The following is a 219,473-nucleotide window of genomic DNA, read 5'->3' as shown; positions in this document are numbered from 1 at the left end:
ATGTCGTCGCGCAGGTAAACGGTTCGCTCGAATAGGTCAATTACTTCCCTCCTGCTCAGGGCGAAGTCCTTGTAATCGAGCCAGTATTCGGAGTAGTCCCTTCCTGCTATGCTCTCTGCGTGCATCATCCTCATGTTGCCTAGGGGATACGCGTCCATGACGCCTCTGACAAGCACGTAGCTCCCGGGCCTGACTTCCCCGCTCACCCGAGTGTTCTCTGTGGCTCGAACGATTAGGTACGTCCTGAACTCGTCCTTCTCCAGACCTGCCAGCTCCGATGGAGAGAGCGGGGAGAGGAGGTAATAGGCGGCATCCCTTGGGGCGTTGGGAGGTTTTCTCGCGAGCAGGAAACCTGCTACCTCTGTCTCTTCGCCGTTTTTTATTCTTTGAAGTCTCATCTGGAACTCCCTAACCCTTCTGCTAGGGCTCAGCGGCTCCCTCATCCGCTCCAGTCTCAGTAGTTCGAGTATCTCCTTCTCCATCATTCGTCTTCATCGACCGTAAGATTTATAAATGCACCGCGGGAGGTATATATCGGTACGGCGGTCATAGCGGTGGGGTTACACCCGGTCTCGTTTCGACCCCGGAAGTTAAGCCCGCCAGCGATCCCGGGTGTACTGCCCTCCGAGAGGGGGCGGGAAACCGGGGACGCCGCCGGCCACTATATTATCCCTTTTGGAGTAATTACCTACACAAAAGCTATTTAAATTCCTCCGGGGATTTTTTTACGGTCGATGCTCATGCTCAAGAGGTCAAAGAAGCAGGGAATTGGCTGGGATTACATTAAGGAGCGACATCCCGAAGTCGTTGATGAACTCAAGACCCTCCGTGATTGGGACAGCGTTAAGTCAGCTATTCCCGAGTCAGAGGCCATCCGGGACTATTCTGTCCTAGCTCTAGAAGCAGTGGCAGCCACAATCCGCGAGCTCAGAATCGACAGAGAGATGCTTGCAGAGCGAATTGAGATCCTTAACAGAAAGTTCGAAGAGTTAAGCTCTTCCCATAAGGAAAGCACTCATTCGCTGGAAAAACGTATTAAGGAGCTTGAAGACCAGCTAGCTGAGCTTGAACAGCGGACTCTCTTCCTTGACAGCGTTGAGATGCTGGTTCCAAGACTCAACGAGATTGACGAACGTATGGAGAGGCTCTCCGCAGAGATACTCAGACGGGTTGAGGAGCATTACAGTAAGAGAATGGACGATTTCATTAGAACGTATATTGAGGAGCGCCTTAAGAGCTTCGAGGGAGAGCTTAAGAGGAGTATATTTGGTGTGAGTGTGAACCTATCGGAAACCCTTCTCAGGATACAGCAACACTATGAGGAACTTGTTGCTGAGAATGTACGCCTTCGTTCCGTCGTCAAGGAGAGGGAGGAGCTAAAGAGAGCACTGGCTGAGAAAGAACGCGAGATTGAGGAGCTTAAGCGCAAATTGGCAGTCCTTAGAGAGATGTCGAAGCGCGTCAATACTCTGAGCAAGAGACTCTCCGACTACGAGGCAAAGCTAGCCGAGATGAGCCGTATCCAGAAGGAACTCGCTGTCCTCACGGGGACGAGAGATGTCGACGAGGCCCTTAACATACTCAAAACCCAGTTTATTCCAAAGTCAAAGTTTGAGAGCACTCTACGCGAGGTCAAGGGCATTCTCAGCGAGATTGAGGAGATACGCCAAGAAAACGCTAGGCTAAGGATCGAAAACGAGAAGTTGAAGGGGGTCCTGAAGACTCTTTTCCAGGAGAGGCTTGAAGAGTCAGTAGGGAGCGAGTCTGAGGAAACTTCATCTTCCTCTTTCGATGATAATAAGCCTGGTTAGTCCTTCTTTAACCTTCTTTGTAACTAGGTCACTTCTGTCGTCCATTTCCTCAAGTTTTGAGCGAATTATTTTCCTGAGCTTTGGATTGAGCTCGACTATGTGAATGAGCGTTTCAACGGTGCTTGCTCGAACTATCTCATCTTTGTCGTAGAGTAGTGTAAAGAGCTTCGGCAGGAAGGGGCTGATGTATCTGAGACCGTTCTCTCCAAGTGCCGAGATAAAATTAAGCGCAGTAAGTTTGTCCGTCGTGTCTTTTGAGGTGAGCATGTAACCTATGTCTCTAAATACATTGCCGAGAAGGCTGGGATTCACACGCATTATCTCCTCAAGGACGTACGCCATGTTGACCTTTATCTTTGGGTCACCTACCCTGTAGTTGGCGAATATCGCTGGAACAACTTTTGCAACCTTTTCTGGGTTAATCTCCACGAGTACACCGAAGGCCCTCGCTATCTCCTGAGTCAGAGGTATTGCCTCGCTCTTTCTGAGCATCACCAGGAGTTTAGTTATGAGGGACTCATGGAGATCAGGCATCTCTCGTATTGCCTCAACAACTACCCTAAGGGCATTCTTCTGCACGATCCATAGGTCGTCGTCGAGGTAGTGAAGTACTTCCTTCAGGAATTCTTTGTTAAGAGTGGCTTGTATGATAATCTCATTGATGTGTTTCCCTGTGGCCAGTGCCTCCCTGATGTCCAGCTCTTTTTCCATCCAACCACCGTTTTGAGATACTGCAAAGGTTTATATAAGCTTTTCACTTAACCGTTAGGGGGATAGGCCATGAAACAGGGAGTTCCAGTGATTCTGGTGTTAATATTAGCTCTTTCAGTGCTGGGGACCGTGACCGCGGATGACAATCCGATACTTTGGAAGGGCACGGTCTGTGATGATGTCCAGTATCAGAAGAGCATAGAGGCTGTTGCGATCAATGACGGTAGGGTGTACGCCGGTTGCTCATACAGACAGCTGGTTAACTCGAGCGGAATGATAGGTATATATTATCTCGGTCAACTGGTTGCTTACTCGTTCAACGGAACTTTTCTTTGGCAGAACGACTCAGGCTATGTTGTAGAGCTGTATCCTCTTTCCAGTGGAAAAGTTATCGTTGGAACCATCGGCGGCTTCGTAACATTTGACGAGAACGGCAAGTTCCTCTCAAGGAATCTAACCATTAACAAGCTTTACGATTTCCAAATCCTGGACAACACTGTTTACGCTGTTGATGGAGACTTCTTCCTTGAGAACGATAGCGTTACATATGTGGGGCACCTATATAGGGGAGAGATAATCAACGATAGCGTCGTCCTAAACAGCTGGATCGTTAACTTCACGAGCCTCGTGAGCAGGGTTCGCGTAGGGGAGGGAATAATCTACATTGGAGCGGGTTTTCCGTCGGGTTACGTGGGGCCAAGGCAGTTTGGCTTCGTTTACGGTGTTCTTCCCAATGGAACGCTCTCCTGGACCGTCGAGACTGGACAGTGGGTTAGGGATATGGAGCTTTTTGGGAACGACGTCATCGCGGGAACAGGCAAAGGGACCTCTGAGGGTTACCTCTATCGTATTGATCCGTCTGGAAACGTGGTCTGGAAGAGGAGGCTTTTTTATACGGAGGACATCGAAATAGCTGATGGAAGAATTTACGTTGGTGGAATGGGTAACGGCAATGGTGTTCTCGCAGCGATCGATCCGGAAACAGGGAACATGTTGTGGAACCAGACCTTTCCGTTCAGAGTCAAGGTTGTCAAATACGTAAATGGCACCCTCTTGGTCGGTGTTGGCAAGTTCGAGAGCAGGCAGGAGAATGGAACCACTATAATCTACACCTACGGCTCCCTCTACGCGCTTGATGCAAAGACCGGGAAAATATTAGGTGCCGTCACTGACATCGGCTACGTCAGGAGCATCGCGGTTGAAGGAAACGTGGCCATAGTGGGAACAGCAAGTTCATACTTCTACGTGGTGGACATCGGAAAACTCGCCGGGAAGAAAAATCGGGGCATCTGCGGTCCAGCTGTCCTCGTGGGGCTGGTCATAATACCCCTATTACGCAGAAAGCACTAACCCTTTTTACATCGCCACAAGGCCATATTCTATCAGTTTGTTTACTATCTTTCTGCCCTCCCGTGTGAGATCCACAACTTTCCTTATCATGACTATTTTTAGGAGCCCCTTGTCTATCATCCTGTCGTATATCTCCTCTATTTCTCTCTCATCGAGGCCGAGGAACTGATGAACCTCCAGCGGGTTAAGACCTGAATAGAGTGCCATGAGAATTTGTTTCTCCATCTCATCAAGGCTCTCCAGTTCCTTTAGTTCCTTCTCTATGACCTCTTTAAACTCTGCCTGAAGCACGGGAAATTCCTTCGACAGTTTCCTCACGAACTCAAAGTAGCCAGGTATGTATCTGATCAAATAGCGGAGCACATATAATCTGGTTTTCTTCTCTGGTATGTATAGGTAGGAGGTGATGGTCTCATTCACGTAGAAGTGTTTTATTTTCCATGCCTCCACCTTTTTACCATCCATGTCGATCTCTTCAACATCCATATCCTCAACATCAGAAAATATGGGTATCGGCTTCTTGGTTGAGTCAAGAACCACGATATTCCTCTCGGTTGTTCCCTTCTTGGCTGACTTTATGGAGACTATCCTGAGCGATCCGTCCTCCCACTTGGACTCCATGTTTATTGCCCCTCCTTTAATCCTGGCCAGCAGTAGCTTCACCGCCTTGCCGTTAATGAGCACTTCGAATATTGTATGAATGAACTCTCTAAACTTCTTTTCATCATATATCAGCAGGTTGTCCCCAATGGTGAGTATCAACATCAATTCCCCTCTTCCAGGAATGTAAAATTTCATACCGAAGTGCTCTTTCTCGGGGTTGAGCTTGTAGTTATCGGGAACGTTTACACTTAAGTCGGAGAGCGATGAGAATGAGAAAGTGTCCTCTCCTATGACCTCTCCCATGCGGAGGTATTTAAGGGTTATTCCATCGTTCTGGATAACCCCAATTGCGTCTTTCCATTTCACCTCTCTCGAGCCTCTCCAAGATGAAACTATAGCCACCTTTACCCTGGTCTCCGTTACTGCCATGATCCTCCCCTCTATGCCTCTAAGTTAAAGTGCTATACTCCTCAAGCTGTCTCTCCAATTTTTCAATCTTTGAACGGAGTTTTTCACACTCCTGAAAGAGTTTTATCTCCAGTGGGGTAACGGCAGGATTTTCTCCCCTGCTACTTATGAGCTCGTCAAGTATATTCAGTGCACTGTTTATATTGTTTGTGATTTTTATCAACGCTTCCTCTGGAGGGAGGGCTATGGTTTCTTTACCATCCTTACTCTTAAGGACTATAGGCAACTTAGTCTTGGCTATGTAATTCATCATGAGATTGAGTTTTTCTCTATCCTTTTGACTTGGAAAGCGAGCCAGCCAGAGACGCTTGAATTCCTCAAGCTCAGAGAGTATTTTCATAAGAAAGGCATTGTATTCATCTTCCGTGATATATCCAAGGGTGTAACCCCTTGCCACATCCAGGAGCATGAGAAGTTTTTCCTTTTTATGCTTGGCCTCATCAAGAACCTTTTCCACTTTCTCGTCAATAACCTGCCTGAGCTTTTTAATGAGTTCCTCCTCATTGATACCGGAAACCTTTACCGTTTCTTGCTCCACAACACTGGTGTCCTCTTTTTTGGTCTTTGACGGAGGTGTGGCTGGTTTTCCACCTCCTTTCAGCTCTCTTTCCATGAGCATCACGTAAAGCTCGCTCATCTGGTTGCTGATGGTGTTTGATATGATGTATGCAGATATGATTGCCCCCACCAACACTACAAGGGATACAATCCCTATCATCATCCAGTCCATGGGTCTCACCTCCCGGATAAAATGAAATAATGAAAGGTTTTAGAGCTTGAATCTGCTTATCATTTCTCTGAGGTTTTGAACGATGTCCCTTAGGTCGTTGGCGGCACGCTGTAACTCTTCAATTGAAGCGGTCTGCTCCTGGACGGCGGAGCTAACCTCTTCCGCAGAAGCCGTGGTTTCTTCAGCACTGGCTGCCAGATTCTCCAACGCCCTCAGGGCCTTATCGACCTCGTCTTGAGTGCGGAGGATTTGCTCTTTTACACTGCTCATCCTATCCTTGGTATCCTGGAGGAGGTCAGCAATGTTTGTCAAATAGTTGGTAGTCTCCCTGAGAGTTTCAGCACTCTCCCCAACCACGGTGACACCCCGTCTCGTGCTCTCCACGGCGTCTCTGATCTCGGCCGTAATTTGATCAATGATGTTCTTGATGTTGTCCGCTGCCTGTTTGCTTTCCTCGGCCAGCTTACGGATCTCCTGAGCAACGACTGCAAAACCTCTACCAGCTTCGCCAGCCCTTGCGGCTTCAATGGCGGCGTTTAGAGCGAGTAAATTCGTCTGCTCTGCAATGTTGGTAATCACGTTGGTTATTTCTTCAATGTTCCTACTCATCTCCGCCACCTTGGTTACAGCGTTTTCGATGTCCCTCATTGTCTCCTGGATACTCTCGATCTGCTGGGCTGAGGCTTCACCTTTCTCCCTGCCTTCACTGGCGATGTTAACGACCTCGTTGACAGCCTCTTCAAACTCTTCCATTACTCTAACGCTCTCGGAGCTGACCTCTGCTACAAAGCGCATTCCTTCTGTTATCTCGTTGATGTTCTCCTGCTGACGCTGGGCCTCAATACTAACCTGCTGAACTGCCTCGTTAACCTGATTAATGGCCTCGGTAACGCTACTGGAAATCTCGGCAAGCACGTTGGCACGCTTTTCAAGTTCATCTGTAATGTGAACGATTTCACCTATAAGACCCTTGAGTTTTTGGGTGGTGTTTCTTAGATCCTCAAGGATCCTTCTAAGTTCGCCCTTGGCTTCGACTGTTAGACCGTTGCTCAGATCACCTTCGGCCAAACGCTCAAGTTTACTCGCTATAGTGTCCAAAGTTCCGACGAGCTCTTTCCCGATGGCCTCAAAAGCTCTAAGGAGAGCCCCAATTTCATCGTTCTCAATGTAGTGAATCTGCTTGAGCTTTCTGCTTACCTCACTCAACCTTCCTTCAGCGAGGGACAGTGCGACGTCCCTAAGGGCCTCGAGTGGTTTAATAGAGGAGGATATTAATCTATAGGCCACAAGGGCTATCACAATTGAGAGTATGGCTAGTATGATAATGAGCTTAACGGCGTCCTTTGCTGTGCTCTCCTTTAAGTCATTTACAACTGTCGTGATTGATCCAGTTACCTCACTCACTGGAACTTTAGCAAAAACGTACCAGCCTGTGCTTGGTATTTTAGCACCGGCGACAACGATTTCAGTCCCTTCTCCTGTGTACATTACAACCCCCTCATCTTTACCGCTGCGTATTATGTCGGCTACTGGCTTGAGGGATTCCTGTTGGAAGACGTTGAGGTTCATCATGTACTCGTGCTTGGGATGCAGATATATCATTCCGTCGGGGCCAACAACGTATACATATCCCGTCTGGCCCACTTTGATCCTGTCAATCTTTTCAATAAGGGTGTCAATGTAAACATCCACGCCAACAACCCCGATGAGTTTGCCTTCATAGTAAACCGGCACTGCATAGGTTACCACCCACTTACCGGTGGATGCATCTTTATAGGGCTCACTCCAAGTAGGACCGTTTACCTCAAGGGCCTTCTTATACCACGGTCTGACGCGTGGATCATAGTCTTTGGGAAGTTCCTGTTCCGGATAGATGAACATGTTGCCGTTGACATCGCCAAAATAGACTGCGCTTATTTTTGGTTCTGACTTGCTGATAGCGGCAAAATGCTCCAAGATGATGGGCCTGAGTTCATCGGCATAGCCAGGATCGCCGAAGTTGTAGCCCTTTTCCTTCACTGCATTGAGAGACACTATTGTTACCTCTTTCGCCATCGTTCCATGGGTTTCTATTTCCCTGAAGAATGCTTCAAACTCGTTTGCGGTTGCTTCAGCTTGTGCTTTAACGACATCTTTTGCTTGATTCTCGATTATCGGAGACATCTTTGCCTCAATGGTTTTTTCCATGCTTTTACCTGCGTATATCATCATTCCACTGGCCACTGCTGTAACAAGCACCAACCCGAGTATTACGATTGCCAGGATTTTCTTCTTAAACTCCATAACACATCACCCCCATGGGAACTTAAATTTACGGGTTAGTAAATCTTCTCGATAACCTTTCCATTGGATACCTTCCTCATCCTGACTTTACCAGTTGAGAGGTCAAAGTAGATGGTTCTTCCTCCCTTCCCCCCGGTATCCTCGGCCACGAGCCTGATTCCAAACCTTTTAAGTTCCCGTTTGGCTGTCTCTACGTTCCTCTTCCCTATCATGAGCTGCTCGCTGGTTATGTTGGTGAACATGTGCGCCCCCCCGAAAAGTTTTGCCTCAGCCCTTCTCGGATTACCCCCAAGTTTTTGGAAGTCCCTTATGAGGAGCTGTAAGCCTGTATCAACGTATTTGGCAGGATTGCCCCTGTTTCCATAGTATGCCGCTTCCGGCAGGAGGGCATGGAGCAGGCCACCTACCTTTGTGAGTCTATCGTAGAGGGTTATACCGACACAGCTGCCTAACCCATAGGTGCTTATTATCCCGGCCTTCTTTCCGACAGCATAGTCGCCGATTCCGACCTTTATCTCCTGCAAGTCTCAACCCTCGCTGATTTCCATTCACAAAGGGTTGCTAACCCTGATTTGAGCCTTCATTAGATTGTATCGTTGGCTCAACGTCCTTGACTTGAGCCTCAAGTTTTCCAACCAGTTTGTCAAATGAATCTTTGGTTGGAATGAGATAGAACAGGCTCTCGATACCTGTGTTGGACTGATAAAAGCGCGTTCTGAAAATTATAACCTCCTGAACATCCCTTAGGTCCGGTCTGGTAAGTTCCTTCTCTATATCGTATGGACTTGTGACATGCTTTGGTGGACTAAGCGAGACGGGTTCATCAATGAGCTTGGCCAGTATATCGGTGTAGACCGAGATGAGTATGTTACCCACTTCCATTATGGCTGATCTCCCAATATCGTCTATTTCATCATCACTGGTCTCTGTGCCAAGAAGCAGTGCCACGAGCGCTTGGGCACTCTTCTTTGGAAACTGCAGAATGGCGAGCCCTGTAAGTCCTTCGGTTATATCAAACATCACGACAAAACTGTTGCTTATTCCTTTTCTGATGATGGTGGCCAGAAACTTTGCCCGCGGTATGACCTCAACTTCCGGAGGCTCCATTTCAATCTCGCCTATCATGTTTGAGAGTGCGGTCAATGCGTGGCTCATTGCTATGTTGGAAGCTTCACGAAATATGTCCTGATACCACTCAGAAAACCAGCTCTTGTGCCCGCTCATACCAATCCCCCCAGCAGGGTATCTATAATCTTCTTCATAGAGGAAGGATGAGGGAGTATTATGAAGTGCTCTTTGAACTCAATACCTTCAATTTTCATCTGAGTTTTCAGGAGTAGGGTATAGTCGCAATACTGACCTATATCGGCGAGTGCAAGATCAAGTATGGCGGGGAGAAAATCAATGACCAGATTGGGTGGAGTTTGCTCTATCTCCGTCCCGAGGAACTCACTGAGTGCGTTTGCGAAGGAGGATATCAGTATATTACCCGCCTCCATCACCGCGGACTTTGCCATTTCATCAAGCTCCGTTGTGCTTCCAGGGGGCATTCCCATCATAAGGTCAGACATCGTGAGGGCATTATTTAGATCCATAATGAAGAACGCATGACCACTGAAGCCCTTGCTCAGCTGTATGTACACAGCCGCCTTTACATCCTCGCCAACCTTTTCTGGCAGATTTTTGATTGACGTGATTTCCATTCCCGGAACCGTTACGTTGACTGTTAGACCGGTCATCCTGCTGAGGGTGTCCGCCGCTCTTGAAGCGCCTATGTTGAAGGTCTCAACCAGCGCGCTCTTTGCGAACTCGTCGAGATTTTTAAGATATTTTTCATATTCCACTCGTACCACCACCAAGCAGTCCATTTATCTCTATGATCAAAACAACACTACCATCACCCAGTATTGTTGCTCCTGCAAAGCCATTGATGTTGGAGAGCATCTTGCCAAGGCTCTTGATGACTATGTCCTTCTTGTGGAGAAGCTGATCAACGCCAATTGCCACTTTTTGAGAACCCAGGTCAACCACTATGGCAGGGAATTCATCCCTTTCAACTATAGGAAGGCCAAACAGCTCATGGAGCATTATCACCGGTATTATCTCTCCTCGGAGCACTATGACATCCTTTCCGCCAATGCTCTTCAGGTTTTCACGTTTTATTTCGATGCTTTCAAGGATGTTGTTTATTGGCACTGCATAAACCTCGCTCTGCACCTCTATGAGAAGAGCCTGGATAATGGCCATACTAACGGGCAGTTTCAAGATAAAGGTAGTACCCTTACCGACCTCGCTTTGAACTGATATTGTGCCGTTCAGACTCTTCACCACATCCCTCACGACGTCCATCCCGACGCCCCTTCCAGAGACATCGGTGACTTCATCCTTGGTGCTGAATCCCGGAACGAAGATCAGATTTATGGCCTCCTCATCACTCATCTCTGCTGCTTGCTCGGGGGTTATGATACCCTTCTCAATGGCTTTGCGTTTTATCTTCTCAGGATCAATTCCTCTACCATCATCACGAACTATTATCTCCACGTGGCTTCTCTCACGTCTTGCTATTAGCTCCAATCTACCCGCACGTGGCTTTCCAAGTTTTTCTCTCTCTTCCGGAGGCTCAATTCCGTGATCTATGGCGTTCCTCAGAAGATGTACAAGGACATCGCCCAGCTTATCAAGTATCGTCCTGTCAACTTCAATGTCCGCGCCCTCAATGATAAATTCAACCTCTTTGCCCATCTTCCTTGCCAGCTCACGAACCATACGAGGGAACTTGTTGAATACTTCAGCCACAGGTGTGAGGCGCATTTCCATTATCTCGTCCTGGAGTTCAGTGAGAAGTCTTGAGAGCGTTGAGAGCGTTTCTAGAAGCTCCCTGTCGCCCAGTCTTTCGGTTATCTGCTCCAGACGCCCTTTGTTAATAACGAGCTCACCGACAAGGTTCATAAGCCTATCAAGGTGTGAAACATCGACCTTTATAATCTTTGACACCTTGATCTTTGGAGTTGGCACGGGTTTGGGTTTTTTGGGTTTGTCCTTGGCCTTCCCCTCAGTTTTCTGTTTGGAACCTGAGGGTTTTCCTTCACCTTCAGCAGTTTCCGGTTCGATATGGTCGCCTTCTTCAACCTTTACATCCTCCACATCCGGATGCTTGCGTACAATGTTAATAATATCCTCGGGTGATGCACTTGATGCAATCAACACCTTGAAGTAGTACCCATCGATTATGTTGCCGTTTTGAATTGCCATAACATCCGGCATGGTTTTCGTGATATTCCCAAGTTTTTGGAGATCCTGGAGGATCAGGTAAGAGCGAACTCCCTTTAGGGGGGCATCCTTCTGCAGGTAAACGGTAACGGTATAAGTTTTGCCCTCCTGTTTAGCAGGTGGACGGTATTCCTCAATCTCAACCCTTTCAACCTCAGGGTGTCTTATTATCACATTCTTTATCTTTTCGGGACTCTCTTCAGTAGCTATCAAAAATTCCAGAACATCAACATCGGCCTTTCCATCCTCTATAATCTCTCTACTTGGCATTGTTTCAATTATCTCTCCAAGTTCCTCCAAATCAGAGAGTATTAGAAATGCCCTTACACCCCTGAGCTGGGCATCTTTGTGGAAATAAACCCTGATTCGATACTTTATTGCCTCAGTTTCCTTGATTTCTGCTTCTCTGGAAACTTCTTCACCCTTCTCTTCCACCTTTCCAGGTTGAGGGCTTGGAGGAGCCGTCTCTACCTGTCCCGCCTCCTCAAAGAACTTCTGGGCCTTTTTAAATAGCTCGTCAATGTCAAAATCCCCTTCGCTTCCGCTCTCCTCTATGTTGTCCACCATTCCCTCTAGTACATCAAGAAATTCCAAAAGAACATCTATAAGCTCTGGAGTTGGCTCGATCTTTCCACTCCTGACGAGGTCAAAGAGGTTCTCCATTTTATGGGCAACTTCACTGAGCCTCATAAATCCCATCGTTGCGGCTGTGCCTTTGAGTGTATGAGCATCTCTAAATATCTGGTCTATTAATGCTTTCTTCTCCTCCTCGCCACCCCCCTCTTTAACTATCTTTTCCAGAGCTAATATGGCGTTGCTGAGGCTGTCTATCCTGTCTCTCGCATCGGCAAGAAACTCATCTAAATACTGAGAGAGATCCTCCACTGGCACCACCCCGGTTAATTTTGTTTACTGCCATTACCACAGTCTCGGCGATTTTATCAAGGGGGGCCACATAATCAACCATGCCGGTTTCAATAGCCGCTTTGGGCATTCCGAAGATTATCGATGTTTCTTTGTCCTGGGCTATTGTTATTCCCCCTTTTTTCTTAATTGCAACTATCCCCTGAGCACCATCGCGACCCATGCCCGTCATTACCACCCCGACGGTTCTTCTGCCAAATACATCCGCCGCGGTTATCATCATGGGATCTGCGGCTGGCCTTACCCCATGAATCTTTGGTTTTTTGTTCAGCTCTATTACAGGCTTCCCTCCCCTCATCTTTACTTCCATGTGATAATCCCCCGGAGCAACGTAGCCTTTTCCCTCCTCGATGGGATCACCGTCTTCAGCCTCCTTTACATCTATCTTACTAACGCTATCAAGCCTCTTAGCGAATGATCTGGTGAATCCCGGGGGCATGTGTTGCACCAGAAGCACCGCGGCCTTTAAATTGTCTGGAAACTTCGGAAACACTTTGAGGAGGGACTGCGGGCCACCGGTTGATGCTGCCATGGCCACAACAGTTCTGGCGGACACACTGGGCTTTTTGACCTTTCTTTTCTGGATCCTGAGAATTCTCATTCTTTTGAGCTCAAGGAATCGCCTTGGGACTTTTGCAGCTTCCTTAATCTTTGCTATAATCTCATCTTTCATCTCCTTCATGTTTATGGAAATGGATGAGCTCGGCTTGGGTATGAAGTCTATGGCACCATATTCGAGGGCTTTTATAGTTGCTTCAGTACCCTCTTGGGTTAGGGCACTTATCATTATAACTGGGGTGGGGGTTTGTTTCATTATTACCCTCAGGGCATCAAGCCCGTTCATTCGAGGCATCTCTATGTCAAGTGTTATAACATCGGGCCTGTGCAGCTTGGCCATCTCAATGGCTTCTACCCCGTCCCTCGCCTCACAACAGACCTCAAGCTCGGGGTCGGAATTTATTATATCCCTGAGTATCTTTCTCATAAATGCTGAATCATCCACAACCAGCACTCTGATTTTCTTGGTGGATGGGCTCAGTGGCATTGGACTTCACCCTTAGCCTGACAGCACACGATTTATCTCTTCCAGCACCTTAGGGGCTTGGAACGGCTTGACGATGTAACCAGAGGCTCCTGCTTTTAACGCTTCCATAACCTTTCCCTCTTGTCCAACGGCGGTAATCATGATTATCTTGGCATTTGGATCGACCTTTTTTATCTCCTTCACAGCGGTAATCCCATCCATTTCGGGCATAACTATGTCCATAGTTACAATGTCGGGCTTGAGTTCTTGGTACTTCTGAACAGCCTCCTTTCCGTTTGCAGCTTCTCCAACGACCTGGTGGCCTCCCTGGGTTAGTATCTTCTTCAGCAGCATGCGCATAAATGCTGCATCATCTACGACCAAAACCCGTGCCATGGCCTTTCACCTCCAGGTTCTTGCGATATATTCTTGCGGGGAGATCATACAATTTAAACAACTTGGCGGCATTACCAAGTATGGTTTCAGTTTTACCAAGGATTAAATAGCCATGATCTTCAAGGGAGTCATACAGCTTTTCAAATATTTCCTCCTGGGCGTCCTTTTTTATGTAGATCAGCACGTTTCGGATGAATATCACATCAAAACCCTTGGGGTACGTTGGACTGAATAAGTTGAACTGCTGGAACTTGACGAGACGCTTTATCTTTGGGGAAATCCTATAGCGCTCTTGGCTTATTCTGGTGAAGTACTTGGGTATCATGTGCCTCGGCACCTGTTTCTCCACAACGTCTGCGGGATACTCCCCTCTTATGGCCGTTGTAAGGGCTTCTCTGTCTATGTCAGTTGCTAGTATCCGAACCCTAAATCCACCGAGATTTTCGCCTAAGGCTTCATAGAGGGTCATGGCTATTGAATAGGGCTCTTGTCCTGTGGAGCATGCGGCGCTCCATATCTTAATGGTGTGTGTATGATGCTTTTCCTTATAACTGACAAGCTCTGGAATAACTTTTTTTTCAAAGGTTCTCCAGACCACTGGGTCCCTGAAGAACTCTGTGACGTTTATTGCGATTGTTAGTAGTAGCTCATCAAGTTCCTGCTTGTTCGTCTTTATTATGCGGTAGTATTCCATATAACTGCTTATGCCAAGCCTTCTCATCCTTGCCCTTATGCGTCTTATGAGGTATGTATCCTTGTAGGCGTCACTATTTACCTTTAGGTGCCTGAAAAGTTCCTTCTTAACCATCTGATAGCCGGAATCATTTACATCCACCATTTCAAGCCACGCACCCATAGGGGATTATCCGATACTTTTGGTTAGCTGTTGCAGACTTTTCAAAGTTTTATTATCTCATAACTACATAAAAAATCTTTGTTTGTATGTAGTTGTGTAGGTACATAGGTAGGCGATTACGTCAGGATTTATTATTATATTAACGAGTATTAAAAGTTATTACCTACATGCGAAAATCTTTTATTCTTTAGGCGATATTAAACAAATAGCGGTGTGGGGGGATTACCCGTGAGCCGAGGAACAACCATAGTTGCGGTAGGCTCAGTGTCACTTCTCACACTTGCCGGAACCCTGGTGTCCCCTGTAGTAGGGCTTGTTATAGGCGTTGCCTCCACTATTGCGGTTTCCGTTTACCTCTCGCGGATAGGTGATGAGACAAGTAAAATTCTGGATGCCATTGAGGCTATGCTAAAAGGAGAGAGGGTTGACCTCTTAAAGTTTAGGGCAGAGATTGCAACCAGATTAAATGTCATCGGTGAGAGGATAAATATCCTGAGCAGAAAAAAAGTTGAAACCCACCGGGATTCAATCCCACTCGAGATCAGTACTGCTCTTCAAAATCTTGAGGAGGTAAAAGAAAAGTTGTCCTCCACCCTGTCAAGTCTTGACGTTGAGAGCAATGTGGAATACGATGAGATTACCAACGTTCTCGATAGGGAACGCTCTGCAATTGCAGAGCTTGGGGACTACATCCAAACTTTAACGGCGGGTATAGAGGAGATGAACACCCAGGCCCAAGCTCTCACCGATTATGCCCTAGAAACCGCCAACATGGCCGAAACAGGGAGGCGCATTTCGGACAACGTTGCCCTTAACGTTGCGAGCATCAATGAGGTCAACCAGAACATGGAGAAAGCGGTTTCCATACTTGTAAGGCACTCCAAGAGGATAGGGGAAATAGTTGAGGTTATCGGAAGCATAGCGGAGCAGACCAATTTGCTCGCCCTAAACGCTGCTATTGAGGCTGCAAGAAGCGGTGAGCATGGTAGGGGCTTTGCCGTTGTTGCAGAGAACATCCGTGAGCTGGCTGATCAGTCAAAAAGGTCCACGGACCAGATAGCTGAGCTTATTAGGAACATGCAGGAGAGCATTGAAACTGTTGTAAACTCAATCAAACAGGGGTTCAAGGTAACAGAGGAGATAAAAGACGCTGTCCAAGAGCTTATAGCAGCTTTTGATGACATAGCTAGGCGAGCTAATGAAACTGCCAACATGATAAAAGAGCTCTCCGACAGCATAGATAGCCAGGCTCAATCCGTCCAGATGCTCATGGACAACATAAACAATGTTCAATCCCTCCAGGATGAAGTGTCTAATAACATAATTCCTATTGTTGAATCCTTCACCGAGATGCAATCTAGGTTAAATGAGATACGAAGTGGCCTTGAAGATATTGAACAGTCCATAACCAAATCAAAGGAACTTCTTGAAAAGGTTAAGGTCACGAGGAGGTGATTATATGACCGAGATTCAGGTAGTGGCCTTTATGGTTGGAAAGGAGGAGTTTTGTTTGGATATCTCAAAGGTTAGGGAAATAAAAGAGATGATGCCAATAACCAGAGTCCCCAATTCTCCGGATTTCGTTGAGGGGGTTATAAATCTTCGTGGGCAGATAACTACTGTTGTCAATCTCAAAAAACTCCTCGGTTACTATGATTCCGATGAAGACCTCTCGAAGAAAAAGATAATACTTGCGGAGGTCAGGGATGAGATAATAGGCATAATCGTGGATTCTGTCTCGGATGTCATAACCCTAACCGAGGATCAGATAGACCAGCCACCAAAGACCTTAAGCAGCAGGGTTGACATCCGCTACATCAAGGGCATAGCCAAAATAAACAACGGAGAAAGGCTCCTCTTAATGCTTGACCTAGACAAACTCCTTGGGGAAGAGTTTTAGATAAGGTCAAGTTCCTTGAGTATCTCCTCTACGCTTTTGTCCCCGGTCTTTTCCATGTTTTCCCCTTTGTCGGTTAGTTTTAGCATGAGCCTTTGCACCTGCTCTTCAAGCTTTCTAAGTTCCTCAAACTGGTGCCGCAGCTTTTCGTAGAACTCCTTTTCAACAGGTGTAACAGGTATGGGCTCCTGAAGTTCTTCGGCTATCTTATCAAGTTCACCTGCAAGCTCGTAAACCATCTTGTGTATCTGAATGAAGCTCTTCTCAGGGTTGAGCTCCTTTTCCTTTCCGTCCTTGTTCACTTTCATCGGCAGATCGAGCCTTTTTACCCTGACGATTATATCGTTGAAAATGGCATAGACTTTCTCATCTGGAAGGGACACTATGGCCAATTTACGCAGATTCTTTAGGAGCTGCAAAAGGTTCTCTTTGAGTTCCCTGAATTCCTTTTGTCCCTGTCCGGTAAGGACGTAAATTTTAGCTATGTCCCTAAGTGACAGCAAGGCCCTTTTAGCCTCGGCCATACCAGCACTCAATTTTTCCGGCTGTAGGGTTATGGCAGCCTTGATGACATCCAAAAACTCTTCAACTTCCGTCCGTTTTCTCCGCTCTATGGTTTCCTCAAGATGTTCTATCTCTTCCTGTAGCTCAGAAAGGAGCTCTCTCTTAAGTTCTTCCCTTAACGTACTCTCAGTCTTTTTCAGCTCCTCTTCAAGGGATTCAATATGCTGGCTTGTCTTTTTTAATTCAAACCTTAAATTACCGAGCTCATAGTCAACCTTTGTTTCGAACTTTTGGAGCTCTTTAAGGGAATCCTCTAATCTCCTGAGCTTCTCTTCTACCGCCCTGAGCATCTGGCTGACCTCTTCCTTGACCCCAGCTTCCCCTGAAGAAACACTCGACCTGACGTCCCTTATCTTTGATTCTAGTTCGTCCCTCACTTTTGAGAGCTTGGACTCAAGCTCGCCGAGCTCCTCTTTGAGCTCAAAGTGTCTGGCCAGGACTTTGTCCGTCACGTCCCTGACGTAGTACGCCAGAACAATGGCAACTCCCACGGTAACGGCGAGCTCGATTATCATCTCCATACCACCTGGCTTCAGCCGTGTAATCTGCGGCGTTATGGTATTTAGATTTTATGCCCTTCTACCGTATTTAGTCGATATATGCCACAGAGAACCAAACAGTGAATTGGAAATTATCCATATCATTGGATGATTGTTCTTGATACCAATTTTGTTCAACTTCTGAATGAAAATTCTACAATCAAAGATTATCATTGATGAGTTATTCCCATGGCTAACCAAAAACGTTATATATTCTACAAACGACAATGTTATGTACTGGAGTGGTGTGTCCATTATCCTTAGTGACCATTCAGCGGCTATAATCAGGGACGCCGAAGCTGACCATGAACTTCGGGGGGAGGAAGGATGAACACAGTGATCGTTGATCCACAGGTGTTGCGTTCCATCCACCGCAGCGAACTGCGGAAGAAGATACTGATGTACTTGAGCGAAATATATCCTTCTGCGACGTACCTCTCGGAGATAGCAAGGGTGGTCGGTTCTGATCCATCGAATGTCAGAGGTGCCCTGGTTGGCCTCGGCAACCGCTACAACGGTGAGAGCTCTCTTGTGTACCTTGGCCTCGTGGAGGAGGTTTCTAATAACGGCTTCAAATACTACCGCCTGACAAACTACGGGAAGAAGGTTGTGGACTACCTCAAGGAATATTATCGCTATTACAGGAGGTTCATGTGAGGTGATAACATGAATCCCCTCGATGCTGTCGATACCAACATCGAGCAGATGATTAAGTTCTCGGTGCTTGAAATAATCAGCCTTGGAACCAAGCATGGTGTGTTTCCACTTCTTGCAAGGGGGCCAACGATTCAGGAGCTGATAGATGAAGTGGATCTTCCCAACAGGCGCCTTCTACTCGGTTTCATAGAGACCCTCGAGAGCCTGAAGATAGTCCAGGAGAAAAACGGCAGGCTGTACCTCAATGGTTTCTCATATACCATCAACGTACCAGATGAGAAGTACGACCTTCTCGTCCCGGACTGGATTCCCATTCAGGAGGAGATCTACCGCATGGTGGATTATGTATTCATAACTCCCATTCACCCCCACGTTCTCATGGACTTCGACAAGGACGCTGACTTCTGGGACATACGTATGAGCACAAGGTTCTCCAGCATCTACCGCGAGGCGATGGCCCAGGTGGCCGGCCTTAGACAGGGGATGCATGTTCTTGACATTGGCTGTGGCTCATATTCCCCGCTCCAGTTCGGGGAGATGATAGGATACAACGGCTTCTACCTCGGCATCGACTACTCCCCGGCGCTCATTGAGATAGCTCGCGCCCGTATCGAAGGTAAGAGCCTGCCGGTGGAGCTCAAGGAGATGGACGCAAAGCTCATAAGGCCTGTGAACGAGTACGACTCTGTTTTCCTCAGTTTCGTCCTTGAGTACATCGATGACTTTCCCATAGTACTCAAGCGCGCCATGGAGGCCCTCAATTCTGGTGGTAGGATGGTAATCCTTGAGCCCTTCAGAGACACCTTCAAGTATGTCCAGGCCCTGGAGTTCTTCGAGGGCCTCAACAAGGACTTCATTGGCTTCCCGTCCACCCGGGATGTGAAAGATGCCATCCTGAATGAGGGCTTTGACGTTGAGATAAGCCAGCCAGCGAGGAGCATGCTGGTCGTTAAGAAGATGTAATTCCATAGTCTCTGCTTTTTTAATACTTTGTACCATCCTTAATTAATGTTTTTGTTCTTGTTGTTTCTGGCATATCCCCCACTGAGTTTTGGATGTCCTTTCAGGTACCTACATATGCACCTACACAACCACCTACACTACTAAGGACAAAAAAGGCCTTTATATTTACATAGCGTAATTAACGACGCAGACAACCCTAGGGGGTGCGTGTAGAATGAAGGCCAGGACAAGGAGAGGTGCCGTGGGTATCGGTACCCTTATAGTTTTTATAGCCATGGTTTTAGTGGCTGCAGTAGCAGCAGCAGTACTCATCAACACCAGCGGCTACCTCCAGCAGAAGGCCTCCAGCACAGGTAGGGAAAGCACTGAACAGGTCGCCAGCGGAATACAGGTTATGAAGGTTTCCGGACACTACGATGGAACCTCAGGAATAGACAAGCTTGCCATTTACGTCACTCCGAACGCTGGAAGCACCGGCATTGACCTCAAGAACACTAAGATAATCCTCAGCAACGGAAACGTCCAGGGCATTCTCGAGTATTCTGGAGGAACCCTCAAAACCTATGTCCAGGGTCCGCTTAGTGACATCTTCACTACTGATCCCACTGTTTACAACTGGAGTGCATTAACCAGCACGACCTTTGGTATCATCGTTGTTCAGGATTATGACTCCTCCGTCCAGCAGGACGCTCCGACACTCAACCAGGGGGACATCGTTATACTGACCATTAGGGCAGATCAGCTGTTTGGATCACCAATACCAGTTAGGACTCACATTACTGGTCAGGTCGTTCCTGAGTTCGGTGCACCGGGCGTCATCGACTTCACCACACCAAGCACCTACACCAGCACCATTGTTGACTTGCAGTGAGGGGGTGAGATGTGATGAGGTTCCTTAAGAAGAGGAAGGGTGCCGTGGGTATCGGTACCCTTATAGTTTTTATAGCCATGGTTTTAGTGGCTGCAGTAGCAGCAGCAGTACTCATCAACACCAGCGGCTACCTCCAGCAGAAGGCCTCCAGCACAGGTAGGGAAAGCACTGAACAGGTCGCCAGCGGAATACAGGTCGCCAGCGTCATTGGATGGGTTAATGAGAGCGGTGTCTCAAAGCTTGCCATTTACGTCACTCCGAACGCTGGAAGCACCGGCATTGACCTCAAGAACACTAAGATAATCCTCAGCAACGGAAACGTCCAGGCCATAATGCAGTACAACTCCAGTTACTACCTCAACACTCTAACCTCCGACATCTTCGCCGACACTGCCAACTTCAACTGGAGCGCCATGGGTCCAACCGACTTTGGTATCATCGTTGTTCAGGATTATGACTCCTCCGTCCAACAGAACGCTCCGACACTCAACAAGGGCGACATGGTCATACTTGGAGTTAACACTTACAAGGTGTTCGGAGGAATTCCGGTTAGGACTCACATTACTGGTCAGGTCATTCCGGAGTTCGGTGCACCGGGCGTCATCGACTTCACCACACCAAGCACCTACACCCAGAGCGTTATAGAGCTTCAGTAACTCCACCGCTTCTCTCTATCTTTCGTTTTTTGAAAATTTTTAGGAGGTGGTGCTATGCGTAGGGGAGCAATAGGCATTGGCACTCTCATCGTGTTCATCGCAATGGTGCTTGTAGCTGCAGTAGCGGCGGGAGTAATCATAGGCACAGCGGGCTACCTCCAGCAGAAAGCTCAAGCCGCTGGAAGAGAGACCACCCAAGAGGTAGCAAGCGGCATCAAAGTCCTCAACATATATGGCTACACCAACGCTACCCCGCCGAGCAAGGGTACCATAAGCAGGATGGCGGTGTTCATCGCCCCCAACTCCGGCAGCGAGGGCATCGATCTGAGCAACGTCAAGATAGTCCTTAGCGACGGAATAAAGCTCGTCGTCTACAACTACAGTGGGATACTTTATAAGGGTGTTGTGGACGATCTCTTCAACGGCACGGAGATAAGCAGCAAGATATGGGACAACTCCAGCTTTTCAGACACCAACTTCGCAATAGTCGTCATCCACGACGCGCCAGTGAGATGGACGCCAACCACCCGAACCTCGAGTGGGGTGACCTGGTAGCGCTCCTCATAAAGACCACTGTGTTCAGCGCCGAGAATGGGGAGAAGGGAATAGGTCCAGCGACCAAGATGGTTGGTAAAGTCATACCCGAAGTCGGCGCTGCGGGAGTTATAGACTTCACCACCCCCGCGACTTATAATTACAATGTGATGGTGCTTCAGTGAGGTGATTGCCATGAGACGCGGAGCCATTGGTATTGGCACTCTCATCGTCTTCATCGCAATGGTGCTTGTAGCTGCAGTTGCCGCTGGTGTGCTCATAAGCACTTCTGGCTATCTCCAGCAGAAGGCGATGGCCACCGGCAGGCAAACGACCCAGGAGGTGGCGAGCGGCATCAAGGTGATGAACGTCTACGGCTACACCCCCGCCGACCCGGCCGGGAGCGGTAATATAACCAGGATGGTGCTCTATGTCTCCCCCAACGCCGGTTCTGGCGGCATAGACCTTGCCCACGTCAGGGTTGTCCTCAGCGACGGCAAGAGAATGGCCGTCTACAGGTATTACGATCCGAACGAGGATCCGGACCTTCAGGCAAACTACTTCATCTACTCCGGTGACGTGAGCAACGTGTTCGCCGATGTTGGTGAAGACCCGACAACAGGGGCTGTTAATGTCAGCACATATACTCCAACCCCGGCCAGCAACATATCAACCCTCTGGAAGAACTTGTACTACTACAATACAAATGCAGACGGTAATGGCCAAAGGATGCTCTTTGGTATCATCGTCGTCAGCGACAGCGACCAGAGCCTCAGCGGAAGCCCCGCGCACCCGACCCTCAGCTGGGGTGACATAGTGGCAATAGCCCTCTGGACGATACCGTTTGATGATGATGGTGACCCGACTACCGGCTACGGTCTTGGTCCAGGCACCAAGGTCACCGGTAAGGTCATACCCGAGAACGGTGCTGGTGGTGTGATAGACTTCACAACACCAAGCACATACACGGACAACCTGATGGAGCTGCAATGAGGGGGTGGCTTCCATGGCGCTGGACTTCCTCTCGTCTTTGTTCAAGAAGAAGCCAAAGGAAGAGGCCACCCCTCCGGAGGAGCCCATCTTTGAAGAGGAACTAGAAGAGCGTGTCGAAGACAGGGAGGAAAACGAGCAGATAAGACAACTCATGGAGCGCATCAATGAGATCGAGAACGACATCCCAAGGATAAAGATAAGCATAGACACGATAAAGAAGCAGATGCAGGAACTCCGCGACGACATCGACAGGCTTGACAAGACCATTAAGGACGTCATGATGCTCTATGAGGTTATTAGCCAGGAGGTAAATCCATTTAAGGACCAGATGGGACAGGAGAACCCGCTCACCAATGAGATACAGGATCTCAGGAAAGAACTGGAAGACCTAAAGCTTGAGATCGCTCAGATAAAAAACGACATCAAGGTGCTTGCGGGATATGGGGTTGACCTCGATTCGATAATCTACGAGGTGCTTGCGGAGGTGTGACGCGTGGAGATTGGCAGGCTCGTTACAGAGGCCGACATCAACGCCAAGCTCGCGGAGCTCAAGGGCAAGGTTCCAACAGTCGTCATCAACGACCTCCGCGAGAAGCTCATAGCACGTAAGGACAACCTCACTTACGACCAGCTTGAGAAGATAATCCAGAAAGTCCTTGACACCTATGGAAGTCAAGCTACAAAGTACGAACAGCTTAGCAAACGCGTTGATGAACTAGGCAAGAGGCTCACCGATCTGAGCCTTCAGTTGGGCAGGCTCGTTGAGACTCTCGAATCTGCGAAGTTCGATGTTCAAGAGAAGAAGGCTGAGAAGGTCTCCCAGAAAGTCGACGAAGTCCACAAGAAGATTGGGAAGCTTGAGGAACTCCTCGAGGGGGAGGAGAAAGAGGAAGTTCCTGAGGAACTCACCGAGAAGCTCGAGGAGCTCCACAGAAAGGTCGATGAGATTGCCGAGAAGGTCGAGGTTCAGACGGCAGCCGAGAAACTTGAAGAAGCCCAGGAGAAGCTGGAGGAGCTTCAGGCCAAGATAGAGGCCGGCGAAGAGATCAGTGAGGAGGAGCTTGCGGTCGCCGAACAGGCGGTTGCCGAGGCCCAAGCTGCAGCAGAGGAAGCCCCGGTGGAAGAAATAATGGGTGTTGAGGAGGTAGAGGCTCCCACTGAAGAGACTGCCCCTGAGGAAGTTGAAGGGACTGAGGAAGTCCCAGGGGTGGAAGAAGTCGAGGTGCTTCCGGAAGAGACTGGAAACGTGGAGGAACTTCCCGAAGAGGCTCCGCAGGAAGGAATTGTTGGGGAAGTTGAGGCCGTCCCCGAGGTAGCCGAGGAAGTTTCGATTGAAGAGGTTCCCGCTCATGAGGTTAAACCTGAGGAAATCAAAAGGGAGGAAGGTGGTGTTGAGATGGCTGAGAAGATCCAGATCCCGGAGGACATCGCAAGCCTGCTCTTTGAGGAGGAGCCAAAGAAGGCACGCCTTGAAAAGCTCCACGAGGACATCGTTTCCACCATGATAGCCCTTAAGTGGCTTGGATTCCTTATCGACAGGGTTGGTATCCAGAACCTTGAGAGAGTGCTTGAGTTTTACTATGAGATAGGCTGGATAAGTGAGGAAGTGCTCAACCAGCTCCTGCGCTATGCCAAGGGTACCAGGCCGCACCACAGGGACCCCGAGTGGAAGCCGGCCGAGAAGCTCACCGTCCAGGATCACCTCATAAGCTTGCTCTTCATCGAGAGGCTCAGAGGACTCAGGATAAACAGGAACGTCCTAGACAAGCTTGAGCGCGAAATCAAGATGCTCGAAAAGACCCTCGACGAGTTTTACGGTATCTGAGGTGCAGGACTTCAGGGAGAGGGGGGCGGCCTATGGGATTCAGCGTATCAGCGAGTACGGCCATAATCTTTATTTCTTTTTTAATAGCCGCCAGCACCCTTTACACCGCGTGGGAAAACAGCTACTCCAACGTCCAGGCCGCCCGCGAGGACTGGTACGAGCTCAGGCTTTCTCAGGTTCATTTCGATGTTGGTGATGTAAGCATTACTGCGTCCGGTTCCTCTGATGTGAGTGTGTCTTTCAAGTATTTGGGTCAGACCATTAGTGGAACCGTTGTTGTACTTCATAACGGAACCTACGTGTCGTCCGTTAATCTTGGCTATTTGATACCAAACAATTATTACACCATTACGGTCACTGGGGGAGCTGATATCAGCGGTGCCATTAACTATGCCACGTTTGGATTTGACAACGGATGTATGCTGCTGGTTGAGTATTATTATGACTCAGCCAAATTGGCCTATATTGTGAACAGCTACTCGACCCAGTGTCCAATGGGGGTGAGCTGATGGCCGCAGGAGGGCCAGCGAGCGAGTTGATTATGTTCATTGTGGCTGTGATCGTTGCCGGTAGCGTTGCCGGCGGATTAGCTTATATCACCAACGACATAGCCCACGGCATGAACGATAGAGGGGCAATGCTGGCAGATCAGCTCAGGACTGACTTCTCCATCATAAATGACCCGAACAACATACCAGTAAGTGGAACTGGGCCCTACACGTATACGTTTTACATCAAGAACATAGGGAAGGAACCCTTTCCATTCACTGCCGATGCAGTTCAGGTGTTTATTGACGGGGATATGGTGCCCCCTGCGAACCTCACTTTCACCGATGTCTATGGGAATACAATAACTACTCTCGGCCCCTACGAGGTCGGCGTGATAAAAGTCACCAAAGGTAGTCTCCTTACATCCGGACAGTACTACACCATCATGGTGGTTCTTGAAAACGGCAAGAGACGCAGCCTGGTCTTCAAGGCCCCATGACGTCGGCGGCCTTTATCATCCTCGGGTAAAATAACGCGAGACGGTGGTGGTCATCTTGGTCGAGGAACTCCTCAAGATTGAGCTTAAGGGCGATGAGCTCCACAGGCGTCTCGGCGGGGGCATTCCCGCGGGCACCATCATGCTCGTCGAGGGTGATAGGGGTAGCGGTAAGTCTATATTTGTTCAGCGCCTTCTCTATGGCTTTCTCATGAACGGCTACACTGCCAGTTACATTTCAAGTCAGTACACTACCGTTGAGTACATAAAGCAGATGGAGTCCCTTGGTTATGATATAATCCCCTTTATAATCAGGAAGAAGCTCATTTTCGTCTCTCTTTACCCGCTACTTACTGGTGTGAGTGAGAAGAGAAAGTTCTTTAGCAGACTCTTCGGGGAGCCCCGCCTCTGGGAGCCGGACATCATGATCATTGATTCATTCTCCTCCCTCTTCTCCCGCGAGCAGGACCCAAGCGCTGTCCGCGACTTCCTCCTCTACGTCAAGAAGATGGCCTCCCTCGGCAAGGTGATAATACTCACCGCCAATATCGAGGAAGTCGACAGGGATTCTCTCTTCGTCCTTGAGGAAGCCTCCACCATGCTGGTAAGGCTCAGCGTTAAGGTCTTCGGTGGTGATCTCAAAAACTCGGCAACTATAGTCAAGTACAACAACGCCAAGGGCATATTTCAGAAGATTATCCCGTTCCGTGTGGAGCCGAAGGTTGGACTGATAGTAGAAATTGCGGCGGTGGTGTAATATGGCGCAGGCGTTCAGCGACACCTTTGAGGAAGCGATGGCGAGGAACCCGCATCTCAGAAAGTATGTTGACCAGTTCAGGCGTAAGTACGGTAAGTTGCCTGAGTTTCACGCCCAGCTCAGCAGGGACATGAAAGAAATCCTCTACCCCAACATACTCTACCCCGTCGGTGATCCGATATTCATCCACATCTACGGCGACCCTGCCACTGCCGAAAAGAAGTACATCGTCATAGAGCCCCGTATCGAAAGCAGGGAAGAGGAGCAAAAGTACAGCATGATCCGTGACAAGATACTGGAGCTGGCCCCATCGAGGGAGATACCGGAGGAGCAGGAGGAGTTCGAGCGCTTTCTTGATGCTCTCTTCGACGAGGCGGTGTTGGCCCTCATCAAGTCGAGCAAGGGCGGCCTCTTCAGCAGAGGACAGCACTTCACGATCACCAAGGACGAGATGGAGAAGTTCCGCTACCTCATCAAGCGCGATATCATCGGAATTGGCCCCCTCGAGCCGATAGCTAGGGACCCCTATATTGAGGACATCCATATCATCGGTGCCAACAATGTCTCTCTTGTCCATAAAATATTCGAGATGATGCAGACCAACATAACCTTCGGCGACAACGTCAAGCTAGCCGACTACTTCAAGAACATATCTGAGCGCATCGGAAGGCCTGTAAGTGATAGAACGCCCATTGTTGACGGTGCTCTCCCAGACGGTTCCCGTATCAACATAATCTACTCACCGGACATATCCATCAGGGGCCCAAGCGCAACCATCCGTAAGTTCTCGGCAACTCCGATAAGCATTGTTCAGCTGATAGCCTGGGGAACGCTAAGCGCCGAGGTTGCCGCATACCTTTGGATAGCCATCGAATACGGTATGAGTGTCTTTGTCTGTGGTGAAACAGCTTCAGGTAAGACTACGCTTTTGAACTCGATTATTCCCTTTATCAAACCTGGCTCAAAGATATATACCGCCGAGGATACGCCGGAGGTTCAGGTTCCGCATCCGGTGTGGCAGCGCCTTATAACCCGTGAGCGCGGTCCTGAGGAAAGCAGGGTTACGCTCTTTGACCTCCTAAAGGCGGCACTCCGTTCAAGGCCGAACTACATAATCGTCGGTGAGATCCGTGGCGCTGAGGGTGCCATCGCGTTCCAGGCCATGCAGACAGGCCATCCTGTCATGAGCACCTTCCACGCGGGTGACATTAAGAAGATGATACAGCGTTTCACTGGGCATCCAATCAACGTCCCGATAACATTCATTGACAACCTTAACATAGCAGTCTTCCAGCAGGCGGTCTATGTCAAGGGTAAGTTCCTTAGGAGGACCATCAACGTCGTCGAGATCGAGGGCTACTACGAGGAGCTCGGCGGTGTGGCCACAAGGAACGTCTTCGAGTGGGATCCAGTATCAGACAGGCACATCTTCCGTGGTTTCAACAACTCTTACATCTTAGAGAGGAAGATAGCCGAAATAGCGGGCTACGAGGACCCAAAGGAGATTTACAATGAGCTATTCCTACGTGCGAAGATCCTTCAGAGGATGGTCGAACTGGGTATAACAAACTACTGGGACGTCTACAGGGAGATCAAGGCATTCTACCAGCGCGGTATTGAGGGACTGAGCTTTAGAATCTGACGAGGTGAGGGTTATGAGTGACGGGAAAATCAGCATCTTCACCAAGGCAGACCTTGACATGAGGACATACCTACGGAAAGTGCTCATACCCTACATGGCCATCTCGGCAACCATTTTTCTCGCCGTTGGAGTTATAACGACCTTCCTCTACATGCCCACTGCCCTTAAGGTTCTCATGTTCCTAATACCAGTTGTCCTCCTCGTTTACGCTGCTGCTTATCCTTACATCGTGGCCGATTCAAAGAGGATATCAATAAACTCAAAAATGCCGTACTTCATCACCTACTTCGCGGTTCTATCTACGAGCGAGATGAGCCGTGCCGACCTCATTGCGGTACTCTCCCACGACCCCAAGCTCGGCGCCATAGCGGACGAGCTGAAGAAGGTTCATACAATAGTTAACAGGCTCCACCTCTCTATGCCTGAAGCCTTCCGTTTCCTCGCGAGGAGAACTCCGAGCACGATGTTCGCTGACTTTCTTGACAGGCTAGCCTATTCCCTTGACAGTGGTGTTGACTTGAAGGATTACCTCTTTCAGGAGCAGCAGACGGTTATGGACGACTATCAAACCTTTTATGAGGGCGCGCTTTACGACCTTGACGTCTTTAAGGAGATATATGAGTCCATAATTATCTCGGTTGTGTTTATAGCCTCTTTTGTCATCATCGGCCCTATAATCACCGGCATGGATATTACCACCATGGGACTCTACGCGGTCGTGATGATCCTTGCGGCTGAGGTCGGTATACTCCTCGTCGTTAAGTTCAGAATGCCTGATGACCCAATATGGGCAGACCGCAGGGGAATAGAAGACCCGCGCCGGAAGAGGATAAAAATGGCGGCGATTTATTCTGTTTTAGGCAGTATCATTGTGGCTCTGCTTTACTTGGCGGTTCTAAGGCCGCGCTACTCAATTCCGGAACCCTTCATCCTCGCCGGAGTGTTAACTCCGTTTTTCTACCTGGGCCACGTCGTCAATAGGGAAGAAGGGTCGATATTCAGGAAGGATGAGAACTTCGCAGCCTTTATTAGGAGCCTGGGTTCATCCCTCGCTGCAAGCGGTGCTTCCCTTGTCCTCGTCCTTAAGTACCTCAGCGCCCACGACTTTGGTTCCCTTACACAGGATATCCGGGCTCTCTACAGACGCCTTGCCGTCCGCGTGGACAGGGACAGAGCATGGGACTTCTTCATAGCAGGGACCGGAAGCTGGCTCATCGGAATTTTCTCCGAGATATTCCGTGAGAGCCTCCGGATGGGTGCCGAGCCCGACTACGTTGGTCTGATCATAAGCAGGAACTTTGAGAGACTCGTTCGTCTAAGAAGAAAGAGGCAGCAGAGCATAGCGAGCTTTGTAGGTATAATCTACGGTCTCACAGGCGCCTTTGCCTTCGCACTGGCGGCCTCCTTCCAGGTGGCGGTCTCGATAAGCCAGATGTTTTCTCAGATGGAGGTGCCAACGGAGTACATAGGCGATATAATCCATGTCATCCCACCTTCAGGAATGAGGTTCCTCGTGTACTTGATGCTCGTTATGATGGTGCTCCACTCTCTCCTCTCGGGCTTGGTCATTAAGCTGGCCGACGGGGGTCACATCCTCGGTACTGTGAGGTACTTTGTAATACTTTCATGGATATTTGCCGTGGGAATGTACCTCGGCCAGACCCTTATGGCGAGGATGATGGGGATAAGCTCTGGTGGGGAAACTGCCCAGATCGCCTTTCACCTCTTGGGGGTGATACCGTGAGGAAGTTTATGGCCATTGCTGCGGTGATAATCCTCCTTTTTCCACTGATAGGGAGAGTAGGTGCTTCCTCCTTCACAGGCTGGATGGGTGTTCCCGGTGTTATAACTCTCGGGGACACCATCATAGAGCTGAGGGACGTCTCCTTTGATGACGGTTCGCTGATGGTGGTTCTGCTGAATGGTAGCACGTCACATACTTTCATTGTTAAACTTGGGGAGAGTCTCACCTTTGGCCAGACTAGGCTCACGTATTTCCGTGTCCTTGCAAACAGTGAGTCGCTTGTGCTCATCAAAGTTAACTTCTCCCATGTTTTCCCGGGCCAGAACGTCACCTTTGGAGACTACACGATCTCAGTACTGTCCGTAGACAGCTCGGGAGCAAAGCTGAGGGTGAGTAAAGGCAACGAGTCGAAGGAGTTCACATCCTCTGACTTCACCTTTGGGAATATCCGCGTTAAGGTGTCTGCGTACCCCAAGATTTTTGAGGGATACCTGAAGCGGGGTCAGAACGTCAGTGCTTATGGCCATATCCTAACGTTCTCAAACGCCACCGTTGAGAACACAACCGGTGGATTCATTGAGACTGTTTTTTTCACTTATAAAAACAATACATATCCCATTGAGGTTGGAAAAGAGGCTAATGTAGGGGTCTTCCACGTTAAAGTTGAGGAACTCGTGGGTGTTGATTATGTGAAGGTCGTGGTTAACTTCATCGGTGCATCTATTGACGTTGAAACGGTTCCTGATTTAACATTCATGCTTTCCCCAGGTCAGACCCAGAAAGTCGGGCCCTACATAATCAGCTACGACTATTACTTCGGTGGCGCCACTGTGTCACTCCGCAACTCATGTGGTGAAGTACTAAGAATTGCCAAGCTTTCGGCAGATCCGATCTCATCTCTCCTCTATTATGGTGGCGCCGCCGTTGGCCTTGAGAGTATAGCCAGCAACGGAACCGCGACTTTCTTTGCCATGGTGGATGAGACCAAGATACCTAGCGTAGACAAGGTTGCGAACCTGTTGATAAGCGTCTCCTCTGATGGCGGCAAGCAGTACGTCCCCATGACTGCAATGGTGACAGTTCAGAACACTGGTACTGTGGATCTCTCAAACGTTTCCCTGAAATTTGTCCCAGAGGGTGACGTCGAGATACTATCGGGGAAAGAATTGTTCCTTCAGAGGATCAGACCCAGTGAGAAAAAGACCTTTGAGGTCAAACTTCTCCCCCATCGCTCCGGCAGCCTCACCCTGGGACACGTTGAGGCTGAAGCAGTTGCCCCTTCCGAATTGGCTTGTGGGGGATACACAGTTCTGAATTTCCGCTCAAATGACCTCCGGGTTAGTATCGAACCGTCCAACATTTCGTATGAGCTTAGTGTTGAGGCCCCCAACCAGGTTCCTATATACCACCCTGCCCTAATTATGGTTACAGTTACCAACACGGGGGACGTTTCGGTTCCTGCAAACCTCACAGTAGCTCTGCCTCAGGGTGTTGCCGTTGGGCTAGATGATGCGTTCTCTTCTAGGGGAGACATTATGATCGCCCCCCTCTCCCTCCTTTCGGGCGAGAACGTTACCCTCAGCTTGAAGGCAATCCCGTACACCGAGGGGACAAAGGAATTCATCCTTCGGATTGAGACCCCATTTGGGATCATGGACTCAACAGTTCTTAATCTCGATGTAACTGTTTCCCCGGGAAACGAGACCACAGCTGATGTAATCGAAACCACTGCAGTTCCTTCCAATGGCACTGTGACTGTAACAGAGACGTACACCACAACGGAAACCCAGACTTTTGAGACTACGGTTACCAACGTTCAGACCGTTCCTTACACTCCGACGTCTGCAAAGGCTATGTGGGGTGTCTTGGGCTTTGTCCTGGGTGCCCTTGTCATCATAGCCCTTGCTTGGTACCAAGCCAAGAAAGTCTGAAGATGAAGGGCAAGGTTGATACGCCATTTCTCATATTTTCTCTCCGGTGATGTTGATGGAGGATGCTGATGTTCTTTGGTATCATACGGTGGAAAAACTTAAGAGGGAAGGCATAATCCGGAGCGAAAAGGTCAGACAGGCTTTTCTGAAGGTCCCGAGGTACTTCTTTGTTCTTCCTGGGCACTCCAAGTGGGCCCACGTTGATGAGCCCCTTCCCATTCCAGCAGGGCAGACCATCAGCGCTCCGCACATGGTTGCCATAATGCTTGAGCTTGCCCAGCTTGAGGAGGGCATGAACGTCCTTGAGATAGGCACCGGAAGCGGCTGGAACACGGCTTTAATAGCTGAGATCATTAAGACCGATGTTTACACCGTTGAGAGGATCCCCGAACTCGCGGAGTTTGCCAGAAAGAACCTTGAGAAGGCCGGCTACGCCGATAAAGTCCACATCATTATTGGCGACGGTACGAAAGGCTTTCCTCCCAAAGCACCCTACGACAGGATAATCGTTACAGCGGGGGCGCCTAAAGTCCCTGAGCCGCTGATAGAACAGCTCAAGCCGGGAGGGAAGCTCATAATTCCAGTTGGGAAATACCACCTATGGCAGGAGCTTTATGAAGTTACAAGGCTCGAGGACGGAAGCGTAAAGACCACAAGGCACGGTGGGGTGGCTTTCGTTCCCCTTATAGGCGAGCACGGCTGGGAGGGGTAGGCTTTTAAGTCGTGATGAGCTTTTCTTCTGGTGGGATTATGGTGAGACTGATTGCCTTTGACCTTGAGGGAACGCTTGTTAAATCCGTCTCCAGCTGGGTGGAGCTTCATAAGAAGTTCGGAACGTGGGAGAAGGGAAAGGAATACGCTGAGCGCTTCTTCGCTGGGGAGTTTGACTACGCAACGTGGGCAGAGCTCGACGCTTTGCTCTGGAGGGGTCATACAAGGGAGGAGATAATGGAATGGGCTAACTCTGTGGAGTACATGGATGGTGCATGGGAGCTCATCGAATTTCTAAAGGAGAACGACTTCAAAATAGTGATACTGAGCAGCGGACTGATGTGCCTCGCGGGAAGGATAGCCAGAGAGCTCGGCGTTGATTACGTCTTCGCCAACGAGCTGATTTTTGATGAGAATGGCTTCGTCACCGGAAAGGTAAAGTCTGTAGTGGATTTCGAGAGCAAGGGGAGGATTTTGGAGGAGCTAAAGAAGGAGTTCAACCCGGAGCTGACTGTTGCGGTCGGCGACGGCTACAACGACCTTAGCATGTTCCGTGTTGCCGATGTCAGCATTGCTATAAATCCGCACGAGGGAGTTGAGGGCGATCACAACGTCGAGAGCCTGCACGAGGTCATGGAGATAATCGAGGGGCTCCTCGAGTGATTCCTTTCTTCTTCGGGGTCGGTGAAGGGCGTGTTCATCACGACGCCGCGCGAAGCGCGGTTTCAGCAAAGCAAAAGCTCGTCATCCCCCTGTCGGCCCGACCGGAACCCCCGCTTCACTTCTCCGCGGAGAGGGCGGGAAGCCGGGCCGTTGAGGGATTGGAAGAGGGGTTAAAAAGCCTTGCTCAGAGGCCGGCTATTTTGAGCTGTATCCACCAGAAGATGTCGCCCCAGAAGTATGCTATTAGGAAGCCGATGAAGAGCGCAGGGGCAAAGGGCATAGCCTTCTTCCTCAAAAAGCGGTTTTCAAGCTTTCCCTCCTCAACAAGGCGCTTGAGTTCCTCGATCTGCTCCTTCTTTAGCCCTTCTGCTGTGGGGGACGCTATGACCCTGCCGTAGTTTGGCCTTAGGACTTCGAGATTGGCCGTTAGGAGGGAGATCTTCAGGCGGACAAAGGAATCTGTTCTGTCTCTCCCTATCTGGCCGTTCTTCTCGAATATCGTCTCGCCGAGAATGTCCCATTCCTCAAGCTCTTCAAGGGGCACCTCTTCCATGAGAACCTCGGTGCGCATGAACTTGACGGTCGAGAAGAAGACCTTGAGGAGGTATATCACCGCGAGCAGCCTGGCGAATATCCAGAGAGCCATTCTGGGGTCGAGGTAAAGCAGGTAACCGAGCACGAGAAGTCCAAATGCATCACCGAACTTCCTGGCCCTTCCAAGTGCCACCACTACAATGAACGTGAATACCCATCCAAGAAGACCACCGAACACGGTTCCAGTCGTGTTGTAGAGGGCTATCTGCAGCCCCAGTGCCGCGGTTATCCAGAGCACAACCTCAACGGTGAGCCTGACACCGCTGGTGAGTATCTCTTTCAGCTCGCTGAACTTTTTCCTGGCTATGAGTACCCCAAACGAGTAGAGGAATATAAAGGGGAATATCGCGATGATGCTGTTGAGGAGTATGGAGATGGGATAGAGCGGATAGTTCAAGGCATATGGCGGGATTAGGGAGGCCGTTGATGGGGGATATGGCAGCAGGGCGGAGAAACCCGCCAGTATTACAACGTCTCCGCTCGCCCAAGCGCCGAGGAAGTATAGAACAAGGCCCAGGACAAGCCCGATGAAGAAACCGATAAGCCCTGAGAGCGCAAGCATGGTGTTGTGCTCAACGAAGAAACCTCTGTAGAGGTGATAAACTATACTCAGACCAGCTATCGGAAATACATGGAGGTCGTCGATAAAGCCAGTCTTCATGTCAGTGTACGAGGTAGCTACGCCCATAACCAGCCCCAGAATGAGTGGAACGTAGTCCATAATCCCACCTCAAAGGTCTTCGAGAATCTGCTTTCTAACCTGAGTGATGTAATTAGATATTGCCTCGTTGAGATTCTTCGTGCCGTTGAGCACCACTCTCGCTGCCATAAGCACAAGCACAAGCACCGCGGCCAGCATAAAGAGGTACTCTATCGCGCCCTGGGCGTTTCTTTTCATTCCTTACACCTAAACTATCTGCGGCGCTAAAGGATTTAAAAGTTTCCATTGGCTAAACTTTTAAGTGGAGTGAAAAAGGGAAACGTGGTGAAGATGAAGGTCTACAGGCTGTACGTGAAAGACGAGTACCTCGAGATGATAAAGTCCGGGGAAAAGAGGATAGAGGTCAGGGTAGCTTACCCCCAGCTGAGGAACATAAAGCCCGGCGACAAGATACTCTTCAACAACGAGGTTCCGGCAGTTGTTACTGGTGTCAAACGCTACGAGACGTTCAGGCAGGTTCTGCGCGAGGAGCCAATTAAGAAGATCTTCCCCGACGAGCCGAGCTTTGAGAGGGCCGTGAAGCGGTTCCACAACATGTACCCCAAGTGGAAGGAGAACAGGTATGGGATCATGGTCATAAAGTTCAAGCTGATCGGCGAGGTGTAAGTCATGAAGCACCTCGAGTTCGACGGTAAATACGCCGATTTAATCCTCAAGGGCAAGAAAAGAGCCACAGTGAGGTTGGGCAGAAGACCAAACCTCCAGTTCGGCGACGAAGTGCTCATCCACTCAGGTGGCTACGCTATAGCAAAGGCCGTAATCGAGAGTGTCGAAAGCAAAACCGTTGGGGAGCTTACCGATGAGGACGCGTTTCTTGATGGGTTCTCAAGCAGAGAGGAGCTGATTGAGGCTCTGAAAGAGCACTACCATCACGTTACAGATGACTCAAAGGCCCACGTGGTCGTTTTCAGGCTCGTTGAAAAGTTCGATAAACCCGTCACATCCTCAGACTATGCCTACGAGGGGAACCTGCCAACTGAGATAGCGGAGATGGCCCTCAATCACCTTGACCTCCCCGAGGAGGATAGAAAGCTACTTGAGCTCTTTCTGAAGTCTGGGAGCCTTAGGAAGGCCGCCTATAAGCTTGGGGGTCTGAACAAGAGATACTTAATACGGGACGCCCTGAAAAGGGCCTACGAGGAGTTGAAAAAGAAAGGGCTCATAGGGCCGAGACTTTGATGCTTTCGAGCACGCTTACCTTTGCCTCGCTTCGATTGATGTTCTTAACGGCAGAAAGCTTGACCGGGATGAGCTTGAAAGTGCCCCCATGAATGAGCCTTCTAAGTTCTCTCACGAACTCCTCGGCTTCCTTCTCGCTTATGAACTCCACCTTCGCAATGAAGTCGTACTCCCCGTAGAGCCAGTATCCCTTCACGGGGAGCTTTTCCAAAACCTCGTCTCGGACGCCCCAGACGAGGAGTATCGCTTCGATTTCCCTCACCCCCATGTTTTTCTCCCCGTGGTTCCAACACTGATAAAAGCTTTTCCAAAGTTTTTCTGTCATATAGGCAAATCTTCGAAATTCCTTCTGTATAAAGTTGTCGTTGTGCCAAAGGAAGCGTTTTAACGTCATCCCCGGAGTTTTTACGGTGATAACGATGCTGAAGGCGGTGTTCTTTGACTTCGTGGGCACGCTCATAACGAAGGAGGGTGAGAACGTCACCCACCAGCATATAGTCGAGGAGGTTCTCAAGAGGGCAGGCAGGGATGACCTCGATGTTATCAGAATCTGGAAGGAGTATGAGGCTGAGAGCTCTGCCCTCTTTAAGGAGCTCGCAGGAAAGCCTTACGTCAGAATAAGGGACGTTGACACAGGGGCAATTGAAACTGTCGCCCAGCGTTACGACTTCACCATTCCGGAGGACTTCTGGGAGATAAGCATAGCCATGCACGAGCGCTATGGAAGGCTCTTCGACGATGCCGTCGAAACAATCAGGGCCCTCAAAGAACTCCGCCTCCACGTTGGAATAATCACGGATTCCGACAACGATTACATCGAGGCCCATCTGAAGGCCCTCGGTATTTACGACCTCTTCGATTCAATAACCACCAGTGAGGATGCGGGTTTTTACAAGCCACATCCGAGACCCTTCGAGCTGGCTCTTCAGAAGGCGGGCGTTAGGCCAGAAGAGGCAGTATACATCGGCGACAATCCGGCTAAAGACTGCGTTGGAGCCAAGAACGTTGGTATCTTCAGCGTCCTCCTCGATCCGAGCGGGGCCAAGCGCGAGCTCTGGGTGAACTGCGACTTTGTGGTCTCACAGCTGAGCGAGGTAGTTGATATCGTGAAGGGCCTGCAGGAGGATTGAAAACCTCTCTCTTTTCTTGAGGGATAAAAAGAGGTCGCGGCGAGGGGTCGGTAACGGCAGGGCTCATCATCCAGCGCGAAGCGCGGTTTCAGCTAGCGAAATTTTCGTCATCCCCTATTGCTTCACCTCAGCCTCTGGTAAGCAGCCCACATCCTCTGGAAGACGGTTATCCAAGCGAGCACGGCAACGATATAAACACCGTAATCAACGTGTCTAACGAGTGCGGTGATTATCAGGATGAGAAGTCGCTCAGCCCTTTCGGATATTCCTACCGCCAGGGTTCCTGAGCCGGCCAGCTCCGCTCGGCAGCGTTCGTAGCTGACGAGGTAGCTCCCCATGAAGGCTATAAACGCCACCTTCCAGTCTACCAGGTTACCGAGGGCTATCCCAAAAAGTACAGCCCCGTCGCTTATTCTATCGAAGGTGGAGTCGAGAAAGGCGCCAAAGCGGCTTGTCTTCCCAGTCAGCCTGGCGAGCGTTCCGTCGAGGGCATCCACGAGAGAGCCGAAGAGGAGTACCAAGGCGGCGGTAAACTGTTCGCCGCGGTAGAAGAGATAGGCACCGGCGAGGCTTATCATAAGTCCGATGACCGTCAGGTGGTTTGGACTCAGGCCGGTCTTTGCTAATGGCCGCACTATTGCCTCAAGGTAGCCTTTGACCGCCGGGCGGTATCTGTTTAGGGCCATTCTCATTCCTCCTCTAGCTCGACGACCTTCTTGCCTTTTTCCTGTGGGATTATCTTGAGCCTGGCTTTCCTGAACTCTTTCTTGAGTCCTTCACCATCGAGCAGCCTGTCGAGAAAGACCGCTAAAGCGGCAACCTCGCTGTGGGGCTGGTTTCCGACGGCCACGTTGTAGTCGGCCATCTCGTAAACTTCTTTTGGCACCTTTTCCGCTCCAACGACCACCATGATGTCCCTTCCCGATTTCAGCTCTTCCTTAATCTTTGGAACCGCATCGTCGATGTGAATGCCGTACATGGTCAGGTGGGCTATTATTCCGCCCACCCCTTTCCACTTGCGCATTATCCTTTTCCAGCTCGGATTGAAGGTTATTTCAAAGGGACCCCCCCATCGCTTAACCATGTCCTCAACGCTCTTCTTTACGTGCTCGTCAGCCTCTGCCGCGATTATTATTTTATCCGCGCCGAAGGCTCTCGCAGTCAAGGCTACGTGTGTCGTTATTCTTTTGTCTCTCTCAGGCCTGTGTCCAAGGCGAAGCACTACAATCATCCAACCTCACCCGCGAATATTTTCCAGTATCTTGTGAAGTCGTCGCTCCATGTCATCGTCCTGTAGAACTCGTACATGGTTTTTACGTCTTGCTCTATTTTGCGTGTGCTGTAGGTGGAGAGCACTCTGTTGAGGTCCTCCTTGTTTGGGGCCGAGAACAGGAAGAGGGCGTAGAGCCTCTGGTTCTCATCGAGGTTGTTCATTACTATCATGAGCTTGGAGCGCAGCTCTGGCTTGAGCCTCTCGGTTACTATTCTAAGGAGCCTGTCCTCGAGATCAGCCAGGAAATCTCCCGTGACGTCCACGTGCCCGTGCCCGTTGAGGCTTGAGGGGGACTGAGCAACGACCCTGTATCCGTCGCGCGTTACGAGCTGATACAGCTTGGGGAAGTAGGGACTGGCCAAGTACTCGTCCAGTGAGCCAACAAAGCCGTGCTTGATGTCAGCTACGTACCAGCTATCTGCGGTGTAGAACTCGGTCATCGGCCAGAGGGTGCAGTTGGTTCCGTTGAAGAGCGTAACTATCCTGGCGGGAACGTTCACTGAGCGCAGCATCGCGGTCATAAGTATCTGGGCTTCGGCATAACTTATCCTGTCCTGCAGGAGGATCTTTGAGGGCTCGAGGGTTGAAGTGGTGTCCCCGAAGGAGTATGTCCTCATCATCCAGTCGTAGATGGCCTGAGCAGCCTGGAACTCTGATTCTGCGTTGCCGATTACCTTGAGCGTTAGGTTCCTCAGATCAGTCCCATTAAATGCCGATGTCGAGTTGTAGCGCTCCATCCAGTAGCCATCCACTATGTACTCGTCGGTTATCCAGTGATACCTGAGCCCATAGGCCGTTTGCAGGGTCTCGTCATCCTCCTCCCAGGGCCTCCACACGACTTTGAGCGGCACGCTTTTTACTATGCTGCTCTCGGCGCCGCTGAGGGAGTATTTGACTATGACCGAGATGTAACCGTCTCTGTAGGCATAGGGGGCCTTGATGGTGTAGCTTAGTTCGATCTTCTTGTGGGCATCCAGGGTATCCGGAAGGGCGTCGGCACTGAGGAGCTTCATCCCATCCATAAGGTTGAAACTTATGTCTCGGAGGTCCACTGGAACCTCCAGCGTGTTTTCGATGGTGACGTTTATCTGCGCAGTTTTTCCGCCTGTTAGTGTGGATGGAGCTTCCACATTAAGCTTCAACTCATCTGGAGGGCCTGCCTCGTCTGATACAGTGATTCTAAACTGCCCGTAGAAACCGGTCCAGGAGCGCTTAAGCTCGTCCGTTAGCTCGAGGGAGAGCTTTAAGTTGTAGACCCCCGGTTTTAGGGGCGCCCTCAGGATCCACACGAGTTGAACGCTGTCGCCAACTTTCAGCAGATCAGGAAACTTGGGCTCCTGCAGGATTTGAAAGTTGTCGTCGCCAAGGATGAGCGTCGCACCCGTGAGACCAACCTTTCCTGTGTTGTTGACGAAGACCATCACGTGAAGAGTGCCGCCTGGCCTGACCAGAGTTTTATCAACCGAGAACCTAACCTCGGCCGGAGGCTTGAAGAGGCAGCCGAAGACCAGTACCACGGAAATGAACACAACCGGAACAAGCGTCTTCCTCATGACCATCTTCCAAAGCCTCTTAAGCACTAACGTTAATAAAGTTTGGGTGGTGTCATGATAACGGTGACGACAGACTTCGGCTTGAGGGGCCCCTACGTTGGCGAGATGAAGGTCGCCATGCTGAGGGTCAACCCCAGCGCGGTGCTGGTAGACGTTACCCACTCGGTAACGAGGCATTCGATTTTAGAAGGCTCCTTCGTCATGGAGCAGGTGGTCACGTATTCCCCCAGGGGAACGGTTCACGTCGGTGTCATCGATCCGGGCGTTGGCACCTCGAGGAGGGCGGTAATAATCGAGGGCGAACAGTTTTTAGTCGTTCCAGATAACGGTCTGGTCACTCTCCCGTTGAAACACATAAAGCCCAGAAAGGCTTACGAGATAGACTTCGACAGGGTCAAACGCTTCACGGGCTGGAGGATAAGCTCCACCTTCCATGGCAGGGACATATTCGGCCCCGTTGGAGCGTTACTCGATGCTGGGCATTCTCCTGAGGAGTTCGGCAGGGAGATTGATCTGGATTCGCTCGTCAGGCTCGAGGTGGAGCCGAAAAGGGAAGGAGATGTTTGGAAGCTGAAGGTCATCTACATCGACGACTTCGGCAACGTTATCCTGAACCTTGAGAACTACGGAAGGCCAAGGGCAGTTGAGTTTCCCGGCTTCGGCCTTACTATTCCATACCTCGATGCCTACGGCCGTGTAAAGCCTGGTGAGATGCTCGCTTTGCCTGGCAGCCATGATTACCTCGAGATAGCGGTCAATCAGGGTTCTGGTGCTGAAAGGCTCGGGCTCAAGGTTGGGGATGAGGTGAGGGTGAGGTTGGTTCAATGAGAGGTGATTAAAATGCCGAAGCGCGGTCTGTTCGTCGGCCGTTTCCAGCCGGTTCACAACGGGCACATAAAGGCCCTTGAGTTTGTTTTCTCGCAGGTGGACGAGGTAATAATAGGCATCGGCAGCGCCCAGGCCAGCCACACGCTCAAGAATCCCTTCATGACGAGCGAAAGGATGGAGATGCTCATAAGGGCTCTGGACGAGGCGGGTCTGGAGAAGCGCTACTACCTGATTCCGCTACCAGACATCAACTTCAACGCCATCTGGTCAACCTACGTCCAGAGCATGGTTCCAAGATTTGATGTTGTCTTCACTGGAAACTCTCTTGTCGCTCAGCTCTTCCGTGAGCGGGGATACGAGGTCATAGTACAACCCATGTTCAGGAAGGACATCCTCTCTGCAACCGAAATAAGGAAGCGTATGGTGGAAGGAGAACCCTGGGAGGAGCTCGTGCCGAAGAGCGTTGCCGAGTTCATAAAGGAAATCAAGGGTGTTGAAAGGATAAAGATGCTCGCCACAAACCTCGAAAGCTCGGAGAAGGAACTTCAGGCGCCGATAAGGATTCCGGAGTTTTGAACTGCAAATTGTAACACTTTACGTCTAAAACTATAGGTTTAAAACAGGGGAGGTTAAGAAAATTATAAACTTAAACACTTTAAGTTATTCTTGAAGATTGGGGATTTACGATGAAGAGGAAGAATGATAACTCCCAATATGTAGTGGGGGTTCTAGAGAAAGCCGTTAAGGTTGGGGCGTGTGCACACCACTATGAAGATTCGAGGATCTTTGTACAGCTCCCGCAGGTTAAGATTGAGAATTGAGAGGTGAGTTTTCCCATGAAACCCTCTTCTCTTATTTCTTTATCGAATGATAGATTTATAACATATCTAGAAGGAATGCTTATACGAAAAGAAAGATATGGGGGATTAATTTTTCTTCCTAGATTGAGAGCACCACTTCTTGTGGCAGATAAAGGACTAGCGCTGCCCAACAGATTTCCGTGGTCTATAAAAAAGCAAGAAATTTGGAGTATCTTACTGTCGTGAATGCTCTGAATAAAGCCGGGATATCCAGAAAAGAATTGGATTCTTTTCTCGATTCAATTAAGGCGGCGCTAGGTGAATATGGAAAATACCAAGTTAACATTAATCTAAAAATGTTGAAAGCGCAAACAAAAGAGTATCCGAAGATTGGAAACCCTAACATTTACCATAAGGGCATGTCCCCCCTTAGTGCCCCAATAAGATTGATATGGGAGATAACTAAAAAATGCAATTTTTCCTGTAATTTTTGTTATGCGCATGGGGATAAACATATTGGGAACGAAATGACGTTTGAGGAGATTAAAGATGTCATAAATCAGGCGAGTGACCTTGGAGTCTTTTATTTTGTATTGCTGGGTGGCGAGCCATTAACTAGAAAAGACCTTTATAATATCATTGGGACTATAAGGGACCATGGCCTCTATGCGACTGTCATAACAAACAGATATTTAGTCCACAGGCAACTGAATGCTTTAAAACTTTTGCCCCCCATGCCTATTGCAGTAAGCCTTCATGGAAATGCAGTGGACTATGCAAAAATATTTAAATGTCCCTCAAGATGTTGCTGTAAACATATTCAGGAGGAGTATACATAACATTAAGTTGCTTAAAAGAGAAAATATTGATGTTCATGTTAAGTCTGTTATAAGTACAGTTAATATTCAGATCCTGTGGGAACATTTGACTTTTCTAGATTCATTGGGGGTGTCTCATGTTACATTGCTTCATTATCTGCCTATTGGAAAAGGGGCCATCAACAAAGGACCTTCCATGTTGAATTCGGATATGCTGGTTCAGTTCTTTAACACGATAAATAGGGCCAACAATGAGCTGGAAATTACCGTAGATTACAGGTCTTTCCTATCTATATACACTCCAGCACTAACACCAGAGTTTAATTATGATAACTGTCCTACTGGTACAATGGATTTGAGGATTAGATATGATGGAAAAATAATCCAGTGCAGTAGTGTTTGGGATATTTTTCTTGGAGATCTCAGGAAAGAATCTCTTGAAACTATCTGGAGAAATGCCCTTAATAGGCGGGATTTGACAAAATGCCCATTTGCATCTGGGAGTTTTCCACCAGTACGTCCCGAATATTCTTATTGTTTGCTCAAAAAATAGGGGGTGATTTAATTTTTAAATCATTTGTCTCGCTTAGTAAAGTATCTCTCAATATGATTCTGGTTAGTGTTGCAATATTCTACGGCAGGAATATTGTAACGCCTGTTTTGACGGTTTATTTTAAAGATGTCATTAAGCTTAGCTATTCGCAAGTTGGATACTTATATTCATTGTACCTTTTCGTCATGTTTGCTACTGATATTTTCACGGGTGGGATTGCTGATAAATACGGAAGGAGAAGAACATTGGTGCTTGGCTTGATTTTCTACGGAGTGAGTATGTTCTTAATCAGTCTTTCCAAGGGTTTTGCCTTTTGTGTGTTCGCTTATGCCTTGGCCGCCGTAGGCTCCTCTCTAATCTCGGGTACCCTTCGGGCCTGGTATTTCACAGAAGTCGAGAAACAAAACATGGCGAGAGAAGAAGCCAAAAACGCTTTTGGACTTCTAAAGTCCATTAACAGTGCGGGCTCTCTTGTTATTGGTCTGGTGAACAGTGTGATAATTGCATATCTTGGTATGAGGAGTGTGTTTTATGCTGCTGCAGTTTTGAACCTTCTTGCAGCTTTATTAGCTTTGTTGCTACTCCCCGAGAACTGGGGAGACAAGAAGAAAAACGTGCTGGCCATAGTCATAGAGGGGTAAAATTGTCATTGAAAGACAAACGGATCCTTTATCTGATTTTTACAGATGTAATTTTCTCGATTGTTCATCTTCATTTTATCTACTCCTGGCAACTGTACTTCACGGGTCCTGCTGGGATGGATACGGACACTTTAGGAATATTGTACTCTCTAAAGTCCATAATGGGAATTGTGGCTGGGATTGTACTCCTTAAGTCCGTCAGAATTGAAAGAGGGACGGATAGGAATTACTTTCGGTTGTCCCTAGTGTCAATAGGCGGAATGTTCCTCTCGTATGCTTTATTTGCTGGAGCCTCAGCAGTGGCTATTGGGGTGATAGCACTGTCTATTTACTCATTAGGAGAGGCAATTTATTTCACGACTTACACCCTGCTTATCAACGAAGTCATACCGAGTGAGTACCGGAGCACTATTCTCTCTACGCGGATGAGCATCTCTGCTTCTGTTGGTGTGGCTCTCTATGCCCTGATTGGAAATATCGTGAACGCTCTTGGAATCGAGGGGAGCTTTGCTATCATGCTTCCTGTGTTTTTATTGCTTGGGGCAATGTATGCCGATTTTTCACCATGTGGAAAACGTCTAAAACAAACGCTTAAGGGGTGCTAAAGTGCAGAGCTAGGACTCTGCCCTCAGAAAGTTCCCTGAACCCTGGAAGGAGAAGGACTTCGTTGAGGCCGCTCTGCTAACTGGAAGCTATGCAGTTGGGCTACAGACCAGATACTCCGATGTAGACGTTTACATCGTGCTCTCCGATGACGTGGAATGGAGGGAGAGGGGAAACGTCGTTATAAATGGGACTTTAATCGAGTACTTCGCAAATCCAGCGAGGCAGATCAGGCACTACTTTGAGAAGGAGTTTGCCCAGAACAGCCGGGCCACAGCGAGGATTATAGTAAGTGGGAAAGTGCTCTTTGACAGGACTGGAATAGCCGAGGTTCTCAAAGCGGAAGCGCTGGAATACATGAAGAGACCCTTTGAACGGCCCGACGAGACCTGGATGGAAGTAGCTAAGTACTCCCTCTGGGACATGCTCGACAGTATGAAGGACGCTGAAGACAGGAACGATCCCAGCTCTGGCTACCTCTACCACCTGGCTCTCGGAAGAGCCCTTGAGGTTTATTCGAAGTTCTGGGGTGTTGAAATTCCTCCAGCGAGCAAAGTTTACAGGCTCTTCAGCGACGAGGGGTTCAGAAAAGCATATATATTTGAAGAGTTTCCCGATGGGGAGTTCGTGAAGCTGTTTCTGAAGGCTCTTGAGAGGCGCGAGGCCAAAAACTTGGAGGAAGTGATAACTCACGTCTTCGATAGAATGGGCAGTTTTGACATTGATGGCTGGCGGCTGAGAACTAAGGCTTTAGATTCTTTATGAAATCCACCAGCTCTTTCAGGTCTTTTACCAGAAGATCCGCCCCGGGTATCTCCCTGCCGACGGCTATCCCCATGTCAGCCCTCTCGAACATCTTGGCGTCCGCGTAACCATCTCCCATAGCGAGGATAAACCCATCCCTGAATCTTTTGAGGAACTCCACTTTATCCCGGAATCTTAGCCTTATTCCCTGGAACTTCCCATCCTCAAAGATTGCCCGATTGGCCATGAACTCATCTCCGAGTTCCTTAAAGGACTCAAGAACCTCCTCAAAGGAACCGCTGATGAGAACCACCTTAAAGCCCTTCTCCTTGAGCGTTTCAACGAGCTCTCTCGCCTCAGGACTCACGTTTACCTTCTCCCTCGTCTGAGGAACGTCCCTCGTCGATACCTCTTATGAGCCCCACCCGTTTGAGGGGGAATCCAGCCACTCCACCTCTCCGGAGAGGCCCTTTTCAAGAAGCTCCTTTATCTCCCGTTTTTCGGTTATTCTGGCCATCTCCCTCCAGAACTCGAAGTCTGTTAAAGTTCCCTCGATGTCTATTACCGCGACCTTCTTCATTTTCCATCTCCTCACTGGGGGCTGCTTCTTACCTTCGCCTTTCTAAAGGCTTCCCCTCTAACGAAAAGTACCCCAGCTAAGAGGAACAGCCCCAAGCTCGCCGCGTAAGGAAGCGTCGCATGTACGCTCGCCAGTGCGCCGGCACTGAATGGCGTGACGAGGCCAATCAGCCTGTTGTAGCTCGATATCGCCGCGTGGAACTCGCTGGCCCGCTCCTTCGGAATCAGCGAGAACTGCCACGAGCGGTAGAACGGGAACCAGAACGTGTTCTCGAAATCCTTATCGAGGCCTACGGGGGCGACAAAGACCTCGACAAGATACCCGCCATCATGGAGAGGGTCGGCGACATGATTGAAGATATCCTCCAGCCGCTCAAGGAGCTCCTCAACGAGCTTTACAGCCCGGAGAGGATTCAGGCGATGGGCAGGAGCGTGGCAGAGTTCTACAAGAACCTCACCGAGGCCGGAATGGATAAAGATGCTGCCCTTGAGCTGACGAGGGAGTACATGGACGCGATAAACCCCGGCAAGAAGCTCATGGAGATACTGGCCAACTTTGGAAAGGGCGGTTTTGGCAACATAACGATTCACGGCGGTCCGCAGAACTCCGAAGAGGGAGGGAAAAAGGGGGAGTGAGGGATGATGCTCCCATTTTTCCGCTTTTTTCTTCGACTGCCCGCCATAGCGTTCAAGGTCGTTGGTTTGATTAGGGTGACTAACCGGGCGAAGCGGCGGTTCAGGGGGGAGCTTCTGCGCGAAGGCCTTCCGGGCGAGGTCGTCGATGAGCTGGTTGAGGACTTTGATCCGTCTGCGCCTTTAAAGGACGCCTTCAGTTCCAGGCGGCGTTGAACTTATTTTCTCCATATGGCCTTTGCGGCACCTTTGACGCTGAGCTTTTCTCCGTAGATAATGATCATGACGTCCATGTCCCCGTACCTTAAGACCTCGATGTACGTGGCCTTCCCGGAGCTCTCGAAGAGGTCGTTTGCCAGGAGGTGCCTCATTCCGTCGTGGGACGGAAGCTCGACGCAGTCCCTCTCGGCCCACCCGTTATCGAGCAGGGTCTTTTTGAGTCTCAGGTAGACCTCGTGGACGAGCCGCTCTGGGTAGAACAGTACCAGTGCCTTTGCGTCGCTTTCGGCCATGTTGCCCTCCAGGCTGTAAACGTACCCCTCAACCTTCAGACCGACCTGATCCGTCCAGTTCTCCGAACGGAGGTCCCCTTTCAGCTCCCCGAAGGATAGCATGGTTTCGGGACTCGCTCCGCCCGTGCCGATCACGTGCCAGACGAGGTCGCTGGTTGAGTATCTGGGCTTCTTGAGGGCGATGGCGATGTAGTACGTGTAGCGGTACTGGGCGTAGACGACGAGGGTATCCTCGCTGCGGGCAAAGCTCCGGTAGTAGGGGTCTCTCCCGTCGTCTGTCCTTTTCCAGCCGTCTGCGAGAAGCTTTTCGGTCAGCTCGTCCCTCGCTTCGAAATATGCGCTAACGTTCGGATAAACCAGAGCATGAACTCAACGTCCCCGGCTCTGCCGGTGCACCAGTCGGCCACGCTAACTTCGGGGATGTTTATGAAGTCGGCCGTGATGTTGAAGTCCTCTCCACAATCTCTACTAGCAGGAAGAGGCCTAGAACCTTGCCCGGCGAGGGGCCAATGACAGCGATGGTCCAGAAGAATTGAGAGAGACGTTCTATCCTTCGTTCACGCTCCCGCCCCGGACTCTCGCGATGAACAGGACGTAATAATAGTCCCTGTAGGTTCCGTAAACCGCATACGTTACGTTTTCCCTTTCCCAGAATGCCTTCCCTCCGGCATCCTGCTGGAAGCCGTTTTCCCTTAGCAGGTCCACGACGTATTCCTGGGCCTTCGCAACCGCTGTCGAGTTGGGATAAACGAGGCGACCGAACTCTATGCCGTTTGCCGTTCCGGTAAAGCTCGCGAGGCTTCCCGGCGGTGAGGGGATATCTACTTCCCTTTCGGTGACGTTGTAGCTAAGGGTTCTAATCTCCGGATGCTTCTTGGCAATTTCCGCATATCTTTCCTCCAGCCTGGCCAAGAAGTCCCGGAACACTTCTTCCCATGGATTTCCCCTATCGTAAGAGCCGTCAGATAGTTAGCGAAAGCCTCGTCGAAAAACCTGCTCATGTGAGCCTCCGGCGTTGCCTGGGGTTCCAGCGATGAGTGAGTTCGTGATAGATGCCCGAGGGATTTTCTGCCCTTAGGGAGCTTCCGGGGATGAGGGCGTAGCTCTCCCCAGCCTGTCCGCCGTAGTTTTCGGGCGTCTCGATGATGGTGTAGGTGTGCTTTTTCTCCCGAAAAGCGAAGAGTAGAAGTCGTTGGTCTTCCCGAGTAGCTCAATGGTTCTCTCGGTTCCTTCCTCGCTCAGGACGAACAGGCGGATAGGCCTCTCCTCGATGACTTTGAAAGGCGCCACCGCTATGTCAAGCCTGTTTATCCCTTCGATTCTCAGCTTATTTCCCTTTATTTCTCCACCAAAGGCTATCGTTAAATCCTCAAGAACGCCCTCAGCCGTTATTTCGGTGTCAAAGTTCGAGCTTACAACGTACTCAACGAGGTCTTCAAAGCTCGGCTCCGCCGGAATCGGGTAGAAGAGCGAATCCGTCCTCAGGAGGCTGTAGTCTCGGTTAATTGAGTTCTTGAGGTAGGGGAATACCTCCCCCTAGCTCTCCAGTTCGCCCGAGTAGGAAATCTCAACCTTCCCAACTGGCTTTTTGCGCCTTACGGCGTTCACCCTGAAAACCTCAAGGCCCCTGAGGCCCGTTACCTCCTGGGAGAAACCGGTTGAAGCCCTTCCTACCACAAACCCCTGTTGAGGAGGAACGTATCGCTTTTTCCGGCGAGGGCTTCAACGGCTTTTCCGTGTAGCGTGCCGTTCTCAATGTCGAGGACCAGCTCAAGGTCGAACCTCTCAATCAACCTCCTTCACCCCTGAAGCGCTCGTAGATGAGCTCATCAACGTATCTCCCGTCGTTCCAAACGTGATCCCTCAACCTGCCAGCCAGCACGAAGCCGTTCTTCTCCAGAACCCGGATTGAGGGAACGTTGTCCGCGTGAACCTTCGCCCATACCTTGTGTAGGTTCCGGTGCCTGAAGGCGTACTCACAGAGCAATCTGACGGTCTCGCTCCCGTAACCTTTACTCCTCTCCTCCGGCGCGAGATAGTAAAAGATTTCTCTCCATCTTGCCTGTCAGTTTATCCAGTTAAAGCCTGCTATTCTTATGAGCCTCCGCTCTCGTTCTCGATAACGGCAAAGGTGGGTGCTTTGTCCTTGTTCTTCTTCAAATCCGCATAAAACTCCTATTCCTCCTCGGGTAGTGTGGAGTAAGCCGAGTGGAACATACCTCTGACCGTGCTCCTGTCGTTGAACCACTTCCAGCTCTTCCTTAAGTCCTCGCGGAGGAGTATCGCCAGGGAACCTTCTCCCCCTTCAGGATTACGGGCCTCATGCGACCACCAACATTACAACCTAGAAGGATTTTAAAATATTTATCTATGAAGCTTAATCCAGTTATGCTCATGGAGAGGTAGTCCAGGGGTTTGGGACTGAGTGTCGGCCCTGCCGAAGAAATGGAGAACGTCCGGAGTGAGGTGGTTCCATGAACCCGCTTGCGGTCTTTGCCATCGCCTTCTTCATCTGGATAACGAGCCCCCTCTACTTTCCGAGACTGAGTGTCAGGTTGAAGGACAAGCTCGGCGAAATCGCCGCTTATTGGCTCGTCGTTTCCGCCTTTGACGTCCTGCTGGCGGGTTTCATAACGCTCCTCTGTCCGGGGGTTTACTTCATTAGGTGGAGCTTCCCGGTGGGAGACTTCTTGGTTCTTCCCGCCCTCGCAGTCCTCAGCTTCCTGCCGGCTGTGGGCGAGTTCCGGCGCTTCCTTAAGCCAGAATCGGAAGAGGACAGGGAAATGGTCGAGCTAATTCGCAGAGCGAGCTTCGGCCAGCTGGCTCTCTTGCAGGTGATAAGCGTGGCCCTGCCCGAGGAGCTGGTCTTCCGCTACATCTTTTTGGGCTTGCTATCGCTCTGGAACCCCTTTGTGGAACTGATTGCCGTTTCCCTGTTCTTTGGGATATCCCACAAGTTCTCTCATCCCGACAGGATCTGGAAGGTACTGCTGTCAAACACCCTAACCGGTCTCGTGCTGGGGCTTGGTTACCTCTACACAAAAAGCCTGCTCGTTGTCATGGCAGTCCACTGGCTTGTAGACCTAATACCTGTATATAAAACACGAGCGCGCGAGGAAGATGATACTGGCCGGAATCCTTCTGCTCCTGCTCTCACCGGTCGTTCTTATGAACAGCACAGAGGGAATTCTGAACTACATTGCCGAAACCTTCTCGGTTTACGGCCTCGTTATTGGCGTAACAATGGGTTTAACAATGCTCGCGGTCGTTTATATCAGAGTCAGAACCCTGAGAAGGAAGTGACGACCATTTCCGTTTTTCTTTCCCGTTCTCTCACACCGAGAGCAACGTTCTCTCCCAAAACCTCAACCCCGCCGTTCTCCCAGAGCTCCCTAACGACTATATCTCCTTTCTTGGATATTTTGACGACCACTGCATTCCCTCCGAGCTCGCCCCCGACGAGGAGCTCTCCATTCATCGGGAGCAGAGATGTGGTCGCTCCATTGCCGAGCTCAATATCTTCCCTCCGAGACGAACCCAGAGGTTTTTGTCCCCACATCCAGCAAGGAGGAGCTTCCCCTCCCAGAGCGTCGCGGTAAAGGCTATTCCTTCCGCAAGGGCTTCCTCTCCGAGAAGCTCCCCTTGGGAGTCAAAGTCAAAGGCTCTAACCTCCCAGCGTCCCTCTTTTACGCTCCCGACGAGCTTTGGCCTCTCTCCAGGAACAAGCGAACCTATTACTGCTTCTCCCAGTTCCCGAAGTCCCTCAGCCAGAGGAGCTCGCCGTCCATCGAGAGCTTCCCTATGAAGAACCCTTTATTCTCGGGCTTTCCGGTCTCACTGGCTATGAAGATTGACCCTTCCGCGGGGAGAATTGAATAAACCGCTTCGTTGCCCCTAATCCTAATCTTCCACTCCCAGAGGACGTTTAAGCTACCGTCGAGCCTTGTCACGTAGGATTTCCAGCCGCTCCCGCCTTCTGGAGGGGTAATTCCTTCAACCGCTCCTCCGAGGAGGTAGCCGTCGTCGAGCTTTGCTACGCAGTGCCCCTCCCAGTTGTTCTTGCCTGAGAGGAATTTCACTGTCTTTATTTCCTCACCGCATAGCTTTGCTAGTATTGTCCTGTAGTTCTTCCCGTCGTGGACACTTCCAACAATTAAATCTCCGGCGAGGGCAACAGGAACAGTCTCAACGCCGAAGGAGCAGGTTTTATGGTTTCATCCCTCTCAATATCGTACTCCTCTCAGGTTTTTCATAGAGGGGACGGCTGTGTAGCAAGTTCTGGAACATCGTACCCACCAAACTTACAACGCAAAAGAGTTTTAAATAGTTACTTCCGCCCATCAGATCTGCTTCGGGGCGTTGCCCCTCTGGCCGAGTAGAGGGAGAAAAGAAAGAAATCTTCAGCCAGTCGGCATTCCCCTCTCCATTGGGGAGTTTACTATGGCCTCGTACTCATCCTGCGGTAGTATCTGGGGCTCGTAGGTTATCCCGTACTGCCTTGAGAGCACGTTGGTAAATGCCCTGAGGTGGTTCCTTGAGCCCATCATGAGGTTCTCGAAGACGTACTTAATGTCCTCGTTGTCGGTCTTGGCCAGCCACTCTTCAAGGTCCTTGATGTCAACCTCCTCTATGAGTGCTCCCACTTCGAGGGCCGCAACTTCACTCTGCATTCCCTGCTCAATGAGCTGGTCATAGAGCTTTTGAAGCTCGGGGTTCTCGAACTCGCCAATGTCCTTGCCTGCGGCTGGGTCGGTCAGGTTGTACTTCTCGATGAGTGCCAGCACCATGTCCATGTGGGCCTGCTCGCTCTGGGCTATGTTGTTGAATATTGGTTCACCCCACTTCTCGTAGAGAGTCAGGTAAACGTCCCTCGCGAGCTTCTCCTCCTCGCGCATGTAGAGGACCGCCTGAATCTCTTCCAAGCTTAAGTCCTCGGTTGGGAGTGAATAAACGTAGTCCACGTTGTACGTGATGTCAGCAAAGCCGCCAGCCGTCACGTTGCTGGATGGTCCGTGCGGGGCTGCCTCGGGACCGTAACCCTGAGTCACAGTGGGAATTGAGGACTCTGTGGTCGTAGCGTCTTCCTCCGTGGTTATGCATCCTGCGCTGAAAACCCCGAAGAATATAACCCCTATGATCAGGAGCCCGTAAAGCTTCTTACCAGGCATTTTTATCACCTTTTCCCATATGTAATTTTAATGTTACATATGATAGCAACTTTATAAATCTTTCGGGTTAGAGAAGTGGGGAGTGGCTGGAGATGAAAGGGACGAGGGACATTACCTCAATCATCGGCGCTGTGCACTGAATATGGCGGGCTGTAGTGGGAGGCCGTTTCGTGCATTTGGCGTGATGGATTTAAAAGGAGACTGGTAGTAAGAACGAAAGTGTGCGGGTGATGACCTTGAGACTTGTTCTAATCCCATGAAGGTTAAAGTCATGACTTTGAGGCCAACTGGCGTGAGTTCGAGCAGCGCTTTGTGGAGGCCCTCCAACACGGCCCGGACATCTTGGTCTTCCCGGAGTACTGCCTCATGGGATTTGAGAAGTGGGACTTCAGTCGGGCAGTCCTCTACGACGAGGTAGTCTCACAGGTGAGCCGCCTGGCGAGGGAGGACTCGATTTACGTTATACTTGGCCTCCTTGAGCCCTACAAGAACTGCACCTACAACTCGGCGCTCCTTATAGACCGCGAGGGCGAGATTGTCTTGAAGCACCGCAAGTTCCAGGAGCCCATGAGGTTCTGCACCGGCAACACCGTGAGGACAGCAAGGATGGAGTTCGGGAAGCTCGCGATAATCATCTGCGGCGACCTCTACAACAGGAGGATAGCGAAGTGGATTCGAAGAAAAAGACCGGACTACCTATTCGTGCCTATGGAGTACTCCCCAGAGGGGTGGAGAAATCGCCGTAGAGGACATCGAAGCGATGTCTGAACGTGTTAGGCTTTTGGGGTTAGGACATTTATCGTTAACGCTCATCCGCCTGGTGGGGCGTGGGTCTTTGAGGCGAATGGAGAACTCTTGGCTCAGAGCCGTGGGGAAGAGATTCTGATCTACGAACTTGGAAAAAGATAGAAAAGAAACAGTTCATCCGTTGTTGCCGTATCCCTGCGGTCCGCCCTGTCCCCCGGTCTCCATCGGGCTGCTGATGATCTCCTCGTACTCCTCCTTGCTGAGAATCTGGGGCTCGTAGGTAACTCCCCTGTTCTTAAGGGTGCTCACGAAGGACCTGAGGTGGTTCCTCGAACCCATCATGAGGTTCTCGTAGACGGTTATTATGTCAACCTTGTTCGTCTGGGCTATTCTCTCCTGGAGGTCTACTATGTCTAGCTCTTCTATCAGAGCTCCAACCTTAAGGGCGTCAACTTCGCTCTGCATTCCCATCTCGATAAGCTGGTTGTAGAGCTCCTGGAGGTGTGGGTTCTGGAATTCACCTACTCCTTCGTTTATCGTTGGGTCTGTGAGGTTGTACTTCTGGAGGAGCATTCTAACGGTGTCGATGTGGGTTGTCTCACTCTGGGCTATGTTGTTGAATATCTGAAGCCCCCACTTGTCGTAGAGCTTAACGTAAACGTCGTGGGCAAGTTTTTCCTCCTCGACCATGTAGAGCAGACCATTCTTTTCCTCTTCCGTTAGAGGTGCGGCTGGAAGGGAGTCAATGTATGACTGCAGGTTTTGCGTGTCGATGTTTCCATTTGAATCAGCAACTAGCGGAATCGTATCGGTGGGCGTCGAAGTTTCCGTGGGAGTTATGGAGGTCTCTGTGTTGCTAATGCATCCAGCCGCGAGAACGCTTAGGAGCAGAATCCCAACCAGGAAAAATTCGTAAATCTTTTTCATAACTATCACCCCGCCAGGGATTGCTCCCCGGAATTTGCACGGTGATATTTATTTGATGGCTCCTAAATAGGTTTTGGTTGTAACCACTGGGTTAGTGCTGAAGTAAGGCTTATCTTCGCGTGGTCATACCCTCTTAGGGGTGGTGATGATAAACCCGAGGTTCATATCCGAGAACGTTGCCTTCTCTTCAATGCCCTATCCTGAGGACATTCCAAGACTTGCTGAGGAGTTCGGGGCCTTCGTTGTACTGGTCGAGGATCATGAGCTCTTCTATGGCCTCGAAAAGCTGAAAGAACTCGGCCCGGAAGTTCTCCACAGCCCGATTCCTGACTTTACTGCTCCAAGCCTTGAAGCGCTCCTTGAAATACTCCGGTGGATCGGGGAGAAAACGAGGGAAGGCAAGCGGGTTCTGATACACTGTCTCGGCGGCTCAGGGAGGAGTGGGACTGTGGCGGTTGCATGGCTGATGTACTCCAAAGGATTGTCGCTGAGAGAGGCGCTCTACCGCGTCCGCTCGCTCAGACCAACTGCCGTCGAGACACCCGACCAGCTGAACGTTTTAAAGATGTTAGAAAAATTTTTGAAAAAATGACGGTTTTTATTGTGAAATTCGTGGCTACCGCTTCAAGAACGCCGTGACAAGGGAGCTCTACGTGAAGCCCGACCCCTGCGTCCTCTGAGAGCTCATTAGGGGAGAATACGGCGTTTACATCGGCCACACCCACAACGATGAGCTCCTAGTGGAAAACTACTGGAGGGAATACGGCGATTTCGATTTCCTGATGGTCGGCAGGGGCGTGACTGACGTCAACGAAGCGGTAAGGAGTATTTTATCACTCTAAAGCCCTGTAGAACCTTTTGTAGGCTTTTTTATCTCCTTCTCACTAAGCCTCTTTCTAGGCTTGCTCGGGTTCGGCTTCCCTTCTCGCAGAAACTGCGGGGACTCCTCTATCTCCCCCTTGAGCGTTTAAGAACCTCCTCGACGAAGTCCTGCGAGTCGTTGAGAACGGCCTTTCCGTAAGTCTCTAAGAAAGCGTGGGAGGTGCCCCCGAACCTTCCCAGCCCTCCCTCCATTGAGAGCGCCAGATAGGAGAGTCCCAGAAAGTAGGGAACGCCTATGACGAAGCCCATGATCCTATCGTAGGTTCTGGCCTCAAGGAACTCCACTTTTCCGCCAAGGGATTTTATTAACTCCCCAACGACCTTAGAATCCTCCTCCCTCCCTGGCACTGGAACCACTATGAACTTTATGCTTCGTAGGAAGCCGTCCCAGACCCAAACGTTAGGTGGATACTGGCGACCTTAACCTCCCTCGGAAAGTGCCTGTAAAGACCAACGATGTCTGCTTTGAACGTTGCTATGTCAAAGATTACCTTTGCCCCTCCGAGTTCCTTTGAAAGTGCGGAGAGCTCCTTAAGCTGGTGTGGAAGTGCGGAGATGAATGAGGCAAGGATTACAGGTTCTGCCCACGAGTAAAGCTCACTCAGCGAGTCGAAGTCCATTCGCTCGTGCTGCGAGTACACCCTCACCTCGTGCTCCTCGCCAAGACATTCCCTAAAGAACCTTCCCATTTTTCCGTAGCCGACGATTTCGATGCCCATTCTACCTCCTCCCTTATTATCTTGAGTCCCTCTTCAAACCCCTTCCAGGTAAAGGATATCCTAATGAAGTCCCTATAGTCACCAAAAGCAACTCCTGGAAAGACAGCTACTCCCCGGTTAAGAAGCCGCTCCGCAAAGGAGAGACCATCCCCTGGGACGTGCAGAAAGACATAAAACGCCCCTTCTGGGGGATAAAACTCCAGACCATTGAGTATCCTGACCGCCCTTTTCACTCTCATCCTGTACTCGTTCCTAACCCTCTTCTTGATCCTGTCCCTGAGCTCGAGGGCCTTTATCCCAGCCCTCTGGACAAAGGGAGGCACGCAAGTGGCGGTCACCTCGATGAACCCTCTCAACTTTTTGGCGTCCTCTTCTTGGGCTATTGCATAGCCGAGGCGGAAGCCCGTCATGGAATAGAGCTTTAAGAAGCTCTTCACAGTTATGGCGTTCTCGTAGAGCTCCCTACCTGGGGTGTGCTCATTGAAGCTCAACTCAGCGTAGACTTCATCCGAAAGAACCTTGATGCCCCTTTCCTCAGCAGCTTCAAGAATTCTTTTAAGCTTTTCTCTCGAGGGAACCCTCCCCGTCAGGTTGTTCGGATAGTTCAGTATGAGCAGGTCGGCGTTTATCTCCTCAACCTGGGGGAGCCATCCATCCTTAAGCTAGGTCTTTATCACCTCGACATCTTTTTTGAACCTCTTGGCTATGAGCGTGTAAGCGTTCCAGTGGGGAAACGACTGCGATCCTCCTTGCTCTCGCTATCACCGCCGAGATGAATATCTTCGCACCCAGACCCACCACGACCTCCTCCGGGGAAATCCCCTCGAGGTTCTCTATGGCTTCCCTGAGCTCTCCTATCCCGGCCGTTGAGGTGTAACCGGTTTCTCCGGCTCGAAGCGCCCTCACAGTTTCAGCTATTATTTCTCCATCAACAGGGATGTCTGGTTGGCCGGCGTCTAGCCTTATTTTAGGGTCGAGCTCGTTTATCCTGTTGAAGAACTCATAGATGTTGAACATTCCTGCTCACCGATATTATTGCTTCAAAAACTCTCCTGAACTTTTTGGCCCTTTCTAAAACCTCCCTCTCCCGCTCATTGTCTATAATGGGTAGGCCCGCCGCGGCCTTTAGCGTCCCTATCTCCCTAGCAACTTCGAGCCTCTTCTCGAGCAGTCTAATTATCTCCTCATCTATCCTGTCGATCTCGCCCTGAGCTCCTTTATTTTAAGAACCCTATCTTGCATTTTCAAATCCCACCCAGGCCATTCTCCTGAGCAGATGATCCGCCAAGACTATGGCCATCGCCCCCCTCAACGACGGGCAGGGCCTTGGGGACGATGCACGAGTCAAAGCGCCCCCTGAGCCTTACCCACTCCTCTTTCATCCCCAGAGGTTCACCGTTCTCTGGGGAAGATATATCGACGGGGTGGGCTTTACGACAACCCTAGCCACTGTTGGCATGCCCGTCGTCATTCCACCGAGAAAACCCCCGTGGTTGTTCGTCTCAGTAACGACCTTACCGTTCCTTATGATGAAGGGGTCGTTGGCCTCGCTTCCCTTGAGCTCCCCAAACCTGAAGCCCAAACCGAACTCCACCCCCTGACCGCCGGTATCCTGAAGGAAGCCGATGCCAGATCCGCCTCTATGTCCTCCTCATAGGGGCCGCCCAGCCCTGCGGAACGTTCCTTGCCACAGCTTCCATGATCCCTCCAACGCTGTCCCTGCTCTTCCTAGCGTCTTCCATAACCTCTCGCATCTCCCGGAAGGCCTCTTCGTCGGGGCAGTACAGGTTCTCCGATGAGAACACCTCCTCGACGCTCAACTCCCTAGCCTCAACGGGGTCTATCCTCTCTATGTAAGCCCTGACCTCGATCCCAAAACCTCTCCAGTATCTTTTTGGCGAAGTATCCAGCCACCACGATCCCGACCGTGAGCCTGCCTGACAGGTGCCCTTCCCCTGTAGTCGTTGTAGCCGAAGTATGTTATTCTGGCCGGGTAGTCCCCGTGTCCTGGTCTTGGAGTGTCCTTTATCTCCTCGTAGTAGGATGACTCAACGTCCAGGTTCTCCACGATGAGGGCTATTGGCGTCCCCGTGGTGTGTCCCCTGAAGACTCCCGAGAGTATACCGGGTCTGTTCCCCCTCCTTCCTCTTCGTTGCGAACCTCCTTATCCCCTTCCTTCTTTCGAGCTCTGCCGTGAGCTCTCCTTCTCGAACCTCGATCCCGGGGGGCACTTCCATGATGACAACCCCAATGGCTTTTCCATGGCTCTCGCCGAAGAGGGTGTAGCCGAGCAACCTCATCTCACCAGCCTCCTAAGGTCGTTTAAGAAGCAAGGGGGGATTTGGAAACTCTCCCCGTTTCAGGGATAACGCTTTCTCCCCTCGCCCCCAGCGCCGCCACGACCATGGCCATGGCTATCCTGTGGTCGTTGAAGGTCTCAAACTGCCCTCCCTTAGGCCTTCCCCCTCTATCTCCAGCCCGTCCGGAAGCTCCCTTACCCGTATCCCCATTCTTGAGAGGTTGACGGCCATCGCCCTTACCCTGTCGCTCTCCTTGAACCTGAGCTGCCTCGCCCTCAGGACGCTCCTTCCCTCGGCGAGGAGGGCTAGGAAGTACGCCCTGTGGGTGTAGCTCTTCGAGGGCGGTGCCTCCATCTCGCCGGTCACTTCACCAACTGGCCTTATTATCGCTCCCACTCCAGATCACCTTAGATTTCTTATTTCAACCTCCCCAAAGGGCTCCCAAGCCTCGGCCAGCCTTTCGGGCTCGTCGGTAATGGCGAAGACCGCCGGTCCCTTCCTACTGAGGCCCGGAACGGCGCCCATACTCATGGCCACTCTGAAGGGCTTCGTATCGTGGCCGAGGAACGTCCCGGATATTAACCCGTTTATCACCGCCGCCTTTCTCCACTCCCCGGGCCAGCGCAAGCCTGAATGCTTCCTCAACGTACGGCCTCAACACGGAAAAGTCTAGCCCCCTCAGGCTCTCCGTCATAAGGCTCTCCCCGGGCATGAGCACAACGGTTTCACCTTCCACTTCCCTCCTCCCGAGTAGCTCGTTTTCTGTGTTGTCCGTTATGCAGAGGCCGCCGAAGTAGGAAGCGCAGGCGTCGTCGAAGGCCCCCGTGAGCGTAACGCCGGCCCGCTTCGCGGCTTCCACACCAAGCCTGACGACCTGTAAGGGCTCAATGTCGAGCTTCAGTGCCTTGACGAGTGCCTCCGTGAGGGCGTTGGCCGCGGCGGAGCTACTCTTCAGGCCCTTTCCTACTGGTATTTCAGAGGTTATCTTAAACCTGATTCCGAAGTCCCCGCCCGTGAGCTCCCTGAGGAGGCCTACCACCGCCCGGACGAACCTACAGTCCTTAACCTCTTTTTCCCTCACAAGTATTTTCCTCTCCACCCCCCAGAGGTTACTTTAACCCTCGCACTTGTCCACATATCAATCCCGATTGCCGCCTCCTTTCCGGTTGCGAAGGTGTTAACCACCGTGGCAGCCACGCTTGCTGAGCCCTTCAAGCGCAACCCTCCTCATGAAATCAACGTCGGGACTCACTCCCGTCCAGAGGCGGAAGCTTTCAGCCCATGATAGACGAGCATCCAGAGGTCGTCTACCGTAAGGCATCCCCTCGCCTCGGCCTCCCTGAGGAGAACCTCAACAGAGGGTGCGTCCGCGGGTATGATAACCCTCACGTTGGGGAGCACTCTCATGAGGGCAACGTCCTCCAGACACTGGTGGAAGGAGCCGTCGAGGTAGTCAGAGAAGCCAGAGTGGGTCGAGACGAGCTTGACGTTCAGGTTGTCCCTCGCGACGGTGTTCCTTATCTGCTCCCACCCCTCATGAGGAACGAGGCGAAGGCCGAGGCCAGGGGTATCTTCCCGGCTATTGCAAAGCCAGCTGCCATCGATACCATGTCCTGCTCGCTTATCCCCACCTGAAAGAACCTGTTTGGGAAGGCCTTCTCAAAGTGTGACGTCCTCGTTGAGTTCTTCACGTCTGCATCGAGAACTACCAGCTTCAGTTCTTCCCTTTCAATCTCCCCGAGGGCCCGTCCAAAGGCTTCACGGAAGCTCTCTATCACTTCTCCCACTCGCTATTATGACCTTGGGCCTGCCATTGATTCTCTCGGCGTAGTCCAGAGTCGTCTCTATCGTGCTCCTCTCGTTAGGAACTTCTATGACCGTCCAGCCGAAGACGCGCCACTTGTCTGCCAGGGGTTCCTTCCTCAGCGTCTCCTCGGTTCCGCCGGTGAGCTGGAAGTAGTTCCTGTCAACGATCGCTATCACGTTGTTGAGGCTGTAATGGGAAGCGGTCATGGATGCCTCCCACACCTGACCCTCATCGAGCTCGCCGTTGCCGAGGATGACGTAAACCTTTCCACCCCTTCCGTCCGCCCTCTTGGCCAGTGCTATGCCGTTTGCCACTGACAGACCCTACCCGGGGGAGCCACTGGAGACCTCAATGAAGGGCAATCCCCTCGCAACATGGCTCGGCAGGCCGTCTATGTCGGCGAACGTCAGTAGCTCTTCCCATGTTGTGAGGCTCATCTCGTGGAGGGTTACGTAAAAAGCGGGTGCGGAGTGGCCCTTGCTGAGCATCACCACGTCTTCCTCGCCCGTCCTTTCGAGTACTGCCGAGGGTATATCCAGACAGGTCTCGGAGGGGCTCAGGTGGAAGCTGTTGACCCTCTCGACCATGTTGCAGAGCCTGAAAACGGCTTCACTCATTTTCATCAACCTCCTGAAGATTAAGAACAAAGAACCCGTGCTCGGTAAGGCAGACCGGGTTGAGGTCGTCCCTGGTTCAGTAGTCTATGAGGCCGAGATCATTTAGTATCTTGGCGTTCAGTTTGAGGGTTGATATAGGCTTCTTCCTTTTCCTGCTGAGCTCCTCAATGAGGGCGTTGAGGGAGCGTTGTCTTCCGTTAACGCTCCTCAGATCAGCCGCTGGTTCTCGTTCAGTGCCCTGAGAACAAGTTTCCTAATCCCCTCATCCCCGAAGGGGGTTACCAATATTGGTGGGGCATCACCTTCGGTTCTGCCATGACGACCACTGGGATTATGGGGAACGTTGCCCCTGTTTAAACCCTTGGACAGGAAGGCTGGCCGTTGTACCAACTGGATAAACTCCAACCATCCATTTCCGCCAGTAGTTCCCCATATACGGGAACATCTTGTCACCATGACCCCCAACTGCCCAAAACGTTATCTGGACAGGAACGAACTTCCGCCAGTGATGGGATGAGGGTTGCCGTTATCGGCGCTGGAACTACGGAAAGTGCAGTTGCCAAAGCCCTGAGCGAGGCTGGCCATGAGGTCATCGCTACCTGGAGAAACATTGAGAAGGTCAAATGGCTTGAGGAGCATGGCGTAAAGCTCACGCGGGACAACGTGAAGGCGGCGGAATGGGCTGATGTTGTTTTCTCGCGGTCAAGCCGAACAAAGTTGGGCAGTGCTGTACGAGATAGGGAAAAGCTCGACGGAAAGCTGCTAATATCGCTGGCCGCTGGCATAGGGCTCGAATACATAGAGAGAAAAGTTCCGAAGGCTAAAGTGGTCAGGGCGATGCCCAACATAGCCGTTCTCGTCAAGGAGTCTTTTACGGCATATGTCACTGACCTAAATGATGACGACCTGAAAACCGTTGAAAATTTCTTTTCAGCCTTTGGAAAGTACATAAAGGTTGAGGAGGAGCACATGGACGCCATAACGGGACTCAGCGGTTCCGGACCTGCCTACGTGACGGTGTTCCTTGAGGCGATGGTCTACGGCCGCTTAAGGGTCGGTCTGCCGAGAGAAATTGCCTGGCTCGCCGCCCTCCAGACCCTCCTCGGGACGACGAAGCGCCTCATGGAGACGGACAGACATCTGGCCGGGGTGGGGGGTGATAGCCCCCTGTGGGACTATGATAGACGGCGTCTTTGGGCTCGAAGAAGGAAGGGTGAGGACGGCGGTGATGAATGCCATAGACGCGGCGACCAAAAAGTCGAAGATACTCTCAAAAAAGGTCTAAAACCCGTTGGGGCTCATGACTTCCTCCAGCCTTTTCCTCTCGTACTTTGGCTTCAGATCAGCAGGATATCCAACGGGGAGGATGATCTGGAGCTTGTAGTCCTTTGGAGCGTTCAAAAGCTCTTCTACCAGCCTCGGATTCGGTGGCGTGTACGTAACCGTGCCGAGCACTTCTTCCTCCAGCGCGAGGAGGAGGTAGCCAACCGCTATCCAGACCGACTGGAGTCAGTAGGGCGCTTTGGTGTTGCCGAAGACGAGTATCCGGGGGGTGCATCGCTCAGGAAGGGCCTCTCTGGTGAGAACCCTTTTTCCTGAAGCCACTCACCGAGATCTCCTTCAACCTTCTCGTAGAACCTCCTCTCGGTATCTTCGCAAAGCTTTCTTATCCTGCTCTTGAGCCACTCGTCATCGATTACGACGAAGTGCCACGGCTGCGCGTTCATCCCTGAGGGGGCTTCTTTGCGGCTTCTATTGCTCTCATAATTGCATCCATCGGAGGCTTAGGGGAGAGGAACTGCCTTACAGTCTTTCTCCGCTTTGCCAGCTTGAGAACCCTCATGCAACCACCGTGGAAGTTAGAAAGCGGAGAATAAAACATTAACTCAGACGTAGAAGACCATCCCATCGTATGCGACCAGAACTTTGTTGCCCCACCTTTTACGTACGTGTTTGGTGAACTCCAGGAAGGGCAGGTTTTTATGGGATATGTGGCTCAGCACTGTTCTCTCTGCAATTTCAAGCCCACTCTCAGCGGCCTCATCAACGTTGTTGTGGTATGGATCGCTGAATCCGGAAGGATAAGTGGCATCGACTATCGCCAGTCTCAGAGGGGCCTTTTCCTGAGAATCTCCCGGGTCTCCTCGGGCAGTTCCTTGGTATCGTAGAGCAGAGCTAGCCCTTCCGTCTTCTTCTATGAGGTAGCCGAGGGTTTCAACCTGGTGGTTAAGCCTGAGGGCGATAATCCTCAGCGTGTCAACCTTCACTGTATCGCCGGGCTTTATTACCTCGGGTCTCTAGAGGCCGTAGAGGTGGTCGTGATGCCAATGTGTAAGAAAAATCGCCTTAAGGGGTACGTTAAGGTGGTCCCTTATGTCCGTCCCAACGTCGAAGATAACAGCTTTTCTATTTTCCGTGATTACCGCCAGCGTTGAAGGCTTTCTCTGAGCAAAGCCGAAGTTTCTCGCTTCGCTGCATGAGGGACAGGTGCATAGGTGGGATGGAATGCCCTCGCTGCCGCCCGTGCCAATGAAGTAGACTATCATGCCATCCCCTGTTTTATAGCTGTGAAATATTTCCTTTATAAGGATTGTTCCCAAGTTTTTCCATGAAATTCATCGCTGACATGATGCTGGGTCGTTTGGCAAGATGGCTCCGCCTTTACGGCTACGATACTCTCTACGGCATCACGGACGACGAGGGGATAATTCAAGTTGCACTCGCCGAGGGGAGAGTAATACTCACGAGGGACTCTGGCTTGGCTGAAAGGGCAAAAAAGCTCGGGGCTGAGGTAATCCACCTCTCCTCGAACTTCCTTGAAGAACAGGTTGAGGAGCTCAAAAAGTACAGCTTGGAGTTCAGGGAGCTCTTTCCGGCCAATGCGAGGTGTCCAAAGTGCAACGGTCCGATAAGGCCTGTTAAGAAAGAAGAGATTAAAGGGAAAGTTCCACAGAGTGTTTATGAACGCTACGACGAGTTCTACGTCTGCGGGAACTGCGAGCAGATATACTGGCCAGGAAGGCAGTGGAGGGAGATGCTCAAAATCGACAAGAGGCTGAGGAGGATTTAAAAACTTCCACCCGAAGTCTGGTTGGTGAGCCGATGGAGTGGAAGGAATGGGAGCCATTCTACCTCAGGATCGTCCGGGAGATGGGTTATTCCATTGAGAAAGACCGCGAAGCTGCCCAAATACTGCGAGCACTTCTGTTGGAAGGTGATGAGTATATCCTGAAGGAGGAGCTTGGGGCGGTTATCGAGAGGAAGATCTACGTTTTTGGTGCGGGTCCAAGTCTGGAAAAGGCCCTGGAAAAGTTTGACTTCTCTGACGGGACTCTCATAGCGGCTGATGGGGCAACGTCAGCCTTACTTGAGTTTGGATTGGTTCCCGATATAGTAGTCACCGACTTGGACGGCAGAATTCCTGATCTGAAAATAGCCAACGATAGAGGGTCTTTCTTGGTAATCCACGCCCACGGCGACAACATCGAGAAAATGAATGTTTATGTACCCATCTTCCAGCGAATTCTCGGGACGTGCCAGACGGAGCCTCTTGACATTGTTTACAACTTTGGAGGTTTCACCGACGGAGATAGGGCCGCTTTTCTTGCAGAGGCCCTCGGGGCGAGGGAGATAGTTCTTGTCGGCTTCGACTTCGGGGAAACCGTCGGAAAGTGGAGCAAACCCAGCCTGAGGGAGCACTCCCCCGTCTGGGAGAGCAAGAGGAAGAAGTTTGTCTTCGCCCAGGAACTGTTAAAATGGCTGGAGGGGAATGGGAGCGCTAAAGTCACGTGGTTTTCGGCTTTAGACTTATAGGGGTAACTTTTTATATCGTTTCTCCGCATACTAACGTTTAGGTGATTCCATGGCGACGCTGAGATTGCGAAACTGCTGATAAAGATTGGAGGAATAATCTCGCTCATAGCCGGTGTTCTTGAGGGCTGGCACTCCTGATAATCATAATCGGGATAATTCTCGCGGTTCTGGCCTTCATACTCGTATGGTGGATTTACAAACGCTCCATTGAAGTGATTGAGCTCGTTGATATGGGTGACTACAAAAAAGCCAAGGACAAACTCATAATTCCGATGGTGCTCTCGCTGATTTTCTTCAGCACAATCAGTGGAATCCTGATGCCAATTGGCTTGATATTACTTCCTTCAAAGCCATCGGAGGCGTTGGAATCCAAAGGACCCACGGACTGTCAGGGGTGTTGAAAATAAAAAGAAACCTCAAAAGAGGTTCTTCAGTTTCTTTACCTTCCCGGCCTTTGTTTCTATGTAGCCAAACTTCTTCAGGAGCCTTAGAGTTTCTTCCAGGGCCTTTCTGGTAAAGTTTATGACGAGCATTCCCTTCTCCGTTGGGATCTCCATCGGTGAGGTCTTCAGGAATGCGTTTATGAGGTCTTCTTCAGGCACCTTCTCCTTTCCGATGGCCTTCAGAACTTCGGTAGCAACTATAGCCCTTCCAATGAGTGCAAAGTAGACCCTCAGAAGGTAGTCCTCCGGGAAGTACCTGCTCGCGAGCTTTCCGAGGGTGTTTATCTTGGCTATGTCAAGCTCTAGTATCTCGAACTCATACTCCGGGACGAGGTCGGTGAGGGCGAACTGCTTGGCTACCTTCTCGACTCCCTCTGGATTGTGGACAAGGTTGAAGGGGAATTTGAACTCGAACTTCAGGCTCATAATGTCAACGTCTTCTTTAAGCTTCACCACTCCGTCGCTGTAGTCTATCGCCCCGTTCTTCATGAGCTGGTCGAGGAGCTCGGCCATCCACGGCCCTTCTTGGATCAGGCTCTCGATGTGCTCGCCCACCTTGATGTGCTCGAGTAGGTGATTTAGGCTCTCCTTGAATGACAGGAAGCCCTCTTTCAGGGCCTCCCTATCGGCGCCGTTGAGAACCTCTATCTTCGCGCCGATTTCCTCCAACGTACCCTCTAGAAGGTAGCCAGCAAAGCTTTCGTAGCTCAACCTCTCGTGAAGCTCGAACTTGATTCCTTCCCTCTTCAAATCCGCGAGGAAGGCTCTCCTGATTGCCTCGTTCTTTGTGACGAACCTCATTCTATCACCGAACGGGAAACGGTTAAAAGCCTTATAGGTTTTTGGTTTTAGAGGTGAGACGATGAGCGAGGGGAAGCAGTACCTCCTCGACAAGACGCTCGAAACTTGGAAGGGAAAGAGGGTAGCGTTAGCCGTTAGCAGCGAACATTCTTTCACTGGAATACTCGAGGGCTTCGACGAGGAGGTTATTCTCCTGAAGGACGTCGTGGACATAGTCGGCAACAAGGCCAAGGCTCTGATAGTTAAAATCGATGACCTTAACTGGATAATGCTCCTCTGAGGTGATAATATGAAGGCCATATCCTTTGTTGGTTATAAAAAGAGCGGGAAAACAGCGACCCTTGAAGCAGTCGCAAGAGTTCTGAAAGAGCGCGGTTACAGAGTTGCGATAGCCAAGAGCATGCATGCAGACTTCGACAGAGAGAACAGCGACACTTGGCGCTTCTCAAAGATTGCCGATGCTGTCATCGTGAAGGCCCACGACACTGATGCGCTCCTCTTCAGGGCCAAGGACATAAATGCCCTCTTTTCGATGGTCAACGCCGATTTTCTTCTGTTGGAGGGCTTTAAATCGGTGCAACACTTGCCCAGGGTCATCTGTGCGAGAGATGCCAAGGACATCCTCGAGCTCAACAAGGGTCTAGCGATAGCGGTGAGTGGGATCATAGCCGAAAGTGGGATTGACGAGGTTGACGGATTGCCGGTTATAAACGCCCTCACCGAGCCCGAGAGGCTCGCAGACCTTATAGAGAAGCGCGCCTTCATGCTGCCCAACATAGACTGCAGGATGTGTGGGTACAAGTGCGCCGAGATGGCGAGGATGATTGTCAAAGGCGAGAAAACGCTCAACGACTGTAGGGTTCTCAGCTCAAAGCCGAAGGTCACCGTCAGGATAGACGGCCAAGTTCTTCCAATGAAGGACTGGGTACAGGAGCTCGTCGAGAAGACGATTAAGGGTATGCTCTCGGCAATGAAGGGTTACAGGGGTGGGAGGAAGATAGAAATAATCATAAGGGATTATTGAGTCTTTCGAAGTCCCTAAATCCAACACTTTCAATCCTTTTCCATCAACATTCTCCCTTTTTTGACCCTCTTTGCCATCGGTCCGTAATGCTACTCACGATTTCAACAGGAACTTCCAGAACTTTCTCTCCCTCAAGCACAAAAGCTCTGTAGTTTCCATTATCATCAACTATCAGCCACACAACTGGCCAGAGCATCATACCAGGCAGATCATTCCCGCTCGGCCTCGGTGGGCACTTTAGGTGGGAGTGGAAGATGCCGACAACTTCAAGTCCCCTTTCCTCTGCCTCATCTATGGTCTGCACCATTTCAAGGGGCTCCATTTCAAACCCTGTGGATGAGTTCAGGCGATTGGTGATGAAGCGAATTTTTTCAACAATAGCCTCCCCTTCTTTCTTCCTTCCAAATAGGAAGCCGCATATTTCGATTTCGGATTTCCTTGCCGTCTCGATAATCTGCTTTAGATTTCCTTGTCGAATCATTAACTTCATGTTTGAGAATATACCCGTTAAGCTTATAAATTTTGGACGAGTGACAGAATTTCGGCGGTGGTAAAATGAAATGGGCCCTCATCCTTCACGGTGGGAGGAACTCGGATGAAAGGGTTGTTTTCCACGCCGAGACCGCCGACGAGGCCAGGATGATGGCCGTCAGGGAAATGAAAAAGAAGGACGCAAGGGTTTTTGAGCTTGAGAAACTTGAGTGATTTCTCTGGCTCTCTTTCTTCTCCATTACACCACAACTTAGCGATGACAATCGTGTTAGCCACCTCTTGGCCATCCCTTCGGGCGGGCGCGCCATAAGGGCGACGTCGCCTTTGTAATGCTCGCCCCTCGCTATGCCATAGCCCATGGCCTTCCTCGCCTCATCCTTATATCTGGAGACCGTCTTTCGGTATGCTCAGCAGCACGCTACCATGCAACTACGTCCTTGGCATTTTCTAAACCGAACAGGATGAGCACCAGTCCAGTTAGCGTCGCGGCAAAGTAGACGTTGATGCTGACGAAGTGCATCGGGATTGAGAGTATCAAAATCAGTCCAGCGGTTCTCAGTATCGTCTGTTCGGTCATCCCGGCAAGCACGTCGAGGGTCTTGTAAATGTAGTAGAGTGAGAGCGCCTGCAGAAACAGGAAGACCACGTGAACGCCGTTGTAAACGAGCGGGCTCGTTTCAATTGGAGTTATTCCGAGCACTTTCGCCCAGCCAGATATGCCGAGGAATATCTTCGCCACGTAGAGTGGCATCGAGAGGAGAAAGGCAACTGTCGAAAGCCTAACCGCGTGGCCGAGCTCTTCTCTGCCGAGCTTTTCGAGCACTCTCCTAAGAAGGAGCAGGCCCACTATAGTGAGGGGGTAGAGGTACATCATGAGAACCAGCGTTAGCCCATAGACCCCCTGGAGCTTCCTTACTACTTCCATAGCATCACCCAGAAAAGATGCGCTCAAAAGGTTAAAAGGTTAGAGACTTGGCCATCAGCCCCTCGTCCCGCGTGAACTATCGTTCACTGGCTCACGCTCCGCGTGACTGCTTGAACTGCTCCTGGATTCTCTTGTAGTACTCCATGGTCTCCTTGCTCACGCTCGGGCCTATCTTCTCCAGTGCCTCCTCGAAGTCCTTCATCGTGACCTTGACTTTCCTGCGTATCTCATCGGCCTTCATTCCAGGCTTGATGATGCCCTCCTGGAGGGCCTTCCTCATGGCTAGCATGGCAGCCTCCCTGACCACTGCCGCTATGTCAGCTCCGGTGTAACCCTCCGTTCTCTTGGCGAGCTCCTCGAGGCTGATGTCCCCAGCGAGCGGCACGTTCCTGGTGTGGACTTTGAGTATCTCCAGTCTGGCCTTCTCGTCCGGCGCTGGCACGAGTATCATTCTGTCAAAGCGTCCAGGCCTCAGCAGGGCTGGATCTATGATGTCTGGCCTGTTGGTAGCTGCTATAACCACTACACCGCTGTTCTCTGCTATGCCGTCCATCTCGGTGAGCAGCTGATTGATGAGCCTGTCGGTGACCCTGTTAACGTCGGTTCCCCTACGCGATGCTATGGCGTCAATCTCATCGATGAATATCACCGTCGGGGCAGCCTGCCTGGCCTTGCGGAATATCTCGCGGATGTTCTTCTCGCTTTCACCGACCCACTTGCTGAGCACCTCTGGCCCCCTTATGGCGATGAAGTTGGCTTCGCTCTCCGTGGCCACTGCCTTGGCTAATAGCGTCTTACCGGTTCCCGGTGGACCGTAGAGGAGTATTCCCTTCGGTGGGGTTATGCCCAGTCCAAGGAAGGCCTCCGGGTACTTGAGCGGCCACTCGACGGCCTCTTTGAGCTCCTGCTTAACATCTTCAAGGCCACCGATGTCGTCCCAGCGGACGTTCGGAACCTCGAGGAGCACCTCCCTGAGCGCTGACGGCTCGACCATCTTGAGGGCCTCGTAGAAGTCCCTCTTGGTGACCTTGAGCTCCTCCAAGACCTCCTTCGGTATGTGCTCAGCCTCGAAGTCTATCTTGCCCTCCTTGATGAGCCTCCTCAGAGCGGCCATTGCTGCCTCTCTTGCCAGCGCTGCCAGATCAGCTCCAACGAAGCCGTGGGTCTTCTCGGCCAGCTCCTCCAGCAGGTCGTCGATGAGCTTGACCTTGACCTCATCGTAGAGCCTCTCATCGAGCTCCATGAGTATCTCCTTGATTTCCTCCTCGGTCTTGGCCCTTTCCACCTTCTCTATGGCCCTGTCGATGACATCCCTGAAGCGCTCGTCGCCACGAAGGTTTTCGAGTATCTTCTTGACCTTGCTGACCATGAACTCTGGCTCGATTGGCATCCCTCTGGTGTGTATCTGGAGTATCTCTTTTCTGCCTTGCTTGTCTGGCACGCCTACCTCGAGCTCGCGGTCGAACCTTCCTGGCCTTCTGAGGGCCGGATCTATCGCATCGGGCCTGTTGGTGGCGGCAATGACTATGACCTTTCCGCGGCTCTTGAGGCCATCCATCAGGGTAAGCAACTGCGAGACGACCCTCTTCTCGACTTCGCCGTGGGTCTCTTCCCTCTTGGGAGCAATTGCGTCAATCTCGTCTATGAAGATTATCGCTGGGGCGTTCTCCTCTGCCTCATTGAATACCTCTCTGAGCCTTTCCTCGCTCTCACCGTAGAATTTGCTCATTATCTCTGGCCCGTTGATGGCTATGAAGTGGGCGTTAGCCTCGTTGGCGACGGCCTTAGCGAGGAGCGTCTTTCCAGTTCCAGGTGGACCGTAGAGGAGCACACCCTTCGGCGGCTCGATGCCGAGCTTCTCGAATATCTCCGGATGCTTGAGCGGGAGCTCTATCATCTCCCTGATCTTCTGGATGACGTCCTTGAGGCCACCTATGTCCTCGTATGTGACGCCGAGTGCTGCCGTCTTGCTGACCTCCTTGACGGGCTTCTCGCTGACGGTGAAGTCGGTAAACTCAGTTATCTGGACTATACCAGCTGGAGTTGTCGTGGTGACGACGAAGGTAAGCTCCTGACCTAGTATGCCTACCTTGATGTAGTCTCCCCTGACGACTGGCCTACCGACGAGCCTGCTGTGGAGCCACTCAATGAAGTCGTGCCCAAAGCGTATCGGCTCGGTCGGGGCAACTATGACCTTTTTGGCTTCCTTGACCTCTGCCTTTCTGACCGTAACCTCGTCGCCAAGTCCAACTCCAGCGTTCTTCCTGATGGTTCCATCCATCCTAATGATGTTAAGTCCCTCATCCTCTGGGTAAGCTGGCCAAACGACCGCGGCGGTGTTCTTGGTTCCGATGATCTCGATGATATCACCCGGCTGGACGTCAATCTCGCGCATGGCTTTTCTGTCTATCCTAACTATCCCTCTTCCAACGTCGCGCTGATATGCAGACGCGACCTTCAGCTTAACTTCTCTCTTTTCGATCATTTCTCACCACCTCCAAACTTTTTCATGACCAATGATCTTGATTTTTGCAGTTTGATTTTATCTGGGGTTGCAGGGGGCGAAGCCCCACCACGGGGTTTGATGGTAGAGGAAGATAAGGGGGTGCCCCCTGTCTTCCCTTAAAACGAAAGCGTCACTCAATCTTAACCTCGAAGCCCTCTCCTTCCTTCTTGGTCGGGTGCTTCTTTGGAATCCTGATTTCAAGGACGCCGTTGTTGTACTTGGCCTTGGTCTTCTCCGGGATGACCTCCTCCGGGAGCCTGATGACTCTCCTGTAGCCGCTGTAGTAGCGCTCGATCTTTATGGCTCCCTCGCGCTCAAGCTCCTTCTTGCGCCTGACCTGAGCCTCGATGTAAACCGTGTCGTCAGTAACCCTGACCTTGATGTCCTCCTTTCTGACTCCTGGAAGCTCGGCAGTGATGACGAACTCGTCGCCACTGTCGAAGATGTCAACGAATGGCTCCCTCCAGACCTCGCTGGTAAGCTCTTCGTAAGCTGGCCCCTCGCGGTTGCTCCAGAGCCTTGGTCCGCGCATGAAGTCCCTGAATATTGCGTCAATCTCCTCCTGGATTTCTCTCATTATGTCGAACGGGTCCCAGTAAGGGCGGTCCCTCCTCCAGACCACCGGCACCACCCCTTCACCTTTTGGTTACCAGTAGTAACTAAAAAAGATGAGTTTATAAAGTTTTGTGTCTTTTAGTGTACATCGGTGAATAAAACCTGCTTCATTCTTTGGTCTTCTTTTCTTCGAACCTCACGATGGGCGCGTTCCAGACGAGTTTGGTGGGAATGGTGACGGTCTCTCTGTCGTTCCCGATTAGAACAATGTTTGTGGCGTTTATTTCCTTGACGACGCCCTTGTAGTCCTTCAGGTTCACAGGTTCACATAGCCACCTATCTCGAAAGGTCTGACCGCCGAGATCCACGCCCCAGCTGCTATGTTGTTCAGCATGTCGTGCAGTCCAAAGCCCATGAGGATGCCGATGAAGGCGGTGACGCTTATCGTCAGCCCCTCTATCCGATAGCCGAGGTAGCTTAGGGCGGAGAAGATTGAGAACATGACTCCCACAACGACGACAAAGTACTCGAGGAAGTCGAGGATGATGTCGCGCAGGTTAAACTTGGTCATCGATTTTCTTATGCCGAGCCCTACAAGCTTTGAAATTAACGATCCGGCCGCGATTATGAGGAGTGCATAAATTAGCCTCCCAAGATCCATAAGACATCTCTCTCCTTTTATTCGTCGCACACCTTTTAAGGTTAAAGTTCTAGGACGGCGTTTGGCTCAACAGCCTCCGCTGGGTAACCCAGTCCCCGCAGAATCCTCGCGAACTCCCCCGCAAACCCATAAACCGTGAAGACCCTCTCGGGCTTTACCCTCTCCACTATCCGAATCAGCTCCCAGAAATCCGCGTGGTTACTAAGCTTTAACCTTCCGAAGCCAGAAACCGTCAGCTCCCAGGGTGAGAGAGAGTTCTCTACTTTGGGAGAGCGGTAGGAGCGCAGAACTACATCGCCGTTGGCGTCAACGTTTCCAAACTCCACTCCAAACTTCGTGTAGACCCTCGCCACCTTTAGCATCTCCCGCGACGGCCTGACCGTGTAGCCGTGGACGTCGAGTATCTTCATGACCTCTTGGGCCTTTCCCATCTGATTGACGTAGAGAGTTGGCCTTTGTCCCCTGTCCAAGGCCTCCTCCACGAAGGCAATCATCTTTTTCTCAGCCTCCCTCGGCGAGGGAAAAGTGAACGCTGGAACGCCAAAGGTTGCCTCGATTATCAAAAAGTCAGCCCTCGGGAAGCGGCTCTTCTCAGCGGTTCTTAGCTTGAACCACTTAGTGTCGCCGGTGTAGAAAACCGTCCCCGTGTCCAGCCACAGCTTTATCCCGGCGGAGCCGAGCATGTGACCGGCCGGATAGAGCTTTGCCCTGTAATCGTCGAGGTAAAAGGTTTTGCCGAACTCGATCTCCTTGTAAAATCCACCCTTTCTCAGGTGGCTGAGGAACTTCGTGGCTCTTGTCGCGTAAATAACCTCACCGCTAACGAAGTGGTCGGTGTGGGCGTGGCTCTGGAAGGCTATCCTGGTGGAACTGTCGAGGCCGAGGTTTCGGAGTATCATCAATTAGTTCTTCATCAAAACTCTTTTAGGAACTTCGTTTCTATATATCTCTTAGTGTTGAGATGAGCGACGAATATGTCATTGCACCAAGTTCTTCGGCAAGCAGAACGTAGTCTACCTTCTCGACCTGAGCGTCCTGGGGGCGTGGTGTACAGCTTTCTCGGACCTAACGGCGCCGGAAAGACTACCACCATAAAGATGCTGACCGATGCGCTCAAGTCGACCTACGGCGAGATAATGATTTTCGGTCTTGAGATGCCACGCTAGAGAGTCGAGATAATGAAGCGGGTCGGCTACATGCCTGAGGTGCCGATAGCCTACGAGGACATGGCGATCTTTGAGTTCCTCATTTACATGGGGCGCCTCTTGAGGATGAAAAAAGAGGACGCCATGGAGCAGGCGAGGGAGCTGATGCAGTACACGGGCTACCTTATCATCGCAGGACTACTGGCCCTCCCGGGGGCGGTTATCTATCTGGAGGGGCGGCTTGAGTGATGGATATTTTATCCATTATCAAGCCTCACCTTTCACTATGTAAAAGCTTTTTATAGTCGCCTGTCAAAATAAGGGCAGGTGGTACGGATGACGTTCGATAAGGAGAAGCTCAAGGCCATAAAGCAGGCCGAGGGGAAGTGGGAGGAAAACGTTGTTAAGCCCCTCATCGCGAAGAGGCCTGAAAGAAAAGAGAAGTTTATGACGGACGATGGCTTTGAAATAAAGCGCGTTTACACCCCCGCTGACCTCAGCGAGGACTGGGACTACCTCGAGAAGCTCGGTTTCCCTGGTGAATACCCCTTCACGAGGGGCGTTTATGCAACCATGTACCGCGGCCGTTTCTGGACCATGAGACAGTACGCAGGTTTTGGAACGGCTGAGGAGAGCAACAAACGCTATAAGTATCTTCTCAGCCAGGGACAGACGGGTTTGAGCGTCGCCTTTGACTTGCCCACGCAGATAGGCTACGACTCCGACCACCCGATGAGTGAGGGTGAGGTCGGAAAGGTCGGCGTTGCCATAGATTCTCTCTGGGACATGAGGATTCTCTTCGACGGAATACCGCTCGATAAGGTCTCGACCTCGATGACCATCAACTCGACCGCTGCCAACCTTCTCGCCATGTATATCCTCGTTGCCGAGGAGCAGGGCGTTAAGCCTGAACAGCTCCGCGGAACCGTTCAGAACGACATCCTCAAGGAGTACATCGCTCGCGGTACCTACATCTTCCCACCGCAGCCGAGCATGAGGCTCACCACTGACATCATCATGTACTGCGCTGAGCATGTTCCAAAGTGGAACCCAATTTCAATAAGCGGCTACCACATAAGGGAGGCTGGAGCGAACGCCGTTCAGGAGGTCGCCTTCACGCTCGCCGATGGAATAGAGTACGTTAAAGCTGTTATAGAGAGAGGAATGGACGTTGATAAGTTCGCCCCAAGATTGAGCTTCTTCTTCAACGCCCACAACAACTTCCTCGAGGAGATAGCTAAATTTAGAGCTGCCAGAAGGCTCTGGGCCTACATAATGAAGGAGTGGTTCAACGCCAAGAACCCGAAGTCGATGCTCCTGCGCTTCCATACCCAGACGGCAGGTTCAACTCTTACAGCTCAGCAGCCCGAGAACAACATTGTTAGGGTCGCAATTCAGGCCCTGGCAGCGGTTCTCGGAGGAACCCAGTCCCTGCACACCAACTCCTACGATGAGGCTCTGAGCCTTCCGACGGAGAAGAGCGTTAGGATTGCATTGAGAACCCAGCAGATTATCGCCTACGAAAGCGGCGTTGTTGATACGATAGACCCGCTTGGAGGTTCATATTACATCGAATGGCTCACCGATCACATCTACGAGGAAGCTTTGAAGTACATCGAAAAGATTCAGAAGATGGGCGGAATGATGAGGGCCATCGAGAGGGGCTACATCCAGAAGGAGATAGCGGAGAGCGCCTACAAGGTCCAGAAGGAGGTCGAGGAGAAGAAGCGCATCATCGTTGGTGTCAACGAGTTCATCGTGGACGAGCCTCTTGAAGTCGAGATACTCAAGGTCGACCCGAGCATCAGGGAGAAGCAGATTGAACGCCTTAAGAAGCTCCGCTCCGAGAGGGACAGCAAGAAGGTTGAAGAGGCTCTTGACAAGCTCAGGAACGCGGCAGAAAAGGAGGACGAGAACCTCATGCCTTACATAATCGAGGCCCACAGGCACCTCGCGACGCTTGGAGAGGTCACTGACGTCCTTCGTGAGGTCTGGGGCGAGTACAGAGCGCCACTGATATTCTGAGCTTTCTATCTTTCTTTCAAGTGTTTGGTTAGATTTTCATTTCTGCCGAGTAAAATTTATAAATTTGTCGTTAGATTTTTCTCGGTGATGTGAGTGAGAAGGGTTGTTGGACTGCTTATTTCAATCTTAGTATTCGGGTTAGTTCTACAGCCCGCACTCGCCACCAAGGATGCGATTCAGCAGACAACCGCGGGAATAAGGGTGTATGAAATCGAGATTTATGGGGTCCCAGTGAAGCTCGTTATAGCCGATAACTCCAGTTTGAACACACCGGAGGAAGTTAAGGCATTTATTGAGAGTCGTATTTCTCCTGAAGAGTTCGTGGACGGTTCTGCCATTAACGTTAAATCTGCCACATCCACGCAGGGTTGGTCAAACGAACATCCATTACTGCTTTCGATGAAATCAATGGGAACCGCGATGTCCACGGGTACTAGTGTGTTCGTCCCATCGGCTATGGCTGTCATGTCCATCCCAATTTTTGTAGTAGGTAAATGGGTTTTAACCGCACTTTATGCACTCCTTGCAATGGCGGTAGTAATGTTTTCCATCGAAGTTGCCGAGGCCATTTACGAATACAGTGATGAAATTCATGAAAAGCTCAATAGCGCTTACCAGTACTTCTACAACTACATAGAAGAGAGAAAGAAAGATGAAAAGACAATTCACATATACGAAAAGGGCTTTTATGGTGGTCTTCCTAAAAGAATCTACGTAAAGGAATTTGTTCATAAAACAGATTTTAGAGTTACCGTTGGGGAACTGGTTGGTGTTATTGCTGAGGTTCCTTCAGGCAAACTTGCTCTTAACGCTACTGTAAAGAATTTAAAGGAAGGCAACTGGGAGCTGGCGGCTTTAAAAGGGATTAGGTTCATTATTGGAGCAACAGGTGAGGCAGTAGCATATCTTGCAATAATAAAACCCGAAGCATATGGCCCTTCTACTGTTGACATAACACCAAGGTCAAACGCAAAGGGGCCTGACTTTGTTTATGTAAAAAGCACAAAAATCCCTTCAGATTTGACGAAATGGGAGGCAAAGGGAACCACAGTTTTCAGAGTTACCTCATTGATAAGGGACGGGTACTATCGCAATCTGGAAGGCCAGCCGGGTATAGTTTCCGTTTACAGGATGTATAAGTCAAACTTTTACGTGGCGTTCATACACGCATAGGGGGGATAAAAATGCACATGGACACTCTACGCATGCAGGCAGTGTTAGCTAATTACATATCATCAAAGCCCTATATTGAAAAGTTCCTCAAAGATGAGGGTGAACACCCCTTGCCGGGCATCATCCAGGACATCCTCTACGCTGTCATAGGATTCTTTGGTTCTGAAGAGTGGGAACTGTGTTCAGAGGCATGCTCCTACCTCAGACTCCTTGAAGAGCATTTAATAAAGAATGGGAAAAACCTCCGGGACTACATAGAGCCACATTTAGAGCCCTATCTGGAACTTGCGAAACTCCTGTGCAAGATACTTCAGGGAATCAGAGGGGACGAAAAAATCTCTGAGAAGGATTTAGAGAGGTTAGGAGCGCTATCTAAGGGTAATTATCTTGTTGCTTTGGACATTGTAAGGGAGGCATTCACAACCCTCCAAAAACACCTAAAGGGCAGAGTGCCAGAGGATGCTTTGAAAGAACTAAATATCCCTTCCGTTTCTAAGCCCAGCGTAGTCCATAGCGTGACCCTTGACGAACAGATTGCGACCATCAACGCTGAGTTTACAACGGCAAGAATATGGGCAAAAACCCTCTTTTCTGGAGGAATAGATGAAGCAAGTGTGGGTTATTACATCCTTCTCTTAACAAGAAACTTTTCTCGTGCCTTTGAACTATTCTTCGCAACAGGAGAAGAAAAAGGCATAAGGGAAACGTGGGAATTCCTTGAAAAGCTCAAAAAACTGAGCAGGGAGCGTTCTCTAAGTCTGACAAGAGATTCAGACGTTTATCATCCTCTTCAGACGGCTGAGGTACTCCACGAACTCTGGTCGTTCATGGAGAAGTCCATGCCGATTCCAAAGGACACTTTGTCCCGAGCTCTTTCCATTCTTTCTAGAGAGAGATCTCCGCTCAGGAGGAAGGCTCTTCTCCGCATCAAGGACTACCTTGAATCCCACAACTTTGAAGTCCCGAAGGAGCTCATGAAGACCTTAGAGAGTTTCCCCAAGCCAAAGGAAAGAAACTATTGGGAAGAATACCAGAAAACACTGAAAGAATTCGACGAAAAGGGTAGGAAGTTTCATGAGGAGGCGAAAAAAGAATGGGAGTTAGTGAAGAGTGGAAAAGCTGAAGATCCAACAGGCTCTATCCAGAACATCATATGGGACTTGAGTGAGGCTGTGGTTTACAACTTTGCCCTCAGAAGGTTTAAGCTTGTCAAGGAAGCCTACGAACTTTTCCTCCAGGCCTACGAATTTGCAAAAGAAAACAACTTGTTTAAGACGAAGCTCAGCAAGGATATCTGGCTTGGAAAGCTCAAACGTGTGAACCTCAAGTGGGGCAACGATATAAGGTGGTACGAGGATTACAGGGTTATCTCTAACAGGATAATTCGCCTGACGAGAACAGCCGAGTTCATGATGTGGAAGCGCAGAATTCCGGAGTTCCTGTATGCCAACCCGTACATTAACTTGGGGGGAGACTACGAGCATAATGACCCTCCACTATGTGCCCTCACGAAGGCTCTGATGATGATACTCGACCACAACAGGTCGAAAGGCAATCTTTCCACTCTTGAACTCCAGGAGGAAGTGCTGGATTACGCATTGAGGCTCAACCTTCTTTGGCCGGAGGACGTTAGGGTTCTTGAGTGCAAAGACGGCAAATGCATCATTTTCAGGGGCGAAATATCCGAAGATGGCCTTCAGGGCTTCAAAAAGTATCCTTTTGACGCAGACGTTGTATTTTACAGGGGCAAAGATACAGTTATTGGCTACTCTAGAATGAGAAAGCTGGGATACGTATGCGGAAAAGAAGGAGTCAATGAGCTGATTCGAGAAGCACTTAGGCCCACAAAAAAGCTTAAAAAAGGATAGGTCAAGCAACGTTAGACATCACGATAACCTCAGGAGGGATTATGAATGGCGAGAAACAAGCCGCTTGCAAAGAAGCTCCGTCTTGCTAAGGCCGCCAAGCAGAACAGGCGTGTTCCGGTCTGGGTCATCGTTAAGACCAACAGGAAGGTCATGACACACCCGAAGAGAAGAATGTGGAGAAGGACCAAGCTTAAGGAGTGAGGTGGTGTAAATGCCGATTAATCCGGGAGACGAGGTCATATTCACCGTTCCGATTAGGAAGGTTAAGAAGAGGGTCCCGCGCTGGAAGAGGGCTCCAAGGGCAGCTAAGTTCGTTAAGGAGTGGGTAGCGAGGCACGCCAAGGCCGAGGAGGTCATCATCGCCCCTGAGGTCAACGAGAAGATCTGGGAGCGCGGAGCGGAGAAGCCACCCAACAAGCTCCGCATTAAGGTCAAGGTTGAGGAGAAGGACGGCGTTAGGGTCGCCTTCGTGAACCTCGCCCGGTGAGTCCCTTTCCCTTTTAATTCATAAAAGAGGTGACGAGATGCACATCGAAAAGCTCGATTTTGAGAACTCTCCGTATCTCGGCGTCTACGGTGTTGCGACCGATAGGGTAGTCCTGATTAGGGAGGGCCTTGGAGAGAAAAAGCTCGAAGTGCTTAGAGAGGTCCTCAAGGTTCCGCTCATCGAGACCAGCATAATGAAGTCCAGGATTATCGGAATATTCGCCGTTGGCAACTCCAACGCCATAGTGGTTCCCTACTACGTCTGGGATTCAGAGCTTGAGCACATCCAGAACGAGCTCAAGGAGTACGGCATAGACATGATTATAGAACCCTTCCAGAGCACTCTGACTGCCTTTGGAAACCTCATCCTGGTCAACGACAGGGCCGCGTTGGTCAGCGCGAAGTTTACCAGGGAAGATGCCAAGAAGCTGGAGGACATCCTCGGCGTTGAGGTCGAGAGGGGAATTATAGGTGACTACCACGCGGTTGGCAGTGTGGGTGTCGTCACCAACAGGGGCGGCCTCGTCCATCCAGAGGCAACCGATGAGGAGCTTGAGTGGCTCCGCGACCTGTTTAAGGTTGACATCTACGTTGGAACTACCAACATGGGCGTTCCATTCGTCGGTTCATGCATGCTGGCGAACTCTCACGGTGTAGTGGTTGGACACCTCACCACTGGACCCGAGATAGTTAAGATTGAAGAGGCTTTGGGATTCCTCGACTAATGGAGGTGTGATGAATGGACGTTAAGGTCTTCCGCGTTAAGGGTGTGTTCGAGAGGCTCGGAAAGAAGCAGCCGTTCACCAAGGAGTACAGGGCTTTAAAGCCGGAGCATGTTGCCGAGCTCGTCTACTCGGAGATAGGCAGCAAGCACAGGGTTCCCAGGTCCAAGATATGGATCGAAAGCATCGAGGAAATACAGCCAGAAGAGGCCGAAGATCCAGTCGTCAGGAAGCTCAGCCTCGAGCTCTGATTTCCTTTTATCTTGTTTCTTCGGTCTTCCAGCCCAGAACCCTCGACTGATAGTGCCTCCTAGGAAAAATCCCCAGAGGATCTATTCCCTTCTCCCTGAGCAAATACCTGAGCTCGACTTCGTAGTCGGCCTTTTGGAGTTCCTCGCTCTCCCTGATTTTAACGATGAACAGCATCTCGGTGAGTTCTCTTATTGTCTTGTAGCCCAGACCGAGAAGCGGGCGGATGTAGGCGACGCTAAACCGATCCTCCAGCGAGCGGGTCTTGGGCAGGTCGAGGAATGGAACCCTATCGTCTCTCCTAGTGCCGTCACTAATCCGGTCGGCAATCTTTGCCACAGCCTCCAGGGCCCTCTCATGGATGAACTGGATGGCGTTGTTTGGATGGCCGTCCTGTATACACATCTCCGCAGCCTTTTTCAGCGTGTCCCTTGGTAAGTAGAGCACTTGATGCTCAAAGCCAAGCCTTTCGGCGGTTTCCTTGGCATGGCGCCAGTTGTCGAGCAGACCGAAGCTAATCGTTACAAGCTTTACGTCATAACCCATCCTCTCCAAAATCCACGCGGCCAAGCTTGAGTCTTTTCCGCCGGAGTAGAGGTGGTAGACTTCCATGCCATCACCCCTTAGGCAACCTTTAAAAGCCAAACTTTTATAAAGCCTTCAGCCGGAGGGCGAGAGGTGAGAGAGATGGAGAAACGCTTACCCGGAAAAGTGAGGCGAGCCATTCGCGCTAAATATTACGATATCGAACCCAAAGCTTGGATAGGTAAGAGGGGGTTAGATGAAGGCGTCATCAGCGAGATAAACACCCAGCTCGAGAAGGACGGTATACTCAAGGTCGAGATCCGGAAGGGCGCACTTATCAGCACAGGTATGGAGCGGAAAGAGCTGGCAGAGAAGGTGGCCGAGCTGACCGACAGCGAGCTCATCGAAGTCAGGGGCAAAAGGTTTATATTGTTCAAGCCGAGAGAGGGGTGGGAAAAGTATTTAAGGAAGCTCCAGAGAAAGGAGCTTTCGAAGGAAAAGCGGGAAGAGAAGCCCGTTAAGAAAGTCAAGCTTGACATCGCTCAATTCAGGAGGAAATTCAAGAAGGGGAGGGATTGAAGGATGGCTACAGTTTATGACGTTCCCGGTGATTTGCTCGTTGAGAGGGTTGCTCAGAAGCTCAAGGAGATAGAGGCCATAAAGCCGCCTGAGTGGGCTCCGTTCGTCAAGACCAGCAGACACAAGGAGCGCCTTCCAGAGCAGGAGGACTGGTGGTACTACAGGGTTGCTTCAGTCTTCAGGAAGGTATACATCAACGGGCCGGTCGGAATCGAGAGGCTCAGGACCTGGTATGGCAGCAGGAAGAACCGCGGCCACGCCCCGGAGCACTTCTACAAGGCAAGTGGAAGCATCATCAGGAAGGCCCTCCAGCAGCTCGAGCAGGCTGGCTTCATCCAGAAGGTTCCGGGTGAGGGAAGGGTCGTTACCCCACAGGGACAGAGCTTCCTCGACAAGATTGCCACCGAGCTCAAGAAGGAGCTTGAGGAGCAGATTCCGGAGCTCAAGAAGTACTGAGCTCACCTCTTCTACTTTCCTTCCAATAGAGAACCTTTTTAACCTTCCCGTGCAGTTTGAACTGGAGGTGAGAGAATGGCCGAGGACATAGAGGAGATTAGAAAGAGGAAGCTCCTCGAACTGCAGAAGAGGTACCTTGAACAGCAGAAGGCCCAGGAGGAGGCTATAAGGCAGGAGATGGAGCTTGAGGCTCAGCTCAACGCCATAATGAGGCACATACTTACCCCCGAGGCGAGGGAGAGGGTTGGAAGGGTCAAGCTGGTAAGGCCCGAGCTGGCCCGCCAGGTGGAGCTCGTTCTCGTCCAGCTGTATCAGGCTGGACAGATACGCGAGCCAATAGACGACGCCAAGCTGAAGAGAATCCTTGCCCAGGTGGATGCAAGAACAAGAAAAGACTACAGGATTAAGTGGTGAGCTTGGAAGGTGCCCCCATGGACGTTAAGGAGATAATCAGGATACTCGACGAAAAGGGAGAGGTCAGTCTGGAAACATGGAAGGCCGTTTCCGTTAAGAAGAATGTAGATGGGACAGTTGATATTCTTTACAAGAATCTCCATGTGGGCACTGATGACGATCCAGTCTTTCTCTGGATTTATGCGAACGTTGTAGAGGATGACTGGGACGTCAGGGTTTTGGAGAGGATTACGTTCAAGCGGGAAGACTTGGCATGGCTTCTCCGCTATGTTGCCAAGAAAAAAGGCGAAGATTTATAAACACTTTATAAAAAAGCCGCCCCAGTGGGGGTGTTGGAGTGAGCAAGCATAGGATCTGCCCGGTCTGCGGTTCGATGGAGTTCATCTACGACCCGGGTAGGGGCGAGGTCATTTGTAAGGTTTGCGGTTACGTTATTGAAGAAAACGTCATCGATATGGGTCCAGAGTGGCGCGCTTTTGATGCATCTCAGAGGGAGAAGAGGGCTCGCGTTGGTGCTCCCGAGAGCATTCTCCTCCACGATAAAGGCCTTTCCACTGACATAGGTGTCGACAGGAACCTCTCGGGTCTTATGCGTGAGAAGATGTACCGCCTGAGGAAGTGGCAGTCCAGGCTGAGGGTTAGCGATGCTGCCGAGCGTAACTTGGCTTTTGCCCTGAGTGAGCTCGACAGGATAGCCTCCCAGCTTAAACTTCCAAGACATGTCGAGGAGGAGGCCGCAAGACTCTACCGTGAGGCGGTGAGAAAGGGTCTCATAAGGGGCCGTTCGATTGAGAGCGTTATAGCAGCGTGTGTTTACGCCGCCTGCAGGTTGCTTAAGGTCCCCAGGACGCTCGACGAGATAGCGGACATCTCCCGCGTCGACAAGAAGGAGATAGGCAGGAGCTTCCGTTTTATAGCGAGGAACCTCAACTTGACTCCTAAAAAGCTCTTTGTCAAGCCCACTGACTACGTTAACAAGTTCGCCGATGAACTGGGTCTGAGCGAGAGGATCAGGAGGAGGGCCATAGCCATACTCGAGGAAGCCTATGATAGGGGCCTCACGAGCGGAAAGAGCCCCGCTGGACTGGTCGCGGCGGCGCTATATATCGCTGGCCTGCTAGAGGATGAGAAGAGAACCCAGAGGGAAGTGGCCGAGGTAGCCCGCGTTACGGAGGTCACCGTTAGGAACCGCTACAAGGAGCTCGTCGAGAAGCTGAACCTGAAGATTCCGGTTTGATTTATGGTAATTAAATCGGGAGGAGTCACCTCCTCCCGAACCAGCTCTCGAGCGTGGACTGCTTCCCCGCTTTTATTGCTTTTTTCAATCTCTCTAGGCCGTTCTTAACGCGCTCCTCGCTGAAGTCGTGCTCGTCGCAGAGGAACTTTAAGATGCCCTCCTCGTCGGGCATTCTCCACTCTAACTTTAACTCGTCGGTAACAGGCGGATTGAGGAAGAACTCCTTTATTGCGTAGAGGTCAATCTCGCTTTCCTTCTGGTAAGTCTTGAGCGGATCTTTGGTGCGTTTGACTATAGTCAGGGCTTTTTTGGGTCCTATACCCTTGATTCCGCCAGGATTGTAGTCGGTTCCGACGAGGATTGCCATCTCAATCAGCTTTTCCCTGTCGATGCCAAGCTCCTTCAAGACCCCCTCAAGAACGATCAGTTCGGGCGTGACCTCCACGTAAACGTTTTTCCCCGGGAGCTTTCTCCTTCCCGTTATTGTGAGGTTCCTCACGAGCTTGGGCGCGCCAAAGAGGAGAGAGTCGTAGTCCTGACTAGCGGAGGCGTAGACCTTCTTCTTCGCCGCCATGTAGGCCGCTTGAGCTTCGCCTTCGCTTGGGGCCTGAACTACTGGGATGCCCATCAGTTCGAGAAGCTTCTTGGCGTCGTTTATCAACCCCTCATTGACGCGCGTTGCCCTCTGGGCGTACTTCTTGGCCTCTTCGAGGTCGCCTCTCTCGAGGGCCTCGTGCCACTTCTCCTCTGCCTCTTCTCTCGCTTCCCTTCTCTTCTCGAGCTCCTTCCTTTTGAAGTCCGGTGGCTTCCCGTCGAAGACGTAGGCAGGCTTTATCCCCGCTTCCATGAGGTTTATCGTGCGGTAGAAGAGTCCCGACAGGTGGGAGGTTATTCTGCCCTGGGAATCCATCAGCGGGGTCCCATCCCTCTGGCGAATGGTTGAGAGGAACTGGTAAAGCGCGTTGAAGGCATCGATGGCTACCTTTCTCCCGTAGAGGCTCTCCAGCTCGATTTCTTTCCTTGGAAGGAGCTCACCGATCTGTACTCCCATCAGTCCTCACCTACCTTGATGTAGAAATAGCCCAAAACGAACAGCAGGGCTGCTATGGATAATAGCTTAAACGAATCCAGGTGCTCGAAATCTGACGCCACGATGAGCTTCTGAATCAGGGCAACTATACCGACCTCGAGGATGTGGGTTAGACTCACACGGTGCTGTCTGAGGTAGATTATGAGGATACGGTAGGTCTCTATCAGGATTATGGTGACCAGGACGTTGGCTATCAGAAGCTTCGGTTCGGTCACCCTGTAAGTCAGCTTGAAGTTGAGATATATGGAGTACACGGTGAGGTACAGTATGAAAAAGAGGAACATCATCACCACGAAGTCGAAGCTAATCTCCAGCACCTTTCTGAAGAGCTTGTGCACCTGTGTGTACTGGGCCGTATTCTCGTTTTCAATCCTCGTCATCTTCATCAGCCTACCGTAGGTTCATTACCGTTCGGGCGAGGGAAGAATCATCACTCGGAAGTTTGGGTGGCAGATTTTAAATGCTTTTTTCTAAAGGTTGGAAACCAGGGGTTCCTTTGACGGATGCCGATTCGGTTATCGTCAAAACGTGAAGAGAAAAGTTATAACTTATTTTACTGACGTGAAAACTGTAAATATCACCAGGGGTGAAGGAGATGAGTTTGGAGGCACTTTTCAGACCAAAAAGCATCGCCATCATTGGGGCCTCGGAGAAGCCGGGCAAGATAGGATACGCAATTATGAAGAACCTTATTGATTATGGCTACGAGGGAAAAATCTACCCAGTTAACGTTAAGGGCGTTGAAATCGAGATGAATGGCAGGAAGTTTAAGTCATACAAGAGCATCCTCGATATTCCTGATGACGTCGATATGGCGGTTGTAGTTGTTCCCGCCAAGTTTGTCTCGCAGGTCGTCGAGGAGTGCGGCAAGAAGGGCGTTAAAGTTCTTCCCATCATAAGCTCTGGCTTTGGCGAGCTCGGCGAGGAGGGCAAGAAGATCGAGAGGCAACTCGTGGAGATCGCCAACAAGTATGGTATGAGAATCCTTGGCCCGAACATCTTCGGCGTCGTCTACACTCCAGCCAAGATGAATGCCACCTTTGGCCCAACCGACGTCATGCCAGGTAACCTCGCCCTCATCAGCCAGAGCGGTGCTCTTGGAATAGCTCTCATGGGATGGACCATCCTCGAGAAGGTCGGTCTCTCAGCTGTTGTCAGCGTTGGAAACAAAAGCGACATCGATGACGCCGATCTGCTTGAGTTCTTCAAGACCGACGACAACACCAATGCTATACTCATTTACATGGAGGGCGTCAAGGACGGAAGGCGCTTCATGGAGGTTGCCAAGGAGGTCAGCTTGGAGAAGCCGATTATCATCATCAAGGCCGGAAGAAGCGAGCGCGGTGCTAAAGCTGCAGCCTCCCACACTGGCTCGCTCGCCGGTGCCGACAAGATTTACGAGGCCGCCTTCAAGCAGAGCGGTATTCTGAGGGCCTTAACCATCGGTGAGGCCTTTGACTGGGCGAGAACGCTGAGCAACCTGCCGGAGCCAGAGGGCGAGAACCTCATCATACTCACCAACGGCGGTGGAATTGGAGTTATGGCCACCGACGCCGCTGAGGAAGAGGGTCTGCACCTCTACGACAACCTGGAAGACCTGAAGGTCTTCGCCAACCACATGCCGCCCTTCGGTTCCTACAAGAACCCCGTTGATCTGACCGGTATGGCCGGCGCGGAGGCCTATGAGGGTTCCATAAGGGACGCCCTGGCGAACCCGAACATGCACAGCATTGCTGTGCTCTACTGCCAGACGGCCGTGCTTGATCCGAGGGATCTCGCCAAGATAGTCATCCGCGAGTACAACGAGAGCGGCAGGAAGAAGCCACTTGTCGTTGCCATCGTCGGCGGCATAGAAGCCAAGGAAGCCATAGACATGCTCAACGAGGAGGGCATTCCAGCCTACCCAGAGCCGGAGAGGGCGATAAAGGCGCTCGCTGCCCTCTACCGCTGGAGCCGCTGGAAGAAGATACAGAGGAGGGAGTGAGCCCCTTCTACCTTATATTTTTGGGTTTTGCCATCATGGCTTTCTCTGGGCCTTTTATGGATTTTAGCTTTGTCATAATGGTTCGTTGACTTAATATTCTTGGCTTCAGGCGTGTGCCTAGGTTTTTAATATCCTTCTGTGAACATTGGATGGGGAACGCTATGTTCATCTCCTTAATAAGCGATGTTCACTCCAACTGGGAAGCTCTCCAGGCGGTGTGGGATGAGGTTAAAGACGCTGACGTAATCCTCTGCATGGGGGATCTGGTCGGCTACGGTGCCTCACCAAACGAGGTTGTGGAGTTCTTCAGGGAGCAGATGGAGCGGAGAAAAATACTCTGTGTCAGGGGAAACCATGACAACGCGATAGCCTTTGGCACCGAGTGGGGCTTCAACCCCTACGCGAGACAGGCCGTTAGGTGGCACCAGCGCGTTATGAGCACCGAGAATCTCGAGTTCTTGAGGAAACTGCCCGTAAGGCAACTGTTCATCGATGAGGCTGGGAGGAGCTACCTCTTAATTCACGGCTCGCCGAGGGCACCGCTGGATGAATATCTCTTTCCCTGGCTTCCTGATAGCGAGTTCAAGGCCGTTCTGAGCTACGTTAAGCAGGACGACCTCCTCGTCGGCCACACGCACGTTCCAATGCTCAAGGAGATAGCTGGCAGGAGGATAATCAACCCCGGCAGCGTCGGCCAGCCGAGGGACGGCGACTGGAGGGCGAGCTATGCCCTTATCGATACTGAGACTCAAAAAATCGAGTTCCATCGTGTAGAATATGATGTCCAGGAAGCGGTCAGAAAGATAATCAAAGCTGATCTTCCAAGGTTTTTGGCGGAAAGGCTCTACGATGGGTATTAAAAGGGAGTAGACTCACCCCTCGGTTGCTTCTGTCTTATTTACTGAGCCGATCCTCCTGAGCTTGGACTTGACGGCGAGCTTGCTGGAGTCTATGATGATAACCTCGCCGATACTCTTGACGGCGCTTATTGGAATTAGCAGAAGCCCCTCGTGATCCGTAACGAACTCGCTCGTGTCGAGGTCCTCGTCGGGCTCGGCTACGATAACGAGAATATTGCCTGTTTCCTCATCGAAGCTAAGATCGTAAACCCAGCCGAGCCTTATTCCTGTGTCAGTTATCAGCTCGACGTCCCTAAGCTTGGAAGCTATTATCCTGACCATCTCATCCACCCCTTGGTTTAATCGTGTAAACGGTTGGACACCAACGTATAAAACTTTTTCCAAAATAGAAATGAAAATCAGAAGGTGAAGTAGTCCATCTTCCCCGCTTTTTCCTCCTGGGTCTTTCTGGTCTCCTCGAAGTTTCTGTAGTACTCTATCATGTAGGGCGTTATGCTCGGTCTGACCGTCTTTAGTGCCTCCTCGAAGTCCCTCTTTGATACCTTCAGCTGCTCGAGGAACTCTTCACTCTGCTCCGCTACGACTTCCCTCGGAAGCTTGGACATTATTCTGCGCATCGCCATAAGCGCCGCCTCCCTCACGAGGGCTTCCAGGTCGGCACCGCTGTAGCCTTCAGTCCTCTTTGCCAGCTCTTTGAGGTTGACATCCCCTGCGAGAGGAACACGCCTGGTGTGGACTTTGAGTATCTCCAGTCTGGCCTTCTCGTCCGGCGCTGGCACGAGTATCATCCTGTCGAACCTTCCTGGCCTGAGCAGGGCTGGATCGAGAATGTCCGGCCTGTTGGTGGCTGCTATAACCATTACACCGCTGTTCTTCTCGATTCCGTCCATCTCTGTCAGGAGCTGATTGATCAGCCTGTCCGTGACGCGGTTCATGTCGCTACCCCTTGCTGGCGCTATTGCGTCGATCTCGTCGATAAATATGACAGTCGGGGCGGCCTGTCTAGCTTTGCGGAAGATTTCCCTTATGCGCTTCTCGCTCTCACCGACCCATTTTGAGAGAACCTCTGGCCCACGGATGCCAATAAAATTGGCTTCACTTTCCGTAGCGACGGCCTTGGCGAGGAGGGTCTTACCAGTTCCAGGTGGACCGTAGAGCAGTATACCCCTCGGTGGGTCGATTCCGAGCCTCTGGAAGGCTTTTGGGTACTTGAGCGGCCACTCGACGGCTTCACGGAGTTTCTGCTTGACTTCCTCCAAGCCTCCGACATCTTCCCAGCGGACGTTGGGCATCTCGATGAGGACTTCCCTCAGCGCCGAGGGATCCACCATCTTCAGAGCCTCGTAAAAGTCAGCTTTCTTGACGCGCAGCTCCTGAAGAACCTCGGGCGGAATCCTTTCCTGCTCGGGGCTTATCTTGCCCTCTTTGATGAGCCTCCTGAGGACGACCATTGCTGCCTCTCTTGCCAGCGCTGCCAGATCAGCTCCAACGAAGCCGTGGGTCTTCTCGGCCAGTTCATCAAGCATCTTGTCGATGAGCCTCAACCTGACCTCCGCGTAGATCTCTCCGTCGTCCTTTAGGATTTCCTTGACTTCCTCCTCGTTCTTGGCATTTTCAACCTTTTCCATTATCTTCTTGAGCCTCTCCTCCTCGAAAGTCTCCTTCCTCAGGAGATCTCCCACGACCTTGAGGACAGTCTGCTTGTCGTAGTCCGGCTCAAGAGGCATCCCTCTGGTGTGTATCTGGAGTATCTCTTTTCTGCCTTGCTTGTCTGGCACGCCTACCTCGAGCTCGCGGTCGAACCTTCCTGGCCTTCTGAGGGCCGGATCTATCGCATCGGGCCTGTTGGTGGCGGCAATGACTATGACCTTTCCGCGGCTCTTGAGGCCATCCATCAGGGTAAGCAACTGCGAGACGACCCTCTTCTCGACTTCTCCAACAACCTCTTCCCTTTTGGGTGCAATAGCATCGATTTCGTCGATGAAAATTATGCTTGGTGCGTTTTCCTCCGCGTCTTTAAATATCTCCCTTAAGCGCTCTTCACTCTCACCGTAGAATTTGCTCATTATCTCTGGCCCGTTGATGGCTATGAAGTGGGCGTTAGCCTCGTTGGCGACGGCCTTAGCGAGGAGCGTCTTTCCAGTTCCAGGTGGACCGTAGAGGAGCACACCCTTCGGGGGGTCTATTCCAAGGCGCTCGAAGAGCTCTGGGTGTTTGAGCGGAAGCTCGACCATCTCACGAATCTTTTGAATCGCATCGCTGAGACCGCCTATGTCCTCGTAGGTTACCTCTGGGATGGTTTCCTCACGGACTTCAACTGCCTGCGGGAGAACCTCAACCTCTGTGTTGTAGGTTATCTGGACTATGCCCTTGGGGTTGGTGTTGACGACGACGAATTTCAGCTCACCGAAGCCGAGGGGCATGGCCTCAAAGAACCCCCTGAGTAACTCATCGAAGGGCGATCCAGTATAGTAACCCGTCTCGCTCCGCCCGCTGGCGACGATGAGGTCTCCCTTAACGACTGGCCTGCCTAGGAGATTCTGCTTGACCATATCGCCGGGTATCTGGATGAAAACTCCCTTCTGGGCTGGAGCAAGGACGACTTTCTTGGCCTCCTGAACCTCCGCCCTTGCAACGGTGACGTAGTCTCCTATACTTACCCCGGCGTTTCTCCTTATGTAACCATCCATCCTTATGATGTCCAGGTTTTTGTCGTCGGGGTGAGGGTTTGCCACTATCGCAGCCGTTGAGCGTTCTCCAATCAGCTCGACGATGTCGCCCGGCCCAACCCCGAGCTGGCGCTGGTATTTTTTATCAAAGCGTACGATGCCCCTTCCGACGTCCCTTTTGAGAGCCTCCGCCACGCGGAGCTTTATTTTCTCATACCTCCCCTCATCCTTACCGAAGATCATCTTGACCTCCTCCTTTTCTGCTTTTCAATGGCCTCCTCCAAGGTCATGTTTCCAAGTGCAACTTCACGGGCCAGCTTGGATGAGATGGTTATCATCCCGCTTAACTCGCGGCTCCGCCGTTTTATATCTTCGATCTCACGTTTGGTTGGCTCTTTGACTTCTATGAGCTCACCTATCGGAACCTGTCGGCCATCGCGTAGTCCTATGTTTATGGCTGCCACGATATCTTGTACCTGCGAAACCTCTATTCCACCCACCTTTGGCGTTGTCCTCGACTCGTTCACCACGATGACTGGATAATCGCAGCCGAGCAGATCTCCAAGCGCCTTCAACATCAGTATCCTCTGCCTCTTTGCGCCGTGTCCGATTTTGATTTTAGCTGCTGGGTACTTCTCGAGCAGATCGATGATTATCCCGACGTCGCGCGGGCTCTTCAGGTGGTGAACTTCTACCACGCGGTTGTCCGCGACGACACTAAGACCGGGTCTCTCTCCGGGGTCTATGGCAATGTAGACCTTTTTAAAACGCTCCCTTCCTTCAAGCTTTGCGAGCAGCTCGTCGATGAAGTTCTCGTTCCCGACTATGACTTTAACAGGGAAGTCGATTTTATCGTAATCCTTTTCGCCAGTCAGCACGACCTCAACGTCGAAGGGAATCGTATCTCCCATGCGGAGGCTGTGGAAGGGTATATTGTACTCCTTCAGCACCTTGGTCGCGGTGTAGTAAACACGAGCATCGCTAGTTATGATGGCCACTCTCATGGTCGTTAGTAGGTCTTTACAATTAAAAACCTTTCTAACCGTCCTAATCAATAATTTTGGCCCCGAAAAACCCCAATTTACCAGAAAAAATTTATAAGCCATTATTAGCAAGTAGGGACGGGGATGGGTATGCAACCTCCAAAGAAAAAGAAGAAGGTCGAGGAGTTCGAGGAAGAAGAGTTTCTCGAAGAGGATGAGTGGGACCTGGAAGATGAAGAGTGGGAGGACGAGGACTGGGAAGAAGATTGGGAGGAGGACTGGGAAGAGGACGATGAGTGGTGAGTTAAACGCTTTCTTTTACGTAACCCATTTATAGCAACGCCCCTATTTTTTCTTGGTGATAGAATGGCGTTCCTGAAGGTAGTTCCACTGGAGGAAGCACTCGAGGTCATAGAATCCTTTCCACTGGAGAGAAGGGTCGAGAAGGTCCCGCTCGAGGAGACGCTCGGAAGGGTTCTCGCGGAGGACGTGGTGAGCCCCATAGACGTTCCCCCCTTTGACAGGGCGACGGTGGACGGCTACGCGGTTAGGGCTGAAGACACATTCATGGCAAGCGAGAGCGAGCCTGTGAAACTGAAGGTCATCGGCGAGATAAACGCCGGAGATACGCCGACGGTGGAACTCAAGCCGGGCGAGAGCGTCTACATATCCACTGGCGCCCCCCTTCCAAAGAACGCCGACGCTGTGATACAGTTCGAAGACGTGGACAGGGAAGGAGACGAAGTAATCATCTACAAGCCTGCCTATCCTGGCCTTGGGGTTATGAAGAGGGGCACCGACATTCCAAGTGGAAAGCTTCTCCTAAGGGCTGGGACGCGGCTTGGCTTCAAGGAGACTGCTCTGCTCTCAGCGATTGGCTTTTCGGAGGTTAAGGTCTTCAGGAAGCCGAGGGTGGCGGTGATAAGCACGGGCAATGAGGTGGTTCTGCCTGGGACTGAGCTTAGATACGGCCAGATATATGATATCAACGGCAGAGCGATAGCCGACGCCGTTAGGGAACTTGGGGGAGAAGCCGTTTTCCTTGGCATAGCAAAGGATGACAAAGACAGCTTAAAGGAGCTCATCCTCAAAGGCGTTGAGTGCTGCGACATCATAATCCTCAGCGGCGGCGCGAGCGGGGGAATAAGGGACCTAACGTCATCGATAATCGGTGAGCTCGGTAAGGTTTACATCCACGGCATAGCGATACAGCCGGGGAAGCCGACGATAATCGGTCTCATTGACGGAAAGCCGATATTCGGTCTGCCGGGTTATCCGACGTCTTGCCTCACGAACTTCACCCTGCTGGTCGCTCCACTCCTGAGGAAACTCCTGGGAAGGGAAAGCGAGGTCAGAAAGGTCAAGAAAAGGCTCGCCCACAAGGTCTTCTCGGTAAAGGGCAGGATGCAGTTCCTGCCCGTAAAAGTCGAGGGAGAAAATGCCGTTCCGATACTCAAGGGCAGTGGAGCGGTGACGAGCTTCATTGATGCTGACGGCTTTATAGAGGTGCATGAGAACGTTGAGATACTGGATGGGGGAGAGGAAGTCGAAGTTACGTTTTTTGGATGAGTTCTTTTTCTCTTTTCCTTGCCCATCCGGGTAACCGCGGCCGTTGGTCGTTAACTTGACACGACCCGGGTTCTTGCCAGAACGTCAAAATCCCCATCAAATCCTTTTTAAACTCCCGCGCCGTTCATTTCCCAGGTGAAGGCTATGCTCGATATAAAGCTCATCCGTGAAAACCCCGATCTGGTCAAGGGGGACCTAATCAAGCGCGGGGAAATTGAGAAGCTCAAGTGGATAGACGAGATCCTCGAGCTTGACGCCAAGTGGCGCGAAAACCTCAGGAAGATAAACCATCTCAGGCGCGACAGGAACAGGATAGCCGTCGAGATAGGCAAGAGGAAGAAGGCTGACGAGCCCGTTGATGATCTTTTAGCCAAGAGCAAGGAGATAGTCGCCCAGATAGAGGCCCTCGAGAAGGAAATCGAGGAGATAAGAGCGAAGATTGACTACTACCTCTGGAGGCTTCCGAACATTACCCACGAGAGCGTTCCGATTGGTAAAGACGACACTGAGAACGTCCCCATAAGGTTCTGGGGGAAGGCTAAAGTTTGGGAAGGCTTCCTCGAGTCCTTCAAGGAGCAGAGCCTCGGAAAGATGGACTATGAGGTTCTGAGCTGGAGGCCTAAGCTCCACGTGGATATGCTGGAGCTCCTTCATGGCGCTGACCTGGAGAGGGCCGCGAAGGTAAGCGGCTCGCGCTTTTACTACCTCCTCAACGAGCTCGTCATACTTGACCTTGCCTTAATCCGCTTCACCATCGACAAGCTTATCGAGAAGGGCTTTACCCCTGTGATTCCGCCCTACATGGTCAGACGCTACGTCGAGGAAGGCGTCACGAGCTTCGATGACTTCGAGGACGTTATCTACAAGGTCGAGGAGGAGGATTTATACCTCATTCCAACAGCTGAGCACCCACTCGCTGGAATGCACGCCAACGAGATACTCGAGGGCAAGGATTTACCACTCCTCTACGTTGGTGTGAGTCCGTGCTTCAGAAAGGAGGCCGGAACCGCTGGAAAGGACACGAAGGGAATCTTCCGTGTTCACCAGTTCCACAAGGTCGAGCAGTTCGTCTATGCAAAGCCGGAGGAGAGCTGGGAGTGGCACGAGAAGCTCATCCAGAACGCCGAGGAGATATTCCAAGAGCTTGAGATTCCCTACAGGGTTGTGAACATCTGTACTGGAGATTTGGGCTACGTTGCCGCTAAGAAGTACGACATCGAGGCCTGGATGGCCGGCCAGGGCAAGTTCAGGGAGGTCGTTTCGGCGAGCAACTGTACGGAGTGGCAGGCTAGAAGGTTGAACATCCGCTACCGCGACAAGACCCACGAAAAGCCGCGCTTCGTCCACACTCTCAACTCCACCGCTATAGCTACATCGAGGGCAATAGTTGCCATCCTGGAGAACCACCAGACTGAGGAGGGCGTCGTTAAGCTTCCAAAGGCCCTTTGGAAGTACACTAGCTTCAAGGAGATTCTCCCGGCGCACATGAAGGAGAAGTGCTGTAAGGTGTGAACAAAGGTCCTAATCTTTCCTTGATCTTTCTATTAATAGTTGAATCATCGAAAAGTTTATAGGGTTTACTATATTGCCCATTGATAGAATAACTATTTGGAATGATTTTATGGTACGGAGAATCCGTGTGATTACAAATATCTTGGAGATGACATAATAAAGCACTACAAGAAGATGTTATAATCTCTTTGGTTGCATTACACAAGTTCTTAAGAGATTATAGGCAAACATTAGGTTTGCATAAGGGCTGGACGTTAGAATAGTATTGTCATAGGGGATGTATTAAAGTTCTAGAGTTCTGTGAGAATAGGCATTTAGGTTTATATTATTAGACTCGGATTAGGTAATTATAAACAAAGTTTGTGAAAATTTGAACATGATTTACATACAAATCATTCACAATTATAATCAAGAATCTGTGAGATATGTATAAAAGGAAGTCCAAAGTACTGAATTAAACCCCTCCCCTTTCCCTCACTTTTCTCCTAACGTTCGGGTCCCTGTCCGCTATGAGCTTCAGTGCCTCCTCAAAGCTCATCCAGTCTGGCACTTCCTCGTTGATGTATATTCCGGTCCTCCCTATAGCGTCCCTCCTCGTCAAGACGTGAACGCGCTCGGTTACGATGTCGATGCTCACCCCTAGAATTTTCGCCACCTCGCTCTCCCTTCCGACCACTTCACTCTCGATGTGGCCCTTCTCGGTTGGAATTATGAGGATGAGCTTTTTGTTCACCCCTGAAACTCTCTGCTTAGTCTTCACACCCCACAAGTCTATGGCCCCGCCCCAGCGGTAGAACTCCAGCTCCCTGTCGGTCGGTTCTATCAGCGGAAAGGTGACGGTGGTTTCCTCGTCTATCTCGATGACACCCTTTATGATGTGCCACGGAGTTGCCATGACTATCTTTCTCCTGCTCACGAGTCCCTCAAGGGCGAGTTCGATTAGATAGCTCGGAACCTTGTAGGGGATGAATATGTCTATGTCGCTGTTCTTCTTTACGTCTCCCCTCGCGACACTTCCATAGAGACGTGGGTCAAACTGCTCAAGGCGCTCTATTATGCTCAACGCCCTCTCACGCTTCTCCCACAGGTAGCGCCAGCGTTTGGGGGAGTAGACAACTTCTCTCTCGTCCCAGACTCTAACAACTTTTTTCCCCGGCATCGTTTTTTTTAGAACCCAAACGTTTAAAGGTCTACCGATAGTGTTTTATATGTAGTTGAAATGACTTCGGGGTGGTGAAAAATGCCAGTGCTCGGATTTAACATAACTAAGATTGAAATGGAGAAGAAGACCATTGTAGTGCCTTCTGGTCAGATTGAGGTCAGGCTCTCACCGAAGGTTAAGGATATGCGTCTCGGGGAGATACGCACACCAACTGGGAAGATGAACGGTATCGAGATTCTCTTCAGGTATGAGATCGATTACAACCCCAAGGTCGCCCAGGGCGCCATTGAGGGTATTATCCTGTACGTCCCGCCCCAGAAGGACAAGATGGACGAGATACTGAACCTCTGGGAAGATGAAAAGAAGATGGACCCCATCACCTTCGCCGAGGTAGTCAACTTCATAACCAAGGAAGTTTCCCCGATAATAATGCTCCTCGCCAAGGAGATGCGTCTTCCATACCACATACCGCTTCCGAGGGTCGAGGTTAAGTCCTGACCGTTCACTTTTTCCTGTTTTTACTGATAAATGCCCTCCGCTTCGTAGAGCATGTTCCGGATTTCCTCGAGCTCTGACATCTTTTGAAGGGTGTTCTCTGCTAACTCAAGAGCCTTCATATAGTTTTTCTTGCTGGCATAGTATTCCACTTTTTCGACCTCCTCGAGGATATTCTCATCTCCCTTTGAAGCTGCGAACTGTTTGAGGATGGCCAGACGGATCTTGACCCTGAAGCACAGATCGCTTTTGATTTCTAGGGCGCTCTTGTAGGCCTGCATGGCTTCCTCAATTTTTCTGACACCAATAAGAGCCTCTGCAAGCTCTACAAGCTTCTCGGCAGCTTTTTCATCATCTCCGCGCGATCGGTGGGAGCTTATTATCTGGTAGAGCATCCTTATGGTGTTTATGCCTATCAGCTTAGACCTGTTGTAGTTCTTGGCGAGGAGGTAAGCATACTGAGCCTTTACGAGGCAAGTAGTCGTTTCATCAAGGTCGCCATTGGAGTATGCTACCTTGCTCGCCTTCTCGAAGTTCTTGCCGGCGGTGTCCATCATTTCAATGAAGTGAATGTCGTAGCCGAATATTGCCCTGATGAAGCTCGCGAGCTTATAGAAAGCTTCCGCCGCGCCCCTCGAGTCGCCCTTCTTGAGCCGCTCCTCTGCAGCCTGTCCGTACAGGGCTATCAACGTTTCTGCGATTCTCTTGTATGATTCAATGTCGTCAGTTATCTCATAGTACCTGTACGCTGATTCATACGCCCGAATTGCCATTGATATGTCGTCGTTGTCCTGGTACGACTTGCCGAGATCCTCGTATATAGCCGCGAATTCCTCTGCGTATTTCCGGAGGTTTCTCTCGTCCTTTAGGGTCAAGAAAATCTCTAAAACATTGGAGCAGTACCCGTCGAGGGTATCTATATCTACCTCAAGACGGGTTATTTCCTCCTCGATGAGGTCTATGTAGAGGTAAGCGCTCTTCAGAAGGAAGGGGCGGGCTTTCTCTATTAAACCTGCCTTTTCACGCAGAACAAAGCCGAGGTACTTATAGAGCCTTGCGGCATCTTCTTTCCTTTCCTCCTTCTCATAACCTCTCGCAGCGCGAAGAATTAATTTAAGCCCGTCCTTAATCTTTCCCTCGTTGATCTTCTTGAAGGCAAGCTGCTCCAGCTCTTCTGGCCCCTCAAGTCCAATGGTGGTTGCCAAATTCCTCACCTCACATGATTTAAGTCAGAAGGTTATTTTGATTATATTTAAAGTTTTAAATATTTAAGTATTGTCTACGCCCATACTATCCTGTATCCAGCCGCTTTTCTGAGCCTGTTCATCACGGCGAATCCAAGTCCTCTCTCCTCGATCCCTTCGGCGATTATTATATCCACTCCCCTCTTATCAAGCTCCCTCAGAGCTTTGAAGAGGTTTCTGGCGAATTCTTCCTCAGTGTCCCCGAAGTGGAAGAACTCATCGCACTCGTAGGGCTCCGTCGCCATCACTCCCACGCGGAGCCCCTGCCCCTGATACTCCTTAACGAGCTCTTTTATCTTCTCTCTGACACGCTCCATTGGGCCTTCCACTACGATGATCTGGGCCTCGGGAGAGTAGTGCTTATATTTCATCCCCGGCGAGCGGGCAACATCGACGAGCTTGCCCCTGACCGCGGGATGTATCTCAACCTCGCCGATGACCATCTCAATCTCCTCGAGTGGCAGTCCGCCGGGTCTTAGCAGGGTTGGTTTTTCATCGCTCAGGTCAATGACTGTGGACTCCACGCCGATTTTAGTCTCCCCGCCATCGATTACACACTCTATCTTCCCGTAGAAGTCGTCTATGACGTGCTCGGCCAGGGTGGGGCTTGGTCTACCACTTACGTTGGCTGATGGGGCTGCTATCGGGGTGCTGGCCCTTATGAGCGCGAGGGCTATTGGGTGAGAAGGCATTCTGACCGCGACAGTATCGAGGCCGCCCGTGGTGACCTTCGGGACTTCATCCTTCTTAGGGAGAACAATCGTTAAGGGGCCCGGCCAGAACCTCTCAGCTAACAGTTTTGCCTCCTCTGGGATTTCCCTTGCGAGTTTATTCAGGTCTTTGAAGTCGGCTATGTGAACGATGAGCGGGTTGTCAGCTGGTCTTCCTTTGGCCTTAAAGATTCTCTTAACGGCTTTCTCATTGAGGGCATCGGCGCCAAGACCGTAGACCGTCTCAGTTGGAAAGGCAACCAGCTTTCCCTCCAATATGAACCTCGCGGCTATCCTAATCTTTCTCTCATCGAGACCTTCTCGAATGTTGATTACTACCGTCATCCTCTCACCCAACGTTTACCGAAAAAAAGCTTGTTAAAAACGTTGCCCAAGGACTTTGAGGTAAACCCCATCGACCTCCTCGGCAACAACGCTCCAGGAATAGAGCGCCGCTATCCTTCTTCCGATTTCTCCGGCTTTTCTGTTCGTCTTGGGCTTCAAGAGAGATTTTACGGCATTCACGAGACCGTCGAAGTCGTCGAAGAGCAGACCGTTCTTTCCGTTCCTTATAAGCTCGGCTATTCCCCCCACGTTCCTCCCAACAGCGGGAACACCGAGGCTGTTCGCCTCAAGAATTACCAGCCCAAAGCCTTCCCTCTTGGAAGGAAGCACGAGCATGAGGCTTTTGGAGAGGACTCTATCGATATCCTGCCTGTATCCGAGGAACCTGACGTTCTCCGGTGCTTCCATCTCAAGATTCCGCCTAAGCGAGCCGTCGCCAACTACGAGGAACTCAAGCTCTGGGAAGACTCTCGCCAGTTCAATGAACGTCTCGGGGCTTTTGTAGTCCCTCAGTGCCCCTATAAACGTGATGTATTTGCCCTTCCATGGTTTCTCTTCCAGGGGCCTGACACCGTTTGGGATTACGTGGACACCCTCTGCCCCCAGAGAGAGCGCCTTCTTGGCGAGGCTGTGGCTCACGGTGATAATTGCATCGGCCGAAGAGAGCGTTTTTTTGACGTAGAACCTTCCGAGAGTTAGCTTCGCCGTGTGCTCGAGGTCGCTGCCGTGGGCGGTGACGACCAGTGGGAGTCCCAACCTCTCCTTTGCTAGGACACCCGCATAGCTCGTCGTCCCGACGAAGTGGGCGTGTATCAGGTCGAATCCAAGCTCCCTATTAAGGTGGACAATCTTCCTAGCACCGAGGAGAGCGAAGCTCGTCCCTCTGAGGCCATAGATTGGGGGCACCATCACCTGATGCACAAACTCCCTCTCGTGCTCCCTCGGCTTAACGGGCCCGTAAGTTAGAACATGAACCTCATGGCGGTTTCTCAACTCCCTGACGAGGTTATCAAGGTGGTTTGCAACGCCTCCCCCGTGCGGCGGATAGTGCCCGACCATTAGAATCCTCATCTTGACCAGGAAAGAATGGAGAAAAGGCGTTAAAAAGCCTTATGGTCTTCCCCTGTCCTTTCCACCCGGCACTCTCGGAATGGGTCGCCCGAGGGTCAGCTGGGCTATCTCCGTCTTTATCCTTGGAATGAGCTCTTTCAGGAGGGTAGTGTAATCTCCCTTGTTAAGGGCTTCCTTGGCCTGCTCTATGAGTGCTTTGATTTCAGTCACATCGTAGCCCTTCTTCTGGAGGACATTCACCATAATCTCAAGCTGGAGTATCTCCCTAGTCATCTGCAGTTTGGCAGAGCCCTGATAGATGGTGTTAATCTCGCTGTACGAACGGGATATGACGAAATCGGCGTCGAAATTGGCCTTCATTGCCAGCTCGTAGGCCATTGCGTAATTGCCCTCTTTGTATTGAGCCCATGCCAGTGTCATAAACTTCTTCGCCTCTTCTAACTTCTTCCTAGCGTCGGGAATCTGGAGGCCGTCAAGGAGCTTCTCAGCCCGGTTGGTCTTGTTCTGGACATTGACCAGCAGATGATATACTGCTGTTGAGTAAGGGGCGAGCATGTCCATGGAGGGGTAATACTCACTGCCAAAGCGCTTTTTCAGGTATGAACTTATGAGATCATCGTTAAGAGGGAACATCGGCTTCAAATTAATTGTTCCTGAATATGTGGCGGCATATTTCACTTCTACGAGAGAGTTAAGTTCGTCTAGGGCCTGGATTGTCTCATCGGCCTTTTCAACATCGGTTAGAATTAGTATGCTCTTTCCGTCAGTCCCATCGCTGAAGAACTCGCTGAGAAGCCTTGTGGAGTAGGCCTCTATGGCGATTGCATCCCTGCCGTTTACTATGATGGCGTACTTTATCTCCTCGAAAGCCTCGCGGAACTCCTCCTTCAGCATCTTTATGACTGCTAGGTTGGTTTCGTACCTCGTCTCACCGTACCATCTTTCGTAAGGTATCCCAAAGCTCTCGAGGTCTTTGGGGTACTCCTCTGGGACTGCCACCGGGCCGCCGATTATTATCACCCTGTCTGGATTTATCGTCAGTATCTCGGCGCTTGCCACGGGATTGTAGGTTCCCCAGGGGCTTACTACAACTCGGGCACCGAGAATCCCCGCTACGTTCTTGGCCACGGCCATGTCCGCCTCGTTGTCGCTGACGAGGATGACTAGGTTCATGCTGACTTGAGTGGCATGAACTGTGAGTGTAGAACTTAATATGATCAGTACCCCCATGAGCAATGCAAGGCCTTTTCTTAGGATCACGGCTTTTCACCTACTTTCTAATTGTGAAGGGGCCTATTTAAGCGTTTTTCCGGAAACCGTTCGGCCCCGTTTGCGAGGAAGGTTTAAAAAAGCTCCATGATGCTTGAAAGATTAAAAAACGTTTAAAAACGTTTATTCTCTTTAAAGACCTCGTTAAACGCTTTTTTGGCGTATTCCCTGAGGGTCATGCTCTCCATCCCGGCCAGCTTTTCTAGCAGCTTCTGAGCCCTGCTCCCGTACTGGGCGGCTTTCTTATCTCTGTTCGCTATCTGGAGGGGTAAGCCGAGTTCAGTGGCAACTTCTCTCAAAATGGCCTTTCGGACTCCGTTCTGTATCTTATATTCAAGCGGCGTTCTCAGCGATATAGACACTACTGCCAGGTCGAGGAAGGGCACTCTTCCCTCGACGGAGTTGAGCATCGCTATCTTGTCATCCCTCGCGAGGTTTTTCTCACCCATATCGAGCAGATCGCTTTCCATGAGTTCCGGCCTCTCAAGGTACTTTGCATAGCCGCCGAAGAGCTCGTCTGCTCCCTGGCCGCTCAGGAGAAGCTTGCAGCCATCTTTACGGGCGAGCTTTGTGGCAAAGTAGAGGGGAATTCCTATGGCCAGGTTCATTGGATTCGGATCCTCTATCGCGAATGCTACCCTCGGAACGGCCTCCCTAACATCATCAAAATCGAAAACGTACTCATTGAGTGGAAGGCCCAGCTCGTCGCTTACCTTTCTTGCCCATTCTAGATCGGGGCTTCCTTCGGTTCCCGCAGTGTAGAGCGTAACCTTCGAGTAGTTAGACGCTATGAGCGCTATAAGTGAACTGTCCAGTCCGCCCGAGAAGAGCACCCCCGTCCTCTTTCCAACTCTGACCCTAACTGCATGGACGAGCGTTTTCATGAGGGCGAGCTTTGCCCTCTCCAGCGGGAGTGGCCCTCCTTTGAGTTCTAGAATGTTGAAGACCCTTCTTCTGTAAACCCCTTCGCGCGAGAGAACCACCAGCTCGCCAGGCTGAACGGGCGTGGCTTCTTCCCCTATCGCCCAGAGTACCTTCTTCTCGGAGGCAAAGAAGCCGTTCGGTGAGTAGTAGAGCGGCCGTACTCCAATCGGGTCACGGAACAGGTATATCCTCTCGCCGTCGCTGAAGGCAACGGCGTAGTCGCCCTCAAGCATCAGCATGGCCTTCCTGATGGCTTCTTCCACTCCTATGCCCTTTTTCCTCAGGAAGTATTTGAGGAGCCTCAGGATGGCCTCGCTGTCCACATCGCTCTCAAAAGAAACGCCCTTTCCTTCCAAATAGGCCCTGAGGTGGCGATGGTTGTATATCTCCCCATTGTGGACGAGGGAGAAGTCGTTGTGGAAGGGCTGGTTGTGGTCAAGCGAGCCGGTCATGGCCAGCCTGCACTGGAGGAGGCCTATCCTTCCATCGGGAATCACACTAACTTCCGAGAAGTCGTGGCTCTTCAGCACTCCACTGTCGGTCCACACACCGAAAGAATCCTCTCCCCTGTGTTTTCCAGTGATTATCATGCTGATAAAGCGTTCTCTTATGTTCTTACCAATCCCACCCGCTATGAGACACATGCTCCCACCCAACGCCATTCAAAGCCCAGTCCCAAAAGGCTTCCCCCTTATCCCTTGAAGGAGTTTTCAAAATGATCTCCCCATGCTGAAACGATGGCCATAAACCCAGGCGAGGACTGAACTAGGTCAAATCTCCGCAGGTGCAGTAATGCTCGTATGCCAGTGTTTCCAGCTCGTCGAATCCATCACGGGTTTTGGCTGAGACATAGACAACCCTTGTCGGAGGGGTGAGTTCCGGGAGCATCGAGCACAGCTTATATGCCAATAGGCCCTGCGTGGACGGGTCGAGCTTCAGCTTCGCGGTCAGGTAGTCTGTGTCCTCGAGGTATCTCCTGTACCTTTCGATGTCCCTGACGGTGTCTACCTTGCTCAGGACGGGAACGGTTGTCGTTCCGAGGCGCAGATCTATCATCAGGCTGAAGAACTTGACGAAGCAGAAGTCATAGGGTTTCTTGAGAATGTCGGGGCTGAAGAGATACGCCGCGAGTGGCTCTGGGAGGTTTTCCATCAGCCGTACTCCAAACTCATGGAATAGGAAGGTCTCCATCTGGCCGGGAGTGTCGAGTAGAATGTAGTCGTTTTCCTCGTTGAGCCTGAGAATGGTATCTATATAGAACTCCACGTGGGGCAAAAGCTTATCATAGCTCTCAACTATGGCCCCGTTCGGTCCGTAGCCCTCTTCCATAATTTCCCAGGCCGTGACATTTTCCCTAACGTCGAGACTTGGATTATATGGGATGTGTCTAACCCCCGTGTCCAGATTCACATAGGCAACTCTGTGGCCGTTTTCTTCGAGATACCTCCCAAATTCTCTGGTTAGGGTCGTCTTTCCGCTTCCTGCCGTTCCCATAAAAGTTAATATCACGATCCCATCACCTTCGCCTTAAAGCCTGCTATTTTTGCTATCTTCTGTGCGAGCTCCATGTAGGCCCTGGCACCCTTGGAGTCTGGTTTGTATTCGACAACCGGAACACCCTCCAGGGTGGCTTCCCTCACCACTGGATCCTCCGGAATAACCGCGAGCAGGGGTATCTCCATAACTTCTTCAGCAACATCGGGGGGAATATCGTTCTCGCTTCTCCCGTATCGATTGAGCACGAACCCGAGGATCGCCAGACCGGCCTTCTTAAGAACTATGCCAACCTTCATCGTGTCGGTGATGCACGAAATCTCGGGGTTGGTTACGAGAAGTACCTCCTCGCTGCTCAGCATGGCATTCATGGCGTCCATCTGGAGCCCCGCTGGGGAGTCGATGATGACGTAATCAAACTGGCTCTTCAGTTCCCTTATGGTGTCGGGAAGCTTTCTGGGGTCGGCCCTTATAACGTGCTCCCAATCTATCGCCGCGGGGATGAGATGAACGTTTTCATACGCAGTGGCATAGATCGAATCAGTTATGCTTGCCTTTTCAGCGAGAACATCGTGGATAGTTGTATACGCATCGTCGATACCCATGACTAGGCTTAGATTTGCCATAGTTAAGTCGGCATCGACTGCACAGACCTTGTAACCCATCTTACCAAGGGCTATTGATAAATTGGCAGCCGTTGTGGTCTTCCCTGTGCCTCCTTTGCCGGAAGCGATAGATATGAGTCTGCCCATTGTCTCACCCATCGTATTTTTGGCTAAACCTTTATGAACCTTTAGTAAGAACATCAAGTTAGGAAGTCTTATAAACAGACGGGAGTCCTTTGGACTTCTGAGGTGAGAGAAATGAGATTATTCGTTGCTGATACGAGTGTTATAGTTGATGGCCGCCTTACGCAGTTCCTATCAACGCTTGAGGACAAAGTTAAGGTCGTCATCCCCGAAGCAGTCATTGCCGAGATAGAGCATCAGGCCAATGAAGGGAAGGCTATAGGTCATGTGGGACTTGAGGAGCTCAAGAAGCTCCGTAAGATGTCCGACAAAGGAAAGATACTCCTCGAGTTCTACGGCGAGCGGCCCGAGCTCTGGCAGATAAGTAGAGCGAAGGCTGGAGAAATAGACCACATGGTCAGGGAGGTTGCCCAGACGCTGAGCGCCACGCTCATAACTGGTGACCAGGTGCAGAGGGACATAGCCATCGCCAAGGGTATAGGCGTGATTTACCTGACGGCCAAGAAAGAAGTCAGGCACCGCTTGGAGGACTTCTTTGACGAGACTACGATGAGCGTTCACCTGAAAGCTGGCTTAAGGCCGATGGCAAAGAAGGGAAGGCCGGGAGAGTGGAAGCTCGTTCCCGTTCGTGACGAGATTCTGACCGATGAAGAGCTCGAAGAGATTGCCGATGACATAGTCGAGCGCGCGAGGCGTGACTCAGAATCATTTATAGAACTCGACGAGCCGGGAGCGACCGTCGTCCAGCTAAGGAACTACCGTATAGTTATCGCCAAGCCGCCCTTTGCCGACAGGATTGAGATAACTGCCGTTAGACCCGTCACGAAGCTGAGTATAGAGGACTACGATTTGAGCGAGAAGCTCCTGGAGAGGCTCGTGGATAAGGCGGAGGGAATACTCATAGCAGGTGCACCTGGAGAAGGAAAGACGACCTTTGCCCAGGCTTTGGCTGAGTACTACGCCTCTATGGGCAAGATAGTAAAAACCCTGGAGAAGCCGAGGGACCTGCAGGTGAGCGACGAGATAACCCAGTACACAGCTCTGGCTGGTAGAATGGAAAAGACGGGGGACATACTCCTCCTCGTCAGGCCGGATTACACAATATTCGACGAAATGAGAAAGACTAGCGACTTCAAAATATACGCTGATTTGAGACTTGCAGGTGTCGGAATGGTTGGTGTCGTGCATGCTACCAAGCCCATCGATGCGATCCAGAGGTTCATCGGAAGGGTCGAGCTGGGAATGATACCCCAGATAGTCGACACTGTGATTTTCATCAAGGCAGGAAGGGTCGCCAAGGTTCTGACGCTAGAGTACCTCGTTAAGGTGCCAAGCGGCATGAAAGAGGAGGACTTGGCCAGGCCTGTCATCGAGGTTCGCGACTTTGAGACGGGCGAGATTGAGTACGAGATATACACCTACGGTGAGGAGATAAGCGTTGTTTCAGTAAAGAATGAGGAGAAGGCCCCAGCTTTACGGCTCGCGGAGAAGAGGCTCAAGCAGGAGATAAAGAAGTTCCTGCCTGATGTTTACGCCGAGGTCGAGATAGTCAGCCCGCACAAGGCAGTTATTTATGCCGACGAGTTTGACATTCCGGCGATAATAGGCAAGAAGGGCAAGCGCATCACCGAGCTTGAGAAGCGCATAGGAATAAGCATAGACGTCAAGAGCTTCGCCGAGAGGGAAGCGGCAAAGCCGAAGGAGAAGATACCCGTCGATGTCGAGGAAAAAAAGAAAACGATAGTGCTCCGCGTTTCGCCGGACTACGCCAAAAAGCCGCTCAAGTTCTACGGCGGCGAGCAGTATGTCTTCACCGCAACGCCAAGCAAGAAGGGCCTCGTCAAGGTAAGCAAGAGCACGCCGATAGGGAAGGAGCTGAAGAGGCTCCTCGATGCGGGCATTCCGATATGGGCCTCCGCGTAGCCTTGAAAACTTTTTATAATTTAATCTCTTCTTTTCTTTAGTGGTAACAAAACTCCGCGGAGGCCACTGCTGTGGGTTCCTTCAGGATCTGGCGTTAATGCTGGCTGTCCTGTTCATTGTGCTGATATTCATGCCCTTCATTCCTGGAGCAGAGAACTTCTTCGGCCTGGTTCTGCTCATCTTCCCGTTCGTCTTCATAGTGGCCTTTGTGTGACCTTATTCGGGGAGATGTTATTTTTCTAGCGTTTGTCTATCTCATCCTCTGCACGGTTGAGATGCTCTTTAGGAGCGGAAAAGAAGAGGAAAATTCCTGAAAGGCTCAGCTGCAAGGGTACTCATCACACCTCAGCTAGCGAAATTGTCGTCATCGCCGGATTTAGTTCTCGGAAGCTTTTTTAACCCTTTTCCGAAGGCCCAATCATGTTAGTGCTGGCCTCCGCGAGTCCGAGGAGAAGGGAAATACTTGGCAGGTTCATAAAGGAGTTCAAGGTTGTCCCGAGCAATGCGAGCGAGGAGTGCTCTCTGACTGAGCCGAAGGCTTACGCTGTTGAGCTTGCGAGTAGGAAGGCGAAGGAGGTCTATGGGCAAACGGGTGGCACAGTCATCGGCGCCGACACCGTAGTCTCAATAGACGGCCACGTACTTGGCAAGCCCAGGGACGAGGAAGAGGCCTACAAAATGCTCAGGCTCCTCAGCGGCAGGATTCACCGCGTTACAACAGGCTACTGCATAATCCATGAAGGGAAAGAGCACTGCGGGGCGGTCGTTACCGAGGTGAAGTTCCGCGAGCTTAGCAACGAGCTCATATGGGTCTACATAAGGACGGGCGAGCCCATGGACAAGGCTGGAGCGTATGGAATTCAGGGGAAGGGCGGGCTTTTGGTCGAATGGATTAAGGGTGATTACTACAACGTAGTCGGCTTTCCTATCGAGATAATACTGAAATTGAGGGAGCTTGGCTTTGAGGTTTTATAGCAGCTCCGAGAAGAGGAGGTCTTCTTTCCTTCCTCCAGCCTTTCTGAAAACCTTCTCACTCCAGGAAACGTTTCCAACATCCTTCGGCCAGTGGGCGTCGCTGGCAAACGTCAGCTTTATCCCCCTCTTTATGCACTCTCTCACGAAGTCCAGCTCGGGAACCCTATATCTTGAGCTTATCTCGAAGGCCTTCCCATTCGCTTCAGCCAGCTCAAGGATTTCCATCAGCTCATCTCTGCTTGGGTAGCCTATGTAGGGGAAGTTTGCGCCGAAGTGGCCGATTACGTCCACATTATCGTCCATCAGGGCGGTTTTGACAAGCTCGATGTATTCCCTGGGGGTTTCCACCCACCTGTGGACGCTTGCTATGATGTAATCAAGCCGTTCTGCGAAATATTCAACGATATCTTGCCCGTTCGGCTCAATGTTGGCTTCGATTCCCGATAAGAGGACAATTTCAGAGTCCTTCCCCGCAGTGTTGATATCCCGCAGATACGCGTTGAAGCTCTTTGGGGTAAAGTAGTGAATGTGGTCACTTATCCCCAGCAGCCTGAGCCCTTTCCGCTCCGCCTCGGCGAGGTTTTCTAGTATCGTCCCCACTCCGTCGGAGTAGCTGGTGTGGGTGTGCATGTCCATCATGGTCTTGACTGCTCAGGAGAGATTAAAAGGATTATGGACAAAATATCCAACGTAAAGTTCAACCTTGAGCTTTGACAACCTTTAAATACCACTCGAAACAAAATCCCGACGGTGGTGAAAGTGGTCGAGCGCTCAAAAGTTAGGGTTCTCGTCGCAAAGCCTGGCCTTGACGGTCACGACAGGGGAGCAAAGGTCGTTGCGAGGGCCTTGCGTGATGCGGGTTTTGAAGTCATATACACTGGAATAAGGCAGACCCCTGAGCAGATAGTGGAGAGCGTTATCCAGGAGGACGTGGACGTTCTTGGCATAAGCATCCTCTCGGGAGCCCATATGGTCCTCATACCGAAGATACTCAAGCTCCTGGAGGAAAAGGGACTAAAGCCCAACGAAGACGTCCTCGTCGTTGCCGGCGGAATAATACCTCCCGACGACGCCAAAGAACTTGAAAAAATGGGCGTTGCTAAAGTCTTTGGCCCCGGCAGTCCAATCGGCGACATCATAAAGTTCATAGACGACAACGTTCCAACGCTCAAGAAGTTCTCATCTGAGAACTGAGCCCAACGTTTATAATTTCTTTTTGGATAATTTGTCCGAGTGGTGACGATGATAGACGAACTAATTGAGCGCATGCTTAATGGTGACAAGAGGGCCACCGCGCGTTTGATAACCCTCGTCGAGAACGACGAGGAAAAAGCCCGGGAGATAATCAAGCGTATCTATCCCTACACGGGCAACGCCTACATAGTCGGCATCACTGGTCCTCCTGGTGCGGGAAAATCGACCCTCCTCGACAAGCTTATCCGCGTTGCGAGGGAGGAAGGCAAGCTCATCGGTGTTATCGCCATAGATCCAACTTCTCCGTTCACCGGTGGTGCCCTTCTCGGCGACAGGATAAGGATGCAGCGCCATTCGACCGATCCGGGCGTTTTCATAAGGAGCATGGCTACACGTGGTTCCCTTGGCGGTTTGGCTAAGGCCACGAGCGACGCCATAAAGGTTCTCGACGCCTACGGCTGCGACGTCATCTTCGTGGAGACTGTTGGCGTTGGCCAAATTGAGATTGACATAGTGAAAACCGCCGACACTGTAGTTCTTGTAACCGTTCCTGGCCTCGGGGACGACATTCAGGCCATAAAGGCCGGGCTGATGGAGATAGCAGACATATTCATCATAAACAAGGCCGACAAAGAGGGGGCTGACGCTACCTACTTCGAGCTCAACCTCATGCTCGACCTCGAGAAGGAGCGCTGGGAAAAAAGAGGCTGGAGACCGCCCATAATCGAGACCGTTGCGACGACGATGAAGGGGATACGGGAGCTCTGGAAGGCAATAAAAGACTACATGGAGTTTCTTGAGGAGAGCGGCGAGATAGAACGCAAGAGAAAGTTCCGCGCCGAGGAGGAGATAAAGACCATAATCTCCGGTACTATAGTGAGAAAGATTAGCGAGAGGCTCACCGAGGATGAGGTCACTGCCCTGATAGATAGAATCGTGCGGCGTGAGATGGATCCGTATTCTGCCGCGGATTTGGTTCTCGAAAAAGCCCTGGGGGTGAAAGTGTGATAAAGAAGATCGACCACGTTGGAATTGCTGTGAAAAACCTTGAGGATGCTATAAAGGTCTGGGAGGGTCTTGGCCTTAGCGTTGAGGAGATTGAAGAAGTGCCGGATCAGAAAGTTAGAACCGCCATAATACACGTTGGAGAGAGCAGGATTGAGCTTCTTGAGCCGACTGCAGAGGATTCTCCAATAGCTAAGTTCATTGCTAAGCGCGGAGAAGGAATACACCACATTGCACTTGGAGTTGATAACATTGAGGAACACCTTGCAAAACTCAAGGATGCAGGGTATAGGCTGATAGACGAACAGCCCAGACTAGGGGCTGGCGGTGCAAAAATAGCATTCGTCCACCCCAAAGCAGTAACCGGAGTTCTGCTTGAATTATGTGAAAGGAATGAAGAGTAATCGATTATAACTTTCAAGAGTTTTTAATTATTTGCTGTTTCTCCACCTTTTGATTGAACTTGAGGATTTATTACAGAATTTTTTAATAACGAACAGTAATACTTATAAGTTCCTTACCGGACATATGCCGACGATAATTTGGAAAGAGGCTATAATACTGTTTAATAAAAACGTGCGAAGTGATAATTATGCCCTTCAAGGGAAAGGCCATACAGACTGGGCCCAGAATAATAAACTACCGGTATCTCAATGAGGTCCTCAAGAGGGACCCGGCCAGGACAAAAATCCTCATAACTCGAAAGCCTCCCTTTGATATCATGGGAAACAACATCTATCAGATATGGCTCACCAAGGTGCCCCATTCAAACGCAGTTCACCCCTCAAAGTTGCATGTGATAGAGCAGATGGTCTGGGAGCATCTCCAAAATGGGAAGGTGGATGTCATTCTTGATGCTGTTGAATATCTCATGATTGAACACGGTGTTGAACCAACTCTTCGTTTTGTTAGCAAGCTCCGCGACATGGCTCTTCTCATGGACTCGAACTTCTACGTGACCGTCAGTGATGGGCTCGATAATAAGGTTCTCATCCTTCTCAAGAGAATCGTTGAATAGCTGACCTTCTTCCTAAAGGGCGAGGTTTTCAAGCAGTAAAGTTATATAACCCTCTCCACCAATCCCTAACTTAGGTGTAGAGCATGCCATACATCGAGAAAATTGAAATGAAAGGTTTCAAATCCTACGGTAACCGAAAGGTCGTCGTTCCGCTTTCTAAGGGCTTTACAGCGATAGTGGGCGCCAACGGTTCTGGAAAGAGCAACATCGGTGACGCTGTTCTCTTCGTTCTCGGCGGTCTCTCTGCCAAGGCCATGCGCGCGACGAGGATAAGCGATTTAATCTTCGCCGGCACGAAGACTGAGCCCCCAGCTAAGTACGCTGAAGTTGCCATGTACTTCAACAACGAGGACAGGGGCTTCCCCCTAGATGAGGATGAAGTTGTCATCAAGCGCCGCGTTTACCCTGATGGCAGGAGCACCTACTGGCTCAACAGGAAGAGAACTAGCAGAAGCGATATTCTCGACGTCCTCAGCGCTGCGATGATATCCCCAGAAGGATACAACCTCGTTCTCCAGGGAGACATAACCAAGTTCATCAAGATGAGCCCTACTGAGAGGAGGATGATCATCGATGAGATTTCCGGAATAGCCGAGTACGACGTCAAGAAGGAGAAGGCTTTGAAGGAGCTCAAACAGGCCGAGGAAAACTTGGCGAGGGTCGATCTGCTCATAAGGGAAGTAAAGGCCCAGCTGGATAAGCTTGAGAAGGAGCGCAACGATGCTTTGAGGTACCTCGACCTAAAGGAGCGTGTTGAGAGAGCGAAGGTTACTCTTCTCTTAGGAGAGATCAGAAAACTCGAAAACCTTATCGAGGAAAGCCACGTTCGCGACAAGGGCATAGAAGCGGAAATAGCTGCCATAGAGGAGCGCCTTAAGGATATTGCCAAAGAAATAATCGCCAAAGAGAGGGAGCTGAACGCGGTCGAGACGGAGCTCGAAGAGAAGAGTGAGGACGGCATCCTTGAAGTAACGAAAAAGATAAGCGAGGTTAAGTCGAAGATAGAGATGGCCAAAAAGAACATCGAACTCGCCCAGAATGAAATAGAGGACAGTCAGCGCCGCCTTTCCAAGGCCAAGGAGGAACTTAAGAAGGTTTCAGAGGAGATAGAGAAGAGCAAAAGCGCGATCCAGCGCTGGAGCAAGAGAAAGGGGAAGCTTAAGGCCGAGATAAAGGAGAAAGAGGTTATCAAGAACGAGCTGGTCATCAAACTGGGAGAGATAGACAAAAATTTCGCCATAGCCAAGCAGGACTTTGACAGGGTCGTTGACGAGCTTGAGAATGCTAAGAAGGAACTTTACATGAAGGAGGGCGACGTTAAGAAGTTCGAGGAGGAAATAGAGCGCCTTAAGACTAAGATCGCCAAGGATAACGCCAAGCGAGTGGTCCTGAAGTCCAAAATTGAAGAAGCCAAGCGCTCTCTCGAGGAGAAGCGCTCGGAGCTCGGCGAGATAGAGGACAAGATGGCGAAGGCCGAGTCCCGTTTGAGAAAGACCGAGAAAGAGCTTGAGGAGAAGACGAAGAAGCTGAGTAAGGTGACGAGTGAACTGAGCAAGGCCAGGGAGGAGCTGATAAAGGCCGAGGCCCAGAAGGAGGTAAGGGGCAACCGGGCGATAGAGTTCCTCAAGGCCCAGAACATTCCGGGCCTCTACGGTTCTTTGGGAGAGCTTATTAAGGTGGCAGATAAGGATTATGCTTTAGCCGTTGAAGTCGCTCTCGGTGGCAACTACGACAACGTTGTGGTAGAAGACGATAAGGTGGCCGAGAAGGCCATTAAGCTCCTCAAGGAGAAGAAGCTCGGAAGGCTAACCTTCCTCCCTCTCAACAAGATAAAGCCGCGCTCGATGAAGGAAAAACCAAGCCTTGGAGTTCCAGCGATGGACGTCGTCCAGTACGACCCGAGGTTCAAAAACGCAGTGGCATACGCCCTCGGTGACACGCTGATAGTCAACGACATGGATGAGGCCAGAACTATCGGTATTGGCAGGGTCAGGATGGTGACCCTCGGCGGCGAGCTTCTCGAGAAGAGCGGAGCAATTACCGGCGGCCACTACAGGCCGAGGGGCAAGCTTTCAATCAACACCGACGAGCTTAGGAGAAAGGTCAAAGCCCTCGATAGGGAAAGGGAAGCCCTCGAGTCTGCAATCAACGCTCTCAAGCTCGAGATTAAGGGCCTTCAGAACGAGCTCTTTGAGATGCGCATGAGGAGAAGCGACCTCAGTAAGGATCTGCAGGTTATTCAGCGCGAGCTTGACAGGCTCCTCGCGGAAGACAAGGCTTTGAAGGAGGAAATCGAGGAGAGCGAGAGGCTCATCGAGGTTCTCGAGAAGAGAATAAGCGACACCAAGGGCGAGATGGCCAAGCTGAGGGGCAGGGTAGAAAGGCTTGAGAAGAAGAAGGACAAGCTCAAGAAGGCCCTGGAAAATCCTGAGGCGAGGGAGCTCAATCAGAAGATACGCGAGGTCGAGCACGAGATAAGCTCTCTCAGGGAGGAGCTGAGCAAGGTCGAGTCAAAGCTTGAGGGCCTTGAAGTAAGAATTAATGAGGAACTCCTTCCAAGGAAGGCTGACCTCGAGGAGGAGATAGAGGGCCTCATCAACAGAATAAACGCCCTCAGGAGCAATGTAGCGGAGAACGAAAAAGCCATAGTGGAGTTCGAGAATGAGCTTGAGGAGCTCAGGAAAGCTGAGGAGAACGTTAAGGATGAACTCAAAGAGCTCCGCGAGAGAAGGGAGACGCTTAGGAACGAGATAGTTGAGCTCCGCGCCGAGAAGGAAGAACTCATGAACAAGCTTCAGAACCTCAGGATAGAAGCCAACACGCTGAAGATACGCCTCGCTCAGTACGAGGCTACCCTCAATGAGAAGCAGGCGGAGCTCAAGCACTACGACGCCAAGCTCATCAAGTCTATCAAGGAGATACCGCTGGAGCTCGAGGCTTTGAAAGAGGAGATAGAGCGCATGGAGGAGGAAATACGCTCCCTCGAGCCAGTCAACATGAAAGCCATTGAGGACTTTGAGGTAGTTGAGCGCAGATACCTTGAGCTCAAGAGCAAGCGCGAGCAGGTCGTCGCAGAGAAGGAGAGCATAGAGGAATTCATCGAGGAGATAGAAGGCCAGAAGAGGACCGTCTTCATGCAGACACTCAACAAGATCGCCAAGAACTTCTCCGAGCTCTTCGCCAAGCTCTCGCCGGGTGGAAGCGCGAGGCTCATCCTCGAAAATCCGGATGACCCCTTCGCAGGTGGACTGGAGATAGAAGCCAAGCCAGCCGGCAAAGACGTCAAGAGGATTGAAGCCATGAGCGGTGGCGAGAAGGCTTTGACGGCTCTGGCTTTCGTCTTTGCAATCCAGCGCTACAAGCCAGCGCCATTCTACCTCTTCGATGAGATAGACGCGCACCTAGACGATGCCAACGTCAAGCGCGTTGCTGACCTGATAAAAGAGGCCTCAGAGAACAGCCAGTTCATCGTCATAACTCTCAGAGACGTCATGATGGCCAACGCAGAGAAGATAATAGGCGTGAGTATGAGGAAAGGCGTTTCCCGGGTCGTCGCGCTCAGCCTTGAGAAGGCTATGAAGATACTCGAGGAGGCAAGGAAGAAGAGTGAGGCCGAGCACGCCGAGATGTTTGGCCATCTAAGCGGGTGAGAACCATGGAATCCCGCAGGGAAGAGGAAATCACTCCAGTTGATATACTCCTTCAGCTCGTCCAGATGGGAAAGGTGGATCCGTGGAACATTGACATAGTCGACCTTACAGAAAAGTACATCGAAAGGCTCAGGGAGATGAAGGAGCTCGATCTCCGCGTTTCCGCGAGGGCTATCTTAGCTGCTTCAATCCTCGTCAGGATGAAGAGCGAAGCTTTGCTGTACACGGACGAGAAAGAGGAGAAAGAAAAGCGCGAGGAGCACATCCGCGTCGAGGTCGAGCCTCTGGCGCCTCCGCTCAGGAGGGTGGAGCGCTACTACACCTTCGATGACCTGCTGGATGCCCTCATGGACGCGCTGGAGGAGGCGGAAAAGCGGAAGCCGAGGAAAAAGAAGAAGGTCGAGATTGAGGAGGAAATATTCGTCGTCGACGACTTTAGAGTTGACATTGAGAAGCACGTCAACAGGCTCCACGAGATAGTCCGGAAACTCTACAGCGAGACCGGGGAGCCGATAAGGTTCTGGGATCTGGTCTTTGACCCCAGTCCGAAAATAGTTGCCAGAACCTTCCTCTACCTTCTCTTTCTCTCCAACATGGGCAAGGTCGAGCTGATTCAAGATGAACCCTTTGGGGAGATACTGGTGGTGCCGGTGGAGGAGAGCGCTTAACCTTGTCCCTAGGAACAGAGCACTGAACAAGCTCAACGTAGTGAAGGCATTGAGAAAGTTAAGTTTTTGGTCTTTTGGTTTTTCTCTCTACACTACCAAAAATAAAAAAAGATAAGTGGGATATTAGATGTTGGGACTTTTGATAGGTTCCTTTAGGAAAGAAGTGTTTACTGGAACTTTTATCCCATAATATTCGCTTAGCTCTTTAATCTCAAAAGAGTTCTTTTTTGCCCATGCGAATGCCTTTGAAAGCTCATAAGCCAAGTTTGCATCTAAAACAACTGGGACGTTCAAATCAACGGCAGTTCTCCTTACCTTGTAATCCCTGCCTTTTGCATAGCCAGAGGTCATTACCAAGTCGATCTTACTGTTTTTCATTAACGCTATTGCCTTTTCTTTGCTTATTGGCTTTCCAATGCTTAAAGCATCTTCAAGCGTAAATACTTCGTAGCCGAGAGATTCAAGAATCTTAGCTGTTTCGCTTAGCTTATCTTTTCCATAGCCATAAATCAATACACTCTTTTCGGGCATTCTGTTCGGCTTCACTGAAAGCCAGCTCTTAAGCAGTGCATCCTCGAATTCGCTACCGAGAGCGGCCACCTCTCCCGTGGAACGCATTTCTGGGCCGAAGAAGGGATAAGCGTTTTGGAGCTAAGACCACGAGAACTGTGGACTTTTCACAGCGAAAGCCTTCAGAGGTATTTCATAGTACTTGTACTCCTCACCAATTGAGAGCTTTCCATCAACTACTGCCTGAGCCGCTAACTCCATTAAATTTACGCCTCTTGCCTTGCTTGAGAATGGCAGTGATCTGCTCGTTCTTAAGTTTAGTTCAAGGACATAGACGTCTCGTTTATCAAGAACTGTATGTTGAACGGCCCCCTAATTCCTAAAGCCAAAGCAAGCTCTAAAGCGATTTCCTGCATCTTTTTAACTTGCTTGGGTTGTAGATAGCGGTATGGTTTAACCATTGTGGCATCTCCACTGTGAACACCAGCTTTTTCTACATGCTCCAAATTAACACCGACAACTCTTCTTCCATCTGACACAGCATCCATCTCAGCTTCCATGGCATCTAAGAATTTTGAAACTACCACAGGATGTTCTGGAGATACCTTCGCCGCTAAGGAGAGGTATTCTCTCAGCCCTTTCTCATTGTAGGCAACTTTCATTGCAGTTCCGCTCAAAACGTAGCTTGGCCTTATCATAACCGGATACCCAACTTCCTCAGCGAACTTTAGAACCTCTCTAAGGCTTTTCGCAGCTGTCCAGGGTGGCTGCTTTATTCCCAAATCTTCGAGGAGTTTGGAGAACTTGGCCCTGTTTTCAGCTACATCAACACTCATTCCCCTCGTTCCCAAAAGCCTAACTCCATTCTGCTCAAGCTTTTTAGCCAAGGAATTAGCTAACTGTCCGCCAGCAAAGGCAACGACACCTTCCGGCTTCTCAAACTTGTAGATGTCCAAAACTCTCTCGAGGGTTATCTCCTCGAAATAGAGCTTATCATTAATGTCCCAGTCTGTTGAAACTGTTTCGGGATTATAATTAAGCACGATAACCTCATAGCCCCTCTTTTTTGCTGAATTTGCGAAATTCACAACTGCCCAATCGAACTCAACGCTAACACCTATCCTGAAGACTCCAGCACCTAAAATCAAAACTTTTGGCTTTTCCGTGTGAGGGATGTCGTTTTCTTGGGCATCATAGGTCATGTACAGATAATTTGTCTTTGCAGGGAATTCTCCAGCCAGAGTGTCAATCTGCTTCACGAAGATTTTTGGCTTCTTGAATTCCTTTAACTTCTTACCCACTAACCTCTCTATTTGCTTATCGCTGAAGCCGAGCTTCTTCGCTTATGAGCTCTTCAGTTGGGTTCTTTTTCAATTCTTCCGCCATTCTAACGAGGTCTTCGATTATGTAGAGATAAAAGCGGTCTATTCCAGTGATTTCATAAATCTCATTAACGCCTGCCCCAAGCTTTAATGCTTTGGCTATATGCATTGGCACATAAGGCTCATAGTTCCTTATTCTCTTCATGACCTCCTCCAAGGGCTCATCCCTTTCGTAATATTCACCAATCAGTTCATCCCCGATATCAACCATTCTAATTGCTTTTTGGAATGCCTCATGTAAGTTCCGCCCTATTGCCATAACTTCTCCAATGCTCTTCATCTCTGAATTTATCCTATTGTTTGCGTTTTCAAACTTCTCTAAGTCCCATCTCGGAACCTTAACGACAACATAATCCAAGCTCGGTTCAAAAGCCGCTGTGGTAACTCCAGTCACACCGTTTAATAGCTCATCTAAGGTATAGCCCAAAGCAAGCTTCGCCGCTATATATGCTAAGGGGTAACCCGTTACCTTGCTCGCTAACGCAGATGAGCGGCTCATTCTTGGATTTGTCTCAATTATGTAAAACTCCTCTGATTTTGGATTTAAGGCCAGCTGAACATTACACTCGCCAACTAAACCTGTTGCTTCAGCGACCTTTATTGCCGCGCTCCTTAGAATTTGATACTCTCTGTTGGTGAGAGTTTGAGAAGGAGCAATAACTATGGAATCTCCAGTATGGACTCCCATCGGGTCAAAGTTCTCCAAGCATGCAACGGCAACGGCATTTCCGTTTTTATCCCTCACAACTTCAAACTCTATTTCCTTCCAATGATAGAGGTATTTCTCGACCAAAACCTCGCCAACCTCACTCTGAGCGAAAGCCCTAATGATATAGTTTTCAAACTCCCCCCTGTTCCAAGCAACGAAAGAACCCCTACCACCGAGGTTAAAGCTCACCCTAACGATGACAGGGAAGCCAATCTTCTCCGCTATTTCAATTGCTTCTTCAACGCTTTTAGCCGCTCCGCTTGGTGGTATTGGAAGACCGGCTTTTATCATTGTCTCCCTAAACCTTTCTCTATCCAAGGCTTTCTTTATGCCTTCTATGGGTGTCCCAAGGACTTTAACACCGTATTTATCTAAAATTCCGCTTTCATAAAGTGCTACACCCAAAGATAAGGCGCTTTGCCCGCCAAAGCCTAACAAAATTCCATCCGTTTTCTCTTTCTTTATAATCTCCTCAACAAATTTGACATCCAGAGGAAGGAGGTAAACTTTGTCAGCCATCTCATGGCTAGTCTGGATTGTAGCAACGTTCGGATTTACTAATATAGTTTCAATGCCTTCCTCTTTTAGGGCTTTTAATGCCTGACTTCCGCTGTAGTCGAATTCAGCAGCCTCACCAATCTTTATTGCACCAGAACCCAAAACTAAGACTTTAGAAACCATGAGCATCACCTTCGATTAGTTTTGCAAAAAGGTCAAAGACCCAAGTAGAATCTAAAGGACCTGGAGAAGCCTCGGGGTGGAACTGAGTCGCTATAATCGGTTTATTTGGGTGATAAATTCCCTCAACGCTTTTATCGTCGAGATTAATCATCCAGACTTTAAATTCGTTCAAGCTCTCGGGTTTTACCGCGTAGCCATGGTTTTGCGTCGTTACAAAGACTTTTCCTGTTTTTAAGTCTTTTACGGGTTTATTAATTCCTCTGTGACCGTATTTAAGCTTGTAAATCTCTGCACCGTCAGCCAAAGCTAGTATTTGGTTGCCCAAGCATATTCCCATTGTAGGCACATTGTACTCAATTACAGCTTTAACCTTCTCCACCAACGTCTCCAGCAGAGCTGGATTTCCTGGGCCGTTGCTTAGGAATATCCCATCGGCGTTAAATTCCTCGAAGGCCGTTATTAGGTCATATGTGTAAGGTATCCTTATGACCTTAAAGCCTCTCTTTAAGAATTCTCGCAGAATGCCATACTTAGCTCCACAATCAACCACAACAACGGTCTTATCTGCTTTTTTAGGTCCATGAATTGTTATTTCTTTTGGGGTCACCTTATCGACAAAATTTGCTTCATCATAACTTAGCTTTCTGACCTTCTCCATGATCTTTCCAAGCTCTTCCTTCTCATAATCACCAACAGCTAAAGCTCCCATCATGACTCCTTTTCCCTTATCTTCTTAACTAACGCTCTTGTATCAACGCCCTCTATCCCTGGAATTCCTTCTTTTTTGAGCCACTCGTTTAGGCTCATTTCGCTTGCCCAGTGGCTTGGTCGCATGAGTTTTGAACTCACGTAACCTTCAACTTGAATTTTATCTGACTCGTAGTGAAGGGGAATGCCATTTTCCCTAAATTTCTTTACCTGGCACGCCATAGTTTCCAATTAGTGGATAAGTGGTGACCAAAATTTGTCCCTTGTATGATGGATCCGTTAATGACTCTGGATAACCGACCATTGCTGTTGTAAAGACTACCTCTCCGAACTTGACTCCCTCAGCTCCAAAGCCTTTTCCTTCTACAATTGTCCCATCTTCTAATAAAAGATAAGCTTTCACTTAGATCACCCACTAATTTTTGCTCTCATAATTATAGACGTAAATCCGCCCAATTATTCATTTTTGCAATGCTAATATCAACAGGTTAATGTTAAAAGTTTAAGATTGTTGAAGTCTTCTTCGAGCGTTTTTTCTGCCGTTTCAATGTATTCTATGGCTTTATCTGGATTTGGAGAGCCTATAACGGGCTTTTTAATTCCCTCCTCTAGACCGACTTTAATTTCGTATTTTTCTATAACCTTAGGTTGGGAATCCTCTTCCCGCCGCGTTCAACGTAGTCCTTTATCAGCTTCCAACGGTTGTAGCCTTTCGTAATGATCTTGAGAATAGTGACGTTTGGCTCAGAACACGGAGTATAAGTTATGGCACCGTTACTAAGTTACGCCCCCATCACCTAAGTGCTCTTCGCTCCCCTCTCTTCTCTCTTCGCAGGTCTCAGTGTTATCGCCAGCAAGGGCTCTTCACTGCCAACGTACAGCGAGCGCTTCTCTCTGTTGAGGTAGAAGCAGTATTTACCCTCAGGAATTAGCTCGAGGAACTTTCTCGGGAGTGTTTCCCTCACGAGCTTGTCATCGAGAAAGATGCACTCGTAGGGCCTGCTTATCCCATCCACGCGCTCCTTTATATCTTCTAGCGTGAGCCTCTCGCAGTCCAGCCTCGAGCAGATGAGGGACTTCCTCCCATCTGTGAAGATCACTATCCTCTCGTTTACCTCTATCCTCCTGGAGCGGTCGAGGAAGTCCCAGAGCTTTTCATAAATCCGTTCGAGCCTTCTCCTCTTGGCGAGCCTCTTGGCTAACCTCTCCTTCGCGTGATGGGTGAGGAGCATGTCTGGAGTTCGTCCGAGAGTTTATAAACTTCGCCGGGGAGGTAGGAATATGTATCTCCGCAGGGATCTCATCCAGCCCAGGGTTTATCAGGAGGTCATCTACGTACGGTGTAAGGAAAAGAACTGCCTCGTTGTCCTGCCGACAGGGTTGGGAAAGACTCTCATCGCCATGCTCATAGCAGACTACCGCCTCTCCAAATACAGTGGCAAAATCCTTATGCTCGCTCCGACGAAGCCGCTCGCGGTTCAGCACGCTGAGAGCTTCAGAAAGCTTTTCAACCTCCCAGCAGATAAGATAAACGTTCTCACGGGCGAGCTTTCCCCGAAGGAGAGGGCCGAAATCTGGGAGAAGAGCGTCGTAATCACGGCAACTCCGCAAACGATAGAGAACGACGTTTTAACGGGGCGGATTTCTCTTGAGGATGTTGTCCTGCTCGTCTTAGATGAGGCCCACCGGGCAGTGGGCAACTATGCCTACGTTTTCATAGCTAAGGAATACCTCAACACCGCCAGAAATCCCCTCGTCCTTGGCTTAACGGCCTCACCTGGAAGCGACGAGGGAAGGATAAGGGAGATAATCGAAAACCTCGGCATCGAGCACGTCGAGGTTAGAACTGAGAACTCGCCCGACGTGAAGCCCTACGTCCAAAGGGTGGCCTTTGAGTGGGTTAAGGTAGAGCTCCCTAGCATCTACAAGGAGGTTCGCTCCCTGCTTAGGGAGATGCTTAAGGAGAGCCTAAAGCCCCTCGCCCAGTTTGGGCTGGTCAGTTCTTATTCGCCAGATATCTCGAAGAGAGAGGTTCTCCAGGCGGGCTCGAAGATAAACGCGGAGGTAGCAAAGGGCAACTACGAGATTGGAAGGCTGAGGATGTACCAGGCTAAAGCAGTCAAGCTCCAGCACGCGATTGAGCTCCTGGAAACGCAGGGTTTGACGGCTCTGCAGGCCTACCTCAAAAAGCTCCGCGAGGACAAGAGAACGAAATCGAGCAGAGAGCTTATGGATGACCCCCGCATGAGGAAGATTATCTACATCCTCGTCCAGGCGAAGGAGCTTGGCATAGATCACCCAAAGATGGAGAAACTGAAGGAGCTCGTCAAGGAGCAGCTGAGCAAAAAGCCGAACTCTAAGATAATCGTCTTCACGAACTACCGGGACACGGGTAAGAAGATAGTGGAAGAGCTGAGGGGCATGGGAATCAGCGCCGAGCGCTTCATAGGCCAGGCAAGCAGGAGCAACGACAAAGGAATGAGCCAGAAGCAGCAGAAAGAAGTTCTCGAGAGGTTCTCACGCGGGGAGTTCAGCGTTCTGGCCGCCACAAGCGTCGGTGAGGAGGGCCTGGACGTTCCCGAGGTGGATTTGGTCGTATTCTATGAACCCGTACCTTCTGCTATAAGGAGCATCCAGAGGCGCGGGAGGACCGGCAGACACAGGTCCGGAAGGGTAGTAATCCTCATGGCCAAAGGAACACGCGACGAGGCCTACTACTGGAGCTCCAGGCGGAAGGAGAAGGGCATGTTTGAGGCGATTAGGAAGATAGCCCGTGAGCTTGAGGCCGAGATGAAGGAGAGGGAGGATATGAAGAGGGGTAAGATTACTTCCCTCGATGCTTTTCTAAAGCCCAAGAAGAAGCAGGCTGAAGAAAAAACCGAGGGAATTGAGGGGGCTGAGAAGCTCTCTGGGGAGAAAGTGGAGAAACCTGAAAAGGCAGAGCCCTCGAAGGAGAAGATCTACGAGAAGCTCCAGATAAAGCCCATTTTCGTTAGAAAGCCAAGGGAGATAGTCGTTTATGTTGACAGCAGGGAGCTAAGAAGCGGCGTGCCAAAGCATCTCAGGGAGCTCGGCGCGAGGTTGAGGTAAAAACGCTTGACGTTGCCGATTACGTGGTGAGCGAAGAGGTTGGAATAGAGCGCAAGAGCGCCAACGACTTCATCCAGTCCATAATAGATGGCCGCCTCTTTGACCAGGTGGAGAGGTTGAAGAGGGCCTACGAGAAGCCCGTGATAATCATCGAGGGGCAGCTCTACGGCATAAGAAACGTCCATCCCAATGCGATTAGAGGCGCTATAGCGGCCGTAACGCTCGACTGGGGCGTGCCGATACTCTTCTCCTCTGGACCGGAAGAAACTGCCCAGTTTGTCTATCTCTTAGCCAAGCGCGAGCAGGAGGAGAGGAAGAAGGAAGTAAGACTGAGGAGCGAGAAGAAGGCCCTAACTCTCGCCGAGAGACAGCGGCTAATAGTCGAGGGTCTGCCCAACATCTCGGCCACCCTGGCGAAGAGGCTCCTTAAGCACTTCGGCAACGTCGAGAGGGTTTTCACCGCCACGGAGGAGGAGCTACAGGAAGTTGAAGGCATCGGGCCGAAGAAGGCGAGGGAGATAAGAAAGGTGATAACGGCACCTTATGTAGAGGAAGATTAAAGTGGACAGGGTCTGTGAGTCTCGCCGCCGACGCTTACTGCAACCTTTGGCCTATCATCCATTGCTGGCATGTACCCATTGGTCCTGGAGACCAAAACGAGGTAGTTGTTCATCTTAAAGGTTGAGAAGCTTACTTTAATTGGGTTGCCATTCTCTATTCCCCACCGCTCTCCTTGTAAACCAGCTCCCACTCCGCCGGTGGCTGGAAGCTCAGCCAGTTGATGTTGTTAAGCCCGTTGAGGTCAGATAGGCTTATGAAGAAAACCATCCATTAAACCAGTCAACAACATTCCGCCAGCGCTTGCCGAAGGCAAGGGCTGTTAGTGTGCCCCCTGGGAGCGAAGGGAGGTCACAGCTCGCCGAGGCGCTCTCCTCCCCGCGGTTTCCCGGGGGCGTTTAGAGTTTCTCCCTTCCAAGCTTAAGCTTTACCTCGTGACGATGGCGTTCACTCCAGCCGCCGCGAGGGTCAGCAGCTCAAAGACCCTGTAGGCCTCTTCAACGGTCTCTGCCTCGAACTCGACAGTCTTTCCGTCCAGTCTCTTGATGAACGGGAGAAGTTCAGCGGTATCTGCCATGTCGCTTCTCAGGAAGCGGACCCTAACGTTCACTGGCTCCTCCGTTTTCAGCGGCTTTGCCTCACCGTTCTTGAGCCTCTCAACGGCCCTGGCAATCCCCTCCTGGAGCTCCCCTCTGAGCCTCACCATGCTTGGACTTTTGGCTGCATAGCGTGAGGGCGATTCTTTGAATGCCACTCCCTCAACCCACGGGGCGAACCTCTTAACGTCCTCCTCGATGAGCCTCCTGTCACCTCCGACGAGGATTACGGGAACTCCCCAGCTCCCGAGGAGGTAAGCGTTCAGGAGGAACTCGCTGACCTCGACGCCGTTTATCTCGAGCCTGTCTATCGAAGCCCCGCTGTATGTGTGGTCAAAGGTTGCGTAGCTCGTTCCGGCTTTGGTGTGGTAGCCGATGAAGAGCGCTGCATCGCTTCCCTTGGCGAAGGCCACCATGCTCAGGGGCCTTGGAAAGCCCCTAACGAGCTCTACGTACTCGGGCATTTCCCCCTGGATGACGTTTACCATCGGGCCGTGGCTGTCGGCAACTACGACCTCATCGAAGCCGTTCCTGTGGAGGGCTTCTGCGGTTACTTTAACTATTTCGGTCGCTATCCTTCTGGCCTCGTTGTAGAGGGCCCCTTTAACGAAGAGGTGCTCCCTGCTGACGATGTAGGGGAGCCCCTCAAGATCGACGGAGATAAAAGCACGCATGGGCATCACCAAGATAAAAATCGAAACGATAAAAGAAAAGTCTTGCGGTGGCTTTTCATAACCTCCGAGAATATTCCTGATGAGATTTGATAATCTACGCTCATGAAAAAGGTTATATAGACCTTCTTTCATAAAATAAAGCGGTGATGAGTATGCAAATTGTTGAACTTAACATAAGATTGCCCTATGAGGGCAGGGGAAAAATTTTAGGCCGGTTGTATGAAAATGTTAGGGGCAAGATTCGCGACATACACTTCTTCCCGCCTGACGCAGAGGGTATAAGTGAAATCAGGATGGAGATTGAAGCAGATAACGGTAAAAAGCTCGTTAAGGATCTCATGAAGATTGTGGGTGAAGGAAAAGTTTTATTTAAAGTTCTCAGTGAGGTTTGATTCTTTCCAAGTTTTTGCCATTTGGAGTAAGGTCCTTGATCTCATCATGATCCTACCCTTTTCTTGCATATAGAGGTCACGAGCATAAACACCAGAACCACCAAAAAGAGCATAAAGAATATTCCCGTTTGAGTCTGGTACCGTTCTTTGTGAACTATCCTGCTATACTTTATGGGTGGGGTCAAGACTCTCACCCCCTCTTCTGAAACTTGGAAAAGAGGTAGTTCCTCAATGCGTCCTTTCTCGTAAAGGTATAGAGAAACCTTTAGTGGTTTTTGAGAACGTCTCTGATCGGGATGCAGAACGATTACTGGTACCCCTGTATGGTAGTTAGTGTTGGGCTGTATCAACACGCTGTCATTGGCAAAACCAACCCCCAATACTTGGGGGACTACCAAAAGGCCACCCCAAAGAGGATATCGCAGGAGAGATTGACTGGTTCAAACGTTGTCTCCAGCTCTTCCAAGGCGATTCTATAGTGGGACGGGGGAAAAGAGTACGTAATCCCATGACTACCGGGCGAATACACACTTTGTTTAGCGAGGTTCTAAGATGAAAGGAAAAGCCAGTCATGTTGACCTGGCCCTTTAAGGTTATGTTGTCTCCAGCAATAACAAGCTTAACCGAGTCATCTATTTCTATAAAGAATCCGTGTTCCACCTGACTCCTCGAAGAGCAGGATATAATGCATTGAAATATTTATCTCATCAAGCCATGGCACTTCTCCAAGCTTCTAGAATATTCCGTCGTGATGGTAGAGTATGAGAAGGGTATCGGCAACAAGAGGGTCTCTTATAGGAAACTCCACGTGAACATTGGTAGGACTAAAAAGGTAGAATCATCCTCTGTAAAAGGTTAAAGATAGAGGTTCATACCCAGTAAACCCTGTGAAATTAACATAATAGCCGCCACTCTATTTAACGTAGAAGACGAAGTAACTCCAAAGGCAATATTGGTCTAAGGATTCCTTCTGAAAAATGGCCAGCCTCCTCATAGTAGTCATAATCGACGCCAAGGAGAACACATTTTGAATCATGGAGATCTCTTTCGGTATCATCAACATGCTTTTTTCAAGTTTGTAATGTTGAACTTTCTGCTGGGAAGAACCTCCCCTGATAGTTATTAGGCTGAAGAAACACCCAGTTAAAATAATACGCGGCGTGATGTTCGTACGATCAAATACTCTTGTCTTCTTTATCTCGGATTCAGACGTGTAGTGCATATAGGTATCCATATGAACTCAAAGCTTTCCCTATGTATTATGCTGACTAATTTTGAGATTACTGTCCCCCATAAATCTCCCACTGCATCTACTGGGAACATCATTGGAGACTCGTAATTCCAGTGGAATTCCTTAAGATTTGGATCGGAAGACTTCATAAATAATCTGACCCATCCCTTCCAATATTCTAGTCCTCTGTTATCCGTCAGAGTACAGCTTGGAGAACTGCAGTTCTCCAGGTATTTATAAAACAGGATTCCCGCATAATACGGCATTATTATGTTGCCACTTAGAAATTCTGAAAGTGCATATGCGTCATCCTTGGGATCCCAGTATATATTATATCTCGACCCTCCCCATGTGGCGCTTCTGTTCCAGTGTTGAGTATCACAAGATGACTTATTCCGCTCTCTTGTATGTTTTTCTGGACATCATGCATCTTGGTGTTCCCTTGGTATTCTACTAAGATTTCTGAAGTTCTGTCTGTCCCACATAAGATACCACAGTCCAAGTGTTGCCATAGTAACACATCCAAAAATTTTCCATAAATATTACATCTACAAGTATTTATACTTTTTTTACACACTACGCAAAATAGTATACAGAATCTGTAAAGTATTAACCCTTTATTCCCCTATTGAGTTCTTCCAGTTTTTCTTTGGCCTCTTCCAGAGAGTTTGCCTTCTCGATTGCCGTTCCGGTGACAATTATATCTGCCCCTGCTTTCACAGCGGTCTTTGCCTGCTCCCCGCTCCTTATTCCCCCTCCGACTATTAGCGGGACGTCTATAACCTTCTTGACGACGGCTATCATCTCAGGCGGAACTGGCTCGGGAGCACCGCTTCCTGCCTCGAGGTAAACGAGACGCATCCCTAAATACTGGCCGGCCAAAGCGTAAGCCGCGGCTATTTTCGGCTTGTGCCTTGGGATAGGCTTTGCATCGCCGACCCATCCGACGGTTTCTCCAGGCTCGATTATGAGGTAAGCCATTGGAATCGGCTCTATTCTGTAGCGTTTCACCTGGAAGGCCCCCAGGGCCTGAGCACCGGTTATGAAGAATGGATTCCTCGAGTTAAGCAAGCTCATGAAGAAGATAGCATCTGCGTACTTGTTTATGCCTCCATGGGAGCCCGGGAAGAGTATGACCGGAAGGCTGGAGCTCTCCTTTATCGCCCTTACAACACTGTCGAGGACATCCCCTTCGGCTCCAGTTGAGCCTCCTATCATAATCGCATCGACTCCAACTTCCTCGCTCATTTCTGCTATTTTTCCGGCCATTTCTGGACCAATGTCGTCTGGATCGAGTAGAACGAAGTGGAGCTTTCCCTTCTCAAGCTTTTCGTGAATGTAAGATTCAACCTTTCCGAGTTTAAGATTCATTTTCCTCACCAAATTCCATAATCTCCTCCCCACTTTTAATCCTTTTCCACTTCAGCCCGAGCTTCCTTAGAATTTCCATCAAAATCTTGTCGGGCTCTTCCTCGAAGCGGTAGAGGTTTGTGCTGACCTTAACATCTCCAGCACCGAAGCCCTCAACGGATTCACCATTGAGCGAGACCTCCACGGAAAGCTTCTCTTCCAGTTTCTCATTGCTCGGTATCAAGTAGGCCCTCAGCAACTCGGCTTCTTTCAGCAGGAAGTCTATGTGCCAGTGGAGCTTCTTCTCCCTTCTGAAGTGCCTCGCAACGCGTTTTTCTAGAGAGTTCATGGCTGAGCCGACGTAAACGTAGTAGCCCCTCTTCAGAGAAAACGTCCTGCCTTTCGTCGCTATTTCCTTATCCTTGTCGAGCAATATAACCAAAAAGTAAGAGCCCTTCATGTTAGGAACTCCCACTCAGGGTTTATAAACCCTCGACCCGTAGTCCAGTTAGGTGTTGGTATGGACGAGCAGAAGAAGAAACGCCCCATTGACGAGTTCGCTTGGCAGGAATACGATAAGGAGGAATTCAAGGAGACCTTTCCTAATCTCTATGGAGAGCTTGAGGGGGGAGGCGTTCCGATAGACGTTTACAGAACCGACGAAAGGGAAGCCATTATCGAGGAAGACGAGCTCATGGATTTCATCGGCTACAACCCGACCATCATCGATTTCCTGAGGAGGTGCGAGACTGACGAGGAAGCGCTCGAAATCATCAATTGGATGGAGGAGCGCGGTGAGATAACCCACGAGATGGCCAAGGAGCTCAGAATAACCCTCGTCGAGAAGGGCGTTAGGGCTTTTGGTCCCAAGAAGGAGTGGGGCTGGTATGAGCGGCACAGGAAGCGGGAGTGAAGGATTTTTTAATTCCCTGGGGCCTTATTGTAGCCTTCCACGGCCCCAAACCAGCCTTTGACCGCGGCCGTCTCTTTCAATTCTCCTAGAGTCTTATTGCAACCGCAAATTGGTAAGGGTAGCGGATACTTTATATTACTGCCTTTCAATTCTCCTAGAGTCTTATTGCAACATCGCTCCAGACTTCATTGCCTTGGCTGTCCTTCAGAACTTTCAATTCTCCTAGAGTCTTATTGCAACACGAAGAAATGAGGACAATATACAAACAAATGGACTACTTTCAATTCTCCTAGAGTCTTATTGCAACGGAGGAACAAAGTAGAAGTGTACATTCATTTACCAGTCTTTCAATTCTCCTAGAGTCTTATTGCAACCGTCTGCGACCTGGGTATTCCCTGAAAGCGCTTCGGGCTTTCAATTCTCCTAGAGTCTTATTGCAACAGTATAAAGGAGGCTTGGCAGGAATTCTTCCAGACTTCTTTCAATTCTCCTAGAGTCTTATTGCAACGGAACGTTCTTATACCTAACATGACCTTCGACCACTCTTTCAATTCTCCTAGAGTCTTATTGCAACTTTCAGCAAACTTAAAATTTGATATTGGGTCATCCTTCTTTCAATTCTCCTAGAGTCTTATTGCAACGGAAGAAAAAAAGAACGGAGGTGATACGGGTGGATATCTTTCAATTCTCCTAGAGTCTTATTGCAACGTATAGCTGGTGAACTTGAAGATATATTCGTCCTTGAACTTTCAATTCTCCTAGAGTCTTATTGCAACAGGAGTTAAATTTTCAATTTCTTTGACGTACCCATCAACCTTTCAATTCTCCTAGAGTCTTATTGCAACTATAAGAGCGTTCATGTGTATGTGGACGGCTCTGAAGCTTTCAATTCTCCTAGAGTCTTATTGCAACTTGCGATTGTCGGCTCGATAGCATCAAATACTGCATCTTTCAATTCTCCTAGAGTCTTATTGCAACACTACTTTCATTATATAGATGATGACCAAGACAGCGACTTTCAATTCTCCTAGAGTCTTATTGCAACCCACTCAACCGGGAGCTGTATTAAGCTTAGATATTTCTTTCAATTCTCCTAGAGTCTTATTGCAACGGTTAGTCTTATTCCTGAGAACACTAAAAGCTCAAAGCTTTCAATTCTCCTAGAGTCTTATTGCAACGCTTAAACGGCCCACTATGGCCCAATTTGGCCCACCCTCTTTCAATTCTCCTAGAGTCTTATTGCAACAGGGCGGTTTTTCCCTCATTTGTCTCTAAAAGCTGTAAGCGACATTGAATCTTATAAGTCTTTTGATAATGGTGCAGTTTCGGGGGGTGGAGATGCCTCCATTCGGGTACCGTTCGTAGGTTAATTTCCGGTTCTCTCCAACGTTGCGACTCTAAATACTTCATGCACATCCCTGTCCATGAGACTTCCAACGGCTTGTGATGTCTTGAAATTTGAAAACTGGCTTTTCTGCTGATTTAATGCCTCAAATATTCCCTTTTGTTGGGGAACGGCGCTAAAGCCCTATTCAGAGGTCCTTTTGCAGATTTTCGAAAAATATTAGTTACACTTTTTTTAAGAAATTGTTACATTTTGTTCGATTGTTACGAAATGCTCCTGGAGACTTCCAGCGCCCTCTAATGAACTTAACTGGCAAAAAACGGACTAAAAACATGAAACTCCAGAAATGGGGTGATAAAAACAAGAAACGAAAATTCTGCGGCCCTCAGATATTGCCGATCCGCTGGAGAACCATTCCCTCAATTCTTATTGGCTCGGCCCTTCTGGCAAAGACTATCGCCTGGTCGAGTCTCACCTCGCTCTCGGCGTAGATGGTGAAGAGCGGGTCTCCTTCCTTGACTTTCTCGCCGACCTTGACATAGAGCTCTATTCCAGCCCCCTTGTCCTCCGGTGCTCCGGCAGCTCTCGCTATACCCGTTATTGCCTTGTTGTCTATCGAGGTAATATAACCGCTCGTCGGCGCGGTAAAGGTGTAGGTCTTGGCACCGATTAGAATGTCGTCGGGCTTGATGTCAGGGTTTCCGCCCTGTTCCTCGATGATTTCACGCATCTTCTGGTATGCCTTACCGCTTTCGAGTATCTCACGTGCCATCTTCTTACCCATTCCCGCTGGTGCAACACCGCCCATCTCAAGGAGGATTCCTGCAAGCCCGGTGGCCTTCTCTATTAGGCTTCCTGGGCCTTTGCCTGTCATTAGAGCCTGAAGGGCCTCTCTTGCCTCAAGAGCCGGGCCGACCGTGTGGCCTATCGGCTGGCCTCCGTAGGTTATCGCGACTTCGACGTACTGGCCGAGCCTCTTTCCAAGCTCTATGAAGTCCCTCGCCAGTGAGCGGGCCTCATCAACGGTCCCGACCTTGACGCCCTTGCCTGTGGGGATGTCTATAAGGACGTACTGGCTGCCCATGGCGTATTTCTTTGACATTATGCTCGCCAGCATGAGGCCAGTCGGGTCAATGCTGAGCGCGCGCTCGGACTTTATCGTGATGTCATCGGCTGGAGCGAGGTTCAGAGCTCCTCCCCAGACAAGGCAAGCTCCTATCTTCTCGACTATTCTCTTTATCTCATCCAGGCTGAAGCTAACCTCCGCAAAGACCTCGACAACGTCGGCCGTTCCTGCAGCGCTGGTGATGGCCCTCGAAGAGGTCTTTGGTATGGTCAGGCCTGCTGCTGCCACTATTGGGACAACCAGGATGTTGGTCTTGTTTCCTGGGACACCACCGATGCTGTGAACGTCCATGATGGGCTTTCTGTCTATGTCGAGCATGTCTCCGGTTTCTGCCATCGCTATTGTTAGGGCAGCTATCTCATCCATGTCGAGGCCGTTTATCTCAAGTGAGGTAACAAATGAGCTTATCTCTATGTCCCTAAGCTTTCTGTCGACGATGTCCTTGATTATTGCATCTATCTCGACCTTTCTGAGCTTCTCTCCCATCATCTTTTTCTTTATGTAGCGAACACTCTCCGGGGTCCCCCCGGGCACTACAGTGACGATCTCACCATCGGAGAAATTGTGGAGCTGAAGTATGTCCTTGCTGACTCCTATCTCCCCCTCTTTTATGAGGTTGCTGATAACAACACTACCATAGACGGTCTTCTTTCCGGCTTCAAGCTTGACGAGGTCATCTGGGTGGAGTTTTGCCTTTTTCGCTTCCTTCTCGTTGATAAAGATCGAGTATCTACCGCTGTACATGTCCAATATCCTGACCTTTACCTTCATTTTTATCCCTCCTGTCTGCTCACGAGTTTCCCATATTGGGCAGAAGAGTACTTAAATGTTTTCAACGAAAAATGGGTTAAAATGTGCTCAGTCGCCCATAAATCTAACAGACAAATGTAAAAAGAGGGGTCAGCTGCTGAGGCCATGTCCGTACTCTGCAATAGAAGGAACTTCTCCGTGGAATTCCCCAGTGTTCAGGAGAACTCTGATGATGTCCGGCACGAGGGCCTTAATGGCTGGAGGTAAGAGGCCCTCCCCTTTAAGATAGTAGTTCACGACCTCACTCAGTGGGGCGCTTACAAGCTTGCCCTTGAAGACGTGAACTACTTTATCATCGATCTCGACTATTCTGTCTGAATAGCCGAGCCTAACCTTCATGGCGCCCCACCCCCACTATAGGATTAGTAGAAGAGGGTTTTTAAAATTTAACGCCACAGAAATGTTTAATAACAAAAGTACCAAAAAGGCTCAGAGGTTGCGAATTTCTTCGTCTATAGACTCTTCGAGGGTTCTTTCCCACTCTCCGATATCAAATTCAACGAGCTCGCTTTCGAGGTCTTCCTTGAGGCTGGTAACACGTCTCTTGAGGGCGTTCTTGGTCTCTTCGTCGTAGACGACGTAGTATGGGTTGTTCTTGGCGGAGAAGTAGAGCATTGTCAGCACAATGTTGAGGACTATGAGTATGGCCACCACTCCATAGAGGAGAACATTATCCATCATCCCTTCCCTCCAAACAGTGCTTTGAACACCCTCTTAATAGGACTCTCTGGTTCTGGGGCCTGCCACCTAATACCAGCAAGCTTTGCTGCGAGCTGTTTGATTGCTATTGCCGCTGGGCTGGTTGGGTTCTTGATAACGAGCGGGACGCCATATGCACTCGCCCTTTTGACCTCGGGGTCCTCTGGTATCATGGCCAGCACTGGAACCTCGAGGATCGCCTCTATCTCTTCCTGGGTGAGCTCCGTCTTCTCGTTGGTAACCCTGTTGAGGATGGCACCGAGCGGGAGGGTTCCGAGTTTCTCGGCTATGAGTTTTGTCTTGAGCGAGTCAGTGATAGCTGAGATTTCAGGGTTAGTAACGATTATGAGCTCCTTACCTATGAGGAGAGCTGTAACAGATGTCATCTCAAGTCCTGCAGGAGCATCGATGAGAACAAAATCCGCCATCTGGCCTATCTCTCTGATAAGCTGCTTGAGTCTCTCCGGCTTGGCTTTCTTTATCTTCTCAAGGCTGAGACGCCGGGAATTACCTTAACACCAGCGGGGCCCTCATATATCGCGTCCTTAAGGTCCGCCTCTCCGGCCAAGACATCGTGGAGCGTTATTGGAATGTCCTCCATGCCGAGGACGAGCTCAGGTTTGCCATTGTGATATCCGCGTCCAGCAGGATGACCTCCTTCCCGAACTGGGCCAGTGCAACACCCAGATTTGCAACCGTCGTTGTTTTACCAGTTCCACCCTTTCCTGACGCAAAAACAATTGAGCGGCCTTCCAAAGTTAACACCTCCAGTATGACCAGTAACTATACCCGTTCCTATTAAGCCTTTCTGGGTTTCCAATTTTATATGGAGTACAGTTTTTGCGTGTATGGAGTAGGATAACAATACTTTTATTTTTTGCGGTTCATCCAGCTGAGGAAAAAAGATGGAAAAAGTCATTCTTCCCTTACTCTTTCTCAGCTTCTTTTTCGAGTTTTGCCTTGACTGCATCTGCCGTATCGGACAAGCTCCTAAAGAGCTTGAGCATCTCCATTGGCAGCGTTAGTACTATTATGTTGCTCTTGTCACTGGAGACGTCGCTTATCGTCTGGAGCGTCCTGAGCTGGAGTGCCATCGGATGTTCGGAGATTATCTCGGCAGCTTCTCTAAGTTTCTCGGCGGCCTGCCTCTCGGCCTCTGCAAGGGTTATCCTTGCCCTCCTCTCACGCTCGGCCTCTGCCTGTTTTGCCATGGCTCTCTGCATTCCGGCCGGTAGCTCAACGTCCTTGATTTCAACGGTCGTGACCTTAATGCCCCACGGATCAGTTGCCTCATCGATGATCTTCTGGAGCTCCATGTTGAGCTTCTCCCTTTCGCTCAGCAGTTCATCGAGATGGGCCTGACCGATGACGCTCCTCAATGTTGTCTGGGCTATCTGGCTCGTTGCCACGATGTAGTTGGCGACCTGTGTGACCGCCTTCACAGGATCGACGACCCTAAAGTATACGACCGCGTTCACCTTAACCGGAACGTTGTCCCTGGTTATAGTCTCCTGAACCGGAACGTCGAGAACTCTTGTCCTCAGGTCGACTATGTAGGCCTTTTCGAAGATCGGGATTATGAAGAACAGTCCCGGACCCCTTGCACCAACGACCCTACCGAGACGGAATATCACTGCCCTCTCGTATTCCTTGACTATCTTTATGGCGCTTGTCAGTATTATCAAAACAAAAAGCAAAACAGTTCCCGAAATTATAGTTCCCAAACTTGCCATGCTTCACACCTCCCTTTCATCATCGGGGTTCTCCCCCTCGCGAACGACGATGAGGGTTAGACCCCTGACATTAACGACACGAACCCTTTCACCAACCCGGATCGGTTTCCCGGTTTTGCTCTCAGCTTTCCAGAGCTCCCCCCGGATTTTCACCATTCCCTCTGGGTTCAGCTCCTGAACGACCCTTCCGACTTCCCCGAGCATCTCTTCCCTTCCAGTCTGGGCCTTCCGCTTTCTGTCCTTGATGACGGTAGTAACGCCAAAGGCGAAGAAAAGCCCCAGCAGTATTGCCGTGACGATGATGACTATCCTGAGCGTTTCATAAAGGGCGTCGCTCACCAAGTACTCATCCCCTCCTTTGCCAAAGAGCATTGTACCTCCAAGGATGAACGTAATAGTCCCTGCCACAGTGAAAAGGCCAAATGTTGGCGTTAGGGCTTCGGCTATGAAGAAGATTATCGCGAGGGCTATCAGAAGAAGCCCGGCGCTACTGTAGCCGAAGTATCCGAGGCCTATCAACCCAAGCACCAGCATTATGGCACCTATGGTCTCGGGCACATGCCATCCTGGAGTAAGAAAGCCGAATATTAGTCCTATGAAGCCGAGGTTCAGCAGTACGTAAGCTATCGTTGGGTCGGTTATGTATCTGATAACAGTATCCTTGAAGGACGGCTCCAGGTATACGACACGGGCGTCCCTGAGGTGCAGAACCACCTTTTCCCTGCCTTTAACTGGAACCTTCGTCTCCATTCCATCCGCCTTCTGGAGAAGGTCGTTAACGTTCGTTGCTATGACCTTTATGACGCCATACTTGAGTGCTTCTTGCGATGTAACACTTCTGTCTTCAGTTATGAACTGTTCTGCAAGGGTAGCGTTCCTTCCGCTCATCTCGGCCAGCTCGCGCAGGTACGCTATGTAGAAGTTGACTATCTTGGGGGGTGCCTCTACTATGCTTCCGTTTGCACCGTAGCCGAGTATTGGCCTGCAGGCCCCAATGACGGTTCCAGGAGCCATGGCTATCAGGTGAGAGCCCAGGGCTATATACGTCCCCGCGGAAGCGGCCATTCCCCCTGAGGGATAGACGTAGATTATAACTGGAACTTTGGCATTCTGTATCCTCATCACTATCTCCTGCATGGCGTCGGCCCTTCCTCCGGGAGTGTTGAGCTCGATGATGATCGCCGATGCATTGGCCTTCTCCGCCTCGGTGATGTACCTGTCGAACTGATCCACGGTGTAGCCGGTTATCATGCCGTCTATTTTGGCAACATAAACCGTGTTGCCCTGAGCGTGTGCAGTGGGGAGAAGCATTGCAAACAAGATGAGTACTATCAGTGCAGTTTTGAACCTCATGCCAACCGCCTATTATTAATACCACTACATAGTTTAAATCTTTTGCATATCTTCCAAAAGTGATTTATAGGTTCAAGGCCAACCTCAGACCATGAGCCTGAGGACGCTCGTCAAACTTTACAAGGTCTCCAAAGGCGGGGAGAAAATAAGGAATGCCTGGGCGCTCGTCCGTGAAGCGGCCAAATACTCTCACAACGAGCCCTACTGGGACTTTCTGAGGGAGACCTTCGACGTCCGCGCCGAGGAAATTAAGGACGCGATGTACTCTCTGGAAGAATCCGGCGAGCTTAAAATCAAACGCTCTGTCGACGGCAAGAGGCTCTACGTTTCGACGCTGAAGGATATAAAGGAGAATCCAGTAAGGCTCAACCGATGGCTGAGGTTGACCTTAAAAAAGTAACCCCCGAGAGGATAAGGAACGGCACGTGGAAGTACGAAAGTGGAGTATTTCGGCAGGCCTTAGAGATAGGTATGGTCGGCTTCGATGGGAATGACTTCATATTTCCAGACGAGTGGGGTAGAAAAGAGCGGAAAGACGCAAGGAAAAAGCTGACATTTATCCTCGGCCTTGATACTGACTTGGACTCCTTCTACAATGAAATAGTGGATTCGAAATTCGCCTTTCTCATTGAGGAATGTCATGGCCTAACCGTTCCAGCAGCGTCGAGCCCTTACCAGGCCTTGGTTGAGGTCATAGCCCAGCAGCAGGTTAACTTCGAATTTGCCCAAAGGACTATAGCGAACCTCATTCAGCTGGCGACAAAAGGATCTGTGACCTTTATGCCTTTCTGAGCGCTGAAAAGATAACGTCGATGAGTGAATAGGAGTTTAAGAAGGCAAAGCTCGGCTACCGCGCGGGATACATAGAGCCCTCCTGGAGTTCTACATCAATGGCGAGCTGAACTTCGAGCTGTGGGATTGGAGCGAGGAGGACGCTATTAAATACCTCACGAAGTTCCGCGAAATCGGGAGGTGGAGCGCCGAGTTGTTCTTAGCCTATGGGCTGAGGAAGAACACATATCCCGCGGGTGACTGGGGACTGAGAAGGGGGATAGCAAAGATTTTCGGAATGAAGGTAAAAGAGGTCAAGGAAAAGGACGCGAGAGAGCTCATCAAACCGCACGGTAAGTGGAAAGGGTTGCTGGCTTTCTATGTTCTCTACTACGACAGAAAGACAGAGATGGGGTGGAAGAGAAAATGAACGAAATTCGGATAGTCTTGCCCTGTGAGAAGTTCAAATCTCTGAAGGGCAGAGACCTTGAAGCCCTTATCAAAGAACACCTTCCAAAAGTTGAGGAAATGTTGAAAGCCGAGCGCGAAGAGATTTTGGGGGAGAAAGTTAAAGCGCTGGAGGAGAAGCTCCCCGAGATGGAGAGCGAGCTTGAGGAGCTGAGAGAGTTTTACGGGAAGGCTTTGAGGGATAGGGAGTTCATGGTGGCCGAGAGAAACAGGCTGAGAGAGGAGAACAAGGAGCTGAGGAAGCAGCTTGAAGAGAAAAAGAAAGAACTGGAGAAATTTCACAAATCGTGAACGATTCGCTTATGGAGTGTGGACAAGGTGAAGCTCGTCATCAAACCCGAGAAAGGCTTCGGCAAAATCGAACTCGAGCTTGGCGAAGAGCTCTGGAGTGAGATTGAAGGGTTGAGCGAGAGGTACTCTGTCCCGCCGGAGAGGGTAATTGAAATCGCTCTCCTTGGTGAGTTTAAGGAACCGGGCGGGGAGCTTGAGGAGAAGGTGTGGGAGCTGGAGAAAGAGTACGCTCCACTGCGCTTTAAGGCTTATGGCGTGAGCGAGGACAATAAACTCCTGGCAATTGAGCTATTCGGCCTTATCGCCGAGAACAACCAGCTCAAGCGCTTTTTGAGGCTCAAGCCAGAGCGCAACCTCGAGCTGAGAAAGCTTATATCCTATTACCTCCAATGAACGACCGCGGATGATGACAGCGAATTGCACCGAGCTTAGTGATGACGAGGACTGGCCCTGACGCCGCCCGGGGAGGCGGGTGACGAATCCAAGACGGGATGAGAAGAACCGATGATATACCCTATGAGCGCCGACGCCTCCTCGGGCGCTTTCTTGGAATGAGCCTCACGGGGCTTCCGCAGTCTGAGCAGATTCCTTCCGGAGGCTCACTTGTAAACTTCTTCCCGCAGCCGATGCAGACGTAGCTCCATCTTATAACGCGCTTTATGCCTCTTTTGAGCGTTTTGAACTCGATGCCAAGCGTTTTGGCGATGTTCTGCAGGTTGTAGTCGTCGGTGAATAGGACAGCCTTGAGCTCGTAAGCCAAGGCGAGGATTTCCATATCTGCCTCACTCAGCTCCCCTAGCTCGCCGGTTCTTTTGGCCGCTTCCCTAACTGCCTCGATGCTCTCGCGCGAGGGCATCAGCACCCTAATCTTCCCCGCGTTAATCAGGCCCTCCAAGAAGAGTCCCGACTCGGGGTCTTTTACCTCTTCAACGACCTTTGGAGTGGTTACACCTTCGACGTCAATCCCCTGGATGAATATCGCGGCATCGATGACCTGAACCTTCATGGTCAAAACTCGGAGAAACCCTTTTTTAGATTTCTGTCGAAATGAACCCGGTGATGGAAATGAGGGTCGACCTTAACTCGGACATGGGTGAGAGCTTCGGCCGCTATAAACTCGGCCTCGACGAGGAGGTTATGAACCGCATAACCAGCGCCAACGTTGCCACCGGCTGGCACGCTGGAGACCCAATCGTCATGAGGAAAACCGTCAGACTTGCGAAGGAGAAAGGCATCGCCGTCGGTGCCCATCCGGGTTATCCAGATCTCATGGGTTTTGGGAGGAGGTACATGAAGCTTACCCCCGAGGAGGCCAGAAACTATATTCTGTACCAGATCGGCGCGCTTTACGCCTTCACAAAGGCTGAAGGAATGGAACTCCAGCACGTCAAGCCCCACGGCGCGCTCTACAACGCCCTTGTGAAGGACGAGGAACTCGCTAGGGCGGTTATGGAGGGAATAGCGGACTTCGACAAAGGGCTGATCTTCGTAACACTCTCGGGTTCAAGGGCGGCCGAAATAGCTGAGGAGATGAAACTAAAGGTTGCGCATGAGGTTTTCGCAGACAGGGCCTATAATCCAGACGGCACGCTTGTTCCAAGGGGGAAGCCGGGGGCGGTAATACACGACAAAGAGCTCATAGCCGAGCGCGTTATCTCTATGGTGAAGGACGGCTGCGTTAAGGCCATCAACGGGGAATGGGTTGAGCTCAGAGCCGACACAATCTGCGTCCACGGGGACAACCCGAAGGCTGTGGAGATAGCAGCTTATATCAGGCGCATCCTCGAAGAGGAAGGCGTCAAGGTAGTACCGATGGGTGAATTTATAAGGTGAGAGCATGGTCGAGTTTAAACCAGCCGGCGACTCAGCGCTCGTTATTTCTTTCGGTGAGGTTATAGATGAGGAAATAAACGAAAAAGTCCACGTTGTGGCGAGAGCCATCGAAAAGGCCAGTCCGGAGTGGCTCGTCGAGGTAGTCCCGACCTACTCAACCGTTTACGTATACTACGATCCTCTCATGGTGAGCTATACAGAGGTCGTTGAGGCAGTGAAACCTTTCCTCTCCGCTGAGCCGGATGATGAGAAGTCGAGAATAGTCGAGATCCCAACGGTTTACGGCGGTGATTTCGGGCCCGACATCGAGTTCGTCGCTCAATACAATGGTCTCAGCGTGGATGATGTCATCGAGATTCACTCGAGGCAGTTCTACAGGGTCTACATGCTCGGCTTCACTCCGGGCTTTGCCTACCTGGGTGGAATGGACGAGAGGATAGCCACTCCCCGCCTAGAAAAGCCGAGGCTGAAGGTTCCCGCCGGGAGCGTGGGCATAGCTGGAAAGCAGACGGGCATATATCCCCTCGAAAGCCCCGGCGGCTGGCGGCTCATCGGCAGAACTCCCCTGAAGCTTTTCGATCCGAGGAAAGATTCACCAACGCTTCTCCAGCCTGGCGACTACGTGAAGTTCGTACCGATAAGTGAGGAGGAGTTCTGGGAGCTATACAGTGGAGGGATGATAAATGATTGATCTCCTTAATGTCCCATCACTCCTAACTATCCAGGATCTTGGTAGATTCGGCTATAGGAAGCTCGGTGTCTCCACGAGCGGCGTCATGGACGAGGTGAGTGCGAGGTTAGCCAACTACATAGTTGGTAATCCGGATAACGCCCCGGTTCTCGAGTTTCTTCTGGCCGGGCCGACCATCCTCTTCAACGCCTCAGCCGTCTTTGCCGTCGCTGGGGACGTGGAGGTTAAGCTCAACGGTGTTCCCATAGAACTCTGGAGGAGTTACTGGGCAAAGCGCGGCGACGTTCTGGAAGTTGAAACGCTGAGGAGCGGTCTATACGGCTATATCGCTTTCGCTGGAGGAATTAAGTGTGAAAGGCTCCTCGGCAGCTGCTCGACCTATACGCGGGCAGGCCTTGGCAGGCCTTTAAAGGCAGGCGATAGGCTAACGCTCGGGTACACCCTTCTAACGGGTAAGGAAGGTAGAGTTCTTCCCAGGGAGCTGAAGCCCGATTATTCAGCAAAGGAGAAAGTTATCCGAGTGATCCCCGGACCGAACCTCGACCACTTTACTGATGAGGGAATAGAAACTTTCCTGAGCGGGTCCTACACCGTAACGCCCGAATCGGATCGGATGGGTTACCGCCTCGACGGGCCTCAAATAGAGCACTCGGAGAAAGGCGCTGACATTGTGACAGACGCCGTTCCAATCGGTTCAATTCAGGTTCCAGCAAACGGAAAGCCGATAATCATGATGGCCGACTGCCAGACCACTGGCGGCTACGCGAAGATAGGGATGGTTGCCCGCGTTGATGTCCCCCTCGTTGCCCAGAGCAGGCCAGGTGAGAGGCTGAGGTTCAAAGCGGTGAGCGTTGAGGAGGCACAGGAGCTCTTGAGGAGACGTGAGAGGACCATGAAGGCAATCAGGAAGGCCTTTGAAGGAGAGGCAAGGGCCTACAAAGTTTCGGCTGGTGGAAAAGAGTTAGTGGCTTTTGTGGAAAAAGATTAAATAAGGGTTAGTCCTTTTTCCTCATGACCTTGACGATCTTGTAGTGCTTTCCATTGCACTCGATGTCGCCTAAGACTTCGATTATCTTGACGCTGTCCCCCTCAAAGAGCCCCTCTGGCCTGAAGAGATCCTGCTTTTCTGGGTCGTCGCAATCGGCGAAGCCGAGCTTTATCACCGAGCCTGCTATGGCCAGCCTCGGCTCTATCGCTATCTCCACCGATGGTTCCACCACTTCAACGATTCTGACCTTGCCCTCGTGGAGCGGACAGGAGTGCGAGGGCATGCTCCTTACGCGCAGAATCTTGTAGCGCCTTCCTGGCTCAAGGTTTCCAACGCAGACTCCTGCGAGCTTACAGGTCCTGCACGGTTCTGCTGGGCCGTAATATATGAATTCAACACCAGGCCTTGCCAGCTTTTCTCCGACTAACGTGATTATTGCCATTCCAAACACCTCCGTGAGTGATGATCGTCAGATGACTCCAGTGATTTTAGCGGCTTTTTCGGCCGCCTCTCTGGTAAGACCCTCTTTTCCGAGTATTGTGTAGCGCTCGGGCCTTATGGTGTGTGCAATCGTGAGCGCCTCGATGATATACTCGGGGTCGATTCCCAACTCGTATGCGTTAGTTGGCGCTCCCACCTTCTTTAAGGTTTCCCTAATTGTCTTCCACTTGAGGCCGTGGAGGTAGGCCGTTATTATCGTCCCGACGCCGCACTGCTCGCCGTGGAGTGCTGGTTTAGGTGTTATCATGTCGAGCGCGTGGCTGAATAGGTGCTCGGCACCGCTTGCCGGCCTTGAGGAGCCCGCTATGCTCATCGCAACGCCGCTTGAGATTAGACCCTTTATGACCTTCCTCACGCTCTCCTCGTTGCCGAGCCTTATTATGTTGGCGTTTTTTATCACCATCTTGGCGCTCATCAAAGAGAGAGACGCCGCATACTCGCTGTAGTATTCCCCTCTGAGCCTGTGGGCCAGCAGCCAGTCTTTCACCGCGGTCAGGTTAGAGATTATGTCGCCAACCCCCGCGGCCAGGTAGCGGTAGGGGGCCGTTTTGATGACCTTCACGTCCGCTATGACCGCTACCGGCGGAACGGCCTTGATGGACGTCTTTGTCTCTATGTCCTTTATTGATGCGTTCGCGCTCGCTATTCCGTCGTGGGAAGCGGTGGTCGGAAAGCTGATAAAGGGAATCCCAGCCTTGAAGGAGGCGAGCTTGGCGACGTCTATTATGCTTCCGCCGCCAACGGCTATGAGCCAGTCAATACCCTCATCCCTTATTCTATCCAGCGTCCTCTTGACTTCCTCCATGCTGGCCTCTTTCACCGTGAGCGCACCCACCTTGAACTCTCCACGGAGGTTCTTCTCTACGTCCTTCCCCGCTATTTCCCTCGTCTTGGACCCATAAAGAACAAGGACTCTCCGCCCCAATTTGAGCCTTCTCGCGACGTTAACGACTTCTCCCTTAAGGTTCTCACCCAGCAATACTTCCCTTGGCAGTTGCATCAGGTGCATCCTCCTCACCATCCATAGAAATTATGTGGGAAAAGCTTTAAGGCTATCGGAACAACCGTCTATGGTGGTCAAATGGGTCTCTGGGAGTTCTTTTACAGATACTTCATTGAACCCATCGTGAACAACGAGGGCTACAACGTAGTGAACACACTCACCTACGCGGTAATCCTTGGTATAGGTGTGGTGGTCGTGTACAGGGCACTGAAGAGAGCTGGAATCAGTACTGACAGGCAGTTCTTCAAGGCGCTCCTCCCGTATATAGCACTTGGCGCGTTGATGAGGGCCATGACCGACGCGACCATCTATCCGAGAACTTATCTAACAGTAACTCCCGGCATCTATTTCATGGTTACTGCCTTCACGTCGCTCGCCCTCTACGTGAGCCACAGGCACTGCAGGGGGTGTGACTGGCAGAGGGCGTTCTTCGGGTTCGGGATAGTGCTGCTGCTCTTCAACGTCTTCGTGCTTGGGATAAGCTACTCCAAAGTCTCTTTCAACTGGGAGGTTCTGAAGTACTTTATCCCTGCCCTGGTAGTGGCCGAGACTTCTATCTGGCTGCTCACGAAGAAGGTCAAGATTATAGCGGATAACAGCTGGCTTTTCTACGCCCACTTCTACGACGCGACAACGACCTTCGTCGGCGTTGACTTCATGGGCTACTGGGAGCAGCATGTCCTGTCCCGCTTTTTCATTGAGCATACGGGAACGGCGGCCACGATGTACATCCTAAAGTTCGTCATGCTCCTGCTCGTCGTTTACCTAATTGACCATGTAGTTGAGAACGAGGCTGAGAGAGACATGGGGGAGTTCGTGAAGCTTGTGATATTCCTCCTTGGGTTTGCTCCCGGGACGAGGAACCTACTGAGAATGTTTATGGGGGTTTGACTATGGAATGGAACGAAGTGGCCATAGAGATGGCCAAGGAAGTTGAAAAGGTTGTGATGCCTCTCTTCGGGACTCCAAAGGCTGGAGAAACGGTTGGAACCAACGTGAGCGGCGACGTTACGAAATACGTCGATAAGGTGGCTGAGGAGATAGTGCTGAGCAGGCTCCAGCCGCTTGGCGTTAATATCGTCAGTGAGGAGATAGGCGTCATCGACAGCGGGAGCGACTATACAGTGGTCATTGATCCGATAGACGGTTCCTACAACTTTGCCGCTGGAATACCCATCTTCGCCTTCAGCTTTGCTGTTTTCGAGGGTAAAAAGCCCCGTTACGGCGCAATATATGAGTTCGTCACGGGACACTTCTACGAGGGAATTCCAGGTACTGGAGCGTTCATGAACGGGAGACAAATTCACGTCAGGAAGCCCGAGCGCGGGAAAGAAGCGCTGAGCTTCTACACGAGGGGAGAACATTTGGGGCTGATCAAAAAGGTAAAGCGTGTCCGCGTCCTCGGGGCTATAGCAGTTGAGCTCACCTATCTCGCCAAGGGCGCCTTGATGGAGTGCTTGACATCAGGAACTATGTCCGCCCCACGGACATAGCGGCTGGGGTTATAATAGCGAGGGAAGCCGGGGCGATAGTCACGGACGAGAGGGGGAAGGAGCTCAAGCTCGAGTTGAGTGCGACCAAAAAGACCAACATCATAGCCGTGAATGAACGCTATCTGCTCGAGTTAATCTTGGAGGAGCTGGCCAATGAGCCTTAAAGGCTTCACAATGAAGTACGGTAGGGTAACAACTCTGCTCTTTGGCATCAACGTGCTCGTTTACATCTTCGAGGCCATACTGAGCGGTAACCCGATAGACATAGGCATCGAGGTTCTTGCAAGGCTCGGTCAGTGGAACTACGCGGTCATAAACGGCGCCTGGTGGCAGCTCCTCACTGCCATGTTCGTTCACGTGGGAATACTCCACCTAGCCTTCAACATGTACTTTCTCCTTATGCTCGGCAGTCAGCTCGAACGTCTCTTTGGTGGCAGGGTTCTCGTCTTTACTTACTTGGTTGCTGGTCTCGTCGGCAACCTGGTCACGCTCTTCCTCCTTCCGCCTAACTCCGTGAGCGCTGGGGCAAGTGGTGCCCTCTTTGGGATAGTGGGCCTTTTAATAATGACCTCTGGAATAATCAGGGGTAATATTGGAAGGGCCCTCACAAACGCTTTCCTCCTCTTCCTTATCAACAGCCTGTTCCCCGGGGTGAACGCCTTCGCCCACCTCGGCGGGCTTATAACAGGCATCCTGCTGGGGCTCTACTATGGCAAGAAGCTCAGAAGAAAGCTCATGGCAATGACCTATGGCTATGCCTGGTGAACGAAAGGTTTAAAAATGGACTTTGGGAGGTATAACGCGGGCGCTTGTGCCGGGGTAGCTTAGCCTGGTCAGAGCGCTCGGCTCATAGGGCTGCTCCCCTTCGGGGGAGCCTGAGAAACCGAGAGGTCCGGGGTTCAAAGCCCCGCCCCGGCACCACATTCTAACAAACTTTGCCTTCTTGCAGTTAGAAAGCTTCGGTCAAACTTTGCCCTGCAAAATTTACTGGTGTAAAGGTTGCTCCATGGAGGTTTCCTTTATAACTCCCACTGACGATTTTAATGTCATGATGAGAAGGACAGTCTTCGCGCTGGTAATTGTGCTCATGGTGTTCGTCTCAGGATGTATCACTGTAGTTCAGCAAACTGAAACTTCACCCACTACTTCCCATTCAACGTACCCTTCAACGTCCCCAACACCACAGACTACAATTACCACAACAACTACAACCCCTCCTGCAACTTGGACAAATCCGGAGGTTCAGTGGAACAACCTGACGGTTTTTCTGCCCAGCCAGGACGCCCAGTTGAACTGCAGCGGCGTCCTATGGCGCTACATACTCAAGGACGCCCTTCCCTGCATGCTGAGCGGGCCGGAGCTTGAGGTCATCTCGCCCTTCGCCGCTGAGCTGAAGGGCGCGACTCTCGAAGAGAGCGTCTGGAACGTCCTTGACTGGGAAGGGCAGTGGGTAACATACGACCGGGAGAAGGCGAAAGAGCCTTTTGCCAAGATTATCATTTACCCCGACGGAAGACAGGAAGTAGTTACGGGGCAGAACAACACGATACAGACTCCCTACGAGACGATTATGCGAGGAAAGGGCATATGCACTGACTACACGGTTCTCACCGACGCCCTGCTCTTGGCCATGAACTACTCGCCCGTTTACGCGATGGGGATAAACCTCACCGACCTTGGCCACGCAGCGGCACTCGTTAGGATAGACGGCTGGTTCTTCGTCCTCGACCAGCGCCTGCCTCCGATGGATCTTGGCTCCTACTACCGCTACTGGGAGAGGCAGGGACGTAGGGTCATCAACGCGACTCTCTACGAGATTCGGCCGGGCAACGATTTAGCCTCCGTGAAGACCCTCGGTATTTTAAGGGGGAAGGACTTCCTCAAGCAGGACTACACCATGACGGAGAACGACGCAACAGCGCTCGCCTACAGGATGGTCAGGCTGCTCTCCGAGGAGTTCAACCTGGCGATTGACAGCTCCCTCTCGCTGCTCTCCGACGGAAAGCTTCCCGAGGGATACAAATCGGGCAAAGCCTGGGTTGTAACCTACCAGAATCTTGCGGATTACTACCACCTAATATTCCACGAACAGTATGCAGAATGGCTTGTTGGGCGGATAACTTCCGACGAGGAACTCTTCGGCAATATTGAGAAGAGCGACGCAGTATGGATTGAGGTGAAAGCCGAGGGAAACGACCTAGCCGTAACCCTCTACCTCGGAGAACGCTAATAGCGCCTTGAATAGCCGCGGTGATACCTGTCGTTTCTTCTCCCGTTTTTCCGGTACTCCCTTTGCTTCTCCTCGCGTTCGTACCTTTCACGGTATTCCCTTGGTATCTCCTCGCTCAGCTCGGACTTCTTGATTTCGACACCTGCGACGCTCGCTATGTAGCGGAGCCTCCTGTACTCCCCAGGCATTATGAAGGTGACGGCCTTTCCCCGCTTGCCCATCCTTCCGGTTCTGCCTATTCTGTGGACGTAGTCTTCAGCCGTCATGGGCAGGGAGTAGTTTACGATGTGGCTTATGTCCTGAACGTCCAGCCCCCTAGCGGCGACGTCAGTTGCCACTAAAATTCTCGTCCTCTTGGTCTTGAAGCGCCAGAAGGTTCTCTCCCTTGCGCTCTGGCTCATGTCCCCGTTAAGGGCTTCGACGCTGTAGCCCTGCCTTCTGAGCTTCTCGTTCAGTTCCCTCGTTTCCCTCTTCGTCGCGCAGAAGACTATGCCGTAGAAGTCGTCGCTCAGGATTTTCTTCAGCATCGTGAACTTCCTTGCCGGAACGACCTCAACATATTCCTGCTCGACCATTTCAGGAACGAGCTCGTCGCTGCTTACCTTCACGACTTCATAGTTCCCCATATAGCGCTGGGCAAGTCTAAGGATTTCGCGTGGCATCGTTGCTGAGAACATCAGCACTCGCTTGTTCCTCGGCGTCTGCCTGAAAATGGCCTCTATGTCGTCTATGAAGCCCATGTCGAGCATTCTATCGGCCTCGTCGAGGATGAAGAACTTCACCCCGCTCAGATCAAGGGTCCCGCGCCTTATGTGGTCGAGAACCCTTCCGGGGGTGCCAACGACGACGTGAGTACCTCTCTCAAGGGCCCGTATCTGCGGACCAATCGGCTGGCCGCCGTAGACCGCGTAAACGTAAACTCTCTTCCTCCCGCGGAGGCTCTTTATCTCGTCCGCCACCTGAAGGGCGAGCTCCCTCGTGGGCGTCAGGACGATTGCTTGAACGCTCTTTTCATTCTCATCAATTGCCTCGATTATGGGCAAGGCAAAAGCGGCCGTCTTTCCGGTTCCGGTCTGGGACTGCCCAATTATATCTGCATCGCCAGATAAAAGACGCGGAATGACCTCCCTCTGAATGTCAGTGGGCTGTGAGAAGCCCTTCCTTCTAACGGCAACTAACGTCGCCTCAGATAAGCCTAAGCTTTCAAAACTCATTTTTCTTGACTCCTTTTCAACGATTAACACGCGCTCCTTCAAGACTCGAACGCATCGAGAAGAACCGCGATTTGGCGGGCCGGGGGGGATTCGAACCCCCGACCACGGGATTAAGAGTCCCGCGCTCTAACCATGCTGAGCTACCGGCCCTCAACCCGAAGACATAGACGGGAGGTGGCTTTATAAATTTTTTGGTCCGGGTCGAGAAGGGCTCCACAGAAAACTTTATAAAGTCCCCCTGAGCGTTATAGTTTGGCTTGTGCGGGGGTTGCCGAGCCTGGTCAAAGGCGCGGGATTGAGGGTCCCGTCCCGTAGGGGTTCCGGGGTTCAAATCCCCGCCCCCGCACCATAAGAAACTTTTCTGAGGAAAAGTTTCATCAAAAGTTTCTGACTGTTCTAACAGGCTGTTTTGAAGTTGCATTCGACACAATAATAGCTCTATTTTGCGGTGAATTCCTTTTAATCGGCCCTTTAAACAGTGAGTTCACCCAAAACTAACGCCCTGAGAGAGTTTAGAGTAAAGGACTCGGACTAAAATTGCTTTTCTCATTAGTGAACTCCCTGCTAAATGCTCAGGATAACTGGGAATGCACTCTAAACTCGACACTTCTGCAGTGTCTAACTTTTCGCCGGCCTTTTCCTAAAGGCTGTTTGCCGAGCAAAGGTTTGATAGGAGCTTGTACATCTTCTTGAAGTGTCCCCTTTGAGAGTGAGCCCACCTTCAGTGAGCAGTTTTAGAGTGTTCAACTCCAAGTGAGCGCCCGAAGGACGTCAAAAAGAAATGGAACTCACGTTAAGCGCTTCTTCATTTAAGAAATCCTCTCTAGAAAGACCCCAGAGAGTCGCACACTGATAAAAGGGATTATCTAAAAGCAGTCCCTTCTTTGGTCGCTTTGCCTTGCAAAGGTTGCTGCCAGAACCGCCTCAAATACAGTCTCATTTTTCCCAGGTCAACGGGCCTCATCGTCTCCCGCATCCAGTCCGGTAGGTCCTTCTTTATGCTGTTCCACAGCAGGCGGTAGTCAAGGACTATTATCGACCCTTTCTCCTCGGTCGAGCGGTGCACCCTCCCCGCGGCCTGGACGAGCTTTCTGTGGGCGGGCAAATAATAACCGTAGTATCTGCCCTTGCCCGGGAACTTCCTCTCGAAATACCTTATCTGTGCCTGAACCCTTGGCGTGGGCCTCGCGTAGGGGATGCCAACTAAAACGACTCCGTTCATCTCGTCACCGCTGTAGTCCTGCCCCTCGCTGTTCCTACCTCCCATCACTCCAAGGAGAACCGCCCCCCTATCTCTCGAGTGGGCCTTGAACTTGGCAATGAGGAGGTCGTTCTCCTTCGAGCTCGCGCTCTGCTTTTCGATGAAGATGGCCTTTCCGGTATCCTCTAAGCGAACTTCAAGGTTGGCCGAGAGCAGGCCCTGCAGAACCGTGTAGGAAGCTACAAAAACTCCGACGTTCTTCGGGATGAGCTTAACCGCCTCGACTATGTAGTCCACCATCTTTCCGTAGGACTCCATCGAGCGCTCGTCTCCGCGCGTTGAGACGTCCCTCGCAACTAAAACCTGCGCGTTTTCCCTCTTGACCATGCGCGGAAACTTCTTCAGCCTGGCGTTCTCGATTCCCATGACGTCGTGGAAGGCTTCGAGAGGCGTTAATGTTCCAGACATGAATATCGCCGACTGCACATTCTTGATGAAGCTCAATGCATTGGCCGGATCGAGGGCGACCAGCTCAAGGCTGAGGCCCTTCTCCCTGCTCATGAGGAAGAGATAGTCTTCCCGCCCGATGAGCGAGAGCCAGAAGAGGAGGAACTCGCCGACCCTCCCGACATAGCTCCTCGGCGGTTTGCCCTTCTCTATCCTGTCCTCTCTTATGGAATCGCCCACCTCAACCATCTCGTTGAGGGTCTTCACGAGATAGCGGCCGTCGAGGTTGAGTATATCAACGACGTGGGCGAAGATTAGTTCGGGCTGAATCGGAACCTCCTGGACGTCCCTCTCCCTGAGCTTCTCCTCGTAGAGAATCTCCAGACCCCTGGCAAAGATGCTCAGGAAGTTGGCTATCTCGTGCTCCCTGTACTCGTCGGCCTCCTTTATGGCCCTGCTGATGGTGTGTACGCTCAGCCTGTCGCTGAGAGCGCTTATGGCCTGGTCCGGAAGGTTGTGGGCCTCGTCGAAGACCACTATCAAGTCCGAATACTCGATGTCGAGCGAGCTGAGGAAGTTCTCCCTTATCGTTGGGCTGAGCAGATAGAGGTAGCTCGCGACTATGATGTTAGCTTTCTCCGCTATCCTTCTCGTCATGTCGTAAGGGCAGAGCTCCAGCGTTTGAGCATAGTCTAGTATCTCCATTGGATGACTCGGCTCCTGCAGAAAGAACCTCACTACCTCATTGAACTCCTCTCGCTTCTTCTTCTCGTTCTCGTAATAGGGGCACTTTCCGAGCTTCTTGAGATTCTTGCAGACTACCATGGCGTTGTAGGCGTCGGTGGTGTAGTTCACAAGGTATGTGTGGAGGCACAGATCCTTTCTGCTCCTCAGCTCGACGCCAGAAACGGGTGTTTTCCTGTTTATGGCCTTCAACTCATCTATAACGCGGTCCATCTGCTTGTGAGTTCTGGCCAGGTAAATCACCTTGTAGCCCATTTCTATCGCGTGGGGCAGAATTCCAGCTAAAACACTTACCGTCTTTCCAAAGCCTGTTGGGGCTTCGATTATGACGTTTTCACCCTTTCGGACAGCTTCATTAACGAGATTTATGAATTCCTGCTGATGAGGTCTGAGTTTATTGTAGGGGAAGTATTCACTCATGGGAAAGAGTTTTAACGGCTCGTTTTTAACCTTTCCCCAGGTGGAAGGGATGGAAGATAAGGACAAGAGGCTCATTGAATACACCATTGAGGCAATGCTGATGGCCTGGCTCGGCTATCTGTTCTTCTATCAGAACTACCTCCTCTACACGTGGCACCGCGGTCTGCCGCTCCCATCCAAGTGGCCTTTCGTCCTGCTGGGCATCGGCCTCGGTGCGCTGTTCTTCTGGTATGAGTTGAGGGAATTAGAAAGAGAGCTTTTAGAAAAAGAGAAGAGAGAATCAGGGTTTGCTGGGGTTCCAGTCGTTGCCGAGAATGAGCCGCTGTCTAAAGAGGGCCTTGAAAAAGCCTCTGTGAACGAAGAGTCCTGACCCTCACAGCGCCTCGATTTTAATTATATACTCGCCGTTCAAGTCCATCTCGGAGAAGTCCTCCTCCGAAACATCGAGGAGGTCTTTTTTGATCTCCAGTATAGAGGTTCCGGAGAACGTCTCGTATTCGATTTTCTCCACTATTCCATCGGTGACATCCGCAATGAACCCATCTTCCTTAGCTTTCCCTATCACCCTAAAGGAGCGCTTGGACGTCTTTAGCAGGACGTAGCGGAGCAGATGGGCGAGCAGTGAGCCTTCGAATCTCCTTAAGATGAACTCCTCCCCTGAACCGAAGACCAGCGGGGCCAGCACGTAATGGCTCTCAGCCATTCGGGCAAGAGCTTTTCCAGAGCCTTCCGCGAGCAACTGGAGCTTCTTCCCGAGCAACTTCTCCCAAGGGATATCCGCCGAAGCCCTCACCACAAGGCTTCCGTCCCCGGCCATGAAGGAAAGAATCAGGAGGCCCCTTTGGCCTTTCATTACATAGGTGACGTGAGGCTCGTTGAATGCCATCTCCAAAAAGCCTTCGAACTCGAACTTCCAGGGAAAACGCCTGAGGGAAAGCCTCGCGACGGACCTTTCATTCCTCCTGGTGACCTCTGCTCGATAGGGAAACGTTGGGAAGAGCTCCTCAGGATTCACCGCGACGCTTATTAGAGCTTCCCATCCTGCGGAGAAGGGCACCCTTGCCGTCTTTGACTCCATGCCGAGCACCTTTGCATACTGTCCCTTTAAGAAGTGCCCGGACCGGTTTTTAAAGTTGGCGTTAAAGGATGAAGTAAACGAAAGAAAAGGGTCAGATCTCGAGCTCGGTGATGTGCTCGAGAACCTTGGCCATCAGCTTAACTCCCGCATCGACGTCGCGTCCGTCCACAACTTCCGCGTTGGAGTGGATGTATCTCGCTGGAACGCTTATCGCTCCCGTTGGAACGCCGGCCTTGTTGAGGTGTATTGCGCCGGCATCGGTCCCTCCACCGAGGAGGATGTCCCACTGGTAGGGTATCTCGTACTTCTTGGCGAGCTCCTCCATCCACCTGATGATGGTCGGGTGGCAGATGACGGAGCGGTCCATGATCTTTATAGCAGTTCCCTTGCCGAGCTGGGTAACCTGCTTGTGCTCCGGTGTTCCAGGAACGTCAGCGGCAATGGTGACGTCAATGGCGAAGCCGTAGTCAGGGTCAATGCCAAAGGCTGAAACCTTTGCACCGCGGAGGCCGACCTCCTCCTGGACGGTGGCCACGAAGTATATGTCCGCATCGGTCTCGCCGAGCTCCTGGGCGGCCTTGACAAGAGTGTAGACAGCGATCCTGTCGTCAAAGGCTATGCTGACGAGTCTGTGCTTGCCAAGTCTCTCAAGCCTTCCGTCCCAGGTGATTATGGTGCCGATCTTAACTCCCATCTCCTCGGCTTCCTCTTTGCTCTCGGCGCCTATGTCGATGAAGACCTGCTCCCAGGTTGGGGCCTTGGTCCTCTCCTCGGGCTTCTGAATGTGCGGCGGAACACTTCCCCCGACGCCGTAGATGAACTCGTCCTTGCCAATCCAGACCTTGAAGCGCTGGGCTATGAGGGTCCTTGGGTCAATACCTCCAACTGGAGCAACCCTAAGGAAGCCGTTCTTCTCTATGTGAGTAACCATAAGGCCTATCTGATCCATATGTGCAGCCAGCATGACCTTTGGCCCATTGCCCTTTTTATGGGCTATGACGTTGCCGAGCTTGTCAACCTTTATCTCGTCAACGTACGGCTTGAAGGCCTCCACGACGACGTCCCTTACGCCTAAGAACTCGTACCCAGAAACGCCTGGGGCTTCGACTATCTTCTTCAGGAGTTCGTAGTCAACCATTCCGACCACCTCTTTCGTTAAGATTTCCATCTAAATGCTCAATCGGGAGATATTTAAGGTTTTAGGTGGGCCGGGAGTTCATTGTACTCAAGTGCCTCAGAACAGACCGCGGGAAATCTTATCCCCTAGAGATTATCCAGTTTCTGGACATAAATTTCCAGAGTAACGCTTTTATCCCGAGACGGGGAGGTCAATCCATGGAGTTGCTCAGGCTCAACGTTGTACCATGCACTTTCCTCAAAAGGCTCCACCGCTTTGTTGCCCTTGTAGAGGTTGACGGAGAGGAAAGAAGGGCATGGGTTACCAACACAGGCAGATTGGATGAGTTCATGGTTGATGGCAGAAAGGCCTTCTGCGTTCCCAAGAGCGGGGGGAAGACGGATTTTATACTGGTGGCCTTTGAAGACCTTCACGGGAAGGGTGCGGTTATAGACACGAGAACTCAAGCTAAAGCCTTTGAGAAAGCCTTGGAGCTTGGCCTGGTTCCCTGGCTTAAAGACTGCAGGATAAAGAGGAAGGAGGTAACCGTTGAGAAGTCCCGCCTGGATTACCTCTTTGAGTGTCCGGGCGGAGAGGTTTACGCTGAGATGAAGAGCGCGGTTTTGAGGGGTGGTGAAAGCGGGGAATACGCGATGTACCCCGACTGCCCGACGCTCCGCGGCCAGAAGCACATAAGGGAGCTGATAGAGCTGCAGAAGGCTGGAAAGAGGGCGATGATATTCTTCATTGGGGCTATGCCAAGGGTTGAAAAGTTCAGACCCTACAAAGAAGGCGACCCTGAGATAGCGCACCTTCTGAGTGATGCCAAGAAAACAGGCGTTGAAATCCACGCGCTGAGCATTTCACTCCTTCCAGATGGCAGGGTGGTCCTCGAAAGGCCGAGCCTTGAGATTGAGCTGAGGGAGGATTTTTAAAGACCCCATCCTATTTTCAAAGGGGTAACGACCCCGCGAGGTGATGGGAATGGCCATAGTCGATGTTAGAATTTTAGTTGAAGGTGCGAGCGACGTTGAAGTGGTAAGTAAAGCTCTCCAAGGGCTTGCCTTGGGAAGTGAGTACAACATAACGATTTCTGCCATAATCCCGACGACCAACGTTGAGATTGCAAAGAGCGCCGCAGCTGGGGCTGACCTGCTTATCATAGCCACTGACGCCGACCGCGTTGGAAGAGACCTTGCTGAGAGGCTTTTTAATGAGCTGAGCGAGATGGTCGGCCACATTGAGAGGATGAAGCTCCCTCTCGGCCACGACCTTGAGCACGTAGATGTCGAGCTCGTCAGGAAGGAACTTAAGAACACACTGGTTAGGGCCGGTCTCAAGAGCCTCCAGATTCTCCCGGAGTACATGGCACTGAGGAACCAGCTTCTCGACCTCAAGGGCCGTTACGATGGCCTGGCCGAGGAGTATAAGAGGCTCCACGAGGAGTACAAGAAGCTCACCAAGGCTTATGAGGAGACTAAAGCCGAAAACGACAGGCTTAGGGAAGAGAATGAGGGGCTGAAGGCCCTTCTTGAGAACGCCAAGAACATCTTCCGCATTGACGAAGCCTGGAAGTCCCTCTTCCCGGCTGAGCCGGTTCCAGATGAGGCCTATATAGGAAAGGCCGTCGAAAAGCTCGGACTGGCTGGCAGGGTTGTCGTTGGTCAGGGCTACATCTTCGCCGAGGACAAGGCTCTTGTTGAGGAGCTCCTCAAGACCGTTTACCTCAGCCTCGCCATACGGGAAGAACCACCGAAACCGCCCGAGTCCCCTGAAGATGAGCCACTACCACCGAAGCCATCCGAAGAGCCTGAGGTTGCCGCTGACCCGGAGGTTAAGTCCGACGACATCGAGGGGCTCCTGAAGGGGCTGTGATATGGAAGGGCTAAACGGCCTCATCGAGGAGTACGAGACCTACCTTGATTTGGAGGGCAAGAGCCCGAACACGATTAGGATGTACTCCTACTACGTTAGGCGTTACCTTGAATGGGGTGGGGAACTCAGCGCCCGCTCCGCCCTTCGTTTTCTTGCCCGGCTGAGAAAGGAGGGTTACTCCAACAGGAGCCTTAACCTTGTTGTTCAAGCGCTCCGCTCCTATTTCCGTTTTGAGGGCTACGATGAGGAGGCCGAGAAGCTCAAACCTCCCAAAGTGCCTAAGAGCCTGCCCAAGAGCCTCACGAGGGAGGAAGTGAGAAGGCTCCTTTCGGTGATTCCTCCGACGAGGAAGAGAGACAGGCTTATATTTCTTCTTCTCTACGGAGCTGGTCTGCGCGTTAGTGAGCTGTGCAATCTGAAAAAATCCGATGTGGACTTTGAGCGCTCGCTCCTTGTCGTTCGCGGTGGAAAGGGTGCGAAGGATAGAATAGTCCCGATTTCCCGCTCCTTGCTGGAGGAGATAAGGGCTTACCTCAGGGGCAGGAACGACGACAGCGAGTACCTCCTCGTGGAGGAGAGGCGCGAGAGGAAAGACAAGCTTTCGCCAAAGACTATCTGGTATCTCCTTAGGAAGTACGGTGAGAGGGCGGGCGTTAGGGCTACTCCTCACATGCTCCGCCACAGCTTCGCCACCCACATGCTCGAGAACGGTGTGGACATAAGGGCGATTCAAGAGCTACTCGGCCACTCGAACCTCTCGACGACCCAGATTTACACGAAAGTCACCGTGGAGCACCTCAGAAAGGCTCAGGAGAAGGCGAGACTGATAGACTCGATTCTGGAAGAATAAAAATTCAGAGTTCCCCTTTCTTCTTCAGCAGTGCCAAGTAGCTCGTGAAGGCCCCGGCGGAAATCGTGTCGCCCAACCCAACCGTCGACACGGGGTTCTGCGCGAGCCTCGTCGGGATTATGACCACTCTGTACTCTTTTGTCCTCAGTCTTCTTTTTGCCTCCTCAAAACGAAGCTTGACGTATTCACCACGCTCGTTGTATGGGACTCTGAGGCCCACCCTGTAGTCCTCGGGCGATTTAATCTCGCCGAGTGAAGCCCTCGCTGCAGCAAGGGCTGTGGCCAGCTCAAGGCTTTTCCTCAGTTCTTCTTCACTTAATGGGTTGTCCGTGTAAGTGATGTGCATGATGTAATAAATCGTGTGAATCTGAAGGATCTCGAGGTTCATCTCGTCGATGAGTATCTTCCCTCCGAGCACGGTATCTTCGATGCGGTTGTAGGTGAATATCCTGTCCGAAAGCTTTGAGTATCCCAGAGCGTTCAGGATGTAAGCTATCTCCGACTCGTCCATGCCTACGCTGTCGACGAGCGGGAATAGATTGTAGATGACCTTCTTTCTGAGCTCCCTGTTCTGAATCGAGGCGAACTCGAGATGAACCTTGACGTTTTTCTCTCTTGAGGAGCATTATGTCCTCCTTGGCCTTTTTGAGATAATAATTGGCGTCCTTGCCGTCAGAATAGCGGAGCTTTATTCCCTGATAACCCGAGAGAATGGCACCATCCACTTCCATGCCTATCTCCGGGAGGAACGGTCTGAGCTCTGGCTCGGTGTGTACTTTGATGCGCTCAAAGCGGGTCGAGACTATGAATCTGCCCGAGAATGGAACCTCTACCGTCTCGTTCCTCAGCTTGAAGGTAGTTCCCGCGCGGAACTCGAAGATGCGGTTAACCTTTATAGGGTCGCCCTCGCGGTAGGCCTCGCGCGGGTGCTTGAAGGCCAGCCTCCCGTCCTCGACAACGGGATATAATAGGTTGGACCTATCAACGAACATCATGGCCTGCTTTTTAGCCAGATGGGGCGTGTATACTATAACGCGCCTGAAGTTGAGGTTGTCCAGTAGGTTGGCTATTATCCCAGCCTGACCGCCCATTCTCTCAACGTCGTATTTGAAGTGAGAATCGAACCATGAGTGGAGCTCCTCGTTCACGAGCGGAACGGCCATCGGCTTGCCTGTCTTGAGGGCATGGACGAGCCTCGCAACGAAGTCAAGGGGCCCGTTTATCTCTCGGATACTCCTCCATCCTTCTTCTAACCGCCTCCGCCCCGAACTCGTCTATGAGTCTCTGGACGGTCTTCCCCCTGAGGAAAACTATGGCATCGACGTTCGTGTTGTAAGCGGTGTATATCGAGAGTTCCCTTGCCGCGTTGAGGAGCTCCATATGTATCACCCTTAGTGACTAACACTTGAGAAAAAGGCATGTCCTCTTAAAAGGGTTTCGGAGGGGTGGACATAAAAATGTTGGAGGGAGGCGGGCTTAGAACTCCACAAAGAGCCTTCCAAGCCAGGGAATCTTCTCCATGACGTCGAGCTCCCTCAGGGCAAGCCAAAGAGACGCCTGGTTGCTGGTGACGACCGGCACTCCAAGGTCTTCCTCAAGTGCCTCGATTATCTCGAAGGTCCTGAGGTTGGTGCAGCTTATGAATATTGCGTCCGCCTCATCAACGAAGGTCGCTTTGGCCAGGCGGTAGGCCTCATAGGGTTCGAGCTTCCCTATCTGGGCGTTGTCCTCTATACCGAGGCCCCTTATGTCGAGAACCTCGAAGTCGTTGGCCTCCAAGAACTCCCTCTCGCGCTCGTTTATTTCGTCCGTATAGGGAGTAACCACGAGTATCGACTGGGCGTCGAGCATCCGCAGTGCCTCGATCACGGCGGTGCTCGTGCTGACAACGGGGACGTTTACTTCATTCTCCATCTTCGCCTCGAGCTCCTTCTCGAAGTCCTTGCCGCCGATGAATGAACCACTCGTGCAGCCGTAGAGTATAAGCTCGACCCCCGCATCGCGGAGCAGCTTGGCGCTCTCAACCGCTAAAGCGTTCATCTTGATGAGCTCTTCTTCTGTAACGTTCCTGAGCGGAACCCTTGAGGTGTGGAGCGAGACCCCATCGGGGAGCGACGAGTGGAACTCCATCTCCATTGTTGTGTTTGATGAGGGAACGATAAGACCCAGTCTGCCTCTCCATCCGTACATACTTTCACCTTGTAGAGACTATCCGTCCTTTTTCTTAAACCTTTGGTTTTGGAAAGGCTGGTTAATATTGCCGTTGAAGTTCTCTGGGATGATGTTATGGAGCTCAAGAAGGCTATATCAAAAAGGGTCTCTGTCAGGTATTTTGACGAGAGGGACGTTCCGGGAGAGGCCATCAGAAGTATGATTGAGGCCGCAGTAAGGGCCCCCACTGCCAGTGGACGTGAAAACTGGACTTTCGTCGTGTTTAAGAGCGAAGACTCTCGGGAAAAGATCTATCGCCTCATGACAAGGGGCATGGAGGAGTACTACCGCGCTGTTAATATCCCGGATGAAAAAGCTTCAGGAGAGTATGTACAAGGAAGGCATGTACAAAGCCCCAGTTTACATCGCCATCTTCATAGATAAGAGGGTTTGCTTCCTCGAGGGGAGCGAATTCGACTATTTGGAGTTCATCTGGAGTGTTGATAGCGTGGCGATGGCCATACAGAACCTCATGCTTAAGGCAGTAGAGCTGGGACTCGGGACGGTCTATATAGGCGTCACTAACTTCCGGGGGATAGCGGAGGAGGTCAGAAAACTCGCCGGACTCTATGAAAACTACTACCTCGTCGGGGTGATTCCCATTGGTTATCCCCGGCGGGAACAGAAACCTCGCGGGAGGCGTCGTATGCTCGGGGAGATAACCCGCTTCATTTAGCAACTTTTTTATTCCCAACCCCTCAACCCTTTCTGGTGGAAGGATGATAGAGTTCGTCATACTCCTCGGGGTCATAGGCGGCTGGATAATAGTTGCGTCCACCCTGTTCCTCATGCTGGCGCTCGGTAAGATGTGGGGGGTAGTTGGGGTTCTGCTCCTTGTCCTGGCCGTTCAAATAAATCACTGGCTCAAGGCCAAATACATGCGCGCCATAGTTGACGCCACCCCGAGGGCAAAGGAAATAGCCGCCCATATCTTCGAGATGAACGAGCTGATACTGCTGTCATCGTACCTCATCTCGATAGTTCTCTACGTGGTTATCCAGAAGTACGTGGAGATAGTGATAAAGTTCCCCCACGTGGTGAGGTGATGCACATGTTCAACGTTGTCATCGTGCGCTACGGTGAGATAGGCACAAAGTCGAGGCAGACGAGGAGATGGTTCGAGAACATCCTCATGAACAACATCCGCGAGGCCCTAGTGAGCGAGGGTGTGGAGTTCAAGAAGATCGAGGCCAAGCACGGTAGAATTCTGGTGAAGACGAACAGGGCTGGAGGGGCCGTTGAGGTTCTTAAGCGGGTCTTCGGCATAGTCTCCCTTTCGCCGGCGATGGAGGTTGATGCGGACCTCGAGAAGATTAACAAGACTGCCCTTAAGCTCTTCAGGAGAAAGAAAAGAGAGCTCGGCTTAGAAAAGCCCCGGTTTAGGGTAACTGCGAGGAGAATCACCAAGGAGTTTCCGCTGAAGAGTCCGGAGATCCAGGCCAAGGTCGGCGAATACATCCTTGAGAACGAGGAGAGTGAAGTTAATCTTCATGAGTACGACATAGAGGTTGGCGTTGAGCTGATGGATGGCAAAGCTTACATCTTCGTCGACAAGGTTAGGGCCTGGGGAGGCCTCCCGATAGGGACTCAGGGCAAAGTAGTTGTGCTCCTCAGCGGGGGCATAGATTCGCCAGTTGCAGCTTTTCTCATGATGAAGCGCGGTGTCGAGGTAATACCTGTGCACATCTACATGGGCGAGAAGACCCTCGAAAAGGTTAGGAAGATATGGAACCAGCTCAAGAAGTACGGCTACGGCGGCAAGGGCGAGCTGATAGTCGTCAATCCAAAGGAGCGCGAGAGAATTCTTGAGAAGCTGAGAGAACTCGGAAAGGAGAAGTACACCTGTGTCTTCTGCAAGTTCATGATGGTGAAGTACGCCGATAAAATAGCGAAGGACTTTGGGGCGAAAGGCATCGTCATGGGCGACTCCCTCGGGCAGGTTGCGAGCCAGACGCTTGAGAACATGTACATTGTCAGCCAGGCAAGCGATTTGCCGATTTACCGCCCGCTAATCGGCATGGATAAGGAGGAAATAGTTGAGATCGCCAAGAGAATCGGCACCTTCGAGCTTTCCACGCTCCCAGAGGACGAGATGCCTTTCGCCCCCAAGCACCCAATAATCAGAGGCTCATGGGAGGAGTTCAGGAAGCTCCACAAGGCGGTTTTTGGTGAAGAGCCGAGGAGGGAGTGTTAGGCTGTGAGGTGGAATCAATGGTCCCCCAGCGCCTCGCCTCCTACTTGGCCTTGTCTCTCCCGGTAATCTTTATCGTCGGCTTGGCAATTGTGATAAGCGCCAACCCCTGGTTTTCCTTCACGAACAACGCGCTGAGCGACATGGGTTCGCTTAAAAACCCCAACCGCTGGCTCTTCAACAGCTTCCTGATGTTTTTTGCATTGATAGCAATGTTCCCCTCACTCGTCGCCTTCAGGAACGGCCTCTCCTACCTTATGCCCTTCGCGATAGCCTTCCTCTTCCTCGTGGGAATCTTTCCGGAGGAGCTGCCTTTCCACGCACCCTCTGCGGTCCTCTTCTACATCCTTGCCCTGGCAGACATTGCAATTGTCGGAGCGAAACTCGGGAGGACCAACCCAATTAACTACCTCTGGACGGTTCTCTCGGTCCTCGTCTTCCTCGTGATACTCTACCTGATCAAGGCAAGGGTTTTCAAAGGTCTGGCCATTCCGGAGCTCATCGGAGCAGCCTTCATCCTGGCCTGGTTCGTTTATCTCGGAATCCTGCTGAAGGGTTTCAAACCCTGAGTTCAGAAAACCCTCTTAAGGGCTTGGGAGAACCAATGCCCATGAAGGCCGTTGCACTGCTCAGTTCGGGCATTGATTCCCCAGTGGCGATATACCTTATGCTCAGAAAGGGCATGGAGATAACGCCAGTCCACTTCAGGCAGAGCGATAAGAAGGAGTCAAAAGTTCTGGAGCTCTGCGAGATTCTGAGTAAGTACTGAAAGCTCAATGAGCCCGTAATCGTTGATGCTTACGAGGAACAGGCGCCGATATTTTCCAAGCCGGTCGAGATTGGAAAGGCCAGGTGGGCGTGTCTTTTCTGCAAGTACACGATGCTGAGGAAGGCCTGCAGGGTGGGGCACGAAGTCGGGGCAAAAGCTATAGTTACTGGCGATTCCCTCGGGCAGGTGGCATTGCAGACCCTTGACAACCTGCTGATAATAAGTCAGGCAAGTGTTCTGCCTATTTTGAGGCCCCTCATCGGCCTTGACAAGGGGGAGATAGTCAGGATGGCAAAGGAGATGGGCACGTTCGAAATAAGCATAGAACCTGAAGAGTCCTGTCCGTTCGTGCCGAAGTATCCGGTAGTGCGCGGCTCCCTTGGAGAGTTCGAGAAGATAAGGGAGAAACTCGTGAGGGGAGGGTGCTTTAAAGCATCTTATTCCTCGCATGAGATTCTCTCAGGTCCACATCGAGGATGCAGGTGCAGTTCTTATACAGGCATCCCTGAGTACACCACTGGTCACCGCGGGCTGGGTATTTTGTATGCTTTTACTCCCTTGGTTGTTTGGACGTATATGACGTTTCCTTCGAGTTTGACGTTCAGTGGCCTATCTCCGTCTTCAAACTCTTTACAGGCGAGTTTTCTTAAGCTCCCTACTGTAAACACACAGACTCCGTTCTTCTCGTTCCTGAGCTCGTCCGAAGGTAGTAAGCCACCGCCACATATTCATCGTTGGCGTCAATCAGCAGTCTAACACCGAGGGGGGTGCCCTTCAATCGTGGCGATTTCACTCTTTTTCACCTCCTCAGCTCTCACGAGGTATATCAACGCCCCCGTTTTCCACAGATCAATGTCATAGTAGCCCATTGTATAGTACACCGTCTCACCCAGAATCCTTATGTGTGAGATGTACGGCCTCCTGACGTCGGGGCATATCTTACTGCTTATGTTCCCGTCAGAGGTGTTCACAAAGTGAATGAACAAATCCGCGAGGATTATGCTCCTATTGGGGTACATTTCCGGGAAGGTTCGGTATTTTTCCTTCCATATGGGGGTTGAGTTGTAGTCAAACAGCGCCACGGAGCTTCTCCGTTCCCCTGGGTAGTATGAATACACGACTACCCCTCAGGGACACAGAAATAATTTTCTTCCACACCTTCTAAGGTCACGTTCGCCTTCGGCGTTCCGTTAAGGAAGGGGGTGAAGTTCCCGAGATGCTCAAGTCCGCTCTGATAGTACTGAGATTTAACTTGGATTACCAATAAACATTGAATGAAACCAGTAGTCTCTTCCTCAAAATTAACCCCATCGGTTGCTATCAGAACAAGTATCTTATTATCACCTGTTTCGTTGACACTTATTGAGATGTTGGACTTATTTTGTAAATGTAATCCTTCACCTCATTAGGAGGGAGTGAGTTATCTTTTTAATAATAAAAAGAAACAGCAAAAAATTAAAAATCCTGCCAAAACCTTTTTATCGTTCTTCATGACACTCCACCATTTACCACCTTACTACTCAGTCCCATCCACATTGGGTTCCATACTCTCTCCAATTACATACTACAAAATTCTGGGATCTATGTCTATTCTCTCATTCTCATGTCGATTTGGACCGCCAGTTCAGCCACTTGCCGGTAGTAGGCTATGAGCCATTCCAAGTCACGTCAGTTCTTACTGGATGGACTTTTTTAACATGCTCTTGGATGATTATCCAATTCCGCATTCGCCCTTCCCTAACAAGGCTGTCAAGTGTAATTACTCAAATTTGTATATAACACTTTTGTCTTTGAAATACGACAATTAAAACTCACGTTGAATAACGCGCAACTGTTGGAGTTATGTCCAAGTATTTAAAACGCAAATTAATTACCCAATTTTGTGTATAACTGTTCGTTTTAGGAAAGTTTTTAACGGCTTTATCGGAGCCCTCTATGGTGATTGCAAATGAACGTGTTTAACAGCACACTGGAACTGTTCGAAAAGTACAAGCCAACCCCCCTGGTTAGGCTTTCCACTGAGAGGAGGGATGTATTTTGCCAAGCTAGAGTTCTTTAACCCCTTCAGCAGGAGCATCAAGGACAGGGCCGTTTTTAACATGCTTATGAAGGCCATCGAGCGCGGGGACATCAACGGCACCAGGAAGCTTTTTGAGGCAACTTCCGGCAACGTCGGGATTTCTCTGGCTGCCATCAGCAACGTTCTCGGTATGGGGTTCAGGGCATACCTGCCAAAGCCTACACCAAAGGCCACCCAGGTTCTGCTCAGAGTCCTCGGTGCGGATGTCGTCATGACGGACTTCGAGACCATAGATCCCGCCATGGTTCAGTACGTCGTCGAAGAGGCGAAGAAGGCCTGGGCGGCTAACCTCAACCAGTTCGAGAACAACGACAACTTCGAGGCCCACTACCGCTTTACCGCCCGGGAGATAGACGAGCAGCTGAAGAGCATCGGTAAAAAGCCTGACGTTGTGATAGCGGGCATAGGCACCTCGGGCCACATAGCGGGTCTGGCGAAGTACTTCAAGGAGCGCTACGATACAACCGTTGTGGGCGTCGTCCCAGCGAAGGGTGAGAAAATCCCCGGCATAAAGCGCCTTGAAACAAAGCCCAAGTGGTACTTCCAGGTAGACATAGACAAGGTCGTGGAGATAACCCGGAACGAGGCCATTGAAGGGGCCATTGGAGTGGCCCGCAGGGACGGGCTCCTGATAGGGCTCAGCTCGGGAGCGGTGGTCAAGGCGTACGAGAAGATCTCCAGCGAATTCGGGGAGAAAACCTACGTTCTAGTCTTCCCGGACGATGGGTTTAAATACGTGGAGATCTTTGAGAGTTACCTGGGGATTACATGAAACGGCTAACCCTTGCCACCTATCTTCTTTTTCTCAACGGCTTTCTGCTTCTGTACTACGCCTATTCCTTCGGCTCGATTGTCTACCTTGCCTTCGGCCTTTTAAGCATGGGGCTCGCTTATGGCCTCGTGAAGGAGAACAGAACTACCATAAAAATTGCCCTCATCTATTCTGCAATAGAGTTCTTCTTCGCGCTGCTATTCCTCATCGCTGGCAATCTTTTGTCTGCCGTTGATGCCACGATAAGCTTTCTCACCCTCCACGACATTTTGGGCTACATTCAGGAAGTCACGAGGGAAGAAATAGATGGGAAAGAAAAGGCCTGAGGCTCAGGCGCACCTCTCCTTGTACTCAGAGCTTGTCTACTCTTTCTTCTCTGCCGGCTCTTTGACGATTATCCTTGCATCGACGATAACTGCACCCTTACCCTGTTCGTAGACGAAGACCGGGTTGAGGTCCATCTCCTTGATGTAGTCCCTGAGCTCATCCACGAGCTGGCTGACCCTGAGGAGGAGGTCAACTATTGCATCAATGTCCGCTGGTTCTTCTCCGCGCGCCCCGGCGAGAATCGGGTAGCTCTTGATTTCCCTGATCATCTTCCTGGCGTCATTTTCGGTAATCGGCACCAGCCTGAAGGTGACGTCCTTGAGAACCTCTACGAAGATTCCACCAAGGCCGAACATTATTGCATGGCCGAACTGCGGGTCTTCGGTAACGCCTATAATGATCTCCCTTCCGGGCTTGAGCATCGGAGCAATCAGGACGCCGAGTATCTCAGCATCTAGCCTGTACTTTCTCGCATTCTCGTGGATGAGCTCCCACTTCTCCCTGAGCTCCTCGGGAGTCTTTATGTTGAGGAGAACTACTTTAGCGTCGCTCTTGTGGAGTATCTGCGGCGACATCAGCTTCATGGCAACTGGGTAGCCGATCTCCTCTGCGTACTTGAGAGCCTCGTCGAGGGTCCTGGCAAGTTTTTCATCAGGAATGGGAAGGCCATACGCTTTGAGGACCTGCTTGGCCTCGTACTCAACGAGTGCAGTCCTCCTGGACTTCAAAACCTCTTCAATAACCTTCAGGGCCTCTTCCTTCATAATATCACCACCGCAAATGGAATAATAGAGTCAGTCCCCCCTCATGAGGTATTTGGCATATTTGACAAGGCCCGCCAGGGCCCTAACTCCCCTCTCGGGGGTTGAATAGACGGGGACGCCCTTTTCTTCGAGCATCTTGGCATAGTAGTCAGTCTTCTTACCGCCCATGGCTACAGCAACGATGGGCTTGTCGCTATTCTTCTGGTATTCGGCCAAGATGTTGATTATCTTCTCCTCCTCAAGGAGCGGAACCTGGAAGAGGACTATTACAAGTATCGCATCTACGTTCGGGTCGTTGATGAATCCCTCAATTGCTATCCTGTAACGCTCGGCATCGGTGTCGCCGACGACATCGGTTGGGTTGCCAGCAACGGCGTGTGGTGGAAAGTTCTCCTTGAGGAACTTGAGTGTTTCCTCGCTCAGCTCGGCCATCCTGAGGCCAAACTTGGCAACGGCATCGCTCGCCATGACTCCTGCTCCACCGCCGTCGGTGATTATGCCTATCCTGTCGCCTTTCGGAAGCTTGTCCTTCAGAGCTGCGAAGGCCTTCGCTAAGTCGAACATGTGCTCGAAGTCCTCGGCACGGATTACACCCGTCTGCTTGAAGACTGCATCGTAGATAGTGTCCGCTCCAGCCAGGGAACCGGTGTGAGATGAAGCTGCCTTGGCACCGTACTCGGTTCTTCCGCTCTTGAGGGCTATGACCGGCTTGACCTTGGTTATCCTCTTGGCGGCTTCCATGAACTTCCTCCCATCCTTCACGCCCTCGATGTAGAAGGTGACGACGTTTATGCTGTCATCGTGGATGAAGTAGTCCATAAGGTCGGCATCGTCGACGTCGAGCTTGTTGCCGTAGCTGACCATCTTACCGATGCCTATTCCAGCCATTGCCACCCAGTCGAGCATGGCAGCGGCAAAAGCACCGCTCTGGCTGACGAAGGCAATCGGCCCGCTCTTTGGCCTGTCCATTTTGCTCTCGGGCAGAAAGACGGTGTCAACTCCTGTATCTGGCACGTAAACACCGACGCAGTTTGGACCAATGATCCTTATGCCGTTCTCCTTGGCAATCTCATAAATCTTGCGCTCGAGCTTCTTCCCTTCTTCACCGAGCTCACCGAAGCCACCTGTAATGATGATAACTGCCTTAATGCCCTTCTTCGCTATCTGCCTCATCGTGTCCGGAACAAACGGGGCAGGAATCGAGATGACGGCCAAATCGGTGTCATCCGGGAGCTCCTCAACACTCTTGTAAACCTTGTACCCGTCTATCTCATCGAGCTTCGGGTTTACAGGGTAGATGTTGCCCTTAAAGATACCGCGCTCCTTGTTTATCTTGAAGTTCTCAAAAATGACGTTTCCGACTTTCCCTTTCTTGTTGGTTGCGCCGATGATAGCGACCGCCGTTGGGTCAAAAAAGGGCCTCATTTCCTCAACTATCCTTGGCTCCATTGCTCATCCCTCCGACAGAAAATAATCTCCCTTTTTCTTCTCATTCTGGATGTATAAAAGCCTTATGTTTACCAAAGGAGGCTTTAATGAATTAGAAGGTTCATCAATGCAGGCTTTTCAAAAATTTGAGGCTTTTTCCCGCTGATTTTATGTCCGCCACCTCGAGTGCTTTGGTCACCTTCGGCAGCTTGGGAAGTAGTTTTTCCCATGGTACCGCACCATCACCGAGGGGCAGGTGTTCATCCCGCTCTCCTAGGTTGTCGTGGAGGTGAATATGGACTACTCTGTCCCCTAGAAGTTCAAGGAAGCGGTCGAAATTAGCCGTCGTCGTGTTCAGATGGCCGACGTCAAAAGTGACTCCTATCTCGATGCCCTCCACCAGCTCTGCGAGTCTGTCGCAGCTCTGGGCATCCAGAATGGGAAAGCGGGGCATATTTTCTACACCGATTCTAATGCCGAGCTCCTCACCCCAGTTAGCTATCCTGTGGAGCGATTCCCTGTGTATCTTGAGGTACCTATCGCGGTGTTTTATGCTGAGCGGCGAGCAGTGGCCTGGGTGGATGGTAACTACAGTGGCATTCATCTGAGCCGCGACCTCAAGGGTCTCCCTGAGAACCTCGAGGAAAGCTCTTCTTATGCGTTCGCTAAACGCCCCGATGTTCACGTCGCTGAATGGGGCATGGATGCTGAGCTTCAGGCCGGAAGATTCTATGACTTCTGCGAAATGGCGGTAGTTCTCATGCGTCAGATATCGCGGCCACTCACTCACGAATTCAATGAACTCAAAGCCGAGGTTTTTGACCTTCTCAATCCAAACCTCAAACTCCCCATCAAGGGCCGTGGTTGAAAGCCCAAGCACCTCAACCACCCACTATGAGCTTGGCTATCAGGATGACATAAATCGTCCCAAATATATCGCTGTTGTTGGAGATGAGCGGAATTGCAACGTTGTCTGGGTCGATGTTCTTCTGGAAAAGGAAGTATGAGATGGTGTAGGAGTAGAGCATGATAAAGAGGGCCATGAAGGGGTAGCTGAGAACGAGCTCGTATATGACCCTCGGTTCAACGCCAAGTATGAGGTAAGCTATAAGGATCCCAAAGGCGTTTATCAGCAGGCCGATAATTGGCGTCGTGAGGAAGAGTGAGACTATCTCCAAAAAGGGCTCCCTCGAGAAGTAACCATCTATTTCACCGAGGTGGAGCGCTGTTGAAGTTTTAGCGGCTATTATCGAGCCGTAGTTTCCGAAGCTACTCAAGATTGAGGGGTAGGCAAAACCGAGGATTATAGACGCCTGAATCAGCCCGCTGAAGCGCTGAAGTGTGAAGCCGGATATAAGTGAGAGGAGAGCGAGGGCCGTAATTATTGTAAAAAGCTCTCTGAGCTCCAGGAGCTCGGCCTTTCTAACCCGTGAAATCCCAATCAGGAACAGGAGGAGAACAATCAGAACCAAGTTGCTTCCCCAGAAGATCTCCTTTGACCTTTCCAGGAGGAGTATGAACGCTATCAGCGCCGGAATCGTGAGCAAATCGCCCATCGAGGCGACGAGTGGAGATGCTATGCTGTCCGGGTCTATCTCCTTCTTGAACGCGAATATCGTCACAAAGGCCGTGAAGTAGCCGAGGATAAAGGATACGAGTATGGTCGAGCTCACCACTACAAGGAGGATTTCAAGGGCATGGTACCGTATCCCCCTGAGTACTCCAATGGCCCATAGAATTGTGACGGGAATCAGTGAGAGGAGCATGGCTATGGCGATGTTCTTGAGGACTTTCTTATCCCTTAGGGATGGTTCGAGGTCACCGAGATACAGCATCGTGGAGAAGCGTGAGGCCATAGAGCTAAAAACGTTGCCGCGGAGACCCATCATGCCGGGGAGAATGACGAGGAGACCCGGGTAATCGCGATTTATCTTGTCAAGGTACGTACCGAGGAAAGTTCCGCCGAAGAACCCAATTATCAGAGAGACGACTAACGATGGCAACGAGACCCTGTAAGCGTTCTTTACTTTCCCTTTGAGGTCCTGGACTATCACTGGCATCACTCTCCATCCATCTCACCCCCTAAACGTTGACCTCGGTGGGTATTAAACTTTTCGCGGGCGAAAACTAAATAAGATTCCCCTCGATTCCCCTATCGGTGAGAGTCTGGTGGAAGAGTGGGACGAAATCGAGGTTCCCAAAAACGTTAAGGACATCTTCGTTGAGATGAAGAACACCGCCGAGTTAATGGTTGACCTGGCTTATTCCTCCGTTCTCTTCAAGGAGGATGAAATAGCGGAGGAAGTCCTTGAACTGGAGGAATATCTGGACCTGCTCAATTACCACCTCATGGTTCACGCGGTTCTGGCCGCAAGGAACCCCAAAGAGGCCGAGCAGATAACGTCGATACTTCACATGGCCCACGCTATAGATGATATGTCAAACGCAGCCGCAGACCTGGCCAAGATGGTTCTCGAGGGCGTCGAGCTCCACCCCGTTATCACTGAGGCCATCCTCGGCAGCGAGGAGATAATAGGGAAAATCTACATCTCGGCAGACTCGCTTCTTGTCGGCAAGACCCTCGAGGAGCTTGACCTTGCAACTAACACCGGAGTTTGGATTATAGCGGTCAGACGCGGGAAGCGCTGGATATTCGACCCCGATGGGGACTTCAAGGTATTCCCCGGGGACATACTAATCGGCAGGGGCACGAGGACCTCGATAGAGTACCTCAAAGAGATAGCAAGGGGCAACATAAAGGTGATGAGCAATGAATGAGCTCGATGAGATTAGGAACTGCCTCATTGAGATGAAGGACCTCTCGTCCCTCATGGTTGACCTCGCCTTTTCCGCTGTCATGTACAACAGCGAGGATATAGCTGAGGAGGTCTACCTCTTAGAGGAGAGAATGGACGAGCTTACTTTGAAGGTCAAGCGCCTTGCCCTGTTGGTGGCGAAAAAGGAGGAAGACCCAGTTAAGCTTCTGAGCGTCATCGACATGGCCGATACAAACGAGCAGATTTCAGATGCCGCCTACAAGATTTCGGATCTCATCCTCAGAGACGTCGAGCCGCACCCAATAATTAAGAAGATTATGGAGGACACCGAGGAGGAGCTTGGAAGGGTAACGGTTCATCCTGCTTCTCTCCTCATAGGCAAAACCCTTAAACAGCTCAAGCTTCCGAGCAAGATTGGAACGAGAATTCTCGCGATAAAGCGCGGAACGCGCTACATCTACAACCCGGGAAAGGACGATAAGATAGAGGAGGGTGACGTCCTCATAGCGGTTGGCTCCGACCTCGACAAGCTCAGGAAGTTGGCGGGGGAAGAGGTAGAAGAGGAATGATTTCCCATATTACTTCCCGTTTCTTCCCCCGTTAATTACTTCCCACCCTTCTTCGAGTTTCCCTTTATGTCCTCGTCTGTGACAAGGCCTTTAGCATAGGGGCAGAGCTCCCTGAGCGGACAGCTCTCGCACTTTGGCTTCACCGGCTTGCATATCGCCCTTCCGTGGTCAACCATGGCGTGGTTCACGTATATCCACTTCTCCCTTGGGATGAGCTCCCTCAGGTAGTCTTCAACCCTCTCCGGCTGAACCCTCGGGGGAGCCAGGCCTAGGCGCTTGCTTATCCTGTTCACGTGGGTATCAACTGGAATCGCCTGCCTGCCGAGGCCATACGCTAAAACTATGTTGGCGCATTTCCGCCCTATGCCCGGAAGCTTCATAAGCTCGTCAAGACTGTCGGGGACCTTTCCCCCATACCTCTCTAGGATTATTTGGGACGCCTTCACTATCCACTCACCCTTGGTCTTCCAGAGGCCGACGCCGCTCTTCCTCAAGAACTTCTGCATCTCTTCAACCGGCGTTGTTGCTATCGTCTCAATGTCTCCGTATCTTTTGAATAGCTCCTCCCACACATTATAGGTAACTTCATCGCGCATCCTCTGGGAGATTATGCAATGAATAAGCGTCCTGTACGGGTCGCCGATGAGAAGCTTCTCCCTCGGGTGGGTCTTCGTCAGTATCTCTACGATTTTTTTGGCCCTCTTCCTTTTTTTCTCCCAGCTCTCGGAAAAGGTGAAGCCCTCAAGGCTTAACGAGCCTGACTTTTCGCTTGCCATGGACTATCACCACTGTGTCTTTGGAGGTGCTAACTTTATTTACCTCCTCGAACTCGTCGCTATAAATCTTTTGCCCGTTTTGGTTCAGAATTAGAACTTTCCTCAGGAAGACGAGAACGAAGCCGTTCTCGAAGGAAATCAAATGTCTAATAGGCTCGTCGAACTCGAGGTCAACAACGAGCGTTTCTCCACTGGCTAACTCTACCATTGTCCCCCTGCTGACCTTGAGGACTTCGGGCTCCGCGTAGATGACCTTGAAGCGGAGCGGCTTCCCCAGCAAATCGACTTCGATTTCCTGGCCTGCTTTAATTTCCCTGCCAATGAGCTTGGCTTTCAATATTTCTTCGAAACCCGCTGGAAGCTTAGCATCGAATAACGGTTTTAAAATGAGCTTCATGACCATCCCCGAAACGTTATTCTCCGTAACGTAATAAGCCTTCCGAACCAAAATCTTTTTAAACGATATATCTTTCGATATATCTGGTGATGTATTTGGAGAGGCCAAAATTTAAGGGGCATCTGAAGCTTCTCATCCTGAGCCTTCTGGAAGAAGAGCCCATGCATGGTTACGCGATAATGCAGAAGCTCAGTGAGAGATTCGGGATTCCAACCCCAAGTGCTGGGACGATATATCCTATACTCGCAAGCCTTAGGAGGAGTAGACTCATAGAGGTCTCGGGAGAGGGTGAGAGAGATAAGAAAGTTTACCGAATAACGGAGAAGGGGCTTGAGTATCTCGAACTTCACGAGGAGGAACTCCGGGAGGCCATAACCAAGGCCGAGCTTTTCAACGAGTTCGTCGAACTTGGCGGGAGGGAAGTTGGAAGCGCTCTACACCTTGTTTTGGAGAGCCTTCCTGAGCTCAGTGATGAGCAGAAAAAGGAGTTAAGCCACGCTATGAGGGAGTTCGCAAGGGGAGTTAAGCTCATTCTTCTCGGAGGTGATTGAAATGCACGCCATTGAGGTTGAGAATCTCGTGAAAAAATATGGCGACTTCGAGGCCGTTAAAGGGATTTCATTCAAAGTGAAGAAGGGCGAAATATTTGCCTTCCTCGGGCCGAACGGGGCTGGAAAGACCACCACCGTTCATGTTTTAACGACCCTCCTCAGGCCGACCGCCGGAAGGGCCATTGTGGCTGGCCACGACGTTGTGAAGGAGCCGATGGAGGTCAGGAAGAAGATAGGCATAGTCTTCCAGGACCCAAGCGTTGATAGAGATCTCACAGCTTACGAGAACATGCTCATCCACGGCAGGATTTACGGCCTGAGTAGAAACGAGCTCAAGGAAAAGATAGAGATGCTTTTGAAGTTCGTTGAGCTCTGGGAGTTCAGGAACAGGCCGGTTAAGTTCTTCTCGGGTGGAATGCAGCGCAGACTTGAGATTGCCCGTGCTCTGCTCCACGAGCCCGAGATACTGTTCCTCGATGAGCCGACCATAGGCCTTGACCCTCAGACGAGGGCGCACATCTGGGAGTACATCAAGGCCATGAAGGAGGAGCACGACATGACGATTTTTCTTACCACACACTATATGGACGAGGCGGAGCAGTTGGCTGACAGGATAGCCATTATGGATCACGGGAAGATAATTGCCGAAGGAACGGCTGATGAGCTAAAGAAGCTCGTCGGGAATGACATAATCTACCTCAGACTCGAGAGCCCGAAGGAGGAGCTCAAGTGCATAAAGGCGGACTTCATAAAGGGCTGCAGGCTCCTGCCAGACGGCAGAGTTCGGCTCGACGTTGAAAACGCGGCTGAGGCACTGCCGAAGCTCTTCGAGCTTGCCAGCGAGGGTGGAGTTAAGATACTCGAGGTTACCTACCACAGGCCAACGCTGAACGACGTCTTCCTCCACCTCACCGGCAGGGAAATACGCGACGAGGGCGGCGAGAGCAACGCGATGAAAATGGTGATGCGTGCAAGGATGAGGAGGTGAGAGCATGAGGGTCTTTACTACCATGATATACCGCGAGATAAAGCGCTTCATCCGCTCGAAAGCAAGGGTTATAGGCTCCCTCCTAAACCCGCTCATCTGGCTGATATTCTTCGGCAAGGGCTGGGCTGGGGCATTTAATTTCCCTGGCGCGAGCATGATATTCGGCGGAGTTGACTACATGACCTTCATGGTGCCCGGAATAGTGGCAATGACCGTCTTCAACATGGGCTTCATGCAGGGCATAACGCTCATATGGGACAGGCAGTTCGGCTTCCTCAAGGAGCTCCTCGTTGCCCCTGCATCGAGAGTCGAGGCGATAATAGGCAGGAGCGTCGGCGGAGCGTTGATGGCCATGATCCAGGGAATAATAATCCTCGCGCTGAGCTTCCTCATTGTTGATGGGCTGAAGCTTTCGGGGGTCATTCCAACGTTGATGATGGCTTTCCTCGTCGGCGTAGCCGTCTCAGGTCTCGGCATGGCCATAGGCATGAGGATGACAAGCATGGAGGGCTTCCAGATAATCATCACCATGCTGATGCTTCCAATGACCTTCCTGAGCGGTGCGTTCTTCCCGATAAGCAGCATGCCCAACTGGATGCAGTTCCTGGCCAAGCTCAATCCGCTGACCTACGCGGTCGATGGGGCGCGCTATTACCTTGCCGGAATAGAGCCGACTTTCAGCATAGCCATCGACTGGACGGTGCTTACAGTGCTCGCGGTGATCTTCGTCGGAATAGCCGCTCTGGAGTTCAGGAAGGCCACCATTGACTGAGCCTTCTACCTTTTTGTCTTTTCTTTGAACCGCTCGTAGCTTATCCTGAACGCCTCCAGCACCGGCAGCTTTTCGCCCGCGAAGAAGCTCAGCATAGCCCCGCCGCCGGTCGAGACGTGGCTTATTCCCTTTATCCTGTACTGGTAGATGCTCGCTATCGAGTGCCCGCCACCGACGACGCTGAAGGCGGTACTTTCCCCTATTGCCCTGAAGACCCCAACCGTGCCGAGTGCAAACTCCTCACGCTCGAACACTCCCATCGGGCCGTTGGCGACTATTATTTCAGCCTTGGCGAGCACGTCGCGGTACTTCTCTATCGTCCTAGAGCCTATGTCAAGTATTGGATATTCATCGAAGAGGGCCTTCTGGTCGCTGAGCAGATCAACCTCGAGGCGTTCGCCCTTGTAGTCAACGGCAAAATCTACGGGCGTCTTGATGAACGGGTAGAAGTAGTCTAGTATTTCCTCCGCCCAGTCCACAAGATCGAGAAGACCTTTTCTGGCCATAAACTCCAGGTTGGCATCTCCCAGATGGAATCCCTTGGCCAAGGTGAAGACGTGCCCCACCAATCCACCTGTGAGTATAAGGTCTGCTCTACCTTTTTTGAGGACGTTTTCAGCCACGCGGAGGGAATCGTCTACCTTCGCTCCCCCAAGAACGTAAACCCTCTGCCCATCATTGGTTTCGTATGCCCTGGTGAGCGCTTCTACTTCCCTCTCCATGAGGAATCCCATTATCATCGGCTTTAAGCGGGCGAAGCCGACCAGCGAAGGCTGGCTTCTATGCACCGCAGCGAAGGCGTCGTTCACGACGTAGTCAATTAGTGGAGCAAGCTTCCTCACGAAGTAGGTTCTCTCGCACTTTTCGAGGGACTTGTACTCGACTTCTTCTGCGGCGAATCTGAGGTTCTCGAGGAGTACTGCCTCTCCGGGCTTGAGGGCTTTGATTTTCTCGCGTGCGTACTTTCCGAAGATGTCCTCGACGTATTCAATTTCCTGGCCGAGCAGCTTGCTCAAAATCTCGGCATGCTCCTCCGTGGTGATGTAGTCTCCCTTGTGGGGCTTGCTCTGGTGGGTTCCTATGACGAGCTTTGCCCCTTGTTCGAGGAGGTAAACGATGGTAGGCAGAACCGCTTGGAAGCGGGCGTCGCTGATTATCCTTCCATTCTTGACAGGGGAGTTCAAATCGACCCTCAGAAAAACGGTTTTGCCATGATAGTTGAAGTCGGTGAGCTTGAACATCTCATCACCGTGGAGATGTTAAATGGAGGACATTAAAAACTTATTTTGAACACCTGCAGTGATAATGAACTCTGGGGAAAGAGATTTATAAAATACCTTAAAGTAATAATATTCTGTGGTGGATTCTTGCCATGGGTAAGAATGATGGTGTGGACCTTGGATTTGATAATGCTTGCATCGGAGGAAACGTTTATTGAGAACGTCATCGAGCTATTGAAGAGAATGGGCTTTTGGAACTGCGAGAAGGTTGCAAGCAAGAAAGAGTGGGGAATTGATGTAGTTGCCATACGCGGTGATCCCCTCTCTGGAACGGAAAAGCTCGTTATAGCGATTCACCACAAGAGGCTCGCCGCTTCTCGGGATGTTAACGTCTTTGCCGGCCTCGTGGATAAATACAAAGGCCGACAAGGGGATACTTATCTCGATCATGAGGTTTACAAAGGACGCTAAGGTTCTAATTTCGAGGGAATACAGGGGAAGGGTAATCCCGTGGGACGGTGAGAAGCTCGTCTTGCTCTTCAACAACTACTCCATCGAGCCTCCCTCTGAGATTATCAGAATGGCAGAGACTAAGAAAGAGAAGAAAGGTGAGGAGAGTCCGCTTGAGGAGTTCGAACTAGATGTTCCCCTGCTGTATGAGTTCTCAGCCGATAGTGTCGTTAAGAAGGTTGCCTCCTTTGCCTCCTCGAAGTATCTGATAAAGGCAGAGGAGGTTGAGCTCGAGTCTCTCTCAGTTACCCTATCTAGCGCCTACATTTTCTTGTGGTCCGTTGAGGGCGGAGATAAGGATAAGGCCGTTGTTTTCTCGCCCGGTAGTCGTCCTCAGGGTACATCCAACGAGAAGCTTCGTGTTCTTATCACAAAGATCCTCCTCAACGACCGCTCCATAATACGCGCCACCGAGAGGAATATAAGCCCAAGTGCGGCCGTTCTTATACTCAAATCAAGGCCTCAAAAGACCTGAACGTCTCGATGGTAAGGTGGTCATCCACGAGAGGAAGAAGGTGTATGTTCTGAAGGTGGCCGAGCTTGAGCTTAAGGTCGGGGACAACAGGGCGAGAGCGGAGATAGACCTCGAGAGTGGTGAAATGGAATTCAACATATAGCCCCCTTCCGGATGAATATTTTGTGAAGAAAGCAGAGAACTTGGTTATGGACTTCATCGGGGACGAGCCCCCCTGAAATCGGGCTGAAAAGGGAGAAGGGAAAGGTGAAAATTACTGGAAGAACCGAGAGGTTCTCCTTCAAGGTTTCGTTCAAAGAGTACACTGAGCGGCCCCATAGAATAGGGTGCCTGATGAGCGATGAGGCTCTCAATGAGCTCCTGAAGACGGTCTATCCAACGGGCAACTTTTGGGTCTGGAGAAGAACAAAAAAACTTGTGATCGCCGAGGTTCTGGGTGAGGACGGCATCGCCGTCCTTGAGGTTGATCTCACGAGGGAGAGCTATGCCGAGGTGAGAAAGCTTCCTTCGCCGGAGGATGCATACAAGAACGTCAAAGATGTCTAGAGGCGACTTTCCCCTCAGGAATCTGGAGCTTAAAGGCTACCGCATGCTCAAGCATAAGTACCTCGAGCTGAACCTGGAGAGCGAGGATAGAAGGGCAATCGTGAAAGTCGATGGTGCCACGGGGGATGTCCTTGACTACCGTATTGAAATAACGCCCGAACGTGTCAAGGAGATAGTAGCCGGCAGGTACCCGAACTTCACAATAACTTCTATTGAGGAGGCAGATGCAGAGTACATTGTCTCGGCTGAAGATGAGAAACACGAAGTGAAGATCCCGTGGGCAAGGACGGAAAGCTCATTAAGGAGATTCACAGGATTCTCAAACGGGAGCTGGCGGAGAAACTTGCCGAGGAGAAGGCTAAGGAAATCGATGAGGAGGCAGTCCTCAAGGGGATTGAACTCCACGAGCACGGGGAGATCGAATTTGCGGGGGGACTAAGGTTAAAAAGTTCCTCTATAGGGCCACGGGGGAGATTCTCAGCCAGGACGTCCGCTTCACGGAGACGGCAGTAGAAGCAATGTACCGCGAGCACATCAGGAGGAAATACAGAGAGGAGAACCAAAAACGGGGAGACTGGCCCACTACAAAGACAAGGCTTACATCAACATCAAGCTTTCAGGAAATGACAGATTCTACTACGCCAGACTCGATACCCGAACTGGAAGGATACTCAGCGAGGATACCGTGCCAATAAAGGGGATAACCTCAAAATTAAAGAGAATACAGCTGGAGAGCAAGTACAGGTGAGTCATGCCATCAGCATGTTTTCTATCATTCTAATGGCTTCCACTATTTTCCTTTCTGGCTTTTCTTCGTTCCTCGGTATCTCAAGATTGATGACGAGCCTCTCTTCCTTCTCGTCCTCGAGGTCGTATATCTCAAGCTCCTCTATCTCGACGTCCTCGAAGATGCTCTCTATCTCGGGGCTGATTATCTTTCTGTCGTTGCCGTAAACTTCGACCCTGACCATGTCATCGGTGGTTGATGCGACCACAACTATCTCGTAGGAGCCGATCTTCTTGATGAACCTTATGACGCTGCCGTACCCCTCGATCTCCTCCCTGAAGCCGAGCTGGCGCATTGTGCTCCTTATCGCCTCGGTCTTGCTCTTTATCTTGTTGAGAATCCTCTCGCGGAGTTTGTAGCTCTCCTCAAGGGCCTTTTTTATTCCCTCGCCGGTATTGTCGACCGTTCCCTCCCATATGCCTATGACCTTGATACCCGATGACGTAGGCCTGAGCTCTATTTTAATCGATTTAACATCAAAGTCTCTTAGGTCATCTATTTTAAGCTCGCCAAGGGTGAGTATGTCAAACTCTATTCTCACGAGGTTACCAAAGGCCTTCCCCTTAAACTTCACCTTCACCACCATGGTAGGGTTTAGGGGATGGTTTAAAAACTCTTCTCTTCCTATACTCTCAAAAGTGGGCAGAGAGTAATAATAAAAAGGGAAAATGCCTCTCACTTCCTCCTTCTAAGGAGGAGCGGAATCATCACCAGACCAACGAGGGCGGCTGGACCACAGGTGCTTTCGCCAGAGGCAGTTGGGGTGGTTGTAGTTGGTGTAGCAGTGCCCGAGTAAGTGTACTCGGCTTCTCCAGTGTTGCCGTAGAAGTCGGTCGCTATGACCTTGATGGTGAAGCTCTCTGCGTCCACTCCAGGAATCTCGGTGAAGTAGGTTGCTTCAACCTCAGCCGGCTTCATCGAGAAGGCTGGATACTCAGCAACGACCTTTCCGTCGACGATGACCTCAACTTTCATGTCCTTGATTCCGACGTTGTCGTTGGCGCTGATGTAGACCTTAAAGGCCTGTCCTGGCTTGGGTTTGCTCGGCGAGAGGTAGCCGATGCTCACCTCTGGTGCCTTGGTATCGGTCTCTTTGACCACTGCTATCTGGCTCATTCCCTCTGGAACGGTGATGTTAAGGAGCATGTAGTAGGTTCCGCCGATTTCCCTCTCGCCCAGGACGGTGTAGGTTATGTTAGTGGCCTGCGGGTCTATCTTGGCCCCTTCCGGAATCTCGAGGACAAACGGCCCGCTGATGCTCTGGCCGAGCTCGTTGATGAACTTGACTGCCGTCCCCTCTTCACCGTTCTGCCTGAAGACTATGAACTTCTGTGGTATTGGGAGGGAGATTATCGTGTTCTCGGCGAAGAGGTCGTTCACGAACGGGAACTCAACCTTTCCATCGGAATAGACATAGATGACCTGGGAGCCGTACCATGAGGGCTGGGTATAGCCCCTGTTAATGTCGGTCTGGCTTGGTGGGTTGCTGGTTTTATCCGGGGCGCCAGTAGTGGTGAGTGTGTAGAACCAGTGCTTGTTGCCGTTCTTGTCGATGTAGAGGACGGGCTTGTCCTTGTGTATGTGTCCGCTGAGGATGAGCTTGACATTGTACTCCTCCACTATCTGGAGGAACTTCCTTGCGATGTCCTCATATTCTCCGTTCTTTCCGACCCAGTCCCAGCTGGCGAGCTTCTTTATCTGCTGCCAGTCGTTGTCGTCGAAGGCAGTAAGGTTCTCAACGACTCCTCCTTCGTACCTGCTTATGTACCAGAACGGATGGTGAACGAGGACTATGGGTATCTTGCCTGGGTGATCCTTGAGAACCTGCTCCATCCACTCGAGCTGCTCCATCTCGGGGTGCCTCTCCTCGCCGCGGCTGTCGAGTCCTATGATGATGAAGTTCCCGATGACCTCATAGAAGTACCTCGGGCCAACGTATTCGGTGTAGTAGGTCGGTGGGTGGTCATGGTTGCCCTTCACGCTTATGAAAGGTGTTCCAGCGGCCGTGGCGTGGAGTATGGTCTCGTCGAGCATCTGATAACCTGTCCTGTCGCCGTTGGTGTCGACATCGTCACCTGTAGAGAGGATAATGTTCACAATGTTCTCTCCATTCAAACCCACCATTGCGTAGTACGTCATGAAGCTGTCGGTAGCGGTGTAGCTGTGCAGAGGTATCGGATTCCGGCAGTACTCGAGTATCTCGGTGGTGCTCTTCTGGAAGTAGTCACCGCAGACGAACCCCATCTTGGAGCCGCTCGTGATGTGGAGGTCGCTTCCTTGGGCTATCCTGAGAACAGTGGGTGCCTCCTTCATGACCCACACGCCGTTGGGTATGGTTACCTCGCCCTTGTCGCTCTTGACGACGAGGAAATAGACATCTGGGACTGCATCATCAGGTATCTTGGCCTTTATTACACTGTTCTCAGTGTCTAGTATCTGGAGGTCGTAGGGACCGTGGAGGATTGAGATTATCTGGAGGCTCTGTATTGTAACACCCTCAGCGGGGTAGATTTCAATGGTGTCTCCAGGGAGCCCTATCGCTGGAGCACCTGGAAGTGGTTTGACTAAAACGTCCCCCGGGGCGAGGTCAGTTGCTATGGCTGAAACGGTGGTCGTTGGAATTGCTGTCAAGGTGAAAAGGGCTACCAACAGGACTATTATTCTTTTGCCCAGCATGGTATCACCAAGACATCCATAGGAAAACTGAATTATAAGTTTTCCCTTTCTAAACAGCATTTGAAGTTCAGGGGTTCCATCTGAGCGACGAGACTGCCCATCCCATAATTTTTTCGGCAATTTCAGAGTTTCCTCCGAAGCGTTTATACATCTGATAGTTTATCCAAATTCGCTCGTAGAGGTTCCTTGCCAGCTCAACCTTTACCTCCCTCGTGGTCACGAAGAGCCTCGTCAAATCAACTGCCATTTCGAGGAGAAGGTAATCGGCACGGCTTATGGGTCGAGGGGGAAGGGAACCCTCTATAACGCCCTCTGGTTTGAGGGAACACCTGAGAACGGTGGCATTTCCGAGTTCGTCCTCGTAGGTTTCTTCCATGAGCTTAACTTCCCCATAAATCCCTGGAAGGCCTTTAATCCAGCGATGGGACGTTCCCTCCGCGAACTCAACGTTCACTGGAATGTTTAGCGCGAGCTTGACCAAGAGCTCGACGTCGTTTGTTATCTGAATCGAGGCGTAGGGATGGGCTTTCAGCTCCTCCGCACTTCTCCCACCGAAGAGCTTGAAGTTGAGAGCCTCTCCCTTCCTGACCGCACCTACTGGAGTGGCATTGGAGTGCGTAACCAGGAGAACCTCGTAAACCTGTCCTTCGTTGAAGTGTTCGAGCATCCGTGCCACCAAGGGGAAATGGAGAAAAGGGAATTTAAAGCTGCTGCTTTGGAAGGACGATTATATCGTCCCTATCAACGTAGAATGTGACCTCTTGGAGCGGTCTAAGGTGGGCAACTTCCTTGTCGCTGATGGTTCTGGAGATAATCCTGGTCTCCCCGAAGAGGCCAATGACCTCGACGAAGAAGCCGTAGTATTCAATGAGGTCTACTGTTCCTGTGAATGAGACCGCCTTCTCGACGGGCTTGAGTTTTATCCTCTCCGGCCTTATGACGATAACAACTTTGTCGCTCTTCTCGGTGTAGTAAAGACCATCCAGCCTTATACCCTCGAACTCGACGGTAACCCTGTCCCCGTTCCTCTCGATGACTTTGGCCGGAATGACGTTGGTCTTGCCCATGAAGGAAGCGACGAACTCGGTCTTGGGGCTCTCGTATATCTCCTTCGGCGTTCCTACTTGCTCAACCGTTCCGACGTTCATAACGGCTATTCTGTCGCTGATTGCCATAGCCTCCTCCTGGTCGTGGGTGACGTAGAGGACTGTTATTCCAAGCTCGCGCTGAATCCTCCTTATCTCGGAACGCATCTCAAGCCTGAGCTTGGCATCGAGGTTGCTCAGCGGCTCGTCGAGGAGGAGTATCTTCGGCTCAACGACGAGGGCCCTAGCGATGGCGACACGCTGCTGCTGACCGCCGGAGAGCTGGGTTGGATACCTATCCTCGAAGCCCGAGAGCTTGACCAGCTCCAGCGCCCACTTGACCTTCCTCTCTATCTCATCCTTCGGAAGCTTCTTGATCTTCAGACCGTAGGCGACGTTGTCGAACACCGTCATGTGTGGCCAGAGGGCGTAGTTCTGGAAGACTAAAACCGCTCCCCTCTCGCTGGAGCTCATGTAGGTAACGTCCTGGTCGTCGAACCATATGGTTCCGCTGTCCGGGAAGTCAAGGCCAGCTATTATTCTCAAGGTTGTGGACTTTCCACATCCGCTCGGTCCGAGCAGGGTGAAGAGCTCGCCGTGCTTTATGTCAAGGTTTATCCCCTTGAGGGCGACGGTATCTCCAAAGGTTTTGACGATGTTCTCAAGCTTGACCTCAACCATTTTCATCACCTCATGTGAGACCGATGAAGGAGTACCTCTGCTTGGTCAGCAGGTTGACAATCACTATTGACGTTATCTGCACCACGATGAGGAGCACACCCATCGCGGCCACTATGTGGACGCTTCCAGTTGCTCCCCTGAGGACTTCGGCCATGTAAGCGGTCATCGGCATCTTATCTGGCTGCATTGCACCGAGGGTTATGCTCGTGCTTGTCTCGCTCATGGCATAGACGAAGCTCAGCATCGCGCCTCCGAAGACGTTTAGGTAAATCAGGGGCATGAGGACGCTCGCTATGGTCTTCCACCTCGTTGCGCCGAGGTTCATGGCCGCTTCCTCAAGGGAAACGTGAACCTGCTGCAGTCCGGCGTAAGTTGAGCGCGCCGCGAAGGGCAGACGCCTGATGGAGTAGGCCAGTATGAGCACAAACGCCGGGTTGAAGGCGTTGAGGTTCGTTGGGTCGAGGAGGGTTCCCTTAAATGCCGACGAGAAGAAGTAGAAGTATCCCATCGCCACGACGATACCTGGGACGGCCATGGGCAGTATGACAACGCTCTCGAGTATTGGTCCGAGCTTGCCCTTGAACCTGCCCGCGGCATAGGATGACGTAATTGAGAGCAGGATTATGAGCACTATTGCTGATCCAGCGTAGGTGAGGCTGTTGACGATGGCAGAGCTGACCTGTGGATCAGTGAACATCATCTTAATCCAGTCGAGGGTGAAGCCCTGTGGGAGTGGGGTGGTGCTCCACTGCTCCGAGAAGGCGAGCATTATGACACCTATCTGAGGGAAGATGGTGAAGATCAGCAGCGGAACGAGGACGAGGTAAATTATAGCGGCTTGCCATGACTTGGGCTTTGAAACACGCGGCTTCCACCTTCCGCCCTTGCTTATCATCGAGTACTGCCTCAGGCTGACGTACTTCCTGATTCCAAGGAAGGCCGCTATGGCCAATACGAGCATGATTATCGAGAGGGCCGCTACCTTGGGGCTGGTGACACCGAGCTCGTTGATGAAGCTGCTGTATATCTCATAGGAGATAAGCTTCTTGGCGAATGGGTGGCTGTGGAAGACTATTGGTGCGGCCAAATCCTCGAGACTGAAGATGAAGACGAGCGTCGCTCCCGCGGCTATGCCCGGAAGGGCGAGCGGGAAGGTCACCGTCCTGAAGAGGTGGAAGCCTTTGCTTCCGAGGTTTTCGGCCTGCTCCTCCAGGGTTGGGTCTATGTTGATAAAGCTCGCATAGGCGTTGAGGTATACTATTGGATAGTAGGCCATTATCTGCGCCAGCGCGACACCGGCGAGACCATCAACCTTAATGAGCGGAAGAATGCCGAGGATGTCGTGGAAGATATAGTTGAACACTCCGTTTATGGCGAACATCTTCTTGATGACGTAGGCGTTGACGAAAGGAGTGACGAGCAGCGGGATGAAGAGCAGAATTCTAATGAGGTTCTTGCCCTTGAAGTCGTAGCGGGCCATAACGAAGGCGAAGACCGTTCCGAGGATGGCCGTGGCAAGGGTGACAACAATCGCCAGTATGATTGAGTTGAAAATGATTCCAAAGTCGAGGCCTTCAAAGAGGTAGAGGGTTTCTCCTCCCGGCCCCGGGACGACTTTGACGAGCTCTCCGTCGGGTCTAAAGCTTATGTACGTTGGGTCCGTTAGTATGCTTCTGAACCACTCGAGGGAGAAGTGTCCGTTGTATATGAAGGCCACACCGAGCATTAAAACCACGGGAATTATCAGGAATAGCGCTATGTAGCTGAGTGGAAACAGATACGAAAAAGCTACTATTGGCTCGAAGAGCGGCGTTCCAAACAGCCTCTCGCTCCATTTGCTGACTTTGGCCAAATTGAACACCTCCTTGGGTTTATGTCTTGCCAACTACCACTGGCCAAACTGTCCTGTTTAAAAATTGTGGGTTTAAATAGTTTGCCGTGAGAATGTTAAAGAGAAGGAAATTAAGAAAAGCGCGGGCGCAGCCCTTCAGCCGCCGATGAGTTCTTTGAGCTGCCTTTCGACGTCAAGGTACTTCTGCCTTGCTGCTTCTTTCCACTCAGTCATTATCTGGTCTCTGAAGTTGGCGTCCTCCAGGAGCTTGTCGTTTATCTTGGCCGCGTACTCCTCGGTGAGGGTTACTTCCTGGCCAGTCTCGGGGTCTTTGAACTTTATCGGGGCGAGCAGCTGAGCTTTGAGCTGCTCGAACTGTTCGTCGGTTATCTTGCCCTCATTATGGGCCTGGACAAGCTCTACCCAGACCCTGTGGAGGTCGGCGTTGGCATCAACGAGGGTGGCCTTGAAGTACTGCTTGACGACGTTAACGGTCTTAAGAGCCCTGGCATCATCGAAGTATATGCCCTGAGCCTGGAGAGTGAGGTTGTAGGCCTTCCAGAGGTCGGGCCTCTGCTTTCCTGCGTCGGTATAGAAGACCTTCGGATTAACCGGCATCCTGTTAACGTGTTCGTCGAGCCATATCTTCTGACCGTCGGTAAGGAGCCAGTAGATGAAGGCGTAAGCAGCATCGACCTTGTCAGGCGAGATGCTCTTGACGATGGCTATCGGGTCACCGTTGAGGACGCTTTCCCCGCTTGGGATTATGTAGACACACTCCGGGTTCTGCTTCATTGCGGTGTATCCGTAGAAGTCAATGGTGGTACCAACGGCGATGTTTCCGGCTATGACGTCGTCCCTAACGGCATCGCTCGCGTCGTATATCTTGGCGTTGGCGGCTATCCTGGTGAGGATCTGCCAGCCCTTGTCCCAGCCGAAGGCCTGGAGGATGATCTGGTAAATCCTCGTGTTGGAGGTGCTCCTAGTTGGGTCAGCAATTCCGACCATCTGCGGGTCCATGGCGAAGGCCTCACTTCCAAGGTCCTCCCACTTCTCGGGCTCCGGAAGGTTCCACTGCTTAAGAACCTGCTGGTTGATGGTAAATCCGAAGGAGGAAAGCGCAGCTGCTATCCAGTAGACCTTGCCGTCGTCGCCATACCTGACGAGTGGGATACCGTTTATCTCTTCTCTAATGTCGGTTCCGATGAGACTAAGAATCTTTTTGTCCTCTATTGGCTTGAGATAGCCGAGCTTGTTGAGGTCATCGAAGAGAGTCGGACCACCACCCCATGCAAGGTCAGCATCGCCTCTGTCGATGAGCTTGATCCAGGTCGCTTCTGTGGCCTTGACGAACTTGAGGTCAACGATGTTGTACTGCTTGGCGACATCGCTATTGAGGAACTCTTCCTTGGTGAGCTTCTGTATGGTGGTGTCATGTCTCGTTAAGATAACAAGGGTTATTCCAGAAGACCCGCCGTTGCTGCTGATACAGCCGCTCGCAATGACGCTAAGGGCAAGGAGCAAAATAAGGCCGATTGATGCCAGCTTCTTCATGGTTTATCACCTGCTTAGGTTCAATCGATTGAAATTGCTCAAAGTCAATAAAAAATTAATGGTTCAAAAGGCAAAGAAAAGGGGGAGAATAAATCACTTCCTCCTTCTGTAGAGGGCAAGCGGTATGAGAGCGAGGCCAACCAGAGCAGCCGGACCGCAGGTGCTGTTTTCACCGGTCTCGGTTGCAGTCTCCTGGCCGAGCTCCTGCTGGACATAGATGGCCCACTTAATAAAGTTGGTGACGAACTGCGGCCCGTCAAGCTGTATGCCCTTGTACTCGGGAGTCCACATTGGCTCATAGCCACCGTAGGGGGTCTCGCCGCTGACTATGAGGACGTTCTTCTTGTCGGGGAAGAGCTGAACCGCCATGAGTGGGAACTTGCCGGTGTCACCGGCGGTGTAGGCGTTGGCTGCTGGGTCAGTGTTCTCAACGATCTGGCCATCATCGCTGCTGGTGACTATAACGTAGATGTTCTCGATTCCACCGCCGACTGGAAGCGGCTTCCAGTTGCCGCTCTCATCAACGTAGGCAACAACACCCGGTCCGTGGAAGAGAACCTTTCCACCGTTGGCGAGATCCTTGGTTATCATGTCCTTCTCAGGGGTGTCCGGATCGGGATTAACAAGACCAATGACACGGTAGCCAGCTCCAGCGTTGCTGGTAGCGTCCTCAACTGAGGCCTGGTCAACTCTGAGGTTGGCACCGATTGCATCGAGAACCGTATCGGCGAAGTCAATCCTGTTCGGACCGTCACCGTAGTCAGAGTCTGCAGCCACCCAGAGAATCCTGTTGCCGTCGTTCCACCACTGGACGATGGCCTGTATCTCGTCCGGGCTGAAGGCCTGGCTCGGCTGTCCGAGAATGAGGAAGTCGACGTCCTTGAGGGCGTCGTAGGTTATCTTGTCGCCGATGTTCTGAATTCCGAGGGTGTCTGCAAGGGTCGGGTCACCAATATAGACCCAGTTAACGTCGCTGATGGTCTTGATCATTCCCTCTGCGAGGACGTTGCCGTCCTTGTCGGTCAGAACAGAGAGGCCCTTGTCGCTTTCACCGTGGGAGAGGTCGATGCCAATGGTTGTGGCGCTGGCCATGGCAAATCCAAAAACACCAAAGAAAACAAAAACCGCAAGTATTATTGCAGCCTTTCTCATGGTATCACCGTCGCTTATACTTCACGAAAAGTTATAAATCTTATGAATCCGAACTTTAACAGGCTAGAAAAAGTTCCGTAAAGTCCTTAAGGGCTTAGGATATTTTGGCTTTAGGTGGTGAGCATGGACATAGAGAGGAAGATAGAGCTGATGACCAAGAAGCCCACGGAGGAACTACTGACCATTGAGAACCTGAGACACCTCCTGGAAATAGGTGCCCCGATGCAGCACTACATCGGCTTTGAAATAAGCGGTTACATTCACTTGGGAACTGGTTTGATGGCCGGTGCCAAGATAGCAGACCTCCAGAAGGCGGGAATAAAGACGAGGATTTTCCTTGCCGATTGGCACAGCTGGATAAACGACAAGCTCGGCGGCGATTTGGAGGTCATCCAGAAAGTTGCTCTTACATACTTCAAGGAGGGCATGAAGCAGAGCATAAAGGTTATGGGCGGCGACCCTGATAAGGTCGAGTTCGTGCTGGCGAGTGAAATCCTCGAGAAGGGCGACTACTGGCAGACGGTCATAGACATCTCCAAGAACGTTACCCTAGCGAGAATGATGCGCTCCATAACCATTATGGGCCGCCAGATGGGAGAGGCCATAGACTTTGCAAAGCTCATCTACCCGGCTATGCAGGTTGCTGATATCTTCTACCAGGGCGTTACCATAGCGCACGCCGGAATGGACCAGAGGAAAGCTCACGTCATAGCCATAGAGGTCGCCCAAAAGCTAAAGTACCACGCTATAGAGCACAACGGCGAGAAGCTGAAGCCCGTTGCTCTTCACCACCATCTCCTGCTCGGCCTTCAGGAGCCGCCGGTGTGGCCGATAGAGAGCGAGGAGCAGTTCAAGGAGCTCAAGACCCAGATGAAGATGAGCAAGAGCAAGCCTTATTCGGCCGTCTTCATCCACAACACCCCGGAGGAGATTAAGCAGAAGCTCAGGAAGGCTTTCTGCCCTGCCAAGGAGGTCAAGTACAACCCCGTTCTCGACTGGGCTGAGTACATCATCTTCCGAGAGGAGCCAACGGAGTTTACAATCCACAGGCCGGCCAAGTTTGGCGGCGACGTTACCTACACGACCTTCGAGGAACTCAAGAGAGACTTTGCGGAAGGAAAACTCCACCCGCTCGACCTGAAAAACGCCGTCGCAGAATACCTCATTGAGCTGCTCAAGCCGGTTAGAGACTACTTCAAAAAGCACCCAGAGCCGCTGGAGCTCATGAGGGAGATAAAGATTACCCGCTGATTCTGTTTTTCATTTGGTGAGCGACATGCCAGGGATAGACGAGAAGGACAGAGAGATCATCAGAATCCTGCGGGAAAACGGGAGGATTACCCTAACTGAGCTGGGTAAGCGAGTTAAACTCTCTCCCGCGAGCGTGAAGAACAGGCTGGAGAAGCTGGAGAAGCTGGGGGCAATAAAGGGCTACTCGGCCGTAATCGACCCAGCTTTTCTGGATGAGTTCGTCCAGGCTTTCTTTGAGATTAGGTTAGCCATCGACGACGGAAGCGTTGATGCAATTCTCTCCAGAATAGCTAAGCTTGACAATGTTTGCGCCGTTTACAGGCGAAGCGGCGAGAACCAGATACTCATACAGGCGAACTTCCATAACACGGACGAAGTTAAGGACTTTGCAGGACTATTGAAGAGGAAGTACTTTGGGAAAAACCTTGAGAGGATTAAGATAACCCTGATAATTGACACCTTCAAGGAGAACTGGGTAACCCTCGGGTGATTCTCATGCTCTTCGTTCTTCGTCCAGGGAAAAAAAAGAACGAATTAGAGGCGTTTTTCATCGAGAACGAACCTGAAAAACTATCCCAGATGAAGAACCTCAAGGCCGATAAAATCTACCGCTTCATAATGCGCGACGGGAGGCTCTTCAAGGTTCTGGAGGGCAGCCAGTACAGGAACCCGAAGGAGATTGAAAAATCTCTGAGAACAGCGAGGATAGTCCTCGTCAACGCCGACGAGTGGGAGGACTACTTCAACCGGAGGCTCCAGAACAAACGCGTTGAGATTGCCGAGCTGTGCCGTTTATGCCTCCTCCAGGGCCAAATCACGGTTCTAACGGAGGGCAACAGGATAAAATACCAAAATGAATTCATCTGCGAGCGCTGCGCCGAGGACGAGCTGAAGAGGGAGCTCCGTTTCAAGTTCAACAGCGTAGCCATGTTTGACCAGGCGAAGAAGCTCCTCAAACGCTTTAGGGATCTTGACAAGGTTCTCTATGCCTTTGACCCCCGCTTCGACCCGACTAAACACCCGGAGGTCACGAAGTGGGACGAGCTCAAGGCCAAGCACGCAAGGGTTGAGAGGCTCAAGGTGGACGAGCTGAATCTCCCGGAGAAGTTTAAATCCATTCTCAAGTCAGAGGGTGTTAGCGAGCTCCTTCCCGTTCAGAGCTTGGCCATAAAGCACGGCCTTCTGGAAGGTGAGAGCTTACTTGTGGTTTCCGCCACGGCGAGCGGGAAGACGCTCATAGGCGAGCTGGCGGGGATTCCGAAGGCAATGGAAGGAAAGAAGATGCTCTTTTTGGTGCCCCTTGTGGCCCTAGCCAATCAGAAGTATGAGGCCTTCAGGAGAAGGTACTCAAAGCTCGGCCTTCGCGTGGCGATAAGGGTCGGCATGAGCAGGATTAAAACGAAGGACGAGCTTGTAGTTGTAGATACGGGTATAGATGCCGACATAATAGTCGGAACCTATGAGGGAATTGACTACCTCCTTAGGGCTGGGAGAAAGATTGGCAACGTGGGAACCATTGTCATAGACGAGATACACACCCTCGACGACGAAGAGCGCGGGCCGAGGCTGGATGGGTTAATAGCCCGCCTCAGGAGGCTCTACCCCAACGCCCAGTTCATCGGCCTGAGCGCGACGGTCGGAAACCCCGGTGAGCTTGCCAAGGAGCTCGGGCTTAAGTTGGTTCTCTACGACGAAAGGCCCGTCGATTTGGAAAGGCATATACTCATTGTCAGAAGCGAAGGTGAGAAGTGGAGGCATATAGCGAATCTCTGCCGTGCTGAGGCGAGTAGAAAGTCGCGGCAAGGTTACAAGGGGCAGACAATAGTCTTCACCTTCTCACGCAAGAGGACGCATGAACTTGCCGCATATCTCACGAGCAAAGGCCTAAAGGCGAAGCCCTATCACTCTGGCTTACCTTACAGACAGAGAAAGCTCACCGAGATGGAATTCCAGGCTCAGATGCTCGACGTTGTAGTTACCACAGCCGCCCTAGGAGCGGGCGTTGACTTCCCGGCTTCGCAGGTCATCTTTGAGAGCCTCGCCATGGGCAACAAGTGGCTTACCATTAGGGAGTTCCACCAGATGCTCGGCCGCGCTGGAAGGCCGCTCTACCACGAGAAGGGCAAAGTCTACATCATAGTCGAGCCGGGGAGGAAGTACTCAGCCCAGATGGAAGGCTCCGAGGACGAGATTGCGTTCAAGTTGCTCACCGCTCCAATTGAGCCCGTCATCGTTGAGTGGAGCGACGAGCTCGAGCAGGACAACGTTCTGGCCCACGCCTGCGTCTTCAATCGTCTCGACGTCATCGAGGACGTGCAAAGTAAATGTCTCGGCGCCAACCAGAGCGCCGAGAAGGTTCTGGAGAAGCTGGAGGAGTATGACTTCGTCCACCTTAATGGCTCCCTCGTCGATGTCACTCCCTACGGAAGGGCCGTGAGCATGAGCTTCCTCCTGCCTAAGGAGGCGAGCTTCATAAGGGAGAGCCTCGGAAAGAGGCCATCAAGGTGGATAGCAATCAAGCTCTTCCCCTTCGAGAACATCTATCTGAGCGGAACGCTCCAGAGAGAGCTTGAAGGCGCCGTGAGGGGAAGGCTGAGCGCCAACGTCTTCTCACCGAGCTTCGCGTCGATCCTGGAAGAGCTCGATAAGGTTATCCCAGAACTCAGCCCGAACGCGGCCGAGAGGCTCTTCACAATCTACCAGGAGTTCTTTATGTGTCCCGAGGATGACTGCACCGAATATGCCATGGAGCGCGTTAGCAACCTGATAATCGAGCTCAGGCGCCAAGGAAAGCACCCCACTCAGATAGCCGACCACTTCAGAACGGTCTACGGGCTGATCGTTTATTCCGGCGACGTCTTCACATGGTTGGACGGCATAATCAGGAAGCTAGAGGCGATTGAGAGAATCGCGAGGGTCTTCCGCGTCAGGGAGGCGGAGAACGAGGCGAAGGTTCTGAGAAGGGAGATTGAAGAGGGAAGAACGCTCGGTAGAGAAGGCCAAAGGGGAAGAGGGGAACACGGTTATCGCCGGTGACTGCTCTTAAGGATAACCGTGTTCTCCTTTTTTGACTTCAGCTTTCTGCAAAGATAAAACCGGGAGATCCAGAGCTCAGCCTATCTGCAGCACCAGCTGAGCTGGATCCCTTATGGCTGGGCCGAGGCCGAGGATGTAGATGGCCAGGTACCAGAAGTAGCGCTCCTCCTCGTCCGGGACTAGGTATTTAAGGCCGTAGTAGACGATGACCAGGATGAAGGTTATCCAGGGGTAGTAGAAGTATGCCCCCAAGTGTGTGACTAGGATATTCTCCAGCCAGTGGACTTCCCTGTATCCGTAGAAGTGAATCGCTACCACCGTCGAGGCTATGTCGAAGTAATGGGCTAAGACTGGGTAGAGGTAGAGCCTCTCGAAGGGCCTCCAGCGGTAGAAGGCAAAAACCGCGAGGAAGCTCACCGCCGTGTGAATCAGCGTCAGCTCGTAGGGTTCCCAGCTCTTGGCGTTGGTGACGAGAAGATAGTTGGCCCACAGCGCTAAAGCCGTCCCCCAGGCAACGTTTATCTTGGGGTATGTCTTGAGCTTTGCATCGGCTATGAGAGCTGGGACTATAAGAACGAAGGCCGTAAAGAATATTCCGGGCGTTAGAATTAGTGGATTCTTGGGGAGGACGCCTCCATCGACCAGCGCCCTTACGGTTGCGCCAAAAACTACCATCGGCGTTACGGCCAGGAAAATCCTCTCATCGACCCTGATTTTGAGGGGCTTAATTATATGCTTATATGAATATATAATTCCGAAGCCGAGCAGAAGGGCATATACAAAGGTGTTGTATGGGTTGTAACCACTCCTCGTGTACATCGGTTCGATGAAGTACTGGTTTATAAAGCTCCACAGGAACTCCAGCATTTTCTCCACCGACTGGAATAACTCCTCCAACTTAAAGGCCTTTTGGGAGGGTTAATAAGTTGGGAGTTAAATTTTTCATCGGAGGTGAAAGAATGCCCTACGGGCATGGATTTGTATATGGACTCGGGGCTGCGTATTTCCTCGGTTTCCTGTTCTCCCTGTTCATAGCAGGGTTCTTTCTGTCGCTAGCGGCCTATCTGGTCGGGATAAAAGAGGCCTCAACGCTTAAGGCGATGCTGGCAATAGTTGGCGGCGGAATCGTTGGAGCAATAGCGTACGCTGTGGTTGCAGTGCTGCTTATCTGGATAGCCCCAATGAATGTCCTTCTCGCGGTAGTAGCATTTATCCTGGCCTACGTATGGGTCATTAAGACGATTTTCAACACCGACTGGGTCAGGGCGTTTTTAGCCTGGATTCTGGCGGCGATAATAGAGGTCGTGGTGGTAGGGCTCCTCGTGCTTCTCGGTCTGGTTGCCCTGGCATGACCCTCTGACTCTCATTATTTTCGGAAAGGTATAAATATCCCGGGCACGCTATACTACGTGATGCCCATGTTCTTCCAACCGGCCGAGGTTCAATTGAGGGAGGTAAAGCCCTTCGAGGAGTTTCCCCTCGGGTTTGGCGAGGGGAGCCTAGCAGGGATCATCTCAACTGACGAACTCGCCAGCACGGTTTTTCTGTACCACCTGGTGGCGAATGCCCTGTCTGAGGGGCCCGTTTATCACGTAGGACCTGGCAGCTCCTTCTCGATTAAAGTGCTCAAGCGCCTCACCGAGGACGTCTCGAACCTCTACCTCGGCAACGTCTACTCAATGGAAGAGCTTTCAGAAGCACTCAAACTCGTGGAAGAGCACTCCCTTATTGTTATATCCCACTTCTCCACGCTTCTCAACAGAAACGCTGAGGTTATTATGGAACTCAGAAGGCTGGTCGATGAGAAAGGCCTGATACTGGTTCTCACCCACACCACAATGGATCTGAACGAACTCGACTTATCCGGCGAGTTCCGAGAACTCTACACACTCCCAGAGCTCTTCGAAAGCCTGCTCGTTCTCAGAACGAACTCCTACCGCGGCCATTACCGGCTGAACATGACCGTCCTCAAAGCTCCGGCCGAGTTCATTTCGAGCATCGGGAATCATTCAATACCGATTGACTCACTCGTTAAGCCGCTCCTCTAACTGTATATCCTTATGTGGCCGAGGCCAAGACCGTACCTGACGTAAAGCGCCAGCGCAAAGAGGAGCAGAACGGCCAGGGTGGCTGCATAGTCCCTCCCACTCATCTTGATGTCGTATAGGAACGTTCTCTTCTTGCTCGCACCCAGAGCGCGGCTCTCGAGGGCTATGCTCAGTTCGTGGGCAGTCTTGAGTGAGGAAACTAGGAGTGGAATCAGGACAACGGTCATCCTCTTCGTTCTGACTATGAAGTTGCCCTTCTCCATTTCCCAGCCGCGTGCCATTTGGGCGTCCATTATGTTTTTCGTCAGCAGGTAGAGGGTCGGAATGTAGCGGAGGGCTATTGAGATCGTCAGCCCGAACTCATAGGGCATGCCCAAGCGAACGAATCCAAGAATAAGGTCTCTCTGGGGCGTTGTCATCAGCAGGATGAAGGTCAGCAGGCCGAAGGTGAGCAGCCTGAAGGAGAAGGAGATTCCGAGGAGGAAGCCCATAAGTCTGGGTCTGTAGATTATCGGCCATACGATTATCGTTATCGTAACGATTGGCAGGAGGGGCTTCAGAAGGCGGAGTTGTTCTTTTATTTCAATCCCTCCAATCAGGCGGCCGTGGAGAAGGGTGGCGAAGAACAGAGGGAGGAGGAAGTAGGGGTCGTTGAAAAGCATTATGCCAGCTATCCCGACTATCGTGCCAATTATCTTGACGCGCGGGTCGAGGCGGTGCAAGAGAGAAGTCCCCTCGCGGTAGAATGAGTACATCATACCCCATCACCCACTATGGCTCTCACGAGATCGCTGACGCTTTTGACGAACCCCACTCCGAGCCGCTCACTTACCCTCAGCAGTTCGGGCTTCTCGAGCCTGTAATCGTGCAGGGGCAGGGAGAAGAACTCTTCTACTGAACCATCAAAAACCTTCCTTCCATCATTAAGAAGCACTACCCTCTCGGCAAGCTCTAAAACTAGCTCCATGTCGTGAGTTATTAGAAGAATTCCATGCCCCTCCTCCCTGAGCTTTTTTATGACCTTAACCACGCTCCGCGAGCTCCTCGCGTCCAGACCGGTCGTCGGCTCGTCGAGGATGAGGTACTTCGGCTTCATCGCCAGAACACAGGCTATGGCCAGGCGCTGCTTTTCCCCACCGCTCAGGGAATAGGGCGTCCTGTCGTCGTATTCCTGGAGATTGACGGACTCCAGCGCCCACCTCACCCGCTCTTCCACCTCACTCTCGCTCAGCCCGAGGTTCTTCGGCCCGAAGGCAACCTCATTGAACACGTTCTCCTCGAAGAACATGTGCTCCGGATTCTGGAAGACGTAGCCAACGACCATGGACAGCTCCGCGACCGTATGTTCAGTTGTCCTCATGCCATCTACGAGAACCTCCCCCCTGGTCGGCTTCAGGAGGCCGTTCAAGTGTTTGGCAAAGGTTGTCTTTCCGGACCCGTTGGGACCTACTAGTGCTGCTATCTCCTCGCCCATCTTAAAGTCTATGCCCCTCAGCGCTTCCTTTTTGTTCTCGTAGATATGCCAAAGATTTTTAACTTCAATCATCGGGGAATTTTCAAGGTTTCGAGTTTAAAAGCTTTCCAAGGTGGTAGCATGAGGGCTAAGGAGGTTGCCTTTGCGGGACTCCTCGCAGCCTTAACTGCGGTTGGGGCCCAGATAAGCGTTCCAATTGGCCCCGTCCCAGTGACGCTTCAGGTGCTCTTCGTACTCATGAGCGGGCTGATTCTGAGGGCAAGGCTTGGACTTCTCAGTCAGCTCGTCTACGTTGTCATGGGGGCAGTGGGTCTCCCAGTGTTCGCCAACTTCCATGGCGGCTTTGCAGTTATCTACGGCCCGACTGGCGGCTACATAGTAGCGTTTCCCATAGCGGCCTATCTTACCGGGCTGTTCACTGAAAGGCTTGGCAGAAGAGGAATGCTCATCGGCTCCATCCTGGGAGTTGGGATTATATACCTCCTTGGCTGGCTGAGGCTCGGCCTCTTCATGGGAGGGGACTTCGAAAAGGCCTTCCTCCTCGGCGTCACTCCATTCCTGCCAGTGGATACAGTTAAAGCCGCTGTTGCCATTGTGATAGCAGACAGGGTCAGAAAAGCGGTGGAAATAGGGTGAAAAGAAGTCACCAGTCTTCCATTGCTTCTTTCAATATTCCAACTGCCTGCTTCTGGTGCAGTGCGGCCTTCCTTAAGTCTATGAAGATGTAAACTCTGGGGAAGTTTGAAACAACGGGACCGTATCTACTTGCGTTCGCATAGTAAGCTGCTGCGGTGTCGTTCTGAGTCATAGCGAGCCCGAGCGTTTCGTTGTCCATTCCTCCGGCCACAGCCTCTCTGTACATTGTGTTGAACTTCTCAAGCGCCCGCTTGTACTGGATGTAGTAGTAGAAGTTGAATGTCATGAAGTCTGTTCCTCCAATGACAATAACCGGAGCAACTGGCACGAATTGGGAGTAGCCCAAGTTGTTCATGAGCATTTCCCTGAAGAATGCTTCCCACTCCGGACCTGTCCTTGCGACGCTGTATTCTATGGTTAGTCCGGTCACGAAAACCTTGCCGCTTCCCAGCGAATATATCGCTGTGCTTGGTTTGTTGTAATCAGGGGTTCCCGAGGGTGCCTGAACTGTAATTATCTCCGCGTTAGCTGGCAGGTTGATGAAGTAGCCGTGGCTCGCGTAGCTGCTCACCAGAGTTGTGCCGTTGGCTATCAGATAATCGTAGCTTGAGTAACCCTGCACTATCTCCGCTCCTCCGGGTAGAGGTGTTGTCCATACCCCTCCGTGCCATCCCCAGTTGGCGGCATGTATCTCTAGGATTCCTCCGGCCCTCACATACTCCTCGAGCTTGTTCATCTGAGTGCCGAGGTCGTCGTAGAATGCCTGCGGCTGGTCGCTTACAATGATTATCATATCGTAGGTCTCGATTAGCTCTTGGGCAGTTTTGTTCTTCAGCTCTCCCGAGGTCATAACGTCGTAAGGTACCCCCATATCCGTGAGCATGTTCTCCAATGCAGGTAAGTTCCAGGCGTCTACGTTTTTCAGAATCAGAATATTGTATCCGCTCATGGGCCCAGCAGAAACAATACCTGGGCTAAATACGCCCATCACACTAAATAGAATTAGCAGCGATACCGCTGCGCTGAGAATTTTTTTCATAAATCATCTCTCCCTTTGGTCCGAACCAAGCAGAAGAACTTTCGAACTTCTGCCATGTTAATTATGTCGCTTCTACTATTTAAGGGTTCCCACGAAAATTTGGAAAAATTTCCGGCAAATCTGGGTTCAGAGCTTCCTCAGCGTCTCCTCTGCAAAGTGGACGTCGAACTGGTTTCTCACCTTAAAGAAGCTCAACGTAACCTTCGGGTTTCTCTTGGCAAGCTCCTCGATGGAGACGGGCTCGTAGTCGAGGAACTCCGTAATCCTGCTCAGGCTTTTGTAACCCTCTGCCAATGCCGCTTCTATAGCATCCTTCAGCGCGTTGGATTCATAGACGGCGTGCGTCATCTCCGCAGTCCCGTCGCGCCAGACCGGAATTAGGGCTTTGGGTTCGTTCTCATAGAAGAGACCAGTCAGGTAATTTACCAGGAAGGGCATTATGAGTGGCATGTTGCCCTCGGCGAGAAATATTGACTCTCCGGATGGAAGGGCGTTTAGAAGGGCTTCGAGCTTGTTCCTTCCTTTGGCCGGCAGGGGGTTTAAGACGTGAAGGGAATAGAGCTTCAGCTTGTCTTTCCTCACGATGGTTATTACATCATCTATGCGCTTGCTCATCAGAAGCCGCCTTTCAGTAAGCTTTACCACAGGCTCGTCGTTTACTGGTATCGTGTAGTTCTCCCAGCGCTTCTCTGGGTAGGCCAGGATGTATGCTCTCATGGGCGGAAGTTAGATGGACCGTTTAAAAGTTTTTTCTCAATTTCCTGTCACTTGTATAAATTTCTCTCCAAAAATTTTAAATTTTGCCGGTTCTTTGATATTTTAGTGGGATAGATGATACTAAGGACCATGAGTACTTGGTATCTTGGCAACGTATTTATACCCTTCTTCGCAAGCAGTCCCAGGATGGGGCGGTGAGGACGAAGTCACCGAGAGCGATTTCGAGGCGCTGGAAGAGTACCTGAAGAAGGAAAGAATGGAAGCTGAAGCCATAAAATTCACGACGGATTACGCGGTTAGAGTTCACTTCTACCGCTGACGCCATCTTTTTAAATCCTCCTTATCTCTTTAAGCCGGGAGGTGACGGCCGTGACCGTCAAGGTCCGCTTTGACAAGGAAGTGAGAGACTACGCCAAGAGCGAGAAAGTTAAAGATTCCGTTCTCAAGCTCACCGAGACGGCCCTCGCTCAGGCCCTTGAGAAGTTCCACAGGAGAATGATTGTCATCGAAGGAGACAGCCTGAGGAAGGCTGAACTGGCTGGAATCCTAGCAGGAGCCTCTGCAAAGGTTCTAAGCGAGATAATCGACGAGCTGAAGGAGAAGAGGCTCCGCGATGAGAGCGAGGATAAAATCGAGGTTCTCTACGCCACCGATGCCCTTGGAGAGGAAACCTTCGGAAGGAAGCGGTACGAGGCTTTTAGAAAGCACTTCGACGTTCTGGCCGGTTCTGACGTTAATGTCAAGGCCGTAACCTTCAAGCACACCCGGGACATACTAGGAAGAACCTACGACCTCCTTGTTCTTGACCTAAGCTACGACTACTCCCCCAATGACCTCGGAAGGATAATCGAGACGGTCAGGGGAGGCGGCCTAATACTCGTGCTGGCTCATCCGTTCGAGAAGTGGAAGAACATGTGGACTGGCTTTCACAAGAGCCTCGTTACTCCTCCGTACACCATCGACGACGTCAAGAAGCGCTTCAACAGGAGGCTCATAAGAAAGTTCACTGAGCACGATGGCATCTACATAATCACCGAGAACGGGAAGGCCAAAAAGAAGCCTAAGCGGAACAAGAGCCAGGCCAAGGTGAAGGCCAGAAAGGGCGTCGATATTCCCGAAGAAACTATCTTCCCGCGCGAGCTCTACGAGATGGCCTTGACTGGGGGCCAGGTTGAAGTCCTGAAGGCCTTTGAGGAGCTGGTGGAGAACGAGGGTATGGTCGTTCTCACCGCCGACAGGGGCAGGGGTAAGAGCGTCTCCGTTGGAATAGCGGCGATAGGCCTGGCTTTGGCCCTGAAAAAGAGGATGAGGATAGTTATTACTGCACCTGAGCCAGAAAACGTTCAGAGCCTCTTCCGCTTCGCCAGGAGGGCTCTGGAAAAGCTCGGCTTCAATCCAAATGTTATAGAAGAGAAGGGACTCATAAAGGAGCTCTACGCGAGGAAAATAGGCCTGCGCTATTATCCACCGACCGAGGGTTACAAAAAGAATGCCGACCTCTACATCCTCGACGAGGCTGCTGGAATCCATGTGCCGATACTCCACAAGTACCTCAACAAGCCCCGCGTGGTTTACTCCTCAACGGTTCACGGCTATGAAGGAGCTGGAAGGGGCTTCTCCGTCAAGTTCCTCAAAAGGGCAAAAGAGAAGCGCCAGTTCAAGGAGCTCCACATGGACGAGCCGATACGTTATGCTGAGGGCGACCCGATAGAGAAGTGGCTCTTCGATGTTCTCCTGCTCGATGCAGAGCCGGTTAAGCTCACCGAGGAGGACTACGAGCTGATTAAGAATAAGGAGGTCTACTTCGAGGAGCCCGACATGGATGACTGGTTCGAAAACGACAGGAAAGACCTGAGGAACTTCGTCGGCATATATATCCTCGCCCACTATCGCAACAGACCGAGCGACGTGGCCCTTCTCGCGGATGCACCCCACCACGAGGCTCGCGTTCTGCGGCTGAAGAACGGGAAAATAGTAACGGCCATACAGATAGCCAAAGAAGGAAACATCCCGAAGAAAGTTATAGACAAGATGGCCAAGGGCTATAAGCCGAGGGGCAACATAATCCCCGACATGATGGTGAAGCACCACTACCTGAAGGAGTTTGCCAAGCTTAAGGGCTACCGCATAGTCAGAATCGCCACGCATCCAGACGCGATGGATAGGGGGCTTGGAAGCAAGGCACTGGAGCTCCTCGAAAAGGAAGCGAGGGAGAAGGGCCTCGACTGGATAGGCTCGGGCTTTGGCGCGAGTGAAGAGCTCATACGGTTCTGGGTCAGGAACGGCTTTGCAGTTGTACATCTCAGCCCCGCTAGGAACCTCGTGAGCGGGGAATACACGGCCATAGTACTCAAGCCCCTCAGCGAGAGGGCGGAGAAGCTCATAAAAAAGGCCAACGATGAGTTCAGAATCCGCCTCACGGAGTGGCTTGGCGATACTCACAGGGATTTGGAGCCCGAAATAGCGCGCTGGCTCTTTGAAAGTCCCTTCGGTGAAGCCGTGGATTATCCGATACACCTGACCGAGACGCAGAAGAAGCGCCTCGACGCCTTCACGGGCAAGGTGCTCACATACGATACCGTCGTTGATGCGGTTAAACCCATAGTCAAACTCTACTTCCTCGACGGCTGGATGAAACCGTATCTCGACGAGAGGCAGATAAAACTGCTGATTTACAGGGTCCTGCAGGCCCACAACTGGGAAGAGACGGCCAAGCTCATAGACAGGACGGAAATCTTCACCATGATTGAAGTTAGGGACATCATCAGGGGGCTCTGGTACTACTATAAACGGGTAATTGGCTAAGGCCTTAAACTAACTTTTTATAGGATTGCCACGTAATTCATCCGATGCATCCATCACAGCGGTGACAGCTATGTCAGGTAGCAACTGGGAGAGGATAGTTTCGATAACCAAGGAGGGGATGAGAAGTATTGGAATGATGCGGCGGAAGATAAGCAGGGGTAAGAGGATAGCATTGCTTATAGATGGCCCAAACATCCTCCGAAAGGAATTCGGTGTTAGGCTTGAAGACATAGTGGAGGCCCTTGAGGGTATTGGTGACCTCAGGGTTGCAAAGGTTATACTCAACCAGTATGCGCCCCAGGGGCTGATAGAGGCAGTTGCCAACCAGGGGCTTGATGTGGTGGTAGTTTCTGGAGAGACCGGTGTCAAGCTTGCCGTTGAGGCCATGAGGGAAATCTACAACCCCAACATCGACGTAATTGCCCTTGCCACGAGAAACGCGGAGTTCCTGCCGGTGATTCTCAAGGCAAAGGAGAAGGGAAAGGAGACGATAGTCATAGGAATAGAGCCCGGCTTCAGTGCAGCGCTCAAACATGCCGCGGATTACGCAGTAATATTGACTCCAAAGGGTGAGGGAGAATGAAGGAGGCGCTCTTCAAGGTTCTCAAGCGTGGAGAGAAGGAAGTGCCCCCCGAGAAACCCCCAAAGCCGAAGAGCAAGAGGAGCATAGGCCTCATCATCGACGGGCCGAACATCCTCAGGAAGGAGTTCTGGATAAAGCTGGAGGACATAGTTGAGGCACTCGATAGGATCGGCACGATTCGCGTGGCCAAGGTCGTTCTCAACCAGTATGCGCCCCAGGGGCTGATAGAGGCGGTGGTAAACCAGGGACTTGAGCCGATAATCGTTGCCGGCGACACCGACGTGAGGATAGCGATAGAGGCTATGGAGCTTATATACAACTCTGACGTTGAGGTAATCGCATTGGCGACGCGTGACGCGGATTTTCTGCCCATAATCAACGAGGTCAAGAGGAAGGGAAAGGAGACGATAGTTATAGGAGTTGAGCCGGGCTTTTCTGTGGCCCTTCAGAATGCCGCCGATTACGTTATCAAAATGGAAAGCAAAGGGGGAGATTTGTCCGGGGGCAAATAGCTTTTAAATCCTTTTCCTAGCCTATCTTGGTGGGAGAAGTGATAGTTGAAATCGTCGCGTTCATTGTGGGGTTCGTCTTTCTGATCAAGGGAAGCGATTTCTTCGTAGAAGCAGCCTCGCGCGTGGCGAAAGGCTTTGGGGTGAGCGAGTTCATCATAGCGCTCGTTCTGGCCAGCATAGCGACGACCCTGCCTGAGGTAACGGTATCGGCGCTGGCAGCATACGGTGGAAACAGTGGTATAGCCCTTGGAAACGCCATCGGAAGTGCGCTGGCGAACATCACCCTGATACTTGGAATATCCTCACTCATCCTTCCGCTCAACGTTGAGGCAACCGCCTGGAAGAACTCCCTCTTCATGGTTGTCGTTACTGCATACGCCGCTTTCCTGATGTATGACGGGACGATAAGCAGGCTCGACGGGGCGAGCTTAATCCTTATCTACTTCGGCTTCCTTTACTACCTCTACCGGAAGCACATGGTCCCCGGGGAGATGAACGCCGGGCGCGGCAATCCGAAGAGGGATGTTCTCATAATGCTCGGCAGTGGTCTCGTGGTGGTTGTCGGTGCGAGGCTGGTCGTCGACAGCGCGGTAACTCTCGCGAGGGAAATGGGAGTCCCAGAGGTCGTCATAGGGCTTACCCTCGTCTCAATAGGGACATCCCTCCCGGAGCTCACCAACTCCCTCATGGCAACACTCAAGAAGCTTCCCAACATCAGCGTCGGCAACATAATCGGTGCCAACATCCTCGACGTGCTCATGGTCATAGGCATCGCCTCGGTGATAAGGCCCATAGGGGTTGATCCGGGTATATTCTCATTCACCCTCCCACTGACGCTGGTGGTCATGGTAATCCTTACACTCTCCCTACGCTTCACCGGAAAGGTGAGCAGGGTCACTGGGGTAGTCTTCCTGGCGATATACTCTTACTTCCTCTACGTCCAGTTCAGCACTTGAGTTACATTTTTGTTTTTCCCATTTCTGGGAAGCAAAGCTTTATTTAGTCCATATATTACTCCCTTATTGAAACGTATAATCAATTACTGGAGGTGACATCATGAGAAAGTTTGCCGCGTTGTTCATCCTGCTGCTCCTTGTTGGGGCCATCGGTGCTGCAAGGCCCGTAAAGGCTCAGGAGGAGCTTACCGTCTACTCCTATGACAGCATAGAGTGGTGGATGAAGGAGATAGTTCCGATGTTCGAGGAGAAGTACGGCGTTAAGGTTAACCTCGTCCTCATAGGCGACGCTGGAGAGGTCCTCAATAGGCTTATCCTCGAGAAGGACAGCCCGCAGGCTGACGTCGTCGTTGGAATAGACAACAGCTACCTCGCGAAGGCTATAGACGCTGGCGTGCTGGAGCCATATAAGCCAGAGAACGCCGACGTTATTCCCCAGTGGATAATCAATAACTTCGACCCGACATTCCACCTCACGCCCTACGACTACGGCTACATAGCCATCAACTACCGCAAGGACATGGTTCAGAACCCGCCGACCAGCCTTGAAGACCTCATCAAGCCCGAGTGGAAGGGCAAGCTTATCATCGAGGATCCGAGAACCAGCTCGCCGGGAATGGCCTTTCTCCTGTGGACAATAGCCGTTTATGGCGACGACTGGCTCTACTACTGGGAGAAGCTCAAGAAGAACAACGTCCAGATCGTCGAGGGCTGGAGCGCGGCCTGGGGAGCTTTCACCAAGGGCGAGTATCCGCTCGTGCTCAGCTACGCCACCTCGCCAGCCGCAACCGTTTACTACGAGAACAACACCAACATCGGTGCTGTTGCCTTCACTGAGGGCAACTACCTCCAGATCGAGGGTGCTGGAATAGTCAAGGGCGCCAGGCACCCAGAGCTCGCCAAGAAGTTCATAGAGTTCCTCATCAGCGAGGAGGCCCAGGAGAAGCTTCCGGTCAACCAGTGGATGTACCCTGTCAACAAGAACATCCAGCTTCCCGAGGTCTTCCAGTACGCGGTTGAGGTCGACAAGCCCGTCACCGTTGACCCGGCCGAGATAGAGAAGAACTACGAGGCCTGGCTCAAGCAGTGGACCGAACTCATGGTCGAGGGCAAGAGCGCTGACGAGATACTCGGCAAGACGACCACCGAAACCAGCGGGGAAACTGATAACGCCGGCATCTGCGGACCGGCCCTGATAGTCGGCCTTGCTATAGTGCCGCTCCTCCTTAGGAGGAGGCGCTGAATTCTTCTTCCCTTTTCTTCCCACCGTAACTTTTATAAGAGCGCCCTTTAACCACTAACCCGAGGGCCCGTAGCCTAGCAGGATAGGGCGCCGGCCTTCTAAGCCGGAGGTCGCGGGTTCGAATCCCGCCGGGCCCGCCAGTTCTACAAACTTCGCCTTCGCGAAGTTTGATCAAGGCTCGTGATTGCTTTTCAGAGTGTCTTCTTTTAGAGTGTACCTTATCAAAAGGCGGATTCTAGTTGGATTTCCTTGTTCTTAGCCGATCTTCACCGAGTCCCCTCAAATACGGCGCCCTACGGGCGTCAAAAAGAAAAAACGGACTCAAATCCTAATAGCAAATTTCAAGTGAAATCACACCCTAACTGCCAAAATTTTAATGTGCACCGTTTAAACGGCCAATCCAAATAGAAATCACAAACTTTAATCAAACTTTGCAGTGTAATGCTTCCAAATATTTCAACTTTTCAAATTAAATTTAAGTATGGGAAGCACGAAAGTGTTGTTTGGGGTATAAAGATGAGTACTTTTACCGTTGAGTGGAGAGTGTTATGGGCTTTATTGTAGGTATTCTCAATGGTGTAAACAAAGCAGACGAGATGCAACAAAAGATAAACATAATAATGGTAACGTCTGGAACTGCCCTCTCATACTTCGGGGGAACTATAAATCCCGAATGGGCTGTGGATTCCGTTGTTCAATTGCTTGTAAACTATATTATTGGATTGTCCATTGGGGGTGTCATAGGCTTAATGTTCTTGGCAGTTTTGGATATGATAAATTTTTAGATAAAGAGATTAGAGCCAAAAAGCCACTCACGGGTACAACCTACTGGGCGTCCTCGGGAAGAGAGTGGCCCAGCGGACGTGGTCGAGCTTCAGCACCCAGGCGACGAGCCTCTCTAGGCCGAGGCCGAAGCCACTGTGCGGAACGCTGCCGTACTTCCTCAGGTCGAGGTACCACTCGTAGTCCTTGGGATCCATGCCCTCGTCGAGAATCCTCTGCACGAGCTTGTCGTAGTCGTCCTCACGCTGGCTTCCACCGATGACCTCGCCGTACCCTTCTGGCGCGAGCATGTCTGCCGCGAGAACCTTCCTCGGGTCTTCTGGGTCTTCCTTCATGTAGAAGGCCTTGGCGTGCTTAGGATAGCCGTAGACGAAGAACGGGCTCTCGAACTCCTGCGTTAAAATCCTCTCCTCGTCGGCGCCCATGTCCTCGCCCCACTCTATCTGAACGCCCTTGCTCTGAAGTATGTCTATTGCCTCGTCGTAGCTTATCCTCGGGAACGGCGGAACCGTGTTCTTGAGCGTCGTTAAGTCCTTCCTTAAGGTCTCGATATCGCTCCTTCTCAGCTCAAGCGTCCTCTGCACCATGTAGCTGACGAGCTCCTCCTCAACCTTCATGATGTCCCAGAGGTCCATCCAGGCAGCCTCAAGCTCGAGGTGCCAGAACTCTGTGAGGTGCCTCCTCGTCCTGCTCTTTTCAGCCCTGAAGCTCGGCGTGAACGACCAGACCTTCTCTAGGCCGAAGATGGCTGCCTCTAGGTAGAGCTGGGCCGACTGACTCAGGTAGGCGTAGCGGTCGAAGTACTTGAGCTTGAAGAGCGTTGCGCCTCCTTCAACAGCTCCAGTGACGAGTATCGGCGGGAAGACCTCGTACCAGCCGTCCTGGAGGAGCCACTCTCTAGCTGCTTGCATCATGGTTGCCTTGACCTTCATTATGCCCGCAACCTTCGGCGAGTGAAGGTGCAGGTGTCTCACGTCGAGCAGGAACTCGTCGCTTGCGTCCTTCGTTATCGGGAAGAACTCGACGTTCTGGATGACCTGAATTTTATCGGCCTGGACCTCCACACCCGTCGGAGCCCTTGGATCGGCCTTAACAACGCCCTCAATGATAACGCTCGACTCAATTCCGACCTTCTTGGCCTCGGCATAGGCCTCTTCACTCAGCTCCTTCTTGAATATTGTCTGAACTATTCCACTCGAGTCTCTAAGCACTATGAAGACCTTCTTTCCGACTTCCCTCTTTCTGTAAACCCATCCGGCGAGCTTGACGCGCCTACCTTCCATCTCGGGCCTAACGTCCGCGCAATAAATCTTATCAATCATCATTACCACCTCCAGAGGCTTTGAAATGGGCTTTATAACGGTAGCGATTCCAGACTACCCACGTTAACAGAAGAGCGTCAATTTATCCACGGCTCAAGGGCGGTTATTCCCTTCCTTATCATCAGTATTGGCGGCATGGCTTTACTTTTCCCTTTTCTGCATTTAAATCCTTTGGGCGATTTTATGTCATTATGTCAAAATTTTTAAGTATCCAGATGGCATATATTCAAAGGGTGATGGAATGTTTGCGCTCATTGGTGCGGTGGTCGATGCTGAAAAGGTTCTGAAAAATCATGCAGTTTTGGTTGATGGAACCGAGGTAATCAACGTTATTCCCAGAGATAAGCTTGGAGAATACGGAGTTGATGAAATCTACGGTGGAGATGGTTACCTTGTTCTGCCAGGTCTAATCAACACCCACACCCACGTAGCCATGGCCAAACTCCGCGGACTCGGCGAGGATCTGCCAATAGAGCGCTGGCTCAAGGAGGTAATCTGGCCCACTGAGCTCACCTGGACGCCCGAGGAAATCCGCCGCTGGGCGCTCCTTGGAATGGCGGAGGCTTTGGCCAACGGCTCCACGACGATAAACGACCACTACTTCTTTGCCGATGAGATAGCCGGGGCCGCTCGGGAGCTTGGAATACGCGCCTTCATCGGCCAGACGGTGATGGACCTGGTGGACTTTCCCCTCGCGGAGCCTGAAAAGGGCTTCAAGTTCTTCAAGCACTGGGAAGGAAAAGACGAACTCGTCAAACCCACTTTAGCTCCCCATGCAACGAATACAGTCTCACTTGAGCTCATGCGCGAAATCGGTGCCTTTGCCCGCGAGAGAAATGCCCTACTTCACGTCCACCTCTCCCAGAGCAGGGAGGAGGTCAGGGCCGTTAAGGAGCGCTACGGACTCGCTCCCGTGGAATACCTTGCTGAGGCCGGCGTTCTCCATGAAAACCTCATTGGCGTGCACGGAATATACCTGAGCGAGGAGGAAGTTCAGTTCTACTCCCAAAGCGGAGCCACTCTCGTCCATTGCTCCCTCAGTATGGCGAAGCTTGAGGCAAGGATAGCTCCGATAATTGAGCTTTACACCGCAGGGACGAACATAGCGCTGGGCAACGACTCTCCGAACCCCGTTGGCGTTATGGACATGTTCACTGAAATGCGCTTTGCGGCAGTGCTTAACAAGGTCTGGAGAAAGAGAACGGACGTGGCCAGCACGAGGGAGGTTTTCAGCTGGGCCACCATTGGTGGAGTTAGAGCTCTGAAGCTTAAAGCTGGGCTGATAAAACCCGGCTATCTCGCCGACCTTGTGCTCATAAACGCGAGAAAGCCCCAGTTCCTGCCCGGGGAGAACGTTTACTCCCATCTCATTTACTCCACAAGGGGAAGCGACGTCGAGCTCGTTGTTGTGAACGGAGAAATAATCTATAAAAACGGCGTCCTGGTAAAGTTTGGAAAAACGCTGGAAGAATTATGGGAAGAGCTCAGACCTTCCGAACGATGAGCTTGACGCCATCAACGTTGATGACCTCGACGGTGTCCCCTATCTTCAGCCTCTCCTCGCTGAGGGCTATCCACTTATCTCCCTCGAGCTCGACGATGTAATGCTCCTTTCCGACCCCGACAACCTTTTCCTTTTACCTTTGAGCTCAAAAGTGTACTTCGGTTTTCCAATGTCCTGGACGTCCCTCTTGATGTACCTCCCGACGACCATGTAGGAAATCACTGCCGCCACGAGTGAAACGACGAAGGACTCGGTGAAGCCCCGGCCGAAGCCGAGGAGCAGCCCAAGGACGGCGAAGGCAACGCCTATTGGAGTTATGAAAGCAGTGACCATCATGTCGAGCACTATTATCAGCAGCCCCAAAATTAAGAGGGAGATGGGAAGGGCATCCATGGCCGCTCGCCATTGGTCGTTAGCCCATAATGTCCTTAAGCGTTTCGAGGTCAAGATTGCTGGAGTTCCCGGCTTACTCAACGGGCTTCTTTTCGCTCTTCGGTGCCTTTGGCAGTTCGGTGTCTTTCACCTTCTGGAGGATTCTCAGCAGGCCTATCAGCGCCTCAGTATCGTACGGGACGATGAGGTTGCCATACTTGGCCAGTTCAGGCAACTTCTCGATGTACTGGAGGGTTAGGTACTTCTCGTCTGGCATCTTCAGCGCCTCAAGGACCTTCCTTATGGCCTCGGCCTGGCCCTCCGCGATTAGTATCTGCCTCTGCTTCTCACCTTCGGCTCTTAATATCGCTGCTTGCTTCTGTCCCTCGGCCTCTTTGATGGCGCTCTCCTTCTTACCCTCCGCAAGGAGAATCATGGCTCTCTTCTCACGCTCGGCAGTCATTTGCTTGGCCATTGCCTCCTGAAGTCCTTCGGCGGGTCAATCCTCTGTATCTCAACGCGCGTTATTCTGACACCCCAGCGGTCGGTTATCTTGTCGAGCTCTTCCCTAAGCCTGGCGTTGATGATGTCCCTGCCGCTTAGGGTTTCATCAAGCTCTATCTCACCGATTATTGCACGCAGGTTGGTCTGGGCGAGCTTGACGATGGCCAGAAGGAAGTCGCTGACGTTGTAAACGGCCTTAACAGGGTCGAGAATCTGGTAGTAGACAACGGCATCAACGGTGACGACGACGTTATCCTTACAGATGACTTCCTGTGGTGGAACATCCACGACGTGTTCGCGCATGTCTACGACCCTTACGCGCTCCATGAAGGGTATTATGAAGTGTATTCCTGGCTCGAGGATTCTGTTGAACTTTCCGAGCCTCTCGACGAGGCCTTTCTGTTACGGTCGGATCACTTTGACGCTCAGCAGGAGCATTATCAAAGGAAACACTCCCAGAATCAGCAGGGCGGTACTTGCGAAAGCAGACATTACCATCACCAATGGTTAGTTTTCAAACTCAAAAAGAATAAAATTGCTTATAAACATTTCTGTTGAAGGACGGCTTTATAAACCCCTCCACCTTCTGAAGGTCGGGTGAGAGAAAATGGGAAGGCCAGTCTTCCTTGGCAAGGCTTACGTCCACTGGTGTGGAGAGTGCAACGTTCCGCTCATCGGCGAGAGCTGTGCGGTTCACGGAAAGGATGGCGTCTTCAAGCTCAACATCACTCCGCCCGGCGACCTGCGCTTCGCCTTCGAGAGAGACATCGAGTTTATCCGCTCGGTCTTTAAGGAGCACTACGGTGTGGATATCGGCGAGCTCTTCGATGGAAAGGTCGTCCTGCTCAACAAGACCCCAGGCGAAGATGACGCCTACGAGATAATCCTTGACGGCTACGTCTTCGGCTGGCTCCGCTTTGACCCCATCGAGCTCCGCTGGAAGCCGGGATTAAAGGTCGAGGGTGCAATCGCCCTGTGGAAACGCTTTGGGAAGACAATGAAGAAATGGATAATCGTTGATGAGGGCGCGATAGAGCCCATCCTTAGCGGCTCGAACCTCCTTTCGGTCGGCATCTTGGAGGCCGAAGAGAGCATACAGCGGAACGATGACGTTGTTATCATCTCCCCAAATGGTGAGGTCGTAACGACGGGCATAGCGAAGAAGGACTACGAGGCGTTAGTGGCCAAGGAGCGCGGAACGGGCGTCAAAGTCAGGCGGCAGAAAAGTATAACCTACCGCGAGGGCAGAAAGGCCACGATGGAAGACGTCCTCAGGGCCAACAGCATCGAGCTGGGGAAGAAGGTAGAAGAGGCAAGGCGCTTCATGAGGAAGACCGCGATGCGCTACGCTGACCTGCCGATAGCGGTGGCATTCTCTGGAGGAAAGGACAGCCTTGCCGTTCTCGGCCTTGCTTTGGAAGAGTTCGGCGATGAGGGCTTCACAGTCTTCTTCAACAACACCGGAATAGAGTTCCCCGAAACGCTTGAATACGTCGAAGAGCTCAGGAAGGAACTTGAGCCGAAGGGCATAAAGTTTGTCGTTGCAGATGCCGGCGACGCCTTCTGGAGGGCACTTCATGTCTTCTCCCCACCTGGGAGGGACTACCGCTGGTGCTGTAAGGTCACAAAACTTGGTCCGATAACGATGGCGATAAAGGAGAACTACCCGAAGGGCATCCTGATGTTCGTCGGCCAGAGGAAGTACGAGAGCATAAAGCGTTTCAAGCAGCCGAGGGTGTGGAAGAACCCGTGGGTGCCCAACGAGACCGGGGCATCGCCGATATTCCACTGGCGTGCCCTTGAGGTGTGGCTCTACATCTTCTCCCGCGGGCTGAAATATAACCCCCTCTATGAGGATAGGCTCGACAGGATAGGTTGCTTTCTCTGTCCGAGCTCATCTCTGGCGGAAATCTACATGCTGAAGGAGGAGAAGCCCGAGCTCTGGGCCAAGTGGGAAAACGAACTCGAGCGCTGGAAGAGGCGCTTCAACCTTCCCGAAGAGTGGATAACCTACGGCTTCTGGCGCTGGAAGAAGCTGAGCAAGGGTAAGAAGGCAATAGCAAAAAAGCTCGGCGTTGATATTCCAGAAGAGCGCTCCTGGGAGCCAGTCAGGTACTCCCTAGAAGAGGAAAACGGCGTCTTCACAGTCCGCTTCAACACCGTCGTTAACCTTAAGAGGATTCGTGAAGTTGCCCCAATCCTCGGAGAAGTTGAGGAAGGCGAAAACTACATAAGGGCGGGGATGGTTACCTTTAGAGTAGACGGCGCCTACACAGAAGACTTTAACGAAGGGGTTCAGGCCTACTACCTCGTCAAGAGGGCCTACGAGTGCGTTGGCTGTGGTGTCTGCGTGGGCAAGTGTCCTGAAGGAGCACTCAGCATAGACCCCGTGAGCAAAAAGATAATGGTGAATCCCGAGCTCTGCATCCACTGCAGGGAGTGTATGGACGTATGTCCACTCCTGAAAATCAAAAATCCCGAAGAAGGAAGTCAGCTCTGATTGGGCTATTCATGACTCTCTTCATTTTGACAGCCCCTCTGGCGGGCGGACAGACCTATAACTATGAAATAAACGCCTACGCGGTCTATTTTGAGGTCATCAGTCCAGACGATATTAAGGAAACTATAGAGATAGACCTAACATCACATACAAACCTGAGCCAGTACGTTATCTACACGGACTACCCGGTTGATAACCCGAGCGCTGTGATGGACTTTAGTGGGGGGGTATCTCCGATGAACGTGACCGTCCGGGAGGTTCTCGGGGGAACGAACGCGATTTACCTCAACTTTCCGACGCTGAAATCAGGCCAAAGCGCCAAGATACGGCTCAGTTTCACTACCCGGGGAATGATAAGTGAGGTCGATGGCAAGGAGCAGTTCACTTACTACATAAAGTTCAGCCAGCCTGTCGGGCTGTTCCATATGCAGCTCCTCATCCCGAAGGGATATGCCATACTCTCACCTATAATCCCCTCGCCCGACAAAGTGGAGAGCTCAACGAACAGGCTTCTCCTAGAGTGGACGCGCAGCAACATACGCGCTGGCGACGAGTTCTACTTCATCGCTGGCTTTTCAGGCGAGATCAAAATCAATCAGCCCTCAATCTGGGGCTACATTGGTATTTTCGCTCTTGGTCTGCTCCTCGGGGCGGGCAGTGTCTATGGCTACGTTCTCTACCGTGAGAAGAAGCGCGAGAGGGAAAGGGAGCACCTGAGGAGCGATGAGGAGAAGATACTGGCAATCCTCCGTGAGGGTCCAGTTCTCCAGAGCGAGCTCGCTGAAAAGCTCGGCGTTTCCAAAGCGAAGGTCAGCATAATCCTCCGCGAAATGGAGGAGAAGAGTCTGATCACGCGTGTGAAAGAGGGCAGGACGTACAGGGTCTATCTGAGGGAGTAGTGTATGAGTTAGTATAGTAAATTTGTTACAATGTATAAAAACGCTATGAATACACTTTCAAACGAAAAACTTAAATATATTAATTGTGCAAGTAATTTTGACCACCCTTTGAGGGGAGACGAATGCAGAGGCATATAGTATGGTTGATTGCTCTTTTGGTTTTTGGAACAATGCTGCAGGGAGCAAGTGCAGCCAACTATGGTATCCAGCCAGAGATTTATACCTACCAAGTGTCCGTGAATGGCCAGATGATTCCCATAACAGTGAAAAATGGGATGGTTTCCATCCCAGATGCACCCGGAATAGACAGGAAGAGTGTTTTCATGACTGTCAACAAATATTTTGCAGAACTTCATAGACGTGCTTCTGCAAAGAATTCTATTTCTGGATCTAGTTCTCCTGAAAGTATTATTGAATGGTACGGTCCGGACTTTGACTATAGGGAGAGAAAAATATTCAGCGTTCCTCACCAGGGTGACGTGTATATTTCTGCATATGCATACCTCAGCATCGAGAAAGATCAGTTTTCAGTAGTCAGTGTTGGGGGGTACTCCTCAGGAGCTAGCTGGCTGGAGCCTTATGATTACTGGTGGTCTCAAAGTTATCCTGCAGAGACGGCCTCACTGAGTATCAAACTAAAGTTTGTGGGCATAAGTGTAAGCGTCTCGGTTCCATTGGGAGCAGGTTTCACCGGGAACTCTGATACGGCAACATATTCAGGAGTACTCCACAATACTGATTATATAGGCAGGGATTACTCCGGTATAGAGGCGGCTTCAACTGGGGGGATATGGAAGATAGAAGACCATACCCTCAGCTCGTTCTACTTTGGGGGAACGGTATTTTACGACCAGGGTGCCAACTTATATAAAGTCAGGGAGGGTGGAAGTTGAAAAAGACACTTTCTCTTTTTTTAATTTTCGTTTTAGTGGGGGGAGTATCTATCGGCATCTATTATTACAAAAATCCCACCTCAGAGACCAATTCACCAGAAGCTCCTCCAGTGTTACACTGCACTGGCCAAACTTTAAACCTCTCGGCGTTTCTGGGAAAGGAGTGGATAGACTATACGATTAAACGGCTGAACCTCGCTAAATGTCCAGATGGTGGATTCACCGAGATTGTTGACACCATCACACCGGACTTACACTCAACTTATTATTTTGTGGCTACCCTTAGGGCGATCAACGAGACTCCCTTCAACCAAGTCCAAACGATAGGTTGGCTCCATACTCAGGAGGAGAACTTATTTAAAAATGCCTCGGAAGCAAGGTATGGGTTTAGAAATGTATACCATGGAGTCATGACCCTAAAAATGTTGAACTCAACTCCTAGAGACCCGCATAAAATTATAGATTTTGTTCTGAGTGTCAAAAGGGAAAATGGTGCCTTTGTGTATGATGGCCTTGACGTGACAGACCAGGCAATTGAAATACTCTACGTCCTTGGATACAACACCAGTAAATTGAATGATACAACCCAATATTGTTTGGCGAGATTTAAGAATTTAACTCCACCTCGTGGGGGAGATGCATGGGGAGCTTTGAATTTTGTTTCGGAGTTTAATAGGTATACAAGAACATTGGATTTATTGGGGGCCAACTATACCTCAACGCAGGAATACAAGGAAGGTGTGTCATTCATGAGGAACATATCTAAGAACATTAGTAGCATTTTGATGATAAATCCTCCACTCTTTTTGGTGGCAGATCTGGCCCAGGCATTGAGGGAGAACGGTTTCATGGACGTTAACATTTCAGAAGCCATTTACACGTATGTCAAATCACATGAACTTCCCGATGGAGGGTTTAATTTATTTGGAAAGGACTATGGGGAGTTCCAGGGTACGTATTATGCTGTGAAGGCTATTGTACTATCAGGGAAAAAGCCTGACAATAAAACAATAAGCTTTGTTCACAGTTGGGAAAGTCCCCTTGGGGGGTTTGCCTTCACCTTCCAGAAGTTTGGGGGCCCTATACTGACATATATGGGCGTTTACGTGGCTGAGAAAATAGGGATGGATGTTAACAGAACTATGATCAGGGAGTATCTGGAAAACGCTCTCCATAATCGGTGGCCGTACTCCCAAGATGATCCTGCGCCCCTGTATTCTATCTATCTAACATACGGGAGACTTAACCTAACCATGGAGCAAGATGAAAGGGAATACCTGAAAAACGAGACAGTTAGGCTAATGGAACTGTATTCTAATAGCCGAGTTGATTCAATCCTATCTGATCCAGGTTGGATAGCACTTATTAGACTTGGAAATGCGCTTGGAGTAACCTTTAGTTCAAAAACTAAGTCGAATCTAATTAACGCTATACTCTCAAAGCGAAATCCTGATGGGACATTTGGGACCTATAAAAACGACACTCCGATGACTCTTTTTCAGACCGTGAATGCAGTTATACTGCTTCATGAGCTCGGGTACGATTATAAAGATAACAAAACTGTCCAATACTTCTTTAGTTTGATGCATGATGGAGGATGGGGAGGACCCGACTTATACAACACTTACGGGACAATACAGGCGCTGGTGTACATGAACTACTGTCCCGAAAAGGTGGATGATATCATAACATTCGTTAGCTCTCTGAAGTACAGATACGGAGGTTTCAGGTTTTATAGGGGGGACACCTCATATGGGGGGCTACAAGAGACGTACTATGCACTGAGGATCCTGGAACTGCTTGGTGCAATCCAGTGACGTGGCATACATTTATAAACCGCGTCCCTCCTCTTCCCACTGGTGAGAGACATGGAGGAGTACTTCATCTGTCCTGAGTGCGGTAGCGATGACGTTGAAGTCATCAAAGAGAGGGGACGGGAGCTTACCCTTCGCTGCAACGAGTGCGGCAATGTGTGGATCATAACGCTCCCAAAACTCGTAAAGGTTCCACTCATAGTCAGCAAGCACGAGAGGAGCTTCAAGACTTTCACGGAGCTTCCAGAAGGCGAGGAAATCAGGGTCGGCGACATAGTTGAAACCGAGGACGACGAGGTCAGAATTACCGGCATAGAGCTTGAAGGTGATAAGCGGGTGAACAAGGCCAAGATAGGCGAGATTAAAACGCTGTGGGGCGAGAGCTTGACCTACCCAAAGGTTATAGGTGTCTCCATCTACCTTCCCAAGGGCGTCACGCAGTCATTCAAGGTCAAGGTGAACAGGAACGAGGAGTTCGTCATCGGCGAGGTTCTCGAGGTTGGCGGCTACACATTCAAAATAGAGAAGATAAAGACCGAGAGGAAGATGCTCCGCCACGGAAAGGTGAGGGCCGACGAGATAGTTAGACTGATGGGCAGGCCGATAAGGGCCAGAGCCAGCAGGAGCCTCGAGATTTATCACGGTTACGAGGGGGAGTGAGCCTTCCCACTCTTCCCCATCCTACCCGCGATGATGACCTTGGCCGCTGCTGAGGTGTGATGATGCCCATCGAAAGCCTTTTAAATATCCTCATGAAACTGAGCACGCAAAACTCGATGAACGATGAAGTTTCGGAGGGATGAAGGATGGCGAAGCCAAGCTACGTCAAGTTTGAAGTTCCGGCAGAGCTTGCTGAGAAGGCCCTTGAGGCTGTCGAGCTTGCTCGCGACACCGGAAGGATAAGGAAAGGTACCAACGAGACCACCAAGGCCGTTGAGAGGGGCCAGGCTAAGCTCGTTATCATTGCAGAGGATGTTGACCCGGAGGAGATCGTTGCCCACCTCCCACCGCTGTGTGAGGAGAAGGAGATCCCGTACATCTACGTTCCGAGCAAGAAGGAGCTCGGCGCTGCCGCTGGTATTGAGGTTCCAGCTGCCAGCGTCGCCATCATCGAGCCCGGCAAGGGCAGGGAGCTCGTTGAGGAAATCGCTATGAAGGTTAGGGAGCTCATGAAGTGAGCTCCTTTTCCTCCTTTCACTCACGGAAAGGTTTAAGTTCATCTCTGCGAGTGGATTTTTAGATAAGGGGTGTGAGAAATGAGCGACGAAGGATATCCAGCGGAGGTTATTGAGATCGTCGGTAGGACCGGCGTCACTGGTGGCGTTACTCAGGTCAAGGTCAGGGTTCTTGAGGGCCGCGATAAAGGCCGTGTCATTAGGAGGAACATTAAGGGCCCTGTCCGCGTCGGAGACATAGTCATCCTTAGGGAGACTGAGAGGGAAGCTAGGGAGATCAGAGCCAGGAGGTAATCGCGATGGCCAGGTGGAACGTCTGCTCCTACTGCGGAAGGGAGTTCGAGCCGGGAACTGGAAAGATGTTCGTCAGGAACGACGGCAGAGTGCTCTTCTTCTGCTCCAGCAAGTGCGAGAAGTACTACTTCATGGGCAGGAACCCGAGGAAGCTCAAGTGGACCAAGGCCTTCCAGGAGGCCCGCCTTCAGAGGGCCAAGAGGAAGAGGTGATTTCTTTCTTTTCTTCGTAATTTTAGTTCAATGTGCTTTTCTGTCAATCTTTAATTTCAAGAGGAAAAATGTTTAAATACGATGAATGCGTTATCTTTTGTGGCAATCCCGTTGGGTGGGGCGAATGCGACAGAAAGTTGTGTGGTTTATACTCGGTGTCTTGGTTGGAGGTCTGTTTGTTGTCTCAACGTACCTGAGCAATGGCAACATCCAATACGTGGCTCCAGCGGTTCAGAAGATTCCGGGCAACAACTACACAACTCTTCTCCTTTACAGCCCCAATGGTCTCCCACTGAACGTTAAGAATGTCCAGAAAGCCGTTCAGCAATTTGTCGTTAAGAACGCACCAAAGGCAAAGTGGCACGCCTATGCCGTCCCTGAACTTCCAAGCGATGCCGTTCTGAGCGGCTACGGGATAAAGGTGACTAAGGACGGAAGAGTTAACGTCCTCATACTAGCCACCAGAAAGGGTGCTTTCATTCAACCGACGGAAGTCCAGAATGAACTGATGGAGTGGAGCAAAACGGCACCAAAGTTCATGCCGGACGTCATTCCCTGGGAGAAAATAGGAGTTCCTGAAGGCTGGAAAGCCAAGAGCGTTGATAGCAATGGAAATGTCAGGGCATACACAGGAGAAAGCTCTCCGTACTGGCATAACTTTGGGAGGCAGGAGCTTAGATATGACGACCCACCGTATGGGAAGTTGTACGCCCAGTTCTACATCTGGGGGCTGTGGAACGATGGTAACCCTACTGAGGAAAGATTCCTGTGCACAACGGATGAAAACGGTCATGGGACTTATCGCGTTACTCCTGGTGTGGAAATAGGGGGCAACTATGGAAACTATTTCACCAACGATATCAAAATAACACATGATTGGGGTGTGGACCCTACGCTCAACGGCAGGCTAGGGATTATGAAACCGGTCGGGATAATAAACAAGCATGAAACTCTAACAATTACCATAGGGCCGGTCTTATATCCTCTCGCAATTGGGGGGTACAAAGTCTACGGCGATGCTATTGACCCTCAGGAGGTGTGGGACTTTGATATACCATACAACGAGGACGCCTCCCATCATACAATCGGATTCATGCCCTCATCGGAGGGTGTGGTGAAAGAGTCAGTTCTCCATGATGGAAGCTGGCACAGCGTTATCAACGTCAAACTATGGGCGAAGTTTAGGCATAAAACAATAATAGGAATTATAGACAGCCACGAAATCTGGGCTGCGGTAACTTGGATAGTGAAGGTTGGGTGATTTCTAATTGTTGAATTCTGCCTTCTTTTGTTTTCCAAAAAACCTATTAACCAATCCAGCAACTATTTTTGGTGTTGCCAATGGCGGACAGGAGGATAGAGCGTACTCTGGTCATTATCAAGCCCGATGCCGTCGTTAGGGGCTTGATGGGCGAAATCATAAGCCGTTTTGAGAAGAAGGGTCTGAAAATCGTCGGGATGAAGATGATATGGATCGACCGCGAGTTAGCTGAGAAGCACTACGAGGAGCACAGGGGCAAGCCGTTCTTCGAGCCGCTGATTGACTACGTAACCAAGGCTCCGAGCGTCGTCATGGTAGTCAAGGGACGCTATGCCATAAGCGTCGTTAGGAAGATGGCGGGTGCAACCGACCCGAAGGATGCCGAGCCCGGAAGCATAAGGGGAGACTACGGCCTCGACGTTGGCGACGCCATATACAACGTTATCCACGCCAGCGACAGCCCGGAGAGCGCAGAGAAGGAGATAAAGCTCTATTTCAGCGAGGATGAGATATTCGAGTACTGGAAGGCTGCCGACTGGTTTTACCACACCCACGCCAAAGCAAAGAAGGAGTACATGGACAAGATGGACTGAATGGGTGCTAAACCTTCTTCATTCTTTTTTCCACGTTTGACATCACCGTTACTTCATCGTGTTTCTTGTTGGCCTTTTCCAACGCCACTGCATTCTTGAGCGTTCTTTCAAGGACATCTTTTCCGAGCTCTTTCGCGACTAACCTCTCTGTCCCTACCCTCACCTGAGTGATGTGGGTCATGTCTATGCCCCACGGAAGGGACCAGAGAAATACTGCCGCCCCAAGTTTCGCGAGGTACCCTCACCCTGACTCGCTATCATTGCCGACCCCAGGAAGACTAGAAGGCCGAGGGGAACACTCCTCTTTTCAATGTAGGCGACTTTAAGTGTCATAGAGAGCGAGAGCCTGAACAGAGATGCCCTGAACCTGTTTCTCTGCCAGATGATTAAAGCCAGACTAAACCCAACGAGCGCCCAAAAGAGTGCCACCAGCAGTTCCGTCCAGCATTTTGTTGCTCCTCTGAAATTACCACTCTGACTTTTAATCCTTCCGCCCGAACGAACCCTTTAAAAACTCACACCCGAGTATCCTCCAGGGGTGGGGGAAATGAAGAGGATTAGACAGCCGATCATAGCTGTTCTCGGTCACGTTGACCATGGAAAAACCACGCTCCTTGACAGAATCCGCAAAACAAACGTCGCCGGCAAAGAGGCCGGCGGAATAACCCAGCACATCGGTGCAACTGAGGTACCAATTGAGACGGTCAAGCAGCTTGCCGGTCCGCTCATCAAACTCTGGAAGGGCGAGATAAAGCTTCCTGGCCTGCTTTTCATCGACACGCCCGGTCACGAGGCCTTCACGAGCCTGCGCGCGAGGGGTGGTAGTCTCGCTGATCTTGCCGTCCTAGTTGTTGATATAAACGAAGGCTTCCAGCCGCAGACGATAGAGAGCATCGAGATCCTCAGGAAGAACAGGACACCATTCATCGTTGCAGCCAACAAGATAGACAGGATTAAAGGATGGAAGATTGAGGAGGACGAGCCTTTCCTCGTGAACATCAAGAAGCAGGATCAGAGGGCCCAGCAAGAGCTTGAGACCAAGCTCTGGGAGCTGATAGGCAAGTTCTACGAGATGGGCTTCCAGGCGAACCGCTTTGACCGCGTCCAGAACTTCACCCGCGAGCTGGCGATAGTTCCCATTTCGGCCAAGTACGGCATAGGCGTCCCCGAGCTGCTCGTCCTTATCGCGGGTCTCAGCCAGAAGTACCTGGAGGAGAAGCTCAAGATTGAGGTTGAGGGCCCGGCACGCGGCACAATCCTCGAAGTCAGGGAAGAGATTGGTCTCGGAACTACCATAGACGTCATAATCTACGACGGAACGCTCCACAAAGATGATACAATCGTCGTGGGTGGCAAGGACAAGGCGATAGTGACGAAAATCCGCGCCCTGCTGAAACCCAAGCCTCTCGACGAGATACGCGACCCGCGCTTCCGCTTCGACCAGGTTGACGAAGTTACAGCTGCTGCGGGTGTCAAGATAGCCGCTCCCGGCCTTGAGGAGGCCCTTGCAGGCTCGCCGGTCATCGCCGCCCGTTCCGAGGAGGAGGTCGAGAAGGCCAAGCAGGAGATACTTAGCCAGATACAGAGCGTTGTCATAAGCACCGGCAAGGTCGGTGTGACAGTCAAGGCCGATACCCTCGGCTCTCTGGAGGCCCTCAGCAAGGAGCTCCAGGAGAAGACCATCCCAATAAGGAAGGCCGACGTCGGAAACATCAGCAAGACCGACGTCATGGAAGCGCTCAGCGTCAAGGATGAGGAGCCCAAGTACGGTGTCGTCCTTGGCTTCAACGTCAAGGTGAACGAGGACGCTGAAGAGGTTGCTAAGGCTAGGGGCGTGCCCATATTCACGGGCAACATCATCTACAAGCTTATAGAGGACTACGAGGCCTGGGTCAAGGGCGAGGAGGAGAAGAAGAAGCGCGAGCTGCTCAGCAAGGTCACCTTCCCGGGCGTTATCAGGCTCTATCCTGACGAGCGCTACGTCTTCAGGAGGAGCCATCCTGCGATAGTCGGTATCGAGGTCGTTGAGGGCAGGATAAGGCCCGGCGTCACGCTCATCAAGCAGAACGGCCAGAAGGTCGGTGTTATTAAGTCCATCAAGAACCGCAACGACTTCGTGCAGGAGGCCAAGAAGGGCGAGGCGGTGGCAATAGCCATCGAGGGCGCGATAGTCGGCAGACACATCCACCCCGGCGAGACGCTCTACGTTGACCTGACCAAGAACGACGTGGTAATCCTCGCCAAGCAGCTTAAGAACGAGCTCGACGAGACTGACATAAAAGCCCTGAAGATGACGGCGAAGGTCAAAGCCCAGGAAGACCCATTCTGGAGGGCGGTTTGAGCCCCTACTTCTTTTCTAACATTATTACCGCCTCAACGTGCGGCGTATGCGGGAACATATCAGCCAGAACTGCCTCCTCGACTTGGTAGGCCTTCTTTAAGCGGTTCTCGTAGTCCAGCTTGAACGCTCTGGGATTGCAGGAGACGTAAACGATCCCCTCAACGCCGCTTTTAATCAAAAGTTCCGACGCCTCCTTCAGCCCCTTCCTTGGCGGATCAACTATTACAGTGTCGTAATCGCCGATTGGCGTCTCCTCAGCCCGGCCAACTTTGAAGACGGCATCAACCCCATTCATCTCGGCGTTTTTTCTAGCCATCTCCACCGCGAAAGGATTCAGCTCGATGCCCTTTACTGCAAAACCCCTCTTCGCCAGCCAGACGCCAAAGGTTCCGACGCCAGAATAGAGGTCAAGAACTCTTTCCCCATCGGCGAAGCCCTCGACGGCCTTCAGCAGGAGAGCTAAGGCGTAGCTGTTGGTCTGGAAGAAACTGTTCGGATGGATGAGATACACCACGTCATTAATCCTCTCCTGGATGTAAGGTTGGCCATCTATAAGCTCCGGCTCTCCCTTCGGATCGTCCCTCTCATCGGCCTTGAGGCTCCAGTAGATGGAATCTGCGAAAGAGAAGTAGTCACTAAAGGCCTGCAGGACCTTTCTGGTGGGTTGAACGTGGGCTATAAGGTTTACCATAACTTCTTCCGTGAACTTGCCCTCCTTAATCTGGAGATAGTGGACGTCGCCCCTCTTTTTCCGCAGGTCCCAGGGCCTTAGGCTGCTCTCCTCGAGAAAACCTCTGAGGGCATTCAGATACTCGCGCGTCCTCTTCGAGAAGATTGGACACTCCCTGGAATCCACGACGTCGAGCGGGTTTCCGTACTCCTTGAGGCCGATCCCAGGGGCTGTAACGATGAAGTTGCTCACGTTCCTGAAGCCCCAGATTTTGGAAGAGCCCCTTACATCTGCGCTTATCCCTGTTATCCGCTCGAAGAGTTCCGCTTTAAACCTTAGCTGCTCCTTGTACTTCATTCCCTGCCAGAGGCAGCCGCCGCAGCTCCCAAAGTAAGGACATCTTGGGATTTGCCTCAACGGGGAGGGCTCAAGAAGCTCGAAATCAGTGGCGATTCTCCTGCCGAAGCGCCGTTTAGTTCGCTTCACCAAGATGTAATCGCCTGGGTAGGCGAAGGGGACATGGATAGCCCTGCCATTTCTACGGAGGATGCCTAGGCCCTCCTCGGTAAAGTCTTCGACTGTCTCTTTAATCATGTGGTTCGTTAATTGGAGCAGCTTTAATAAAGTTTGCCCGATGCTCACGTTCGGTTAGCAAGAAGTGAAGCTACGTGATGATGTTCCATAAGGGAGGGACAATATGGGACCTCGATTGAAAAAGAAAGTGAAGGGTCAGAACTTCTCGCGGTAGAGCTCCTCAAGCCTCTTTATGCCTTCTTCTATCTCCTCTCGGCTCGACCTTGAGAAGTTTAGCCTTATGGCGTTGCCGCCGCCCTCGCCCGTGTAGATGGGCTCTCCTGGAACGACAATGACTCCTTTCTTTTCCATTAGCTCGCCCGCAAAGGCCATCCCATCGGCTCCCTCAGGCAGGAAGAGCATTACGAACATCCCTGCTATTGGCCTCGTGAACTCAGCGTCGGGCAGGTTCTCTTCAAGGGCGTTCAGCATCGCGTTCCTCTTTTCCTTGTAGCCTGGAAGGCCCTTCTTCAGGGGGTACTCCTCGAAGTAGTCCCTCTTCAGATATTCGAGCGCAATGCACTGGGAAATCGTCGGTGCGCAGAAGTCAACGGGGGACTTCTCCATAAGCACCTTCTTCCCTATTGCGCCTCCGGTTATGAGTCACCCGATCCTGAAGCCCGTCCCCATGACCTTGCTGAGCGTTCCGGCCGCAATTACCCTGCCATCCCTGTCCATTACCTTGAGGGGTGTCGCTTTACCTTTGTAGCGCATGAAGTTGTATGCTGCATCCTCAACGATTAATAGATCGTGCTCGCTTGCTATCTCGAGGAGGACATTTCTCTGCTCCTTGCTCATAGTCGCGCCCATGGGGTTCTGGCCGGTGGGTATGGTGTAGCTGAACCTGACCTTCTCCCCCTGGCTTCGAGCTCCTTGAGCTTCTCCTCCAGGAGGTCAGTTCTCATGCCGTTTTCGTTCATAGGTATTCCCACGATCTTCGCACCCAGCTGCTCGAAGGAGAGGATGCTGTTGATATATCTCGGATTCCCGGTTATGACGATATCCCCCGGGTCAATGAGCACCCTTCCGAGGAGGTCGAGGGCGCCGGTGCCACCTACGGTTATGATGATCTCTCCGGAGGATACTTTGTAGCCCTCGTACTTCTCAAGGAACTTCGAAAGCTCTTCTCTGAGCTCCAGAATCCGTTCGCTGGGGTGTACATTACCGAGACTGGAACGTTTTCGAGAACTTCCTTCGCAAGCTCGCCCAAAACGCTTCTCGGAAGGAGGTTAAGGTCGGGGTCACCTGCTAAGAGGGAAATGAGTTCCCTTTCCTGAGCCCTCAGCTCTGCGGCTTTCTTCATAACGCCAGCAAGGGCAGAGCCCTTAATCCAGTTGGCCTGTCCCGCCAAAAAATTCAAGTCATTCATAGCCATTATCCAATAAGGATATTAGCATTGAGACTTATGTCTAAAGGCATATTTAACGTTTCCAAGTGGTGAAAATGAAGCCAGAGGTCCATATCACAAGGAAAATTCCTGAGAATGGAAAAGGATGTTAAGGGAGCACTTTGAGGCCGAGGTCTTCGATGCCGCCCCAAGGCTCAGGATTGTGGCCAACTACGCGGTAGGTTATGACAACATAGACCTCGAGGAGGCAACTAAAAGGGGAATCTACGTCACAAACACGCCCGACGTTCTTATCAATGCCACCGCAGACATGGCCTGGGTTCTCCTCCTAGCAATGGCAAGGAGACTCGTTGAGGCTGATAAGTTCATCCGCTCCGGCGAGTGGAAGAAGCGCGGTGTTGCCTGACACCCACCGATGTTCCTCGGTTACGACATCTACGGCAAGAGTTGGCTTCGGCAGAATCGGCCGGGCGATAGCGGGGCGCGCTAATGGCTTCAGGATGAGGATACTTTACAAATCCCGCACGAGGAAGCCGGAAGTTGGGAAGGAGCTCGGCTCTGAGTTCAAGCCATTGGACGAGCTCCTGAGGGAGAGTGACTTCGTTGTCCGTGCAGTTCCGCTTACAAAGGAGATCTCTCACATCATAAACGAGAAGCGTCTGAAGCTTATGAAGCCTACCGCGATACTCATCAATATAGCGAGGGAAAGGTTGTCGATACGGAGGCGCTCGTCAAGGCTCTCAAGGAGTGCTGGATTGCTGAAACTGGTTTGGATTTCTTCGAGGAGGAGCCCTATTACAACGAGGAGCTCTTCAGCCTGGATAACGTCGTTTTGGCCCCGTACATCGGTAGCGACACTTACGGAGCTCGCGAGGCCATGGCAGAGCTGGTCGCGAGGAATTTAATAGTCTTCAAGAACGGCGAAGTTCCGCCGACGCTGGTAAATAGAGAAGTTTTAAACGTCAGGAAGCTAGATATGAGTGAGGCTTCTATCCTGTGAAAACCGTAGGGGGGCGATGATGAGCCCCCTTGAGGAGAGCCCCCGAAGGGGCATATGGGACAGGCTGAAACCGCGCTCCATGCGACGGCGTGATGATCTGGACCCGTGCCTGAGCCTAGAGCGTTGCCCTGAAGTGCTTCGAATCGGCGCGCATGTTAGAGTTGTTGAAGTAGACTAAGCTATCTCCTTTGTTCCGTCCAATAACCCTTTCCCTTATTTTTCTCAGCTCCTCATCCGCGTAGGTGTTGCTGTAGACTATCCTACCTTTCTCATAGCGCCCGTGAAGGCGGTGGTAGTTCAAATCGCCGTGGTGGAGCGAAATCCTCACGAGAGTGTCTGTGACATCCATGACATCGAACCCCCTCACAAAGCGCTTTATCCCGTCCTCACTCCGGCCCCCAAGCTCAACGGCTATCTCAAATTCACCTTTGTCAATTCTCGAGAAGAACCTCTCGGCGTTCTCCAAGCTCTCTTCGTTCTCCTTGAAGCTCCTCGGAAGCTGGATAATTATGAAGCGCGCGCCGAGGACTCTGCTTCCCGTAGGGTGAGCCTCCAGAAGTGAAGGACGTCGCTCGTTGGCCTCAGAAGGCCGACATCTTTGCTCGGCCTCACGTTGCTCCTCCAGGTGGGGCTGTTCGGAGGGTGGGTGACTCCCTGAAAGGCCTTCATCGAGAAGATAAACCCTTCCGGCGCTTCCTTCCGCCAGTGTTCTAAGGTCTTCTCTTGGAGAATGAGATAGAAGGTTTGCTGTATCTCCACCGTGTCAAAGTCCCGAAAGTACCTCACCTTTGCCTCGCAGAAGCCGCAGGTTCTCATGTAGATCATGACGTCACCGGAGACAATTTGTCCCGGGAACATTTAGCCCTTTCGTGAAGGCAAAGTTTGTACGAAAGCTCTAAATAGCGGGAACGCCAATCTCCGACCATGAGCCCTCCCGAGCGAATCCTCCTCGTCACCGGCAAGCTCGCCGAACCGCTCGTTCGAAAGTACGGTAAGGGCTGCGACGTTTTCGTTACGCCTGTGAGCGTAGCGGCCTTCCTGACTCCTGAGATGATAGTCGGCTATCTGAAAAAGGCCAAAATCAAAAGCGATGACTATGACCTCATTCTAATTCCTGGCCTTGTGAGGGGTTCCGCTCAGATAATCGAGGAAGAGCTTGACATTCTCACCTTCAAGGGGCCGAGGAACGCGATGGACCTTCCTCCGGTGCTGAAGGCGGTAGGAGAAGGCTTCAAGCTGAGTAAGGAAGTTCCGGCGGATGACCTCTTCTCCTTCGATGCCCTAAAGCGCGTTGAGGACATAATGAACCAGACGAGAAACAAGCGCTACATAGAGAAGGCCCTCAAAAGGCCGTGGAATGTCCTTGTAGGAAACCTGCCCGCGGGGAGGGACTTTCCCACCAGAATCCTCGGCGAGGTCGTCGATGCCCCGAGGCTGGGCGTCGAAGGAACCGTACAAAAGGCCCTCTACTACCTCTGTGAGGGGGCGGATATAATTGATATCGGTATGATCGCGGGCGGGACGAATCTTGACTTCGTCGAGCTCATTCCCGAAATACGCGAGAGGCTGAGGGAGAAAGGTTTCAACGTGCCCGTAAGCTTCGACTCTCTAAACACCGCTGAAATTGAAAGGGCCCTCGACCACGCCGACCTCTTCCTGAGCGTCGATGATAGCAACCTAGAGAGCCTCGTCACCGATAAGCCCGTCGTTCTCATCCCCACCAACCAGGCGAAGGGATATTTTCCAACGAGACCCGTGGAGAGAGTCGAATTCCTTGAAGAGCTTAAGGCCAGGGCTCTTGATCTGGGTTACAGAACGATAATTCCGGACCCAATCTTAGAGCACGTGCCCCACCTGGCGCGCTCGATAACGGCCTTCCAGCTCTACCGTGAGAGAAATCCTAACGACGTTCTCCTTGCCGGCGTTGGAAACGTCGTCGAGCTCTACGATGCCGACAGCATCGGGATGAACGCTTTACTGGCCGGAATCGCAAAGGAGCTTTCGATAAACCTGCTTTTGACCACCGAGACAAGCGCGAAGGCTAGGGGCTCGATAAGGGAGCTGAGGAGAGCTGTGGGCATGAACCTCTTTGAGATGCCAAAGGACCTCGGCTTTGACCTACTCATACTCAAGGAGAAGAGGGGCAATGACTGGCGCTTTGAGCCTGCTAAAGAAATCGTCAATGCCAAGGAGAGGCCAGTTGGGCTCGAGCCCGTTTACTTCCGCATCTGGATTGAAGATGGGAAAATATGGGTGAACACTCACCACGGAACAGAGGCCGTCTTGACCATCGTCGGCGACGAGCCGAACGCGATAATCGACACAATCCTTGAGCGCTTTGAGATAAGCCCAAGGCACGCCTTTTACCTCGGCAGGGAGCTTGAGAAGGCTTACACCGCGCTGAGGCTGAGAAGAAGCTACGTCCAGGAAGTTGAGCTTTTTAAGGACTTCTACCTTCAGAATAATGGGAGTGATGAGTGGAGCTCCCCTGAAGGCTCCCGATGATGAGTACAGCCGGGGTTGATAAAATCCTTAGCCCTCGAAAATTGGCGGCTTTGGCTTTCTGAAGAGGGAGTCGAGCTCTTCCCTCCTTGAGCGAACCCTCTCCAGAAGGCCCAGAACCCTTTTATTCCCTGGATACTTCGCGGTGAGGGTCGTCAGCACTCCCTCGGCGAAGCCCAGAACGGAGACCTCTATGAACTCTTTCCCCTTCTTGCTCACCAGTCCCTCGTTGAGGGCCACGAATGAATCTATTCTCACGATTAGCTCCTTCTCTCCGAGCTCTTTACAGAGCTTCTTGAGT

At 51.3% G+C, this 219,473-nt stretch carries 236 protein-coding genes, 4 tRNA genes, 1 rRNA gene, 21 pseudogenes and 1 CRISPR repeat array (2 of these 263 cut by a window edge); of the genes and pseudogenes, 140 read left to right on the top strand and 122 right to left on the bottom strand.

Annotation, left to right across the window (positions count from 1 at the left end; all coding sequences use genetic code 11):
* Positions 1-485, bottom strand: partial view of a hypothetical protein gene (locus A7C91_RS01480; protein WP_082871967.1) — the 5' end (the start) only. The gene continues 1,054 nt to the left of window position 1, outside the view; 485 of the gene's 1,539 nt are visible here — the first part of the coding sequence; it begins with the start codon at positions 483-485; its stop codon lies off the left edge, out of view.
* A gap of 53 nt (positions 486-538) precedes the next feature.
* On the opposite strand from A7C91_RS01480, the gene rrf reads away from it, so the two are divergent.
* Both rrf and A7C91_RS01470 read left to right on the top strand, forming a co-directional pair.
* Positions 539-660, top strand: a 5S ribosomal RNA gene (gene rrf, locus A7C91_RS01475).
* Between the two features lie 74 nt (positions 661-734).
* On the top strand, positions 735-1,811 hold the full coding sequence (locus A7C91_RS01470; protein WP_068664285.1) for a hypothetical protein: 1,077 nt from the start codon (positions 735-737) through the stop codon (positions 1,809-1,811).
* Here A7C91_RS01470 and A7C91_RS01465 read toward each other — a convergent pair.
* Positions 1,776-2,522 carry a PH0542 domain-containing protein gene (locus tag A7C91_RS01465; protein WP_068664283.1) on the bottom strand — a complete coding sequence of 249 codons (747 nt, stop codon included), beginning with the start codon at positions 2,520-2,522 and terminating at the stop codon, positions 1,776-1,778. The two genes, A7C91_RS01470 and A7C91_RS01465, sit on opposite strands and share 36 nt — an antisense overlap.
* Positions 2,523-2,609: 87 nt before the next feature.
* Between A7C91_RS01465 and A7C91_RS01460 the strand changes: the two genes are divergently transcribed.
* The gene (locus tag A7C91_RS01460) at positions 2,610-3,872 is read left to right on the top strand and encodes an outer membrane protein assembly factor BamB family protein (RefSeq protein WP_199920068.1); all 1,263 of its coding nucleotides are present in this window, start codon (positions 2,610-2,612) and stop codon (positions 3,870-3,872) included.
* A gap of 6 nt (positions 3,873-3,878) precedes the next feature.
* On the opposite strand, the gene A7C91_RS01455 is transcribed toward A7C91_RS01460, so the two are convergent.
* The 10 genes from A7C91_RS01455 to A7C91_RS01410 are packed head-to-tail and all read right to left on the bottom strand — an operon-like array spanning position 3,879 to position 14,408.
* Positions 3,879-4,904 (bottom strand): CheF family chemotaxis protein, encoded by a 1,026-nt coding sequence (locus A7C91_RS01455; protein WP_068664279.1) that lies wholly within the window; start codon positions 4,902-4,904, stop codon positions 3,879-3,881.
* Between the two features lie 19 nt (positions 4,905-4,923).
* A complete protein-coding gene (locus tag A7C91_RS01450; RefSeq protein ID WP_068664277.1) occupies positions 4,924-5,673 on the bottom strand; it encodes a hypothetical protein in 750 nt (249 codons plus the stop codon).
* A 39-nt stretch (positions 5,674-5,712) separates the two neighbouring features.
* Positions 5,713-7,956 carry a methyl-accepting chemotaxis protein gene (locus A7C91_RS01445; protein WP_068664275.1) on the bottom strand — a complete coding sequence of 748 codons (2,244 nt, stop codon included), beginning with the start codon at positions 7,954-7,956 and terminating at the stop codon, positions 5,713-5,715.
* Between the two features lie 35 nt (positions 7,957-7,991).
* Positions 7,992-8,480: a chemotaxis protein CheD gene (locus A7C91_RS01440; RefSeq protein WP_068664273.1), complete on the bottom strand. Its 489-nt coding sequence runs from the start codon at positions 8,478-8,480 to the stop codon at positions 7,992-7,994.
* Between the two features lie 37 nt (positions 8,481-8,517).
* Positions 8,518-9,180, bottom strand: a complete 663-nt coding sequence (locus A7C91_RS01435; protein ID WP_068664271.1) for a chemotaxis protein CheC — start codon at positions 9,178-9,180, stop codon at positions 8,518-8,520.
* Positions 9,177-9,800 (bottom strand): chemotaxis protein CheC, encoded by a 624-nt coding sequence (locus A7C91_RS01430; protein ID WP_394326659.1) that lies wholly within the window; start codon positions 9,798-9,800, stop codon positions 9,177-9,179. The genes A7C91_RS01435 and A7C91_RS01430 overlap by 4 nt, the downstream gene beginning before the upstream one ends.
* Positions 9,790-12,111, bottom strand: coding sequence for a chemotaxis protein CheA (locus tag A7C91_RS01425; RefSeq protein ID WP_068664267.1), 2,322 nt, complete (start codon positions 12,109-12,111; stop codon positions 9,790-9,792). The genes A7C91_RS01430 and A7C91_RS01425 overlap by 11 nt, the downstream gene beginning before the upstream one ends.
* Positions 12,083-13,195 carry a protein-glutamate methylesterase/protein-glutamine glutaminase gene (locus A7C91_RS01420; RefSeq protein ID WP_068664265.1) on the bottom strand — a complete coding sequence of 371 codons (1,113 nt, stop codon included), beginning with the start codon at positions 13,193-13,195 and terminating at the stop codon, positions 12,083-12,085. Before A7C91_RS01420 ends, A7C91_RS01425 begins: the two co-directional genes overlap by 29 nt.
* Positions 13,196-13,207: 12 nt before the next feature.
* Complete coding sequence (locus tag A7C91_RS01415; RefSeq protein WP_068664263.1) at positions 13,208-13,570, bottom strand: response regulator; 363 nt, start codon at positions 13,568-13,570, stop codon at positions 13,208-13,210.
* Positions 13,545-14,408, bottom strand: coding sequence for a CheR family methyltransferase (locus A7C91_RS01410; protein WP_068667354.1), 864 nt, complete (start codon positions 14,406-14,408; stop codon positions 13,545-13,547). Before A7C91_RS01410 ends, A7C91_RS01415 begins: the two co-directional genes overlap by 26 nt.
* A gap of 246 nt (positions 14,409-14,654) precedes the next feature.
* On the opposite strand from A7C91_RS01410, the gene A7C91_RS01405 reads away from it, so the two are divergent.
* Together A7C91_RS01405 and A7C91_RS01400 are read left to right on the top strand one after the other, a co-directional pair.
* Complete coding sequence (locus A7C91_RS01405; protein WP_234394427.1) at positions 14,655-15,881, top strand: methyl-accepting chemotaxis protein; 1,227 nt, start codon at positions 14,655-14,657, stop codon at positions 15,879-15,881.
* Between the two features lie 4 nt (positions 15,882-15,885).
* A complete protein-coding gene (locus A7C91_RS01400) occupies positions 15,886-16,326 on the top strand; it encodes a chemotaxis protein CheW (protein WP_068664261.1) in 441 nt (146 codons plus the stop codon).
* Here A7C91_RS01400 and A7C91_RS01395 read toward each other — a convergent pair.
* Positions 16,323-17,408 carry a coiled-coil domain-containing protein gene (locus tag A7C91_RS01395; protein ID WP_068664259.1) on the bottom strand — a complete coding sequence of 362 codons (1,086 nt, stop codon included), beginning with the start codon at positions 17,406-17,408 and terminating at the stop codon, positions 16,323-16,325. The two genes, A7C91_RS01400 and A7C91_RS01395, sit on opposite strands and share 4 nt — an antisense overlap.
* 345 nt (positions 17,409-17,753) lie before the next feature.
* On the opposite strand from A7C91_RS01395, the gene A7C91_RS01385 reads away from it, so the two are divergent.
* The 16 genes and pseudogenes from A7C91_RS01385 to A7C91_RS01310 all read left to right on the top strand — a co-directional run bounded on the left by A7C91_RS01385 (position 17,754) and on the right by A7C91_RS01310 (position 32,358).
* Positions 17,754-18,083, top strand: a complete 330-nt coding sequence (locus A7C91_RS01385) for a helix-turn-helix domain-containing protein (RefSeq protein ID WP_068664255.1) — start codon at positions 17,754-17,756, stop codon at positions 18,081-18,083.
* A gap of 9 nt (positions 18,084-18,092) precedes the next feature.
* Complete coding sequence (locus A7C91_RS01380; RefSeq protein ID WP_068664253.1) at positions 18,093-19,046, top strand: class I SAM-dependent methyltransferase; 954 nt, start codon at positions 18,093-18,095, stop codon at positions 19,044-19,046.
* 214 nt (positions 19,047-19,260) lie between these two features.
* A complete protein-coding gene (locus tag A7C91_RS01375) occupies positions 19,261-19,917 on the top strand; it encodes a flagellin (RefSeq protein ID WP_068664250.1) in 657 nt (218 codons plus the stop codon).
* Between the two features lie 14 nt (positions 19,918-19,931).
* On the top strand, positions 19,932-20,573 hold the full coding sequence (locus A7C91_RS01370; RefSeq protein ID WP_068664248.1) for a flagellin: 642 nt from the start codon (positions 19,932-19,934) through the stop codon (positions 20,571-20,573).
* A 54-nt stretch (positions 20,574-20,627) separates the two neighbouring features.
* Positions 20,628-21,292 (top strand): annotated as a pseudogene (locus tag A7C91_RS01365) (flagellin).
* Positions 21,293-21,302: 10 nt separating this feature from the next.
* A complete protein-coding gene (locus A7C91_RS01360) occupies positions 21,303-22,100 on the top strand; it encodes a flagellin (protein ID WP_068664246.1) in 798 nt (265 codons plus the stop codon).
* A 13-nt stretch (positions 22,101-22,113) separates the two neighbouring features.
* Positions 22,114-22,590 (top strand): flagella accessory protein C, encoded by a 477-nt coding sequence (locus A7C91_RS01355; RefSeq protein ID WP_068664244.1) that lies wholly within the window; start codon positions 22,114-22,116, stop codon positions 22,588-22,590.
* A gap of 3 nt (positions 22,591-22,593) precedes the next feature.
* A complete protein-coding gene (locus tag A7C91_RS01350) occupies positions 22,594-23,925 on the top strand; it encodes a FlaD/FlaE family flagellar protein (protein ID WP_068664242.1) in 1,332 nt (443 codons plus the stop codon).
* 32 nt (positions 23,926-23,957) lie between these two features.
* The gene (locus A7C91_RS01345) at positions 23,958-24,434 is read left to right on the top strand and encodes a flagellar protein (RefSeq protein WP_068664240.1); all 477 of its coding nucleotides are present in this window, start codon (positions 23,958-23,960) and stop codon (positions 24,432-24,434) included.
* On the top strand, positions 24,434-24,913 hold the full coding sequence (gene arlG, locus A7C91_RS01340) for an archaellum stator protein ArlG (protein ID WP_068664238.1): 480 nt from the start codon (positions 24,434-24,436) through the stop codon (positions 24,911-24,913). The genes A7C91_RS01345 and arlG overlap by 1 nt, the downstream gene beginning before the upstream one ends.
* Before the next feature lie 55 nt (positions 24,914-24,968).
* Entirely contained in the window at positions 24,969-25,667 is a 699-nt protein-coding gene (gene arlH, locus A7C91_RS01335; RefSeq protein ID WP_068664236.1) for an archaellum protein ArlH, read from the top strand.
* Position 25,668: 1 nt separating this feature from the next.
* Positions 25,669-27,309, top strand: coding sequence for a type II/IV secretion system ATPase subunit (locus A7C91_RS01330; RefSeq protein WP_068664234.1), 1,641 nt, complete (start codon positions 25,669-25,671; stop codon positions 27,307-27,309).
* A 13-nt stretch (positions 27,310-27,322) separates the two neighbouring features.
* Positions 27,323-29,053, top strand: coding sequence for an archaellar assembly protein FlaJ (gene flaJ / locus A7C91_RS01325; protein WP_068664233.1), 1,731 nt, complete (start codon positions 27,323-27,325; stop codon positions 29,051-29,053).
* Positions 29,050-30,984: a hypothetical protein gene (locus A7C91_RS01320; RefSeq protein ID WP_068664230.1), complete on the top strand. Its 1,935-nt coding sequence runs from the start codon at positions 29,050-29,052 to the stop codon at positions 30,982-30,984. The genes flaJ and A7C91_RS01320 overlap by 4 nt, the downstream gene beginning before the upstream one ends.
* Before the next feature lie 49 nt (positions 30,985-31,033).
* On the top strand, positions 31,034-31,696 hold the full coding sequence (locus tag A7C91_RS01315) for a protein-L-isoaspartate(D-aspartate) O-methyltransferase (protein WP_068664228.1): 663 nt from the start codon (positions 31,034-31,036) through the stop codon (positions 31,694-31,696).
* Between the two features lie 38 nt (positions 31,697-31,734).
* Complete coding sequence (locus A7C91_RS01310; protein ID WP_068664226.1) at positions 31,735-32,358, top strand: HAD-IB family phosphatase; 624 nt, start codon at positions 31,735-31,737, stop codon at positions 32,356-32,358.
* A 184-nt stretch (positions 32,359-32,542) separates the two neighbouring features.
* Here A7C91_RS01310 and A7C91_RS01305 read toward each other — a convergent pair whose 3' ends face one another.
* Both A7C91_RS01305 and A7C91_RS10695 read right to left on the bottom strand, forming a co-directional pair.
* On the bottom strand, positions 32,543-33,673 hold the full coding sequence (locus A7C91_RS01305; protein ID WP_068664225.1) for an A24 family peptidase C-terminal domain-containing protein: 1,131 nt from the start codon (positions 33,671-33,673) through the stop codon (positions 32,543-32,545).
* Positions 33,674-33,682: 9 nt separating this feature from the next.
* Positions 33,683-33,850, bottom strand: coding sequence for a class III signal peptide-containing protein (locus A7C91_RS10695; RefSeq protein ID WP_082871964.1), 168 nt, complete (start codon positions 33,848-33,850; stop codon positions 33,683-33,685).
* Positions 33,851-33,943: 93 nt separating this feature from the next.
* Here A7C91_RS10695 and A7C91_RS01300 point away from each other — a divergent pair, with 93 nt between their 5' ends.
* Together A7C91_RS01300 and A7C91_RS01295 are read left to right on the top strand one after the other, a co-directional pair.
* Entirely contained in the window at positions 33,944-34,279 is a 336-nt protein-coding gene (locus A7C91_RS01300; RefSeq protein ID WP_068664223.1) for an ASCH domain-containing protein, read from the top strand.
* A 3-nt stretch (positions 34,280-34,282) separates the two neighbouring features.
* On the top strand, positions 34,283-34,852 hold the full coding sequence (locus A7C91_RS01295) for an ASCH domain-containing protein (protein WP_068664221.1): 570 nt from the start codon (positions 34,283-34,285) through the stop codon (positions 34,850-34,852).
* Here A7C91_RS01295 and A7C91_RS01290 read toward each other — a convergent pair.
* On the bottom strand, positions 34,833-35,120 hold the full coding sequence (locus tag A7C91_RS01290; RefSeq protein ID WP_068664219.1) for a hypothetical protein: 288 nt from the start codon (positions 35,118-35,120) through the stop codon (positions 34,833-34,835). The two genes, A7C91_RS01295 and A7C91_RS01290, sit on opposite strands and share 20 nt — an antisense overlap.
* Before the next feature lie 151 nt (positions 35,121-35,271).
* Between A7C91_RS01290 and A7C91_RS01285 the strand changes: the two genes are divergently transcribed.
* Positions 35,272-35,982, top strand: a complete 711-nt coding sequence (locus A7C91_RS01285) for a TIGR02253 family HAD-type hydrolase (protein ID WP_068664217.1) — start codon at positions 35,272-35,274, stop codon at positions 35,980-35,982.
* A 122-nt stretch (positions 35,983-36,104) separates the two neighbouring features.
* Here the strand turns inward: A7C91_RS01285 and pgsA are convergent, their stop codons facing one another.
* The 3 genes from pgsA to A7C91_RS01270 are packed head-to-tail and all read right to left on the bottom strand — an operon-like array spanning position 36,105 to position 38,814.
* A complete protein-coding gene (gene pgsA / locus A7C91_RS01280) occupies positions 36,105-36,668 on the bottom strand; it encodes an archaetidylinositol phosphate synthase (protein ID WP_068664215.1) in 564 nt (187 codons plus the stop codon).
* Between the two features lie 2 nt (positions 36,669-36,670).
* A complete protein-coding gene (locus tag A7C91_RS01275; protein ID WP_068664213.1) occupies positions 36,671-37,213 on the bottom strand; it encodes a tRNA (cytidine(56)-2'-O)-methyltransferase in 543 nt (180 codons plus the stop codon).
* Positions 37,210-38,814, bottom strand: a complete 1,605-nt coding sequence (locus tag A7C91_RS01270; protein ID WP_068664211.1) for a transglutaminase-like domain-containing protein — start codon at positions 38,812-38,814, stop codon at positions 37,210-37,212. Before A7C91_RS01270 ends, A7C91_RS01275 begins: the two co-directional genes overlap by 4 nt.
* Positions 38,815-38,862: 48 nt before the next feature.
* Between A7C91_RS01270 and A7C91_RS01265 the strand changes: the two genes are divergently transcribed.
* The 8 genes and pseudogenes from A7C91_RS01265 to A7C91_RS01240 form a co-directional block, all read left to right on the top strand.
* Complete coding sequence (locus A7C91_RS01265; protein ID WP_068664209.1) at positions 38,863-39,636, top strand: (R)-S-adenosyl-L-methionine hydrolase; 774 nt, start codon at positions 38,863-38,865, stop codon at positions 39,634-39,636.
* 12 nt (positions 39,637-39,648) lie between these two features.
* On the top strand, positions 39,649-40,212 hold the full coding sequence (locus A7C91_RS01260) for a nicotinamide-nucleotide adenylyltransferase (RefSeq protein ID WP_068664207.1): 564 nt from the start codon (positions 39,649-39,651) through the stop codon (positions 40,210-40,212).
* Between the two features lie 110 nt (positions 40,213-40,322).
* Positions 40,323-40,457, top strand: a complete 135-nt coding sequence (locus A7C91_RS12115) for a hypothetical protein (protein ID WP_267886242.1) — start codon at positions 40,323-40,325, stop codon at positions 40,455-40,457.
* A 221-nt stretch (positions 40,458-40,678) separates the two neighbouring features.
* Positions 40,679-41,275, top strand: coding sequence for a radical SAM protein (locus tag A7C91_RS01255; RefSeq protein ID WP_199920067.1), 597 nt, complete (start codon positions 40,679-40,681; stop codon positions 41,273-41,275).
* Positions 41,193-41,807 (top strand): SPASM domain-containing protein, encoded by a 615-nt coding sequence (locus A7C91_RS10690; RefSeq protein ID WP_082871962.1) that lies wholly within the window; start codon positions 41,193-41,195, stop codon positions 41,805-41,807. The genes A7C91_RS01255 and A7C91_RS10690 overlap by 83 nt, the downstream gene beginning before the upstream one ends.
* 53 nt (positions 41,808-41,860) lie before the next feature.
* A complete protein-coding gene (locus tag A7C91_RS01250; protein ID WP_199920066.1) occupies positions 41,861-42,448 on the top strand; it encodes an MFS transporter in 588 nt (195 codons plus the stop codon).
* A 2-nt stretch (positions 42,449-42,450) separates the two neighbouring features.
* Positions 42,451-43,053 (top strand): MFS transporter, encoded by a 603-nt coding sequence (locus A7C91_RS01245; protein WP_068664201.1) that lies wholly within the window; start codon positions 42,451-42,453, stop codon positions 43,051-43,053.
* A 37-nt stretch (positions 43,054-43,090) separates the two neighbouring features.
* A pseudogene (locus A7C91_RS01240) lies at positions 43,091-43,816 on the top strand (nucleotidyltransferase domain-containing protein); the annotation flags it as partial.
* On the opposite strand, the gene A7C91_RS01235 reads toward A7C91_RS01240, so the two are convergent.
* Both A7C91_RS01235 and A7C91_RS10975 read right to left on the bottom strand, forming a co-directional pair.
* Positions 43,794-44,162 (bottom strand): HAD family hydrolase, encoded by a 369-nt coding sequence (locus tag A7C91_RS01235; protein WP_068664199.1) that lies wholly within the window; start codon positions 44,160-44,162, stop codon positions 43,794-43,796. The pseudogene A7C91_RS01240 and the gene A7C91_RS01235 sit on opposite strands and share 23 nt — an antisense overlap.
* A 45-nt stretch (positions 44,163-44,207) precedes the next feature.
* The gene (locus A7C91_RS10975; protein WP_199920065.1) at positions 44,208-44,390 is read right to left on the bottom strand and encodes a hypothetical protein; all 183 of its coding nucleotides are present in this window, start codon (positions 44,388-44,390) and stop codon (positions 44,208-44,210) included.
* Positions 44,391-44,494: 104 nt separating this feature from the next.
* Here A7C91_RS10975 and A7C91_RS11500 point away from each other — a divergent pair, with 104 nt between their 5' ends.
* Positions 44,495-45,010: a hypothetical protein gene (locus A7C91_RS11500; protein WP_234394426.1), complete on the top strand. Its 516-nt coding sequence runs from the start codon at positions 44,495-44,497 to the stop codon at positions 45,008-45,010.
* A gap of 3 nt (positions 45,011-45,013) precedes the next feature.
* The gene (locus A7C91_RS01225) at positions 45,014-45,223 is read left to right on the top strand and encodes a hypothetical protein (protein ID WP_068664195.1); all 210 of its coding nucleotides are present in this window, start codon (positions 45,014-45,016) and stop codon (positions 45,221-45,223) included.
* A gap of 2 nt (positions 45,224-45,225) precedes the next feature.
* Here A7C91_RS01225 and A7C91_RS01220 read toward each other — a convergent pair whose 3' ends face one another.
* From A7C91_RS01220 to A7C91_RS11495, 6 genes are all read right to left on the bottom strand, one after another.
* On the bottom strand, positions 45,226-45,621 hold the full coding sequence (locus A7C91_RS01220) for a hypothetical protein (protein WP_068664193.1): 396 nt from the start codon (positions 45,619-45,621) through the stop codon (positions 45,226-45,228).
* A 444-nt stretch (positions 45,622-46,065) separates the two neighbouring features.
* A complete protein-coding gene (locus tag A7C91_RS01215) occupies positions 46,066-46,431 on the bottom strand; it encodes a hypothetical protein (protein ID WP_199920064.1) in 366 nt (121 codons plus the stop codon).
* A 162-nt stretch (positions 46,432-46,593) separates the two neighbouring features.
* Complete coding sequence (locus A7C91_RS10970; protein ID WP_199920063.1) at positions 46,594-46,809, bottom strand: hypothetical protein; 216 nt, start codon at positions 46,807-46,809, stop codon at positions 46,594-46,596.
* A gap of 246 nt (positions 46,810-47,055) precedes the next feature.
* Complete coding sequence (locus A7C91_RS10965) at positions 47,056-47,196, bottom strand: hypothetical protein (protein WP_199920062.1); 141 nt, start codon at positions 47,194-47,196, stop codon at positions 47,056-47,058.
* Positions 47,190-47,312: a hypothetical protein gene (locus A7C91_RS12110; RefSeq protein WP_267886241.1), complete on the bottom strand. Its 123-nt coding sequence runs from the start codon at positions 47,310-47,312 to the stop codon at positions 47,190-47,192. The genes A7C91_RS10965 and A7C91_RS12110 overlap by 7 nt, the downstream gene beginning before the upstream one ends.
* The gene (locus A7C91_RS11495) at positions 47,309-47,566 is read right to left on the bottom strand and encodes a GNAT family N-acetyltransferase (RefSeq protein WP_234394483.1); all 258 of its coding nucleotides are present in this window, start codon (positions 47,564-47,566) and stop codon (positions 47,309-47,311) included. The genes A7C91_RS12110 and A7C91_RS11495 overlap by 4 nt, the downstream gene beginning before the upstream one ends.
* A 427-nt stretch (positions 47,567-47,993) precedes the next feature.
* On the opposite strand from A7C91_RS11495, the gene A7C91_RS11490 reads away from it, so the two are divergent.
* The gene (locus A7C91_RS11490; protein ID WP_234394425.1) at positions 47,994-49,118 is read left to right on the top strand and encodes a CPBP family intramembrane glutamic endopeptidase; all 1,125 of its coding nucleotides are present in this window, start codon (positions 47,994-47,996) and stop codon (positions 49,116-49,118) included.
* Positions 49,119-49,253: 135 nt separating this feature from the next.
* Here A7C91_RS11490 and A7C91_RS11485 read toward each other — a convergent pair whose 3' ends face one another.
* Entirely contained in the window at positions 49,254-49,598 is a 345-nt protein-coding gene (locus A7C91_RS11485) for a hypothetical protein (protein WP_234394424.1), read from the bottom strand.
* Positions 49,599-49,919: 321 nt separating this feature from the next.
* Complete coding sequence (locus tag A7C91_RS01195) at positions 49,920-50,687, bottom strand: DUF2202 domain-containing protein (protein ID WP_068664188.1); 768 nt, start codon at positions 50,685-50,687, stop codon at positions 49,920-49,922.
* 256 nt (positions 50,688-50,943) lie between these two features.
* On the opposite strand from A7C91_RS01195, the pseudogene A7C91_RS01190 reads away from it, so the two are divergent.
* A pseudogene (locus A7C91_RS01190) lies at positions 50,944-51,596 on the top strand (carbon-nitrogen hydrolase family protein).
* 12 nt (positions 51,597-51,608) lie between these two features.
* On the opposite strand, the gene A7C91_RS01185 reads toward A7C91_RS01190, so the two are convergent.
* On the bottom strand, positions 51,609-52,361 hold the full coding sequence (locus tag A7C91_RS01185; protein WP_068664186.1) for a DUF2202 domain-containing protein: 753 nt from the start codon (positions 52,359-52,361) through the stop codon (positions 51,609-51,611).
* Between the two features lie 145 nt (positions 52,362-52,506).
* Here A7C91_RS01185 and A7C91_RS01180 point away from each other — a divergent pair, with 145 nt between their 5' ends.
* A complete protein-coding gene (locus tag A7C91_RS01180; RefSeq protein WP_068664184.1) occupies positions 52,507-52,953 on the top strand; it encodes a protein-tyrosine phosphatase family protein in 447 nt (148 codons plus the stop codon).
* Between the two features lie 356 nt (positions 52,954-53,309).
* On the opposite strand, the gene A7C91_RS11480 is transcribed toward A7C91_RS01180, so the two are convergent.
* The 13 genes and pseudogenes from A7C91_RS11480 to A7C91_RS11445 form a co-directional block, all read right to left on the bottom strand.
* The gene (locus A7C91_RS11480; RefSeq protein ID WP_234394423.1) at positions 53,310-53,591 is read right to left on the bottom strand and encodes a hypothetical protein; all 282 of its coding nucleotides are present in this window, start codon (positions 53,589-53,591) and stop codon (positions 53,310-53,312) included.
* 17 nt (positions 53,592-53,608) lie between these two features.
* Positions 53,609-53,890, bottom strand: a complete 282-nt coding sequence (locus A7C91_RS11475) for a hypothetical protein (protein WP_234394422.1) — start codon at positions 53,888-53,890, stop codon at positions 53,609-53,611.
* The gene (locus A7C91_RS11470) at positions 53,887-54,552 is read right to left on the bottom strand and encodes a pyridoxal phosphate-dependent aminotransferase (protein ID WP_234394482.1); all 666 of its coding nucleotides are present in this window, start codon (positions 54,550-54,552) and stop codon (positions 53,887-53,889) included. Before A7C91_RS11470 ends, A7C91_RS11475 begins: the two co-directional genes overlap by 4 nt.
* Before the next feature lie 67 nt (positions 54,553-54,619).
* Positions 54,620-54,979: a hypothetical protein gene (locus A7C91_RS11465; RefSeq protein WP_234394421.1), complete on the bottom strand. Its 360-nt coding sequence runs from the start codon at positions 54,977-54,979 to the stop codon at positions 54,620-54,622.
* The gene (locus A7C91_RS10675; protein WP_234394481.1) at positions 54,963-55,133 is read right to left on the bottom strand and encodes a chorismate mutase; all 171 of its coding nucleotides are present in this window, start codon (positions 55,131-55,133) and stop codon (positions 54,963-54,965) included. The genes A7C91_RS11465 and A7C91_RS10675 overlap by 17 nt, the downstream gene beginning before the upstream one ends.
* Before the next feature lie 60 nt (positions 55,134-55,193).
* Positions 55,194-56,262 (bottom strand): annotated as a pseudogene (aroC, locus tag A7C91_RS01160) (chorismate synthase).
* Positions 56,259-56,571 (bottom strand): annotated as a pseudogene (locus tag A7C91_RS12575) (3-phosphoshikimate 1-carboxyvinyltransferase); the annotation flags it as partial. The pseudogenes A7C91_RS12575 and aroC, both read right to left, overlap by 4 nt.
* Positions 56,572-56,664: 93 nt before the next feature.
* A pseudogene (locus A7C91_RS01150) lies at positions 56,665-57,483 on the bottom strand (shikimate kinase).
* A complete protein-coding gene (locus A7C91_RS10950; protein ID WP_394326663.1) occupies positions 57,440-57,562 on the bottom strand; it encodes a hypothetical protein in 123 nt (40 codons plus the stop codon). The pseudogene A7C91_RS01150 and the gene A7C91_RS10950 overlap by 44 nt, the downstream one beginning before the upstream one ends.
* Complete coding sequence (locus A7C91_RS12490) at positions 57,511-57,756, bottom strand: hypothetical protein (protein WP_394326662.1); 246 nt, start codon at positions 57,754-57,756, stop codon at positions 57,511-57,513. The genes A7C91_RS10950 and A7C91_RS12490 overlap by 52 nt, the downstream gene beginning before the upstream one ends.
* Positions 57,757-57,779: 23 nt before the next feature.
* Positions 57,780-58,049 (bottom strand): transketolase family protein, encoded by a 270-nt coding sequence (locus A7C91_RS01145; protein ID WP_267886240.1) that lies wholly within the window; start codon positions 58,047-58,049, stop codon positions 57,780-57,782.
* On the bottom strand, positions 58,021-58,383 hold the full coding sequence (locus tag A7C91_RS11450) for a hypothetical protein (protein WP_234394419.1): 363 nt from the start codon (positions 58,381-58,383) through the stop codon (positions 58,021-58,023). The genes A7C91_RS01145 and A7C91_RS11450 overlap by 29 nt, the downstream gene beginning before the upstream one ends.
* Before the next feature lie 9 nt (positions 58,384-58,392).
* Positions 58,393-58,686: a thiamine pyrophosphate-dependent enzyme gene (locus A7C91_RS11445; RefSeq protein ID WP_234394418.1), complete on the bottom strand. Its 294-nt coding sequence runs from the start codon at positions 58,684-58,686 to the stop codon at positions 58,393-58,395.
* 513 nt (positions 58,687-59,199) lie between these two features.
* Between A7C91_RS11445 and A7C91_RS01135 the strand changes: the two are divergent.
* Positions 59,200-59,772: pseudogene (locus tag A7C91_RS01135) on the top strand (pyrroline-5-carboxylate reductase family protein); the annotation flags it as partial.
* 195 nt (positions 59,773-59,967) lie between these two features.
* Here A7C91_RS01135 and A7C91_RS01130 read toward each other — a convergent pair.
* Together A7C91_RS01130 and A7C91_RS01125 are read right to left on the bottom strand one after the other, a co-directional pair.
* A pseudogene (locus tag A7C91_RS01130) lies at positions 59,968-60,529 on the bottom strand (nitroreductase family protein).
* 43 nt (positions 60,530-60,572) lie between these two features.
* A pseudogene (locus tag A7C91_RS01125) lies at positions 60,573-61,232 on the bottom strand (MBL fold metallo-hydrolase).
* A gap of 62 nt (positions 61,233-61,294) precedes the next feature.
* On the opposite strand from A7C91_RS01125, the gene A7C91_RS01120 reads away from it, so the two are divergent.
* From A7C91_RS01120 to A7C91_RS11435, 3 genes are all read left to right on the top strand, one after another.
* A complete protein-coding gene (locus A7C91_RS01120) occupies positions 61,295-61,756 on the top strand; it encodes a Mut7-C RNAse domain-containing protein (protein WP_068664178.1) in 462 nt (153 codons plus the stop codon).
* A gap of 32 nt (positions 61,757-61,788) precedes the next feature.
* Positions 61,789-62,499: a 6-hydroxymethylpterin diphosphokinase MptE-like protein gene (locus tag A7C91_RS01115; protein ID WP_068664176.1), complete on the top strand. Its 711-nt coding sequence runs from the start codon at positions 61,789-61,791 to the stop codon at positions 62,497-62,499.
* A gap of 212 nt (positions 62,500-62,711) precedes the next feature.
* Positions 62,712-62,900 carry a hypothetical protein gene (locus tag A7C91_RS11435; RefSeq protein ID WP_234394417.1) on the top strand — a complete coding sequence of 63 codons (189 nt, stop codon included), beginning with the start codon at positions 62,712-62,714 and terminating at the stop codon, positions 62,898-62,900.
* Between the two features lie 15 nt (positions 62,901-62,915).
* Here the strand turns inward: A7C91_RS11435 and A7C91_RS01105 are convergent, their stop codons facing one another.
* Positions 62,916-63,743 (bottom strand): hypothetical protein, encoded by an 828-nt coding sequence (locus A7C91_RS01105; protein WP_068664174.1) that lies wholly within the window; start codon positions 63,741-63,743, stop codon positions 62,916-62,918.
* Between the two features lie 61 nt (positions 63,744-63,804).
* Between A7C91_RS01105 and A7C91_RS01100 the strand changes: the two genes are divergently transcribed.
* Positions 63,805-64,023 carry an LSm family protein gene (locus A7C91_RS01100; RefSeq protein WP_068664172.1) on the top strand — a complete coding sequence of 73 codons (219 nt, stop codon included), beginning with the start codon at positions 63,805-63,807 and terminating at the stop codon, positions 64,021-64,023.
* A 9-nt stretch (positions 64,024-64,032) separates the two neighbouring features.
* Positions 64,033-64,767 (top strand): molybdopterin-guanine dinucleotide biosynthesis protein MobB, encoded by a 735-nt coding sequence (locus tag A7C91_RS01095; protein WP_068664170.1) that lies wholly within the window; start codon positions 64,033-64,035, stop codon positions 64,765-64,767.
* Between the two features lie 43 nt (positions 64,768-64,810).
* Here A7C91_RS01095 and A7C91_RS01090 read toward each other — a convergent pair whose 3' ends face one another.
* On the bottom strand, positions 64,811-65,257 hold the full coding sequence (locus tag A7C91_RS01090) for a M67 family metallopeptidase (protein ID WP_068664168.1): 447 nt from the start codon (positions 65,255-65,257) through the stop codon (positions 64,811-64,813).
* 65 nt (positions 65,258-65,322) lie between these two features.
* On the opposite strand from A7C91_RS01090, the gene A7C91_RS10945 reads away from it, so the two are divergent.
* Positions 65,323-65,472, top strand: a complete 150-nt coding sequence (locus A7C91_RS10945; RefSeq protein WP_199920061.1) for a hypothetical protein — start codon at positions 65,323-65,325, stop codon at positions 65,470-65,472.
* 205 nt (positions 65,473-65,677) lie between these two features.
* Here the strand turns inward: A7C91_RS10945 and A7C91_RS01085 are convergent, their stop codons facing one another.
* The 6 genes from A7C91_RS01085 to A7C91_RS01065 form a co-directional block, all read right to left on the bottom strand.
* Positions 65,678-66,184, bottom strand: coding sequence for a transposase (locus A7C91_RS01085; protein WP_068664166.1), 507 nt, complete (start codon positions 66,182-66,184; stop codon positions 65,678-65,680).
* Positions 66,185-66,275: 91 nt separating this feature from the next.
* Positions 66,276-68,669: a CDC48 family AAA ATPase gene (locus tag A7C91_RS01080; RefSeq protein WP_068664164.1), complete on the bottom strand. Its 2,394-nt coding sequence runs from the start codon at positions 68,667-68,669 to the stop codon at positions 66,276-66,278.
* Between the two features lie 151 nt (positions 68,670-68,820).
* A complete protein-coding gene (locus tag A7C91_RS01075) occupies positions 68,821-69,312 on the bottom strand; it encodes an Hsp20/alpha crystallin family protein (protein ID WP_068664162.1) in 492 nt (163 codons plus the stop codon).
* A 100-nt stretch (positions 69,313-69,412) separates the two neighbouring features.
* A complete protein-coding gene (locus A7C91_RS10940) occupies positions 69,413-69,565 on the bottom strand; it encodes a mechanosensitive ion channel domain-containing protein (protein ID WP_199920060.1) in 153 nt (50 codons plus the stop codon).
* Positions 69,562-69,906, bottom strand: coding sequence for a mechanosensitive ion channel domain-containing protein (locus A7C91_RS01070; protein ID WP_068664160.1), 345 nt, complete (start codon positions 69,904-69,906; stop codon positions 69,562-69,564). The genes A7C91_RS10940 and A7C91_RS01070 overlap by 4 nt, the downstream gene beginning before the upstream one ends.
* Positions 69,907-69,947: 41 nt before the next feature.
* Complete coding sequence (locus A7C91_RS01065; protein ID WP_068664158.1) at positions 69,948-70,805, bottom strand: MBL fold metallo-hydrolase; 858 nt, start codon at positions 70,803-70,805, stop codon at positions 69,948-69,950.
* 147 nt (positions 70,806-70,952) lie between these two features.
* Here A7C91_RS01065 and A7C91_RS11430 point away from each other — a divergent pair, with 147 nt between their 5' ends.
* The 9 genes from A7C91_RS11430 (at position 70,953) to rpl18a (ending at position 77,576) form a co-directional block, all read left to right on the top strand.
* The gene (locus A7C91_RS11430; RefSeq protein WP_234394416.1) at positions 70,953-71,072 is read left to right on the top strand and encodes an ATP-binding cassette domain-containing protein; all 120 of its coding nucleotides are present in this window, start codon (positions 70,953-70,955) and stop codon (positions 71,070-71,072) included.
* A gap of 12 nt (positions 71,073-71,084) precedes the next feature.
* Entirely contained in the window at positions 71,085-71,300 is a 216-nt protein-coding gene (locus A7C91_RS11425; protein ID WP_234394415.1) for a hypothetical protein, read from the top strand.
* An 87-nt stretch (positions 71,301-71,387) separates the two neighbouring features.
* A complete protein-coding gene (locus A7C91_RS01055) occupies positions 71,388-73,076 on the top strand; it encodes an acyl-CoA mutase large subunit family protein (RefSeq protein WP_068664156.1) in 1,689 nt (562 codons plus the stop codon).
* Positions 73,077-73,169: 93 nt separating this feature from the next.
* Positions 73,170-74,249: a hypothetical protein gene (locus A7C91_RS01050; RefSeq protein WP_068664154.1), complete on the top strand. Its 1,080-nt coding sequence runs from the start codon at positions 73,170-73,172 to the stop codon at positions 74,247-74,249.
* Between the two features lie 11 nt (positions 74,250-74,260).
* Positions 74,261-76,117 (top strand): hypothetical protein, encoded by a 1,857-nt coding sequence (locus A7C91_RS01045; protein WP_068664152.1) that lies wholly within the window; start codon positions 74,261-74,263, stop codon positions 76,115-76,117.
* Positions 76,118-76,162: 45 nt separating this feature from the next.
* Positions 76,163-76,318 (top strand): 50S ribosomal protein L39e, encoded by a 156-nt coding sequence (locus A7C91_RS01040; protein ID WP_012572069.1) that lies wholly within the window; start codon positions 76,163-76,165, stop codon positions 76,316-76,318.
* Positions 76,319-76,328: 10 nt separating this feature from the next.
* Positions 76,329-76,604, top strand: coding sequence for a 50S ribosomal protein L31e (locus A7C91_RS01035; protein WP_068664151.1), 276 nt, complete (start codon positions 76,329-76,331; stop codon positions 76,602-76,604).
* 37 nt (positions 76,605-76,641) lie between these two features.
* The gene (locus A7C91_RS01030; RefSeq protein WP_068664150.1) at positions 76,642-77,328 is read left to right on the top strand and encodes a translation initiation factor IF-6; all 687 of its coding nucleotides are present in this window, start codon (positions 76,642-76,644) and stop codon (positions 77,326-77,328) included.
* A gap of 14 nt (positions 77,329-77,342) precedes the next feature.
* The gene (gene rpl18a, locus A7C91_RS01025; RefSeq protein ID WP_068664149.1) at positions 77,343-77,576 is read left to right on the top strand and encodes a 50S ribosomal protein L18Ae; all 234 of its coding nucleotides are present in this window, start codon (positions 77,343-77,345) and stop codon (positions 77,574-77,576) included.
* A gap of 7 nt (positions 77,577-77,583) precedes the next feature.
* Here the strand turns inward: rpl18a and A7C91_RS01020 are convergent, their stop codons facing one another.
* A complete protein-coding gene (locus A7C91_RS01020) occupies positions 77,584-78,186 on the bottom strand; it encodes a DUF7411 family protein (RefSeq protein WP_068664148.1) in 603 nt (200 codons plus the stop codon).
* Positions 78,187-78,261: 75 nt separating this feature from the next.
* Here A7C91_RS01020 and A7C91_RS01015 point away from each other — a divergent pair, with 75 nt between their 5' ends.
* The 5 genes from A7C91_RS01015 to A7C91_RS00995 all read left to right on the top strand — a co-directional run bounded on the left by A7C91_RS01015 (position 78,262) and on the right by A7C91_RS00995 (position 80,785).
* Positions 78,262-78,678 (top strand): YhbY family RNA-binding protein, encoded by a 417-nt coding sequence (locus tag A7C91_RS01015; protein ID WP_068664146.1) that lies wholly within the window; start codon positions 78,262-78,264, stop codon positions 78,676-78,678.
* A gap of 3 nt (positions 78,679-78,681) precedes the next feature.
* The gene (locus A7C91_RS01010) at positions 78,682-79,134 is read left to right on the top strand and encodes a 30S ribosomal protein S19e (RefSeq protein ID WP_068664144.1); all 453 of its coding nucleotides are present in this window, start codon (positions 78,682-78,684) and stop codon (positions 79,132-79,134) included.
* 75 nt (positions 79,135-79,209) lie between these two features.
* Positions 79,210-79,548, top strand: a complete 339-nt coding sequence (locus A7C91_RS01005) for a DNA-binding protein (RefSeq protein ID WP_068664143.1) — start codon at positions 79,210-79,212, stop codon at positions 79,546-79,548.
* Between the two features lie 17 nt (positions 79,549-79,565).
* Positions 79,566-79,847 (top strand): hypothetical protein, encoded by a 282-nt coding sequence (locus A7C91_RS01000; protein WP_068667351.1) that lies wholly within the window; start codon positions 79,566-79,568, stop codon positions 79,845-79,847.
* A gap of 38 nt (positions 79,848-79,885) precedes the next feature.
* Positions 79,886-80,785 (top strand): transcription initiation factor IIB, encoded by a 900-nt coding sequence (locus A7C91_RS00995; RefSeq protein WP_068664142.1) that lies wholly within the window; start codon positions 79,886-79,888, stop codon positions 80,783-80,785.
* A 25-nt stretch (positions 80,786-80,810) separates the two neighbouring features.
* Here the strand turns inward: A7C91_RS00995 and fen are convergent, their stop codons facing one another.
* Both fen and A7C91_RS00985 read right to left on the bottom strand, forming a co-directional pair.
* Positions 80,811-81,836 (bottom strand): flap endonuclease-1, encoded by a 1,026-nt coding sequence (fen, locus tag A7C91_RS00990; RefSeq protein WP_068664141.1) that lies wholly within the window; start codon positions 81,834-81,836, stop codon positions 80,811-80,813.
* Positions 81,836-82,261, bottom strand: a complete 426-nt coding sequence (locus A7C91_RS00985) for a phosphate-starvation-inducible PsiE family protein (protein ID WP_068664140.1) — start codon at positions 82,259-82,261, stop codon at positions 81,836-81,838. The genes fen and A7C91_RS00985 overlap by 1 nt, the downstream gene beginning before the upstream one ends.
* A 209-nt stretch (positions 82,262-82,470) precedes the next feature.
* Between A7C91_RS00985 and acs the strand changes: the two genes are divergently transcribed.
* Both acs and A7C91_RS00975 read left to right on the top strand, forming a co-directional pair.
* Entirely contained in the window at positions 82,471-83,859 is a 1,389-nt protein-coding gene (gene acs, locus A7C91_RS00980) for an acetate--CoA ligase alpha subunit (RefSeq protein WP_068664138.1), read from the top strand.
* A 161-nt stretch (positions 83,860-84,020) separates the two neighbouring features.
* The gene (locus tag A7C91_RS00975) at positions 84,021-84,719 is read left to right on the top strand and encodes a metallophosphoesterase family protein (RefSeq protein ID WP_068664136.1); all 699 of its coding nucleotides are present in this window, start codon (positions 84,021-84,023) and stop codon (positions 84,717-84,719) included.
* 12 nt (positions 84,720-84,731) lie between these two features.
* On the opposite strand, the gene A7C91_RS00970 is transcribed toward A7C91_RS00975, so the two are convergent.
* The 3 genes from A7C91_RS00970 to A7C91_RS00960 form a co-directional block, all read right to left on the bottom strand.
* The gene (locus A7C91_RS00970; RefSeq protein ID WP_068664134.1) at positions 84,732-85,040 is read right to left on the bottom strand and encodes a PRC-barrel domain-containing protein; all 309 of its coding nucleotides are present in this window, start codon (positions 85,038-85,040) and stop codon (positions 84,732-84,734) included.
* 77 nt (positions 85,041-85,117) lie between these two features.
* Positions 85,118-87,631, bottom strand: coding sequence for a CDC48 family AAA ATPase (locus A7C91_RS00965; protein ID WP_068664132.1), 2,514 nt, complete (start codon positions 87,629-87,631; stop codon positions 85,118-85,120).
* Positions 87,628-88,392: a hypothetical protein gene (locus A7C91_RS00960; protein WP_068664130.1), complete on the bottom strand. Its 765-nt coding sequence runs from the start codon at positions 88,390-88,392 to the stop codon at positions 87,628-87,630. Before A7C91_RS00960 ends, A7C91_RS00965 begins: the two co-directional genes overlap by 4 nt.
* Positions 88,393-88,515: 123 nt before the next feature.
* Between A7C91_RS00960 and A7C91_RS10935 the strand changes: the two genes are divergently transcribed.
* From A7C91_RS10935 to serS, 3 genes are all read left to right on the top strand, one after another.
* Positions 88,516-88,674 carry a hypothetical protein gene (locus A7C91_RS10935; protein ID WP_199920059.1) on the top strand — a complete coding sequence of 53 codons (159 nt, stop codon included), beginning with the start codon at positions 88,516-88,518 and terminating at the stop codon, positions 88,672-88,674.
* A 63-nt stretch (positions 88,675-88,737) separates the two neighbouring features.
* A complete protein-coding gene (locus A7C91_RS00955; RefSeq protein WP_068664128.1) occupies positions 88,738-89,940 on the top strand; it encodes a molybdenum cofactor synthesis domain-containing protein in 1,203 nt (400 codons plus the stop codon).
* Positions 89,941-90,084: 144 nt separating this feature from the next.
* A complete protein-coding gene (gene serS, locus A7C91_RS00950) occupies positions 90,085-91,452 on the top strand; it encodes a serine--tRNA ligase (RefSeq protein WP_068664126.1) in 1,368 nt (455 codons plus the stop codon).
* 454 nt (positions 91,453-91,906) lie between these two features.
* Here the strand turns inward: serS and A7C91_RS00945 are convergent, their stop codons facing one another.
* Positions 91,907-92,611 carry a nucleotidyltransferase domain-containing protein gene (locus A7C91_RS00945; RefSeq protein WP_068664124.1) on the bottom strand — a complete coding sequence of 235 codons (705 nt, stop codon included), beginning with the start codon at positions 92,609-92,611 and terminating at the stop codon, positions 91,907-91,909.
* A gap of 81 nt (positions 92,612-92,692) precedes the next feature.
* Here A7C91_RS00945 and A7C91_RS00940 point away from each other — a divergent pair, with 81 nt between their 5' ends.
* Positions 92,693-93,112 (top strand): hypothetical protein, encoded by a 420-nt coding sequence (locus A7C91_RS00940; RefSeq protein ID WP_068664122.1) that lies wholly within the window; start codon positions 92,693-92,695, stop codon positions 93,110-93,112.
* Positions 93,113-93,132: 20 nt separating this feature from the next.
* Here the strand turns inward: A7C91_RS00940 and A7C91_RS00935 are convergent, their stop codons facing one another.
* From A7C91_RS00935 to minD (A7C91_RS00905), 7 genes are all read right to left on the bottom strand, one after another.
* Positions 93,133-94,323 carry a hypothetical protein gene (locus A7C91_RS00935; RefSeq protein ID WP_394326658.1) on the bottom strand — a complete coding sequence of 397 codons (1,191 nt, stop codon included), beginning with the start codon at positions 94,321-94,323 and terminating at the stop codon, positions 93,133-93,135.
* A 65-nt stretch (positions 94,324-94,388) separates the two neighbouring features.
* Positions 94,389-95,408 carry an L-threonylcarbamoyladenylate synthase gene (locus A7C91_RS00930; protein WP_068664120.1) on the bottom strand — a complete coding sequence of 340 codons (1,020 nt, stop codon included), beginning with the start codon at positions 95,406-95,408 and terminating at the stop codon, positions 94,389-94,391.
* A gap of 33 nt (positions 95,409-95,441) precedes the next feature.
* The gene (locus A7C91_RS00925) at positions 95,442-96,479 is read right to left on the bottom strand and encodes a glycosyltransferase family 4 protein (RefSeq protein ID WP_068664118.1); all 1,038 of its coding nucleotides are present in this window, start codon (positions 96,477-96,479) and stop codon (positions 95,442-95,444) included.
* Positions 96,480-96,518: 39 nt separating this feature from the next.
* Complete coding sequence (locus A7C91_RS00920) at positions 96,519-97,652, bottom strand: cell wall-binding repeat-containing protein (RefSeq protein ID WP_199920058.1); 1,134 nt, start codon at positions 97,650-97,652, stop codon at positions 96,519-96,521.
* Positions 97,653-97,861: 209 nt separating this feature from the next.
* On the bottom strand, positions 97,862-99,316 hold the full coding sequence (asnB, locus tag A7C91_RS00915; protein WP_068664114.1) for an asparagine synthase (glutamine-hydrolyzing): 1,455 nt from the start codon (positions 99,314-99,316) through the stop codon (positions 97,862-97,864).
* Positions 99,317-99,437: 121 nt separating this feature from the next.
* Positions 99,438-100,181: an ATP/GTP-binding protein gene (locus A7C91_RS00910; protein ID WP_068664112.1), complete on the bottom strand. Its 744-nt coding sequence runs from the start codon at positions 100,179-100,181 to the stop codon at positions 99,438-99,440.
* On the bottom strand, positions 100,178-100,918 hold the full coding sequence (gene minD, locus A7C91_RS00905; protein WP_068664110.1) for a cell division ATPase MinD: 741 nt from the start codon (positions 100,916-100,918) through the stop codon (positions 100,178-100,180). The genes A7C91_RS00910 and minD (A7C91_RS00905) overlap by 4 nt, the downstream gene beginning before the upstream one ends.
* Positions 100,919-101,029: 111 nt before the next feature.
* Here minD (A7C91_RS00905) and A7C91_RS00900 point away from each other — a divergent pair, with 111 nt between their 5' ends.
* From A7C91_RS00900 to A7C91_RS00895, 3 genes are all read left to right on the top strand, one after another.
* The gene (locus A7C91_RS00900; RefSeq protein ID WP_068664108.1) at positions 101,030-102,838 is read left to right on the top strand and encodes a PINc/VapC family ATPase; all 1,809 of its coding nucleotides are present in this window, start codon (positions 101,030-101,032) and stop codon (positions 102,836-102,838) included.
* A 40-nt stretch (positions 102,839-102,878) separates the two neighbouring features.
* A complete protein-coding gene (locus A7C91_RS10930) occupies positions 102,879-103,052 on the top strand; it encodes a hypothetical protein (protein WP_199920057.1) in 174 nt (57 codons plus the stop codon).
* A gap of 206 nt (positions 103,053-103,258) precedes the next feature.
* Positions 103,259-103,813 (top strand): Maf-like protein, encoded by a 555-nt coding sequence (locus tag A7C91_RS00895; RefSeq protein WP_068664106.1) that lies wholly within the window; start codon positions 103,259-103,261, stop codon positions 103,811-103,813.
* Here A7C91_RS00895 and A7C91_RS00890 read toward each other — a convergent pair.
* Complete coding sequence (locus A7C91_RS00890; protein WP_068664104.1) at positions 103,808-104,452, bottom strand: PHP domain-containing protein; 645 nt, start codon at positions 104,450-104,452, stop codon at positions 103,808-103,810. The two genes, A7C91_RS00895 and A7C91_RS00890, sit on opposite strands and share 6 nt — an antisense overlap.
* A gap of 120 nt (positions 104,453-104,572) precedes the next feature.
* Between A7C91_RS00890 and A7C91_RS00885 the strand changes: the two genes are divergently transcribed.
* The 6 genes from A7C91_RS00885 (at position 104,573) to A7C91_RS00860 (ending at position 111,348) form a co-directional block, all read left to right on the top strand.
* Positions 104,573-105,007, top strand: a complete 435-nt coding sequence (locus A7C91_RS00885; RefSeq protein WP_068664102.1) for a cobalamin B12-binding domain-containing protein — start codon at positions 104,573-104,575, stop codon at positions 105,005-105,007.
* A gap of 48 nt (positions 105,008-105,055) precedes the next feature.
* Positions 105,056-106,015, top strand: a complete 960-nt coding sequence (gene meaB, locus A7C91_RS00880; protein WP_068664099.1) for a methylmalonyl Co-A mutase-associated GTPase MeaB — start codon at positions 105,056-105,058, stop codon at positions 106,013-106,015.
* Positions 106,012-106,416: a methylmalonyl-CoA epimerase gene (mce, locus tag A7C91_RS00875; protein WP_068664097.1), complete on the top strand. Its 405-nt coding sequence runs from the start codon at positions 106,012-106,014 to the stop codon at positions 106,414-106,416. The genes meaB and mce overlap by 4 nt, the downstream gene beginning before the upstream one ends.
* Before the next feature lie 188 nt (positions 106,417-106,604).
* On the top strand, positions 106,605-107,030 hold the full coding sequence (locus tag A7C91_RS00870) for a DUF835 domain-containing protein (RefSeq protein WP_068664095.1): 426 nt from the start codon (positions 106,605-106,607) through the stop codon (positions 107,028-107,030).
* A gap of 83 nt (positions 107,031-107,113) precedes the next feature.
* The gene (gene smc, locus A7C91_RS00865) at positions 107,114-110,680 is read left to right on the top strand and encodes a chromosome segregation protein SMC (protein WP_068664093.1); all 3,567 of its coding nucleotides are present in this window, start codon (positions 107,114-107,116) and stop codon (positions 110,678-110,680) included.
* A gap of 5 nt (positions 110,681-110,685) precedes the next feature.
* Entirely contained in the window at positions 110,686-111,348 is a 663-nt protein-coding gene (locus A7C91_RS00860; protein ID WP_068664090.1) for a segregation and condensation protein A, read from the top strand.
* Between the two features lie 123 nt (positions 111,349-111,471).
* Here the strand turns inward: A7C91_RS00860 and A7C91_RS12480 are convergent, their stop codons facing one another.
* The 5 genes and pseudogenes from A7C91_RS12480 to A7C91_RS00845 form a co-directional block, all read right to left on the bottom strand.
* Positions 111,472-111,948 (bottom strand): hypothetical protein, encoded by a 477-nt coding sequence (locus A7C91_RS12480; RefSeq protein ID WP_394326657.1) that lies wholly within the window; start codon positions 111,946-111,948, stop codon positions 111,472-111,474.
* Positions 111,949-112,140: 192 nt separating this feature from the next.
* A pseudogene (locus A7C91_RS12570) lies at positions 112,141-113,060 on the bottom strand (carbamoyl phosphate synthase preATP-grasp domain-containing protein); the annotation flags it as partial.
* A 115-nt stretch (positions 113,061-113,175) separates the two neighbouring features.
* On the bottom strand, positions 113,176-114,636 hold the full coding sequence (carB, locus tag A7C91_RS12470) for a carbamoyl-phosphate synthase large subunit (RefSeq protein WP_394326656.1): 1,461 nt from the start codon (positions 114,634-114,636) through the stop codon (positions 113,176-113,178).
* Positions 114,620-115,741 (bottom strand): annotated as a pseudogene (carA, locus tag A7C91_RS00850) (glutamine-hydrolyzing carbamoyl-phosphate synthase small subunit). The gene carB and the pseudogene carA overlap by 17 nt, the downstream one beginning before the upstream one ends.
* A 394-nt stretch (positions 115,742-116,135) precedes the next feature.
* Positions 116,136-116,570, bottom strand: coding sequence for a hypothetical protein (locus A7C91_RS00845; protein WP_068664089.1), 435 nt, complete (start codon positions 116,568-116,570; stop codon positions 116,136-116,138).
* A 49-nt stretch (positions 116,571-116,619) separates the two neighbouring features.
* On the opposite strand from A7C91_RS00845, the gene A7C91_RS00840 reads away from it, so the two are divergent.
* Together A7C91_RS00840 and A7C91_RS12565 are read left to right on the top strand one after the other, a co-directional pair.
* Positions 116,620-118,428 (top strand): DEAD/DEAH box helicase, encoded by a 1,809-nt coding sequence (locus A7C91_RS00840; RefSeq protein WP_413790122.1) that lies wholly within the window; start codon positions 116,620-116,622, stop codon positions 118,426-118,428.
* A 26-nt stretch (positions 118,429-118,454) separates the two neighbouring features.
* Positions 118,455-118,988: an ERCC4 domain-containing protein gene (locus tag A7C91_RS12565; protein WP_413790121.1), complete on the top strand. Its 534-nt coding sequence runs from the start codon at positions 118,455-118,457 to the stop codon at positions 118,986-118,988.
* A 425-nt stretch (positions 118,989-119,413) separates the two neighbouring features.
* Here the strand turns inward: A7C91_RS12565 and A7C91_RS00835 are convergent, their stop codons facing one another.
* Positions 119,414-120,256, bottom strand: a complete 843-nt coding sequence (locus A7C91_RS00835) for a M55 family metallopeptidase (RefSeq protein ID WP_068664087.1) — start codon at positions 120,254-120,256, stop codon at positions 119,414-119,416.
* Positions 120,257-120,408: 152 nt separating this feature from the next.
* Here A7C91_RS00835 and A7C91_RS00830 point away from each other — a divergent pair, with 152 nt between their 5' ends.
* Positions 120,409-120,648: a hypothetical protein gene (locus tag A7C91_RS00830; protein WP_068664085.1), complete on the top strand. Its 240-nt coding sequence runs from the start codon at positions 120,409-120,411 to the stop codon at positions 120,646-120,648.
* Between the two features lie 1,840 nt (positions 120,649-122,488).
* Here the strand turns inward: A7C91_RS00830 and A7C91_RS00815 are convergent.
* Both A7C91_RS00815 and A7C91_RS00810 read right to left on the bottom strand, forming a co-directional pair.
* On the bottom strand, positions 122,489-123,250 hold the full coding sequence (locus A7C91_RS00815; RefSeq protein ID WP_068664079.1) for a phosphoglycerol geranylgeranyltransferase: 762 nt from the start codon (positions 123,248-123,250) through the stop codon (positions 122,489-122,491).
* The gene (locus tag A7C91_RS00810) at positions 123,240-123,689 is read right to left on the bottom strand and encodes a GIY-YIG nuclease family protein (protein ID WP_068664077.1); all 450 of its coding nucleotides are present in this window, start codon (positions 123,687-123,689) and stop codon (positions 123,240-123,242) included. The genes A7C91_RS00815 and A7C91_RS00810 overlap by 11 nt, the downstream gene beginning before the upstream one ends.
* A gap of 60 nt (positions 123,690-123,749) precedes the next feature.
* Between A7C91_RS00810 and A7C91_RS00805 the strand changes: the two genes are divergently transcribed.
* Positions 123,750-124,142: a DUF2095 family protein gene (locus A7C91_RS00805; protein ID WP_068664076.1), complete on the top strand. Its 393-nt coding sequence runs from the start codon at positions 123,750-123,752 to the stop codon at positions 124,140-124,142.
* Between the two features lie 73 nt (positions 124,143-124,215).
* Positions 124,216-125,388: direct repeats of the CRISPR family, unit length 30 nt; unit sequence CTTTCAATTCTCCTAGAGTCTTATTGCAAC.
* A gap of 484 nt (positions 125,389-125,872) precedes the next feature.
* On the opposite strand, the gene A7C91_RS00800 is transcribed toward A7C91_RS00805, so the two are convergent.
* The 6 genes and pseudogenes from A7C91_RS00800 to A7C91_RS00775 all read right to left on the bottom strand — a co-directional run bounded on the left by A7C91_RS00800 (position 125,873) and on the right by A7C91_RS00775 (position 131,208).
* Complete coding sequence (locus tag A7C91_RS00800) at positions 125,873-127,384, bottom strand: AMP phosphorylase (protein WP_068664075.1); 1,512 nt, start codon at positions 127,382-127,384, stop codon at positions 125,873-125,875.
* Positions 127,385-127,513: 129 nt separating this feature from the next.
* A complete protein-coding gene (locus A7C91_RS00795) occupies positions 127,514-127,762 on the bottom strand; it encodes a hypothetical protein (protein ID WP_068664074.1) in 249 nt (82 codons plus the stop codon).
* Between the two features lie 90 nt (positions 127,763-127,852).
* Positions 127,853-128,104: a hypothetical protein gene (locus tag A7C91_RS00790; protein WP_068664073.1), complete on the bottom strand. Its 252-nt coding sequence runs from the start codon at positions 128,102-128,104 to the stop codon at positions 127,853-127,855.
* Positions 128,101-128,878, bottom strand: a pseudogene (minD, locus tag A7C91_RS12255) (cell division ATPase MinD). Before minD (A7C91_RS12255) ends, A7C91_RS00790 begins: the two are co-directional and overlap by 4 nt.
* A 170-nt stretch (positions 128,879-129,048) precedes the next feature.
* Positions 129,049-129,855, bottom strand: coding sequence for a slipin family protein (locus A7C91_RS00780; protein ID WP_068664072.1), 807 nt, complete (start codon positions 129,853-129,855; stop codon positions 129,049-129,051).
* Between the two features lie 3 nt (positions 129,856-129,858).
* Positions 129,859-131,208, bottom strand: a complete 1,350-nt coding sequence (locus A7C91_RS00775) for an NfeD family protein (RefSeq protein WP_068664071.1) — start codon at positions 131,206-131,208, stop codon at positions 129,859-129,861.
* Between the two features lie 91 nt (positions 131,209-131,299).
* On the opposite strand from A7C91_RS00775, the gene A7C91_RS00770 reads away from it, so the two are divergent.
* From A7C91_RS00770 to A7C91_RS00755, 4 genes and pseudogenes are all read left to right on the top strand, one after another.
* On the top strand, positions 131,300-131,608 hold the full coding sequence (locus A7C91_RS00770) for a hypothetical protein (RefSeq protein WP_068664070.1): 309 nt from the start codon (positions 131,300-131,302) through the stop codon (positions 131,606-131,608).
* Positions 131,581-132,409, top strand: a pseudogene (locus A7C91_RS00765) (DNA-3-methyladenine glycosylase family protein). Before A7C91_RS00770 ends, A7C91_RS00765 begins: the two are co-directional and overlap by 28 nt.
* Positions 132,406-132,738: a hypothetical protein gene (locus A7C91_RS00760; protein WP_068664068.1), complete on the top strand. Its 333-nt coding sequence runs from the start codon at positions 132,406-132,408 to the stop codon at positions 132,736-132,738. Before A7C91_RS00765 ends, A7C91_RS00760 begins: the two are co-directional and overlap by 4 nt.
* A 27-nt stretch (positions 132,739-132,765) precedes the next feature.
* Positions 132,766-133,131 (top strand): hypothetical protein, encoded by a 366-nt coding sequence (locus tag A7C91_RS00755; RefSeq protein WP_068667347.1) that lies wholly within the window; start codon positions 132,766-132,768, stop codon positions 133,129-133,131.
* Between the two features lie 121 nt (positions 133,132-133,252).
* On the opposite strand, the gene A7C91_RS00750 is transcribed toward A7C91_RS00755, so the two are convergent.
* The gene (locus A7C91_RS00750; protein WP_068664066.1) at positions 133,253-133,744 is read right to left on the bottom strand and encodes a type II toxin-antitoxin system VapC family toxin; all 492 of its coding nucleotides are present in this window, start codon (positions 133,742-133,744) and stop codon (positions 133,253-133,255) included.
* 59 nt (positions 133,745-133,803) lie between these two features.
* Between A7C91_RS00750 and A7C91_RS00745 the strand changes: the two genes are divergently transcribed.
* Genes A7C91_RS00745 through A7C91_RS00735 form a run of 3 tightly spaced genes read left to right on the top strand, consistent with a single transcriptional unit; the run spans position 133,804 to position 136,250 of the window.
* Entirely contained in the window at positions 133,804-134,571 is a 768-nt protein-coding gene (locus A7C91_RS00745) for a LamB/YcsF family protein (RefSeq protein ID WP_068664064.1), read from the top strand.
* A gap of 4 nt (positions 134,572-134,575) precedes the next feature.
* The gene (pxpB, locus tag A7C91_RS00740) at positions 134,576-135,262 is read left to right on the top strand and encodes a 5-oxoprolinase subunit PxpB (protein ID WP_068664062.1); all 687 of its coding nucleotides are present in this window, start codon (positions 134,576-134,578) and stop codon (positions 135,260-135,262) included.
* Entirely contained in the window at positions 135,255-136,250 is a 996-nt protein-coding gene (locus tag A7C91_RS00735) for a 5-oxoprolinase subunit C family protein (protein WP_068664060.1), read from the top strand. The genes pxpB and A7C91_RS00735 overlap by 8 nt, the downstream gene beginning before the upstream one ends.
* Before the next feature lie 7 nt (positions 136,251-136,257).
* On the opposite strand, the gene A7C91_RS00730 is transcribed toward A7C91_RS00735, so the two are convergent.
* Complete coding sequence (locus A7C91_RS00730; protein WP_068664054.1) at positions 136,258-136,692, bottom strand: UPF0179 family protein; 435 nt, start codon at positions 136,690-136,692, stop codon at positions 136,258-136,260.
* Positions 136,693-136,719: 27 nt separating this feature from the next.
* Positions 136,720-137,760: an NAD(P)-dependent glycerol-1-phosphate dehydrogenase gene (locus A7C91_RS00725; RefSeq protein WP_068664051.1), complete on the bottom strand. Its 1,041-nt coding sequence runs from the start codon at positions 137,758-137,760 to the stop codon at positions 136,720-136,722.
* A gap of 72 nt (positions 137,761-137,832) precedes the next feature.
* Here A7C91_RS00725 and A7C91_RS00720 point away from each other — a divergent pair, with 72 nt between their 5' ends.
* The 5 genes and pseudogenes from A7C91_RS00720 (at position 137,833) to A7C91_RS00700 (ending at position 141,477) form a co-directional block, all read left to right on the top strand.
* Positions 137,833-138,645, top strand: coding sequence for a DUF63 family protein (locus tag A7C91_RS00720; protein ID WP_068664049.1), 813 nt, complete (start codon positions 137,833-137,835; stop codon positions 138,643-138,645).
* A 2-nt stretch (positions 138,646-138,647) separates the two neighbouring features.
* Positions 138,648-139,411 (top strand): annotated as a pseudogene (locus A7C91_RS00715) (bifunctional fructose-bisphosphatase/inositol-phosphate phosphatase).
* Positions 139,401-140,012 (top strand): rhomboid family intramembrane serine protease, encoded by a 612-nt coding sequence (locus tag A7C91_RS00710; RefSeq protein ID WP_068664047.1) that lies wholly within the window; start codon positions 139,401-139,403, stop codon positions 140,010-140,012. The pseudogene A7C91_RS00715 and the gene A7C91_RS00710 overlap by 11 nt, the downstream one beginning before the upstream one ends.
* 48 nt (positions 140,013-140,060) lie before the next feature.
* Positions 140,061-140,168 (top strand) — tRNA-Met (locus tag A7C91_RS00705).
* Positions 140,169-140,295: 127 nt separating this feature from the next.
* A complete protein-coding gene (locus A7C91_RS00700) occupies positions 140,296-141,477 on the top strand; it encodes a transglutaminase-like domain-containing protein (protein ID WP_068667346.1) in 1,182 nt (393 codons plus the stop codon).
* Here the strand turns inward: A7C91_RS00700 and A7C91_RS00695 are convergent.
* Positions 141,474-142,691, bottom strand: coding sequence for a DEAD/DEAH box helicase (locus A7C91_RS00695; protein ID WP_082872009.1), 1,218 nt, complete (start codon positions 142,689-142,691; stop codon positions 141,474-141,476). The genes A7C91_RS00700 and A7C91_RS00695 overlap by 4 nt on opposite strands.
* A 72-nt stretch (positions 142,692-142,763) precedes the next feature.
* Positions 142,764-142,841 (bottom strand) — tRNA-Lys (locus A7C91_RS00690).
* A gap of 111 nt (positions 142,842-142,952) precedes the next feature.
* Here A7C91_RS00690 and A7C91_RS00685 point away from each other — a divergent pair.
* Positions 142,953-143,040: transfer RNA gene (locus tag A7C91_RS00685), tRNA-Leu, on the top strand.
* 513 nt (positions 143,041-143,553) lie between these two features.
* On the opposite strand, the gene A7C91_RS00680 is transcribed toward A7C91_RS00685, so the two are convergent.
* Positions 143,554-145,503: a helicase C-terminal domain-containing protein gene (locus tag A7C91_RS00680; RefSeq protein ID WP_068664043.1), complete on the bottom strand. Its 1,950-nt coding sequence runs from the start codon at positions 145,501-145,503 to the stop codon at positions 143,554-143,556.
* 49 nt (positions 145,504-145,552) lie between these two features.
* On the opposite strand from A7C91_RS00680, the gene A7C91_RS00675 reads away from it, so the two are divergent.
* A complete protein-coding gene (locus A7C91_RS00675; RefSeq protein ID WP_068664040.1) occupies positions 145,553-145,873 on the top strand; it encodes a hypothetical protein in 321 nt (106 codons plus the stop codon).
* Between the two features lie 3 nt (positions 145,874-145,876).
* On the opposite strand, the gene A7C91_RS00670 is transcribed toward A7C91_RS00675, so the two are convergent.
* Entirely contained in the window at positions 145,877-146,581 is a 705-nt protein-coding gene (locus A7C91_RS00670; protein WP_068664038.1) for a hypothetical protein, read from the bottom strand.
* A gap of 91 nt (positions 146,582-146,672) precedes the next feature.
* On the bottom strand, positions 146,673-147,719 hold the full coding sequence (locus A7C91_RS00665; protein ID WP_068664036.1) for a M42 family metallopeptidase: 1,047 nt from the start codon (positions 147,717-147,719) through the stop codon (positions 146,673-146,675).
* A 197-nt stretch (positions 147,720-147,916) separates the two neighbouring features.
* On the opposite strand from A7C91_RS00665, the gene sfsA reads away from it, so the two are divergent.
* Genes sfsA through xerA form a run of 3 tightly spaced genes read left to right on the top strand, consistent with a single transcriptional unit; the run spans position 147,917 to position 150,423 of the window.
* Positions 147,917-148,633: a DNA/RNA nuclease SfsA gene (sfsA, locus tag A7C91_RS00660; RefSeq protein WP_068664033.1), complete on the top strand. Its 717-nt coding sequence runs from the start codon at positions 147,917-147,919 to the stop codon at positions 148,631-148,633.
* A 49-nt stretch (positions 148,634-148,682) separates the two neighbouring features.
* Positions 148,683-149,573 carry a toprim domain-containing protein gene (locus tag A7C91_RS00655; protein WP_068664031.1) on the top strand — a complete coding sequence of 297 codons (891 nt, stop codon included), beginning with the start codon at positions 148,683-148,685 and terminating at the stop codon, positions 149,571-149,573.
* 1 nt (position 149,574) lies between these two features.
* A complete protein-coding gene (gene xerA, locus A7C91_RS00650) occupies positions 149,575-150,423 on the top strand; it encodes a site-specific tyrosine recombinase/integron integrase (protein ID WP_068664029.1) in 849 nt (282 codons plus the stop codon).
* Between the two features lie 4 nt (positions 150,424-150,427).
* On the opposite strand, the pseudogene pfkC reads toward xerA, so the two are convergent.
* Positions 150,428-151,803 (bottom strand): annotated as a pseudogene (gene pfkC / locus A7C91_RS00645) (ADP-specific phosphofructokinase).
* A gap of 96 nt (positions 151,804-151,899) precedes the next feature.
* Complete coding sequence (locus A7C91_RS00640) at positions 151,900-152,613, bottom strand: maleate cis-trans isomerase family protein (RefSeq protein WP_068664027.1); 714 nt, start codon at positions 152,611-152,613, stop codon at positions 151,900-151,902.
* Positions 152,614-152,709: 96 nt separating this feature from the next.
* Between A7C91_RS00640 and A7C91_RS12250 the strand changes: the two genes are divergently transcribed.
* From A7C91_RS12250 to A7C91_RS00615, 6 genes and pseudogenes are all read left to right on the top strand, one after another.
* Positions 152,710-153,018, top strand: coding sequence for a nitroreductase family protein (locus tag A7C91_RS12250; protein ID WP_324609494.1), 309 nt, complete (start codon positions 152,710-152,712; stop codon positions 153,016-153,018).
* Complete coding sequence (locus A7C91_RS12245) at positions 152,942-153,310, top strand: nitroreductase family protein (RefSeq protein WP_324609493.1); 369 nt, start codon at positions 152,942-152,944, stop codon at positions 153,308-153,310. Before A7C91_RS12250 ends, A7C91_RS12245 begins: the two co-directional genes overlap by 77 nt.
* A gap of 43 nt (positions 153,311-153,353) precedes the next feature.
* The gene (locus A7C91_RS00630; RefSeq protein WP_068664024.1) at positions 153,354-153,680 is read left to right on the top strand and encodes a hypothetical protein; all 327 of its coding nucleotides are present in this window, start codon (positions 153,354-153,356) and stop codon (positions 153,678-153,680) included.
* Positions 153,681-153,685: 5 nt separating this feature from the next.
* Positions 153,686-154,828: a tRNA uracil 4-sulfurtransferase ThiI gene (thiI, locus tag A7C91_RS00625; RefSeq protein WP_068667345.1), complete on the top strand. Its 1,143-nt coding sequence runs from the start codon at positions 153,686-153,688 to the stop codon at positions 154,826-154,828.
* Positions 154,829-154,845: 17 nt separating this feature from the next.
* Complete coding sequence (locus A7C91_RS00620; RefSeq protein WP_068664022.1) at positions 154,846-155,394, top strand: DUF998 domain-containing protein; 549 nt, start codon at positions 154,846-154,848, stop codon at positions 155,392-155,394.
* A gap of 41 nt (positions 155,395-155,435) precedes the next feature.
* Positions 155,436-156,017 (top strand): annotated as a pseudogene (locus tag A7C91_RS00615) (7-cyano-7-deazaguanine synthase); the annotation flags it as partial.
* A gap of 329 nt (positions 156,018-156,346) precedes the next feature.
* Here A7C91_RS00615 and A7C91_RS00610 read toward each other — a convergent pair.
* Entirely contained in the window at positions 156,347-156,712 is a 366-nt protein-coding gene (locus A7C91_RS00610; protein WP_199920056.1) for a hypothetical protein, read from the bottom strand.
* Positions 156,713-157,624: 912 nt separating this feature from the next.
* Here A7C91_RS00610 and A7C91_RS00605 point away from each other — a divergent pair.
* Together A7C91_RS00605 and A7C91_RS00600 are read left to right on the top strand one after the other, a co-directional pair.
* The gene (locus A7C91_RS00605; protein WP_068664018.1) at positions 157,625-158,446 is read left to right on the top strand and encodes a cysteine synthase family protein; all 822 of its coding nucleotides are present in this window, start codon (positions 157,625-157,627) and stop codon (positions 158,444-158,446) included.
* The gene (locus A7C91_RS00600) at positions 158,443-158,772 is read left to right on the top strand and encodes a hypothetical protein (RefSeq protein ID WP_068664011.1); all 330 of its coding nucleotides are present in this window, start codon (positions 158,443-158,445) and stop codon (positions 158,770-158,772) included. Before A7C91_RS00605 ends, A7C91_RS00600 begins: the two co-directional genes overlap by 4 nt.
* 36 nt (positions 158,773-158,808) lie before the next feature.
* On the opposite strand, the gene A7C91_RS00595 is transcribed toward A7C91_RS00600, so the two are convergent.
* The 4 genes from A7C91_RS00595 to A7C91_RS00580 form a co-directional block, all read right to left on the bottom strand.
* The gene (locus A7C91_RS00595) at positions 158,809-159,537 is read right to left on the bottom strand and encodes an acetate--CoA ligase family protein (protein WP_068664009.1); all 729 of its coding nucleotides are present in this window, start codon (positions 159,535-159,537) and stop codon (positions 158,809-158,811) included.
* A gap of 30 nt (positions 159,538-159,567) precedes the next feature.
* The gene (locus A7C91_RS00590; protein ID WP_068664007.1) at positions 159,568-160,986 is read right to left on the bottom strand and encodes an acetate--CoA ligase family protein; all 1,419 of its coding nucleotides are present in this window, start codon (positions 160,984-160,986) and stop codon (positions 159,568-159,570) included.
* Between the two features lie 103 nt (positions 160,987-161,089).
* Positions 161,090-161,845, bottom strand: a complete 756-nt coding sequence (locus A7C91_RS00585; protein WP_068664005.1) for a sugar phosphate isomerase/epimerase family protein — start codon at positions 161,843-161,845, stop codon at positions 161,090-161,092.
* Between the two features lies 1 nt (position 161,846).
* A complete protein-coding gene (locus A7C91_RS00580) occupies positions 161,847-163,025 on the bottom strand; it encodes a magnesium transporter (RefSeq protein WP_068664004.1) in 1,179 nt (392 codons plus the stop codon).
* Between the two features lie 109 nt (positions 163,026-163,134).
* Here A7C91_RS00580 and A7C91_RS00575 point away from each other — a divergent pair, with 109 nt between their 5' ends.
* Together A7C91_RS00575 and A7C91_RS00570 are read left to right on the top strand one after the other, a co-directional pair.
* The gene (locus A7C91_RS00575; protein WP_068664002.1) at positions 163,135-163,743 is read left to right on the top strand and encodes a potassium channel family protein; all 609 of its coding nucleotides are present in this window, start codon (positions 163,135-163,137) and stop codon (positions 163,741-163,743) included.
* Positions 163,736-164,311, top strand: coding sequence for a potassium channel family protein (locus A7C91_RS00570; protein ID WP_068664000.1), 576 nt, complete (start codon positions 163,736-163,738; stop codon positions 164,309-164,311). Before A7C91_RS00575 ends, A7C91_RS00570 begins: the two co-directional genes overlap by 8 nt.
* 35 nt (positions 164,312-164,346) lie before the next feature.
* On the opposite strand, the gene A7C91_RS00565 is transcribed toward A7C91_RS00570, so the two are convergent.
* Both A7C91_RS00565 and A7C91_RS00560 read right to left on the bottom strand, forming a co-directional pair.
* Positions 164,347-165,087, bottom strand: coding sequence for an endonuclease III domain-containing protein (locus A7C91_RS00565; protein WP_068663991.1), 741 nt, complete (start codon positions 165,085-165,087; stop codon positions 164,347-164,349).
* Positions 165,053-165,490 carry a DUF6849 domain-containing protein gene (locus A7C91_RS00560; RefSeq protein ID WP_324609491.1) on the bottom strand — a complete coding sequence of 146 codons (438 nt, stop codon included), beginning with the start codon at positions 165,488-165,490 and terminating at the stop codon, positions 165,053-165,055. The genes A7C91_RS00565 and A7C91_RS00560 overlap by 35 nt, the downstream gene beginning before the upstream one ends.
* Positions 165,491-165,573: 83 nt before the next feature.
* On the opposite strand from A7C91_RS00560, the gene A7C91_RS00555 reads away from it, so the two are divergent.
* From A7C91_RS00555 to A7C91_RS00545, 3 genes are read left to right on the top strand one after another with little or no spacing between them, the layout of a single operon-like run.
* Positions 165,574-166,035 (top strand): PadR family transcriptional regulator, encoded by a 462-nt coding sequence (locus A7C91_RS00555; protein ID WP_324609526.1) that lies wholly within the window; start codon positions 165,574-165,576, stop codon positions 166,033-166,035.
* A 1-nt stretch (position 166,036) separates the two neighbouring features.
* Positions 166,037-167,023 carry an ATP-binding cassette domain-containing protein gene (locus A7C91_RS00550; RefSeq protein ID WP_068663981.1) on the top strand — a complete coding sequence of 329 codons (987 nt, stop codon included), beginning with the start codon at positions 166,037-166,039 and terminating at the stop codon, positions 167,021-167,023.
* Between the two features lie 4 nt (positions 167,024-167,027).
* On the top strand, positions 167,028-167,795 hold the full coding sequence (locus A7C91_RS00545; protein ID WP_068663979.1) for an ABC transporter permease: 768 nt from the start codon (positions 167,028-167,030) through the stop codon (positions 167,793-167,795).
* A 5-nt stretch (positions 167,796-167,800) separates the two neighbouring features.
* On the opposite strand, the gene A7C91_RS00540 is transcribed toward A7C91_RS00545, so the two are convergent.
* Complete coding sequence (locus A7C91_RS00540) at positions 167,801-169,036, bottom strand: phosphoglycerate kinase (RefSeq protein WP_068663977.1); 1,236 nt, start codon at positions 169,034-169,036, stop codon at positions 167,801-167,803.
* Positions 169,037-169,162: 126 nt separating this feature from the next.
* Here A7C91_RS00540 and A7C91_RS11410 point away from each other — a divergent pair, with 126 nt between their 5' ends.
* From A7C91_RS11410 to A7C91_RS11395, 5 genes are all read left to right on the top strand, one after another.
* Positions 169,163-169,486 carry a restriction endonuclease gene (locus tag A7C91_RS11410; RefSeq protein ID WP_234394414.1) on the top strand — a complete coding sequence of 108 codons (324 nt, stop codon included), beginning with the start codon at positions 169,163-169,165 and terminating at the stop codon, positions 169,484-169,486.
* Positions 169,464-170,000: a hypothetical protein gene (locus A7C91_RS11405; protein WP_234394413.1), complete on the top strand. Its 537-nt coding sequence runs from the start codon at positions 169,464-169,466 to the stop codon at positions 169,998-170,000. The genes A7C91_RS11410 and A7C91_RS11405 overlap by 23 nt, the downstream gene beginning before the upstream one ends.
* A 16-nt stretch (positions 170,001-170,016) precedes the next feature.
* Positions 170,017-170,142: a hypothetical protein gene (locus A7C91_RS12095; RefSeq protein WP_267886238.1), complete on the top strand. Its 126-nt coding sequence runs from the start codon at positions 170,017-170,019 to the stop codon at positions 170,140-170,142.
* Between the two features lie 191 nt (positions 170,143-170,333).
* Entirely contained in the window at positions 170,334-170,546 is a 213-nt protein-coding gene (locus A7C91_RS11400) for a hypothetical protein (RefSeq protein WP_234394412.1), read from the top strand.
* Positions 170,539-170,985: a hypothetical protein gene (locus A7C91_RS11395; protein ID WP_234394411.1), complete on the top strand. Its 447-nt coding sequence runs from the start codon at positions 170,539-170,541 to the stop codon at positions 170,983-170,985. Before A7C91_RS11400 ends, A7C91_RS11395 begins: the two co-directional genes overlap by 8 nt.
* A gap of 310 nt (positions 170,986-171,295) precedes the next feature.
* Here A7C91_RS11395 and A7C91_RS00530 read toward each other — a convergent pair whose 3' ends face one another.
* The 7 genes from A7C91_RS00530 to A7C91_RS00500 form a co-directional block, all read right to left on the bottom strand.
* A complete protein-coding gene (locus tag A7C91_RS00530; protein WP_068667344.1) occupies positions 171,296-171,919 on the bottom strand; it encodes a hypothetical protein in 624 nt (207 codons plus the stop codon).
* Positions 171,920-172,008: 89 nt separating this feature from the next.
* Positions 172,009-174,009: a metallophosphoesterase gene (locus A7C91_RS00525; protein WP_068663975.1), complete on the bottom strand. Its 2,001-nt coding sequence runs from the start codon at positions 174,007-174,009 to the stop codon at positions 172,009-172,011.
* Positions 174,010-174,076: 67 nt separating this feature from the next.
* On the bottom strand, positions 174,077-174,676 hold the full coding sequence (locus tag A7C91_RS00520; protein WP_068663965.1) for a DUF447 domain-containing protein: 600 nt from the start codon (positions 174,674-174,676) through the stop codon (positions 174,077-174,079).
* 34 nt (positions 174,677-174,710) lie between these two features.
* The gene (locus A7C91_RS00515; protein ID WP_068663957.1) at positions 174,711-175,775 is read right to left on the bottom strand and encodes an ABC transporter ATP-binding protein; all 1,065 of its coding nucleotides are present in this window, start codon (positions 175,773-175,775) and stop codon (positions 174,711-174,713) included.
* Positions 175,776-175,785: 10 nt separating this feature from the next.
* Positions 175,786-177,660 (bottom strand): ABC transporter permease, encoded by a 1,875-nt coding sequence (locus tag A7C91_RS00510; RefSeq protein ID WP_234394410.1) that lies wholly within the window; start codon positions 177,658-177,660, stop codon positions 175,786-175,788.
* A gap of 102 nt (positions 177,661-177,762) precedes the next feature.
* On the bottom strand, positions 177,763-179,160 hold the full coding sequence (locus A7C91_RS00505) for an ABC transporter substrate-binding protein (protein ID WP_068663943.1): 1,398 nt from the start codon (positions 179,158-179,160) through the stop codon (positions 177,763-177,765).
* 93 nt (positions 179,161-179,253) lie between these two features.
* Complete coding sequence (locus A7C91_RS00500) at positions 179,254-180,312, bottom strand: CGP-CTERM sorting domain-containing protein (protein ID WP_068663941.1); 1,059 nt, start codon at positions 180,310-180,312, stop codon at positions 179,254-179,256.
* Between the two features lie 123 nt (positions 180,313-180,435).
* Here A7C91_RS00500 and A7C91_RS00495 point away from each other — a divergent pair, with 123 nt between their 5' ends.
* Genes A7C91_RS00495 through A7C91_RS00485 form a run of 3 tightly spaced genes read left to right on the top strand, consistent with a single transcriptional unit; the run spans position 180,436 to position 184,599 of the window.
* A complete protein-coding gene (locus tag A7C91_RS00495; protein WP_068663939.1) occupies positions 180,436-181,563 on the top strand; it encodes a tyrosine--tRNA ligase in 1,128 nt (375 codons plus the stop codon).
* Positions 181,564-181,588: 25 nt separating this feature from the next.
* A complete protein-coding gene (locus A7C91_RS00490) occupies positions 181,589-182,053 on the top strand; it encodes an Lrp/AsnC family transcriptional regulator (protein ID WP_068663937.1) in 465 nt (154 codons plus the stop codon).
* A gap of 5 nt (positions 182,054-182,058) precedes the next feature.
* Positions 182,059-184,599, top strand: a complete 2,541-nt coding sequence (locus A7C91_RS00485) for a DEAD/DEAH box helicase (protein WP_068663935.1) — start codon at positions 182,059-182,061, stop codon at positions 184,597-184,599.
* Positions 184,600-184,674: 75 nt separating this feature from the next.
* On the opposite strand, the gene A7C91_RS00480 is transcribed toward A7C91_RS00485, so the two are convergent.
* Positions 184,675-185,466, bottom strand: coding sequence for a DUF63 family protein (locus A7C91_RS00480; protein WP_068663933.1), 792 nt, complete (start codon positions 185,464-185,466; stop codon positions 184,675-184,677).
* Positions 185,467-185,558: 92 nt separating this feature from the next.
* Here A7C91_RS00480 and A7C91_RS00475 point away from each other — a divergent pair, with 92 nt between their 5' ends.
* Both A7C91_RS00475 and A7C91_RS00470 read left to right on the top strand, forming a co-directional pair.
* Positions 185,559-185,951, top strand: a complete 393-nt coding sequence (locus tag A7C91_RS00475; protein ID WP_068663932.1) for a hypothetical protein — start codon at positions 185,559-185,561, stop codon at positions 185,949-185,951.
* Between the two features lie 60 nt (positions 185,952-186,011).
* The gene (locus tag A7C91_RS00470; RefSeq protein WP_234394409.1) at positions 186,012-186,647 is read left to right on the top strand and encodes a P-loop NTPase family protein; all 636 of its coding nucleotides are present in this window, start codon (positions 186,012-186,014) and stop codon (positions 186,645-186,647) included.
* Here A7C91_RS00470 and A7C91_RS00465 read toward each other — a convergent pair.
* Positions 186,644-187,405, bottom strand: a complete 762-nt coding sequence (locus tag A7C91_RS00465; RefSeq protein WP_068663929.1) for an energy-coupling factor transporter transmembrane component T family protein — start codon at positions 187,403-187,405, stop codon at positions 186,644-186,646. The two genes, A7C91_RS00470 and A7C91_RS00465, sit on opposite strands and share 4 nt — an antisense overlap.
* The gene (locus A7C91_RS00460; RefSeq protein ID WP_068663928.1) at positions 187,402-188,193 is read right to left on the bottom strand and encodes an energy-coupling factor ABC transporter ATP-binding protein; all 792 of its coding nucleotides are present in this window, start codon (positions 188,191-188,193) and stop codon (positions 187,402-187,404) included. The genes A7C91_RS00465 and A7C91_RS00460 overlap by 4 nt, the downstream gene beginning before the upstream one ends.
* Positions 188,194-188,241: 48 nt before the next feature.
* Between A7C91_RS00460 and A7C91_RS00455 the strand changes: the two genes are divergently transcribed.
* The gene (locus tag A7C91_RS00455; RefSeq protein ID WP_068663926.1) at positions 188,242-188,757 is read left to right on the top strand and encodes a biotin transporter BioY; all 516 of its coding nucleotides are present in this window, start codon (positions 188,242-188,244) and stop codon (positions 188,755-188,757) included.
* A gap of 7 nt (positions 188,758-188,764) precedes the next feature.
* Here the strand turns inward: A7C91_RS00455 and A7C91_RS00450 are convergent, their stop codons facing one another.
* Both A7C91_RS00450 and mobA read right to left on the bottom strand, forming a co-directional pair.
* The gene (locus tag A7C91_RS00450; RefSeq protein ID WP_234394408.1) at positions 188,765-189,706 is read right to left on the bottom strand and encodes a type 1 glutamine amidotransferase family protein; all 942 of its coding nucleotides are present in this window, start codon (positions 189,704-189,706) and stop codon (positions 188,765-188,767) included.
* Between the two features lie 216 nt (positions 189,707-189,922).
* A complete protein-coding gene (mobA, locus tag A7C91_RS00445) occupies positions 189,923-190,513 on the bottom strand; it encodes a molybdenum cofactor guanylyltransferase (protein WP_068663924.1) in 591 nt (196 codons plus the stop codon).
* Positions 190,514-190,658: 145 nt separating this feature from the next.
* On the opposite strand from mobA, the gene A7C91_RS10925 reads away from it, so the two are divergent.
* The 8 genes from A7C91_RS10925 (at position 190,659) to A7C91_RS00410 (ending at position 197,397) form a co-directional block, all read left to right on the top strand.
* Positions 190,659-190,832, top strand: a complete 174-nt coding sequence (locus tag A7C91_RS10925) for a hypothetical protein (protein ID WP_199920055.1) — start codon at positions 190,659-190,661, stop codon at positions 190,830-190,832.
* 50 nt (positions 190,833-190,882) lie between these two features.
* The gene (locus A7C91_RS00440) at positions 190,883-193,318 is read left to right on the top strand and encodes a tRNA(Met) cytidine acetyltransferase TmcA (RefSeq protein ID WP_068663923.1); all 2,436 of its coding nucleotides are present in this window, start codon (positions 190,883-190,885) and stop codon (positions 193,316-193,318) included.
* A gap of 70 nt (positions 193,319-193,388) precedes the next feature.
* Positions 193,389-193,901 carry a TIGR00288 family NYN domain-containing protein gene (locus A7C91_RS00435; RefSeq protein ID WP_068663922.1) on the top strand — a complete coding sequence of 171 codons (513 nt, stop codon included), beginning with the start codon at positions 193,389-193,391 and terminating at the stop codon, positions 193,899-193,901.
* Positions 193,898-194,413, top strand: coding sequence for a TIGR00288 family NYN domain-containing protein (locus tag A7C91_RS00430; RefSeq protein WP_068663919.1), 516 nt, complete (start codon positions 193,898-193,900; stop codon positions 194,411-194,413). Before A7C91_RS00435 ends, A7C91_RS00430 begins: the two co-directional genes overlap by 4 nt.
* Positions 194,414-194,451: 38 nt before the next feature.
* Positions 194,452-195,369 carry a calcium/sodium antiporter gene (locus A7C91_RS00425; protein ID WP_068663918.1) on the top strand — a complete coding sequence of 306 codons (918 nt, stop codon included), beginning with the start codon at positions 194,452-194,454 and terminating at the stop codon, positions 195,367-195,369.
* Positions 195,370-195,469: 100 nt separating this feature from the next.
* Complete coding sequence (locus A7C91_RS00420; protein WP_068663917.1) at positions 195,470-196,612, top strand: thiamine ABC transporter substrate-binding protein; 1,143 nt, start codon at positions 195,470-195,472, stop codon at positions 196,610-196,612.
* A gap of 63 nt (positions 196,613-196,675) precedes the next feature.
* Positions 196,676-196,752 (top strand) — tRNA-Arg (locus A7C91_RS00415).
* Between the two features lie 396 nt (positions 196,753-197,148).
* Complete coding sequence (locus A7C91_RS00410) at positions 197,149-197,397, top strand: hypothetical protein (protein WP_199920054.1); 249 nt, start codon at positions 197,149-197,151, stop codon at positions 197,395-197,397.
* Between the two features lie 27 nt (positions 197,398-197,424).
* Here A7C91_RS00410 and asnS read toward each other — a convergent pair whose 3' ends face one another.
* Positions 197,425-198,717: an asparagine--tRNA ligase gene (asnS, locus tag A7C91_RS00405; RefSeq protein WP_068663915.1), complete on the bottom strand. Its 1,293-nt coding sequence runs from the start codon at positions 198,715-198,717 to the stop codon at positions 197,425-197,427.
* Positions 198,718-198,958: 241 nt separating this feature from the next.
* Here asnS and A7C91_RS00400 point away from each other — a divergent pair, with 241 nt between their 5' ends.
* Entirely contained in the window at positions 198,959-200,221 is a 1,263-nt protein-coding gene (locus tag A7C91_RS00400; protein ID WP_068663914.1) for an amidohydrolase, read from the top strand.
* Here A7C91_RS00400 and A7C91_RS00395 read toward each other — a convergent pair.
* Both A7C91_RS00395 and A7C91_RS00390 read right to left on the bottom strand, forming a co-directional pair.
* Positions 200,202-200,614, bottom strand: a pseudogene (locus A7C91_RS00395) (NfeD family protein). The gene A7C91_RS00400 and the pseudogene A7C91_RS00395 overlap by 20 nt on opposite strands.
* 73 nt (positions 200,615-200,687) lie before the next feature.
* Positions 200,688-201,589: pseudogene (locus A7C91_RS00390) on the bottom strand (SPFH domain-containing protein).
* A 115-nt stretch (positions 201,590-201,704) separates the two neighbouring features.
* Between A7C91_RS00390 and A7C91_RS00385 the strand changes: the two are divergent.
* The 10 genes from A7C91_RS00385 (at position 201,705) to ndk (ending at position 210,738) form a co-directional block, all read left to right on the top strand.
* A complete protein-coding gene (locus A7C91_RS00385) occupies positions 201,705-203,597 on the top strand; it encodes a phosphoadenosine phosphosulfate reductase domain-containing protein (RefSeq protein ID WP_068663913.1) in 1,893 nt (630 codons plus the stop codon).
* An 11-nt stretch (positions 203,598-203,608) separates the two neighbouring features.
* Entirely contained in the window at positions 203,609-204,496 is an 888-nt protein-coding gene (locus A7C91_RS00380; protein ID WP_349675593.1) for a helix-turn-helix transcriptional regulator, read from the top strand.
* 122 nt (positions 204,497-204,618) lie between these two features.
* Positions 204,619-205,389: a hypothetical protein gene (locus A7C91_RS00375; RefSeq protein WP_068663909.1), complete on the top strand. Its 771-nt coding sequence runs from the start codon at positions 204,619-204,621 to the stop codon at positions 205,387-205,389.
* Positions 205,386-207,206: a prenyltransferase/squalene oxidase repeat-containing protein gene (locus A7C91_RS00370; RefSeq protein WP_068663907.1), complete on the top strand. Its 1,821-nt coding sequence runs from the start codon at positions 205,386-205,388 to the stop codon at positions 207,204-207,206. Before A7C91_RS00375 ends, A7C91_RS00370 begins: the two co-directional genes overlap by 4 nt.
* A 51-nt stretch (positions 207,207-207,257) precedes the next feature.
* Entirely contained in the window at positions 207,258-207,863 is a 606-nt protein-coding gene (locus A7C91_RS00365; protein WP_068663905.1) for an HVO_0476 family zinc finger protein, read from the top strand.
* Between the two features lie 146 nt (positions 207,864-208,009).
* Positions 208,010-208,381 (top strand): 50S ribosomal protein L7Ae, encoded by a 372-nt coding sequence (rpl7ae, locus tag A7C91_RS00360; RefSeq protein WP_012571914.1) that lies wholly within the window; start codon positions 208,010-208,012, stop codon positions 208,379-208,381.
* Positions 208,382-208,459: 78 nt separating this feature from the next.
* On the top strand, positions 208,460-208,672 hold the full coding sequence (locus A7C91_RS00355; RefSeq protein ID WP_012571913.1) for a 30S ribosomal protein S28e: 213 nt from the start codon (positions 208,460-208,462) through the stop codon (positions 208,670-208,672).
* A 5-nt stretch (positions 208,673-208,677) separates the two neighbouring features.
* A complete protein-coding gene (locus tag A7C91_RS00350) occupies positions 208,678-208,884 on the top strand; it encodes a 50S ribosomal protein L24e (RefSeq protein ID WP_068663903.1) in 207 nt (68 codons plus the stop codon).
* Between the two features lie 124 nt (positions 208,885-209,008).
* Complete coding sequence (locus A7C91_RS00345) at positions 209,009-210,145, top strand: hypothetical protein (RefSeq protein WP_068663901.1); 1,137 nt, start codon at positions 209,009-209,011, stop codon at positions 210,143-210,145.
* Between the two features lie 80 nt (positions 210,146-210,225).
* The gene (gene ndk / locus A7C91_RS00340; protein ID WP_068663899.1) at positions 210,226-210,738 is read left to right on the top strand and encodes a nucleoside-diphosphate kinase; all 513 of its coding nucleotides are present in this window, start codon (positions 210,226-210,228) and stop codon (positions 210,736-210,738) included.
* Positions 210,739-210,745: 7 nt separating this feature from the next.
* Here ndk and A7C91_RS10920 read toward each other — a convergent pair whose 3' ends face one another.
* Complete coding sequence (locus tag A7C91_RS10920; RefSeq protein ID WP_199920053.1) at positions 210,746-210,919, bottom strand: hypothetical protein; 174 nt, start codon at positions 210,917-210,919, stop codon at positions 210,746-210,748.
* Between the two features lie 366 nt (positions 210,920-211,285).
* On the opposite strand from A7C91_RS10920, the gene infB reads away from it, so the two are divergent.
* Positions 211,286-213,079 (top strand): translation initiation factor IF-2, encoded by a 1,794-nt coding sequence (gene infB / locus A7C91_RS00330; RefSeq protein ID WP_068663894.1) that lies wholly within the window; start codon positions 211,286-211,288, stop codon positions 213,077-213,079.
* Positions 213,080-213,083: 4 nt separating this feature from the next.
* Here infB and rlmD read toward each other — a convergent pair whose 3' ends face one another.
* From rlmD to A7C91_RS11390, 4 genes and pseudogenes are all read right to left on the bottom strand, one after another.
* Entirely contained in the window at positions 213,084-214,343 is a 1,260-nt protein-coding gene (rlmD, locus tag A7C91_RS00325; protein WP_068663892.1) for a 23S rRNA (uracil(1939)-C(5))-methyltransferase RlmD, read from the bottom strand.
* A 135-nt stretch (positions 214,344-214,478) separates the two neighbouring features.
* Positions 214,479-215,120, bottom strand: a pseudogene (locus A7C91_RS00320) (aminotransferase class I/II-fold pyridoxal phosphate-dependent enzyme).
* Complete coding sequence (locus tag A7C91_RS12090; RefSeq protein ID WP_267886257.1) at positions 215,117-215,461, bottom strand: aminotransferase class I/II-fold pyridoxal phosphate-dependent enzyme; 345 nt, start codon at positions 215,459-215,461, stop codon at positions 215,117-215,119. Before A7C91_RS12090 ends, A7C91_RS00320 begins: the two are co-directional and overlap by 4 nt.
* The gene (locus A7C91_RS11390) at positions 215,383-215,691 is read right to left on the bottom strand and encodes a hypothetical protein (protein ID WP_234394406.1); all 309 of its coding nucleotides are present in this window, start codon (positions 215,689-215,691) and stop codon (positions 215,383-215,385) included. The genes A7C91_RS12090 and A7C91_RS11390 overlap by 79 nt, the downstream gene beginning before the upstream one ends.
* Positions 215,692-215,765: 74 nt before the next feature.
* On the opposite strand from A7C91_RS11390, the pseudogene A7C91_RS00315 reads away from it, so the two are divergent.
* A pseudogene (locus A7C91_RS00315) lies at positions 215,766-216,670 on the top strand (NAD(P)-dependent oxidoreductase).
* A gap of 115 nt (positions 216,671-216,785) precedes the next feature.
* On the opposite strand, the pseudogene A7C91_RS00310 reads toward A7C91_RS00315, so the two are convergent.
* A pseudogene (locus A7C91_RS00310) lies at positions 216,786-217,495 on the bottom strand (DUF72 domain-containing protein).
* A gap of 99 nt (positions 217,496-217,594) precedes the next feature.
* Between A7C91_RS00310 and A7C91_RS00305 the strand changes: the two are divergent.
* Positions 217,595-219,175: a dihydropteroate synthase-like protein gene (locus A7C91_RS00305; protein ID WP_068663890.1), complete on the top strand. Its 1,581-nt coding sequence runs from the start codon at positions 217,595-217,597 to the stop codon at positions 219,173-219,175.
* Between the two features lie 27 nt (positions 219,176-219,202).
* Here the strand turns inward: A7C91_RS00305 and A7C91_RS00300 are convergent, their stop codons facing one another.
* Positions 219,203-219,473: the 3' portion of a DUF3216 domain-containing protein gene (locus tag A7C91_RS00300; protein ID WP_068663888.1), read on the bottom strand. It continues 23 nt past the right edge of the window; only the last 271 of its 294 coding nucleotides appear in the window; the start codon falls outside the window, past its right edge; it ends in the stop codon at positions 219,203-219,205.

The organism is Thermococcus piezophilus (assembly GCF_001647085.1).
Taxonomy (GTDB): Archaea; Methanobacteriota_B; Thermococci; order Thermococcales; family Thermococcaceae; genus Thermococcus; species Thermococcus piezophilus.
The sequence above is the reverse complement of the archived record's forward strand: the minus strand, read 5'-3'. Positions and strand labels throughout refer to the sequence as shown.

What these genes read in the sequence shown, in the direction of transcription:
- A7C91_RS01470 (WP_068664285.1), top strand. Translation starts at nt 735, where the DNA reads ATGCTCATGCTCAAGAGGTCAAAGAAGCAGGGAATTGGCTGGGATTAC.
- A7C91_RS01465 (WP_068664283.1), bottom strand. Translation starts at nt 2,522, where the DNA reads ATGGAAAAAGAGCTGGACATCAGGGAGGCACTGGCCACAGGGAAACAC.
- A7C91_RS01455 (WP_068664279.1), bottom strand. Translation starts at nt 4,904, where the DNA reads ATGGCAGTAACGGAGACCAGGGTAAAGGTGGCTATAGTTTCATCTTGG.
- A7C91_RS01450 (WP_068664277.1), bottom strand. Translation starts at nt 5,673, where the DNA reads ATGGACTGGATGATGATAGGGATTGTATCCCTTGTAGTGTTGGTGGGG.
- A7C91_RS01445 (WP_068664275.1), bottom strand. Translation starts at nt 7,956, where the DNA reads ATGGAGTTTAAGAAGAAAATCCTGGCAATCGTAATACTCGGGTTGGTG.
- A7C91_RS01435 (WP_068664271.1), bottom strand. Translation starts at nt 9,180, where the DNA reads ATGAGCGGGCACAAGAGCTGGTTTTCTGAGTGGTATCAGGACATATTT.
- A7C91_RS01420 (WP_068664265.1), bottom strand. Translation starts at nt 13,195, where the DNA reads ATGCCACTGAGCCCATCCACCAAGAAAATCAGAGTGCTGGTTGTGGAT.
- A7C91_RS01415 (WP_068664263.1), bottom strand. Translation starts at nt 13,570, where the DNA reads ATGGCACGGGTTTTGGTCGTAGATGATGCAGCATTTATGCGCATGCTG.
- A7C91_RS01410 (WP_068667354.1), bottom strand. Translation starts at nt 14,408, where the DNA reads ATGGTGGATGTAAATGATTCCGGCTATCAGATGGTTAAGAAGGAACTT.
- A7C91_RS01400 (WP_068664261.1), top strand. Translation starts at nt 15,886, where the DNA reads ATGACCGAGATTCAGGTAGTGGCCTTTATGGTTGGAAAGGAGGAGTTT.
- A7C91_RS01395 (WP_068664259.1), bottom strand. Translation starts at nt 17,408, where the DNA reads ATGGAGATGATAATCGAGCTCGCCGTTACCGTGGGAGTTGCCATTGTT.
- A7C91_RS01385 (WP_068664255.1), top strand. Translation starts at nt 17,754, where the DNA reads ATGAACACAGTGATCGTTGATCCACAGGTGTTGCGTTCCATCCACCGC.
- A7C91_RS01380 (WP_068664253.1), top strand. Translation starts at nt 18,093, where the DNA reads ATGAATCCCCTCGATGCTGTCGATACCAACATCGAGCAGATGATTAAG.
- A7C91_RS01375 (WP_068664250.1), top strand. Translation starts at nt 19,261, where the DNA reads ATGAAGGCCAGGACAAGGAGAGGTGCCGTGGGTATCGGTACCCTTATA.
- A7C91_RS01370 (WP_068664248.1), top strand. Translation starts at nt 19,932, where the DNA reads ATGAGGTTCCTTAAGAAGAGGAAGGGTGCCGTGGGTATCGGTACCCTT.
- A7C91_RS01360 (WP_068664246.1), top strand. Translation starts at nt 21,303, where the DNA reads ATGAGACGCGGAGCCATTGGTATTGGCACTCTCATCGTCTTCATCGCA.
- A7C91_RS01355 (WP_068664244.1), top strand. Translation starts at nt 22,114, where the DNA reads ATGGCGCTGGACTTCCTCTCGTCTTTGTTCAAGAAGAAGCCAAAGGAA.
- A7C91_RS01345 (WP_068664240.1), top strand. Translation starts at nt 23,958, where the DNA reads ATGGGATTCAGCGTATCAGCGAGTACGGCCATAATCTTTATTTCTTTT.
- arlG (WP_068664238.1), top strand. Translation starts at nt 24,434, where the DNA reads ATGGCCGCAGGAGGGCCAGCGAGCGAGTTGATTATGTTCATTGTGGCT.
- A7C91_RS01330 (WP_068664234.1), top strand. Translation starts at nt 25,669, where the DNA reads ATGGCGCAGGCGTTCAGCGACACCTTTGAGGAAGCGATGGCGAGGAAC.
- flaJ (WP_068664233.1), top strand. Translation starts at nt 27,323, where the DNA reads ATGAGTGACGGGAAAATCAGCATCTTCACCAAGGCAGACCTTGACATG.
- A7C91_RS01315 (WP_068664228.1), top strand. Translation starts at nt 31,034, where the DNA reads ATGTTGATGGAGGATGCTGATGTTCTTTGGTATCATACGGTGGAAAAA.
- A7C91_RS01310 (WP_068664226.1), top strand. Translation starts at nt 31,735, where the DNA reads ATGGTGAGACTGATTGCCTTTGACCTTGAGGGAACGCTTGTTAAATCC.
- A7C91_RS01305 (WP_068664225.1), bottom strand. Translation starts at nt 33,673, where the DNA reads ATGGACTACGTTCCACTCATTCTGGGGCTGGTTATGGGCGTAGCTACC.
- A7C91_RS10695 (WP_082871964.1), bottom strand. Translation starts at nt 33,850, where the DNA reads ATGAAAAGAAACGCCCAGGGCGCGATAGAGTACCTCTTTATGCTGGCC.
- A7C91_RS01300 (WP_068664223.1), top strand. Translation starts at nt 33,944, where the DNA reads ATGAAGGTCTACAGGCTGTACGTGAAAGACGAGTACCTCGAGATGATA.
- A7C91_RS01295 (WP_068664221.1), top strand. Translation starts at nt 34,283, where the DNA reads ATGAAGCACCTCGAGTTCGACGGTAAATACGCCGATTTAATCCTCAAG.
- A7C91_RS01290 (WP_068664219.1), bottom strand. Translation starts at nt 35,120, where the DNA reads ATGGGGGTGAGGGAAATCGAAGCGATACTCCTCGTCTGGGGCGTCCGA.
- A7C91_RS01285 (WP_068664217.1), top strand. Translation starts at nt 35,272, where the DNA reads ATGCTGAAGGCGGTGTTCTTTGACTTCGTGGGCACGCTCATAACGAAG.
- pgsA (WP_068664215.1), bottom strand. Translation starts at nt 36,668, where the DNA reads ATGGCCCTAAACAGATACCGCCCGGCGGTCAAAGGCTACCTTGAGGCA.
- A7C91_RS01275 (WP_068664213.1), bottom strand. Translation starts at nt 37,213, where the DNA reads ATGATTGTAGTGCTTCGCCTTGGACACAGGCCTGAGAGAGACAAAAGA.
- A7C91_RS01270 (WP_068664211.1), bottom strand. Translation starts at nt 38,814, where the DNA reads ATGGTCATGAGGAAGACGCTTGTTCCGGTTGTGTTCATTTCCGTGGTA.
- A7C91_RS01265 (WP_068664209.1), top strand. Translation starts at nt 38,863, where the DNA reads ATGATAACGGTGACGACAGACTTCGGCTTGAGGGGCCCCTACGTTGGC.
- A7C91_RS01260 (WP_068664207.1), top strand. Translation starts at nt 39,649, where the DNA reads ATGCCGAAGCGCGGTCTGTTCGTCGGCCGTTTCCAGCCGGTTCACAAC.
- A7C91_RS12115 (WP_267886242.1), top strand. Translation starts at nt 40,323, where the DNA reads ATGAAGAGGAAGAATGATAACTCCCAATATGTAGTGGGGGTTCTAGAG.
- A7C91_RS10690 (WP_082871962.1), top strand. Translation starts at nt 41,193, where the DNA reads ATGGAAATGCAGTGGACTATGCAAAAATATTTAAATGTCCCTCAAGAT.
- A7C91_RS01250 (WP_199920066.1), top strand. Translation starts at nt 41,861, where the DNA reads ATGATTCTGGTTAGTGTTGCAATATTCTACGGCAGGAATATTGTAACG.
- A7C91_RS11500 (WP_234394426.1), top strand. Translation starts at nt 44,495, where the DNA reads ATGTACGCTCGCCAGTGCGCCGGCACTGAATGGCGTGACGAGGCCAAT.
- A7C91_RS01225 (WP_068664195.1), top strand. Translation starts at nt 45,014, where the DNA reads ATGATGCTCCCATTTTTCCGCTTTTTTCTTCGACTGCCCGCCATAGCG.
- A7C91_RS01220 (WP_068664193.1), bottom strand. Translation starts at nt 45,621, where the DNA reads ATGCTATCCTTCGGGGAGCTGAAAGGGGACCTCCGTTCGGAGAACTGG.
- A7C91_RS11490 (WP_234394425.1), top strand. Translation starts at nt 47,994, where the DNA reads ATGAACCCGCTTGCGGTCTTTGCCATCGCCTTCTTCATCTGGATAACG.
- A7C91_RS01195 (WP_068664188.1), bottom strand. Translation starts at nt 50,687, where the DNA reads ATGCCTGGTAAGAAGCTTTACGGGCTCCTGATCATAGGGGTTATATTC.
- A7C91_RS01185 (WP_068664186.1), bottom strand. Translation starts at nt 52,361, where the DNA reads ATGAAAAAGATTTACGAATTTTTCCTGGTTGGGATTCTGCTCCTAAGC.
- A7C91_RS01180 (WP_068664184.1), top strand. Translation starts at nt 52,507, where the DNA reads ATGATAAACCCGAGGTTCATATCCGAGAACGTTGCCTTCTCTTCAATG.
- A7C91_RS11465 (WP_234394421.1), bottom strand. Translation starts at nt 54,979, where the DNA reads ATGTTCAACATCTATGAGTTCTTCAACAGGATAAACGAGCTCGACCCT.
- A7C91_RS11445 (WP_234394418.1), bottom strand. Translation starts at nt 58,686, where the DNA reads ATGAGTGAAGCCGTTTTCAGGCTCTGCAACATGGTCGAGAGGGTCAAC.
- A7C91_RS01120 (WP_068664178.1), top strand. Translation starts at nt 61,295, where the DNA reads ATGAAATTCATCGCTGACATGATGCTGGGTCGTTTGGCAAGATGGCTC.
- A7C91_RS01115 (WP_068664176.1), top strand. Translation starts at nt 61,789, where the DNA reads ATGGAGTGGAAGGAATGGGAGCCATTCTACCTCAGGATCGTCCGGGAG.
- A7C91_RS01105 (WP_068664174.1), bottom strand. Translation starts at nt 63,743, where the DNA reads ATGAGGTTCGTCACAAAGAACGAGGCAATCAGGAGAGCCTTCCTCGCG.
- A7C91_RS01100 (WP_068664172.1), top strand. Translation starts at nt 63,805, where the DNA reads ATGAGCGAGGGGAAGCAGTACCTCCTCGACAAGACGCTCGAAACTTGG.
- A7C91_RS01095 (WP_068664170.1), top strand. Translation starts at nt 64,033, where the DNA reads ATGAAGGCCATATCCTTTGTTGGTTATAAAAAGAGCGGGAAAACAGCG.
- A7C91_RS01090 (WP_068664168.1), bottom strand. Translation starts at nt 65,257, where the DNA reads ATGAAGTTAATGATTCGACAAGGAAATCTAAAGCAGATTATCGAGACG.
- A7C91_RS10945 (WP_199920061.1), top strand. Translation starts at nt 65,323, where the DNA reads ATGAAATGGGCCCTCATCCTTCACGGTGGGAGGAACTCGGATGAAAGG.
- A7C91_RS01085 (WP_068664166.1), bottom strand. Translation starts at nt 66,184, where the DNA reads ATGGAAGTAGTAAGGAAGCTCCAGGGGGTCTATGGGCTAACGCTGGTT.
- A7C91_RS01080 (WP_068664164.1), bottom strand. Translation starts at nt 68,669, where the DNA reads ATGATCGAAAAGAGAGAAGTTAAGCTGAAGGTCGCGTCTGCATATCAG.
- A7C91_RS01070 (WP_068664160.1), bottom strand. Translation starts at nt 69,906, where the DNA reads ATGGATCTTGGGAGGCTAATTTATGCACTCCTCATAATCGCGGCCGGA.
- A7C91_RS01065 (WP_068664158.1), bottom strand. Translation starts at nt 70,805, where the DNA reads ATGATACTCCGAAACCTCGGCCTCGACAGTTCCACCAGGATAGCCTTC.
- A7C91_RS11425 (WP_234394415.1), top strand. Translation starts at nt 71,085, where the DNA reads ATGAAGCGGGTCGGCTACATGCCTGAGGTGCCGATAGCCTACGAGGAC.
- A7C91_RS01055 (WP_068664156.1), top strand. Translation starts at nt 71,388, where the DNA reads ATGACGTTCGATAAGGAGAAGCTCAAGGCCATAAAGCAGGCCGAGGGG.
- A7C91_RS01045 (WP_068664152.1), top strand. Translation starts at nt 74,261, where the DNA reads ATGCACATGGACACTCTACGCATGCAGGCAGTGTTAGCTAATTACATA.
- A7C91_RS01040 (WP_012572069.1), top strand. Translation starts at nt 76,163, where the DNA reads ATGGCGAGAAACAAGCCGCTTGCAAAGAAGCTCCGTCTTGCTAAGGCC.
- A7C91_RS01035 (WP_068664151.1), top strand. Translation starts at nt 76,329, where the DNA reads ATGCCGATTAATCCGGGAGACGAGGTCATATTCACCGTTCCGATTAGG.
- A7C91_RS01030 (WP_068664150.1), top strand. Translation starts at nt 76,642, where the DNA reads ATGCACATCGAAAAGCTCGATTTTGAGAACTCTCCGTATCTCGGCGTC.
- rpl18a (WP_068664149.1), top strand. Translation starts at nt 77,343, where the DNA reads ATGGACGTTAAGGTCTTCCGCGTTAAGGGTGTGTTCGAGAGGCTCGGA.
- A7C91_RS01020 (WP_068664148.1), bottom strand. Translation starts at nt 78,186, where the DNA reads ATGGAAGTCTACCACCTCTACTCCGGCGGAAAAGACTCAAGCTTGGCC.
- A7C91_RS01015 (WP_068664146.1), top strand. Translation starts at nt 78,262, where the DNA reads ATGGAGAAACGCTTACCCGGAAAAGTGAGGCGAGCCATTCGCGCTAAA.
- A7C91_RS01010 (WP_068664144.1), top strand. Translation starts at nt 78,682, where the DNA reads ATGGCTACAGTTTATGACGTTCCCGGTGATTTGCTCGTTGAGAGGGTT.
- A7C91_RS01005 (WP_068664143.1), top strand. Translation starts at nt 79,210, where the DNA reads ATGGCCGAGGACATAGAGGAGATTAGAAAGAGGAAGCTCCTCGAACTG.
- A7C91_RS01000 (WP_068667351.1), top strand. Translation starts at nt 79,566, where the DNA reads ATGGACGTTAAGGAGATAATCAGGATACTCGACGAAAAGGGAGAGGTC.
- fen (WP_068664141.1), bottom strand. Translation starts at nt 81,836, where the DNA reads ATGGGAGTACAGATCGGTGAGCTCCTTCCAAGGAAAGAAATCGAGCTG.
- A7C91_RS00985 (WP_068664140.1), bottom strand. Translation starts at nt 82,261, where the DNA reads ATGAAGATGACGAGGATTGAAAACGAGAATACGGCCCAGTACACACAG.
- acs (WP_068664138.1), top strand. Translation starts at nt 82,471, where the DNA reads ATGAGTTTGGAGGCACTTTTCAGACCAAAAAGCATCGCCATCATTGGG.
- A7C91_RS00975 (WP_068664136.1), top strand. Translation starts at nt 84,021, where the DNA reads ATGTTCATCTCCTTAATAAGCGATGTTCACTCCAACTGGGAAGCTCTC.
- A7C91_RS00970 (WP_068664134.1), bottom strand. Translation starts at nt 85,040, where the DNA reads ATGGTCAGGATAATAGCTTCCAAGCTTAGGGACGTCGAGCTGATAACT.
- A7C91_RS00965 (WP_068664132.1), bottom strand. Translation starts at nt 87,631, where the DNA reads ATGATCTTCGGTAAGGATGAGGGGAGGTATGAGAAAATAAAGCTCCGC.
- A7C91_RS00960 (WP_068664130.1), bottom strand. Translation starts at nt 88,392, where the DNA reads ATGAGAGTGGCCATCATAACTAGCGATGCTCGTGTTTACTACACCGCG.
- A7C91_RS10935 (WP_199920059.1), top strand. Translation starts at nt 88,516, where the DNA reads ATGGGTATGCAACCTCCAAAGAAAAAGAAGAAGGTCGAGGAGTTCGAG.
- A7C91_RS00955 (WP_068664128.1), top strand. Translation starts at nt 88,738, where the DNA reads ATGGCGTTCCTGAAGGTAGTTCCACTGGAGGAAGCACTCGAGGTCATA.
- serS (WP_068664126.1), top strand. Translation starts at nt 90,085, where the DNA reads ATGCTCGATATAAAGCTCATCCGTGAAAACCCCGATCTGGTCAAGGGG.
- A7C91_RS00945 (WP_068664124.1), bottom strand. Translation starts at nt 92,611, where the DNA reads ATGCCGGGGAAAAAAGTTGTTAGAGTCTGGGACGAGAGAGAAGTTGTC.
- A7C91_RS00940 (WP_068664122.1), top strand. Translation starts at nt 92,693, where the DNA reads ATGCCAGTGCTCGGATTTAACATAACTAAGATTGAAATGGAGAAGAAG.
- A7C91_RS00930 (WP_068664120.1), bottom strand. Translation starts at nt 95,408, where the DNA reads ATGACGGTAGTAATCAACATTCGAGAAGGTCTCGATGAGAGAAAGATT.
- A7C91_RS00925 (WP_068664118.1), bottom strand. Translation starts at nt 96,479, where the DNA reads ATGAGGATTCTAATGGTCGGGCACTATCCGCCGCACGGGGGAGGCGTT.
- A7C91_RS00920 (WP_199920058.1), bottom strand. Translation starts at nt 97,652, where the DNA reads ATGAACCTAGTCATCCTCGTCAGCGACAACGAGGCGGACATGGCCGTG.
- asnB (WP_068664114.1), bottom strand. Translation starts at nt 99,316, where the DNA reads ATGTGTCTCATAGCGGGTGGGATTGGTAAGAACATAAGAGAACGCTTT.
- minD (WP_068664110.1), bottom strand. Translation starts at nt 100,918, where the DNA reads ATGGGCAGACTCATATCTATCGCTTCCGGCAAAGGAGGCACAGGGAAG.
- A7C91_RS00900 (WP_068664108.1), top strand. Translation starts at nt 101,030, where the DNA reads ATGAGATTATTCGTTGCTGATACGAGTGTTATAGTTGATGGCCGCCTT.
- A7C91_RS00895 (WP_068664106.1), top strand. Translation starts at nt 103,259, where the DNA reads ATGTTAGTGCTGGCCTCCGCGAGTCCGAGGAGAAGGGAAATACTTGGC.
- A7C91_RS00890 (WP_068664104.1), bottom strand. Translation starts at nt 104,452, where the DNA reads ATGATGGACATGCACACCCACACCAGCTACTCCGACGGAGTGGGGACG.
- meaB (WP_068664099.1), top strand. Translation starts at nt 105,056, where the DNA reads ATGATAGACGAACTAATTGAGCGCATGCTTAATGGTGACAAGAGGGCC.
- A7C91_RS00870 (WP_068664095.1), top strand. Translation starts at nt 106,605, where the DNA reads ATGCCCTTCAAGGGAAAGGCCATACAGACTGGGCCCAGAATAATAAAC.
- smc (WP_068664093.1), top strand. Translation starts at nt 107,114, where the DNA reads ATGCCATACATCGAGAAAATTGAAATGAAAGGTTTCAAATCCTACGGT.
- A7C91_RS00860 (WP_068664090.1), top strand. Translation starts at nt 110,686, where the DNA reads ATGGAATCCCGCAGGGAAGAGGAAATCACTCCAGTTGATATACTCCTT.
- carB (WP_394326656.1), bottom strand. Translation starts at nt 114,636, where the DNA reads ATGCTCATGGTTTCTAAAGTCTTAGTTTTGGGTTCTGGTGCAATAAAG.
- A7C91_RS00845 (WP_068664089.1), bottom strand. Translation starts at nt 116,570, where the DNA reads ATGCTCCTCACCCATCACGCGAAGGAGAGGTTAGCCAAGAGGCTCGCC.
- A7C91_RS00840 (WP_413790122.1), top strand. Translation starts at nt 116,620, where the DNA reads ATGTATCTCCGCAGGGATCTCATCCAGCCCAGGGTTTATCAGGAGGTC.
- A7C91_RS00835 (WP_068664087.1), bottom strand. Translation starts at nt 120,256, where the DNA reads ATGCGTGCTTTTATCTCCGTCGATCTTGAGGGGCTCCCCTACATCGTC.
- A7C91_RS00830 (WP_068664085.1), top strand. Translation starts at nt 120,409, where the DNA reads ATGCAAATTGTTGAACTTAACATAAGATTGCCCTATGAGGGCAGGGGA.
- A7C91_RS00815 (WP_068664079.1), bottom strand. Translation starts at nt 123,250, where the DNA reads ATGAATCTTAAACTCGGAAAGGTTGAATCTTACATTCACGAAAAGCTT.
- A7C91_RS00810 (WP_068664077.1), bottom strand. Translation starts at nt 123,689, where the DNA reads ATGAAGGGCTCTTACTTTTTGGTTATATTGCTCGACAAGGATAAGGAA.
- A7C91_RS00805 (WP_068664076.1), top strand. Translation starts at nt 123,750, where the DNA reads ATGGACGAGCAGAAGAAGAAACGCCCCATTGACGAGTTCGCTTGGCAG.
- A7C91_RS00800 (WP_068664075.1), bottom strand. Translation starts at nt 127,384, where the DNA reads ATGAAGGTAAAGGTCAGGATATTGGACATGTACAGCGGTAGATACTCG.
- A7C91_RS00795 (WP_068664074.1), bottom strand. Translation starts at nt 127,762, where the DNA reads ATGAAGGTTAGGCTCGGCTATTCAGACAGAATAGTCGAGATCGATGAT.
- A7C91_RS00790 (WP_068664073.1), bottom strand. Translation starts at nt 128,104, where the DNA reads ATGATGGATAATGTTCTCCTCTATGGAGTGGTGGCCATACTCATAGTC.
- A7C91_RS00780 (WP_068664072.1), bottom strand. Translation starts at nt 129,855, where the DNA reads ATGGCAAGTTTGGGAACTATAATTTCGGGAACTGTTTTGCTTTTTGTT.
- A7C91_RS00775 (WP_068664071.1), bottom strand. Translation starts at nt 131,208, where the DNA reads ATGAGGTTCAAAACTGCACTGATAGTACTCATCTTGTTTGCAATGCTT.
- A7C91_RS00770 (WP_068664070.1), top strand. Translation starts at nt 131,300, where the DNA reads ATGAGCCTGAGGACGCTCGTCAAACTTTACAAGGTCTCCAAAGGCGGG.
- A7C91_RS00760 (WP_068664068.1), top strand. Translation starts at nt 132,406, where the DNA reads ATGAACGAAATTCGGATAGTCTTGCCCTGTGAGAAGTTCAAATCTCTG.
- A7C91_RS00750 (WP_068664066.1), bottom strand. Translation starts at nt 133,744, where the DNA reads ATGAAGGTTCAGGTCATCGATGCCGCGATATTCATCCAGGGGATTGAC.
- A7C91_RS00745 (WP_068664064.1), top strand. Translation starts at nt 133,804, where the DNA reads ATGAGGGTCGACCTTAACTCGGACATGGGTGAGAGCTTCGGCCGCTAT.
- pxpB (WP_068664062.1), top strand. Translation starts at nt 134,576, where the DNA reads ATGGTCGAGTTTAAACCAGCCGGCGACTCAGCGCTCGTTATTTCTTTC.
- A7C91_RS00735 (WP_068664060.1), top strand. Translation starts at nt 135,255, where the DNA reads ATGATTGATCTCCTTAATGTCCCATCACTCCTAACTATCCAGGATCTT.
- A7C91_RS00730 (WP_068664054.1), bottom strand. Translation starts at nt 136,692, where the DNA reads ATGGCAATAATCACGTTAGTCGGAGAAAAGCTGGCAAGGCCTGGTGTT.
- A7C91_RS00725 (WP_068664051.1), bottom strand. Translation starts at nt 137,760, where the DNA reads ATGCACCTGATGCAACTGCCAAGGGAAGTATTGCTGGGTGAGAACCTT.
- A7C91_RS00720 (WP_068664049.1), top strand. Translation starts at nt 137,833, where the DNA reads ATGGGTCTCTGGGAGTTCTTTTACAGATACTTCATTGAACCCATCGTG.
- A7C91_RS00710 (WP_068664047.1), top strand. Translation starts at nt 139,401, where the DNA reads ATGAGCCTTAAAGGCTTCACAATGAAGTACGGTAGGGTAACAACTCTG.
- A7C91_RS00700 (WP_068667346.1), top strand. Translation starts at nt 140,296, where the DNA reads ATGATGAGAAGGACAGTCTTCGCGCTGGTAATTGTGCTCATGGTGTTC.
- A7C91_RS00695 (WP_082872009.1), bottom strand. Translation starts at nt 142,691, where the DNA reads ATGAGTTTTGAAAGCTTAGGCTTATCTGAGGCGACGTTAGTTGCCGTT.
- A7C91_RS00680 (WP_068664043.1), bottom strand. Translation starts at nt 145,503, where the DNA reads ATGAGTGAATACTTCCCCTACAATAAACTCAGACCTCATCAGCAGGAA.
- A7C91_RS00675 (WP_068664040.1), top strand. Translation starts at nt 145,553, where the DNA reads ATGGAAGATAAGGACAAGAGGCTCATTGAATACACCATTGAGGCAATG.
- A7C91_RS00670 (WP_068664038.1), bottom strand. Translation starts at nt 146,581, where the DNA reads ATGGAGTCAAAGACGGCAAGGGTGCCCTTCTCCGCAGGATGGGAAGCT.
- A7C91_RS00665 (WP_068664036.1), bottom strand. Translation starts at nt 147,719, where the DNA reads ATGGTTGACTACGAACTCCTGAAGAAGATAGTCGAAGCCCCAGGCGTT.
- sfsA (WP_068664033.1), top strand. Translation starts at nt 147,917, where the DNA reads ATGGAGTTGCTCAGGCTCAACGTTGTACCATGCACTTTCCTCAAAAGG.
- A7C91_RS00655 (WP_068664031.1), top strand. Translation starts at nt 148,683, where the DNA reads ATGGCCATAGTCGATGTTAGAATTTTAGTTGAAGGTGCGAGCGACGTT.
- xerA (WP_068664029.1), top strand. Translation starts at nt 149,575, where the DNA reads ATGGAAGGGCTAAACGGCCTCATCGAGGAGTACGAGACCTACCTTGAT.
- A7C91_RS00640 (WP_068664027.1), bottom strand. Translation starts at nt 152,613, where the DNA reads ATGTACGGATGGAGAGGCAGACTGGGTCTTATCGTTCCCTCATCAAAC.
- A7C91_RS12250 (WP_324609494.1), top strand. Translation starts at nt 152,710, where the DNA reads ATGGAGCTCAAGAAGGCTATATCAAAAAGGGTCTCTGTCAGGTATTTT.
- A7C91_RS12245 (WP_324609493.1), top strand. Translation starts at nt 152,942, where the DNA reads ATGAAAAAGCTTCAGGAGAGTATGTACAAGGAAGGCATGTACAAAGCC.
- A7C91_RS00630 (WP_068664024.1), top strand. Translation starts at nt 153,354, where the DNA reads ATGATAGAGTTCGTCATACTCCTCGGGGTCATAGGCGGCTGGATAATA.
- thiI (WP_068667345.1), top strand. Translation starts at nt 153,686, where the DNA reads ATGTTCAACGTTGTCATCGTGCGCTACGGTGAGATAGGCACAAAGTCG.
- A7C91_RS00620 (WP_068664022.1), top strand. Translation starts at nt 154,846, where the DNA reads ATGGTCCCCCAGCGCCTCGCCTCCTACTTGGCCTTGTCTCTCCCGGTA.
- A7C91_RS00605 (WP_068664018.1), top strand. Translation starts at nt 157,625, where the DNA reads ATGTATTTTGCCAAGCTAGAGTTCTTTAACCCCTTCAGCAGGAGCATC.
- A7C91_RS00600 (WP_068664011.1), top strand. Translation starts at nt 158,443, where the DNA reads ATGAAACGGCTAACCCTTGCCACCTATCTTCTTTTTCTCAACGGCTTT.
- A7C91_RS00595 (WP_068664009.1), bottom strand. Translation starts at nt 159,537, where the DNA reads ATGAAGGAAGAGGCCCTGAAGGTTATTGAAGAGGTTTTGAAGTCCAGG.
- A7C91_RS00590 (WP_068664007.1), bottom strand. Translation starts at nt 160,986, where the DNA reads ATGGAGCCAAGGATAGTTGAGGAAATGAGGCCCTTTTTTGACCCAACG.
- A7C91_RS00580 (WP_068664004.1), bottom strand. Translation starts at nt 163,025, where the DNA reads ATGCCAGTGATAGTCCAGGACCTCAAAGGGAAAGTAAAGAACGCTTAC.
- A7C91_RS00570 (WP_068664000.1), top strand. Translation starts at nt 163,736, where the DNA reads ATGAATGAGCTCGATGAGATTAGGAACTGCCTCATTGAGATGAAGGAC.
- A7C91_RS00565 (WP_068663991.1), bottom strand. Translation starts at nt 165,087, where the DNA reads ATGGCAAGCGAAAAGTCAGGCTCGTTAAGCCTTGAGGGCTTCACCTTT.
- A7C91_RS00560 (WP_324609491.1), bottom strand. Translation starts at nt 165,490, where the DNA reads ATGGTCATGAAGCTCATTTTAAAACCGTTATTCGATGCTAAGCTTCCA.
- A7C91_RS00555 (WP_324609526.1), top strand. Translation starts at nt 165,574, where the DNA reads ATGTATTTGGAGAGGCCAAAATTTAAGGGGCATCTGAAGCTTCTCATC.
- A7C91_RS00550 (WP_068663981.1), top strand. Translation starts at nt 166,037, where the DNA reads ATGCACGCCATTGAGGTTGAGAATCTCGTGAAAAAATATGGCGACTTC.
- A7C91_RS00545 (WP_068663979.1), top strand. Translation starts at nt 167,028, where the DNA reads ATGAGGGTCTTTACTACCATGATATACCGCGAGATAAAGCGCTTCATC.
- A7C91_RS00540 (WP_068663977.1), bottom strand. Translation starts at nt 169,036, where the DNA reads ATGTTCAAGCTCACCGACTTCAACTATCATGGCAAAACCGTTTTTCTG.
- A7C91_RS11405 (WP_234394413.1), top strand. Translation starts at nt 169,464, where the DNA reads ATGAGGTTTACAAAGGACGCTAAGGTTCTAATTTCGAGGGAATACAGG.
- A7C91_RS11400 (WP_234394412.1), top strand. Translation starts at nt 170,334, where the DNA reads ATGAGCGATGAGGCTCTCAATGAGCTCCTGAAGACGGTCTATCCAACG.
- A7C91_RS11395 (WP_234394411.1), top strand. Translation starts at nt 170,539, where the DNA reads ATGTCTAGAGGCGACTTTCCCCTCAGGAATCTGGAGCTTAAAGGCTAC.
- A7C91_RS00530 (WP_068667344.1), bottom strand. Translation starts at nt 171,919, where the DNA reads ATGGTGGTGAAGGTGAAGTTTAAGGGGAAGGCCTTTGGTAACCTCGTG.
- A7C91_RS00525 (WP_068663975.1), bottom strand. Translation starts at nt 174,009, where the DNA reads ATGCTGGGCAAAAGAATAATAGTCCTGTTGGTAGCCCTTTTCACCTTG.
- A7C91_RS00520 (WP_068663965.1), bottom strand. Translation starts at nt 174,676, where the DNA reads ATGCTCGAACACTTCAACGAAGGACAGGTTTACGAGGTTCTCCTGGTT.
- A7C91_RS00515 (WP_068663957.1), bottom strand. Translation starts at nt 175,775, where the DNA reads ATGGTTGAGGTCAAGCTTGAGAACATCGTCAAAACCTTTGGAGATACC.
- A7C91_RS00505 (WP_068663943.1), bottom strand. Translation starts at nt 179,160, where the DNA reads ATGAAGAAGCTGGCATCAATCGGCCTTATTTTGCTCCTTGCCCTTAGC.
- A7C91_RS00500 (WP_068663941.1), bottom strand. Translation starts at nt 180,312, where the DNA reads ATGAGAAAGGCTGCAATAATACTTGCGGTTTTTGTTTTCTTTGGTGTT.
- A7C91_RS00495 (WP_068663939.1), top strand. Translation starts at nt 180,436, where the DNA reads ATGGACATAGAGAGGAAGATAGAGCTGATGACCAAGAAGCCCACGGAG.
- A7C91_RS00490 (WP_068663937.1), top strand. Translation starts at nt 181,589, where the DNA reads ATGCCAGGGATAGACGAGAAGGACAGAGAGATCATCAGAATCCTGCGG.
- A7C91_RS00485 (WP_068663935.1), top strand. Translation starts at nt 182,059, where the DNA reads ATGCTCTTCGTTCTTCGTCCAGGGAAAAAAAAGAACGAATTAGAGGCG.
- A7C91_RS00480 (WP_068663933.1), bottom strand. Translation starts at nt 185,466, where the DNA reads ATGCTGGAGTTCCTGTGGAGCTTTATAAACCAGTACTTCATCGAACCG.
- A7C91_RS00475 (WP_068663932.1), top strand. Translation starts at nt 185,559, where the DNA reads ATGCCCTACGGGCATGGATTTGTATATGGACTCGGGGCTGCGTATTTC.
- A7C91_RS00470 (WP_234394409.1), top strand. Translation starts at nt 186,012, where the DNA reads ATGCCCATGTTCTTCCAACCGGCCGAGGTTCAATTGAGGGAGGTAAAG.
- A7C91_RS00465 (WP_068663929.1), bottom strand. Translation starts at nt 187,405, where the DNA reads ATGATGTACTCATTCTACCGCGAGGGGACTTCTCTCTTGCACCGCCTC.
- A7C91_RS00460 (WP_068663928.1), bottom strand. Translation starts at nt 188,193, where the DNA reads ATGATTGAAGTTAAAAATCTTTGGCATATCTACGAGAACAAAAAGGAA.
- A7C91_RS00455 (WP_068663926.1), top strand. Translation starts at nt 188,242, where the DNA reads ATGAGGGCTAAGGAGGTTGCCTTTGCGGGACTCCTCGCAGCCTTAACT.
- A7C91_RS00450 (WP_234394408.1), bottom strand. Translation starts at nt 189,706, where the DNA reads ATGAGCGGATACAATATTCTGATTCTGAAAAACGTAGACGCCTGGAAC.
- mobA (WP_068663924.1), bottom strand. Translation starts at nt 190,513, where the DNA reads ATGAGAGCATACATCCTGGCCTACCCAGAGAAGCGCTGGGAGAACTAC.
- A7C91_RS00435 (WP_068663922.1), top strand. Translation starts at nt 193,389, where the DNA reads ATGTCAGGTAGCAACTGGGAGAGGATAGTTTCGATAACCAAGGAGGGG.
- A7C91_RS00430 (WP_068663919.1), top strand. Translation starts at nt 193,898, where the DNA reads ATGAAGGAGGCGCTCTTCAAGGTTCTCAAGCGTGGAGAGAAGGAAGTG.
- A7C91_RS00420 (WP_068663917.1), top strand. Translation starts at nt 195,470, where the DNA reads ATGAGAAAGTTTGCCGCGTTGTTCATCCTGCTGCTCCTTGTTGGGGCC.
- asnS (WP_068663915.1), bottom strand. Translation starts at nt 198,717, where the DNA reads ATGATTGATAAGATTTATTGCGCGGACGTTAGGCCCGAGATGGAAGGT.
- A7C91_RS00400 (WP_068663914.1), top strand. Translation starts at nt 198,959, where the DNA reads ATGTTTGCGCTCATTGGTGCGGTGGTCGATGCTGAAAAGGTTCTGAAA.
- A7C91_RS00385 (WP_068663913.1), top strand. Translation starts at nt 201,705, where the DNA reads ATGGGAAGGCCAGTCTTCCTTGGCAAGGCTTACGTCCACTGGTGTGGA.
- A7C91_RS00380 (WP_349675593.1), top strand. Translation starts at nt 203,609, where the DNA reads ATGACTCTCTTCATTTTGACAGCCCCTCTGGCGGGCGGACAGACCTAT.
- A7C91_RS00375 (WP_068663909.1), top strand. Translation starts at nt 204,619, where the DNA reads ATGCAGAGGCATATAGTATGGTTGATTGCTCTTTTGGTTTTTGGAACA.
- A7C91_RS00365 (WP_068663905.1), top strand. Translation starts at nt 207,258, where the DNA reads ATGGAGGAGTACTTCATCTGTCCTGAGTGCGGTAGCGATGACGTTGAA.
- rpl7ae (WP_012571914.1), top strand. Translation starts at nt 208,010, where the DNA reads ATGGCGAAGCCAAGCTACGTCAAGTTTGAAGTTCCGGCAGAGCTTGCT.
- A7C91_RS00355 (WP_012571913.1), top strand. Translation starts at nt 208,460, where the DNA reads ATGAGCGACGAAGGATATCCAGCGGAGGTTATTGAGATCGTCGGTAGG.
- A7C91_RS00350 (WP_068663903.1), top strand. Translation starts at nt 208,678, where the DNA reads ATGGCCAGGTGGAACGTCTGCTCCTACTGCGGAAGGGAGTTCGAGCCG.
- A7C91_RS00345 (WP_068663901.1), top strand. Translation starts at nt 209,009, where the DNA reads ATGCGACAGAAAGTTGTGTGGTTTATACTCGGTGTCTTGGTTGGAGGT.
- ndk (WP_068663899.1), top strand. Translation starts at nt 210,226, where the DNA reads ATGGCGGACAGGAGGATAGAGCGTACTCTGGTCATTATCAAGCCCGAT.
- A7C91_RS10920 (WP_199920053.1), bottom strand. Translation starts at nt 210,919, where the DNA reads ATGACCCACATCACTCAGGTGAGGGTAGGGACAGAGAGGTTAGTCGCG.
- infB (WP_068663894.1), top strand. Translation starts at nt 211,286, where the DNA reads ATGAAGAGGATTAGACAGCCGATCATAGCTGTTCTCGGTCACGTTGAC.
- rlmD (WP_068663892.1), bottom strand. Translation starts at nt 214,343, where the DNA reads ATGATTAAAGAGACAGTCGAAGACTTTACCGAGGAGGGCCTAGGCATC.
- A7C91_RS11390 (WP_234394406.1), bottom strand. Translation starts at nt 215,691, where the DNA reads ATGAATGACTTGAATTTTTTGGCGGGACAGGCCAACTGGATTAAGGGC.
- A7C91_RS00305 (WP_068663890.1), top strand. Translation starts at nt 217,595, where the DNA reads ATGAGCCCTCCCGAGCGAATCCTCCTCGTCACCGGCAAGCTCGCCGAA.